At 71.6% G+C, this 227,967-nt stretch carries 197 protein-coding genes, 3 tRNA genes, 4 pseudogenes and 1 riboswitch (2 of these 205 cut by a window edge); of the genes and pseudogenes, 104 read left to right on the top strand and 100 right to left on the bottom strand.

Translation table 11 applies throughout. From position 1 onward, the window contains the following. The 5 genes from ACQP2P_RS39655 to ACQP2P_RS39635 all read left to right on the top strand — a co-directional run. Positions 1–273 carry the end of a zf-HC2 domain-containing protein gene (locus ACQP2P_RS39655; protein WP_433609901.1) on the top strand. 483 nt of this gene lie to the left of the window's left edge, so the window shows 273 of its 756 coding nt (coding positions 484–756); its start codon lies off the left edge, out of view; it ends in the stop codon at positions 271–273. A gap of 229 nt (positions 274–502) precedes the next feature. Continuing rightward, positions 503–817, top strand: a complete 315-nt coding sequence (locus ACQP2P_RS39650) for a hypothetical protein (protein ID WP_433609899.1) — start codon at positions 503–505, stop codon at positions 815–817. 174 nt (positions 818–991) lie between these two features. Beyond that, positions 992–1,534, top strand: a complete 543-nt coding sequence (locus ACQP2P_RS39645; protein WP_433609897.1) for a hypothetical protein — start codon at positions 992–994, stop codon at positions 1,532–1,534. 325 nt (positions 1,535–1,859) lie between these two features. Further along, on the top strand, positions 1,860–12,608 hold the full coding sequence (locus ACQP2P_RS39640) for a LamG-like jellyroll fold domain-containing protein (RefSeq protein WP_433609895.1): 10,749 nt from the start codon (positions 1,860–1,862) through the stop codon (positions 12,606–12,608). A gap of 6 nt (positions 12,609–12,614) precedes the next feature. Then, positions 12,615–13,292 (top strand): hypothetical protein, encoded by a 678-nt coding sequence (locus ACQP2P_RS39635; protein WP_433609893.1) that lies wholly within the window; start codon positions 12,615–12,617, stop codon positions 13,290–13,292. Positions 13,293–13,628: 336 nt separating this feature from the next. Here ACQP2P_RS39635 and dusB read toward each other — a convergent pair whose 3' ends face one another. Next, positions 13,629–14,690: a tRNA dihydrouridine synthase DusB gene (gene dusB / locus ACQP2P_RS39630; protein WP_433619459.1), complete on the bottom strand. Its 1,062-nt coding sequence runs from the start codon at positions 14,688–14,690 to the stop codon at positions 13,629–13,631. Between the two features lie 351 nt (positions 14,691–15,041). On the opposite strand from dusB, the gene ppdK reads away from it, so the two are divergent. Beyond that, complete coding sequence (ppdK, locus tag ACQP2P_RS39625; RefSeq protein WP_433609891.1) at positions 15,042–17,693, top strand: pyruvate, phosphate dikinase; 2,652 nt, start codon at positions 15,042–15,044, stop codon at positions 17,691–17,693. A 104-nt stretch (positions 17,694–17,797) separates the two neighbouring features. Here ppdK and ACQP2P_RS39620 read toward each other — a convergent pair whose 3' ends face one another. The 4 genes from ACQP2P_RS39620 to ACQP2P_RS39605 form a co-directional block, all read right to left on the bottom strand. Then, on the bottom strand, positions 17,798–18,169 hold the full coding sequence (locus ACQP2P_RS39620) for a hypothetical protein (protein ID WP_433609889.1): 372 nt from the start codon (positions 18,167–18,169) through the stop codon (positions 17,798–17,800). 86 nt (positions 18,170–18,255) lie between these two features. Beyond that, positions 18,256–18,681: a roadblock/LC7 domain-containing protein gene (locus tag ACQP2P_RS39615; protein WP_433609887.1), complete on the bottom strand. Its 426-nt coding sequence runs from the start codon at positions 18,679–18,681 to the stop codon at positions 18,256–18,258. A gap of 43 nt (positions 18,682–18,724) precedes the next feature. Beyond that, on the bottom strand, positions 18,725–19,675 hold the full coding sequence (locus ACQP2P_RS39610; RefSeq protein WP_433609885.1) for an ADAM 12 protein: 951 nt from the start codon (positions 19,673–19,675) through the stop codon (positions 18,725–18,727). Beyond that, the gene (locus ACQP2P_RS39605) at positions 19,672–20,025 is read right to left on the bottom strand and encodes a hypothetical protein (protein ID WP_433609883.1); all 354 of its coding nucleotides are present in this window, start codon (positions 20,023–20,025) and stop codon (positions 19,672–19,674) included. Before ACQP2P_RS39605 ends, ACQP2P_RS39610 begins: the two co-directional genes overlap by 4 nt. Positions 20,026–20,327: 302 nt before the next feature. Between ACQP2P_RS39605 and ACQP2P_RS39600 the strand changes: the two genes are divergently transcribed. From ACQP2P_RS39600 to ACQP2P_RS39585, 4 genes are read left to right on the top strand one after another with little or no spacing between them, the layout of a single operon-like run. Continuing rightward, entirely contained in the window at positions 20,328–20,681 is a 354-nt protein-coding gene (locus tag ACQP2P_RS39600) for a VOC family protein (protein ID WP_433609882.1), read from the top strand. Further along, positions 20,678–21,778 (top strand): AI-2E family transporter, encoded by a 1,101-nt coding sequence (locus tag ACQP2P_RS39595; protein ID WP_433609880.1) that lies wholly within the window; start codon positions 20,678–20,680, stop codon positions 21,776–21,778. The genes ACQP2P_RS39600 and ACQP2P_RS39595 overlap by 4 nt, the downstream gene beginning before the upstream one ends. Further along, positions 21,775–22,998 (top strand): deoxyguanosinetriphosphate triphosphohydrolase, encoded by a 1,224-nt coding sequence (locus tag ACQP2P_RS39590; protein WP_433609878.1) that lies wholly within the window; start codon positions 21,775–21,777, stop codon positions 22,996–22,998. The genes ACQP2P_RS39595 and ACQP2P_RS39590 overlap by 4 nt, the downstream gene beginning before the upstream one ends. Positions 22,999–23,010: 12 nt before the next feature. Continuing rightward, on the top strand, positions 23,011–24,270 hold the full coding sequence (locus ACQP2P_RS39585; RefSeq protein ID WP_433609876.1) for an NAD(P)/FAD-dependent oxidoreductase: 1,260 nt from the start codon (positions 23,011–23,013) through the stop codon (positions 24,268–24,270). A 14-nt stretch (positions 24,271–24,284) separates the two neighbouring features. Here ACQP2P_RS39585 and ACQP2P_RS39580 read toward each other — a convergent pair whose 3' ends face one another. After that, entirely contained in the window at positions 24,285–25,112 is an 828-nt protein-coding gene (locus tag ACQP2P_RS39580) for an aldo/keto reductase (protein WP_433609874.1), read from the bottom strand. Positions 25,113–25,430: 318 nt separating this feature from the next. On the opposite strand from ACQP2P_RS39580, the gene ACQP2P_RS39575 reads away from it, so the two are divergent. The 3 genes from ACQP2P_RS39575 (at position 25,431) to ACQP2P_RS39565 (ending at position 28,374) form a co-directional block, all read left to right on the top strand. Then, positions 25,431–25,637, top strand: a complete 207-nt coding sequence (locus ACQP2P_RS39575; protein ID WP_433609872.1) for a hypothetical protein — start codon at positions 25,431–25,433, stop codon at positions 25,635–25,637. Positions 25,638–25,717: 80 nt separating this feature from the next. After that, positions 25,718–27,262 carry a diguanylate cyclase domain-containing protein gene (locus tag ACQP2P_RS39570; protein ID WP_433609870.1) on the top strand — a complete coding sequence of 515 codons (1,545 nt, stop codon included), beginning with the start codon at positions 25,718–25,720 and terminating at the stop codon, positions 27,260–27,262. A 73-nt stretch (positions 27,263–27,335) separates the two neighbouring features. Then, positions 27,336–27,475, top strand: a riboswitch (cyclic di-AMP (ydaO/yuaA leader). Positions 27,476–27,645: 170 nt separating this feature from the next. After that, entirely contained in the window at positions 27,646–28,374 is a 729-nt protein-coding gene (locus tag ACQP2P_RS39565) for a hypothetical protein (protein ID WP_433609868.1), read from the top strand. A gap of 425 nt (positions 28,375–28,799) precedes the next feature. Here ACQP2P_RS39565 and ACQP2P_RS39560 read toward each other — a convergent pair whose 3' ends face one another. Beyond that, entirely contained in the window at positions 28,800–29,318 is a 519-nt protein-coding gene (locus ACQP2P_RS39560; protein ID WP_433609866.1) for a SigE family RNA polymerase sigma factor, read from the bottom strand. Positions 29,319–29,568: 250 nt separating this feature from the next. After that, positions 29,569–30,984 carry a polyprenyl synthetase family protein gene (locus ACQP2P_RS39555; protein ID WP_433609864.1) on the bottom strand — a complete coding sequence of 472 codons (1,416 nt, stop codon included), beginning with the start codon at positions 30,982–30,984 and terminating at the stop codon, positions 29,569–29,571. 664 nt (positions 30,985–31,648) lie between these two features. On the opposite strand from ACQP2P_RS39555, the gene dnaG reads away from it, so the two are divergent. Together dnaG and ACQP2P_RS39545 are read left to right on the top strand one after the other, a co-directional pair. Further along, positions 31,649–33,499 (top strand): DNA primase, encoded by a 1,851-nt coding sequence (dnaG, locus tag ACQP2P_RS39550; RefSeq protein WP_433609862.1) that lies wholly within the window; start codon positions 31,649–31,651, stop codon positions 33,497–33,499. 511 nt (positions 33,500–34,010) lie between these two features. Then, a complete protein-coding gene (locus ACQP2P_RS39545) occupies positions 34,011–34,553 on the top strand; it encodes a hypothetical protein (protein ID WP_433609860.1) in 543 nt (180 codons plus the stop codon). A gap of 84 nt (positions 34,554–34,637) precedes the next feature. Here the strand turns inward: ACQP2P_RS39545 and mptB are convergent, their stop codons facing one another. Then, complete coding sequence (gene mptB / locus ACQP2P_RS39540; protein ID WP_433609858.1) at positions 34,638–35,945, bottom strand: polyprenol phosphomannose-dependent alpha 1,6 mannosyltransferase MptB; 1,308 nt, start codon at positions 35,943–35,945, stop codon at positions 34,638–34,640. A gap of 54 nt (positions 35,946–35,999) precedes the next feature. On the opposite strand from mptB, the gene ACQP2P_RS39535 reads away from it, so the two are divergent. The 13 genes and pseudogenes from ACQP2P_RS39535 to ACQP2P_RS39475 all read left to right on the top strand — a co-directional run bounded on the left by ACQP2P_RS39535 (position 36,000) and on the right by ACQP2P_RS39475 (position 49,364). Further along, on the top strand, positions 36,000–36,938 hold the full coding sequence (locus ACQP2P_RS39535; protein ID WP_433609856.1) for an ABC transporter ATP-binding protein: 939 nt from the start codon (positions 36,000–36,002) through the stop codon (positions 36,936–36,938). Next, positions 36,938–37,699, top strand: coding sequence for an ABC transporter permease (locus tag ACQP2P_RS39530; RefSeq protein WP_433619457.1), 762 nt, complete (start codon positions 36,938–36,940; stop codon positions 37,697–37,699). Before ACQP2P_RS39535 ends, ACQP2P_RS39530 begins: the two co-directional genes overlap by 1 nt. A gap of 4 nt (positions 37,700–37,703) precedes the next feature. Continuing rightward, positions 37,704–38,477, top strand: coding sequence for an ABC transporter permease (locus tag ACQP2P_RS39525; protein WP_433609854.1), 774 nt, complete (start codon positions 37,704–37,706; stop codon positions 38,475–38,477). 403 nt (positions 38,478–38,880) lie between these two features. Next, positions 38,881–40,065, top strand: a complete 1,185-nt coding sequence (locus tag ACQP2P_RS39520) for an ROK family transcriptional regulator (protein ID WP_433619455.1) — start codon at positions 38,881–38,883, stop codon at positions 40,063–40,065. Next, on the top strand, positions 40,062–41,648 hold the full coding sequence (locus tag ACQP2P_RS39515; protein ID WP_433609852.1) for a sugar ABC transporter ATP-binding protein: 1,587 nt from the start codon (positions 40,062–40,064) through the stop codon (positions 41,646–41,648). The genes ACQP2P_RS39520 and ACQP2P_RS39515 overlap by 4 nt, the downstream gene beginning before the upstream one ends. Before the next feature lie 85 nt (positions 41,649–41,733). Next, the gene (locus ACQP2P_RS39510) at positions 41,734–42,783 is read left to right on the top strand and encodes an ABC transporter permease (RefSeq protein WP_433609850.1); all 1,050 of its coding nucleotides are present in this window, start codon (positions 41,734–41,736) and stop codon (positions 42,781–42,783) included. 93 nt (positions 42,784–42,876) lie between these two features. After that, positions 42,877–43,920, top strand: coding sequence for a substrate-binding domain-containing protein (locus tag ACQP2P_RS39505; protein ID WP_433609848.1), 1,044 nt, complete (start codon positions 42,877–42,879; stop codon positions 43,918–43,920). A gap of 55 nt (positions 43,921–43,975) precedes the next feature. Beyond that, complete coding sequence (locus ACQP2P_RS39500; protein WP_433619453.1) at positions 43,976–45,112, top strand: Gfo/Idh/MocA family protein; 1,137 nt, start codon at positions 43,976–43,978, stop codon at positions 45,110–45,112. After that, on the top strand, positions 45,109–46,287 hold the full coding sequence (gene xylA / locus ACQP2P_RS39495) for a xylose isomerase (RefSeq protein WP_433609846.1): 1,179 nt from the start codon (positions 45,109–45,111) through the stop codon (positions 46,285–46,287). Before ACQP2P_RS39500 ends, xylA begins: the two co-directional genes overlap by 4 nt. Positions 46,288–46,489: 202 nt before the next feature. Then, a pseudogene (locus ACQP2P_RS39490) lies at positions 46,490–46,684 on the top strand (hypothetical protein); the annotation flags it as partial. A gap of 79 nt (positions 46,685–46,763) precedes the next feature. Continuing rightward, complete coding sequence (locus tag ACQP2P_RS39485) at positions 46,764–47,429, top strand: carbohydrate-binding protein (protein WP_433609844.1); 666 nt, start codon at positions 46,764–46,766, stop codon at positions 47,427–47,429. A gap of 391 nt (positions 47,430–47,820) precedes the next feature. Further along, the gene (locus ACQP2P_RS39480; protein WP_433609842.1) at positions 47,821–48,150 is read left to right on the top strand and encodes a hypothetical protein; all 330 of its coding nucleotides are present in this window, start codon (positions 47,821–47,823) and stop codon (positions 48,148–48,150) included. Between the two features lie 206 nt (positions 48,151–48,356). Then, a complete protein-coding gene (locus ACQP2P_RS39475) occupies positions 48,357–49,364 on the top strand; it encodes a sugar phosphate isomerase/epimerase family protein (RefSeq protein WP_433609840.1) in 1,008 nt (335 codons plus the stop codon). Between the two features lie 62 nt (positions 49,365–49,426). Here the strand turns inward: ACQP2P_RS39475 and ACQP2P_RS39470 are convergent, their stop codons facing one another. Then, positions 49,427–49,759: a hypothetical protein gene (locus ACQP2P_RS39470; protein ID WP_433079665.1), complete on the bottom strand. Its 333-nt coding sequence runs from the start codon at positions 49,757–49,759 to the stop codon at positions 49,427–49,429. Between the two features lie 204 nt (positions 49,760–49,963). Between ACQP2P_RS39470 and ACQP2P_RS39465 the strand changes: the two genes are divergently transcribed. From ACQP2P_RS39465 to ACQP2P_RS39455, 3 genes are all read left to right on the top strand, one after another. Then, positions 49,964–50,039, top strand: a tRNA-Asn gene (locus ACQP2P_RS39465). Positions 50,040–50,126: 87 nt separating this feature from the next. Further along, positions 50,127–50,200: transfer RNA gene (locus tag ACQP2P_RS39460), tRNA-Ile, on the top strand. A gap of 322 nt (positions 50,201–50,522) precedes the next feature. Then, complete coding sequence (locus ACQP2P_RS39455) at positions 50,523–50,735, top strand: hypothetical protein (protein WP_433609838.1); 213 nt, start codon at positions 50,523–50,525, stop codon at positions 50,733–50,735. 112 nt (positions 50,736–50,847) lie between these two features. Here the strand turns inward: ACQP2P_RS39455 and ACQP2P_RS39450 are convergent, their stop codons facing one another. Beyond that, entirely contained in the window at positions 50,848–50,922 is a 75-nt protein-coding gene (locus tag ACQP2P_RS39450; RefSeq protein WP_433619451.1) for a hypothetical protein, read from the bottom strand. Between the two features lie 99 nt (positions 50,923–51,021). Then, entirely contained in the window at positions 51,022–51,627 is a 606-nt protein-coding gene (locus ACQP2P_RS39445) for a hypothetical protein (protein WP_433609836.1), read from the bottom strand. A 441-nt stretch (positions 51,628–52,068) separates the two neighbouring features. Between ACQP2P_RS39445 and ACQP2P_RS39440 the strand changes: the two genes are divergently transcribed. After that, entirely contained in the window at positions 52,069–52,893 is an 825-nt protein-coding gene (locus ACQP2P_RS39440; RefSeq protein WP_433609834.1) for a DUF4142 domain-containing protein, read from the top strand. Between the two features lie 44 nt (positions 52,894–52,937). On the opposite strand, the gene ACQP2P_RS39435 is transcribed toward ACQP2P_RS39440, so the two are convergent. The 4 genes from ACQP2P_RS39435 to ACQP2P_RS39420 form a co-directional block, all read right to left on the bottom strand. Continuing rightward, on the bottom strand, positions 52,938–53,342 hold the full coding sequence (locus ACQP2P_RS39435; RefSeq protein WP_433609832.1) for a hypothetical protein: 405 nt from the start codon (positions 53,340–53,342) through the stop codon (positions 52,938–52,940). A gap of 91 nt (positions 53,343–53,433) precedes the next feature. Further along, entirely contained in the window at positions 53,434–54,876 is a 1,443-nt protein-coding gene (locus ACQP2P_RS39430) for a hypothetical protein (RefSeq protein WP_433609830.1), read from the bottom strand. A gap of 774 nt (positions 54,877–55,650) precedes the next feature. Beyond that, complete coding sequence (locus ACQP2P_RS39425; protein ID WP_433609828.1) at positions 55,651–56,097, bottom strand: iron chaperone; 447 nt, start codon at positions 56,095–56,097, stop codon at positions 55,651–55,653. 287 nt (positions 56,098–56,384) lie between these two features. Then, positions 56,385–57,053, bottom strand: a complete 669-nt coding sequence (locus tag ACQP2P_RS39420) for a lysozyme (RefSeq protein WP_433619449.1) — start codon at positions 57,051–57,053, stop codon at positions 56,385–56,387. Positions 57,054–57,256: 203 nt separating this feature from the next. Between ACQP2P_RS39420 and ACQP2P_RS39415 the strand changes: the two genes are divergently transcribed. Then, complete coding sequence (locus ACQP2P_RS39415; RefSeq protein WP_433609826.1) at positions 57,257–57,997, top strand: peptidoglycan recognition protein family protein; 741 nt, start codon at positions 57,257–57,259, stop codon at positions 57,995–57,997. A gap of 683 nt (positions 57,998–58,680) precedes the next feature. Here the strand turns inward: ACQP2P_RS39415 and ACQP2P_RS39410 are convergent. Further along, positions 58,681–59,907, bottom strand: coding sequence for a beta-ketoacyl-[acyl-carrier-protein] synthase family protein (locus ACQP2P_RS39410; RefSeq protein WP_433609824.1), 1,227 nt, complete (start codon positions 59,905–59,907; stop codon positions 58,681–58,683). A gap of 54 nt (positions 59,908–59,961) precedes the next feature. Here ACQP2P_RS39410 and ACQP2P_RS39405 point away from each other — a divergent pair, with 54 nt between their 5' ends. After that, positions 59,962–60,543, top strand: coding sequence for a TetR/AcrR family transcriptional regulator C-terminal domain-containing protein (locus tag ACQP2P_RS39405; RefSeq protein WP_433609822.1), 582 nt, complete (start codon positions 59,962–59,964; stop codon positions 60,541–60,543). Positions 60,544–60,951: 408 nt separating this feature from the next. Here ACQP2P_RS39405 and ACQP2P_RS39400 read toward each other — a convergent pair whose 3' ends face one another. After that, entirely contained in the window at positions 60,952–61,515 is a 564-nt protein-coding gene (locus tag ACQP2P_RS39400) for a TetR/AcrR family transcriptional regulator (RefSeq protein WP_433609820.1), read from the bottom strand. Positions 61,516–61,883: 368 nt separating this feature from the next. On the opposite strand from ACQP2P_RS39400, the gene ACQP2P_RS39395 reads away from it, so the two are divergent. The 5 genes from ACQP2P_RS39395 (at position 61,884) to ACQP2P_RS39375 (ending at position 65,188) form a co-directional block, all read left to right on the top strand. Further along, positions 61,884–62,240, top strand: a complete 357-nt coding sequence (locus ACQP2P_RS39395; protein ID WP_433609818.1) for a hypothetical protein — start codon at positions 61,884–61,886, stop codon at positions 62,238–62,240. Position 62,241: 1 nt separating this feature from the next. Further along, entirely contained in the window at positions 62,242–63,549 is a 1,308-nt protein-coding gene (locus ACQP2P_RS39390) for a glutathionylspermidine synthase family protein (protein ID WP_433609816.1), read from the top strand. Positions 63,550–63,561: 12 nt separating this feature from the next. Beyond that, positions 63,562–64,425 carry a hypothetical protein gene (locus ACQP2P_RS39385; RefSeq protein WP_433609814.1) on the top strand — a complete coding sequence of 288 codons (864 nt, stop codon included), beginning with the start codon at positions 63,562–63,564 and terminating at the stop codon, positions 64,423–64,425. Next, positions 64,422–64,928 carry a GNAT family N-acetyltransferase gene (locus ACQP2P_RS39380; RefSeq protein ID WP_433609812.1) on the top strand — a complete coding sequence of 169 codons (507 nt, stop codon included), beginning with the start codon at positions 64,422–64,424 and terminating at the stop codon, positions 64,926–64,928. The genes ACQP2P_RS39385 and ACQP2P_RS39380 overlap by 4 nt, the downstream gene beginning before the upstream one ends. Before the next feature lie 113 nt (positions 64,929–65,041). Further along, the gene (locus tag ACQP2P_RS39375; RefSeq protein WP_433609810.1) at positions 65,042–65,188 is read left to right on the top strand and encodes a hypothetical protein; all 147 of its coding nucleotides are present in this window, start codon (positions 65,042–65,044) and stop codon (positions 65,186–65,188) included. 77 nt (positions 65,189–65,265) lie between these two features. Here the strand turns inward: ACQP2P_RS39375 and ACQP2P_RS39370 are convergent, their stop codons facing one another. Continuing rightward, positions 65,266–67,149, bottom strand: a complete 1,884-nt coding sequence (locus tag ACQP2P_RS39370; RefSeq protein ID WP_433609808.1) for an adenylyl cyclase — start codon at positions 67,147–67,149, stop codon at positions 65,266–65,268. Positions 67,150–67,415: 266 nt separating this feature from the next. On the opposite strand from ACQP2P_RS39370, the gene ACQP2P_RS39365 reads away from it, so the two are divergent. Next, positions 67,416–69,230, top strand: coding sequence for a hypothetical protein (locus ACQP2P_RS39365; RefSeq protein ID WP_433609806.1), 1,815 nt, complete (start codon positions 67,416–67,418; stop codon positions 69,228–69,230). Positions 69,231–69,310: 80 nt separating this feature from the next. On the opposite strand, the gene ACQP2P_RS39360 is transcribed toward ACQP2P_RS39365, so the two are convergent. Then, positions 69,311–70,897, bottom strand: coding sequence for a cellulose binding domain-containing protein (locus ACQP2P_RS39360; RefSeq protein ID WP_433609804.1), 1,587 nt, complete (start codon positions 70,895–70,897; stop codon positions 69,311–69,313). Positions 70,898–71,230: 333 nt separating this feature from the next. Here ACQP2P_RS39360 and ACQP2P_RS39355 point away from each other — a divergent pair, with 333 nt between their 5' ends. The 3 genes from ACQP2P_RS39355 (at position 71,231) to ACQP2P_RS39345 (ending at position 75,036) form a co-directional block, all read left to right on the top strand. Beyond that, entirely contained in the window at positions 71,231–71,947 is a 717-nt protein-coding gene (locus tag ACQP2P_RS39355; protein WP_433609802.1) for a hypothetical protein, read from the top strand. A gap of 36 nt (positions 71,948–71,983) precedes the next feature. Further along, positions 71,984–74,326, top strand: a complete 2,343-nt coding sequence (locus ACQP2P_RS39350) for an Hsp70 family protein (RefSeq protein WP_433609800.1) — start codon at positions 71,984–71,986, stop codon at positions 74,324–74,326. Positions 74,327–74,487: 161 nt separating this feature from the next. Beyond that, positions 74,488–75,036: a DUF4142 domain-containing protein gene (locus ACQP2P_RS39345; protein WP_433609798.1), complete on the top strand. Its 549-nt coding sequence runs from the start codon at positions 74,488–74,490 to the stop codon at positions 75,034–75,036. Between the two features lie 84 nt (positions 75,037–75,120). On the opposite strand, the gene ACQP2P_RS39340 is transcribed toward ACQP2P_RS39345, so the two are convergent. Both ACQP2P_RS39340 and ACQP2P_RS39335 read right to left on the bottom strand, forming a co-directional pair. Then, complete coding sequence (locus ACQP2P_RS39340) at positions 75,121–76,473, bottom strand: DUF1996 domain-containing protein (protein ID WP_433619447.1); 1,353 nt, start codon at positions 76,471–76,473, stop codon at positions 75,121–75,123. 221 nt (positions 76,474–76,694) lie between these two features. Continuing rightward, entirely contained in the window at positions 76,695–77,765 is a 1,071-nt protein-coding gene (locus tag ACQP2P_RS39335) for an FAD-dependent oxidoreductase (protein WP_433609796.1), read from the bottom strand. Between the two features lie 199 nt (positions 77,766–77,964). Between ACQP2P_RS39335 and ACQP2P_RS39330 the strand changes: the two genes are divergently transcribed. Further along, on the top strand, positions 77,965–78,537 hold the full coding sequence (locus ACQP2P_RS39330) for a hypothetical protein (protein ID WP_433609794.1): 573 nt from the start codon (positions 77,965–77,967) through the stop codon (positions 78,535–78,537). Between the two features lie 41 nt (positions 78,538–78,578). Next, entirely contained in the window at positions 78,579–79,634 is a 1,056-nt protein-coding gene (locus ACQP2P_RS39325; RefSeq protein WP_433609792.1) for a glycosyltransferase family 4 protein, read from the top strand. A gap of 40 nt (positions 79,635–79,674) precedes the next feature. On the opposite strand, the gene ACQP2P_RS39320 is transcribed toward ACQP2P_RS39325, so the two are convergent. From ACQP2P_RS39320 to ACQP2P_RS39305, 4 genes are all read right to left on the bottom strand, one after another. Continuing rightward, positions 79,675–80,880 carry a glycosyltransferase gene (locus tag ACQP2P_RS39320; protein ID WP_433609790.1) on the bottom strand — a complete coding sequence of 402 codons (1,206 nt, stop codon included), beginning with the start codon at positions 80,878–80,880 and terminating at the stop codon, positions 79,675–79,677. 67 nt (positions 80,881–80,947) lie between these two features. After that, a complete protein-coding gene (locus tag ACQP2P_RS39315) occupies positions 80,948–81,706 on the bottom strand; it encodes a response regulator (RefSeq protein WP_433609788.1) in 759 nt (252 codons plus the stop codon). After that, positions 81,703–82,794 carry a sensor histidine kinase gene (locus ACQP2P_RS39310; RefSeq protein ID WP_433609786.1) on the bottom strand — a complete coding sequence of 364 codons (1,092 nt, stop codon included), beginning with the start codon at positions 82,792–82,794 and terminating at the stop codon, positions 81,703–81,705. The genes ACQP2P_RS39315 and ACQP2P_RS39310 overlap by 4 nt, the downstream gene beginning before the upstream one ends. Further along, positions 82,782–82,967, bottom strand: a complete 186-nt coding sequence (locus ACQP2P_RS39305; protein ID WP_433609784.1) for a hypothetical protein — start codon at positions 82,965–82,967, stop codon at positions 82,782–82,784. The genes ACQP2P_RS39310 and ACQP2P_RS39305 overlap by 13 nt, the downstream gene beginning before the upstream one ends. Positions 82,968–83,101: 134 nt before the next feature. On the opposite strand from ACQP2P_RS39305, the gene ACQP2P_RS39300 reads away from it, so the two are divergent. Beyond that, positions 83,102–83,299: a hypothetical protein gene (locus ACQP2P_RS39300; protein ID WP_433609782.1), complete on the top strand. Its 198-nt coding sequence runs from the start codon at positions 83,102–83,104 to the stop codon at positions 83,297–83,299. Positions 83,300–83,344: 45 nt separating this feature from the next. On the opposite strand, the gene ACQP2P_RS39295 is transcribed toward ACQP2P_RS39300, so the two are convergent. Further along, on the bottom strand, positions 83,345–84,571 hold the full coding sequence (locus tag ACQP2P_RS39295; RefSeq protein ID WP_433609781.1) for a LeuA family protein: 1,227 nt from the start codon (positions 84,569–84,571) through the stop codon (positions 83,345–83,347). A gap of 30 nt (positions 84,572–84,601) precedes the next feature. Between ACQP2P_RS39295 and ACQP2P_RS39290 the strand changes: the two genes are divergently transcribed. The 4 genes from ACQP2P_RS39290 (at position 84,602) to ACQP2P_RS39275 (ending at position 89,213) form a co-directional block, all read left to right on the top strand. After that, the gene (locus ACQP2P_RS39290; protein ID WP_433609779.1) at positions 84,602–84,763 is read left to right on the top strand and encodes a hypothetical protein; all 162 of its coding nucleotides are present in this window, start codon (positions 84,602–84,604) and stop codon (positions 84,761–84,763) included. A gap of 11 nt (positions 84,764–84,774) precedes the next feature. Beyond that, positions 84,775–86,166 (top strand): citrate synthase, encoded by a 1,392-nt coding sequence (locus tag ACQP2P_RS39285; protein ID WP_433609777.1) that lies wholly within the window; start codon positions 84,775–84,777, stop codon positions 86,164–86,166. A 202-nt stretch (positions 86,167–86,368) separates the two neighbouring features. Then, positions 86,369–88,423 (top strand): M3 family metallopeptidase, encoded by a 2,055-nt coding sequence (locus ACQP2P_RS39280; RefSeq protein ID WP_433609775.1) that lies wholly within the window; start codon positions 86,369–86,371, stop codon positions 88,421–88,423. 151 nt (positions 88,424–88,574) lie between these two features. Continuing rightward, a complete protein-coding gene (locus tag ACQP2P_RS39275; protein WP_433609773.1) occupies positions 88,575–89,213 on the top strand; it encodes a hypothetical protein in 639 nt (212 codons plus the stop codon). Positions 89,214–89,418: 205 nt separating this feature from the next. Here the strand turns inward: ACQP2P_RS39275 and ACQP2P_RS39270 are convergent, their stop codons facing one another. Continuing rightward, positions 89,419–90,651 carry a pentapeptide repeat-containing protein gene (locus ACQP2P_RS39270; protein WP_433609771.1) on the bottom strand — a complete coding sequence of 411 codons (1,233 nt, stop codon included), beginning with the start codon at positions 90,649–90,651 and terminating at the stop codon, positions 89,419–89,421. A gap of 727 nt (positions 90,652–91,378) precedes the next feature. Between ACQP2P_RS39270 and ACQP2P_RS39265 the strand changes: the two genes are divergently transcribed. The 3 genes from ACQP2P_RS39265 to ACQP2P_RS39255 are packed head-to-tail and all read left to right on the top strand — an operon-like array spanning position 91,379 to position 93,515. Next, entirely contained in the window at positions 91,379–92,086 is a 708-nt protein-coding gene (locus ACQP2P_RS39265) for a FadR/GntR family transcriptional regulator (RefSeq protein WP_433609769.1), read from the top strand. Between the two features lie 8 nt (positions 92,087–92,094). Continuing rightward, positions 92,095–92,916, top strand: a complete 822-nt coding sequence (locus ACQP2P_RS39260; protein ID WP_433609767.1) for a sterol desaturase family protein — start codon at positions 92,095–92,097, stop codon at positions 92,914–92,916. Further along, entirely contained in the window at positions 92,907–93,515 is a 609-nt protein-coding gene (locus ACQP2P_RS39255) for a lysoplasmalogenase (RefSeq protein ID WP_433609765.1), read from the top strand. Before ACQP2P_RS39260 ends, ACQP2P_RS39255 begins: the two co-directional genes overlap by 10 nt. Here the strand turns inward: ACQP2P_RS39255 and ACQP2P_RS39250 are convergent. The 13 genes from ACQP2P_RS39250 to ACQP2P_RS39190 form a co-directional block, all read right to left on the bottom strand. After that, positions 93,472–94,359: a methyltransferase domain-containing protein gene (locus ACQP2P_RS39250; RefSeq protein WP_433609763.1), complete on the bottom strand. Its 888-nt coding sequence runs from the start codon at positions 94,357–94,359 to the stop codon at positions 93,472–93,474. The two genes, ACQP2P_RS39255 and ACQP2P_RS39250, sit on opposite strands and share 44 nt — an antisense overlap. 22 nt (positions 94,360–94,381) lie before the next feature. Then, positions 94,382–94,609, bottom strand: a complete 228-nt coding sequence (locus tag ACQP2P_RS39245; RefSeq protein WP_433609761.1) for a hypothetical protein — start codon at positions 94,607–94,609, stop codon at positions 94,382–94,384. 49 nt (positions 94,610–94,658) lie between these two features. Then, positions 94,659–96,173, bottom strand: coding sequence for an RICIN domain-containing protein (locus ACQP2P_RS39240; protein ID WP_433609759.1), 1,515 nt, complete (start codon positions 96,171–96,173; stop codon positions 94,659–94,661). A gap of 1 nt (position 96,174) precedes the next feature. Further along, positions 96,175–96,810, bottom strand: coding sequence for a hypothetical protein (locus ACQP2P_RS39235; protein WP_433609757.1), 636 nt, complete (start codon positions 96,808–96,810; stop codon positions 96,175–96,177). Continuing rightward, positions 96,807–98,501, bottom strand: a complete 1,695-nt coding sequence (locus ACQP2P_RS39230; protein WP_433609755.1) for a putative Ig domain-containing protein — start codon at positions 98,499–98,501, stop codon at positions 96,807–96,809. The genes ACQP2P_RS39235 and ACQP2P_RS39230 overlap by 4 nt, the downstream gene beginning before the upstream one ends. Positions 98,502–98,513: 12 nt before the next feature. Next, complete coding sequence (gene pilO / locus ACQP2P_RS39225) at positions 98,514–99,068, bottom strand: type 4a pilus biogenesis protein PilO (protein ID WP_433609753.1); 555 nt, start codon at positions 99,066–99,068, stop codon at positions 98,514–98,516. 442 nt (positions 99,069–99,510) lie between these two features. Further along, complete coding sequence (locus tag ACQP2P_RS39220) at positions 99,511–100,170, bottom strand: hypothetical protein (RefSeq protein ID WP_433619446.1); 660 nt, start codon at positions 100,168–100,170, stop codon at positions 99,511–99,513. 801 nt (positions 100,171–100,971) lie between these two features. Next, on the bottom strand, positions 100,972–101,994 hold the full coding sequence (gene pilM, locus ACQP2P_RS39215) for a type IV pilus assembly protein PilM (RefSeq protein WP_433609751.1): 1,023 nt from the start codon (positions 101,992–101,994) through the stop codon (positions 100,972–100,974). Between the two features lie 50 nt (positions 101,995–102,044). Beyond that, positions 102,045–102,833 (bottom strand): prepilin peptidase, encoded by a 789-nt coding sequence (locus ACQP2P_RS39210; protein ID WP_433609749.1) that lies wholly within the window; start codon positions 102,831–102,833, stop codon positions 102,045–102,047. Between the two features lie 83 nt (positions 102,834–102,916). Then, positions 102,917–103,411, bottom strand: coding sequence for a prepilin-type N-terminal cleavage/methylation domain-containing protein (locus ACQP2P_RS39205; RefSeq protein ID WP_433609747.1), 495 nt, complete (start codon positions 103,409–103,411; stop codon positions 102,917–102,919). Between the two features lie 174 nt (positions 103,412–103,585). Further along, a complete protein-coding gene (locus ACQP2P_RS39200) occupies positions 103,586–104,818 on the bottom strand; it encodes a type II secretion system F family protein (protein WP_433609745.1) in 1,233 nt (410 codons plus the stop codon). 23 nt (positions 104,819–104,841) lie between these two features. Then, positions 104,842–105,951, bottom strand: coding sequence for a type IV pilus twitching motility protein PilT (locus ACQP2P_RS39195; protein WP_433609743.1), 1,110 nt, complete (start codon positions 105,949–105,951; stop codon positions 104,842–104,844). 58 nt (positions 105,952–106,009) lie between these two features. Beyond that, the gene (locus ACQP2P_RS39190) at positions 106,010–107,680 is read right to left on the bottom strand and encodes a GspE/PulE family protein (RefSeq protein ID WP_433609741.1); all 1,671 of its coding nucleotides are present in this window, start codon (positions 107,678–107,680) and stop codon (positions 106,010–106,012) included. Between the two features lie 156 nt (positions 107,681–107,836). On the opposite strand from ACQP2P_RS39190, the gene ACQP2P_RS39185 reads away from it, so the two are divergent. After that, positions 107,837–109,078 carry a hypothetical protein gene (locus ACQP2P_RS39185; protein WP_433609739.1) on the top strand — a complete coding sequence of 414 codons (1,242 nt, stop codon included), beginning with the start codon at positions 107,837–107,839 and terminating at the stop codon, positions 109,076–109,078. On the opposite strand, the gene ACQP2P_RS39180 is transcribed toward ACQP2P_RS39185, so the two are convergent. Both ACQP2P_RS39180 and ACQP2P_RS39175 read right to left on the bottom strand, forming a co-directional pair. Continuing rightward, the gene (locus ACQP2P_RS39180) at positions 109,063–109,917 is read right to left on the bottom strand and encodes an NAD-dependent epimerase/dehydratase family protein (protein ID WP_433609737.1); all 855 of its coding nucleotides are present in this window, start codon (positions 109,915–109,917) and stop codon (positions 109,063–109,065) included. The genes ACQP2P_RS39185 and ACQP2P_RS39180 overlap by 16 nt on opposite strands. An 11-nt stretch (positions 109,918–109,928) precedes the next feature. After that, positions 109,929–110,513, bottom strand: a complete 585-nt coding sequence (locus ACQP2P_RS39175; protein ID WP_433609735.1) for an NADPH-dependent FMN reductase — start codon at positions 110,511–110,513, stop codon at positions 109,929–109,931. A gap of 52 nt (positions 110,514–110,565) precedes the next feature. On the opposite strand from ACQP2P_RS39175, the gene ACQP2P_RS39170 reads away from it, so the two are divergent. Next, positions 110,566–111,048 carry a MarR family winged helix-turn-helix transcriptional regulator gene (locus ACQP2P_RS39170; RefSeq protein WP_433609733.1) on the top strand — a complete coding sequence of 161 codons (483 nt, stop codon included), beginning with the start codon at positions 110,566–110,568 and terminating at the stop codon, positions 111,046–111,048. On the opposite strand, the gene ACQP2P_RS39165 is transcribed toward ACQP2P_RS39170, so the two are convergent. The 3 genes from ACQP2P_RS39165 to ACQP2P_RS39155 all read right to left on the bottom strand — a co-directional run bounded on the left by ACQP2P_RS39165 (position 111,045) and on the right by ACQP2P_RS39155 (position 113,581). Further along, entirely contained in the window at positions 111,045–112,250 is a 1,206-nt protein-coding gene (locus ACQP2P_RS39165) for an LCP family protein (RefSeq protein ID WP_433609731.1), read from the bottom strand. The genes ACQP2P_RS39170 and ACQP2P_RS39165 overlap by 4 nt on opposite strands. A gap of 54 nt (positions 112,251–112,304) precedes the next feature. Next, the gene (locus ACQP2P_RS39160) at positions 112,305–112,430 is read right to left on the bottom strand and encodes a hypothetical protein (RefSeq protein WP_350618679.1); all 126 of its coding nucleotides are present in this window, start codon (positions 112,428–112,430) and stop codon (positions 112,305–112,307) included. A 104-nt stretch (positions 112,431–112,534) separates the two neighbouring features. Further along, on the bottom strand, positions 112,535–113,581 hold the full coding sequence (locus ACQP2P_RS39155; RefSeq protein ID WP_433609728.1) for an isopenicillin N synthase family dioxygenase: 1,047 nt from the start codon (positions 113,579–113,581) through the stop codon (positions 112,535–112,537). A 64-nt stretch (positions 113,582–113,645) separates the two neighbouring features. Between ACQP2P_RS39155 and ACQP2P_RS39150 the strand changes: the two genes are divergently transcribed. The 8 genes and pseudogenes from ACQP2P_RS39150 (at position 113,646) to ACQP2P_RS39115 (ending at position 120,968) form a co-directional block, all read left to right on the top strand. Continuing rightward, entirely contained in the window at positions 113,646–113,876 is a 231-nt protein-coding gene (locus ACQP2P_RS39150) for a helix-turn-helix domain-containing protein (RefSeq protein ID WP_433609726.1), read from the top strand. Then, positions 113,877–114,428 carry a Clp protease N-terminal domain-containing protein gene (locus ACQP2P_RS39145; RefSeq protein WP_433609724.1) on the top strand — a complete coding sequence of 184 codons (552 nt, stop codon included), beginning with the start codon at positions 113,877–113,879 and terminating at the stop codon, positions 114,426–114,428. It abuts the gene before it with no gap. Next, positions 114,425–115,411 (top strand): winged helix DNA-binding domain-containing protein, encoded by a 987-nt coding sequence (locus tag ACQP2P_RS39140; protein ID WP_433609722.1) that lies wholly within the window; start codon positions 114,425–114,427, stop codon positions 115,409–115,411. Before ACQP2P_RS39145 ends, ACQP2P_RS39140 begins: the two co-directional genes overlap by 4 nt. A gap of 126 nt (positions 115,412–115,537) precedes the next feature. Further along, entirely contained in the window at positions 115,538–116,335 is a 798-nt protein-coding gene (locus ACQP2P_RS39135; protein ID WP_433609720.1) for a phosphatase, read from the top strand. A 107-nt stretch (positions 116,336–116,442) separates the two neighbouring features. Then, positions 116,443–117,489: a S1 family peptidase gene (locus ACQP2P_RS39130; protein WP_433609718.1), complete on the top strand. Its 1,047-nt coding sequence runs from the start codon at positions 116,443–116,445 to the stop codon at positions 117,487–117,489. A gap of 190 nt (positions 117,490–117,679) precedes the next feature. Then, a pseudogene (locus tag ACQP2P_RS39125) lies at positions 117,680–118,441 on the top strand (AfsR/SARP family transcriptional regulator); the annotation flags it as partial. 1,270 nt (positions 118,442–119,711) lie between these two features. Beyond that, positions 119,712–120,296: pseudogene (locus ACQP2P_RS39120) on the top strand (hypothetical protein); the annotation flags it as partial. A gap of 114 nt (positions 120,297–120,410) precedes the next feature. Beyond that, complete coding sequence (locus ACQP2P_RS39115) at positions 120,411–120,968, top strand: hypothetical protein (protein ID WP_433619591.1); 558 nt, start codon at positions 120,411–120,413, stop codon at positions 120,966–120,968. 60 nt (positions 120,969–121,028) lie between these two features. Here the strand turns inward: ACQP2P_RS39115 and ACQP2P_RS39110 are convergent, their stop codons facing one another. After that, entirely contained in the window at positions 121,029–121,859 is an 831-nt protein-coding gene (locus ACQP2P_RS39110) for an ABC transporter permease (RefSeq protein ID WP_433609716.1), read from the bottom strand. Then, the gene (locus tag ACQP2P_RS39105) at positions 121,856–122,800 is read right to left on the bottom strand and encodes an ATP-binding cassette domain-containing protein (RefSeq protein ID WP_433609714.1); all 945 of its coding nucleotides are present in this window, start codon (positions 122,798–122,800) and stop codon (positions 121,856–121,858) included. The genes ACQP2P_RS39110 and ACQP2P_RS39105 overlap by 4 nt, the downstream gene beginning before the upstream one ends. Before the next feature lie 354 nt (positions 122,801–123,154). Between ACQP2P_RS39105 and ACQP2P_RS39100 the strand changes: the two genes are divergently transcribed. Genes ACQP2P_RS39100 through ACQP2P_RS39090 form a run of 3 tightly spaced genes read left to right on the top strand, consistent with a single transcriptional unit; the run spans position 123,155 to position 124,304 of the window. Then, positions 123,155–123,622: a cysteine dioxygenase gene (locus tag ACQP2P_RS39100; RefSeq protein WP_433609712.1), complete on the top strand. Its 468-nt coding sequence runs from the start codon at positions 123,155–123,157 to the stop codon at positions 123,620–123,622. After that, positions 123,616–124,032, top strand: a complete 417-nt coding sequence (locus tag ACQP2P_RS39095) for a rhodanese-like domain-containing protein (RefSeq protein ID WP_433619444.1) — start codon at positions 123,616–123,618, stop codon at positions 124,030–124,032. Before ACQP2P_RS39100 ends, ACQP2P_RS39095 begins: the two co-directional genes overlap by 7 nt. After that, on the top strand, positions 124,029–124,304 hold the full coding sequence (locus ACQP2P_RS39090; protein ID WP_350618703.1) for a Smr/MutS family protein: 276 nt from the start codon (positions 124,029–124,031) through the stop codon (positions 124,302–124,304). Before ACQP2P_RS39095 ends, ACQP2P_RS39090 begins: the two co-directional genes overlap by 4 nt. A gap of 42 nt (positions 124,305–124,346) precedes the next feature. Here the strand turns inward: ACQP2P_RS39090 and ACQP2P_RS39085 are convergent, their stop codons facing one another. Then, positions 124,347–124,727, bottom strand: a complete 381-nt coding sequence (locus ACQP2P_RS39085) for a DUF6401 family natural product biosynthesis protein (RefSeq protein ID WP_433079522.1) — start codon at positions 124,725–124,727, stop codon at positions 124,347–124,349. 190 nt (positions 124,728–124,917) lie between these two features. Between ACQP2P_RS39085 and ACQP2P_RS39080 the strand changes: the two genes are divergently transcribed. Then, complete coding sequence (locus ACQP2P_RS39080) at positions 124,918–127,362, top strand: M28 family peptidase (protein WP_433609709.1); 2,445 nt, start codon at positions 124,918–124,920, stop codon at positions 127,360–127,362. Between the two features lie 129 nt (positions 127,363–127,491). Here the strand turns inward: ACQP2P_RS39080 and ACQP2P_RS39075 are convergent, their stop codons facing one another. Next, positions 127,492–129,312, bottom strand: coding sequence for an Hsp70 family protein (locus ACQP2P_RS39075; RefSeq protein WP_433609707.1), 1,821 nt, complete (start codon positions 129,310–129,312; stop codon positions 127,492–127,494). A 130-nt stretch (positions 129,313–129,442) separates the two neighbouring features. Between ACQP2P_RS39075 and ACQP2P_RS39070 the strand changes: the two genes are divergently transcribed. Together ACQP2P_RS39070 and ACQP2P_RS39065 are read left to right on the top strand one after the other, a co-directional pair. Continuing rightward, positions 129,443–130,207 (top strand): peptidylprolyl isomerase, encoded by a 765-nt coding sequence (locus tag ACQP2P_RS39070; RefSeq protein ID WP_433609705.1) that lies wholly within the window; start codon positions 129,443–129,445, stop codon positions 130,205–130,207. Between the two features lie 87 nt (positions 130,208–130,294). Next, on the top strand, positions 130,295–130,894 hold the full coding sequence (locus ACQP2P_RS39065; RefSeq protein WP_433609703.1) for a hypothetical protein: 600 nt from the start codon (positions 130,295–130,297) through the stop codon (positions 130,892–130,894). Between the two features lie 95 nt (positions 130,895–130,989). Here ACQP2P_RS39065 and ACQP2P_RS39060 read toward each other — a convergent pair whose 3' ends face one another. Then, the gene (locus ACQP2P_RS39060; protein WP_433609701.1) at positions 130,990–133,470 is read right to left on the bottom strand and encodes a SpoIIE family protein phosphatase; all 2,481 of its coding nucleotides are present in this window, start codon (positions 133,468–133,470) and stop codon (positions 130,990–130,992) included. 128 nt (positions 133,471–133,598) lie between these two features. On the opposite strand from ACQP2P_RS39060, the gene ACQP2P_RS39055 reads away from it, so the two are divergent. Together ACQP2P_RS39055 and ACQP2P_RS39050 are read left to right on the top strand one after the other, a co-directional pair. Next, complete coding sequence (locus ACQP2P_RS39055; protein ID WP_433609699.1) at positions 133,599–134,888, top strand: glycosyltransferase; 1,290 nt, start codon at positions 133,599–133,601, stop codon at positions 134,886–134,888. A 245-nt stretch (positions 134,889–135,133) separates the two neighbouring features. After that, a complete protein-coding gene (locus ACQP2P_RS39050) occupies positions 135,134–135,928 on the top strand; it encodes an RNA polymerase sigma factor SigF (RefSeq protein ID WP_433609697.1) in 795 nt (264 codons plus the stop codon). 19 nt (positions 135,929–135,947) lie between these two features. Here the strand turns inward: ACQP2P_RS39050 and ACQP2P_RS39045 are convergent, their stop codons facing one another. The 4 genes from ACQP2P_RS39045 to ACQP2P_RS39030 form a co-directional block, all read right to left on the bottom strand. Beyond that, on the bottom strand, positions 135,948–136,646 hold the full coding sequence (locus ACQP2P_RS39045; RefSeq protein WP_433619442.1) for a metallophosphoesterase family protein: 699 nt from the start codon (positions 136,644–136,646) through the stop codon (positions 135,948–135,950). Between the two features lie 68 nt (positions 136,647–136,714). Beyond that, positions 136,715–136,960, bottom strand: coding sequence for a hypothetical protein (locus ACQP2P_RS39040; RefSeq protein ID WP_433609695.1), 246 nt, complete (start codon positions 136,958–136,960; stop codon positions 136,715–136,717). 11 nt (positions 136,961–136,971) lie between these two features. Beyond that, positions 136,972–137,571: a nucleotidyltransferase family protein gene (locus tag ACQP2P_RS39035; protein WP_433609693.1), complete on the bottom strand. Its 600-nt coding sequence runs from the start codon at positions 137,569–137,571 to the stop codon at positions 136,972–136,974. Between the two features lie 22 nt (positions 137,572–137,593). Further along, positions 137,594–137,983: a hemerythrin domain-containing protein gene (locus ACQP2P_RS39030; protein WP_433079494.1), complete on the bottom strand. Its 390-nt coding sequence runs from the start codon at positions 137,981–137,983 to the stop codon at positions 137,594–137,596. Between the two features lie 78 nt (positions 137,984–138,061). Here ACQP2P_RS39030 and ACQP2P_RS39025 point away from each other — a divergent pair, with 78 nt between their 5' ends. From ACQP2P_RS39025 to rocD, 3 genes are all read left to right on the top strand, one after another. Beyond that, entirely contained in the window at positions 138,062–138,277 is a 216-nt protein-coding gene (locus ACQP2P_RS39025; protein ID WP_433079492.1) for a hypothetical protein, read from the top strand. 103 nt (positions 138,278–138,380) lie between these two features. Beyond that, positions 138,381–139,172 (top strand): dimethylargininase, encoded by a 792-nt coding sequence (gene ddaH, locus ACQP2P_RS39020; protein WP_433609690.1) that lies wholly within the window; start codon positions 138,381–138,383, stop codon positions 139,170–139,172. Beyond that, a complete protein-coding gene (gene rocD, locus ACQP2P_RS39015) occupies positions 139,169–140,431 on the top strand; it encodes an ornithine--oxo-acid transaminase (RefSeq protein WP_433609688.1) in 1,263 nt (420 codons plus the stop codon). The genes ddaH and rocD overlap by 4 nt, the downstream gene beginning before the upstream one ends. Here the strand turns inward: rocD and ACQP2P_RS39010 are convergent. The 5 genes from ACQP2P_RS39010 to ACQP2P_RS38990 all read right to left on the bottom strand — a co-directional run bounded on the left by ACQP2P_RS39010 (position 140,417) and on the right by ACQP2P_RS38990 (position 146,710). Continuing rightward, entirely contained in the window at positions 140,417–141,859 is a 1,443-nt protein-coding gene (locus ACQP2P_RS39010; RefSeq protein ID WP_433609686.1) for a nitric oxide synthase oxygenase, read from the bottom strand. The genes rocD and ACQP2P_RS39010 overlap by 15 nt on opposite strands. A gap of 187 nt (positions 141,860–142,046) precedes the next feature. Continuing rightward, entirely contained in the window at positions 142,047–143,087 is a 1,041-nt protein-coding gene (locus tag ACQP2P_RS39005) for an ABC transporter permease (protein ID WP_433609684.1), read from the bottom strand. Continuing rightward, positions 143,084–144,046, bottom strand: coding sequence for an ABC transporter permease (locus tag ACQP2P_RS39000; RefSeq protein WP_433609682.1), 963 nt, complete (start codon positions 144,044–144,046; stop codon positions 143,084–143,086). The genes ACQP2P_RS39005 and ACQP2P_RS39000 overlap by 4 nt, the downstream gene beginning before the upstream one ends. Further along, a complete protein-coding gene (locus ACQP2P_RS38995) occupies positions 144,043–145,548 on the bottom strand; it encodes a sugar ABC transporter ATP-binding protein (protein ID WP_433609680.1) in 1,506 nt (501 codons plus the stop codon). The genes ACQP2P_RS39000 and ACQP2P_RS38995 overlap by 4 nt, the downstream gene beginning before the upstream one ends. A 73-nt stretch (positions 145,549–145,621) precedes the next feature. Beyond that, positions 145,622–146,710 (bottom strand): ABC transporter substrate-binding protein, encoded by a 1,089-nt coding sequence (locus tag ACQP2P_RS38990; protein WP_433609678.1) that lies wholly within the window; start codon positions 146,708–146,710, stop codon positions 145,622–145,624. A gap of 253 nt (positions 146,711–146,963) precedes the next feature. Between ACQP2P_RS38990 and ACQP2P_RS38985 the strand changes: the two genes are divergently transcribed. Further along, positions 146,964–149,078, top strand: a complete 2,115-nt coding sequence (locus tag ACQP2P_RS38985; protein WP_433609676.1) for an NPCBM/NEW2 domain-containing protein — start codon at positions 146,964–146,966, stop codon at positions 149,076–149,078. Positions 149,079–149,138: 60 nt separating this feature from the next. Here the strand turns inward: ACQP2P_RS38985 and ACQP2P_RS38980 are convergent, their stop codons facing one another. The 3 genes from ACQP2P_RS38980 to ACQP2P_RS38970 all read right to left on the bottom strand — a co-directional run bounded on the left by ACQP2P_RS38980 (position 149,139) and on the right by ACQP2P_RS38970 (position 152,759). After that, complete coding sequence (locus ACQP2P_RS38980) at positions 149,139–150,035, bottom strand: glycosyltransferase family 2 protein (protein WP_433609674.1); 897 nt, start codon at positions 150,033–150,035, stop codon at positions 149,139–149,141. Positions 150,036–150,157: 122 nt separating this feature from the next. Beyond that, positions 150,158–151,552: a glycoside hydrolase family 55 protein gene (locus ACQP2P_RS38975; protein ID WP_433609672.1), complete on the bottom strand. Its 1,395-nt coding sequence runs from the start codon at positions 151,550–151,552 to the stop codon at positions 150,158–150,160. A gap of 124 nt (positions 151,553–151,676) precedes the next feature. Continuing rightward, entirely contained in the window at positions 151,677–152,759 is a 1,083-nt protein-coding gene (locus tag ACQP2P_RS38970; protein WP_433609670.1) for a hypothetical protein, read from the bottom strand. A 441-nt stretch (positions 152,760–153,200) separates the two neighbouring features. On the opposite strand from ACQP2P_RS38970, the gene ACQP2P_RS38965 reads away from it, so the two are divergent. The 6 genes from ACQP2P_RS38965 (at position 153,201) to ACQP2P_RS38940 (ending at position 160,589) form a co-directional block, all read left to right on the top strand. After that, complete coding sequence (locus ACQP2P_RS38965) at positions 153,201–154,355, top strand: glycosyltransferase (RefSeq protein ID WP_433609668.1); 1,155 nt, start codon at positions 153,201–153,203, stop codon at positions 154,353–154,355. A gap of 21 nt (positions 154,356–154,376) precedes the next feature. Further along, positions 154,377–155,252 carry a glycosyltransferase family 2 protein gene (locus ACQP2P_RS38960; protein ID WP_433609666.1) on the top strand — a complete coding sequence of 292 codons (876 nt, stop codon included), beginning with the start codon at positions 154,377–154,379 and terminating at the stop codon, positions 155,250–155,252. A 74-nt stretch (positions 155,253–155,326) separates the two neighbouring features. Beyond that, complete coding sequence (locus ACQP2P_RS38955; RefSeq protein WP_433609664.1) at positions 155,327–156,541, top strand: hypothetical protein; 1,215 nt, start codon at positions 155,327–155,329, stop codon at positions 156,539–156,541. 20 nt (positions 156,542–156,561) lie between these two features. Next, the gene (locus ACQP2P_RS38950; protein ID WP_433609662.1) at positions 156,562–157,698 is read left to right on the top strand and encodes a glycosyltransferase family 4 protein; all 1,137 of its coding nucleotides are present in this window, start codon (positions 156,562–156,564) and stop codon (positions 157,696–157,698) included. Next, complete coding sequence (locus ACQP2P_RS38945; protein ID WP_433609660.1) at positions 157,698–159,065, top strand: O-antigen ligase family protein; 1,368 nt, start codon at positions 157,698–157,700, stop codon at positions 159,063–159,065. The genes ACQP2P_RS38950 and ACQP2P_RS38945 overlap by 1 nt, the downstream gene beginning before the upstream one ends. A gap of 135 nt (positions 159,066–159,200) precedes the next feature. Next, the gene (locus tag ACQP2P_RS38940) at positions 159,201–160,589 is read left to right on the top strand and encodes a Wzz/FepE/Etk N-terminal domain-containing protein (protein WP_433609658.1); all 1,389 of its coding nucleotides are present in this window, start codon (positions 159,201–159,203) and stop codon (positions 160,587–160,589) included. 108 nt (positions 160,590–160,697) lie between these two features. Here the strand turns inward: ACQP2P_RS38940 and ACQP2P_RS38935 are convergent, their stop codons facing one another. Continuing rightward, positions 160,698–161,663: an LCP family protein gene (locus ACQP2P_RS38935; protein ID WP_433619440.1), complete on the bottom strand. Its 966-nt coding sequence runs from the start codon at positions 161,661–161,663 to the stop codon at positions 160,698–160,700. Positions 161,664–162,253: 590 nt separating this feature from the next. Here ACQP2P_RS38935 and ACQP2P_RS38930 point away from each other — a divergent pair. Then, positions 162,254–163,993, top strand: coding sequence for a sugar transferase (locus ACQP2P_RS38930; protein WP_433609656.1), 1,740 nt, complete (start codon positions 162,254–162,256; stop codon positions 163,991–163,993). Between the two features lie 77 nt (positions 163,994–164,070). Here the strand turns inward: ACQP2P_RS38930 and galK are convergent, their stop codons facing one another. From galK to ACQP2P_RS38905, 5 genes are all read right to left on the bottom strand, one after another. Beyond that, positions 164,071–165,195: a galactokinase gene (gene galK, locus ACQP2P_RS38925; protein ID WP_433609654.1), complete on the bottom strand. Its 1,125-nt coding sequence runs from the start codon at positions 165,193–165,195 to the stop codon at positions 164,071–164,073. Continuing rightward, the gene (galT, locus tag ACQP2P_RS38920) at positions 165,192–166,280 is read right to left on the bottom strand and encodes a galactose-1-phosphate uridylyltransferase (RefSeq protein WP_433609652.1); all 1,089 of its coding nucleotides are present in this window, start codon (positions 166,278–166,280) and stop codon (positions 165,192–165,194) included. The genes galK and galT overlap by 4 nt, the downstream gene beginning before the upstream one ends. A 13-nt stretch (positions 166,281–166,293) precedes the next feature. Next, the gene (locus ACQP2P_RS38915) at positions 166,294–167,073 is read right to left on the bottom strand and encodes a DeoR/GlpR family DNA-binding transcription regulator (RefSeq protein ID WP_360370246.1); all 780 of its coding nucleotides are present in this window, start codon (positions 167,071–167,073) and stop codon (positions 166,294–166,296) included. A gap of 413 nt (positions 167,074–167,486) precedes the next feature. After that, positions 167,487–169,646: a HelD family protein gene (locus ACQP2P_RS38910; protein ID WP_433609650.1), complete on the bottom strand. Its 2,160-nt coding sequence runs from the start codon at positions 169,644–169,646 to the stop codon at positions 167,487–167,489. A 102-nt stretch (positions 169,647–169,748) separates the two neighbouring features. Next, the gene (locus tag ACQP2P_RS38905; RefSeq protein ID WP_433609648.1) at positions 169,749–170,399 is read right to left on the bottom strand and encodes a DedA family protein; all 651 of its coding nucleotides are present in this window, start codon (positions 170,397–170,399) and stop codon (positions 169,749–169,751) included. A 58-nt stretch (positions 170,400–170,457) separates the two neighbouring features. Here ACQP2P_RS38905 and ACQP2P_RS38900 point away from each other — a divergent pair, with 58 nt between their 5' ends. Next, positions 170,458–171,459 carry a saccharopine dehydrogenase family protein gene (locus ACQP2P_RS38900; protein ID WP_433609646.1) on the top strand — a complete coding sequence of 334 codons (1,002 nt, stop codon included), beginning with the start codon at positions 170,458–170,460 and terminating at the stop codon, positions 171,457–171,459. Here ACQP2P_RS38900 and ACQP2P_RS38895 read toward each other — a convergent pair. Next, positions 171,446–172,414, bottom strand: coding sequence for an alpha/beta fold hydrolase (locus tag ACQP2P_RS38895; RefSeq protein WP_433609644.1), 969 nt, complete (start codon positions 172,412–172,414; stop codon positions 171,446–171,448). The two genes, ACQP2P_RS38900 and ACQP2P_RS38895, sit on opposite strands and share 14 nt — an antisense overlap. A gap of 794 nt (positions 172,415–173,208) precedes the next feature. Beyond that, positions 173,209–173,541 (bottom strand): hypothetical protein, encoded by a 333-nt coding sequence (locus ACQP2P_RS38890; protein WP_433609642.1) that lies wholly within the window; start codon positions 173,539–173,541, stop codon positions 173,209–173,211. A gap of 255 nt (positions 173,542–173,796) precedes the next feature. Here ACQP2P_RS38890 and ACQP2P_RS38885 point away from each other — a divergent pair, with 255 nt between their 5' ends. Together ACQP2P_RS38885 and ACQP2P_RS38880 are read left to right on the top strand one after the other, a co-directional pair. Beyond that, positions 173,797–174,288, top strand: coding sequence for a DUF3145 domain-containing protein (locus tag ACQP2P_RS38885; RefSeq protein WP_433609640.1), 492 nt, complete (start codon positions 173,797–173,799; stop codon positions 174,286–174,288). A 69-nt stretch (positions 174,289–174,357) separates the two neighbouring features. Further along, positions 174,358–176,010, top strand: a complete 1,653-nt coding sequence (locus ACQP2P_RS38880; protein WP_433609638.1) for a glycoside hydrolase family 3 protein — start codon at positions 174,358–174,360, stop codon at positions 176,008–176,010. 411 nt (positions 176,011–176,421) lie between these two features. On the opposite strand, the gene fabF is transcribed toward ACQP2P_RS38880, so the two are convergent. The 6 genes from fabF to ACQP2P_RS38850 form a co-directional block, all read right to left on the bottom strand. Next, positions 176,422–177,639, bottom strand: coding sequence for a beta-ketoacyl-ACP synthase II (gene fabF, locus ACQP2P_RS38875; RefSeq protein WP_433609636.1), 1,218 nt, complete (start codon positions 177,637–177,639; stop codon positions 176,422–176,424). A gap of 66 nt (positions 177,640–177,705) precedes the next feature. Next, positions 177,706–177,951 (bottom strand): acyl carrier protein, encoded by a 246-nt coding sequence (locus ACQP2P_RS38870; RefSeq protein ID WP_223097536.1) that lies wholly within the window; start codon positions 177,949–177,951, stop codon positions 177,706–177,708. Between the two features lie 53 nt (positions 177,952–178,004). Further along, entirely contained in the window at positions 178,005–178,958 is a 954-nt protein-coding gene (locus ACQP2P_RS38865) for a beta-ketoacyl-ACP synthase III (RefSeq protein WP_433609633.1), read from the bottom strand. Next, positions 178,955–180,109, bottom strand: a complete 1,155-nt coding sequence (locus ACQP2P_RS38860; protein WP_433609631.1) for an acyltransferase domain-containing protein — start codon at positions 180,107–180,109, stop codon at positions 178,955–178,957. Before ACQP2P_RS38860 ends, ACQP2P_RS38865 begins: the two co-directional genes overlap by 4 nt. Before the next feature lie 171 nt (positions 180,110–180,280). Further along, the gene (locus ACQP2P_RS38855) at positions 180,281–181,504 is read right to left on the bottom strand and encodes a PucR family transcriptional regulator (protein ID WP_433619438.1); all 1,224 of its coding nucleotides are present in this window, start codon (positions 181,502–181,504) and stop codon (positions 180,281–180,283) included. Positions 181,505–181,567: 63 nt separating this feature from the next. Beyond that, complete coding sequence (locus ACQP2P_RS38850) at positions 181,568–182,587, bottom strand: glycoside hydrolase family 5 protein (protein ID WP_433609629.1); 1,020 nt, start codon at positions 182,585–182,587, stop codon at positions 181,568–181,570. Positions 182,588–182,716: 129 nt separating this feature from the next. On the opposite strand from ACQP2P_RS38850, the gene ACQP2P_RS38845 reads away from it, so the two are divergent. Genes ACQP2P_RS38845 through ACQP2P_RS38835 form a run of 3 tightly spaced genes read left to right on the top strand, consistent with a single transcriptional unit; the run spans position 182,717 to position 186,223 of the window. Beyond that, positions 182,717–184,918, top strand: coding sequence for a HelD family protein (locus tag ACQP2P_RS38845; RefSeq protein WP_433609627.1), 2,202 nt, complete (start codon positions 182,717–182,719; stop codon positions 184,916–184,918). After that, positions 184,915–185,811, top strand: a complete 897-nt coding sequence (locus tag ACQP2P_RS38840) for a ParA family protein (RefSeq protein WP_433609625.1) — start codon at positions 184,915–184,917, stop codon at positions 185,809–185,811. Before ACQP2P_RS38845 ends, ACQP2P_RS38840 begins: the two co-directional genes overlap by 4 nt. A 13-nt stretch (positions 185,812–185,824) precedes the next feature. After that, a complete protein-coding gene (locus ACQP2P_RS38835; RefSeq protein ID WP_433609623.1) occupies positions 185,825–186,223 on the top strand; it encodes a hypothetical protein in 399 nt (132 codons plus the stop codon). On the opposite strand, the gene ACQP2P_RS38830 is transcribed toward ACQP2P_RS38835, so the two are convergent. Next, positions 186,210–187,457, bottom strand: a complete 1,248-nt coding sequence (locus tag ACQP2P_RS38830) for an exonuclease domain-containing protein (protein WP_433609621.1) — start codon at positions 187,455–187,457, stop codon at positions 186,210–186,212. The two genes, ACQP2P_RS38835 and ACQP2P_RS38830, sit on opposite strands and share 14 nt — an antisense overlap. Before the next feature lie 153 nt (positions 187,458–187,610). Between ACQP2P_RS38830 and ACQP2P_RS38825 the strand changes: the two genes are divergently transcribed. Continuing rightward, the gene (locus ACQP2P_RS38825; protein WP_433609619.1) at positions 187,611–188,945 is read left to right on the top strand and encodes a TIGR04013 family B12-binding domain/radical SAM domain-containing protein; all 1,335 of its coding nucleotides are present in this window, start codon (positions 187,611–187,613) and stop codon (positions 188,943–188,945) included. A gap of 95 nt (positions 188,946–189,040) precedes the next feature. Here the strand turns inward: ACQP2P_RS38825 and ACQP2P_RS38820 are convergent, their stop codons facing one another. Next, positions 189,041–190,291 (bottom strand): cellulase family glycosylhydrolase, encoded by a 1,251-nt coding sequence (locus ACQP2P_RS38820; RefSeq protein WP_433609617.1) that lies wholly within the window; start codon positions 190,289–190,291, stop codon positions 189,041–189,043. A gap of 11 nt (positions 190,292–190,302) precedes the next feature. Next, positions 190,303–190,806 (bottom strand): MarR family winged helix-turn-helix transcriptional regulator, encoded by a 504-nt coding sequence (locus ACQP2P_RS38815; protein ID WP_433609615.1) that lies wholly within the window; start codon positions 190,804–190,806, stop codon positions 190,303–190,305. A gap of 98 nt (positions 190,807–190,904) precedes the next feature. Between ACQP2P_RS38815 and ACQP2P_RS38810 the strand changes: the two genes are divergently transcribed. The 5 genes from ACQP2P_RS38810 (at position 190,905) to ACQP2P_RS38790 (ending at position 197,633) form a co-directional block, all read left to right on the top strand. Next, the gene (locus ACQP2P_RS38810) at positions 190,905–194,081 is read left to right on the top strand and encodes an efflux RND transporter permease subunit (RefSeq protein WP_433609613.1); all 3,177 of its coding nucleotides are present in this window, start codon (positions 190,905–190,907) and stop codon (positions 194,079–194,081) included. Between the two features lie 1,003 nt (positions 194,082–195,084). Continuing rightward, positions 195,085–195,723: a transporter gene (locus ACQP2P_RS38805; RefSeq protein ID WP_433609611.1), complete on the top strand. Its 639-nt coding sequence runs from the start codon at positions 195,085–195,087 to the stop codon at positions 195,721–195,723. Further along, a complete protein-coding gene (locus tag ACQP2P_RS38800) occupies positions 195,716–196,021 on the top strand; it encodes a winged helix-turn-helix domain-containing protein (RefSeq protein ID WP_433079410.1) in 306 nt (101 codons plus the stop codon). The genes ACQP2P_RS38805 and ACQP2P_RS38800 overlap by 8 nt, the downstream gene beginning before the upstream one ends. After that, positions 196,021–196,887, top strand: coding sequence for an ATP-binding cassette domain-containing protein (locus ACQP2P_RS38795; RefSeq protein ID WP_433609608.1), 867 nt, complete (start codon positions 196,021–196,023; stop codon positions 196,885–196,887). The genes ACQP2P_RS38800 and ACQP2P_RS38795 overlap by 1 nt, the downstream gene beginning before the upstream one ends. Positions 196,888–196,892: 5 nt before the next feature. Then, on the top strand, positions 196,893–197,633 hold the full coding sequence (locus ACQP2P_RS38790; protein WP_433609606.1) for an ABC transporter permease: 741 nt from the start codon (positions 196,893–196,895) through the stop codon (positions 197,631–197,633). A gap of 61 nt (positions 197,634–197,694) precedes the next feature. Here ACQP2P_RS38790 and ACQP2P_RS38785 read toward each other — a convergent pair whose 3' ends face one another. Next, positions 197,695–198,549, bottom strand: a complete 855-nt coding sequence (locus ACQP2P_RS38785) for an alpha/beta fold hydrolase (RefSeq protein WP_433609604.1) — start codon at positions 198,547–198,549, stop codon at positions 197,695–197,697. 56 nt (positions 198,550–198,605) lie between these two features. On the opposite strand from ACQP2P_RS38785, the gene ACQP2P_RS38780 reads away from it, so the two are divergent. After that, positions 198,606–201,395: a BTAD domain-containing putative transcriptional regulator gene (locus tag ACQP2P_RS38780; protein WP_433609602.1), complete on the top strand. Its 2,790-nt coding sequence runs from the start codon at positions 198,606–198,608 to the stop codon at positions 201,393–201,395. A 27-nt stretch (positions 201,396–201,422) separates the two neighbouring features. Here ACQP2P_RS38780 and ACQP2P_RS38775 read toward each other — a convergent pair whose 3' ends face one another. From ACQP2P_RS38775 to ACQP2P_RS38765, 3 genes are all read right to left on the bottom strand, one after another. After that, positions 201,423–201,842 carry a winged helix-turn-helix domain-containing protein gene (locus ACQP2P_RS38775; protein WP_433609600.1) on the bottom strand — a complete coding sequence of 140 codons (420 nt, stop codon included), beginning with the start codon at positions 201,840–201,842 and terminating at the stop codon, positions 201,423–201,425. Positions 201,843–201,894: 52 nt separating this feature from the next. Then, positions 201,895–202,320: a hypothetical protein gene (locus tag ACQP2P_RS38770; protein ID WP_433609598.1), complete on the bottom strand. Its 426-nt coding sequence runs from the start codon at positions 202,318–202,320 to the stop codon at positions 201,895–201,897. 69 nt (positions 202,321–202,389) lie between these two features. Further along, the gene (locus tag ACQP2P_RS38765; RefSeq protein WP_433609596.1) at positions 202,390–203,745 is read right to left on the bottom strand and encodes a GH1 family beta-glucosidase; all 1,356 of its coding nucleotides are present in this window, start codon (positions 203,743–203,745) and stop codon (positions 202,390–202,392) included. Between the two features lie 36 nt (positions 203,746–203,781). On the opposite strand from ACQP2P_RS38765, the gene ACQP2P_RS38760 reads away from it, so the two are divergent. Continuing rightward, complete coding sequence (locus ACQP2P_RS38760) at positions 203,782–204,555, top strand: aldo/keto reductase (RefSeq protein ID WP_433609594.1); 774 nt, start codon at positions 203,782–203,784, stop codon at positions 204,553–204,555. On the opposite strand, the gene ACQP2P_RS38755 is transcribed toward ACQP2P_RS38760, so the two are convergent. Together ACQP2P_RS38755 and ACQP2P_RS38750 are read right to left on the bottom strand one after the other, a co-directional pair. Beyond that, the gene (locus tag ACQP2P_RS38755; RefSeq protein ID WP_433609592.1) at positions 204,556–205,020 is read right to left on the bottom strand and encodes a hypothetical protein; all 465 of its coding nucleotides are present in this window, start codon (positions 205,018–205,020) and stop codon (positions 204,556–204,558) included. A gap of 67 nt (positions 205,021–205,087) precedes the next feature. Further along, positions 205,088–205,300: a pyridoxamine 5'-phosphate oxidase family protein gene (locus ACQP2P_RS38750; protein ID WP_433609590.1), complete on the bottom strand. Its 213-nt coding sequence runs from the start codon at positions 205,298–205,300 to the stop codon at positions 205,088–205,090. 109 nt (positions 205,301–205,409) lie between these two features. Here ACQP2P_RS38750 and ACQP2P_RS38745 point away from each other — a divergent pair, with 109 nt between their 5' ends. The 3 genes from ACQP2P_RS38745 to ACQP2P_RS38735 all read left to right on the top strand — a co-directional run bounded on the left by ACQP2P_RS38745 (position 205,410) and on the right by ACQP2P_RS38735 (position 208,510). Continuing rightward, on the top strand, positions 205,410–206,966 hold the full coding sequence (locus ACQP2P_RS38745; protein WP_433609588.1) for a methyl-accepting chemotaxis protein: 1,557 nt from the start codon (positions 205,410–205,412) through the stop codon (positions 206,964–206,966). A gap of 72 nt (positions 206,967–207,038) precedes the next feature. After that, on the top strand, positions 207,039–208,046 hold the full coding sequence (locus ACQP2P_RS38740; protein ID WP_433609586.1) for a hypothetical protein: 1,008 nt from the start codon (positions 207,039–207,041) through the stop codon (positions 208,044–208,046). Positions 208,047–208,189: 143 nt separating this feature from the next. After that, positions 208,190–208,510, top strand: coding sequence for a GYD domain-containing protein (locus tag ACQP2P_RS38735; RefSeq protein ID WP_433609584.1), 321 nt, complete (start codon positions 208,190–208,192; stop codon positions 208,508–208,510). Between the two features lie 111 nt (positions 208,511–208,621). Here the strand turns inward: ACQP2P_RS38735 and ACQP2P_RS38730 are convergent, their stop codons facing one another. From ACQP2P_RS38730 to ACQP2P_RS38705, 6 genes are all read right to left on the bottom strand, one after another. Next, on the bottom strand, positions 208,622–209,260 hold the full coding sequence (locus ACQP2P_RS38730) for a hypothetical protein (protein ID WP_433609582.1): 639 nt from the start codon (positions 209,258–209,260) through the stop codon (positions 208,622–208,624). 427 nt (positions 209,261–209,687) lie between these two features. Continuing rightward, a complete protein-coding gene (locus tag ACQP2P_RS38725; RefSeq protein ID WP_433609580.1) occupies positions 209,688–211,088 on the bottom strand; it encodes an MFS transporter in 1,401 nt (466 codons plus the stop codon). A 714-nt stretch (positions 211,089–211,802) separates the two neighbouring features. Next, positions 211,803–212,156, bottom strand: a complete 354-nt coding sequence (locus ACQP2P_RS38720) for a hypothetical protein (RefSeq protein WP_433609579.1) — start codon at positions 212,154–212,156, stop codon at positions 211,803–211,805. Next, on the bottom strand, positions 212,153–212,623 hold the full coding sequence (locus tag ACQP2P_RS38715; protein ID WP_433609577.1) for a hypothetical protein: 471 nt from the start codon (positions 212,621–212,623) through the stop codon (positions 212,153–212,155). The genes ACQP2P_RS38720 and ACQP2P_RS38715 overlap by 4 nt, the downstream gene beginning before the upstream one ends. A gap of 302 nt (positions 212,624–212,925) precedes the next feature. Beyond that, positions 212,926–213,004 (bottom strand) — tRNA-Val (locus ACQP2P_RS38710). A gap of 31 nt (positions 213,005–213,035) precedes the next feature. Then, the gene (locus ACQP2P_RS38705) at positions 213,036–213,515 is read right to left on the bottom strand and encodes a hypothetical protein (protein WP_433609575.1); all 480 of its coding nucleotides are present in this window, start codon (positions 213,513–213,515) and stop codon (positions 213,036–213,038) included. Between the two features lie 184 nt (positions 213,516–213,699). Here ACQP2P_RS38705 and ACQP2P_RS38700 point away from each other — a divergent pair, with 184 nt between their 5' ends. Continuing rightward, on the top strand, positions 213,700–214,626 hold the full coding sequence (locus ACQP2P_RS38700; protein WP_433609574.1) for a hypothetical protein: 927 nt from the start codon (positions 213,700–213,702) through the stop codon (positions 214,624–214,626). Between the two features lie 1,406 nt (positions 214,627–216,032). On the opposite strand, the gene ACQP2P_RS38695 is transcribed toward ACQP2P_RS38700, so the two are convergent. Further along, entirely contained in the window at positions 216,033–216,590 is a 558-nt protein-coding gene (locus tag ACQP2P_RS38695) for a hypothetical protein (RefSeq protein ID WP_433609572.1), read from the bottom strand. A gap of 748 nt (positions 216,591–217,338) precedes the next feature. Here ACQP2P_RS38695 and ACQP2P_RS38690 point away from each other — a divergent pair. Continuing rightward, positions 217,339–218,433: a GTP pyrophosphokinase gene (locus ACQP2P_RS38690; RefSeq protein ID WP_433609570.1), complete on the top strand. Its 1,095-nt coding sequence runs from the start codon at positions 217,339–217,341 to the stop codon at positions 218,431–218,433. Between the two features lie 67 nt (positions 218,434–218,500). On the opposite strand, the gene cutA is transcribed toward ACQP2P_RS38690, so the two are convergent. Then, on the bottom strand, positions 218,501–218,836 hold the full coding sequence (cutA, locus tag ACQP2P_RS38685; RefSeq protein WP_433609568.1) for a divalent-cation tolerance protein CutA: 336 nt from the start codon (positions 218,834–218,836) through the stop codon (positions 218,501–218,503). Positions 218,837–218,840: 4 nt separating this feature from the next. After that, a complete protein-coding gene (locus ACQP2P_RS38680; protein ID WP_433609566.1) occupies positions 218,841–219,017 on the bottom strand; it encodes a hypothetical protein in 177 nt (58 codons plus the stop codon). A 256-nt stretch (positions 219,018–219,273) separates the two neighbouring features. On the opposite strand from ACQP2P_RS38680, the pseudogene ACQP2P_RS38675 reads away from it, so the two are divergent. From ACQP2P_RS38675 to ACQP2P_RS38665, 3 genes and pseudogenes are all read left to right on the top strand, one after another. Further along, positions 219,274–219,914: pseudogene (locus ACQP2P_RS38675) on the top strand (tyrosine-type recombinase/integrase). A 605-nt stretch (positions 219,915–220,519) separates the two neighbouring features. Further along, the gene (locus ACQP2P_RS38670; RefSeq protein WP_433609564.1) at positions 220,520–221,560 is read left to right on the top strand and encodes a ComEC/Rec2 family competence protein; all 1,041 of its coding nucleotides are present in this window, start codon (positions 220,520–220,522) and stop codon (positions 221,558–221,560) included. Next, positions 221,553–222,317 carry a hypothetical protein gene (locus ACQP2P_RS38665; protein WP_433609562.1) on the top strand — a complete coding sequence of 255 codons (765 nt, stop codon included), beginning with the start codon at positions 221,553–221,555 and terminating at the stop codon, positions 222,315–222,317. The genes ACQP2P_RS38670 and ACQP2P_RS38665 overlap by 8 nt, the downstream gene beginning before the upstream one ends. A gap of 297 nt (positions 222,318–222,614) precedes the next feature. Here ACQP2P_RS38665 and ACQP2P_RS38660 read toward each other — a convergent pair whose 3' ends face one another. The 5 genes from ACQP2P_RS38660 to ACQP2P_RS38640 all read right to left on the bottom strand — a co-directional run. Then, positions 222,615–223,478, bottom strand: a complete 864-nt coding sequence (locus ACQP2P_RS38660) for a hypothetical protein (RefSeq protein WP_433609560.1) — start codon at positions 223,476–223,478, stop codon at positions 222,615–222,617. A 619-nt stretch (positions 223,479–224,097) separates the two neighbouring features. Beyond that, on the bottom strand, positions 224,098–224,484 hold the full coding sequence (locus tag ACQP2P_RS38655) for a hypothetical protein (RefSeq protein ID WP_433609558.1): 387 nt from the start codon (positions 224,482–224,484) through the stop codon (positions 224,098–224,100). Between the two features lie 282 nt (positions 224,485–224,766). Continuing rightward, positions 224,767–226,503: a DUF262 domain-containing protein gene (locus ACQP2P_RS38650; protein WP_433609556.1), complete on the bottom strand. Its 1,737-nt coding sequence runs from the start codon at positions 226,501–226,503 to the stop codon at positions 224,767–224,769. A gap of 445 nt (positions 226,504–226,948) precedes the next feature. Continuing rightward, a complete protein-coding gene (locus tag ACQP2P_RS38645; RefSeq protein WP_433609554.1) occupies positions 226,949–227,215 on the bottom strand; it encodes a hypothetical protein in 267 nt (88 codons plus the stop codon). A gap of 9 nt (positions 227,216–227,224) precedes the next feature. Further along, on the bottom strand, positions 227,225–227,967 hold the 3' portion of the coding sequence (locus ACQP2P_RS38640; RefSeq protein ID WP_433609552.1) for an XRE family transcriptional regulator. Its footprint extends 4 nt past the window's final position; the window shows 743 of its 747 coding nt (coding positions 5–747); its start codon lies beyond the right edge, outside the window — the gene reads right to left on this strand; it ends in the stop codon at positions 227,225–227,227.

Below are 227,967 nucleotides of genomic sequence, written 5' to 3'. Positions count from 1 at the left end.
CTGAGCGCGAGCGACCTGATGAACGGCACCGTGGAGACGACGAGGCTGATCTCGCACGGCTTCGTGCTGGCCGGGTACGGCATTGTGCTCGCCCTGTCCCGCCCGGCGCTCGACCCCGGCCGCCCGCCGGCCGGTCGCCAGGGCCCGCCGTGGCGGTGGCGTCGCCCGGCGGCGCTGGACGAGGTGCCGCCCCCGGCCGCGGCTCCCTCGGGCCTGCGCCTGATCCAGGGCCAGGCCCGCGTGGACGACCCGGCTCGTCGTCGCGCGGCGTGAGATCAATGTTGCCAAGAGATGCGGCAAGTCGTCAGTGCCAAGATCCCCGGCGGGGGCGGCTCCTGCGCGTCCAACAGCATCACCGTCTGGCCCGACGGCAAGCGCGTGCCTGGATCGGCGACACGGACGAAGCGAAGCGGACGGGATCGCTGTTCGTCGAGGCGACCGACGGGTCCGGCAAGAAGAACGTCGACACCGGTGTGCTCTGCTTCGGGGCGGCCGCGCTCGTGTGAAGGGCGGCGATCTGCTCGCCGCGAGCAAGGACGGGCGCCAGATCGCGTACGACCTCGCCAAGGGGTCCGCGCGTGGGGTGTCGGGCGATGACCGGTACGTCACCGTCGGCTGGCTCGGCACCGACCCGTCGCGGGCGTGGGACACGTTCGCGACCGTCGACACCACCACGGGCAAGGCCGTGACGCTGCAGGCGAGCGGCACGTCCTCTTCGCCGCGAGCGGGCAGGCGCTCGTGCCCGGTGACGGGCGGCTCGTGGTGCTCGACGCGCAGCCGCACCAGGTGGCGCCGATCGCCGCGGGCGGCGCTGTGAAGAACATGCGGTTGCTGGCCTACGTGGGCTGAGCATTCCTGCGACTTCGCCAGTCGCTCCATTGCCAGGTCCGGGCACCAACCGGGTGCCCGGCCCGTGGCGTTCCCGCTGGAGTTTCCGGCGTGTGTCTCCTAGCGTGTGCGCCGCAGAGGCCGACGACGGGGGAGGCACCTCATGGCCCGAAAGAAGACGAAACAGCCGCCGGTCGCCTGGTGGCGCCGTTTCACGCTCGCGCAGCGCCTGCTCGCGGGCGGCGCGGCGGCGCTCGTCGTCGCGATCGTGCTGGCGATCGCGCTGTGGCCGGATCCGGCGCCCGACCCGCCCCGCGAGCGCGAGTACCTCGAGTTCACCGCCTGCCTGCTCACGCCTCAGGACGGGGTGCGGGACGCGGCGGCCGGGCCGGTCTGGGCGGCGATGCAGGACGCGTCGCGGCAGACGAAGGCGAAGGTGCAGTACCTCGAGGTCTCCGGCGCCCAGACCGTGGAGAACGCGGTCACGTTCCTCAACAGCCTTGCCCAGGGCGGCTGCGACCTCGTCTTCGCCGCCGGAGACCTCCCGGTTCGGGCCGTCGCCCAGGGCGCGAAGACGTTCCCGGCCAGACGGTTCGTCACTATGGGTGGCACCGCGGCGGCCAATGTGTCCACTGTAGATGCTGCCGACCCGCACGATGAGGTTGTCCGTTTGATCGCAAATGCGGTTTCAGCACGTCCAAATTGATGGCAGTGATGATCATCACATGGATGAACATCACTCTGCTACGTAACTGACATATTGGCCGGTCGGGCGGTGCGTGGGGGAGTATCGGCGTGATCGGCCATCATTCCGCCTGAACTCGGACACAAGTGATCATTGTCCGGCGGCTATCCGTCGAACGGTCATTGTTTCTGGGAGTTCGCTGGGTGAGCCTCTCCGCGGTGCATGTTGCTTGACGGGGAGGCACGGCATGACCGCTGGGCATTGGCTGGCTCGTGCGCGCGGAGCGAAGATCGCTCTGCGCAGTCGGAGCCGGGTCGGACGAGCCTCCAAGGCTGTCGCCGTCGGGGTGCTGGCGGCCCTGGCGCTGGTGTCGTCCGTGCCGCCGGGCGTCGTCCACGATGGACCGGGCGCCGGCTTCCCGGTGCACCTGCCGTCATGGCTGCAGCCGGATCCGTCGCAGGGCCTCGGCCGTGAGGCGTTCAACGGCGTGCCGAAGCAGCAGTCCGCGCCGCCCGCCAAGGCGCTGAGCCGGGAGCAGCTCGACTCGCTCGGGCGCGCCGAGCGCGGGGCCGGCAGCCCGGCCGGCAAGGGCATCGGGGCGACCGCCCCCTACGAGCCGCCGACGCACAAGGTCCAGGCCGGCAAGTCGCAGTCGCAGTCCGGGCCGGCCAGCTTCGATGCCAAGACCAGCAAGCTGGTGCCGGCAAAGGGCTCCGCGGACTCGGAGCTGTACCAGAACGCGGACGGGTCGTTCACGCGTCAGCAGTACGGCGGCCGGGTCAACGTGAAGGCCGCCGACGGGACGTGGCAGCGCATCGATGCCGGCCTCGTCGAGCGGGGCGACCGGGTGCGGCCGAAGGTATCGGCGGCGGACGTGTCGATCGCCAAGACAGCCGACGATCCGCGGCTGGTCAACCTCGATGTCGCGGGCGGGTCGGTCGCCTACGGGCTGCTCGGCGCGGCGAAGGTCCCGGGCGAGGTGCAAGGCGACACGGTCACGTACCGGGGCGCACTGCCGGGCGTCGACGTGCAGCTGCGGGCGACGGGCCGCGGGGTGAAGGAGGACCTGGTCGTCGCGTCCGCCGATGCGGGCAACGCGTGGGTGTTCCCGCTACGCCTCGACGGGGTGACGGTTCGCGCCGGCGAGGCCGGCGCGATCGAGGTGGTCGGCAAGGACGGCAAGGTCGCCGCGGTCATCCCCAACGGGATCGTGCACGACTCGAAGTTCGACCAGCAGTCCGGCGGCTTCGAGCAGAGCACCGAGGCGCAGTACACCCTCATCGAAAGCAATGGCCGCCCGGCGCTCAAGGTGAGCGTCGACCCGGCCTGGCTCGCGGCGCCCGAGCGCGTGTGGCCGGTGGTCGTGGACCCGACCCTGGTCGGGTCGGACGCCGTCACCGAGGACACGAACGTCCGCAACGACCGCACGGCCCAGCAGTTGTACGACACCGAGATGTCGCTGGGCAACAACGGCTCGGGCGTGAAGGCCTATTCGCTGCTGAAGTTCGACGCCTTCCCCAGCGTGTTCGCGAACGTGAATGTGACGGCGGCGAAACTGTGGGTGTTCGACTCGTGGGCGTACACCTGCACGGCCAAGTCGTTCGAGGTCAACCCGATCACGGCCGGCTGGAACCCGGCGGCGGTGCAGTACCCGGGTCCGTCGTTCGGCGGCGCGATCGGCTCGGTGACGCCCTACGTGCCCAACGCGTGCCAGAACACGGGCGGCAACCGCAACGTCGGTGACTGGGTCGGGGTCGACCTGAGCACCGGAACGTTCAACAACTGGGCGCGCAACATCGGCAACAACGGTCTAGCGCTGACGACGTCGCAGACCGACTCGACGCACTGGAAAAAGTTCACCACCATCGACTACAGCACGGGCCGCGCTCCGCACCTGGACATCACGTACCAGATCGAGACTCCGGTCGTGACGAGCAACCTGCCGCCGTACGGCTACTCGGTCACCTCGCTCACCCCCGAGCTGCAGGTCGTGGCCTACGACCCGGACCACTACCCGAACGCGAACCTCAGCTACAACTTCGTCGTCCAGGACAAGGACGGCGCCAACGTCTGGACGTCGAACTACCAGGCCTCGCCCGCGCTACGGGTCCCCGCCGGCAAGCTCAAATGGGGCCAGCAGTACTACTGGATCGCCTACGCCAGCGATGGCGCCTCCACGCAGCTGTCCCAGGACTGGTACACCTTCTCCACCAACGTGCCGCAGCCCGACATCACCTCGACGCTCTCGCAGAACGGTGACCTGGGCTACGAGCCGAGCGTGCGCAACTACACCACGACCGCGACCGACGCGAGCGTGGCGACCGTCGGTCCGGCGCTGACCGTCGAACGCGCCTACAACAGCCTCGACCCGCGGACCGCCTCCGCGTTCGGCCAGGGCTGGTCCAGCGTCTTCGACCTGGCCGTCACCGAGGTCATGTCCGGCGACGCCACGCCCGCGGTCAACACCGTCACCGTGCGGTACCCGACCGGCCAGGAAATCGCGTTCGGCCGCAACAACGACGGCACGTTCTCGCCGCCTTCGGGCCGCTACGCCACGTTCACCTCACTCGGTGCCGGCGCCGGCTACAAGCTCGTGGACAAGGACGGCACCACCTACCTGTTCACGTCGCCGCTGGTGACGGGCAGCGCGACGACGCCGTACACCTGGGGCATCACCTCGATCACCGACTCGTCGGACCGGGCGGAGACGTTCCACTACACCGGCGGCCTGATCGACACGATCACCTCGGCGTCGGGCCGTGCGTTGCACGTCACCTGGACCGCACCCGGCACGCCGCCGGGCAGCCCGGCCCGGGTCGCCACCGTCTTCACCGACCCGGTCGGGTCTCCGGCGGCGGCACTGACCTGGACGTACGCCTACAACGCCTACGGTCAGCTGCAGAGCGTCTGCCCGCCGACGTCGGCGACCGCGTGCCACACGTACACATACACCGCCACGGCATCGCTGTACCAGTCCGCGGTGCAGAACCTCGGCCCGCGCGCCTACTGGCGCCTCGGTGAGGCCACCGGCGCGACGTCTGCCGCCAGCGAGGTCATCGAGAACCAGGGCACGGACAACGCGACCTACGGCAACGTCACCCTCGGCGGGACCGGCCCACTGCCCGGCTCGACGATGACGACCGCAGCGTTCAACGGTACCTCCTCCTACGCGACCATCCCGACGAAGGACCTGCCCTTCGGGGGCGGGTACCAGTCGATCAGCCTGTGGTTCAAGGCGGCCCTGGGCGACAAGGGTGTGCTCTTCGGCTTCGGCAAGGACGGTGTGACGGCCGGCTCGCAGACCGGCGGCTACAACCCGGCCCTGTACATCGGCACCAGCGGCAAGCTCTACGGCGAGTTCTGGAACGGCGCCGCGACGCCCATCGCGAGCCAGGCCCCGGTCACCGACGGCAACTGGCACCACGTCGTGCTCGTCGGCGCCGGCACCCGGCAGTACCTGTACGTCGACAACGTGTACCAGAACTCCCTCGACGGCGCGATCAACATGCTCTATCCCGACCTCATCAAGAGCGCGTCGATCGGCGCCGGCTGGTGGGGCGGCACCTGGCCGGACGAGCCGGCCTCGGGCGGCGGCGCGGCGGTCGGCTGGTTCAAGGGCTCGATGGCCGAGGTGTCCACCTTCGACCGTCCGCTGTCGACGGCGAACATCGCCTCGATCTACAAGGCCAGCACCGCGACCGCCCGCCCGCTGACCGGGATCGTCCGCCCGTCCGGCAATGCCACCGCGACCGTCACGTACGAGTCCAAGGACTCGACGGTCAAGACGGTGACCGACTCCAACGGCCGCGTGTGGAAGCTCGGCGCGCCGAGCACCCAGGGCTCCAGCAAGGTGTACGCGTCCGCGGTGCTCGCCGGATCGCCGGCCGACTACTACCGCCTCGGCGACGGCGGCTCGGCCGCCTACGCCAACAACGAGGTCAACGGCAACCCGGCCGCGTACAACAACGTTTCGCTGGGCCTGGCCGGCGGCCTGTTCGAGGACTCCACGGTGGCGCAGTTCGACGGCTCCACCTCCTACCTGCTACTGCCCGAGACCGGCCCCGGCAGCGACGTCCCGGCCGGCGGCAGCATGTCCGCGAGCTTGTGGTTCAAGACGCCGACCGGCAGCACCACGGGCGGTGTGCTGCTCGGCGGTTCCGCCGGCGCGATCGGCACCGCCACCTCATACGTGCCGCACCTCAACGTCGGCACCGACGGCAAGCTGCGCGGCAACTTCTGGACCACGGTCGGCGGCATCGGCATGGTCTCGCAGGGCAACGTCAACGACGGCAACTGGCACCACGCCGCGATCGCCTGGTCGGCCAACAGCCAGAAGTTGTACCTCGACGGGCTCGAGATCGGCAGCGGTACGTACACGACCGCGGCGTACGCCGCCGATCACCTGACGGTCGGAACCGGGCCGTGGAAGAACTGGGCCGGCGCGAACACGGCCAACATGGGCTACTTCAACGGCTTCATCTCCGACGTCGCCTACTACCGCAAGCAGATCTCCGGGGCCACCGTGGCCGGGCAGTACGCGGCCTGGCAGAAGAGCAAGAACGCCGCCGTGCCGGTGAAGATCGTGACCGTCAAGGACGGGGCGACCGACCAGATCCTGTCGAGCTACACCTTCGACCTCGGCACCGGCCGCAAGGTGGCCGAGGTCGACGCGCTGGGCAACGAGACGCGGTACGGCTACAGCGAGAACGGCTTCCTGCGCACCACGACCGACCCGCTGGGCAACGTCACGACCAACGAGCACGACGTGCGCGGCAACGTGGTCTCGACGGCGACCTGCCAGCTGCAGAAGAACAACGTGTGCAGCACGGTCTACTTCGAGTACTACCCGGAGGGCGGCGCGAGCAACCCCACGCCGACTCCGGACCGCCGCAACGACATGCTCATCCGGCAGCGCGACGGCCGCTCCACCAGCGCCACCGACACCCGGTACGTCACCGAGTACACGTACGACGAGAACGGCAACCGGACCACCACCAAGGACCCGCTGGGCCGGATCACCAAGACCGACCTGACGACGGCGACGACCCAGGCGTTCGGCGCGCCGGCCGGCACCTACGCGCCGAAGGGCCTGCAGCGGCAGGTGACGCTGCCCTCGGGCGCGACCCAGACGATCGACTACTACGCCAACGGCGACGTCGCCAAGGTGACCGACCCGGCCGGCAAGACTGTCACATTCACCTACGACAGCCTCGGGCGCATCCAGACCCAGCTCGAGGTCTCCGAGTCGACGCCCGCCGGCTCGGGCAGCACGTTCACCTACGACGGCCAGAACCGGGTGCTGACCCAGACCGGTGCCGCGGTGACCAACCGGGTGACCGGCGCGGTCCACACGACGGTGACGACGACGAGCTACGACATCGACGGGCACGTGCTGTCGCAGGTCGTGTCGGACCCGACCGGTGGGGACGCGTCGCGGACGGACTCGAGCACGTACAACGCACGCGGGCAGGTCGAGACGGAGACGACCGGCGGGAAGACGACGTCGTACGAGTACAACTCCGCCGGCGACGTGGTGAAGGAGACCGAGCCCGACGGCGGCGTCACGCTCAACGAGTACGACGCCGAGCACCGGCTGCGCTTCACCCGCATCCAGAACTACACCGGCGACCCGAACGCGCCGTCCGCGCCGACGACGCTGACGCTGGCCGAGAAGCAGTACGACGCCAACGGCCGCCTGGTCGTCGAGATCGACGCGATGGGCTTCCAGACCGTCCACAAGTACACGGACAATGGGCTCGAGGCGCAGGTCATCCGCAAGAACCCGACCGCGGGCCAGCCCGACTACATCGAGGTCGACAACACCTTCGACGCCGCCGGCAACGTCGTGAAGAGCGTCACCGACAACGGTACGGCGACGAAGACGTACGACCTGGACTATGCCTCCCGGGTCACCAAGGAGACGTTCGACCCCGCCGGGATCAACCGGATCACCACACTGTCGCTGTCGCCCGACGACCACGCGATCGCCAGCGTCGTCACCGACGGCTCCGGCACGATCCTGTCGCGGTCGGAGAACACCTACGACGAGCTCGGCCGCGAGACCTCACAGACCGTCTACAACTCGGCCGGACTCACCCCCGTCGCCCGCTGGAAGCTCGACGAGACCAGCGGCACGAAGGCGGCGGACTCGACCGGCAACGCGCCCATGACGGCCTCGAACGTGACCTGGTCGACCGATCACCCGGCGTCCTCGTCGAGCACGGGCTCGGCCGTGTTCAACGGCACCAACGCCTACGCCTCGACGAACGGCCCGGTCCTCGACACCACCAACGGGTTCACGGTGTCGGCCTGGGCCAAGCCGTCCACCCTCGGCTGGTTCCCGACCGTGCTGGCCCAGGAGGGCCTGGACTACACGGCGTTCGCGCTGACGGCCGACCCGAACAACGGCGGCAAATGGAGCGTGGTGCTGCGCAGCGCCGACGGCCCGGCGAGCACCTTCACGGAGCTGTCGGCGACACCAGCCGCGTTGAACACCTGGGCCCACCTGGTCGTCGTGTACGACGCGGACCAGCAGAAGGTCTCGCTGTACGTCAACAACGGCGCCCCGGTGACCACGACGCTCCGGGTGCCGTGGAAGGCCCGCGGCCCGTTCACGGTCGGCCGGAACCACCTCACGAACTACGGCGACTACTGGAACGGCTCGATCAGCGACGTCCAGGCCTACGCGCGGCCGCTGACCGCGACCGAGATCGGCCAGGTGTACGCCGGTACCTCCCCGGCGGCCAGCTCGACCGTCACCCGTACGACGTCGAAGCTGGACAGGGCCGGCCGGGTGCTGTCGGAGACGGATCCCCTGGGCAACGTCACCGACAACACCTACGACGAGGCGGGGCGGCTCGCCGTCGTCACCGGGCCGGCGGTGCAGGCCGAGTCCGACGGCGCCGCCCCGGTGTCGACCCGCCCGGTGACGTACATGGGCTACGACACCTTCGGCGCACGCACCCACGTCAAGGACCCGCGCGGCAACGTGACGCGGACGACGTACGACTCGGCGGGCCGCGTCCTGACCAGCGTTGCGCCGTCGTACACGCCGCCGGGTTCGTCCACGGCCCTCACGCCGACGACGACCCGCGTCTACGACAACACCGGCCAGCTGACGAAGGTCACCGACGCGCTGAACCACGACACGCTGTACTACTACGACCAGCTGGGCCGCGTGTCCAAGACGGTCGCGGCGGACACCGGCGTGACGAAGTTCGAGTACGACTTCAACGGCGACCAGCTCAAGGTCACCGACCCGACCGGCGCGGCGACCACGAACACGTACGACTTCATGGCCCGCAAGCTGACCACCTCGGCGGTCGTGCGGCAGGACAACACGCACTACGACACGACGTTCGAATACGGCACCGACGGCAAGCTCAAGAAGTCGACCTCCCCGACGGGCGTCACGCAGGAGCTGACGTACACGGCCGCCGGCGACGTGAAGACGTCGAAGGACGGCGCGGGCAACATCACCACGACGACGTACGACGCCGCGGGCCGGCCGACCCGCACGACGCTCGCCGACAACTCGTACACCCAGGTCACGTACGACATCAGCGGCCGGGCGACGACGACGGAGACGTTCGCCGCCGGTGGCGGGACGGCGCTGACCACGAAGACGAATGCGTTCGACCGGGCCGGCAACCTCGTCGCGGCGAGGGACGCCAACAACGTCAGGGCCGTGTTCACCTACGACACGGAAGGCCGTCTGACCTCGCAGACGCAGCCGATCTCCGCGACGGACAACATCTACACGTCGTTCGGCTACGACGTCGCGGGCAACCAGACCCGGTTCACCGACGGTCGCGGGAACGCGTTCATCACGAAGTACAACGCCTGGAACCTTCCCGAATCCCAGATCGAGCCGTCGACGACCGCGCATCCGAACGCCTCGGACCGCACGTTCACGATCGCCTACGACGCGCTCGCCCGCCCGGCGACGCAGACGCTGCCCGGCGGCGTGACGATCACGAACACGTACAACGACGTCGGCAAGCTCACCGGCCAGACCGGCGCCGGCGCGGAGGTGACGACCGCCGCGCGCAGTTTCGGCTACGACCTGGCGGGCCGCCTCACCTCGACCACCGGCTCGGGCGGGGCGAACACGTTCACGTACGACGACCGCGGCCTGCTGCTCACCACGAGCGGCGTGTCGGGCTCGGCGACGTTCGGCTACAAGGCCGACGGTCAGCTGGCCAGCCGGTTGGACGCGGCCGGGACGACGACGTACGCCTACGACTCGGCCGGACGCCTCGACACGGTCGCGAACACGGGCACGTCGGTCGCGACGAAGCTGACGTACAACACGATCAACCAGCCCAAGACCGTCACGTACGGCGGCACGGGCAACGTGCGGAGCTTCGGCTACAACGTCCAGCACCGCCTGGAGACCGACGAGCTCAAGACGTCCGGCGGCACGTCAATCGCGAAGATCACGTACGGCTACGACAACAACGGCAACGAGACGTCGAAGGCCACGACCGGCTTCGGCGGCACGGTCACCAACACCTACACCTACGACCAGGCCAACCGCCTGACGTCGTGGAACAACGGCACCGCGACGACGAACTACACGTTCGACAAGTCGGGCAACCGCCTGACCAACGGCGCCAAGACCTTCACCTACGACCAGCGCAACCGCCTGCTGACCCAGACCGGCGGCATCACCTACACGTACACGCCGCGCGGCACCCTCGCCTCGGCGAACGGCGTGCTGACGAAGACCGACGCGTACGGCCAGGTGACGCAGCAGGGCACGACGACCTACACGTACGACGGTCTGGGGCGACAGACGAAGACCGGCCTGTCGTACTCGGGCCTGGACAACGACCTCGCGGCGGACACGACGGCGACGTACACCCGCGACCCCGGCGGCGCGGTCGTCGGCGTGAAGGGCGCGTCGGCGCAGTACGCGTACACCGACCTGCACGACGACATCACCGGCCTGTTCACCGCGACCGGCACGAGCCTGTCGGGCACGACGGTCTACGACCCGCTGGGCAAGGTCCTCGCGTCGACGGGCATGCAGGGCAGCCTCGGCTACCAGTCGGAGTGGACGGACACGTCGACGAGCCGGGTCAACATGATGGCCCGCTGGTACAACACCGACACGGGCCAGTTCGACACCCGCGACACGGCGTCGAACAGCCCGGTCCCGAACTCGGCCGCGGCCAACCGCTACGCCTACGGCGACGACAACCCGCTGACGACCACGGACCCGACCGGCCACTGGGGCCTGAGCAGCCTGAAGAAGGCGTGGAACGCGACCACGAGCTTCGTGAAGTCGGTGACGCCGCCGTACGTCTACAACGCGGTCAGCTCGTTCGTGTCGGCCGCGGTCGACTTCGGCAAGGCGGCGTGGAAGGTCGCGGCCCCGTTCGTCGCGCCGATCGTCGACAAGGTGAAGACCGCGGTGCAGGCGGGCCGGAAGATGGTCGCGGCGGTCGGGCACAAGGTCACGAAGGCGTACCAGCAGACTGTGTCCAAGGCCAGACAGGCGGGCAGCTACGCCAAGTCCCAGGCCATGAAGATGCCGGTGGTCAAGAAGGTCGCCGACGCCTCGAAGGCCGCGGTCAAGTTCGTCAAGGACCACAAGAACGCGATCATCGAGGGCCTGGCGATCGTCGGAGGCATCGCCGCCGGTCTGGCCTGTACGGCGGCGACCGGTGGCGTCGGAGCCGTGGCCTGCATGGTCGGCGCCTCGGCGCTGATCAACCTCGCGAAGGACGCGGCCCAGGGCAACATCCACTCCTGGAAGGACGCCCTCGGCTCCGCCGGTACCGGCGCCCTGCAGGGCCTGGCCGGCGCGGCGGGCGGCGCCCTGGGCGGCGTGGTCGGCGGGAAGGTCGCCTGCTGGGCCGCGAACAAGCTCGGCGGCCTGGCGGTCAACACCTTCGGCAAGGTCGTGGCGGGCGCGATCTCGGGCGGCCTGTCGGGTGCGGTGAACGGCGCGATCTCGGACGCGGTGGGCCAGTTCGGCACCACTGGCAAGGTCGACTGGGGGTCCGTCGGCACGAGCGCCCTGATCAGCGGCCTCACCGGCGCATTCACCGGCGGCAGGGCCGGAAAGGCGTCCCCGTGCGGGAAGCACAGCTTCGATCCGCAGACGCGGGTGCTGATGGCGGACGGCTCGACGAAGAAGATCGAGGACGTCGAGGTCGGCGATCAGGTCTCGGCGACGGACCCGGAGACGGGTGCTACGCAGCCGAAGCCGGTGACGAAGCTGTGGCTCAACCACGACACCGAGCTCACAGACGTGACGGTCCGGGTGGTTGTCTCGGCGGACGCGAATGCCAAGCCTTCGGCGTCAAAGCCGGCGTCGTCGACCTCGTCGGCGTTGAAGCTGGCGAAGGTGGGCGCTGCGGTTGTGGCCGCGGCAGCGGTCGTTGCCGGCACGACGACGATGCTGCACACCACACAGCACCACCCGTTCTGGAACCGCACCACGGGCACGTGGGTGAACGCGGCCAATCTGAAGCCCGGCGACGAACTCAAGACCGAGGACGGCGCGACCGTCGAGGTCACTGACGTCAAGAACTTCACCGGCGCCAAAGACATGCGGGACCTCACCGTCGCCGACATCCACACGTACTACGTCCTCACCGCCGATGAGCCGATCCTCGTTCACAACAATAATGAGTTGCCCGTCGGTAACCGGTGTCCGCTCGCTGGCCTCAGCGAGGAGAGCAAGGAGAGCTACAAGAACATCCGAAACGCGGTGGACGAGGCGCGAGCTGGTGACCGTGCCGCCGTAAAATCGGTTCTGACTGCGGACGAATACGATTCTGCTTCGGAAGCGTTCAAGAAGGGCGAACCGGGCTTAGCGTGGAAGAACTACGGAAAGTACGTCGAACGGGCAGTCGGCCAAAATAAAAATGTTGCAGATGATGTGAACATTGAGCAGCTTGGCCGTGTTGGCAAAAAGGAAGCAGACTTTCGCCTCGTTGACTCCGGCTTCGATATTGATGTGACTAGCAACTCGAAATATTCGCACGAAAAGCATATGGCGAGAGACTACATAAAGTCGCCGTCAAACATGATAAAGTACCCTAAGGTGAGCTGGGGCGAACTCAATGACCTGTTTGGGTGAATGCGGATGACGGCCGAGTATTTGGACCAGACCTTTGAGCACAAGCGAATCGAACATGGCACCGACGCTTACGACGGTTCCACGTTCCGCCGCTGCACCTTCTTTGGTTGTACAATACGGCCGCGCGGGGGCGACGGGTTCATATCCGTAGGTGCGGGTCTCACGTTTGATCGCTGCGCCTTCGGTAAGAACGTCGTCAATCAGATTGTGTTGCGTGACTGGATGCTCTCGTCGTACCGGGCGTCTTCGCAGCCATTATTTCTGACTTCCTGTCTATTCGATCGGGTGCGATTCTCGGGAAAGTGTGGGGCAACGTCTATCCTTGGTCCGCAGCCATCTGTGCCCCCAGTTCAGAAGTCGGCGATCTTACAGGCGGCGGCCGAGTTCTATGGGGATATCGAGTGGGCAGTCGACATTCGCGATGCGAGTTTCACCGATATTAAGCTACTGTTCGTTCCGGGTGAACTCGTGCTGCGCGATCCGCAACGGCACTTTTTGGTGTACCGTGATCGCCTCGAGTCTGTGGCGGTGGAACTCCTACCGTCAGCAATTCAGTCGCGATTGGAATTGGTCGGATTGTCGCCCTTCTCAAGCGTGGTCATGGTAGCGCCGGACAAGGGGCGGAATGCGGCCGAGGTGCTCGCCGGCTATCGCGCCCTAGTCGAAATGGGCGTTGCCGAATGAATTAGTGAGACCGTAATAGCCTCGGGGTGGGAGGCCTTCAGCCCGGGTAGGGTGCTCAGTTGAGGATGCGGCGTCACGCGGCTTCACTGCGCTTTTAACTCATGCTGTATGAGGGGATTTACGATATTTCCGACTCAGAGTATGGCGAATATCTATTGTCGCGGCCGCGAGGCGTGTCCTTCTCGGGTGTTTGTCAACGGGCTCAGTTGTACAAGTGTTGAGCCGCTACAAATTCCTCGATTGCGAGGGCCGAGGGGTCAAGTTTCGTCCGGTAGATCGGACAGTTCGTTCAACGATGAGGACATAGTGGCCAGGACCGCCGGAGTTCTGCCCGAGTCAGCCGCCGGAGTCGTCCAGTTCGGCACCTTCCGGGATGAGGTCCGAGTCGCGGTCCTGCAGCCAACCCTCCGGCAGCACCACCTTGCCCGGTGTGCCCGTCCGGCCCCGTGGCTGGCCCAGGATTTCGCGCGGGAAAGGCGCTGCGTGGTCCAGCTCGCCCAGTAGGGCGGCCAGTTCGCCCAGCGATGAGGACATGGCCAGGGAGCGGCGCAGTTCGCCGCCCGCCGGGAAGCCCTTCAAATACCAGGCCACGTGCTTGCGGAAGTCCGTCACGCCGTCGCGTTCGGTGCCCAGCCATTCGGTGAGCAGTTCGGCGTGCCGATACATCAGGGCGGCCACCTCGCCCAGGTTGGGCAGTACGCGATCCGAGCGGCCGGCGAAGGCCGCGGCCAGGTCGGCGAACAGCCAAGGGCGGCCCAGGCAGCCGCGGCCGATGACCACGCCGTCGCAGCCGGTCTGGGACATCATCGCCAGGGCGTCCGTCGCCTCCCAGATGTCGCCGTTGCCCAGCACCGGGATGTCCAGAGACTGCTTCAAGGTGGCGATCGCGTCCCAGGCCGCCGTGCCCGAGTAGCGCTGGGCGGCCGTCCGGGCGTGCAGGGCGACCCACGCCACGCCGGCGTCCTGGGCGATCCGTCCGGCGTCCAGGTACGTCTGGTGGTCGTCGTCGATGCCGATGCGCATCTTCACCGTGACCGGCAGGCCCTCCGCCGCGTCCACCGCTGACGACACGATCGAGGCGAACAGGCGGCGCTTCCAGGGCAGGGCCGAGCCGCCGCCGCGGCGGGTCACCTTCGGGACCGAGCAGCCGAAGTTCATGTCGATGTGGTCGGCGAGATCCTCCTCGACGACCATCTCCACGGCCTTGCGGATCGTGGCGGGGTCCACGCCGTAGAGCTGCAGGCTGCGCGGGTGCTCGCCCTCGGCGAATCTGATCATCGACATGGTCTTCGGGTTGCGCTCGACCAGGGCCCGCGTGGTGATCATCTCGCACACGTAGAGGCCGGCGCCCTGCTCGCGGCACAGCCGGCGGAACGCCTGGTTCGTGATGCCCGCCATGGGGGCGAGCACGACCGGCGGGTCGACCACGTGGGGTCCGAGCTGGAGCGGCACGCTCCCGATGGTCCCACGTGCGCCGCCCGGGCCCAAAACGAGAAAGTTCGTTTCTGCGCGGAAAAGGGACCGCCGAATCAAGAAAGCGCATCGGCCGGCAACACGGGAAAGAGAGCGCTCTCAGCAGAGAAGATGCGCGTTTCTGCTCGTGGGACCGCTCCCAAATGCAGGGGGAATCGAAGCGCGTGTCGATTCTTGTCAGACTTGTCACCCGCCATGGCCACCGGCCGAAAAAACGTCTTACGGTGACCGGCACACCCAGGACCTAAACGTGGGCTCAGTGGGTATGGAGGCGTTGTGCAGAAGTTCGTGTACGACTTCGAAGAGGGCAACCGCGACCTCAAGGACCTGCTCGGGGGCAAGGGCGCCAACCTGGCCGAGATGACCAACCTCGGCCTGCCGGTCCCGCCCGGCTTCACGATCACGACCGACGCCTGCCGCGCGTTCCTGGAGACCGGCGAGATGCCCGGCCAGGACGAGATCTCCAAGCACCTCGCCGCCCTCGAGGACAAGATGGGCCGCCGGCTCGGAGAGCCCGCCGACCCGCTGCTCGTGTCGGTGCGCTCGGGCGCCAAGTTCTCCATGCCCGGCATGATGGAGACCGTGCTCAACGTCGGGCTGACCGACGACAGCGTCGCCGGGCTGGCCGCGCAGGCGGGCGGCGACGAGCGCTTCGCCTGGGACTCCTACCGCCGGCTCATCCAGATGTTCGGCAAGACCGTCTGCGACGTGCCGGGCGAGGAGTTCGAGCACGCGCTGGACGACGCCAAGCACCGCGCCGGCACGCGTGACGACGTGGGGCTGAACGCCGGGCAGCTCAAGGACCTCGTCGCCGAGTACAAGCGGATCTTCCGCGAGCACACCGGGCGGGACTTCCCGCAGGACCCCCGCGAGCAGCTCGACCTCGCCGTCGGCGCCGTGTTCCGGTCCTGGAACGCCGATCGGGCGGTGCTGTACCGCCGCCAGGAGCGCATCCCGTCGAACCTCGGCACCGCGGTCAACGTGGTCGCGATGGTCTTCGGCAATCTGGGCGCCGACTCCGGCACCGGCGTCGCGTTCACCCGCGACCCGGCGACGGGGGAGCGCGGGGTCTACGGCGACTACCTCGCCAACGCCCAGGGCGAGGACGTCGTGGCCGGCATCCGCAACACGATGCCGCTGCAGGACCTCGAGCAGCGGGACAAGGCCAGCTACGACCAGCTGATGTCGATCATGACCACGCTGGAGGAGCACTACAAGGACCTGTGCGACATCGAGTTCACGATCGAGCGCGGGAAGCTGTGGATGCTGCAGACCCGGGTCGGCAAGCGCACGGCCGCGGCCGCGTTCGTGATCGCCACGCACCTCGTCGACGAGGGCGTCATCGACCTCGACGAGGCCGTCCACCGGGTCACCGGCGCGCAGCTCGCCCAGCTCATGTTCCCGACCTTCGACCTGTCCGCGGAGCCGGAGCAGCTCACCCGCGGCGTCGGGGCGTCCCCGGGCGCGGCCGTGGGCAAGGCGGTCTTCGACGCCCAGCACGCGGTGGCCATGGCCAAGGAGGGCGAGCAGGTCATCCTGGTGCGCCGGGAGACCAACCCCGACGACCTGCCGGGCATGATCGCCGCGCAGGGCATCCTCACCAGCCGGGGCGGCAAGACCTCGCACGCCGCCGTCGTGGCCCGCGGCATGGGCAAGACGTGCGTGTGCGGGGCGGACGAGCTCGACGTCAACCTCCACAAGGGACAGTTCAGCGTGGACGGTCACGTGGTGTCCGAGGGCGACGTCATCTCCGTCGACGGTACGACCGGCCGCGTCTACCTCGGCGAGGTGCCCGTGCAGCCCTCGCCGGTGGTGCAGTACTTCGAGGGCACCCTCGAACCCGAGGCCGACCCGCTGGTCGCGGCCGTGCACCGCATCCTCACCCACGCCGACGAGCGGCGCCGGCTGCGGGTGCGCACCAACGCCGACACCGGCGAGGACGCGGCCCGGGCCCGGCGCTTCGGCGCGCAGGGCATCGGCCTGTGCCGCACCGAGCACATGTTCCTCGGCGAGCGCCGCGCGCTCGTGGAGCGGCTGATCCTGGCCCGCACCACCGAGCAGCGCGAGGCCGCGCTGGCGGAGCTGCTGCCGCTGCAGCGCGAGGACTTCACGCAGCTGTTCCGCGAGATGGCCGGGCTGCCTGTGACCGTACGACTCATCGATCCGCCGCTGCACGAGTTCCTGCCGCCGCTGGAGGACCTCGCGGTGAAGGTCGCCGTGGCCGAGGAGCGCGGCGAGGACCCCGGCCACGACCGGGACCTGCTCGACGCCGTGCGCCGCATGCACGAGGAGAACCCGATGCTGGGCCTGCGCGGCGTGCGCCTCGGCCTGGTCATCCCGGGCCTGTTCGCGATGCAGGTGCGCGCGATCGTCGAGGCGGCCGCGGCCGTGCCCGACGCCCACCCGGAGATCATGGTGCCGCTGGTCGGCGCGGTGCAGGAGCTCGAGACGATCCGCGCCGAGGCCGAGAAGATCATCGGCGAGTTCGCCGTCGACGTGAAGATCGGCACCATGATCGAGGTGCCCCGGGCCGCGCTCACCGCGGGCGACATCGCCCAGGCCGCGGACTTCTTCTCGTTCGGCACCAACGACCTGACCCAGATGGGCTGGGGGTTCTCCCGCGACGACGTCGAAGGAGCATTCTTCTGGCGGTACCTGGAGCTGGGGATCTTCGGCGTCTCGCCGTTCGAGTCCATCGACCGCGACGGGGTGGGCCGGCTGGTCCGCATCGCGGTCGACGAGGGCCGGGCCGCCCGGCCCGAGCTGCACTTCGGGGTGTGCGGCGAGCACGGCGGCGACCCCGACTCCGTGCACTTCTTCCACGAGGTGGGCCTGGACTACGTGTCCTGCTCGCCGTTCCGCGTGCCGGTCGCCCGCCTGGAGGCTGGGCGCGCGGCCATCGAGACCACCGGTTCCGACTCCCGATGACGTGGGTCGGCGGCAGGTGACCGTTCACCGGGTTTCGAGTCCCCGGTGAGCACTGAGAAGGCCGGGGCAACGGCGCCCCGGCCTTCTTCTCGTGTGCGGTGAACTCAGACTTCCATCTCGTTCTCGACGCGGGTCAGCTGGTGGCGGGCGAGCGCCAGGTTCGCGCGCTGCCGGTTGAGGGCCAGGTAGAGGAACAGGCCCTTGCCCGAGCGGCCGGTGACCGGGCGGATCAGGTGGTACTGGTTCGCCAGCGTGATCAGGATGTCCTCGATGCCCTCCTTGATGTTCAGCATCTCGATCGTGCGCATCTTGGCCCGCACCACGTCGGTGTTGCCGGCCGCGGCGACGGTCAGGTCGAGGTCCTTGGACCCGCCGAGCACGCCGAGCGCCATCCCGCTGTTGTAGTCGACGAGCGCTACGCCGACAGCACCGTCGATCTGCATGAGTTCCTTGAGCGCAGTCTCCATGTCCGCCATGGCTACCTCCGAGAGTTTTCTACTAGGGGAAGTGGGGGAAGAATCGGTACTTCGTCTGGGTCTGCGGTGCACGCCGCCGCCCCGGCTCACCATGCCGCCGGCTCCGGCACGGCCCGTTCGAAGCCCAGCGCGGCGTCGGCCATCACCCCGGACACCACCGCGACCGCCCGGCGCGCCTCGTGGTGCAGCCGGGCCACGTTCGCGTCGGCGCGGGCCAGCAGCATCAGCACCGCGCCGTGCCCGGCCATGTAGATGGCGACGTGCCCTCCTGTGCTGCTGATGAGCACCTCCTGAAAGTCCTGGTGACCGGCGCTGTCGGCGATGCGCTGGCTCACCCCGAGGCCGGCCGCCGCGAGCGCCGCGACTCCCTCGACCGCGAGCCCGGGGGCGTCCTCGACGATGAGCAGGCCGTCCGTGCTGGCGACCAGGCACCCGGTGATCTCGTGCACCACCCGTCGCAGCCGGCCGAGCTCCGCCAGCAATTCGCCGCGCAGCTCCGCGTCGGTCTTCATCGAGTCGTCTCCTCCTTTCCGCCGCGGCGGGACCGGTGGGCCCCTACCGCAGCGCCATCAACGCCGCGCGAATCCGTTTCAGCAGCGAGTCGTCCGGCGACTTGTCGATCGCCCCCGGCAGCACCGCCAGCGCGCTGACCCCCGCCGGCAGCTCCCGGCGCGCCGCGGAGGGCGCCGGTTCCTCGAACGTGAAGGTGCCGGGGACGCGCTGCGGCAGCGTCTCCTTCGGCGGAGGCTCGGGGGGCGGCTCGTGCGGTACCGCTGCGACGGCTCTGACGGGCGGCGCCTGCGCCGGAGTCCCCGGCGCGGCGACCAGCCCCGCCGCCGCCAGCCGGCGCACGTCCAGCGTCACGGCGTAGGCCGAGCGTCCGAGCAGGCCGGCCAGCTCCTGCGGGGTGCGCTGCCCGTCCGCGTGCAGGACGATCTCCCACTGCAGGCCGGACAGCAGCACCCGGTCGAGCCCCGGCCGCGGGACCGGCACGACCGGTGCGAGGTCGGTTGCGTCGGAGGGGTGCACCTCGTCGAGCATGCGTCGCTGACGGGCGACGTGGTCGCACACCTGGTCCGCCGTCACGGTGCCCTCGGCGCCGAGCCAGTGCTCGATGCCCTCGTCGAAGCGCAGCTCGGCCCCGGCGGTGCCGAGCACGAAGAAGGCCGCGTCGTAGAGCGCCTGCAGCGCGCAGAGCTCGATCTCGGCCGCGGTCACGTGCCCGCCCTCGACGAGCGCGCGGGCGGGCCGGGACGGGATGGTCTCCCACACCCGCTCCTCGACCTTGCCGCACGCGGTGAGCAGCCGGTCGACGCTCGGCGCGGCCGGCGACTCGCAGCCGTTGACCAGGCCGTCGCGCAGGAAGACGACGCCGCCGGGCTCGCCGTGCACGGTCAGCGCACCGGTCGCGCCCTGCGCCGCGAGCTCCCCGAGGGCGTCGATGGGCGAGGTGCCCAGGGGGAACCGGGGCTGCTTGCCGGGGGAGCCCGTCGTGACCGCGTTCACGCGAGGTCGTCGGCGAGCGAACGGACCCGGCGGCGGGCCATGGCCAGATTCCCCTCGTTCCGGTCGAGCCAGACGTAGAGCACGAGGCGGGAGTCGAAGCTGGTGCGTACCGGCCGGATGAGGTGGTACGCGGCCGATGTGCTGATGATGACGTCCTCCACGGTGTCACCCGGGACGGCCGGGGCATAGGCCGCGGTCTGCATGGCGGCATGGATCACGCTCGCCGTGCCCAGGGCGGCGGCGGTGGGGTCGGCGTGGGGCGCGACGTGCTGCTGGCCGCCTTCGAGCCCGAGGGTCTGTCCGGTGGTGTAGTCGATGAGGCTGGCCCCGATCGCGCCCCGGATGGACATGGCGCGGCGGAGACATTCATCGATGGCAGGCAACACTTGCTCCTGGTTTCGCGGCTTTCCTGGACGCGCGGTGTGGCGGTGGCATGGCGCGCTCACGGCAAATTACCCCGGGGTCATCGATCGACTACTCCGTGCTTCGGGCAGGAACCACTGACTAATCGGCTTTTGAGTTTTGCAATTTGCACGTTTGACACCCATGGGCGCCGGAAACGTACTAAGCTGCCCAACCCCCGCCGCAGCGGACGGCTGCGACGGCCCTCCGCTCGGCGTATGGTGAGTCCCCACTCAAGGCGGAGGTGTGTATGGGGAGCCGTTGGTACGCCCTGATCGTGGACGCCATCGACCCGGAGCGCCTGGCCCGCTGGTGGGCCGAGGTGCTCGACCACCGCGTCGAGAGCGTGGCCCCGCACGAGGTGGTGATCGGCCCGGCCGCCGACGGCCATCCCCGCATCGTCTTCACCCTGCAGCACCACGAGGAACGGGCCCGCAACCGCCTGCACCTCGACCTGCGCCCCGACGACCTCGACGCCGAGCTCGAGCGGCTGGTGAACATGGGCGCCCGCCACGTGGACCTCGCAGAGCCCGAGCATGCCGCGTGGGTGGTGCTCGCCGACCCCGAGGGCAACGAATTTTGCATCATCCGGCCAAACCGATGACCTTCGCAAAAACCTACCGGCTGGCCATCGCGGCCGGGCTCGGCCTGCTCACGGTCGGGGTGGCCGCGCTCACGCTCTACTCGGTGCGCGAGGTGCTGGTCCAAGTGATCATCGCGCTCTTCGTCGCGGTCAGTCTCGATCCGGCGGTACGGCTGCTGATCCGCCACGGCGTGCGCCGCTCGGTCGCCGTCGCCGTCATCGGCGTGCTGGTCCTGGCGATCCTCGTCGGGTTCGTGTGGTCGCTGGTGCCCCCGCTCGTCGGGCAGGCCGGCGACCTGCTCGCCAACATCCCGCACTATCAGCAGGAACTGCAGGACCGCTCGCGCACCTACCAGGAGATCGCCGACCGGTACGGGCTGACCGAACGGCTCACCGAGTTCGCCAGGACGCTGCCGGCCAAGGTCGGCGGGGGCGCGCTCGGGGTCCTCACCGGCGTCTTCAGCGCCATGCTCAACGTGCTGCTGGTGACCGTGCTGACCATCTACTTCATGGCCGACCTGCCGCGCATCCGCCGCGGCCTGGTCCGGCTGGTCCCGCGGGCGAACCGGCCCCGGGCCGCGCAGGCGATCAACGTCGTCGTCGACAAGGTCGGCGGCTACATGATCGGCAACCTGATCATCAGCCTCTTCGCCGGGGTGTCGTCGTTCGTCTGCCTCTTCGCGCTCGGGGTGCCCTTCGCGCTGCCGCTGGCCGTGTGGGTCGCGCTCACCGACCTCATCCCGTTGGTCGGCGCCACCGTCGGGGCCGCCGGCTGCTGCATCGTCGCCCTGGTCACCGGCGACGTGACGTCCACGGTCGTGCTGCTCGTGTTCTTCGTGGCGTACCAGCAGATCGAGAACTACCTCATCGCGCCGCGCGTGCTGCGCAACACGGTGGACCTGTCCTCCGTCGCGGTCCTGCTCGCCGCGCTCACCGGCGGCGCGATCCTCGGCGTCGTCGGGGCGCTCATGTCCATCCCGATCGTCGCGGCCGTCAAGGTGCTCATGACCCCGATGGTCGAGGCGCTGAACGAGCCCCCGCCCCGCGAGCCCCCCGCCGAACCGCCGGTGCCGATCCCGGAGCCCAGAGGTGAGGACTCTTCTAAGCTCGAATCGTGACCTCCGCAGACGCCGACCGCTTCGTGCCCGAGTCGCAGAAGGACACCGTCACCACCTCGGCCGACAACGGCCGGACCCCCTTCCAGCGCGACCGCGCGCGGGTGCTGCACTCCGCGGGCTTCCGCCGGCTCGCCGCCAAGACCCAGGTGCACACGGCCGGCACCGACGCCTTCCTGCGGACCCGGCTCACCCACTCCCTGGAGGTCGCCCAGATCGCCCGCGAGATGGGGGCCCGCCTCGGCTGCGACCCCGACGTCGTCGACACCGCCGGGCTCGCGCACGACCTCGGCCACCCGCCGTTCGGGCACAACGGCGAGGACGCGCTCGACGCCGTCGCCGGCCCGTGCGGGGGCTTCGAGGGCAACGCGCAGACGCTGCGGGTGCTGACCCGGCTGGAGGCCAAGGTGCCCGGGGCCGGGCTCAACCTGACCCGGGCCGCGCTGGACGCGGTGTCGAAGTACCCGTGGTTCCGCGAGGAGGGCCGGCGCAAGTTCGGCGTGTACCCCGACGACGCCGCCGTCTTCGCCTGGCTGCGGGCCGAGGCCGGGCCGGGCCGCTGCCTCGAGGCGCAGGTGATGGACTGGGCCGACGACGTCGCCTACTCCGTGCACGACCTCGAGGACGGGATTCACGGGGGGTACGTCCACCTCGCCCCGCTGCGCATCGACGCCGCCGAACGCGGGGCCCTGTGCGCCGACGTGGCCGCCGCCTACTCCCACGAGTCCGCCGCCGACCTCGAGGCCATCCTGCTCGACCTGCTCGCCGACCCCGTGTTCGAGCCGCTGGACGACTACGACGGCAGCCACCCGGCGCAGATCGCCCTCAAGCGGATGACGAGCGTGCTGACCGGCCGGTTCGCGGCCGCGGCGGTCACGGCCACCCGGGAGCGCCACGGGCCGGCCCCGCTGCGCCGCTACGCCGCCGACCTGCTCGTGCCGCCCCTGGTGCGCGCGCACTGCGCCCTGCTCAAGGGCATCGCGCTGCGCTACGTCATGCGCAGGCCGGGTTCTTCGCAGCGGTACGCCGATGAGGTACACCTGCTGCAATCGCTCGTCGCCGCGCTGCTGGAGCGCGGCCCGGACGCGCTCGACCCGGTCTTCGCCCCCATGTGGCGCGCCGCGCCCGACGACGCCGCCCGGCTCCGCGTGGTGATCGACCAGGTGGCGAGCCTGACCGACCAGTCCGCCGTCGCGTGGCACGCGCGCCTCGCCACTTCGTGACAGGCTTGGCGTATGGCTGACGAGCGCACGTTTGTGATTGTCGGAGCGAGCCTGACCGGTGCGAAGGCGGCGGAGACGCTGCGCGCCGACGGCTTCACCGGCAGGATCATCCTGATCGGCGAGGAGACCGAGCGCCCCTACGAGCGCCCTCCGCTGTCCAAGGACTACCTGCTCGGCAAGGAGGGCGCCCGGGAGAAGGCGTTCGTCCACGAGCCCGGGTGGTACGCCGAGCACGACGTCGACCTGCGCCTCGCCACCCGGGTCACCCACCTGAACCCGGCGGCGCACGTCGTTGTTCTGGACGGCGTCGACGAGCTGCGCTATGACAGGCTCCTGCTCGCGACGGGCTCGCGGGTGCGCACCCTGGACGTGCCCGGACATGGTTTGCACGGCGTCCGCTACCTGCGCACGCTCGACGAGTCCGACGCGCTGCTGGAGCACCTGCGCACGGCCGCGAACGTCGTCGTCATCGGCGCGGGCTGGATCGGCCTGGAGACCGCCGCCGCGGCCCGCCACCACGGGGCGAACGTGACCGTGGTCGAGCAGGCTGCCCTGCCGCTGCAGAAGGTCCTGGGCGACGAGGTGGCGTCAGTCTTCCGCGATCTGCACGAGGCCCACGGCGTCACGTTCCGCTTCGGTACCGCCGTCGCCTCCTTCGGCGGCACCGGCGCGCTCTCGTCGGTGGTGCTCACCGACGGCACCGAACTCCCCGCGGACGTGGCCGTCGTCGGCATCGGCATCCAGCCGAACACCGAGCTGGCCGTGGACGGCGGCCTCGCGGTCGACAACGGCGTGCTCGTCTCCGCGAACCTCGCGACCTCGGCCCCCGACGTCTACGCCGCGGGCGACGTGGTGAACCTCGACCACCCGCTGCTCGGCCGGCGCGTGCGGGTCGAGCACTGGGCGAACGCGCTCAACGGCGGCAAGGCCGCGGGGAAGGCCCTGCTGGGCTCGGAGCAGGTCGTGTACGACCGGGTGCCGTACTTCTTCTCGGACCAGTACGACCTCGGGATGGAGTACAGCGGGTTCGCGGTGCCGGGGGAGTACGACACCGTGGTGTTCCGCGGCGACCCGGCCGTCCGCGACGGCAAGGCGCCCGAGTTCGTCGCCTTCTGGGTCAAGGACGGGCGCGTGCTGGCGGGCATGAACGCGAACGTCTGGGACGTGACCGATCCGATCCAGGCCCTTGTCCGGGCGGGCTACAAGGGGACCGCGGTCGACCTGGCCAAGCTCGCCGACCCCGACGTACCGCTGGATCAGCTGCTCGACTGAGGACCCCGCGTCTTCTAGAACTCCTCCCAGGTAGCCGGGTCCTGTTTGACGGGCACCTGAGCAACGGAGTCGACGACGGCCATGTCGGCCGCGGAGAGCTCGAACCCGAACAGGTCGGCATTCGCGCGCTGCCGCGAGGGGTCCGACGAGTGCGGGACGACGGTGACCCGGCGCTGGAGCAGCCAGCGCAGCACGACCTGAGCGGGGGTGACGCCAAGCCGATCGGCCACGGCCACGATGCCGGAGTCTTCGAGCACGCCGGTGTTGCGCTCGAGCGGGCTCCACGCCTGCACGACGGTGCCCTTGCCCTGCACGGCGCCGACGAGCTCGGCCCGCGCGTGGGACGGCGAGACCTGGAGCTGGTCGACGGCGGGGACGATGCCGGTCGCGGCGACCACGGCGTCGATGTGCTCGGGGAGGAAGTTGGAGACGCCGAGGGAGCGGATGAGGCCCTCGCGGTGCAGCTCGGCCATCTCGGCGTACGAGTCCACGTACCGGCCCACGGCCGGCAGGGGCCAGTGGATGAGGTACAGGTCGACGTGGTCCAGGCCGAGGCGTTCGAGCGACGCTTCGAGCGCGGCGCGGGTCGAGCCGCGGCCCTGGTCGGCGCCGCGGAGCTTGGTGGTGATGAACAGGTCGGCCCGGTCGAGGCCGGATTCGCGCACGGCGGCGCCGACGGCGTCCTCGTTGCCGTAGGAGGCGGCGGTGTCGAGCAGGCGGTAGCCCGACGCCAGGGCGGCGAGGATGGCTTCGGTGGCTGGGCGGCCCTTGAGGGGGTAGGTGCCGTAGCCGACGACCGGCATTTCGTGGCCGGAGTTCAGGGTTACGGTCGGGATCTTCATAGTTCAACCCTACGCACGCGGGCGCGCCGAGCCCGTGACTGCGCCGCATGGTGGTTGCGCCGCTCCTGTGGCTGGGCGGCGGCGCGGCGCGAGGGCGATGCGGCGGTGCGTGCCCGTAAAAACGCCAAAACGTGCGCAATTGCGGGAAATGCGGCAAAAGCTGCACGATGCGCTATGTGCGGGGTGGGGCGTCCACCAGCGCCGACCGGTCGTCCAGCAAGCGCGCCTATCCGAACTCGCGCGTCCAGCTGACGGGCGCTCGCGGGGGTATACGCCCTGGCGGCGAATTTGCACGATCTGCCCGGGTGTGACCGTCAGATGCGCAGCTTCGTCGACGTCAACCACAGGGCCGCGCTCGCCCCGGCCCGCGGCTTCCCACCGAGGTCCGAGCCGGCCGTGAAGCTGCGGCAGCTGAGCATCCGCATGCTGCCGTACCTGCCGGGCAAGGGCCTGATGATCGCCGCGATGACCCGCGAGACCCGCCGCGCCGCGGGAGTCCTGCGACGGCCCGCCGCAATCTCGTGACGCCGAAAGGGTTTACTTCAGATCCGGTTTGATGCGTCGATGTAGGGGTGCAAGGTCGGCCGGATGCGGGTAGGCGAGCGATGCGTGATCGAGACGCGGCGATGGCCGCGATCCGCTCCGTGTACCGCATCACGGGCCGCATCAACACCGGCACCACGCTGGCCGAGACGCTGCAGCTCATCGTGGACGCCGTCGTGGACGGGACCGGGTTCGCCGTCGCCGTGGTCAACTACCTGCACCCGGAGGGCGAGTACGAGGCGATCGCGCTGGCCGGCTCGGAGGAGGCGCGCGCGACGCTGCTCGGGACGCGGTACCCGGCGGCGGAGCTCGATGCGTACCTCGGGCGCACGGAGGCGTGGGGGCAGCTGCGGTACCTCCCGCACGAGCGGCACAGCGATCACATCCACTCCTGGGTGCCCGAGACCGTGCCCGGCATCGAGGACGTGCCCGAGGAGGAGCGCTGGCACCCGCTCGACGCCCTGTTCGCCCCGCTGCGGGCGCCCGACGGCGAGCTGGTCGGCATCCTCGGCGTCGACCTGCCCACCGACGGTCGCCGGCCCGGGCCGCTGCAGCGCGAGCTGCTGGAGATGCTCGCCGCGCAGGCCGGCATCGCGATCAACAACGCCAATCTCGTCGAGGCCCTGCAGCGGGAGCGCCGCCACCTGGCCGCCAGCGAAGAGGCCTTCCGGCTGGCCTTCACGGGTGCTGGTACGGGCATGTGCATGCTCGGCCTCGCCGGCGCCACCCAGGCCCGGATGACCCGCGTCAACCCCGCCCTGTGCGAGCTGCTCGGCCGCAGCGAGGCGGAGCTGCTCGAACTGCGCGTCGCCGAGCTCCTGCACCCCGACGACCTCGACATGGCCCGGCTCGCCTTCGCCGCCGCGACCACGGGCAAGGGCACCCAGGTGCGCGACTACGAGGTCCGCTGCGTGCGCGGCGACGGCACGGTGATCTGGGTCGCCACGACGCTGTCCATCGTGGACGGGCCGCCCGCCTTCGGCATCCTGCAGGTCCAGGACATCACCGAGCGCAAGGCGGCCGAGGCCGACCTGGTGCGCCGGGCGTCCCGGGACCCGCTCACGGGCCTGGCCAACCGCGACGCGCTGGCCGCGCCGCTCGCCGCCGCGGTCCGCCGGGCGCGTTCCGGGCGCGGCACCGGGGCGCTGCTCTTCTGCGACCTCGACGACTTCAAGTCGGTCAACGACACGCTCGGTCACGACGCCGGGGACGCGGTGCTCGTCGCCGTGGCCCAGCGGCTGTGCGCGCTCGTGCGGCCCGGTGACACCGTGGCCCGCCTCGGCGGCGACGAGTTCGTGGTGCTCGCCGCCGACCTGCCCGGCACCGACGCCGCCGGCCTGGCCGCGCTCGTCGACCGGGTCGAGCGGGCCGTCTCGGCACCGGTGGTGCACGACGGGCACGTGCTGCGGGTGCGGGTCAGCGTCGGGGCGGCCGTGATCGATGACACGGTGCTCGATGCCGGGGCCGCCCTGCGCCTGGCGGATCGGGCGATGTACCAGGTCAAGGGCGCACGGCACCGGCGCGGGATGACCGATCGTGTGACAGCGCACGGTGAGCGTTCCGGTGCGCCGGGTGGTATCCCGTTGCTGTGGCTGGCCGAGTCCTGAAGTCCCCGTTACTGTCGGGTGGTCTGCCACGGGAGACGCGCCCCGAAACGCGGGGCCACCGGGCAGGCGCCGTCGAGTCGCGACGCTCACTTCGGCGTCGTGAGCCGGGGACCCATCGCAGTCCTTGGGGTGTATCCGTGACCGAGTCACGGTAGGGCGAATCCTCCCGCCCGAACCCGTCAGCTAACCCGGTAGGCGGCACCGGAAGGAGAACTTCTCGTGTTCGTCGACGCCCTGTGTCGTCTTTCCCTCGGACGGGTGATCGCCAGGACCTGACCTGGCCCGTGTCCACCCGCTGACCGTTCGCTTCGCCGCCGCGCGATCCCTCTCGTACCACGGGATCGTGCCGATGGCGTGCGCCCGCATCCGTCTGAGGAATGATCTTGCTGAAACCGTTACCGCGCCAATTCCAGCCGCGCCATCGCCGGCCACTGCTGACCGTCAAACCCGTCGCCGTCTCCGCCGTCGTCCTGTCCGCCACGCTGCTCGCGTCCGGCTCGGCCGGCCACTCCGCCACCGCCACCGCCGGCGCGTCGCGCCCGCCGGTCGCCGCGCCCGCCGCACCCGCGCCGGTGTTCGCCGAGGACGCCTCGCTCGTGCTGTCCCAGCTCGACGGGCAGGCCTCGCTCTCCGGCGCGCCCGCCCCCGCGCCGGCCGCCCCGCCCCCGCCCGCCCTGCCGCGGCCGGTCGCCGGGCTGAACCAGACCCAGATGAACAACGCGGCCGCGATCGTCCGGCAGGGCCGCGCCCAGGGCATGCCCGAGAAGGGGCTCGTCGTCGCGGTCGCCACCGCGATGCAGGAGAGCGACCTGTACAACGTCGCCAGCCCGGCCGTCCCGTCCTCGATGAAGCTGCCGCACGACGCCGTCTCGACCGATCACGACTCGGTCGGGCTGTTCCAGCAGCGCGCGAGCCAGGGCTGGGGCAGCGTGGCCGAGCTCATGGACCCGGCGCACTCGGCCGCGCTGTTCTACTCGGCGCTCGCCCAGGTGTCCGGCTGGCAGAACATGAGCGTCACGGCCGCGGCCCAGGCGGTCCAGCGCTCCGCGTACCCGGGGGCGTACCAGAAGCACGCCGACCGGGCCGCGCAGGTCGTCGCCGCGATCGCCTGAGCCGCCCAGCGAACGGGATCGATGCTCTACTCGTTCTCGTGGGCGGCCATCGGGCGGCGGATTGTCCATCGCGCCGGACGTGTCGGGCAGCGGCTCGTCCGCCGCGCTGGACGTGTCGGGCATCGGCTCGTCCGCCGCCCTGGACGCGTCGGGCATCGGCTCGTCCGCCGCGCTGGACGTGTCGGGCATCGGCTCGTCCGCCGCCCTGGACGCGCCGGGCACCGGGCCGCCCCCCGGCCGCCCCGGCGGCGTGATCGCCACCCCGGCGACGAGCGCGAGCACCGCCGCGGCCACCGCTCCGGCCGCGGCCGTGGCCCGCCGCCGGCGCCGCCGCCCGTCGGTCACCACCCGCCCCAGGTCGACGCGCGAGGCCGGGGCCTCGTCACCGTCGCGCATGAGGACCCGCAGGCCCTCCTCCCAGTCGTTCACCGCGCCCTCCCCGCGTGCTCGGTGGTCTCGGCGAGCAGCCGGCGCATCGTGGCCAGCGCGGCCGAGGTCTGACTCTTGACCGTGCCCGGCGCGCAGCGCAGCGCCCGGGCCGTCTGCTCGACGGACATGTCACAGAAGAACCGCAGCACCAGTACGGCCCGCTGCCGGTCGGGCAGCCGCGCCATCGCCTGCCGCAACTCGAGCCCCGCGGGGATGCCCTGCAGCGCGGCGTCCTCGGCCGGCCGCTCCGGCACCCGGTCCACGAGCGACACGCGCGAGGACCAGCCGCGCCGACGCTCGTCGATGAACCGGTGCACCAGCACGGTGCGCACGTACGCGTCGACGTTCCCGGCCCGCCGGATCCGCCGCCAGCGCACGTACACGTCCGTGAGCGCGCGCTGCACGATGTCGTCCCCGCGCGTCCAGTCCCCGCAGAGCAGGTACGCCGCGCGCCGCAGCCCGGGCAGCCGCGCCCGCACGAACTCGTGGAACTCCTGCTCGACGGCATCCACCATGATCGCTGCCTCCCCCGCCTCACCCCCTTAGGCGTACGCGGGCCTCGCCCCGGTTCGCCCGAGCCGAGGATTCGCGCGTGCCGGGCATCGGCGGCGACACACTCGGCGCGCAGTGGGTGGCCGGGCTCAGTGTTGCGAGGAGACCGTGTGCAGCGGGGAACGGCGGTCCTGTTCAGCGCGGCGTGGCGGGGAGGTCGTGTTCAGCGGGGAGCGGCGGCCGTGTTCAGCGCGGCGTGGCGGGAGGTTGTGCTCAGCGGGGAGTGGCGGTCGCGCGGCGGGCCAGCGCGACGAGCTCGGCCACGGCCGTGGGGGAGGGCGACGCGAGGTCGAGCGCCAGCAGCGCCTGGGAGAGCAGCTCCTCGGCCTGGCGGCGGCACCACTCGCGGGCGCCCGACTGCTCGATCGTCTTCGCGGCGCGCTCCACGTCCGCGTCGCTGAGCCGGGCCCGGCCCTCGAAGAGCGCGGCCAGCTCGTCGGCGCCGGCCGCGATCGCCGCGGCCACCGGCAGTGATCGCCGCCGCCGGCGCAGGTCGGGCCCGATGCCGCCGCGCTCGCCCCAGATGCCCAGGAGGTCCTCGGTGAACTGCACCGCGAGGCCCAGCCGCACGCCGAACAGCCGCAGCCGCTCCACCTGCGCCGGATCCCCGCCGCCGGCCACCGCACCCAGGGCGCAGGCGGCGCCGAACAGCGCACCGGTGCGCTGCTCGACCATGGCCAGGCAGTCGCGCAGGAGATCGGTACGCTCCTCGCCGCCCACCGGCCCCCGCCCCGCGTCCACCGCACGCCCCCGGGCGTTGCCGGCCCCGTCCTCGTCGGCGGTGCGGCGCTGCGGGTGCGATGCCGCGCCGGTGTCGTCGGCCTCGTGGCGGTCCGCGCTCACGGCCGGCGAGTCGGCGGCGAGTCCGGCCCGGGTGCGGCCGGCCTCGGAGGAGTCGCGGGCCGGGCGCTGGTCGGCGGCGAGTCCGGCCCGGGTGTGGCCGGCCTCGGAGGAGTCGCGGGCCGGGCGCCGGTCGGCGGCGAGTCCGGCCCGGGTGTGGCCGGCCTCGGAGCAGTCGCGGGCCGGGCGCCGGTCGGCGGTCGACGGCTGCGTGCGGGCCAGGGGCGGGGTGTCGCGCAGGGCCAGGGAGGCGTGCTGCCCGTGCAGGAGCTCCTGCACCGCGTCGCCCAGGATGCGCAGCATGGCCCGGTCGGCTCCGGGGCGGCCGGGGCGCTGGCGGGGGCGGGCGGGGCTGCTGTGGGTCGGGTCGCCGGTGGCGATCACGTCGAAGGCGAGGGCCAGCAGGGCCTCGCCGCCGAGGGAGGCGGGCTCGGCGCCGACCACGCTCCAGGCGGTGCCGTCGGGGTGCTCGTCGACCAGGTCGCGGCGGATCGCGGACCAGTGGTGCAGGAGCTCGACGGCGACGGCCGAGGGCACCGCGTCGTGGGGGTCGCCGCCGACCGCGTCGGCGCACACCAGGGTCAGGGCGCTGCGTATCGAGGCGGCGGGGGCGTCCTCGCCGCCCCAGGTGCGGTGGTGCCAGCCCAGCTGCAGCTCGGCGACCTCCCGGGACGGCTCGGGCAGGCGCCCGATCGCCGTTCGCAGGGGCGGGTCGACCAGGCGGCCGGCCCAGCGCAGGACGTCATCCGTGGTCCGCAGCACGATGACCACCGCGGTCGCACCACCCATCGCCAGAGGGAGCACGCAGCAGGTGCTCGAGATCGGGCCGTGCCGATGCGAGCCGTCGGCGCCCGTGAACCTGGTCAAGTATGCCGAAGCGGCCGGGTGCGCATGCCGGATTCCGCAATGGAGGGGCCGTGTGGCGAAGACCGCATTCGCCCGTACGGTGCGTGTCGCGCCGAAATCCGCGTGTCGCCCGCCCGGGCGTACCCGGGCGCGTCCCCAACGATCAGCGTGTCGCCCGCCGGAGCGTGCCCGGGCGCGTCCCCAACGATCAGCGTGTCGCCCGCCGGAGCGTGCCCGGGCGCGTCCAGCGATCCGCGCGTCACACGCCCGGGCGTGCCGGGCGTGCCTCCCGGCGATCCGCGTGTCGCCGCCCGAGCGTGCCCCGGTCCCGCGCCGCTGCGACCTCACGATGCGCGTCACCGCCCGGCGGATCGCGCGCCGGCCGCCTGGACCCGCGATCCGCGCGTCGCCCGCTGGAGCGTGCGCCGGCTCCACTGTGGATGGTGGGGTGTCGGAGGCCATAGGGCCTTATCGCCCCGGTGGGTGCCCGGGGAGGGTGCGGGGGAGGCGCCCGGAGAGGCGTCGGCGGCGTGCGAGTCGTAAATTGTCGTAGCCGCGAGGCAGGATGTATGACAGCGCGCAAGCCGGACTGGTGGGGAGGTGGCGGTTGGCCGGCAAGATCAAGGACGAGGACATCGCCCTGGTCCGGGAGCGCACGTCGATCGAGGACGTGATCTCCGAGCACGTCACGCTGCGGTCGGCGGGTGGCGGCAACCTCAAGGGGCTGTGCCCGTTCCACGACGAGAAGACCGCCTCGTTCAACGTCTCACCGACCCGCAACGTGTATTTCTGTCACGGCTGTGGCGCCGGTGGCGACGCGATCAAGTTCCTGATGGACCACGACCATCTCTCGTTCGTGGAGTCCGTCGAGCGGCTGGCGTCCAAGGCCGGGCTGCAGCTGCACTACGTCGAGGCCGGCAGCGCCCCGGTGCGGCCCAGTGGCCAGAAGCACCGGCTGATCGCCGCGCACGCCGAGGCGGCGCGCTTCTACGCCGCGCAGCTCGGCACGCCCGGGGCCCGCAAGGCGCGCGAGTTCCTGGCGCAGCGCGGGTTCAGCAAGGAGGCGGCCGAGCGCTACGGGTGCGGGTTCGCCCCGGAGGGCTGGGACAACCTGGCCAAGCACCTGCGGGTGCAGGGGTTCTCGGCGCAGGAGCTGATCACCGCCGGGCTGTGCCGCGAGGGGCGCTCCGGCGGGCTCATCGACCGGTTCCGGCGGCGGCTCGTGTGGCCGATCAGGGACATCTCGGGCGAGGTGATCGGCTTCGGCGCGCGGAAGCTGTTCGATGACGACGACGGGCCGAAATACCTCAACACGCCCGAGACGCCGCTGTACAAGAAGTCGCACGTGCTCTACGGCATCGACCAGGCCAAGCGCGAGATCGCCAAGCAGAGCCGGGTCGTGATCGTGGAGGGGTACACCGACGTGATGGCCTGCCACCTCGCGGGCGTCCCGGTGGCCGTGGCGACCTGCGGCACCGCGTTCGGCGGCGACCACATCTCGGTGCTGCGGCGGCTGCTCATGGACGCCGACGGCTACGGCGGCGAGATCATCTTCACGTTCGACGGCGACGCGGCCGGGCAGAAGGCGGCGCTGCGCGCGTTCGAGGACGATCAGCGCTTCGTCGCCCAGACGTTCATCGCGGTCGGCCCGGACAACATGGACCCGTGCGAGCTGCGGCTGGCCAAGGGCGACGCGGCCGTGCGGGACCTGGTCGCCGACCGGCAGCCGCTGCTCGACTTCGCGCTGCGCTCGGTCATCCAGCGCTTCGACCTCGACACCGCCGAGGGCCGCGTCGGCGCCCTGCGGGCCACCGCGCCGCTGGTCGCGAAGATCAAGGACCGGACGCTGCGGCCCGAATACGCGCGCAAGCTCGCCGGGGACCTCGGCATGGAGCTCGAGACGGTGCAGCGCTCGGTGGCCTCGGCGGCCAAGGGCGTCATCGACCCGATGCCGCCCACGCAGCAGCGCCGCGTGCTCGCCCCGGACAGCGCCGAGGCGCTGGTCGAGCGGGAGGCGCTGAAGCTCGCGCTGCAGCAGCCGGCCCTCGCCGGGCCGATGTTCGACGCGATCGGCCCAGAAATGTATACGCATCCGACCTACAGCGCCCTGCGCACCGCGGTGCTGGAGGCGGGCGGCGCGTCGAGCGCGACCGGCGGGGCGGTCTGGATCGAGCAGGTCCGCGAGGCCTGCCTGGACCTGGCCGCGGGCGCGATGGTGGCCGAGCTGGCGGTGGAGCCGCTGCGCCTCGACGGCGACCCGGACCCGCGCTACGTCGAGGTGACGATCAACCGCCTGCAGCTCATGGCGCTGAACCGCACGATCGGCGAGCTGAAGTCGAAGCTGCAGCGGATCAACCCGGTGAGCAACGCCGACGAGCACCTGCGGCTGTTCAGCGAGCTGGTGTCGCTGGAGCAGCACGCCCGCGCCCTGCGCGATCGGGGTGCGAGTCGTTGGTGAGGCGCGGCTTGCGCGGGCCGGTGGCGAGGCGCGGGCCGTCGCGCGGGTGGGGCGCGCCGCGGGCGGCGGTGCCGCGTCCGCGCGCTGCGAGGCCGATGCGCGGGCCGGTGGCGAGGCGCGGGCCGTCGCGCGGGCGGGGCGCGCCGCGGGCGGTGGTGTCGCGTCCGCGCGCTGCCAGGCCGGTGGCGAGGCGCGGGACGGTTGCGGCGCCCGGGACGGTTGCGGCGCACGGGACGCTGGGCGGGTTGCCGGCTTGGCCCGGGATGTTCGGCTCGCGGCCGGCTCGTCGGGCCGGTTCCGACGTCCCCGTGCCGGGAGGCCTGCGAGCGAGGCCCGCGAGGGTCTCCGTCCGCGCCGCCGGGGACCCGGTGGACAGGCCCGTCAGGGCCGCCGTTCTTGCCCCGGCGGACCTGGCAGAGAGGCCCGCCAGGGCCGAACGGTGTCTGACGGGAGCAACGGTCCGGACCCCCGCGGACCTGAGTCATGAACTTCGGAAATGGGAGTACTAGCCGTGTTTGGCGTTTTCAAGCGGCGGAAGCTGCCGGCCGGGCGCCGGCCGAGTCTCGGGGCGGACGAGCGGGTCGTCGCGTGGGCGGGGGCCACCGGGGATGACGTCGTGGTGGTGACCAATCACGGGGTGTGGCTGCCGGGGGCCGCCGAGCCGCTCGGGTGGCACGAGATCCACAAGGCGACGTGGTCGGGGCGGCAACTCTCCGTGACCGCGGCTCGGGAGGTGCCGGTCGGGGACGACGCGTACGCGGTGATGGAGGACCGGCCGCCGATCGTCGTCACGCTGCTCGATCCCGATCGGGTGCCGGAGCAGGTGCGGGTGCGGGTCAACAAGTCGATCGCGCACACGTCGCACCATCCGCTCGAGGAGATCACCGGGGTGAAGGGCGGGGTGCGCGTCGTGGGGCGGCGCGTGCCGGGCGTCAACGGGCTGCGGTGGACGGTGCGGTACGACGAGGGCGTCGACCCGGCCGCGCCCGGGGTGGCCGAGCACACGGCGGAGCTGGTGGCGTGGGCGAAGTCAGGCGTCGGCGTCGTCGGGTGAGCGGCGGGGCTGACGAGCCGAGCGGTGCCGAGGAGCGCGCCCGGGGTGGCCGAGCACACGGCGGAGCTGGTGGCGTGGGCGAGGTCAGGCGTCGGCGTGGTCGCGTGAGCGGCGGCGGGCCAGGCGCACGGCGAGCGTGACGACCAGGGCCACGTCGAGGAACGCGCCCGGGACCTTCGTCTTCGTGGCCAGGCCGAGGCTGTCGGGCAGGGTCAGCAACGGCAGGGCGACGGCGGCCACGTGCACGCCGGTGCGCAGCCGGCCGGTGAGCTGCGTCGCGGCGAGCACGGCGATGCCCGTCAGCGCATACCAGGCGTAGAACACCGGTCCGAGCACCGCCGTGACGAGCAGTGCGAGGCCGGCCAGGGTCAGGACGGCGTCGTGGTCGGCCGACCGGCGCACGGCCCGCAGCCACAGCCAGAGCAGCAGGGCGGCGAGGACCACCAGGCCGATCGCGCGGGCGATGGCGACGGAGGTGCCGAACGCGCCCGGCAGGCCGGCGACCCGCAGGACGTATCCGGCTGCCATCCCGACGCCACTCGGGATCGACAGCCACTGCACCAGCCCCGCCGTGGCTCCCAGCGCGCGAAGGAAACCCAAGCCGTGGCCGGTGACCGCGGCAAGGACAGCGTAGGTCGCGACCGTCGCGGCCACAAATGTCGTTCGCTTCCGAAGGGACAGCAGCAGCAGTACGGCGAACGGCGCCGCCACCAGCCCGGTCACCTTGACCGCGGCGGCCAGCCCGAACGCGACGCCGGCGAGCGCCGAACGGCCGCGGGCCGCCAGCGCGAAGCCGGCGAGCACGAACCCGGCCACGAGGATGTCGTTGTGCACGCCGGATATCACGTGTACCAGCACCAGCGGGCTGGCCGCGAGCGCCGCGTTGGCGTCGGTGAACCGGTGCGCGGCCGCGACGCACAGCACGAGCCCGAGGATCGCGACCAGGCGGAACAGCCCGACGGCGACGAGCAGGTTCCCGTGTGCGGCCCAGGCCACGGCGCCGGAGACGGCGAACCACAGCGGGCCGTAGGGCGTCGGGGTGTCGCGCCACAGCGGCGGGACGTCCGACAGCCACGTGCAGGGCAGCGCCGACGGGCCGTGCTCGTAGAGGTTGATGCCGGCGTCGAAGAGCTGGCCCTGGCACGCGTACGCGTAGACGTCCAGGGCGCCCATGGGCGGGGCGACGAGCAGCGGCAGGCTCCACAGCGCGGCCGTCACAAGCAGGCTCCCGGGCTCGCCGCGCAGGTTCCACCAGGCGTAGGCGAGGATGCCCAGCGCCACGAACCAGACGCACACGCCCGTCACCCAGGCGGCGTCGTGGGTCCCGGGCTTGCCCGCCAGGTATCCGCTGAGCGCCAGCAGGGTTGAGGCCGCGAGCCCGAGCCATCGCACGAGGGGCATCGTAATCGCCGCGAAAATGTCGTACCCCGCCGCTATGGTCGGGTCGTGGTGGACGACGGGGCATTGATCGCGGCGAGTGGGCTGGTCAAACGGTTCGGCGATTTCACGGCGGTCGATGGGATCGATGTCCGGGTGGCGCCCGGCGAGGCGTTCGGGTTCCTGGGGCCCAACGGGGCCGGCAAGTCCTCCACCATGCGCATGATCGGCTGCGTGTCGCGGCCCACCGGCGGGCGGCTGCGCATCCTGGGCCTGGACGCGGCGCGCGACGGGCCGGCGATCCGGGCGCGGCTCGGGGTGTGCCCGCAGCAGGACACGCTCGACCCCGAGCTCACCGTGCTGGAGAACCTGGTGGTCTACGCGCGCTACTTCCGCATCCCGCGGCGCGTCGCGCGCGAGCGGGCCCGGGAACTGCTCGACTTCGTGCAGCTCGGCGACCGGGCCGGCGACAGGGTCGAGCCGCTGTCCGGGGGCATGAAGCGGCGGCTGACGATCGCCCGGGCGCTGATCAACGAGCCCGACCTGGTGCTGCTCGACGAGCCGACGACCGGGCTCGACCCGCAGGCCCGGCACCTGGTGTGGGAGCGGCTGTTCCGGCTCAAGCAGCGGGGCGTGACGCTGGTGCTCACCACGCACTACATGGACGAGGCCGAGCAGCTGTGCGACCGGCTCGTGGTGATGGACGGCGGGCGGATCGTGGCCGAGGGCTCCCCGCGGGAGCTCATCGCGCGGCACTCGACCCGCGAGGTCGTCGAGGTCCGCTTCGGCCTCGAGAACCCGGCCGACGCGGCCCAGGGCGACAAGCTCGACGGGATCGGCGAGCGGGTCGAGGTGCTGCCGGACCGCACGCTCGTCTACGTCGAGGACGGCGACGCGGCGCTGGCCGAGATCGCCGCGCGGGGGCTGGCCCCGTCGAGCACGCTGGTGCGCCGCGGCTCCCTCGAGGACGTGTTCCTGCACCTCACCGGCCGGACGCTGGTCGAGTGATGGGGACGCTCGCGGTCCTCGAATACCACCTGGTGTGCTATCGGCGCATCTGGCGCAGCTCGGTGCTGAGCTCGTTCGCGCTGCCGGCGATGTTCCTGGTCGCCATGGGGGTGACGGTCGGCGGATACGTGGACGCGCGGCCGTCCGGGCTCGGCGCGCCCTACCTCGACTGGATCGGGCCGGGGCTGCTCGCCTCGACGGCGCTGCAGGTCGCGGTGAACGACTCGACCTGGCCCGTGTTCTCGATGTTCAACTGGATCCGCACCTACCACGCGATGCGCGCCTCGCCGGTGACGTCCGCCGCCGTCCTGCGGGGTCACCTGCTCTACGTGTGCCTGCGCGTCGGGGTCGCGGCCATCGCCTTCCTGCTGGTGCTGCTGCCGTTCGGCGCCCTGCACTCGTGGTGGGCGCCGGCGACGCTCGGGCCCGCGATCCTGACCGGGCTCGCGTTCGCGGCGCCGTCGTTCGCGTTCGCCTCGGTGGTGGCCAGCGACAACTACTTCGCGGTGCTGTTCCGGCTCGTGGTCGTGCCGATGACGCTCTTCGCCGGGGTCTTCTTCCCGGTCGGCGGGCTGCCGGAGCCGGCCCGCGTCCTGGCCTACGCGTCGCCGCTGTGGCACGGCGTCGAGCTCTGCCGCGCCGCGACGCTGGGCACCGCGACGGCGTGGGGCGTGTGGGCGCACCTCGGGGTCCTGGCCGCCTACGCCGGGGCCGGCTACGCGCTCGCGGTGCGCGGGTTCACCCGGCGGCTGGAGGACTGAGGCGATGCTGCTCGCGGGGGCGCTCTCGGTGATGCTGCGCAACGTGTCGGCGGCGCGGCACGTGACCTACTGGCTCGTGCTCGTGTCGGGGGTCGCGGAGCCGATGCTGTACCTGTTCTCGATCGGGGTGGGCGTCGGGCGGCTCATCGGCGACGTGCCGCTCGGCGACGGCCGGCTGGTGTCGTATGCCGGGTTCGTGGCCCCGGCGACGCTGGCCGCCTCGGCGATGACGGGCGCGATGGCCGAGACGGTGATGAACTTCTACGGGAAGCTGAAGTTCATGAAGCTGTACGACGCGACGCTGGCCACGCCGGTGACGCCGCTGCAGCTGGCCTCGGGCGAGCTGCTGTGGGCCATGGCGCGGGGCGCGTGCTACTCGGCCGCGTTCCTCGCGGTAATGGTGGCCCTCGGCCTGACCTCGCCGGTCCGGGCGGTCGCGGCCTTTCCCGCGGCGCTGCTCGTCGGGTTCGCCTTCGGCGGGCTCGGGATGGCGCTGTCGACGTTGCTGCGCTCGTGGCAGGACTTCGACTACGTGAACGTGGGGCAGTTCGCGCTGTTGCTGTTCAGCGGGGTGTTCGCGCCGCCGTCGGGCTACCCGCTCGTGGCGCGCGTGCTGGTGCAGGCCACGCCGCTCTACCACGGGGTGGAGCTGGTGCGCGGGCTGTGCCTGGGGCTGTGGTCGTGGGCGATGGTGGGGCACGCGGCCTACCTGGCGGCGATGGCGGTGGCCGGCGTGTGGCTGGCGGGTCGGCGCCTCGGCCGGCTGCTGCTGACCTGACGATCCGGCGGCCCCGGGCCATGATCCGGTGGCCCCGGGCCACGATCCGGTGGGTGTGGGAGCGCGCACGCAACGTGGCTGACCTCCTGGTGCGGAAATTGTCCCGCCCCATTTGTGGGGATGTCCGCCGGCGGCCATGGGCTCATGGAAGCCTCGCGAGCTGCGGCAACGTGCTTATTTTCGAAGTCGGGTGAACTTCCGCTGGAATCAGCAAAAGTTTGGTAACGGGCGTCAGAAGGTCTAGACGGGGGTCGTGGAGGCGCCTAGAGTCCTGTCGCAACACGGGTGTAACGCGGGCCACACGGGTCGGCAATCAGCCGTGGTCTGCCGGTGTGGTGGTGTAGCCGCATGTCGCGGTGCACCGAAGAGACTGCGACCTGACGAGGAGGTGCCCCCCATGAACATGGTCAGCGCCATCGACAACCCGGTCCAGTCGCGCCTGCTCAGGCTGCTGCGGGACACCGGGGCGCTCTCGCGGGCCGAACTGGCGGACCGGCTCGAGGTGCCGCGCCCGCGCCTGCTGGCCGACCTCGACGCGCTTGTCGCCACCGGGCTCATCCGTGAGGCCGGGCCGGCGGCGAGCCGGGGCGGCCGGCGCTCGACGCTCGTCGAGCTCAACCCCGGGCTGCGCTTCGCCGCGGTCGACCTCGGGGCGAGCTCGATCGACGTCGAGATCACCGACGGGCGGCTGGAGCCGATCGCCGCCTACGGGGAGCCGGCGGACATCCGCTCGGGCCCCAAGGTCATCCTCCAGCGCGTCAACGAGATTCTGCACAAGTTCCGGGCGGAGGGGGCGTTCGAGCGCCTCCACGCCATCGGGATCGGGGTGCCCGGGCCGGTCAGCTTCCGCGACGGGGTGCCCGTCTCGCCGCCGATCATGCCCGGGTGGGACCGGTTCCCGGTGCGGGAGGTGCTCGGGCGCGAGCACAACTGCCCGGTCGTCGTCGACAACGACGTCAACATCATGAGCATCGGCGAGCGCTACGGCGGCGTCGCGCACTCGGTGGACAACCTGCTGTTCCTCAAGGTCGGCACGGGCATCGGGTGCGGCATCTACCTCAACGGCGAGGTATACCGGGGCACTGACGGGTGCGCCGGCGACATCGGCCACATCCAGGTCGACAGCCACGGGCCGGTGTGCTCGTGCGGCAACGTCGGCTGCCTGGAGGCGCTCTTCGGCGGCGGCGCGCTCGCGCGGGACGCCATGGCGGCGGCGCGCAGCGGTGCGTCGCCGGCGCTCGCGGACCGTCTCGAGGCCAACGGCTCGGTCACCGCCAAGGACGTCGCCGACGGCGCGGCCGAGGGCGACGTGAGCTGCATCCGGCTGATCCGCGACGGCGGACGGCGCGTCGGCGGGGTGCTCGCCGGCCTGGTCAGCTTCATCAACCCGTCGATGATCGTGATCGGCGGCGGCCTGGCCGGGCTCGGGCACATCCTGCTCGCCGAGATTCGCAGCGTCGTCTACCGGCGCTCACTGCCCCTCGCGACCGGCAACCTGCCGGTCGTCCTGTCCGAGCTCGGCCCCCGTGCCGGCGTCGTAGGCGCCGCGGTGCTGGCCAGCGAACTCGCGTATGGACGGCCATCATGACAGATCCACCGGTACACCAACCGGCACCCCTGCACGACGAAGTCCTCCGCCTCACCGACGTGGTGAAGACCTTCCCCGGCGTGCGTGCGCTCGACGGGGTCCAGCTCGAGGTCCGGGCGGGCGAGGTGCACTGCCTGCTCGGGCAGAACGGCGCCGGCAAGTCGACCCTCATCAAGGTCCTCGCCGGCGTGCACGCCCCGGACTCCGGCGAGATCCGCTGGCAGGGCGAGCCCGTGTCGTTCGGCAATCCGCAGGCCGCCATGAAGGCCGGCATCGCCACCATCTACCAGGAGCTCGACCTGGTCGACGGGCTCAGCGTGGCCGAGAACATGTACCTCGGCCACGAGCCCAGCACCGGCGGCTTCGTGACCCGCCGGTCGATGCGCCGCGGCGCGGCCGCGATCCTGGAGCGCCTCGGGCACCCGGAGATCCCGGCCGCCCGCGAGGTCGGCAAGCTGCCCGCCGCCGCGAAGCAGATCGTGAGCATGGGCCGGGCGCTGTCGCGCGAGGCCCGGCTGCTCATCATGGACGAGCCGAGCGCCGTGCTCGCCCACGACGAGGTCGAGAACCTCTTCCGCATCGTGCGCGGGCTCACCGCCCAGGGCATCGCGGTCATCTACATCTCCCACCGCCTCGACGAGATCCGCGAGATCGGCGACCGGGTCACGGTGCTCAAGGACGGGCGCACCACCGCCGCGAACCTCGACGCCAAGACCACGCCGAACCGCGAGCTGGTGAGCCGGATGACCGGGCGCACCATCGAGTACGTCTTCCCGCCGCGCCCCGCCGCGCGCACGTTCACCGAGGCGCCGATCCTGCGGGTGCGCGACCTCACCCTGCCCGGCCGGTTCGCCGACGTGTCCCTCGACGTGCACAGCGGCGAGATCGTGGGCATCACGGGGCTCGTCGGCTCGGGCCGCTCCGAGGTGCTCGAGTCCATCTACGGGGCTCGGCGGCCGAGCACCGGTACCGTGGAAATGCTTGGGAAAAAGGTGCGCCGGGGCGACGTCGGCGCCGCCGTGCGGGCCGGCATCGGCATGGCGCCGGAGGAGCGCAAGAGCCAGGCGCTGCTGCTGGGCGAGCCGATCTACCGCAACGTCACCCTGGCCGGGTTCGCCCGCTTCGCCAAGGCCGGCTTCACCGACGCCGGCCGCGAGCGCACCGTCGCCGAGGACATCACCCACAGCCTGGACCTGCGCCCGGCGGACGTGCGCCGCCCGGTGCGCACGCTGTCCGGCGGCAACCAGCAGAAGGTCGTCGTCGGGCGCTGGCTGCTCGGCGGCACCCGGCTGCTGCTGCTCGACGAGCCGACCCGCGGCGTCGACGTGGGCGCCCGCGCCGAGCTGTACCAGGTCATCCGCCGCCTCGCCGACGAGGGCGTGGGCGTGCTGCTCGTCTCCAGCGAGGTGCCCGAGGTCCTCGGCCTCGCCGACCGCGTGCTCGTCATGCGCGAGGGCCGGCTCGTGCACGAGGCGCCCGCCGGCGAGCTCGACGAAGACACCGTGCTCGACCTGGTCATGGCCGGATCGCTGCTCGACGGCGCCGACCTGTCGGGCAACACCCCCGAAGGGACCGCGGCATGAGCGGTTCGGAGCGAAGCGGAGAGGCCGTGAAACAGGAAACGCAGGGTTGGCTCAGGCCGTCGCCGGAGCCTGCGGAGGCGTCGGCATGAGCACCACCATCGAACCGCCGGTGGACGTCCACGACCGGCCGCGCGTGACCGCCCAGGGCTTCTGGCAGCGCGAGGGCTCCGATCACGCCAAGCGCAACCTGGCCCTGATCGGCGTGCTGCTCCTGCTGCTGATCATCGGCATGATCACCCGGCCGGACATCTTCCTGAGCGCGTCCGGCCTGTGGCAGAACGAGGTCGTCGTGCTCAGCCAGGCCTCCTCGATCGGCGTGATCACGGTCGGCATGACCTTCGTGATCATCGCCGGCGGGATCGACCTGTCCGTCGGGGCGATCCTGGCGCTGGCCAGCGTGTGGTGCACGACGGTGGCCACCCAGAGCTACGGGCCGGCCGTCATGGTCTTCGCGGCGCTGGCCGTGGGCACCCTGGCCGGCCTGGTCAACGGGGTCCTGATCGCCTACGGCCGGCTGGTGGCGTTCATCGCGACGCTGGCCATGATGGTCTCCGCCCGCGGCCTGGCCCAGAACATCTCCCAGTCGCACACCCAGATCACCAACGACCCGTTCATCCGGAGCCTCGCCAGCGACAAGATCCTCGGCGTGCCGTACATCGTCGTCATCTTCCTGATCGTGACCGCGCTCGGCTGGGTCCTGCTCAACCGGACCACGTTCGGCCGGCGGACCGTCGCCATCGGCGGCAACCCCGAGGCCTCCCGCCTCGCCGGCATCAACGTGCGGCTGCAGACGATGCTGCTGTACGTCCTGTCGGGCCTGTGCTGCGGCATCGCCGCCATCATGGTGGTCTCCCAGACCTGGTCCGGCAGCAACACCAACGGCGAGGGCTACGAGCTCAGCGCGATCGCCGCCGCGATCATCGGCGGCACCCTGCTCACCGGCGGCCGCGGCACCATCGTCGGCTCGCTGCTCGGCGTGCTGATCTTCAGCCAGATCACGAACCTGTTCATCGTCAACGGTCTGCCGCTGGACATCCAGCGCGTCATCAACGGCGGCATCATCGTCGTCGCCGTGCTCGTCCAGCAGTTCCGGGTCGGGTCCTTCCCGTTCCTGAAGCGCACCGCCGCCAAGTAACCAACGCCGCACCTCACCACGCGACCGTCCACGCCGGGACGGTGGCGCTGATCACCACACCCACAAACACCCCCCCCAACATTGGAGGTCGCGATGAGCGACATGTCCCGCCGCCGGCTCCTGCTCGGCGGGGCCGCCCTCGGCGCCGGTGCGCTGCTGGCCGGCTGCACCTCGAACGACACCAAGGACAGCGAGCCGCAGACCAACACCAAGGCGGGCAACGCCGCCAGCGAGGCCCCCGGCAAGCCCGTCACCATCGGCTTCTCCGCCCCGGCGGCCGACCACGGCTGGATCGGCGCCATCACCGCCAACGCCAAGGCCCAGGCGGCCAAGTTCCCCGACGTCACGCTGAAGGCGGTCGACGCCGGCAAGGACGCCCCGGCGCAGATCGCCGCGCTGGAGACCCTCATCGCCAGCAAGCCCGACGCGATCGTCCTGCTGCCCCAGGACGGCGCCCAGCTCACCACGGTCGGCAAGAAGGCCATGGACGCGGGCATCATCGTCATCAACCTCGACCGCGAGTTCTCGGACGCGGCCGCGTCGTTCTGCCTCATCAAGGGCGACAACTACGGCATGGGCGTGGCCGCCGGGCACTACATCGGCGAGAAGCTCAAGGGCAAGACCGACGCGGTCATCGGCGAGATCCCCGGCATCGACGACCTGCAGCTGACCAAGGACCGCTCGAAGGGCTTCGCCGACACCCTCAAGGGCTACGGCCTCAGCGTCAAGCACCGGGTCGCGGCCGGCTTCACCGTGCAGACCGGCCAGGCCGCCGCGGCGAACCTGCTGCAGGCCGCGCCGAAGCTCGACGCGGTGTGGAACCACGACGACGACCAGGGCGTCGGCGTGCTCGCCGCGATCCAGCAGGCCGGGCGCAAGGAGTTCTTCCTGGTCGGCGGCGCGGGCTCCCGCGACGCGATGGACCACATCAAGTCCGGCGACACCGTGCTCACCGCGACGGTCACCTACCCGCCGTCGATGGCCTCGTCGGCGATCATCCTGGCCCGGCTCGCGGCCCAGGGCAAGGGTATGGGCGACCTGGTCGAGCTGCAGGTTCCGAAGATGATCGTGCTGCAGTCCGAGACGATCACCAAGGACAACGTCGACAAGTACCTGCCGCTCGGCTTCAAGTCCTGAACCACCGTTCTTGAGAGAGGAACCGCCAGTGTCCAGTCAGGAGCTGCGCGTCGGCATGGTCGGCTACGCGTTCATGGGGGCCGCCCACTCGCAGGCTTGGCGCACGGTGAACCGGGTCTTCGACCTGCCGGCCCGGGCGAGCATGGTCGCCGTGTGCGGGCGCGACGCGGCCTCCGTGGCCGAGGCCGCGCAGAGGCTCGGCTGGGCCGAGGCGGTGACCGACTGGCGTGAGCTGATCGCCCGGGACGACATCGACGTCATCGACGTGTGTACCCCGGGCGACAGCCACGCCGAGATCGCGATCGCCGCGCTCGAGGCGGGCAAGCACGTGCTGTGCGAGAAGCCGCTGGCCAACACCGTCGAGGAGGCCCGGGCGATGGTGGCCGCGGCGGCCAAGGCCCGGGCCGTGGGCGTGCGCTCCGCGTGCGGGTTCAACTACCGCCGCGTGCCCGCCGTCAGCCTCATGCACCACCTGATCGCCGCCGGCCGGCTCGGCGCGATCCGCCACGTCCGCGCCGCGTACCTGCAGGACTGGATCGTGGACCCGAGCTTCCCGCTGGTGTGGCGCCTGCAGCGGGAGAAGGCCGGCTCGGGCGCGCTCGGCGACATCGGCGCGCACATCATCGACCTCACCCAGTTCGTCACCGGCCAGCGCATCACGGGGGTGAGCGGGCTGACCGAGACGTTCATCAAGGAGCGGCCGCTGCCGGAGGCCGCGAGCGGGCTCACGGCGTCGGCGGGCACGGCCACGGGCGAGGTGACGGTCGACGACGCCGCCCTGTTCATCGCGCGGCTCGACGGGGGAGCGGTGGCGACGTACGAGGCGACCCGCTTCGCCACCGGGCGCAAGAACGCGCTGCGGGTCGAGGTCAACGGGGAGTACGGCTCCCTCGCCTTCGATCTCGAGCGCCTCAACGAGCTCGAGTTCTTCGACGCCACCCGGCCCGCGGCCGAGCAGGGCTGGTCGCGCATCCTGGTGACCGAGGGCGAGCACCCGTACCTGGGGGCCTGGTGGCCGCCGGGGCACATCATCGGGTACGAGCACTCGTTCACCCACGAGATGCGCGACTTCATCGAGGCGATCGCGACCGGCGCCGACCCGACACCGTCGTTCGAGGACGCGCTGCAGGTGCAGCTGGTGCTCGACGCGGTGGCCCGGTCCGACTCCTCGTGGGTGAGCGTGGCGTCATGAGCGATCCGTACGCTCCCACGCCGGCCGACCGGTTCTCGTTCGGGCTGTGGACCGTGGGCTGGCAGGCCCAGGACGTCTTCGGCTCGGCGTCGCGCCCGGCGCTCGACCCCGTCGAGACCGTGCACCGGCTGGCGGAGCTGGGGGCGTACGGCGTCAGCTTCCACGACGACGACCTGATCCCGTTCGGCAGCGACGGGGCCGCGCGGGACAAGATCGTGGCGCGCTTCCGCGAGGGACTCGACGCCACCGGGCTGGTCGTGTCCATGGCGACCACGAACCTGTTCGGCCACCCGATCTTCAAGGACGGCGCGTTCACCGCCAACGACCGCGCCGTGCGGCGCTACGCGCTGCAGAAGGTCCTGCGCAACATCGATCTCGCGGCCGAGCTGGGCGCGCCCACCTACGTGCTGTGGGGCGGCCGCGAGGGCGCCGAGTCCGGGGCGGGCAAGCAGATGCGGGCCGCCCTGGACCGCTACCGCGAGGCCATCAACGCCATCTGCGCCTACATCCGCGAGCGCGGGTACGACATCCGCCTGGCCATCGAGCCCAAGCCGAACGAGCCGCGCGGCGACATCCTGCTGCCGACGATCGGCCACGCGCTCGCGCTGATCTCGACGCTCGACGAGCCGTCGCGGGTCGGGCTCAACCCCGAGGTCGGCCACGAGGAGATGGCCGGGCTGAACTTCGCCCACGGCATCGCCCAGGCGCTCTGGCACGGCAAGCTGTTCCACATCGACCTCAACGGCCAGCACGGGCCCCGCTTCGACCAGGACCTGCGCTTCGGGGCCGGCAACCTGCGCGGCGCGTTCTGGACCGTCGACGTGCTCGAGAACTCCTCCGGCTACCCGACCGCCTACGCCGGCCCGCGCCACTTCGACTACAAGCCCCCGCGGACCGAGGACGTCGACGGCGTCTGGGTCACCGCGGCGGCGTGCATGCGCAACTACCTGATCCTGCGCGAGAAGGTTCGCGCGTTCCGCGACGACCCCGAGGTGTCGGCCGCCCTGGCCGCCGCCCGGGTCGACGAGCTGACGGTGCCGACGCTGCTGCCGGGGGAGTCCCTGGCGCAGCTGCGCGCCGAGGAGATCGACATCGACGCCGTCGCCGCGCGCGGCATGGCGTTCGAGCGCCTCGACCAGCTGGCCATGGAGCATCTGCTGGGCATTCGGGGCTGAATCTGCTTCGCCGGGCCCGGTGGCGAGGGCCCGCCCGCGGTTGCGCCCCGCGGGCGGGGGTACCGGACACGGTGGGGAGTAAGACCGGAGCGCCGGCGCGGTGTCAGCCAGGCACCGCGCCGGGCCCGGAAAACTGCACAACACGACATGACAGCGCGGCGGCGCGCGCAGACCCGGAACGACGCGATCGTGAGGAACTGTCATGACCATCCGCTCGTGGCTCGCCGCCGCTACGGCCAGCCTGAACGCCCTGCCGAGCGTGCTGATCGCCGTCCCCGCCAGGGCGGCCGACGCGCCGTACAACGGCACCCTGGTCGGGGCCTGGTTCTCGTCGCACCCGGCGATCCAGCCGGCCACGGTCACCGGCGAGGACCGCTCGCACCCGGCGACCGCGCATCTCGGCGCGTCCTGGGTGCGCACGGACGAGTGGTACAACTACCGGACGAACCCGCGCGCGACCGCGCGCGACCGCGCACGTGCTCGCCTCGCTCGACGAGTCGTCGTACTCGGGCGGCACCATGGGCGGCCACCACCCGATCACCTGGTGCAAGACGATCGACAGTGGACGGTCGTTCACCACCGGGTTCGGGCACACCGAGGAGAGCTACACCGACCCCGCGTTCACGTCGCTGCTGCTCGGCGCGATCCGGTACACCGCCAGGCGCGTGGACGGGGACTGCTCGGTCTCGGGGGCGACGCAGGGGGAGTCGTACGCCGGCACCGGCGGCGTGCGGATCGCGGCCTACGCGCCCGCGGCCGGCGGCCGGACCGCCGAATATATCGACAACGGCGACTGGGTCGCGTATCCCGCGACCCTCTCGGCCGCCAGGGGCGTGACGGTGCGCGTCGCCTCGGCGGGCGCCGGCGGCACGATCGAGTTCCGCGCGGGCTCGCCCACCGGGCCGCTACTGGGGACGGTGCGCGTCGCCTCGGCGGGCGCCGGCGGCACGATCGAGTTCCGCGCGGGCTCGCCCACCGGGCCGCTACTGGGGACGGTGAGCGCGGCGAACGCGGGCGGGTGGGACACGTTCCGGGAGGCCGCGGTGCCGCTCGCGGTCTCGGCTTCGCAGGTGTTGTACGTCGTGTGTCACGGCGGCAGCGGCTCACTCTTCGACATCGACGAGTTCGCGCTGATCGGCTGATGGCTGTGGTCGACGTGTTCGCGCTGATCGGCTGGCGGCCGTGATTGACGAGTTCGCGCTGATCGGCTGATGGCCGTGGCCGACGAGTTCGCGCTCGTCGGGTGACGGCCGTGTTGACGGGGGAGGGACCGGACGCCGACCGGCCCCTCCTTCGGGACCCGCCCGCCCGGACAGTGTTCGTGCGCGGTTCGGCCCTCCGGTTCGGTGACGCCGACTCCGGACCGGTTCGCCGGCGCGCGCCGTCCGGGCGGGCGGGCAACCTCGTGCGCGGGGTGTGCCTTGCTGCTCGCCCTGGGGTGCGTTGCCCTCTGCTCGTCCCGCGCGTTCGTGCTCTGCGCGCTGTGTGCGCTGCCGTTTGCTCGTTTCCGCGCGTTCGTGCTGTGCGTGCAGTGTGCGCTGCCTGCTGGTCGTTTCCGCGCGTTCGTGCTCTGCGCGCTGTGTGTTCTGCGCGCTGTGTGCGCTGCCGTTTGCTCGTTTCCGCGCGTTCGTGCTGTGCGCGCTGTGCGCGTTGCCGTCTGCTCGTTTCCGCGCGTTCGTGCTGTGCGCGTTGCGTGTGCTGCCTGCTGGTCGTTTCCGCGCGTTCGTGCTGTGCGCGCTGTGCGCGTTGTCGTCTGCTCGTTTGCGTGCGTTTGCGCTCGTCGCCGTGGTCGTTCGGTCGCGTGTCGCCGGTGTCGGTGTCGGTGTCGGGGTCGGGGTCGGGGCGGGTTTGCCACGACCGTGACCACGGCGGAGGGTGAGGCCACGGGAGTAACGGTCCGCACCACGACGGACATCGCGGTAGCTCTGAAAAGGCTTCTGGTCTCTTTTGCTTTGCTACCAGGTCTTTTAGGATTGCCGTGTGGGGGCGCAACCCACCGCACGACTCCGTTGTAGCTTTCAGCAGGTCACCCTCGCGCCTGAACCTTCATTGCCCGGAAGGACAGCAACATGGCGCGTCCAATCACGCTTTTCACCGGCCAGTGGGCCGATCTCCCGTTCGAGGAGGTCTGCCGCCTGGCGTCCGAGTGGGGCTACGACGGCCTCGAGATCGCCTGCTGGGGTGATCACTTCGAGGTCGACAAGGCCCTGGCCGACGAGTCCTACGTGGACCGGAAGCTGGAGACGCTCGCGAAGTACAACCTGAAGGTCTGGGCCATCTCCAACCACCTGGTGGGCCAGGCCGTCTGCGACCACCCGATCGACCAGCGGCACCAGGGCATCCTGCCCGCGCGCATCTGGGGCGACGGCGAGGCCGAGGGCGTGCGCCGGCGCGCCGCCGAGGACATCAAGAACACCGCCCGGGCCGCCCGCAAGCTCGGTGTCGACGTGGTCGTGGGCTTCACCGGCTCGTCCATCTGGCACACGCTGGCCATGTTCCCGCCGGTCCCGCCGGAGATGATCGAGGCCGGCTACCAGGACTTCGCCGATCGTTGGAACCCGATCCTCGACGTCTTCGACGAGGTCGGCGTCAAGTTCGCGCACGAGGTGCACCCCAGCGAGATCGCGTACGACTACTGGACCACCAAGCGGACGCTCGAAGCCATCGGCAACCGGCCCGCGTTCGGGCTCAACTGGGACCCGTCGCACTTCGTGTGGCAGGAGCTCGACCCGGTGAACTTCATTTTCGACTTCGCCGACCGCATCTACCACGTCGACTGCAAGGACGCGAAGGTCCGCACCGGCGACGGCCGCCGCGGCCGGCTCGCCTCGCACCTGCCGTGGGCCGACATGCGCCGCGGCTGGGACTTCGTCTCCACCGGCCACGGCGACGTGCCCTGGGAGGACTGCTTCCGGGCGCTGAACGCGATCGGGTACGACGGTCCGATCTCGATCGAGTGGGAGGACGCCGGCATGGACCGGCTCGTCGGCGCGCCCGAGGCCATCCGCTTCGTGCGCGGCCTCGCCTTCGACGCCCCCTCGGCCGCGTTCGACGCCGCGTTCTCGTCCTCGTCCTGACCCCCGGACGGTGAAGGCCGGCTCCCGTCGGGGGCCGGCCTTCGACACGTTCGGGTGTACCGCTAGTAGCTGGTCCCCGTCGACGGAGTCGTGGGCGCACCACTCGTCGCGAGATCCCGCTCGATCGCGGGGGAGTCGGACGTGTGCAGCAGCCGCTGCCCCATCTCGGTCTCCGCGAAGCGGCTGTTCGCCAGCTTGTCGGTCACCTTGGTCTTGCTCTCGCTGTAGAGCCGGGTGGCCTGCTCCTGGACAACGCCGGCGGCCTCCTGGACCGTCGGGCTCTCCTTGATCTTCAGAGCAGTGGCCTTGAGCTCCTCGTACTTCTCCCGACCGGCCCGGGCCCCGAGCACAAAGCCCGCCGCCAGACCGCCGAGGAACAAAAGCTTGCCGCGCATGGCGACGACCTCCTTCTGACGGCGCGGGTCATCAGTGCCTGGTGCGCCGCCGGTGTTGACATACCCGTCCATCGTCGTGCCGACACATCGATCTTGCCGCGGATTGCCCGCCGGGGGCACCCGAAAGGGATACCCGGTGGCGAAGACCCCCCGAGTCGTGCTGTACTCTTTCCCGGTCGCCCTCGAACGGAGGGGGATGCACGATCCCGCGTAGCTCAATTGGCAGAGCAGCCGGCTGTTAACCGGCAGGTTATAGGTTCGAGTCCTATCGCGGGAGCCAGTCCGGCCTCTTCGGGGGCCATTTTCTCGTTCCGGCCCGTTTCCGGGCGGCATTGCACTTGCGCGGCTCGGTAAGCTTGCTCCGCTCGGGGCGATAGCTCAGCCGGTTAGAGCTGGGGACTCATAATCCCTTGGTCGCGGGTTCGAGTCCCGCTCGCCCCACCGTGTGAGGCAGTGCGCGAACCAGGGTGCCCAACGGCACCCTGAACACGGGACGACCCGATAGTCCTCGGGGATGCACACTTCCACGATGAGACACTCGATCAGTGCCTTCCGCTCGGCCGAGGTCCCCTCGGCGATCACGTGGCGCAACTCCCCGCGAATGCTCTCCAGGGTGGCTGGCTCGGGCATGTGGTCGGCTCGTCCTCGATCAGGTCGGTGATCTCGTCCCTTCGCGCCTTCACGGCGCCATTTCCTGTTTGAGTGCTTTTCCCCTTTCGCTGGTTGTTGAATCGCCGAGGGTGCCGGCCTCGAACGCGGCGAGGTGGCGGTCGACCGTAGCCGTCTTGGTCGCGATCGCGGTCTGAACCACGTCGAGTTCGGCGCGGCGGTCCTCGTCGCTCTCGCGATGGTGCTCCTGAGCCTTCGTGATGGCGTCGCGAGTGAGCTGGTCGTCGCCGCTGAAGAGGTCGGTGGCCAGGGCGTCGAGGCGGGGTGCGCCGCAGCCGTGGCGGCCGTATCCGGCGCGGGCTCGTGAGGTGGTACTCGGACGGGCTCATCGCCCGCTGCGGGCCTCGGCGATCTCGCATGCGCCCGATCGACGTCGAGGCGTCGAACCGCTCGGTGGCGGGCACGAACGCGACGCCGGCCTAGCCCAGCTCACCGAGGGGCGTCAGCAGGTCGGACGGGCGGCGGGTGAAGCGGTCGACGCAGTACACGAGCAGAGTGTCGAACCGGCCGGCCTTCGCGGCCCTGAGGGCGCGCTGGAGGGCCGTAGCAGGGCCTGCCCTGTCGTCCGATGACGGCCACCGACGTTGCGCCTGTTAACCCAGGTCGTGCTGGGCGACTATGCGCCCGTCACGCATGATCGTCACTTGAGTCCGGGGGCCGCTGATGATCCGCTGGACGAATTCGCCCTCAGGGTCGGTGATGCCATAGGGGAGATCCGGGCCTTGGACCGAAGGGACCAAGACCGTGTAGCCCGGCGCCGCCAAGTCGAGGGCCACCCAGGCGTCGGACACGCGGACGACCACACCGAGGTCGGGGACGTCCGTCTCCGCCGGGCCGGCAGTCTCCGCCTGTCGGACGAGCGGCGTCGCGGCGTCGAATGGGGCGTCGAAGGCAGTGAACCAGCCGATTCGGATCTGGCCGCGCGGATCCCGGGCTGCGGCCACGACGACGACCGGTTCCGGGCCTTTCCCGGCGAAGTTCCGGCCGGCGTACAGCACCTTGATCGACTGGTTATCGGCGCTCCACGCCCGGACCACCGCCGGCAAGACGTTGACGTCAGCGGCCAGATCGCCGCGCACCGGCCAGGCTGTCGGCGGCGCGGCCACCCGGCTGTCGATCGTCGGCTTCGAAGTGAAAGGCCGGACGCCCAGCATCGTTGCACCACCGCCGACGGCGAGCGCAGCGGCGGCCGCCGCCACGACCGCAGCAGATCCTCCGCGTCGTGCTCGCTGCCCGGACGCAAGGGCGAAGTCGTCGGCATCCCGCACTGCGATGTTGTCCTCACCGTCGCATCGGCATTCTCTTGTTTTACGCCCCGGGCCTGTCGCTACGTTGACCGATTGCTGTCGGCTGGCGCATGCCAACTCGCTCAGTCGGGGATTTTGTGGCAGACGATCACTTTTCACGGCGACCGAACTCCAGGGCGTACCGCACGGGCCGGTAGCGCGGGATCCGGAATAAAGACCCACCGGTTCGATGGGGTGGTTGCCGCCCACTCGACGCTCCCATACCCATCGGCTGGGGGACTGCCAATCTTCTCTAAGGGCGAGTTTGCAACCGAGCGACGCGTTACATCCGTAGTCGCGTGGTTACTGAGAGTTGCGGCAACTGTTCAGTCCCCACGATTGGAGGGCGCCGTCATGCGCGTCCCGTTCAGCGTCAAGGTCTGCACGCTCGCGGCGGCCGTACTCGCCGCCGCCGTGGTCCCCGCCCCCGCCGAAGCCGCCGCCAGGGACCTGTCGTCCATGGATCGCGCGTTCGTCGACGCCGCCGGGCACGGCGGCGCCTACGAGGTCGCGGCCGGGCGGCTCGCCGCCGACCGGGCCGTGGACTCGGCGGTCACAGCGTTCGGCCGGCACATGGTCACGGACCACACGAAGGCCGCCGACAAGCTGGCCGCCCTGGCCAAGGACCTGGGCCTCAGCGCCCCGGACAAGCCCGACAGCGTGCAGCGGGCCATCCTGGGCATCTGGTCGGCGCTGTCCGGCAAGGCGTTCGACTGCTCCTATGCCCCCGCGATGTACGCCGACCACGTCGCCGACGTCGGCCTGTTCGAGCGCGAGGCCGCCGACGGGCAGAACTCGAAGCTGCGGGCGTTCGCCCGGGCCACGCTGCCCACGCTGCGCAACCACCTCGCGATGGCCGCCACGAACGTGAAGGGGCTGTCGTGCGCCGACGGCAGCGGCAACGGCGGGCCGATCGGCCTGCCCGTGCCGACGTGGACGCCCGGGCCGTGGCCCTGGCCGACCGCACGGCCCACGACGAAGCCGACGCACCGGCCGACCACGCACCCGACGACGTGGCCGACCACGCGGCCGCGGCAGACGCCGACGGCGACCCCGACCGCCACTCCGACCGCCACTCCGACCGCCCGGCCGACGCTGCTGCCCACGCTGTGGCCGACGATGCTGCCGACGTCGTGGCCGACGCGGCGCACCACGACGCCGGTGCCGATCGAGCCGTAAGGGTCTGCGGCCCGCCCGGGTTCGATCCGGGCGGGCCGTGGCCGTCAGGCGGTGTCGAGGGCCTCGGTGATCTTGCGGATCATGTCGGCCATCACCGGGGTCGGCGGCGCGTGGTGCGTGGCGGCCTCGAGCGCGGTGAGGACGGTACCGCGGAAGTTCGCGGCCTCCTCCGGGGCCTGCGACCTGAGCAGGCCCGTGGCCGCGGTCAGGGCCGGCAGCACGCGGTCGGCGATCTCGGCCACGGACTTGCCGTTGAGGTCCTTGTGCTTCGGGTACTCGGCGAGCACGTGCCCGACCAGGCCCGTCGCCGAGCCGAGCGCGATGCTGCCGTTGGTGGCGATCCTGTGCGGCGAGCCACCGGCGGTGCCGGCGGCCGACAGGAGCGTGACGGCGCCGTACGCGGCGATGCGCAGGGTGTTCTTGTCCTGGTCGGAGAGGGTGATCGTCATGATGGGCGCTCCTTTGCCGAAGGTGTTGTGCGACCACCATCGCGAGCGCGGCTGACACGGCACCGCCAGCGCCCTGACGCGGCCGCTGACATCAGCCGCGCGCCCCGCCGATGCCCATCAGCACCGCGATGCCCAGGGCGCTGCGGGCCGAGTACGGCTGGCGCCACAGGCCGCCGTGCGCCGCCGCGAACGCCTCGTCCTGCCACGGGTGCTCGTGCGCCGGCCGTTCGGCGTTGAGATCGTGCACGAGCAGCGCGGCCATGAGCGTGTTGCTGGTCGCGGGCTCGAAGATCTCGATGCCGAACCGGTGCGCCCCGGCGAACGCCGCCGCGAGGAGCCGGTTCTTCACCACGCTGCGGGTGCGGGTGGCGGGCGCGACGGCCAGCGACACCGGCAGCCCCGCGGCCCTTGCCTCGGCCGCCCGCCAGCGCTGCAGCCGTTTGGCGAGCGCATAATTCGGACCCTGCTGCGGTACCAGACTGTCGTTGACGCCCGGATAAAGTTCCGGCGGATAGTTGCGGGTGAGCAGGCGCCCGGCGCTCAGCACGCGCAACGGCCGCCGGAACCGCCCGATGCCGGTCGCCTCCGCGTAGCGCCGGTTCGCCTCGTCGACGGCGTCGTCCGGGACCGCGAACACGTCGGTCGGCGTGGCCAGGAACGCCAGCCCGAGATCCGGCCGCCGCTGCCGCAGCCGCACCGTGAGCGCGTCGACGGCCATCGCCACCCGGACATTGAGCGCCCCGTCGGCGTACACGTAGTTGCCGAGCACGAGCCGCCCGTCGAGCCCCTCGATCCAGTCGGCCACCCGCCCGAGATCGTGCAGCAGGTCGGCGCCCCGGTCCTCGCCGGTCACCGGCACGTGGAGATTTCCGGCGTACCGCTGCGCCAGCCCCTGCAGCCGCTCCCAGATCGCCGGCCGGGGCAGGTCGACGGCGACCACGTCCGCCCCCCACCGCAGCAGCGCCCGCAGCGGCCCCATCTCGGCCCCGGCCCCGAGCACGACGACGCGGTGCCCTTCGAGCGCCAGCCAGCCGGGATTCGCCGCGACGGTCTGCACGATCCGCGCGCAGGACGGCTCGATGATCCCGGCCGAGACCCACCGCTCGAGCTGCAGGTCGAGCTCCCGCCCGGCGAGCAGCCGCCCCCGGTACGGCACGACGAGCTCCCGCTCCGCCTTCCCCCGCCCCGCGATGGTGACCGTCCGCAGCGGCTCCCCACCGACGGCGAACGCGGCCGAGAGTGGTGCTTCGGCACCGTCCGTCCCGCTGCGGTACCGCATCCGCTCATGCAAAGACGCAAGCCCGTCCCGCGCGATCGTGAGCGCGGCCTCGCGGGACGGCAGCCCGGCCTCGACCAGCCGCCGGAAATGCACCAGGTAGTCATGCCGCCAGTCGGTCGAGGCCTCGGCCCCGCGCGCCCCGACGGGATCGACCCCACGCAGCGCATCGGCGACCACGGCCCGCCCGAGCGCGGAGGAGCTGACCTTCCCGCCGACGCTCGGCATCACCACACCGGTCGGATTCGTGTTCGGCACCCGGCCAGTCTGCAGTGTTTCTGCGCCTTCGGCACGTCTGTGTTGCTGCGCCTTCGGCACCTCTGTGTTCTGCGCCTTCGGCGCGGCGGGGGGTTCCCACCCCGCACCCCCCATGGCCGCTGCGCGGCCACTGGCGTGCGCTGGCGCGCCGCCAGTGCACCGGGTCGGGGAGTGCGAAGAGGTGCACGATTCCGGGGCTGGACGTGCCTGCCGGGCGCCCACCTCGCCGTCCGCACGGGACCGCGTCACGTGGTCACATTCGCGCGGCTCGCTCACCTCGCCGTGACCGTTTGTGCGGCTCGCTCATCCCGCGCGACTCGTGCATCTCGCCGTGGTCGTTTGTGTGGGTTGCTCACCTCGCCGCGGCCCTTCGCGCTGCTCGCTCGCGCTGCGGCGGCCTTCTGCGCGACTCGCTCACTCCGCGCGACTCGTGCGTCTCGCCGGGGCCGTTTGTGCGGCTCGCTCACCCCGCCGCGGCCCTTCGCGCTGCTCGCTCGCGCTGCGGCGGCCTTCTGCGCGACTCGCTCAGCCTGTTTTGCTCTTCTGTGCGCGTTCGCTCAGTGAGTCCAGCGCAGGCGTCCGTCGTGGTCTTCTGCGCGACTCGCTCAGCCTGTTTTGCTCTTCCGTGCGCGTTCGCTCAGTGAGTCCAGCGCAGGCGTCCGTCGTGGTCTTCTGCGCGACTCGCTCAGTCCTTCCGTGCGCGTTCGCTCACTGAGTCCGGCGCGAGGGTCTGTGCGCGTTCGCTCACCGTGGTGTGGCGCAATGCGGTTTCGGTCAGCCGGCGGCCTGCCTGATCAGGGCGCCGATGCGCTGCTCGACGGCCGGCGTCAGCTCCTGCAGCGCGTACGCCACGGGCCACATGTCCCCGTCGTCCAGCGCCGCGTCCTCGTTGAAGCCCAGCGTCGCGTAGCGCGTCTTGAACTTCTGCGCCGGCTGGAAGAAGCACACCGACTTCGTTTCCTTGTAGTAGGCCGGCATGCCGTACCAGAGCTTGGGCGCGAGCTCGGGCGCGTTCTGCAGGATGAGCGCGTGCACCCGCGCGGCCATCACGCGGTCGGCCTCGGCCATCTCCTCGATCTTCTCGAGCAGCGCCTTGAGGTCCTCGGCGGCCTTGTCGGCCTTCGAGCCGCGGCGGGAGGCGGAGGCGCGCACCTCGGCCGCGTGCTCCCGCATCGCCGCGCGCTCGTCGTCGGTGAAGGTCTGGGTCGGCTTGCGGGCCATGGCTGGTACCTCCGGAAACGCTCGTCGATCGGAACGTTTCCGATGCTAGGAGGGGCCGCGGCGGCCACGCTTCTCGAAAACTGATCGGATGCGCATCGCTCGGTGGTCGAACTCGTCGCAAGTCTCGAACACCCCGCCGATCCGCGTCAACGCCGTGCAGCGCCGGGTGCGGTTGAGCGTTCGAACACGCGGAGCACTCGTCCCGGGTCGAGGGCCGGCCCGGGACGAGTGCGGCGGGTGCTCCTACGGACGCGCGCCCGGAGCGTCGAGGAGCGGTTCGAACGGGTTCAGCAGGTGCCGTTGCAGGCCAGCGCCTTGAGCCGGTCGAGGGCGCCGTTCCACTGGTTGGAGTCGCCGGCGAAGGGGCCGGTGCTCGAGTACTGCCAGAACGACCACGTCGGCGCGCCGGCCGGGAGGGTGCCGGGGCTGCTGCTGTACCGCGCGAGCCACAGCGGCGAGTTCGCCCAGAAGCCGCTGTAGTTGCCGGTGCACGTGACCCACCAGTCGGTGGTCGTGTAGATGACCGCCCAGCGGCCGGTGCGCGTGTGGTACTGGTTCAGGAACGCCCGGATCCAGCTCACCATCGCCGACTGCGAGAGCCCGTAGCAGGTCGCGCCGTACGGGTTGTACTCGATGTCCAGCGCGCCGGGCAGGGTCTTGCCGTCCTTGGACCAGCCGCCGCCGTGCGCGACGAAGTAGTCCGCCTGGGCCGCGCCGCCGCCACCGTTCGGGATCGCGAAGTGGTAGGAGCCGCGGATCATGCCGATGTTGTACGAGCCGTTGTACTGCTGGGCGAAGGACGGATTGGTGTAGTAGGTGCCCTCGGTCGCCTTGATGTAGGCGAACCGCGAGCCGGCGTTCCACTGCGCCTGCCAGTTGACGCTGCCCTGATATCCGGACACGTCCTGGCCGTACGTCACGGTCGCCGCGCTCGCCGGCGAGCCGAACAGGACCATGGCGGCCGTCAGAGCCAGCGCAGCGAGTGCGCCGAGCCGTCGTCGGTTCACGGGTGCCTCCCCTTCCCTTGCGGGGCGTTCCGGTAAAGAACTTCACGAATTAGCTCACGGACGTCGGAAACTTTCAATAGGCTTGCGTCGAAGTCTGGGGAAAATCTACAGTCACTTGAGTCGATGGCCGACACCCTGTTCGGGGAGGTCTCATGGCTCGTCTCACCCGCCGCGCCGTGCTGCTCGGCGGAGCCGCCGCGCTGCTCGTGCCCGCCCGTCCCGCCGCCGCCGCGCCCTTCGCTCCCGGCGTGGCCTCACCCGCGGCGCTGGGTCTCACCGGCCCGGCCGCGGCGCCGGCTCCCAACGAACTGGCCGCGGCGCCGGTTTCCAACGGCCTGGCCGCCACGGTCGAGCAGCCCTCGATCGCGAGCTGCGGTGCCTGGGCCGCCCGCCCGCCGTCCGGAGCGCTCACAATCGATCAGCATCGGCCGAACAAGATCGTGGTACACCACACGGCGATGGCCAACTCGACCGACTACTCGCAGGCGCACGCGTTCGCGAACTCGCGCGACATCCAGAACCTGCACATGGACACGAACCACTGGGTCGACAGCGGTCAGCACTTCACCAACAGTCGCGGCGGCTGGCTGACCGAGGGCCGCCACGGCAGCCTGTACGCGCTGCTCCACGGGCAGACCATGGTGCAGGGCGCACACTGCGTGGGCCAGAACGACCAGGCCATCGGGATCGAGAACGAGGGAACGTACCTCACCGTGCAGCCGCCGGCCGCCCTGTGGAACAGCCTCGTCGACTTCTGCGCGTTCGCGTGCCACCAGTACGGGATTCCGCCCACAGAGATCTACGGCCACAAGGACTTCAACACGACCGAGTGCCCCGGGCTGCTGCACGATCGCCTGCCGGAGCTGCGCGCAGCAGTAGCCGCACGCTTGTAACGCTCCGCCACCCGCCACCCGCCACGCGCCACAGTCCAAGTGCCGCCCGCCACGCGCCAAGTGCCGCCCGCCACGCGCCAAGTGCCGCCCGCCACGCGCCACGCACTGCCCGCCACGCGCCACGCACTGCCCGCCACGCGCCGCGCGTCGCACGCCACGCTCCACGCACCGCCCGCCACGCGCACCGCGCGCCACCCGCCGCCCGCCACGCGCACCGCGCGCCACCCGCCGCCCGCCGCAGTCCAAGCGCCGCCCGCCACGCGCCACGCACCGCCCGCCACGCACCGCGCACCGCCCGCCGCGCGTCGCACGCCACGAACCGCGCACCGCGCGCCACGCCACCATCCGCCGCCGCCGACGTGCGGGTTGTCCGTGTCGAACAGTCCGCGTGGTGCGGCCACGGCCTTCCTCCGCGCTGCGACTGCGGGTGCGAGTGATGCGTGTTCATTCGCGCGGTGAGTGCGAGTCCGAGTGAGACGAAGAAGTGTTCGTTCGCGCGGTGGGTGCGAGCAGGCGTAGTCGGTCATGCGAGGGTGCGCGCGCGGGCGTGGTCGGTCATGCGGGGGTGCGCGTGCGGGCGTGGTCGGTCATGCGGGGGTGCGCGTGCGGGCGTGGCCGGTCATGCCGGGTGCACCAGTAGTACGCGTTCGGTCATGCGCGGTGTTCGAGTGGGGCCTGTTCGCTCACGCGGTGAAGACGAGTGACACGTTCAGGCCCCCGAAGCCGAAGGAGTTGCACACCGCCGCCGTCATCGGGAGCGTTCGTGGCTCGCCCGCCACGACGTCCAGCTTGATGTCGGGGGACTTGTTGTCGAGGTTGAGCGTGGGTGGTACGACACCCTGAACCACTGACAGCAGGGTCACGATGCTCTCCACCGCCCCCGCGGCCCCGACCAGGTGCCCGAGCGCGGACTTCGGCGCGGTCAGCACCACGTCGTCGCCGAGCGCGGCCTGGATCGCCGCCGCCTCGCCGACGTCGCCGACCACGGTCGAGGTGGCGTGGCAGTTCACGTGCGCGATGTCGGACGGCTGCAACCCGGCGTCGGCCACGGCCCGCCGGATCGCGCGGACCTGGCCGGCGCCGCTCGGGTCCGGGCCCGTGATGTGGTACGCGTCCGAGGTTACGCCGATCCCCGCGACCCGCCCGTGCACGCGCGCCCCGCGGGCGGCCGCATGCGAAGCGCTCTCCAGGATCACGATCCCCGCGCCCTCGCCCATCACGAAGCCGTCGCGGTCCACGTCGAACGGCCGCGACGCGCGCAGCGGCTCGTCGTTGCGCTTCGACAGCGTGCGGGCCTGCGCGAACCCGGCGAGCGTGAGCGGCGTGATGGCCGCCTCCGAGCCGCCCGCGATCACGATGTCGGCCTCGCCGGAGCGGATGAGCCGCACCCCGAGCGCGATCGCCTCGGCGCCCGACGCGCAGGCCGACACCGGCGTGTAGACCCCGGCGTGCGCGCCGAACTCGATGCTCACCCAGGCCGCGGGGCCGTTGGGCATGAGCATCGGCACGGTCAGCGGCGACACCTTGCCCGGGCCCTTCTCCTCGAGCACGTCGTCCTGGCCCAGCAGCGTGCTCACTCCGCCGATCCCGGTGCCGATCACCACCGCCAGCCGCTCGGTGTCGACCTGCGGCGCGCCCGCGTCCTGCCACGCCTGCCGGGCCGCGACCAGGGCCGCCTGCTCGCACCGGTCCATCCGCCGCGCCTGGACGCGGGTCAGCAGCGTGTCCGGCGACACCGCCATCGTGGCCCCGATGCGCACCGGCAGCTCGTCCAGCACCCCGGGCGGCAGCAGGTCGTCGATGCGCCGCACGCCCGAGCGGCCCGCGAGCAGTCCCTGCCAGAGCGCCTCGACGCCCTCGCCGAGCGGCGACAACGCCCCCATTCCCGTGACGACCACGTCCGCGCCCATGGCACCCTCCCCGGTTCGATTGCCTCGGATACTTGTATCGCATACAAATATGACATGTCCATCAGCGAACCGGCCCGGGCCCGCGGCCGCCGCACCCGCGCGCGGATCCTGCGGTGCGCGGCGGCCCTCTTCGCCGAGCGCGGACTGGCGGGCGTGAGCGTGGCCGCGATCGCACAGTCGGCGGAGGCGTACCCGCACCAGATCACGTACTACTTCGGCTCCAAGGACGGCCTGTTCGTCCACGCGGCCCTGTCCACACTGCTGCGCGACGCCGCGCGGCTGGAGTCGGTCGGCTACCGCCGCCGCACGCCCGAGACGTTCCGCTCCGCCCTCGCCCGCACCGCGCTCGCCCTGCCCGCGATCCCCGCCGCGGTGCAGGCGATGTCGATCGCGCGGGAGCGCCCGGAGCTGCGGACAACGGCGCAGCTGTACCTCACGATCCTGTTCCGCCAGGCCGAGCACTACCTGGTGACGCTCCTGGACCGGCGCGCCTGGACCGTGGACCGCCCGCCCGCGGTGGAGGTGCGCACGTTCTGGAGCGCGGTGCTGGGCGCCCGCCTGATCGCCGACTCCGGCCACGGCGGCCGCCCGGCCGACGTGGACCTGGCCGGCCTGCTGACCGTTCGAGCACGGTAGGCGCGTGAGCGAGGCGTCCGGTGCGGCCTTGCTGCCCACGTACGCCGAGCCGCGCCCGCACCCGGAACCACACCGGGGAGTGACGACTTCTGCACATGCACCCGATGGCGACTGCGCGCATGGACGGCAGCACTGCGCGAGTGAGCACGCGGCCCGAGACCGCTCGAACAGCCGGTGATGAGCCAGGCCTTCACGCGGGCGTCCAAGCGAAGGACACGCGGACGTCGAGCCGAGCGTGCGAGAGCCGAGCGTGCGAGAACAAGGTGCGCGTGGACGGGCGTGCGAGAACCGGGCAGTCAAAGATGCGAGAGCGGGGCGTGCAAGACCCCAGAACGCAGAAGCCGAGGACGCGAAAGCCGAGGACGCGAAGTCGAGGACGCAGAAGTCAAGGACGCGAGAGCCGAAAGCTCACGACGACGGCCAGGTGGACAGCGCACGATCGAGCGCGTCGAGCACCAGCGACCAGCTCGAATCCAGCTCCCGAGCATGATGGAACCCGCCGTCGGTCTCCAGGTGGACGAACCCGTGCATCGTGCTGTACACGAACCGCACCGCGTCGACCGCGCGCGTCTCCTCGAGCTCGTACCCCCGCAGCAGCGTCGCGCACCCGGCGACGATCCGCGCCTGGGCGGCCGCGCCCGAGGGGTCGGTCAGCGGGCGCACCGTCGCCGCGTACCGCCCGGGATGCGCCAGCACCCACGCGCGGTACGCGGTGCCGTAGGCGATCAGCGCCGCCCGCCCCGAGCGCCCCTGCAGCGCCTCGCCCAGCCGGTCCGCCAGCTCGTTCGTCGCCTGCCCGGCGATCGCGTCCAGCAGATCCGGCACCCCGCGAACGTGCTCGTAGAGGCTGGGCACCGCCACGCCGAGCCGCCGCGCGAGGGCGGTCATCGTCACGTGGTCGATGCCCACCTCGTCGGCCAGCTCCAGCGCGGCGGTGCACACCTGTGCGCGCGACAGACCGGCCCGTACCACGCCGTACAGCCTAATGTGTTTAGGAACTTCTGGACGGCCGAGCCGTTGCGGTCCGTCGAGCTGCAGCCGAGCGCCGACGCGAACTGGTCGGACCGTGCGTCCGGCGCTGGTTGGGGCGTCCCCCGACAGTCCCACGCGCCGGCAGCGTCCGCGTCGGCGCGCTTGCCGCCCGGGCCGGTGACCGGGGCCGCGGGCGCGGGCATCGTGGCGGGTCGATGCGTTCACTATCGCCACGGTGCATGCTTCCCGCCAGATCCCGGCGAAAGAGACGTTTTGCCGACAGGGGCCGCTGTCACAGAACGGTCCGACCGCTCGCGAACCTTGCGAAGGTCATTTACCGTGCTAAGGCACACCTGAGGGAGCAGACGATGAGGCGTTCCAAGTCGGTACCGCTGGGCCGAAGCTACCTCGCGCTGGCGGCGCTGGCCACAACGGGCGGTCTGGCGGCGTGCGGCCGCGAGCAGCAGACCTACTGCGCCGACCAGAACGGCGTGGTGGTGCCGGATTACCGATGCGACGACGGCTCGCCCGGTCACTACTACTACACCGGCAGCTACGGCCGCGGCCGCTCGCCGGGCTACCGGCTCAGCGGCGGCAGCCGCGTCTCGTCCACCGACTCGATCGGGCGCTCCAACGCCGGGCTGCCCGCGACCGGGCACGTGAGCAACGGCAAGGTGAGCTCCGGCGGCTTCGGCAGCAGCAGCCACGGCAGCTCGGGCAGCTGACGTGCGACGCATCGCCGACGGAGTCGTCCGCCCGGACTGGCGTGAGCAGCTGGCCTCGCAGGGGATCGTCTACAACAACGAGATCCCGGCGCCGGGCGGCGGCACGCTGTCGTACTGGAAGGAAGGCCCCTTCTACGACTTCACCTCGGCCGAGATCGACACGCTCTCGGCGAGCGCCGCGACGCTGTTCGAGATGTGCGTCGCGGCCGGCGACTTCGTCGTCGACCACAACATGTTCCAGCTGCTGGGCATCCCCGAGTTCGCCTGGGACCAGATCAAGCGCACCTGGTGGGACGACGAGACCGAGCCCGGCGGGCGCAGCAAGGGCGACTTCTCGCCGAGCATCTACGGCCGCTTCGACGTGCGCTACGCCGGCGAGTTCGCGGGCCGGCCGCAGCTGCTCGAGTTCAACGCCGACACCCCGACCGCGCTGCCCGAGGCGGCGGTCGCGCAGTGGTACTGGATGCAGCAGACCGGCCAGGGCAAGGACCAGTGGAACGCGATCCACGAGATGCTGGTCGCCGGCTGGCAGCGCAACCTGGCGCGGCTGCGCCAGGCCCGCACCCACCTGCTCGACCCGGTCACCATCCACTTCGCGTGCGACCGCGAGGAGGACAGCGGCGAGGACCTCTTCAACACCGAGTATCTGATGGAGACGGCCCGTCAGGCGCTCGGGCCGCTCGGGTACCGCACCAAGTTCATCTGGATGGACGAGATCGGCGCCGGTGACATCCAGGCCGGCGACCGGTTCTACGACCCCGATGGTCAGCACATCGACGTGATCTTCAAGTTGTACCCGTGGGAGTGGATGGCCGCGGAGCAGTTCGCCAAGCAGTGTTTCCGCGACATGAGCGACCCGCGCCGCGACAGCACCGTGTGGATCGAGCCGCCCTACAAGATGCTCTGGAGCAACAAGGGCCTGCTGCCGGTGCTGTGGCACCTCTTCGGCGACGACCCGGAGAAGAAGGACCTGCTCCTGCCCGCGTACTTCGAGTCCGAGAAGCCGGACTGGATGACCTCCTACGTGCGCAAGCCCCTGCTCGGCCGCGAGGGCGCCAACGTCTCGGTCATCGTGGACGGCGTCACCAAGATCAGCACGCCGGGTGACTACGGCGGCCCGTTCGTGTGCCAGTCGTTCGCGCCGCTGCCGGCGTACACCGATCCCCGGGGTGGCGATTGGCACCCCGTGCTCGGGGTCTGGATGATCGACGGCGAGCCGGCCGGGCTCGGCATCCGCGAGAGCGCCGGGCTCATCACCGACAATCTGAGCCACTTCGTGCCCCACACCATCGACCACACCGGCTTCTAGTAGGAGACCGCCATGAACGGTACCGCCGCCACGATCGCGGTGCTCCAGGTGCTCATCGTGATCCTCGGCGTGGGCGGCGGGTGGTGGCTGCTCAACGCCGTCACCGCGTTCGACGACCACGACGAGCTCTGGCAGCGGTCGAACTGGGGCTACCTCGTCCAGCGGGTCGGCTTCGTCGCCGTGCAGGTCATCGGCGTGTCGAGCCTGATCGGCCAGGACCTGACCACCTGGAACTCGCTGGCCTGGGTCGGCGGCGGGCTCGTGTGGGCCACCCTGCTCGCCGTCCTGGGCTTCTGGATCACCGACTGGATGATCCTGCGCTCCCGCGCGACGCGCATCGGCGCGCTCAACACCGTGCCGCTGTCCGTCGGGCTGGTCCGGTTCGGCTTCTACCTCGGCCTGGCCCTGGTCGTGCGGGCCACCTTCATCGGTCACGCGCCCGACCTGCGCACCTCGCTGCTCTCGACGGCCGTGTTCACCGTCGCCGGGATCGCCGGCCTCGTGATCGCGTTCCACCTGCACGGCCTCGTCGCGCACGGCAACCCGCGCGCCGCGATGGCCACCGGCGACGGCGTGACGCAGGGCCTCGAGTCCGCGGCCGTGCTCAGCGCCGTCGGGCTCATCCTGTACGGCGCGATCGCCGGCGACTTCACCACGTGGCCCGAGAGCCTGGCCGGGTTCGGCGCCGCGCTCGGGATCGCCTACGTGGGGCTGTACGTCGCGCGGTACCTCATCGACTGGTTCGTCCTCACCGGCGAGTGCACGCTCAAGACCATCCACGCCCAGCAGCAGAAGGGTGCGGCCGCCCTCCTGGCGTTCCTGCTGGTGATGGTGGCCCTGCCGATCAGCGCGTGCATCAACCTGTACGTCGAGTGAGTGTGCTGAGCACGCCGCGGCTCGTCCTGCGCGAGATGGTCGAGGGCGACCTGGACGATCTCGCGGCGCTGCTCGGCGATCCGCAGGTCATGCGGTACTACCCGAGGCCGAGGACGCGCGCGGAGACGCTCGAGTGGATCAGGCGCAACCGCACGCGGTACCGCGAGGACGGCCACGGCCTGTGGACCATGCGCCTGCGCGACGGCGACGTGTTCGCCGGTGACTGCGGGCTCACCGTCCAGCGCGTCGACGGGGTGGACGAGCTCGAGCTCGGCTACCACGTGGTGCCGGCCCTGCAGCGCACCGGCCTGGCCACCGAGGCCGCCCGCGCCTGCCGCGACTGGGCCCGCACCGTGCTGGGCGCCGACCGGGTGATCGCGATCATCCACCCGGACAACGTGGCGTCGCAGCGGGTGGCGCTGCACACCGGCCTGACCCTGGAGAAGCGCACGACGGGGTACGGCGCCGGCGCCGAGGTCCTCATCTTCGCCGCGGCGTTATGAGGTGGTATGCCGGGCGGCAACCTGCCGAACGGCGTTTCGCATGTGACGAATATTGAGCGCTACCTCACACGCTGTGGCGTTTGCCGTCACTGACCGGGGGTACCGTTATCGACATGGATAGCGCGGTGCTCAGCAGTGACGTTCGGGACAACCACAACAACGTCGAGCCAGAGGACGCGTCGGACGATCTGTTCTGGCTGCCGGCCGAGGCCGGCGCCGCGATCGCCGGCCCGCACGCCGACAGGCGGTTCATTCTCTAGGGATCGTCCCTCTCGGACGAGCAACGGCGCCCGGCCGCAATGGCCGGGCGCCGTCGTGTTGTGCGGGTGGTGCGGGCTCAGCTCGCCGGGTAGCTCGTGACGTAGCTGGGCGCGCCGACGCCGGCCGTGGTCACCGGGGCGCCGGTGTCGTTGACGACGTGGTCGATCGTGCCGGCCGAGAGGTTCACCGTCAGGATGTCGTGCAGCTTGACGCCCGGGCGGTTCGGCACCTCGAAGCCGCGCGCCGCGTGGATGCTCGGGTCGACGTTCGTGAAGACGTAGGCGCCGCCGCCCCACAGCTCGTGGGTCTTCACCTTGTCGCTGACCTTGTACGCGGCCCAGCCGAGCACGCCGTCGTGCTGCCACGCCGCCTGGTTCGGCGGGTCGTACGGCAGCTCGTTCTGGAAGAAGATCGTCTTGCCGCGCTCGCCGTTCCAGATGACGTTGTACTGCTGGTAGTGCTCGACGAACAGGCCCGTCGCGAGGACGTCGTCGCCGTTGACGATGACGCCGTTGCGGCCGGTGTTCACGTCCCAGCCCACCGAGCCCGGCACGCCGTGGTCGGCGCGCCACGCCCAGATGTCGTCGAGGATGACGTGGTCGGAGTTGACCTCCAGGCTCACGTCCGCCTTGCCGACGTGCGGGCCGCCGACGCGGAAGAACACGTCGTGCAGCACCGTCGGGTCGTTGGCGTCGCCCAGGTTGAGCGCGCCGCCGAGCTTGGTGCCGACCTGCATGAGCGCGGGCGAGTTCACGGTACCGGCGTCGATCATGAGACCGGAGACCGAGATGCCCTTGCTGTCGGCGATCCACAGCGGCACCGAACCGCCGACGGCGGTCAGCGTCGCGATGCCCATGCCCAGCACGATGGTGTCGGGCCGCCAGACGAGGATCGAGCTGTTGATGTTGTAGACACCGGGCGTGAAGATCAGGTTCTTGCCCAGGGCGAGCTGGATGTTGATCGCCAGCACCGAGTCCGTCGGCTTGGCCAGGTAGAAGTCCGACAGCGGGACCGAGCGGCCCGCGGTGGGACCGTTGGCCCAGCTCGCGCCCGAGGAGTTCTTGCGCAGCGCGGGCTCGAAGACGTTCCACTTGCCCTTGGCGTCGATGTAGAGGAACGGCCGTTCCTTGCTCATCGGCGTCGTGTCGAGGGTGGTGTACGGCGGGTTGGGGAACTGCTGCGCGGGTGCGCCCACGGCCCCGGAGAACACCTGGTTCCACACGGCGTTCGACCAGTTGGTCATGTTGCTGTCCCGCACCAGGAACTGCTGCTGCGAGCCGTTCGTGGCCGTGGTGAACACCGAGTCGGCGATGAAGCCGCCCGAGGCGTACTGCGGCCCGGCGGTGCAGTAGTCCATGAAGGTCATGTTGCCGTTGACCTTCACCCGCCGCAGCGGCGCGGCCTGCGACACGGCCCAGAACTCACCCGAGGAGCGGCAGTCCTTCTCGCCGGCCACGTTGATGGTGAGGTTGGACAGCGAGCGCCAGAAGTTGACCAGCGCGATGCAGTTGTCGGCCGCGAGGCAGCGGTTGTAGACGTCGACGTGGCCGTTGATGACCGTGTCGGTGGGGTTGAGCCCGAGGCCGGCGACCTCGGTGTAGTACCCGACCTCGAAGACCAGCGGGTGGTCGGGCGTGCCGTACGTGCCCGGCTTGAACAGCAGCGTGTAGCGCTGCGTGCCCATCTCGTTGTCGACCTGCTGCGCGTGGATGGCGTCGACGGTCGCCTGGATCTGCTCGACCGGCATGGACGGGTCGAAGATCTTGACGTTCGGCCCGAAGTCGGGCTGCCCGGCCGGCGGGCGGTTGGCGGGGGCTGCCGAGGCGGCGCCGGGGGTGCTGACGGCGGCGACGGCGGTCAGCAGTACGGCGGCCCCGAGGGCGAACCACCGGCCACGGCGGCCGCGAGGGGCTGACCCGGCAGACCTGGCGGACGCCTGGCCGGAGTGGACCAATGGCATGAAACGGGACCTACTTTCCTCAGGGTGGCGGGCTCACCCACGGCCCCGGACGGCGACGGGGCGTGGCATCGCGGGGCGGGGGTGATGCGCCACACATGCGAGAGAGCGCTTTCACGGCAGGACGTTACAGGGAACATCGCGACTGGTCCACGGGTACAAATCGGCCGTGATCCCCACGGAACTCGCTCTCTCGGCGGGGTGCTGAGCCGGTGGCGGCCCACCCCGCACCGGCGCGGCCGTGCGCCGCTGAGGACAATGGCGGCCAAATGACCCCGCTGCTGACCGCCGACGTCTTCGGCTGGACCGTGCGCCCCGTGCGCTGGCGTCGCGCCCGCGCGCTGCTCGTCGTGGTCGTGGCCCTCGGGGTCCTCGCGCTGCACATCGCGTTCGACCCGCCGATCGAGTGCTCCGACGCCGCGCCGTGCGGCCCGGACTGGCTCAACGCCCTGCTCCTCGGGCTCGTCACCGCGGTGCCCGTGGTCGCGTTCGTGTCGCTGCCGGTCACCGCCTGGCTCGCGGCCCTCTTCGTCACCACCGGCGCCATCTGGCAGATCGAGCACCCCGACCTCGCCTCGCCCGCCTGGCTCACCGGGGCGGACGCGGCGCTCGCGGTGCTGGCCTTCGTCGCCGCCCGGCTCGCCCCGCCCGGGCCCGGCGGCGGCGCGCAGATGTGGGCGGCGACCACGTCGCACCGCAAGCCCCCGATGCCTTCGACGCTGCCACGGTACGGGCTGGGCTGGCGGCTGCTGGCGGTACCACTGACGCTGGTGGCTCTGGCGATCGCCGGCGTCGCCGTCGCGGACCAGTCGGGCGCGGACGACCGCCTGGCCACGGCCGAGCGCGTCACGGCGGAGGTCGTCGCGCACCCGGACGAGTACACGCTGGAGGTCCGGCTCCCGAGCGCCGGCCCCGGCCCGGCGACCGCGCGCGTCACCGTGAACGACTCCGACGAGCACCCGGTCGGCTCGCGCGTCGCCGTCCTCGTCGCCCGGGACGGGCTCTACCAGCTGGTCAGCGAGCCGTACAACACCAGCAACTGGCTGTCGCCGGCCGTCCTGCTGGCCGGGCTGGCCGCCGGGTGCCTGGCCCGCGCCCGGGAGCGCGCCGCGGCGGCCCGGGCCCTGTTCCGCGGCGAGCAGCCGGCCACGGAGGTGTACGTCTGGGCGCTCGGCGGCCGCGTCGCGGTCTACGCCACCGACGCGCGGCCGGGCGAGCCGGCGCTCGTGGAGTTCTTCGCGCTGGCCCGGCACGGCTCCGACGACATCCGCCCCGGCATCCTCTTCGGCGTGCCCGCCCAGCGCCACTGGTGCGCGGTCGCCGTCGACGGCGAGCTGCTCGTCCCGCGCGGCCCGGCCCGCAGCGGCCGCTTCGCCCCCGCGTACGGCGGCCCCGCCCCCGACCCGGACCTCGACGAGCCCGCGGCGGTGCCCGACGCGGCCCGGCTGCCGCTGCGGCCCGAGGAGATCCTGGCCCTGCGCCCCGAGGACGTCGCGGCCGACCCGGAGACCGTGCACACGCACCGGCACAACCGCTTCTCCGGGTACACGGTCGTGGTCGCCGCCTCGTGGCCGTTCCTCGTCATCCTGTCCCGGCTGCTGCCGACCCTGCCGTACTGGGGCGCGGTCGCGGTGACCGCTCCCGTGACCGCGATCGCCTGCCTCTCGGGCTGGCGGCTCTTCCTGCGCCCGCGGGTGAGCTGGAACGGCGCCGGCCTGAGCGTCGTGGGCTCCATCGGCGCGCGGCTGCTCGTCTGGTCGGACGTGCACGCGATCCGCGCCGACCGCCACGGCGCGGTGACCATCGAGACCGACCACCACGGCGCGGGCCTGGTCGTCACCGCGCGCGGCGAGCACGCCCTGCTGCCGCGCTGCCTCTCCGGCGACGAGCGCACCGGCCTGCAGCTGTCGGGCGCGCTGCGCCTGGCGGCGGAGCGGGCCGCGGCCCGGGCGCGCGAGCGGGTGCGGGACGTGGTGTCGCTGCCGCCGGCTCCGGTGACGCCTCCGGCGCCCGCGCTGCTGTACGCGGCGTGGCTGGCCGAAACCCTGCTCTACGCCTTCGTCCTGGCCGGCCTGTTCGGCTGATCGACCTACGGCTGAGGGGTTCCCGCGCGAGGTGCGCCCCGCGGAGGCCGGCCGGCGGTCTCCGCGGGGCGCGAACGATCTCAGCCCGTGTACGCGGCGAAGATCTTGGAGAACTCGTAGGGCGACTGCGCGATGTTCGTGCACATGTAGAGCGCCCCGTTGCAGGCGTTGCGGTCGCGGGTCTCCTCCCAGAACGACAGCATGCCGAGGTGATTGGTCTGGGCGAACGCGACGAGCTGGCGGGCGTCGTTCTGGTCGTAGGTCCCGCCGTCGTCGTTCTTGCCCAGCATCGGGGTGACGCCCAGCATGCGCCACACCTGCGCGTCGGTCTTGCCCGGGTACAACCCCTTCAACTGCGTGAACGTCGACTGCGCGGCCTGGACCGCGAAGTTGCCGTAGTCGCCGCTGCTGCGCTGGTAGTCCATCGCCATCACGTTGACGAGGTCGAGGTTGACGCCGGCGTCGCGGGCGGAGCGGACCACGTTCACGCCGTCGGTGGTGAGGCCCTCGGGCAGCACCGGCAGGGTGAGCGAGATCTTCACGTTCGGGCGGGCGGCCTGCAGCAGCGCGAGGGCCTGCGAGCGGCGGGCGATCGTGGTCGGGTCGGCGACCGCGGCGCCCTCGATGTCGAGGTCGATGTAGCGCAGGTCGTACGCGTCCACGACCGCCTGGTACTCGGCGGCGACCTGGGCCGGCGTCGAGCAGGCCTGGGCGAGCTCGATGCCGCTGGCCCCGCCGAACGAGATCTTCACGTCGCCGCCGCGGGCGCGGATGGCGTCGATCTGGTCCTTGGCCCACGCGGCGCGCGGGTCGTACGCGTTGAACCACGACGCCTTGCAGCCGGCGCTGTTGACGAACGCGAGCGTGAAGTTCTTGAGGTTGCCCGCGCTCGCCATGTCGGTGAGCGTCGGGGTCGGCCAGGCGCCCATGTCGACGTACGGCGCGACGGCGAGCGTGGTTCCGGTGCCGCCCCCGCCTCCGCCGCCGCCGGCCTGGGTCGTGGCGCTCACCGCGTTGGAGGCCGCCGAGGCGTTGCCCGCCGCGTCGCGCGCCTTCACCGTGAAGGTGTAGGCGGTGGAGGCGGAGAGGCCGGACACGGTACCGCTCGTGCCCGTGACCGACGCCGCGAGCGTCCCGCCTCGGTAGATGTCGTAGCCGGTGACCCCGACGTTGTCGGTCGACGCGTTCCAGGCCAGGCTGACGCTCGACGACGTGGTGGCCGTGACCCGCAGGCTCGCGGGCGCGCTCGGCGCCTGGGTGTCGGCCACGCCGGCGCACGAGGCGCCGTTGAGCTTGCAGTTCGCGGGCTTGCCCGAGCCGGACACCAGGAACCCGAAGGTGGCGGTGGCGCCGGGGGCGAGCGGCGCGTTGTACGACCTGTTGTTCGCAACCACGTGGGTGCCGCTCTGGCTCATGAGCGCGTCCCAGTAGCTGCCCAGCGTCGAGCCGGACGCCAGGTCGAACTCGACCTTCCACGTGGAGACGGTGGCGGCCGTCCCGTTGGTGATCGTGTACTTCGCCTGGTATCCGCTGCCCCAGTCGGAGTCGTAGCTCAGTGTCGCGGTCAGGGAGCCGGCGGCCTGCGCCGGCGTCGTGATCGCCGCGATGCCGCCCGCGGTCACGAGGACCGCCGCGGCCGCGAGGGCGATCCGGAGTCGGGATGTCATCACTGCCTCCAGACAAGACAGGTTCTATTGAGGCACAACGATAAATAAAGTTAACTAAAAGTCAATGCCTGGCCCCGCAGGGCATGCGTGCCGCAGCGCTGAGGACGCGTCACGCGGGCGGATGCAGCGGCGCCCAGCTCGGCGACGTCGAGGCTGGTGTGCGGGCGGCCGGTCGGGGGGAGCGGATCGTCCGTCGCCGGCGTGGCCTGCGGGACGGGCGGCGGTGGTGTCGGGTGACGCGCAGGGTGAGCGGCCCGTCGCGAGGGTGACGCGGAGCGCCGCGCAGTGTGAGGCTTCGATGTGCCAGCGGCCCGCGTGCGGCATGATGTGCCGATGGGACGGCACGAGCAGCGGCAGCGGACGGCGGCCCGCATCGTCCGCGACCCGCGCCGCGCCGTGCCCTGGTGGCCCTGGCTGCTGCCGCCCCTGGGCCTCGTGCTGTTCGCGGCCGGCGTGGCCGCGGGGCTGGTCGCGACCGGGATCCTGCTGGTGGCGGTCGGGGCCTGCACACGGTACGGATTCGGCGGCGTCCGCATCGAAGGCTCCGCGGTCCCCGAGTGGCAGGCGGCCGAGGCGGCGCTGCGTGAGGTGCGGCTGCGCTGGCCCACGCTCGGGGCGATGGCCGAGCCCGCGGACATCCGGCCGACGCTCGACATCACGCGGTACAACATCGCGCGCCTCATCGCCGCCCGGGGCGGCCTGCGCGGGAACCTCGCCGAGCTGCGCGCGACGCGCAAGGATCTCGGGGGCGGGCACCTGCGCGACGAGCTCGACGAGCGGATCGAGGCGGCCGAAGACCGGCTGCGGGAGCTCGACGCGCAGCTCGCGGCGCGCACGGCGGCGCTCGGGCGGCTCGCCGCGGCGCTCGACGCGCACGAGCGGCGCGAGGTCGCCACGGCCCGGGCCCGGGTGCTGCTGGCCCGAACGGGCGAGATGCCCGGCGCCATCCTGATGGCCGATCCGCTCGCCGAGGTGGGGGAGCGGACGGCGGCCACGCTCGCGGCGTACCGGGAGCTGTCCGAACTGCGACCGTCGCCGTCCGAAACGTGACCGTAGGGGGCGGTCCCGGCGAACTACGATGAGGCCATGTCACCGGCCTTCGGGCTCGGGATCGACTTCGGCACGTCGAACACGGTTGCTCTGATGCGCTGGCCGGACGGCCGGGTCAGGCCAATGCTGTTCGACGCCAACCCGTTGCTCCCGTCCGCCGTCTTCGCCCCGACCAAGCCGGGCCCGGCCTCCGCCGAGCCCGGGTCCGACCTTGTCGTGGGTGGCGACGCGCTGCACCATGCGCGGTTCGACCCCGCGGGGCTGGAGCCCAACCCGAAGCAGCACATCGACGAGCAGGCCATCCTCCTCGGCGCGCGGGAGGTCGCCGTCGTCGATCTCGTCGCGGCCGTCCTGCGGTTCGTGTTCGCCGAGGCCAAGCGCGTCGCGGGCTCGGAGGACTTCGCCGTGGCGATCGCGCACCCGGCCGGCTGGGGCACGCAGCGCCGGGCCGTGCTCGCCGAGGCCGCGAAGCGCGCCGGGCTCGGGACCGCGCTGCTCGTGCCCGAGCCGGTCGCGGCCGCGCACGCGTTCACGGCGGTGCTCGGGCAGCAGGTGCCGACCGGCAAGGCGCTCGTCGTCTACGACCTCGGCGCCGGCACGTTCGACGCCAGCGTGGTCGTGCGCCGGCCCGCCGGGTTCGAGGCGGTCGCGGTCGACGGGCTCACCGACGTCGGCGGGCTCGACATCGACGCGACCATCGTGCGGTGGCTCGGCGAGCGGTACTCCCCGAAGGACCCCGAGCTCTGGACCCGCCTCGCCGACGCCCAGGACCCCGAGTCGCTGCGGCACCGCCGGATGCTCTGGCACGACGCCCGCGTCGCCAAGGAGATGCTCTCGCGCGCGCCCGCGGTCGTGCTGCAGATGCCGGCCCCGCTCGACGTCGACGCGCAGCTGACCCGCGACGAGTTCGAGGCGGCCGCGAAGCCCCTGCTCGAGCGCACCGTGTTCACCACCGCCGCGCTCATCCGCCAGGCCGGCATCGCCCCGCAGGACGTGGCCGGCGTGCTGCTCGTCGGCGGCGGCAGCCGCATCCCGCTCGTGGCGACCATGCTGCACCGCGCGCTGAGCGTGGCCCCGACGATCACCGAGCAGCCCGAGATCGTGGTGGCCGAGGGCTGCCTGCTCTCGCTGTCGGCCCCGCCCGCGGACGGCACCGGCGAGGGCTCCCCGCTCTGGCCCGCCGCGGCGGCGGCCGCCGCCCCCTACGCCTCGATGGCCGCGGGCCCGTCCTCGCCGGCGCCCTCCCTGTCCTCGCCGATCGCACCGGCCGCCTCGATCGCGCCGGCCGCCTCGAACCCACCTGCCGCTTCGATCGCACCGGCCGCCTCGACCGCGCCGGCCGCCTCGACCATGCCGCAGCCCGTGGCCACTCAGCCGACGACGACGCCGGCGGCGCAACCGGCCGCGGACCAGGCGGGCACCGACCCTGGCGTCATGTGGCCGGACCACAACGCCGCGGCCGCGGGCTTCAGCATGCCGGCGGCGGCGTCCACCTCCGCGCCGCCCGCCGGATACACCCCGACCTCTGCGCCGCCGGCCGGGTACGCCCCGACCTCCGCGCCGCCCGCCGGCTACGGGGCCCCGGTCTCGGCTCCGCCCGTGTCCGGCGCCCCGGCCGGGAGGGTCTACCAGACCGGCTCATACCCGACCGTGCAGCCGCCGCAAGGACAACCACTCCAGGCGCAGCCGCCGCAAGGGCAGCCGCAGGGCCAGCCGCCGCAGGGGCGGCCGTCGGTGCCGCGATACGTGCCGCCGCCGCCCGTTCCGGTCGGCGCTCCCGTCTCGCCGGGGCCGTCGAGCCGAGTCGTGCCCGTGTATGACGACCGGACCCCGGCGCCCCGCAAGGGCGGCCGCAACTGGCTCAACGCGCTGCTCGTCGTCATCGCGCTGATCGCCCTCGCCGGCGCGGGCACCACGGTCTACCTGGTCGGGCTCGGCGACAAGGACAAGCCCGCCGCCAACGCTCAGTCCCCGGCCCCGCCGACGTCCGCGAACCCGGGCGACAGCGGCGCCGCCGGCGGGGGCGCGCCGGACGGGACCGGGATCGGCGCCGGCACGGGGACCGACACCGGGACCAACGAGTCGCACGCCCCGGCGACCACGGCCACGAAGACCGAGACGATCACGGCCCCCGACGTCTCCGGCGACTACATCGACTATGCCAAGCAGCAGTTCCGCGACAAGGGGTTCACGGGCAGCTTCAAGGTCGTCAAGAAGGCGACCGACGACCCGGACCAGATCGACCACGTGCTGTCGCAGGACCCGAAGGCGAACAACAAGGTGGCCAAGAACGGCACCGTGACGCTGACGATCGGCTCGCAGCCCGCCCCGCCGTCGAGCCACCCGCCGACGAACACCCCGCGCCCGACCGCGACCTGAGCCGCGCCCGCGGTGCGCGGGATCAGCGTCGCGGGGCCGAGGGCCGGCGCTCGCCGGGCCCCGGCCGCAGCGTCCCGGCGGCGCATTGCAACCGAGCAGGCCGTTTCGCGGCCGTGGGCCCGGCAACCATGACAACCAAGATCGCTTCACGGGAGGTTGTCATGCGATTGCCGATGCTTGCGGCCGCGGTGCTCGGCGCCGCGCTGCTCGGAGGCTCGCCGGCCCAGGCCGCGCCCGGGGACGAGCCCGGGGACGCGCCCGGGGCACTGTCGGCCCAGGACTCCGCGTTCGTGACGGCGGCCGGGTACGCCGGGAACTTCGAGGTCGCCGGGGGCTCGCTCGCGCGGGCGCGCGGCTCCACACAGGCCGTCAAGGACTTCGGCACGCGGATGATCAGCGACCACAACCGGGCCGCCACCAAGCTGGCGATGCTGGCCAGGGCGAACGGCATGGCGACGCCGGACCTGCCCGACTCGGCGCAGCAGAACATCCTCACCGCGTGGTCGCGGCTGGACGGGCTGCTGTTCGACTGCGCGTACGTGCCGGCCGAGTACCTCGACCACGTCGGGGCCATCGGGCTCTTCGAGACCGAGGCGGCCCACGGCGACAACGCCGACCTGGTCGCCTTCGCCCGGGAGACGCTGCCGACGCTGCAGGAGCACAAGCGGATGATCACGACGGCGCTCAGCGCGCTGGACTGCAACGGATAGCTGGACCGCAGCGGATAGCTGGACCGCAGCGGACAAGACGAAGGCCCGCCCTCGGACGAGGGCGGGCCTTGCCTGGCGCGACGGTTACGGCAACACGTAGTTCTCGTTGAGCGCGGCGCCGCGGTCCGGCTTGTACTGGTCGAAGCCGCGCGGGTCGCACTGCAGGCCACCGTTGATGCAGTGGTCCGAGAGGGCCTTCAGGGTCGGGGCGTCCCACGCGTTGTAGAAGTCGTAGTGGAACGAGTAGCCACGGCCGCTGGAGAAGTGCACGTTGGCCATGTTGCCGCTGACCGGCCAGGCCATCTTGAACTCGATCATCGGCACGGCGACCGGGTGGTCCTGCGGGCAGACGCCCACGACCGGGTACGCCATGTGCGACTTGTGGTCCGGCGTGTCCAGGTGGATGCCGTCCCAGCAGCTGGGGGCCTGGAGCCGGACGTTGAGCTGGCTGCCGGCGACGCAGTTGGCGGGGATGTCCCACTGGTTGGTGAGGTCACCGCACTCGAAGCCCTCGACGTGGCCCGGGTTGTTGCGGAAGTCGTCGATCGTCGCGGACGGGCTGCCGACGACGTAGCGCAGGCCGGCCGGGAACGGGCGGACGCTGCGGTAGTCGAGCACGCCGCTCTTGTAGTAGATGACCTGGCGGCCGACCGGCTGCACGGCGGTGTCGCCGTTGAGCAGGGTGGGCATCCAGTAGGCGCTCTTGTCGCCCGGCGTGATGCACGCGGTGCCGCCGGCCTGCAGCGAGGCGAGCGTCGTGTTCGCGTTGGTGGTGGTGTTGCCCATGAACGTGTGCGAGTGCGACGCGCCCGGCAGGCCGAAGAACACGATCGGGTCGTCCGGCAGGTTGCTGCGGCTCACCGAGCAGTTGGCCTGGAACTCGTGGTGGGTCGTCGGCGGGTTGGTGGCCGGCGGGGTGGCCGTCGACGGGACCACGCCGGTGACCGGCGGGTTGGCCATGACGTAGCCCGGGCCGTCCGAGGCCGGCGGGGTGCCGGTGGTGCCGTTGGTGCCGTAGACCTTGAACTCGTAGAGCGAGTAGCCGTAGCCGGTGCCGCGCTGGGTGCCGTACATGCGCACGTAGCGGCCGGAGCCGGTGACGTTCAGGGTCTGGGTGCCGCCGGTGCCCGTGGTGGTGCTGTAGATGCTGGTCCAGGCGTTGCCGTCGGGCGAGGTCTGGATCTGGAAGGCCTTCGCGTAGGCGGCCTCCCACTGCAGCACGACCTGGGAGATGGTGCTGGTCGAGCCCAGGTCGACCCGCAGCCACTGCGGGTCGCTCCACTGGCTGCCCCAGCGGGTGGCGTTGTTGCCGTCGAAGGCGGCGGCGGCCGGCGTCTCGCCGAGCTCCGTGGAGGAGGCGAGCGCGGGCTTGTTCTGCGACAGCAGGGTGGCGGTGGCCGCGTTGGCGGACGTCAGCTGGAACGCGCCGACGACCATCGACGCCACGACGGCCGTGGTGACTGCGATGGGGATTCCGATTCTTCTGAGGCGTCTGGTACGCAATGCAGCTCCCAGGGGTGTGGGGTGTGCCGTTCGCCGGTGGCGGTCCGGCTGGGTGCGCGCTTTGGAGAGCGCTCTCCCATGTTGCGCCCGCTCCGCCGAACCGTCAATACGTAGGGCGTGCCCGATGCCTCGTAACCGCGCAAATGGGGCAGAGCTCAGGCGAATTTCAGCCGCGGACGGAGAGCGCTCTCCATCTCGAGCCCCGTCGCGGTGATGCGGGACCGGCCCGGGTGCGGTGTCGGCGACCGGAGGTCGTGCCCGGCGTCCTCCAGCACGTTCTCGGCCGCGAGCAGGCCGGACAGGATGCTGAGGGCCTGGGTCGCGCCCGGCCGCCCCAGCACCTGCAGGCCCTCGATCGGCGCGACCGGCCCGTGGTGCGTCGCCCGGCTCTTCGGCACCCGCAGCGCCACGGCGTCGAGGATCTCCTCCGCCGCCACGAGCCCGATGGCGGCGATCTCCGTGCGGGCGAGCGCGACGTACCGCTCGTCGTCCCACCGCCAGCAGTCGTCGTCGCCGCAGCGGTACTCCAGCGCCAGCACCGTCTCGCGCTCGCCCCGCTTGGCGGCCGGCACCCAGTTGTCGAAGTTCGTGACGCGCTCGGTGCGCAGCCCCGGGTCGGGCACGTCGATCCAGGTGTCGCCGAAGACCGACTCGGCGGTCGTGTGCAGGTAGACCACGACGGTGTGGCGGTACGCGGGCCGGGCGCCGGGCGGCGGCATCGAGGAGATCACGTGGTCGTGCTCGCGGATCTCGCCGGTGTTGAGCCGCACGCCGGTGACCCGGGTGCCGTCCAGCGCCAGGCCGGCGACGGGCGCGTCGAGGTGGACGCGGCCGCCGTGGCGCTCGGCGAACGCGCACATCCGCGCGTACACCTCGCCGGGCCCCTGCCGCGGATGCGCGAACGCCGGTGCGGGCCGGCGCAGGAACCGGTCGGCGAGGGGGCGCGGGTCGCGGTGCAGCCGGCCGTCGCGATAGGTCCGCACGCGCGGCTCGACCATCTCGTACGCGCCGCCGGCGGCCTCCAGCCACAGCTCGTTGACCCGCGGGTCGCTGCTGGAGAAGTGCTGTGGGCCGATGCCGACCGTCTGCCCCCACAGGTCGATCGAGCGGGCCATCCCGCCGACGCCGCCCGAGGCCTCGTACACGTCGACCTCGACGCCCGCCCGGGCCAGGCAGTAGGCGGCGGTGGCGCCCGCCGGCCCGGCGCCGATCACCGCGACGCGCACGCGTTCCCCATGGCCACGAGTTCGACCGCCCGCCGGCTCGGGACGAAGCCTCTCACGGCGTGCGACGCTACCGGAGTTCATCCCGCTTTGGGCGATTTGCGCATAACTCAACGTGTTTGAGCTGATACGGTCCGTGCGTACGCAAGGTCCGGCCCCGCGCCGGCCGGGCGCGTACCAGCCAACCCGAGAGGAACCCCCCATGCGCTGCCTGACAGTGGCCGGCACGACCCTCGCCGGCCTCACGATCGCCACCGCCCTCGGCTCCGCCGCGCTCGCCGAGCCGGTCCCGTCGGCCGGCCTATCGCCCAGCCCGGCCCAGTCCGAGCCGCAGCCGGCGCCCAGCAACGGCGAGGTCGACAACCAGAACCCGGTCGCCGGCGGCACGGTCGTGGTCACCGGCCACGGCTTCCAGCCGGCCGAGACGGTCAGCTTCGACGCGAACACCGAGTCGGCGCGGGCCGAGGCCGTCACCCACCTCGCCACCGCGCAGGCCGACGCGGCCGGCGACGCCACGGCCACCGTCCGGATCCCGGCGGGCTTCACCGGCCAGCTGCCGATCAAGCTCACCGGCCAGACCTCCGGCGTTACCGTCACCGTCGCGGTGACCGTCGCCCCGGGCCGGGCCGCCGCGATGCCGGGCCTGCCGGTCACCGGGCCCGGCGCGCTCGCCTACACCGCCGCCGGTCTCGCGTTCGTCGTCGGCGGCGCCGCCTTCGTCACCATCGCCCGCCTGCGCCGCACCGCCCACGTCGCGGCCCACGCGTCGCGATGACCCCGCCGCGGGCAGCGCACGTCCCGCCGGCGGGAGCGCGGATGCACACGCCGCGGATCCTCCACGTGACCGAGGCCATGGGCGGCGGGACGGCGGCCGCGATCGCCGAGTTCGCCCGCTCGACGCCGCAGTACGAGCACCACCTGCTCGGCCGCGTCCGCCCCGGCAGCGAGACGGCGACGGCCGCCGACTTCGCCGTGAGCCACCCGGCCGGGCGCGGGCTCGCCGGCTTCGTGCTGGCCGTGCGCCGCGCGGTCACCCGCGCCCGCCCCGCCGTCGTGCACCTGCACTCCTCCTGGGCCGGGCTCGCCGGCCGGCTGCTGCTGGCCCCCGGCGGCCCCGCCGTCGCCTACACCCCGCACTGCTTCGCCTTCGAGCGCGACCCCGCCACCACCCCGCCCGGCCTCGTGCGCGCCGCGCGCCGGGCCGAACGGGCGCTGGCCGGGCGGACCCGGCTGGCGATCTGCGTGAGCCCGCGCGAGGCCGACCTGGCCGCGGCGCTGGGCCTCGCCGCCGTGCACGTGCCGAACACGACCCGCGTGCGGGGGCCCCGGGAGCTGCCCGCCGACCCGGCCCCGGAGGTGGTCACCGTCGGGCGGATCGGCGCCCAGAAGGACCCGCACTTCCTGCTGCGCGTCAAGGCCCTCGTCACCGCCGACGCGGCGTGGACCTGGGTCGGCGGCGGCGACCCGGCGCTGGAGGCGCAGCTGCGCGCGGCCGGCGTCGAGGTCACCGGCTGGCTGCCGCCGGACCGGGTCGGCGACCGCCTCGCCGCCGCCGGCGCCTACCTGCACACCGCGGCCTGGGAGAGCTGCCCGCTCGCGCTGCTGGAGGCGGTCGCGGCCGGGCTGCCCCTCGTGGCCCGCAGCATCCCGGCGCTGGACTCGCTCGGCCTCGACCCGGCGCTGCGCACCCCCGAGCAGGTCGCCGCCGAGCTGGAGCTGGTGCTGCGCACCGGGCAGCCGAGCCGGCCCCGGCTGCAGGAGGCGTTCGCGGCCCGGCACACCCCGCAGGCCCAGGCGTCGGCGCTCACCGCCGCCTACGAGTGGCTGCTCGACGCGGCCGTGCGGGCCGGCGTCCCGGTCCCGGTGGGGTGAGGCGGCTGACCGGCACCCGCCCGGTGCCGGCCGCGCTCCCTCAGAGACGCTGGGGGACCCGCAGGCCCAGGTCGTGGTAGGCCGCGTCGATCACGGTCGCGTAGGAGGCGATCATCCGCGTGTGGCTGAACCGCTCGCGGCTGCCGAGCAGGCGCGGCGTGAACTCCGCGCGCCGGACGACCGCCTCCGACCAGGCCGCCGCGATCGCGTCCGGGTCCGGCGCCGTGATCAGGCCGTGCCCGGCGACGATGATCGCGGTGTCGCCGATGTCGGTCGACACCGGCACCGCGCCGCACATCGCGCCCTCGATCAGGCACAGCGGGGCCGCCTCGCCGCTGGTGGACGTCAGGGCGACGACGTCGCTGGCGGCGTACACCACCTCCATGTCGCGGCGGATGCCCATCAGGTGCAGGCGGGACAGGAACCGCGGCTCGTCGTCGAAGAGGTCGTTGAGCATCCCGCACAGCCCGGCGTTGGCCGTGGTCATGCCCGCGCCGCACAGCAGGACGTGCCCGTTCGGCTCGCGCTCGAGGTAGCGGCGCGCGGAGGCCAGGAACAGCGGGATGTTCTTCATCGGGTCGTAGCGCGCGGCGAGGGTGACGACCTCGGCCTTCGCCGGCACGCCGAGCGAGCGGCGCAGCGCCGCCCGCCGCCGGGCCGGCACCGGCTGGAAGCGCGACAGGTCGACGCCGTTCGGGATGACCTTGAGCAGCCGGGACGGGATGCCCGCGGCCTCGTAGGCCGAGCGCGTCGACTCCGCGCAGCAGATCGCCGCGGCCACCCGCCCGTCGGCGACGGCGGTGCGGAACTCGGCCAGCGCGCTGCCCTGGTTCTCCGGGTCGCAGCGGTGCAGGCAGACCACGACCGGCCGGTGCGGGAAGCCGGGCTGGTTCACCAGCCGCAGCGGCTGCTCCTTGAGCGACAGGATGATGTCGGCCCGCTCCGCGTACGCGAACGCGGTCGCGACCTCGGACGGGCTGAAGGTCCTGCGGGCCGCGGTGTCGCCCCCGATGCGGCGGCCCAGCGGGCGCACGTCGACGCCGACCGCGCTCAGCGACCGGTAGCTCGCGTCGTCCTCCATGCGCTGCAGCAACGTCTCGCGGCGCATGGCCGCATAGATGCTCAGCACCGAATGGCGCTGACTCCCCCCGGTGTGCAGCCCGGCCACGACCGTGGTGTGCAGGGCCCGGGCACCGCCGGAGAAAAAGCCCTCATAGATCGACATGACGCGCAGTTGGCTAGTCACGGGCAAATCATCACCCGTGGTGGGCGTCCTGTCAGGTTGAACCAGTGAACTGTGCGTTTCGGGGAAGTCACGGATCAGGTGTGGCCGTCGCTCGATACGGTGAGTCGCCACCGCGATCCGGTGAGTCGTCCGACCGGCCCGGACGCGCCGCCCGCACGTCGCCACCGTCGCCCCGGACGGTGACCAGCCCGGCCTCGTAGGCCAGGATCACCAGCTGCACCCGATCCCGCACGCCGGTCTTGGCGATCGCCCGCGTGACGTGCGTCTTCGCGGTCAGCGGACTGATGAACAGGGCCCGCGCGATCTCCTCATTGGACAGTCCACTCGCGACGAGCCGCACCACCTCGGCCTCCCGCGCGGTGAGCGGCTCCAGCCGCCGCCCGCCGCCCGGCACCGGCCGCCGCGCGAACTCGGTCACCACCCGGGCCGTGACGCTCGGTGACAGCAGCGCCTCGCCCGCCGCCACCACCCGCACCGCCCGGCGCAGCTCCTCCGGCTCGACCTCCTTGGTGAGGAACCCGCTGGCGCCCGCCCGCAGCGCGGCGAACACGTGGTCGTCGGTCTCGAACGTCGTCAGCACGATCACCCGCGTCCCGCCGAGCGCCGGGTCGGCGCAGATCCGCGCGGTCGCCGCGATGCCGTCGAGGCCCGGCATCCGGATGTCCATGAGCACCACGTCGGGGCGCAACTGCCGGGCCGCGCGCACGGCCTCGTCGCCGGTGCCGGCCTCCGCCACCACGTCGATGTCCCGGCCGCGCCGCAGCAGACTGGCGAACCCGGCCCGGACGAGGGCCTGGTCGTCGGCGAGCAGGACGCTCACGGTCATGCCGGAATCCTCGCCTGGACGCGGAACCCGGGCTCGTGCGCCCCCGCGGTGAACGCGCCCCCGAGCGCCGCGACCCGCTCGGCCAGCCCGCGCAGCCCGTGCCCGGCCGGTGCCGTGCCGCGGCCCGCCCCGTCGTCCTGGACGGCGACCTCCACCCAGGGTCCATAGTGGACGCGCACGGTCACGCGCCCGGCCCCCGCGTGCTTGACGACGTTCGTGAGCGCCTCCCGCACCACCGCCGCGGCCACCAGCCGCACCGGCAGCGGCACCGCGTCCGCATCGCCCTCGACGTCCAGCCGCGCGTCCAGCCCGGTCGCCCGGACCCCGGCGACGAGGTCCTCCAGCGCCGGCGGCGCGACGGGCGGGGCGACGCCGTCGCCGCCGGTCGTGCGCAGGACGCTCACGAGCGCTGACAGGTCGGCCATCGCGCGGCGGCGGGTGTCCTGGGCGAGCCGCAGGGCCGCGCGGGCCTCGCCCGGGTCGGCGTCGAGCGCGTCCGCGGCGACGTTGACGTGCACGCCCACCACGGCGAGGGTGTGCGCCACCGCGTCGTGCACCTCCTGGGCGAGCCGCAGCCGCTCGGCCGTGCGCTGCTCGTCCAGCTCGACGCGCAGCCGCCGCAGGGACTCGTCCTGCCAGCGGCGCCAGTTGCGGTAGGACACCGCGACCGCGAGCGCCGCGGACAGCCACAACGCGTCGGTCCCGACGGCCGCCCCGGCCGCGCGGGCGGAGTGCCCGAGCGTGGACCAGTCGAGGGTGAACGCCCACAGGGCGTGCCCGGCGGCGATCGCGACGACAGCGGTCGTACGGCGGGTCAGCGCCGCGGACGCGTACAGCAGCGTCGCCGGCCACAGCCAGCCCGTCTCGGTGAGGTGCGCGAGGCGCAGCGCCACGATGCTCGCCACGGCCAGGCCGAGCGCGCCGAGCGGGAAGCGCCGCTGCACCCACACCAGCGCGAACAGCGTCCCCGCCAGGCTGAGCGGCCCCGGCGCGGCGAGCGGGGCCCCCGAGGCCGCGGCGGCGGCGAGCACGCCGAGCACGGTGACGCCCCCGAACGCGGCCGTCGTGGTGCGGGTCACCGCGTGCATCGGACCACCGCCGCATGCCCGGCCCCGCCCGCGCCGTGTCCGAACGCCGGTGCGCCGGATGCGAACAGCACCCCGACGAGCGCGGTGGCCAGCCCGATGACCAGCCCGGTGAGCATCCGCCGCGTCGGGTCGTGCGGGTGGTTCGTCGCGTGCGGGTGTGTCGTCTCGTCCATGGCTGTGACGCTAGGGGCCGGCGCGCCCGCCGTCGTCGTCCGCGCGGAGACACCGGGGCGTACACCAATTGGTGTACGCCCCGGCCCCCGTTGCCCGGGTGGGTGCCGCCCGGGTGCGCGGATAGCTTGGCGACATGGGAAACGCCCGCCGCTGCGGCAAGCTCGCCGTCCTGGCCAACCCCGCCTCCCGCATCCCGGTGTGGATGGAATGCGCCGTGCACCGGTTCACGCCCCTGCAGATCGACCGCCGCTACGCCGCGATCGTCGAGCTGGAGTTCTCCTACGAGGAGACGCTGCGGCTGGGCTGGATCGTCGAACACGCCATGCTGTAAAACCTCCAGTGCATCCCGGCGCCCGGGGCATCCCGGGCGCCGGCGCTAGAGCATCCCGGGGAAGAGCAGGGACAGCTCCCGCGGGTAGGCGGCGATCAGCCGCAGCTCATCGTCGGTCAGCGGCCGCCCGGTGCTCGCGTTGACCAGCTGGACGAGCTGGAACGTGCGCGTCTCGTCGGTGACCTCGACGTCGAGGTCGTCCATGACGTGCCGGAAGCCGGCCAGCCCGCCGTACTCCCCGGTGAGCACGATCCGCCCCGCCCGCGCGTGCCGGTCCCGCGGGTGCGGCCCGAGCAGCTCCTCGTCGTAGAGCTCGTAGTTGCGGTGGTCCTTGAGCGCCCCGTCGGCGTGGATGCCGGACTCGTGCGCGAACGCGTTCGGCCCGACGCCGGGCTGGTTGTTGGGCAGCGGCTGGCCGAACGCGTACGAGGCCCAGCCCGCGAAGCGCCGCGCCCACGTCAGGTCGAGCTCGTCGCCGATCCGCGCATCCTGCGGCACGCCGAAACCGTGGCGCAGCGCCAGGATGCACGAGATCAGGTCGGCGTTGCCGGAGCGCTCGCCGATGCCGTTGACGCACGTGTTGATCCAGGCGTCCTGCCCGGCGGCCAGGTCGCCGAACGCGCCCGCGAGCGAGTTGGCCACGGCCATGCCCAGGTCGTTGTGGCAGTGCGTCTCGATCGGCATCCCGGCGGCGCCGGCCAGCTTGGCGAAGCGCTCCCCGATGCGGCCGGGGGTGTCGCCGCCGATCGTGTCGCAGTACCGCAGCCGGTCCGCCCCGGCCTCCTTCGCCGCGAGCGCGAACTCGGTGAGGAAGCCCTCGTCGGTGCGCGAGCCGTCCTCGGCGTTCACCCCGACGGTCTGCGCCCCCGCCGCCTTGGCCGCGCGCACGGCCGCGACCGTCTCGCGGATCAGCGCGTCCCGGTCGAGCCGGCCGCGGAACTTGTTCTGCAGCATCTGGTCGGACGTGGAGATCGACAGGTTGTAGTGGCGCAGCCCGAGCCCGGCGGAGCGCTCGACGTCGGCGACGACCGCCCGGCACCACCCCGACAGCCGCAGCGCGCCGAACGCGCCGGCCTGCTCGAGGGCGGTCTGCGCGCGCACGTACGGCACCTCGTGGAACAGGAACGGGAACCCGATCTCGGACTGCGCCACCCCCAGCCGGCCGAGGTAGAAGTTCACCATGGTCTTGCCGAACTTCGACAGCCCGGTCCGGGCCGTCTGCACCCCGTCGCGGTTGGTGACGTCGAGGAAGTGAATCCGAGGCGTTGACATGTGATCCAGGTTGACTGCAACATCTGATTTGTGTCAACGTTGACGAAAATCAACCTGGGAGTCTTCGTGTACGTAAGCCTGTCGGCCCCGGTCACCGGGCCGCTCTACGCCCGCGGCGGCGGCGCTGGACGCCGCCGCCACGTCGAGATCTCCGGCGACGCCTGTGCCGGGGCGGCCCGGCATCGCGCGTAACGTCGTCGTCCGTGAGCGAGTGGATGAGCGCCGAAGAGGCGGCCGAACGGCTGGGCGTCAAACCCGCGACGCTGTACGCGTACGTCAGCCGCGGCACCCTGACCCGCCGCAAGCACGAGGGCCGCAGCGTGTTCAACCGCACCGAGATCGAGGAGCTGGCCCGCCGGGGCCGGCCGCGGCGCCAGGCCGGCGCCACCGAGCTCGTCATCGAGTCGGCCATCACCATGCTCGGCGAGGACCGGCACTACTACCGCGGCCGCGAGGCGATCGCCCTGGCCGCGACGTGGCGCCTCGAGGAGACCGCGCTCTGGCTGTGGACCGGCGCCGAACCCGGGGCCGCCGCCGGCCGGGAGGCCGGCCGGGGCGCCAGCCGGGGCGCCAGCCGGGACGCCGACCGGGACGCGGCGCCCCAGGAGGGCCACGACTGGGAGGCCGCGCCGGACGCGCTCGCGGCGGCCCAGGAGGCGCAGCGCGGCCTCTCCGGCGACGTCCTGCCGCTCGAACGACTCCAGGTCATCGTCACCGCGCTCGCCGCCGCCGACCCCGTGCGGCACAACCTCGACCCGGCCGCCGTCGCGCAGACCGGCAAGGGGCTGATGGCCGGCATGGTCGACGCGCTGCCCGGCACCGACTCGAGCCCGACCTCCAGCCAGATCGCCAGCCCGGCCTCCCGGCAGCAATCCCGCCCGAACTCCCGGCAGCATGCCCGTCAAGATTCCCGCCAAGATTTCCGTCAAGATTCCCGCCAGGCCCAGTACAAGGGCCGCGACCGGGGCCTGCACACGCGGCTGTGGCGCAAGCTCGGCGCCGCCCGGGCCGAGGAGGGCCTGGCCGACGTGCTGCGCTTCGCCCTCGTGCTGCTCGCCGACCACGAGCTCGCCGCGTCCACGCTCGCGGCCCGCGTCGCGGCGTCGGTGCGCGCGGACCCGTACGCCGTCGTCACCACCGGCCTCGGCACCGTCAGCGGGGCCCTGCACGGCGGCGCGTCCCTCGGCGTCGAGTCGCTGCTCGCCGAGATCGCCGAGCCGGAGCGGGCCGCGCAGGCGATGGGGGAGCGGCTGCGCAGGGGCGAGCGCGTCGCCGGCTTCGGGCACGCCGTGTACCGCGCCGGCGACGCCCGCGGCGACGCGCTCATGGACCGCATCCGCGCCGCGGTGCCGGGCTACCCGCGCCTCGCCGTCGCCGAGGCGGTGCTGGAGGAGGCCCGCCGCCGCGCCCTGCCCGCCATGAACGTCGACTTCCCGCTCGGCGTGCTCACCCACCTGGCCGGCATGCCCCGCGGCGCCGGGGAGGCGATCTTCGGCCTTGCGCGCACGGCCGGCTGGCTCGCGCACGCGATGGAGGAGTACGCGAACCCCACCCGGCTGCGGCTGCGCGCCGCGTACACGGGGCCGCTGGCCTGACCGGGTCCGGCACCCTTCCCACGCCGGGCGGCCGAGCAACGGGATGCGCGCCGCCTGCACCCGGTCGCCGGTGTGACCGGTCCGGCGATCCTTCCGCGCCGTGGTGGCCGGCCGCCGGTGTGACCGGTCCGGCACCCTTCCCGGGCCGGGCGGGCCGAGCAAGGGGTGCGGATAACGGGGTGCGGGTCGATACAGTCGGTAGGTGACCACGGACAACCCGTTCTTCGCGCCGAGCGACCTGCCGTACCAGCTGCCGCCCTTCGACCGCATCGACGTCGAGCACTACCCGCCGGCCTTCGAGCGGGGCATGCGGGAGCAGCGCGCCGAGGTCGCCGCCATCGCCGCCGACCCGGCCCCGCCGACGTTCGAGAACACCCTGGTGGCCCTGGAGCGCTCGGGGCGGATCCTGCAGCGCGTCTCGGCCGCGTTCTTCACGCTGACGAGCTCGCACACGTCCGACCGGCTGCAGGAGATCGAAGCCGATGTCGTACCGCGGCTGTCGGCCCACAGCGACGCCATCATGCTCGATCCCGGGCTGTACGCGCGCGTCAAGGACCTGTACGAACGGCGCCACGAGCTCGGCCTGGACGCCGAGGGCGCCTGGCTGCTGGAGCGCTACCGCACCGAGTTCGTGCGGGCCGGCGCCGAGCTGTCCGAGGCCCAGCACGAGCGCCTGCGCGAGATCAACGCCGAGCTGGCCGGCCTCGCCACCGACTTCGGCAACCTCGTGCGCGACGACATGAAGGCCCGGGCCGTGATCGTCGAGGACGAGGCGGCCCTGGACGGGCTGTCCGCCGACGCCGTGGCCGCCGCGGCGGTCGCGGGCAAGGACCGGGGGCTCGACGGGCAGTACGTGCTCAACCTCGTCCTGCCCACCTCGCAGCCGCCGCTGGCCGCCCTGCACGACCGGGCCCTGCGCGAGCGCCTGCACGCCGCCTCCGTCGGCCGCGGGGCCGGCGGCGCCAACGACACCACCGGGCTGGTGCTGCGCATCGTGCGGCTGCGGGCCGAGCGGGCCCGGCTGCTGGGCTACGACCACCACGCCGCCTACAACATCTCCGACAACACCGCGCGCTCGGTGACCGCGGTCGAGGAGATGCTCGCCAAGCTCGTCCCGGCGGCGATGGCCAACGCCGCCACCGAGGCCGACGACCTGCAGGCCGTCATCGGCGACGCGTTCACGCTGCAGCCCTGGGACTGGGCGTACTACACCGAGCGCCTGCGCCGCGAGCGCTACGCGATCGACGAGAGCGAGCTGCGGCCGTACTTCGAGCTCGAGCGCGTCCTGCACGACGGGGTCTTCTTCGCCGCGGGGCAGCTGTACGGGCTGCGCTTCAGCGAACGGCCGGACCTGCACGCGTACCATCCGGACGCCCGCGTCTTCGAGGTCTTCGACCATGACGGGAGCCCGCTCGGGCTCTACATCGGCGACTTCTTCACCCGCGCGTCCAAGCGCGGCGGGGCCTGGGCGAACGCGCTGGTGCCGCAGGCGCGGCTGTTCGGCACGTCCCCGGTGGTGTGCAACAACCTCAACATCAACCGGGCGCCGGAGGGGGAGCCGACGCTGCTCACCCTCGACGAGGTGCGCACCCTGTTCCACGAGTTCGGGCACGCGCTGCACACGCTGTTCTCGTCGGTGCAGTACCCGAAGTTCGCCGGCACGCGGGTGCCGCGGGACTTCGTGGAGTACCCGTCGCAGGTCAACGAGGTGTGGATGCTCTGGCCGGAGGTGCTGGAGCACTACGCCCGCCACCACGTCACCGGCGACCGCCTCCCGCAGGAGGTCGTGGACCGGCTCCAGGCGGCCGAGCAGTTCAACAAGGGGTTCGCGACGGTGGAGTACCTGGCCGCGACCCTGCTCGACCTCGCGTGGCACACGCTGGACGTGGAGGCGGCCGAGGCCGTCACCGACGTCGTGGCCTTCGAGGCCGAGGCGCTGGAGCGCGCCGGGGTGGCGACGCCGTTCGTACCGCCCCGCTACCGCACGCCCTACTTCGCGCACATCTTCAGCGGGGCCGCGTACAGCGCCGGCTACTACTCGTACATCTGGAGCGAGGTCCTCGACGCCGACACCGTCGACTGGCTCACCGAGCGCGGGGGACTGCGCCGCGACAGCGGCGACGCGTTCCGTGACGGACTCCTGGCGCGGGGCGGCAGCGCCGACTCGATGGAGGTGTACCGCGCCTTCCGTGGCCGCGACCCCCTCATCGAGCCGCTGCTCAAGCGCCGTGGGCTGCTCGGCGACGCGAAATCGTGACGCAGCGTGAAGGTTCTCGGATTCCTTAGGTTTTGTTAAAGGAGACGGATCCCGCCTTTCGGTACGGGCGCCACGTTCGTAAGCTGTCGCGGTGCGTGGCGCCACCCCCCGGCGTAGGCGCGCGGCCGGTCGCCGTCTGCATCTGAGCAGAATGGTGCTCCTCGCCGCGGTCAGCCTCGTCGCTTCGTTGATCAGTGTCGGTGTGTCGTGGGCGATCTTCCCGGCGCAGCCGCCGGCTCCGGTCGCGGACGACACGAGCTTCGACTCCGCGAAGTTCTACGAGACCCACGCCCGCGCGAACGCGGCCCGCGGCGCGGCCCAGGCGGCCCTGCCCGGCCAGCCGCTGGTGCCGAAGCCGGTGGCAGGCTTGAATCAGGCCCAGACCAACAACGCCTACATCGTCGTCGAGGTGGCCAGGCAGATGGGCCTGCCGGAGCGCGCGATGGTCGTGGCGATCGCGACGGCGCTGCAGGAGACGTACCTGAAGAACCTCGCGAACCCGAAGGTCCCCGCGTCGATGAAGCTCCCGCACGAGGGCACCGGGACGAATTACGATTCTGTGGGAATCTTCCAGCAGCGGGTGAGCATCTGGGGCACACCGGAGCAGCTCATGGACCCGGCCTTCGCATCCGCCAAGTTCTACACAAAACTCCAGAAGGTCGGCGGCTGGGAAAGAATGAGCGTGACGAACGCGGCCCAGGCCGTGCAGCGCAGCGCCTTCGCGAGCGCCTACGCCAAGCACGCGACCACTGCCCAGAAAATCGTCGACGAACTGACCGCGGGCGACTGACCCGGCCATTCGACTGATATTTTCGCCATGTGCGCGGGTGGGCTGCGCGGGTCGTATTATCGGCTGCATTCTGGAATCATTGTTTCGTGGGCCAGATGCAATTGTTCAGCTCGCGAGAATTGGCTACGATGCGGGACCGGACGAAGGCCCGGAACTGGTGGCCGGGAAAGGACGAATTCCGCCGGGAACAGCAACGGCGGCGTGATTACGGTTTGATGAGACGGCACGCGGAGAAGCTCCGCCGGCTCCACGGCCCCGCAATGCTCACAGCGGAACCACCCACGCCGACGGGGCCCACACCGCCGCCCGCTCCTGTGTCCAAGCCGCCAGCGCCAGCGCCGCTCACACCCGCACCCACTCCCACGCCGCCCGTGCCCGCGCCGCTCGTGCCCGCGCCGCTCGTGCCCGCGCCGCTCGTGCCCGCGCCCGCCCCGTCCGCGTCCGTGTCTGCGCCGTTCGCGTCGCTCGTGCCCGTGGCCGTGCCGCTCGTGTCTGCGCCCACGCCGCTCGTGCCCGCGCCCGCCCCGTCCGCGTCCGTGTCTGCGCCGTTCGCGTCGCTCGTGCCCGTGGCCGTGCCGCTCGTGTCTGCGCCCACGCCGCCCGTGCCCGCGCCGCTCGTGCCCGCGCCCGCCCCGTCCGCGTCCGTGTCTGCGCCGTTCGCGTCGCTCGTGCCCGTGGCCGTGCCGCTCGTGTCTGCGCCCACGCCGCCCGCGCCGCCCACGCCGCCCACGCCGCCCGCGCCGCCCGCGCCGTTCGTGCCGTTCGTGCCCACGTCCGCGCTGTCCGTGCCCGCGTCGGCCACTCCTGTGTCGCCCGCGTCTGTGCCGTCGGCGCCCGTGTCCCTCGGGCTGCTCGGGGTGATCTCCGCCCGCCTCGCCGCCGTCGCTGGCCGCGGCGAGCGCCTCGGCCTCGGCTTGGCGACGTGGCGGCTCGATCGGCTGCCGTGCCGCGTCCGGGCCGCCGTCGCCGCGTCGAGGCGCGCGTTCTCGGCCCCGCCCATCTGCTCCTCCTCGCGCGGGCCGCCCGCGTCCGCGCCGCTCGCGTCCGCGCCGCTCGCGTCCGCGCCGCTCGCGTCCGCGCCGCTCGCGTCCGCGCCGCTCGCGTCCGCGCCGCTCGCGTCCGCGCCGCCCGCGTCCGCGCCGCCCGCGTCTGCGCCGCCCGCGTCCGCGCCGCCCGCGTCTGCGCCGCCCGCGTCTGCGCCGCCCGCGTCTGCGCCGCCCGTGTCTGCGCCGCCCGTGTCTGCGCCGTCCGCGTCGCTCGTGTCCGTGGCCGCGCCGCCCGCGTCCGCGCCGCTCGTGTCTGCGCCGTCCGCGTCGCTCGTGTCCGTGGCCGCGCCGCCCGCGTCCGCGCCGCTCGTGTCTGCGCCGTCCGCGTCGCTCGTGTCCGTGGCCGTGCCGCTCGTGCCCACGTCCGCGCTGTCCGTGCCCGCGTCGGCCACTCCTGTGTCGCCCGCGTCTGTGCCGTCGGCGCCCGTGTCCCTCGGGCTGCTCGGGGTGATCTCCGCCCGCCTCGCCGCCGTCGCTGGCCGCGGCGAGCGCCTCGGCCTCGGCTTGGCGACGTGGCGGCTCGATCGGCTGCCGTGCCGCGTCCGGGCCGCCGTCGCCGCGGCAAGGCGCGCGTTCTCGGCCCCGCCCACCTACGCCTCCTCGCGCGGGCCGCCCACGTCCGCGGCGTCCGTGCCGCTCGTGCCCGTGGCCGTGCCGCTCGTGTGCCGCTTGCGTCTGGGCCGTCTGTGCCGTTCGTGTCCGTGGCCGTGCCGCTTGCGTCTGGGCCGTCTGTGCCGTTCGTGCGCGTGGCCGTGCCGCTTGCGTCTGGGCCGTCCGTGCCGTTCGTGCGCGTGGCCGCGCCGTTCGCGTCTGGGCCGTTCGCGCCCTCAGTGCCCACGTCCGCGTCTGCGTCGCCCACGTTCGCGGCCGTCCGCCGCGCTCCCGCCACCACCGTGACCGTCAGCGCCGAGCCGCCCGCTCAATCGTCAAGGCTGCGTGTCGGCCGTGGAACTTCGTGCCGGACCTGCCGCTGCCTCCAAACGAGCCCGGGCTCAAGGTCGGCTGTGGGTCATCACCATCAGACAACCTTCGCCGGCCGGCGAAGTTGGCCGCGGCATCCTGAGCCAGGCGAAAAGCAGCACTGGTCCAACCAGTTGATGAGTGGCAGACTCCCGGGGCATGGAGTTCGTCCCCGCCGCCCGCACCTCGGTCTCCGACCACGTCTTCGCGCAGCTCCGCGACGCCATCCTCGCCGGTGACTACCAGCCCGGCGCGAGTCTGCCCAGCGAACGCGAGCTCGCGGCCGTCTTCGAGGTCAACCGGCACGCGGTGCGCGAGGCGCTGCGCAGGCTCCAGCAGCTCGGCCTGGTCCGCGTGGCCCAGGGCGGCGCCACGAGGGTCCTGGACTGGCGTGAGCACGCCGGCCTCGACCTCGCCATGGCCGCCGGTGCCCAGGATCGTCTCCCCGTCGAGCACCTGGTCCGCGACGTGCTCGAGATGCGGGCCTGCCTCGGGGCCGACGCCGCGCGGCTGTGTGCTCAGCGGGGCAGCGCGGCGGGCAAGGCCGCGGTCCGCGCGGCGATCGAAGCCTACGCGGCCGAGGCGCCCGACCTGGAGCGGATGGGCGCCGCGAATATCACGCTGTGGCGGGCGGTCCTGCTCGGCAGCGGCAACACCGCCTACCTGCTGGCCTTCAACAGTCTCGTCGGCGGCGCGCTCGCCGTCGGGCGGGTGCCCGCCGCCCACCGGACCGCCGAGCTGCTCGACATCGCCGGGCACCGCCGCCTCGGCGAGTGTATCGAGGCCGGTGACGGCGCCGCCGCCCAGCGCCAGGCCGAGACGCTGCTCAACGCCCCCATCCGGAAGAAGGGACGAATCGTCGCATGATCCCCGCCGTGTTGTACGCCGTGCCGGCGTTCCTGCTGCTGATGGTCGTGGAGGCGGTCTCGTACCGCTTCCTGCCCGACGACGACGAGCGCGGCTACGAGGTCCGCGACACCGCCACGAGCCTGTCGATGGGCCTGGGCAGCCAGATCATCGGCGTGCCCTGGAAGCTCGTCGTCGCGGTCGCCTTCGCCGGGCTCTACGTGCTGACCCCGCTGCGGATGGACCCGCACAGCCCGTGGACGTGGGCGGTGCTCTTCCTCGCCGACGACCTCGCGTACTACTGGTTCCACCGCCTGCACCACGAGGTCCGCGTCTTCTGGGCCGGGCACGTGGTGCACCATTCGAGCGTGTTCTTCAACCTCAGCACGGCGCTGCGCCAGAGCTGGACGCCGATGACCGCCACGCCCTTCTGGCTGTTCCTGCCGCTGCTGGGCATCCCGCCGTGGATGGTCTTCCTGCAGCAGTCGATCAGCCTGGCGTACCAGTTCTTCCTGCACAGCGAGCGGGTGAACCGGCTCTGGGCGCCGATCGAGTGGGTCTTCAACACGCCCTCGCACCACCGCGTGCACCACGGCGCCAACCAGGAGTACCTCGACCGCAACTACGGCGGCATCCTCATCGTCTGGGACCGGATCTTCGGCACCTTCGAGCCCGAGCGCGCCGCGGTCCGCTACGGCCTGACGAAGAACATCGCCACCTACAACCCGCTGCGGGTCGCCACCCACGAGTACGCGGCCATCTGGTCCGACGTGCGCCGCGCGACCCGCTGGAGCGACCGGCTCCGGTTCGTGTTCGGCCGCCCCGGCTGGCAGCCGTCGACGTGCAGCTGAGGCTCTTCTGGGCGGCCGTCGCCGTCGAGCTGCTCGGCGTCGCCACGGACCAGCACGTCCTGCAGTGGATCGCCAAGCCCCTGATCGCGCCTCTGCTGCTGTGGTACCTCCACCAGCGCGGCCCGATCGCGACGGCCCTGGTGTTCGCGACCATCGGCGACATCGTGCTGCTGATCCCGGGGAAGGTGCCGTTCCTGCTGGGCATGGCCGCGTTCCTCGGCACCCAGACAGCGCTGCTCGCCGGGTTCCTGCGCCGCGGGCGGCCGCGAGCACTCGCCGTCGCCGGGTACGCGGTGGTCTGGGCCGGGGCCAACGCCGCCCTCTGGGGGCAGCTCGGCGCGCTGCGGGGCCCCATCCTGGGGTACAGCCTCGCCCTGGCCGCCATGGCCTGCGCCGCGACCGGCGTGAACGCCCGCACCGGCCTCGGCGGCGCGCTGTTCCTCGTCTCCGACCTGCTCATCGGCGTCGGCGCGGCCGGGCGGGACTTCCCCGGCCGGGACCTCGTGGTGATGGCGACCTACGCGTCCGCCCTGTACCTCATCGTCACGGCCGCCGTCAGTGCGCGTGCGCCGGAACCGAGACCCGCAGCACGTCGGTGAGGGCGGGGATCTCGTCGCCGGGGGAGTACTCGAACCGCACCCGCACCTCGTCGCCGGTGAGCACCTCGACCGGCTCGCTCACCGGCACGACGAGGTAGTTCATGGTCCAGTCGACGCTGCCGGCCGGCTCGTACAGCAGGGTCAGGAGGTTCTTCGTGACGAGCCGGACCGCGTTGACCACGGCCGGCCGCTCGGCCACGAACGTCAGGTCGGCCGCGCACCGCGACGGCAGCGGTTCGGAGTAGAAGAACTGCTGGAACACCTGCGGCGGCGCGGCCTCCACCGTGCGCGGCTGGACGCTCTCCGGCAGCTGGAACACCGGCGCCGGCACCGTGTACCCCATGTACGTGAAGTCCTGCTCGACCGGCTGGACCGCCTGCACGCACGCCTCGGGCAGGAACCGGGGCAGCGGCCCGCCCACGTGGTGCAGGTAGCGGCGCTTGAACGCGGCCAGCACCTCGATCTGGCGCTCCCGCAGCAGCCCGACGTGCAGCATCTCGCACATCACCAGGTCCACGGGCTCGTCGGGCAGGTAGTCGCGGGCGTCGGCGTGCAGGATGCGCACCGCGTCGCCGGTCGCGGCCCGCAGCGCGGCCCGGGCGGCGGCGTAGACCCGCGGCTCGCGCTCGATCGCGGTCACGACGGCGCCCGCGCGGGCGGCGAAGTAGCTGAGCACCCCGGTGCCGGCGCCGAGGTCGAGCACCCGCATCCCCGGCCGCACGCTCCGGGCGATCGCGTCGGCGAAGGCCCGCATGCGGCGCTCGTCGGTGAGCAGCAGCGCCTGGTACTGCAGCGGGATGATGTCGGCCGGGAACCCCGTGTACTCGGTGCTGAGGTGCTCCATGGGCACAGGGTAGTCGCGGCGACTACGCAGCGTCGTCGGTTTTGTGGAGGTCCAGCCCGTCCCAGCCCGCGTATCCGCGCGGCCGCCGCGACCGCCGGCGCCGCCCGCGCACGAGGAACCAGACCGGCCCGGCCAGCACCGCCCCGGCGACCACGTCGAGCAGGCGGTTGTGCCCTGTCGGCACCATGGTCAGCACCATTGCCATCGCCGTGACCGCCACGATCGCGGCCATCTTCACCGTGAGGCCCATGAGAAGACCTTCGCCCCGGGCGGACGAGAAACAATCCGGGTCGATGCCCCTACTTTTCCCCGATGTTCTTCAGGGGCGTCGGGTCCTCGATGTTCGCCGGCGCGTTCCACTTCTGCAGCTTCGAGCCGTCGCACGCGGCCACGACCAGCTTGCTCACCGTGGTGCTGCCCTTGAAGATGTCGCCCGGGGGCAGCTTCGGGTCGTCGAGGTTCGTCGGCGTCAGGCACATGCCGTTGTGGTCCTTGATGACATAGCTCGCGCCGTACGTCGTCTCCTGGTACGACACCGTCCACAGCGTGCCCGCGTCGGTCGTGGCCGGGCACGCCTTCATCGTCACGAAGTACGAGGCCGCCCCCGGCTCGGCGGTCGTCATGCACACGTTCTGCTTGGTCTTGGAGCTGTCGTACGTCCAGATCTGCCCGGTAATGCTGCCGAGCCCGGTCCCGGTCGCAGGGATGTTCCACCGCTGGTTCCAGCCGACGCTGAGCGGGTTCGGCGCCTGCTTGCACGGCCACACGATGATGTACCCGATCGTGATGTCGAAGTTCGTGACGTCGATGCACCGGCCGAACTGCTTGAAGTTGACGATCTGATAGGGCGGCCCGGCCGCCCCGGCGCCGACCGACGCCTCCGGCGCGAACGTGCGCGTGTTGTCCGCGGCGCCGCCGCACGCGACGAGCTCCACGAACGCGCCCGGCGTGCTGCCGGACTTGGCGTGGAAGCAGAAGCTGCCGAGGCTCGAGCCGTTGGACGCGGTGCTCTGGAAGTTGGAGCTGTCGTTGATGCTCCAGCGCTGGTAGTACGGGATCGTCGGCGACCCGCACACCTGGAACTGCACCAGCGTGCCCGAGACCGGGCTGTCGCCCGAGTCCAGGCACATGCCCAGCGGGTTGGCCGCGGTCTTCGAGGAGACCAGCTGCAGCGTCAGGTTCTTGGTGTACGCGAACGTCTGCCGCGCGCTGCCGGTGCTGCACGGCTGCGTGGTGACGTTCGTGCCGACGGCCGGCGAGCCGGAGCCCGCGTCGAGGCAGTACGCGCCGCCGTAGAACTTGACCAGGCCGCCCTCGATGTTCTCGTTGGTGAAGCGGAACACGTAGGTGGCGTTCAGCGTGCGCGAGGCGGCCGGGTCGAACGCCTGGCCCGGGTTGCCCTTGGCCGTGCCGGTCGCCGTGATCACCGCGAACGAGGGCACGCTGACGAGGTGCCCGGCCCGGGTCGCGCACGGCAGCGCGGTCTTGCTCGAGTCCTGGAAGACGACCGACACCTTGTACCGCCCGGGCAGCCCGCCGCCGACGGTGCCCAGCAGCGGGTCGGCGGCCGGCAGGCACAGCAGGTTGGCGATCGTGCCCGCCGACGCACGGATGCTGCCCAGCACCACGTCGATCCCGGCCTGCGCGGCGTGCAGCGCCTTGGCCCGCTCGACCGTCTCGGCGGTGTCGCGCAGCTGGGTGATCACGATCGGCACCATGAGCGTCGACAGCGAGGTGCCGACGAGCGTGAGCATCATCGCCAGCGGCAGCGACCCGTCGTCGCGCCGCAGCGCCCGCAGCAGCCTCCGGAGCATGTCAGAGCCTCGCTTCCGGGCAGATCGTGTTCGGGTCCGTGCTCGCCTTGCTGTTCAGCGCGGTGAACGTCAGGTCGGTGCTGGCCGTGGTCTGCCCGCGGCCCGGGTTGGACCGCACGATGAGCAGGATCCGCAGCCGCTGGAACGCGGTGTTCTCGGTCGGCGCGATGATCGTGAAGGTGCTCCTGGGGTCCGCGGGCCGCGGCGGGGCGACGACGACGCCGGAGGCCAGCACCGCCCACGTGTTCTGCGGCTTCTGCCCGGTCGGCCACACCTGCCGGCGCAGCGTTCCGGCGGCCGCGTAGAGCTCCAGCTGGGCACACTCGGGCGTGCCGCTGGCCGTGCCGGTGTTGACGTACTCGACGAACACGTTGCCGGCGGCGTCGGCGTGGATCGGCCCGAACCCGGCGGAGTAGCGCAGCTCCCGGTCCAGGCGCAGGAACGCGTTGTTGAGCTGCGCCTGGGTCATCGCGACGAGCTCGTTCTTGTTGCTGGCCTGGAACAGCTGCACGACCCCGGTCGTGAAGATGGCCATGACCATCGACATGATCCCGGTCGTGACCGCCAGCTCGGCGAGCGTCACCCCGCGGTCGTCGCCCGGGCGCGCGGCCCGGCGGATGCGTTGCATCAGGCTCATGTGATCGTCCAGGTGAAGGCGAACGAGGAGGTGGCGCCGGTCTTGTCCGTCACCGTGAGGAGCACGACCCAGGCGCCCTGCGTGGTCGGGGTGCCGGTGATGGTGCCCGTGGTCGTGTTCAGCGAGAGGCCGGTCGGCAGGTTCGTGACGGCCGTGGCGGTCCAGGTGTACGGCGTGGTGCCGCCCGTCGCCACCGGGGTGAAGGTGAGCGCCGTGTTCTTCGGGCTCGACTTGTCCGGCGCGCTCACCGCCGGCGTGGTGATCTTCAGCCCCGACGGGACGGTCACGTTGACCGGCACGACGGTCGAGTTCGTGACGCCGTTGCTGTCCTTGACGTTGACGGTCACGAGGAACCGCGTGCCGCTCGTGACCTTCCCCGTGACCAGGCCCGCGGCGCTCATCGAGAGGCCCGGGGGCAAGTTCGGCGACGAGAACGTGTAGCCGCCCGAGCCGCCGGCCGCGACCACCGAGCCGCTGTACGACGCGTCCTTGGTCAGGGCGATCGGCGTCGAGGCGTTGGGGTACTGCACCGCGACCTTCGTGTTCCACTTGAACGTCACCGAGGACTTCTGGCCGAAGGAGTCGGTGACGCCGACGGTCACGTTCGCGACCGCGGCGGCGCCGGAGGCGGTCGTCGTGCCCTTGATGACCCCGGTGGCCGAGTCGATCGTCAGGCCGGCCGGCAGCCCGGCCGCCGTCCAGGCCAGCTTCGGCGTCCCGCCGGGCAGCGGCACCTGGAACGACACCACCGACCCCGCGTCGAAGGTCTGGTCCGGCACCACGAGCTTCGGCAGCGGGTTCACCACCCAGTTGAACGAGGCGTCGTTCGTGCTCGCGTTGTCCTTGACGATCACGCGGACCACGTAGGTGCCGGCCGCGGTCGGGGTGCCGCTCATGAGCCCGGCGTCGTTGATGGTGATGCCCGGCGGCAGGCCCTCCGCCGACCAGGTCAGCGGCGGGTAGGAGCTGCTCGCGGTCAGCCGCACCGGCAGCGCCGGGACGTTCAGGTCGCTGGCCTGGTTGCCGGGGTTGTCCGGCAGGGGCGGGGCGACCGTGACGCTCGGGTTGAACACCGGGTCGACGGTCGACGAGGCGACGAGGGTGTCGGTGATGTACGAACACTGCCCGCCGGCGCAGGCCCTCGAGTTCTGCCAGGTGATGGCGACGACGACCCGGAAGAAGGAGAGCGGGTTGGGCACGCCCGCCGACAGCAGGCAGGGCGCGCCCGAGCCGAGCTTCGGGTCCATCACGCAGCTGCCGAGGAACCAGTGCCGCTTGAACACGGCGTCGTTCACCGTCAGCTGCTCGGGCACGACCGGCAGCGCCGGGTTGAGGCTGCTCGCGCCGGCCGGCAGCGTCGGGTCCGACACCATCGTCATCGTCGTGGCGAGCGAGCCGAGGTCCAGGTTGGGCACGACGTCGGTGCTCAGCTGCGTGGCGACGTCCTTGGCGCTGCGCCCGGCCGCGAGGGCCGAGCCGGGCAGCGACTTGACCAGCTCGATGCCGTCGCTGGCCAGCCGGATGGCCATCTGCAGGCCGCGTTCCTTGTTGACGGTGTTGGTCGTGGACACGAAGAACGTGGTCAGCGCCGTCATCACCACGCCCATGATGGCGATCGAGGTGAGCGTCTCGACCAGGCTGAACCCGTCGTCGCGGGGGTGCGGCACGAAACCGTCGCGGTGGAGCTTCATCGCCTCTGCCTGCTAGCTCAGCGGGGCGTAGAACGCCTGGAGGTTGATGGTGACGTTGGACTTGTCGCTGCCCGTGCTCGTCGGGGCGACGTTGATGCTGCTGATGAGCACCGCCCGGGGCTGGGCCACCTGCAGCTGGTCGAGGAAGGGGTTGAGCTTGCCCGTCGGGCCCGCCACGGTGAGGCTCACCGGCAGCGCGTACACCTCGAAACCCACCAGCGTCTTGAGGTCCACGGCGGAGCCGACCGAGACGCCGCTGACGGTCACGCCGGTCAGCTCGCCGGCCGACTGCAGCTCGCGCAGCAGGTCCGAGGCCCGGTCGGTGTCGGGCAGCGCCGCCTGGTCCTTGGCCAGCGCGGCCTTGAACTCCTCGATGTGATCGTGCTGCTTGGCCAGCGTCGCCAGCTCGCGCCGCTGCTGGTCCACCTTCAGCTGCGCGTCGGCGGCGTCGGCCCGGATGGTGTCGGTGTCCTGCTGCTCCGGGCGGATGAAGAACAGGAAACCGAACGCGACCACGACGAGCGCGAAGAACGCGCCGCCGAGCAGCCACAGGCGATCGTGTCGCATCACTTGCTCCCGGTGGGGCTCGCCGACGGCGCGGCACTGGTGAACCGGCCGCCGAGCGCGGCCCGGGTGATGTCGACGCGGATGGTGAACGACACCCCGTCGACCTCTTGCGTCGCGTCCGACGGGAACGGGTTGGTCACGCCGGGGACGCCGTTGAGCGCGTCCACGTACGCGGCGACGGCCGCCTTCGTCGGCGCCTTGCCGGTCAGCGTGACGGTGCCGATGATGTCGCCCTTGTTCTGCCCGGCCAGCGACTCCTGGTTCAGCGACGCGGTGATGCCGCTGAGCGTGACGTTCTTCGCGGCCGCGGTGGTGCGCAGCGAGGCCAGCATCTTCGACCAGGACAGGTCGTAGCCGAGCACCTTCTCGAGCCGATCGTTGATCTTGCCGGAGTCCGCCTGGACGCGGGTCAGCTCGTCGTACTGCTTGTGCCGCTGCCGCGTCAGGTCCTGGCTGGTGTCGAGGATGCTCTGCCGGTCCTCGTTGGCCTGGGTGTGCTCGTGCACCGTGACGCCGTACCAGCCCACGACCAGCGCGGCGACCGCCACGACGCCGGAGATGACCAGGCGGCGCACGCGGCGCACGTGCCGGGTCTCGGAGATCTCCAGCGGCAGCAGGTCGGCCGCGATGGGCAGGATGCGGAACGTGCGCGCGGTCGCGTCCGGGAACGCCGGGTGCGGCGCCCCCTTGCGCGCCGCCGGGCCCGGGGCCGCCTCGGTCGCCACGGCGGGCTGCTGCCGCGCGGTGGCCGCGGTCGGCACGGCGGGCTGCCGCGCGGTGGCCTCGGCCGCCACGACGGGCTGCCGCGCGGTGGCCGCAGTCGGCAGGACGGGCTGCCGCGCGGTGGCCGCGGCCGCCACGGCGGGCTGCCGCGCGGTGGCCTCGGTCGGCACGACGGGCACCGGCGCGGTGGGCTCCTCGACGGCCGGGATCGGGGCCGTCTGCGCCACGACCGGCTCGACCATGGGCTCCCAGGTCGGCTCGGCCACCGTCTCGGCCGGCATCGGCACCGGCGGCACCGGGACCGGTGGCACCGATACAGCCGGCACCGATGCAGCCGGCACCGATGCAGCCGGCACCGATGCAGCCGGCACCGATGCAGCCGGCACCGATGCAGCCGGCACCGATGCAGCCGGCACCGATGCAGCCGGCACCGACACCGGTGGCATCGCCACGGCGGGCGTCCGCACCGGCGGCACGGGAGCCGGGGGCGCGGTGACCGGTTCGACGGCGACCGGCTCGGCGGGGATGTCGAGGGTCGGCGTGCGCTCCCAGCGCCCCGCCGCGGGGGGCGGTGGCGGGGCAGGCGCGCCCCACGAGGGTAGGGCGGTGCGCAGGCCCTCGGGCGCGGCCGGCGCGCGCGTGTGCGCCTCCAGCACGTCGACGGGCGCGGTGAGCGGGTCGAACCCGCCGGACGGGGCCGGTGACGCGAGGATCGCGGTCTCGGCCGGGGCGGCGTCGTCGGGCGGCAGCACGAACTCGCCGTGGATGAACCGCGGGAACTCGCGCCGCGGCGCGGCCGCGACCGGGGCCGGCTGCGGCGCCCGGTCCGGCTCGGTGGCGGCCGGCGGCCAGGCCGGGGGCGGGCCGGCGGGCACGACGGGCACCGGGGGACCGGCGAGCTCGTCGGCGGTCGCGCGGGCGCGGTGGTCGCGCTCGGGCTCGTCGGCGGTCGCGCGGGCGCGGTGGTGGGGCTCGAACCCGTCGGCGGTCGCGCGGGCGCGGTGGTCGGGCTCGAACCCGTCGGCGGCCGCGCGGGCGCGGCGGTCGCGCTCGAACTCGTCGAGGTCCTCGGCCGCGTCGGGGTCCTCGAAGGAGGGCAGCACGATGCCGGTCAGGCGCCGCTCGGGCTCCTTCCAGCCGGGCTCGGTCCACCCCGCCTCCCGCTTCCAGACCGGCTCGCTCACGACGACGCCCCCAGGGTCAGGCCGACCGAGATCGCGGCCGAGGCGCGCACCTGCTCCAGGCTGCCGTGGCGCACGCGGCGCAGCCCGCGCACCCGCATCACCGGGTCGATGGCGATGACCTCCACGCCGAGCTGGTCGTGCAGCGCGTCGAGCAGCCCGGGCAGCATCGCCCCGCCGCCGGAGAGGGCCAGCCGGCTCACGCGGGCCTGGCGGCCGCCGGCGGTGAGGTACGCGAACGAGCTGCCGATCTCGTTGATCAGCGGGCGCACCGACTCGCGCAGGGCGGCGCCGCTGGCCGGGTCGGTGTCGGGGCGCAGCCCCACGCGGCACTTGAGGTCCTCGGCCTCCTGCAGCGGCAGGTCGAGGCGGTCGGCCACGGTCTTGGTGATCTCGTTGCCGCCGCGGGGGATGGTGCGTACGATGAGCGGCTCGCCGTCGTGGTGCACGACCACGCTGGTCGCGTGGGCGCCGATGTCGACCAGCGCCTCGACCTCTTCGTCGAGGCGGGACGCGGCCCGCAGCAGCGCGAAGGAGGCCAGGTCCACCCGCTCCACGTGCAGCTTGGCCGCCTCGATGGCGCGGATCGCGGCCATCACCGGCTCCTTGGGCGCGGCGATGAGCAGCCCGCGGACCGTGTCACCGGTGGCCTCCTGCAGCGGGTAGAAGTCGATGAGCGAGCGCTCCGGCGGCAGCGGCAGCGCGTCGCGCACCTGGAACGGCAGCGCCCGGCGCATCTCCTTGGCCGGCAGGTTGGCCACCGTCGTCTCGCGGACCACGATCTGCTGGTGGGTGACGCCGAGCGCGACCTTGCGGCTGCGGAACTTGAACGTCGACCACAGCTGCTTCAGCGCCGCGGTGACGGCGGGCTCGTCCTGGACCGCGCCGTTCTGCACGGCCCCGGGCGGCATCAGGATGTGGCCGAAGTTGCTGATGACCGGCCCGTCCTTGCTGTTGCTGGTCTCCGCCGCACGGATGGACACCGTGCCGATGTCCAGCCCGATCAGGTTGACTGCGGCCATCGTGCTCCTTCGAGAAGGTCCCCGCCCGGTGCGTGCGGACGAGTCAGGGCTTACGCGGGAACCAGCAGGTTCGTGTACCAGTCGGTGATCGGCGCGGCGGCGAACAGCGCCAGCAGCGCGCCGGCGAGCATCGCCGGGCCGAACGGCAGGGCGGTCTTGCGCCCGGCGCGCCCGAAGGCCATGAGCGCGAGGCCCGCGGCGCCGCCGAGGACGAACGCGGCGAGCGTGCCGACGGCGACCGAGGACCAGCCCAGCGAGCCGAGGTAGAGGCCGAGCACGCCGGCGAGCTTCACGTCGCCGAAGCCCATGCCGCCCGGGTACACCAGGGCCAGCAGGAAGTAGAACGCCCACAGCGCGGCCATCGCGACCAGCCCGCGCAGGGCGGCGGCCCAGTCGCGCTCGACGATGACGGCGGGCAGGAACAGCAGCGGGGCGACGACGTAGGAGGGCAGCACGATCGCGTTGGGCAGGCGCAGCACGTCGAGGTCGATGAGCGCGAGGGCCACGGCGATCGCGGCCAGGTAGAGCCAGGCCGGCAGCACCAGGAGCGTGCCGTCGCCGAGCCGGGCGGCCACGGCGACGAAGAGCAGGGCGGTGCCGAGCTCGACCAGGGGGTACCGGATGCTGATCGGGGCCCCGCAGTCCACGCACCGGCCGCGCAGCGCGAGCCAGCCCAGGAGCGGGACGTTGTGCCAGGGGCGCACCGGGTTCGTGCACTGTGGACAGTGCGAGGCCGGGCGCAGGAGCGACTCGCCGCGGGGGACGCGGTGGATGACGACGTTGAGGAACGAGCCGACCGCGAGGCCGAAGACGCCGACGACGACCAGGACGAACGTCATGGCGGGTCTCCCTTCTCGGCGGGGTGGGCCGGGGGCGGCCCGCAACCCGGGTCAGCCGGGGCGGGCCGCCGTCGCGGACGGTCTTACGGGGTGGCGCTGGCGATGCAGGCGCCGAGGTCGGCCTGGGCGGTCGCCTTCTTGACCGATCCGCCGACGGACGAGTCGTAGACGTAGATCGTCTTGCCGTCGGCGTTCATGCCGCAGATGCGGTAGGAGGCGCCGTTGTTCTTGTACTGCATGCTGTTGCCCGGCGACAGCGTGGCCGTCTGCTGCGTACCGCCGGTAGCCGTGGTACCACTGGCCGTGGTGCCGAAGACGAGCTTGTCCGCGGTGCTGGTGCCGTCGAACGGGTAGGTGTTGTTGTTCTCCGTGTAGAACTGCTCCACGGCGCTGACCGCGGCGCGCACGTCGGACTCGGCCGACTTGTTGGCGGCGCCCTTGCGGTAGTTGAGGTACATCGGCACCGCGATCGCGACGAGCACGCCGATGATCACGACGACGACGAGCAGCTCGACGAGCGTGAACCCGCCGTCGCCGGCGGCACGCTTCTTCTGCATCCTGCGCAGCGTCTGGGTCATGGAGAGCCTCCTGCTCCTGGGATAAGGGTGGTGGCGGCGAGGCTCCGCTGCCCGGCGCCGGTTGTGTTGCGGGTGGTGTGTTGTGGTAGTCATCTCAGTAACGGCATCCGTCGGTGCGCCGGCGTTGCGCGTTGCGTTGCCGTCCAGTTGCGCTGGACTCGCTCGTGCCAAAGGTCAGTTGCTCTGGATGTTCTGGTAGATCGAGAACATCGGCAGGTACAGGCAGACGATCATGCCGCCGACCACGCCACCCATGACGAGCACCATGATCGGCTCGATGGACGCGGTCAGCGCCTCTGCCGCGCTGTCGACTTCCCGGTCGTAGAAATCGGCAACCTTTTCGAGCATCTGACTGATTTGGCCGCTCTCTTCGCCGACCTCCACCATTTGCACCACCATGGGCGGGAAGATCTTGTGCTGTCCCAGCTGTGACGACATGGGGCGGCCCTCCCGAACGGCCTGTTGCAGGTCGGCCATCGCGGTGCTGACCACGGCGTTGCCGGTGGTCGCGCCGACGACGTCGAGGGCCTGCAGCACGGGCACGCCGACGCCGAGCAGGGTGCCGAGGTTGCGCGAGAAGCGGCTCAGCGCGATCTTCGTGAACAGCGGGCCGAAGACCGGGACCTTGAGCTTCACCTTGTCGAACCACAGCCGCACGGCCGGGTTGCCCGCCATGATCTGGCGGAACGCGACGGTGATGATGACCGCCACGACGATGAGCAGGGGGCCCAGCCAGAACAGTGTGTGGCTGGCCGTGACGATGATCCGGGTGGGCAGCGGCAGCTCCCCGCCGAGCTGCTTGAACATCTTCTCGAAGATGGGCACGATGAAGATCAGGACCGCGCTGATCATCACCGCGGTGAAGGCGAGCACGATCACGGGGTACGTCAGCGCGCTCTTGATCTTCCCCCGCAGCGCCGCGTCCTTCTCGAAGTTGGTGGCGATGCGCTCCAGCGCGCTGTCGAGGAAGCCGCCGGTCTCGCCGGCCCGGATCATCGCGACCATGAGCGTCGGGAACACCTTCGGGTGCTTGCCCAGCGCCCCGGACAGCGACGTGCCGCCCTCGATGTCCAGGCGCACCTCGGTCAGCGCCTTCTTCAGCGACGGCTTGGCCGCCTGGTCCTCCAGCACCGCGAGGGAGCGCAGCAGCGACATGCCGGACTGGGTCATCGTGGCGAACTGCCGCGCGAAGACGCCGAGGTCCTTCAGCGTCGTGCGGTCACCGAGGCCGGGGATGCGGATCTCCCGCTTCATCAGCGTGTCGGCGCTGGTGATGGCGAGCGGGGTGAGCCCCTGCTGGCGCAGCGCCTGAGCCGCGGCCAGCTCGTTGGACGCCTCGATCTTGCCCTTGGCGCGCTTCCCGGCGGGGTCGATCGACTGGTACTCGTACGTCTTCGTGGCAACCATGGGTCAGAACCCCTCACGCGCTTTCATTGACGGCCCGCCAGCCGGCGGAACTCCTCGGCCGAGTGGGACAGCTCCAGCGCCGCCTCGTAGGTGATGAGCTGCTGGCGGACCCGCTCGGCCAGGTGCTGGTCGAACGAGAGCATCCCGTCGTTGCCGCTGGACTGCATGAACGAGGGGATCTGGTGGTTCTTGCCCTCGCGGATGAGGTTGCGGATCGCGGGCGTGGCGAACATGATCTCGGTGACGATGGTGCGGCCCTGCCCGTCGGCCCGCGGCGCGAGCGCCTGCGTGACGACCCCCTGCAGGGCGTTGGACAGCTGCGCGCGGATCTGCTGCTGCTGGTGCGGCGGGAAGATGTCGATGACCCGGTCCACGGTCTGCGCCGCGCTCTGCGTGTGCAGGGTGGCCAGCACCAGGTGGCCCGTCTCGGCCGCGGTGAGCGCGGTCGAGGTGGTCTCGAGGTCGCGCAGCTCGCCGACGAGGATGATGTCGGGGTCCTGGCGCAGCGCGTGCCTGAGCGCGAGGGCGAAGGACTGGGTGTCGGCCCCGACCTCGCGCTGGTTGACCAGGCAGCGCTTGTGCTCGTGCAGGAACTCGATCGGGTCCTCGATGGTCACGATGTGCGAGGAGCGCGTGCGGTTGGCCAGGTCCAGGATCGCCGCGAGGGTGGTCGTCTTGCCCGAGCCCGTCGGGCCGGTCACCAGCACCAGCCCGCGGTGCAGGTGCGCGAAGCGGGCCACCTGCTCGGGCACGCCGAGCTGGTCCAGCGGCTTGATGGTGTGCGGGATGGCCCGGAAGGCCGCGCCGAACGAGCCGCGCTGGTTGTAGAGGTTCACGCGGAAGCGCGAGACGCCCTCGATGGCGTAGGCGAAGTCGAGCTCCTGGACCTCCAGGAACTGCCGCCAGTGCGAGTCGAGCCGCACCGCTGCGCGGGCCAGCATCTCGCAGTCCGCGGGGGTGAGGTCGTCGTAGCCGGGCAGGTACCGCAGCCCGCCGTTGATCCGCACCGTCGGCGGCGCGCCCACGGTGAGGTGCAGGTCGGAGCCGCCGACCCGGACCAGCGAGACGAGCATCGCGTCCAGAGAGGCCCGCTCGTCGGCGGTGGCGGTGCGAAACGGGATCGTCTGGGTCACGGGCGCTCCTCGCGGGTAAGGGACCTCACCAGCCCGATCGGCCGCGGCGGGCCGGACCTTAGACCGCCACCCGGACGACCTCGGGGATGGAGGTCTGCCCCTCGGCCGCCTTGGCCAGGCCGTCCACGCGCAGGTCGAGCAGGCCCTCGCGGTAGGCCACCGCCTGGATCTCGTGCGCCGAGGCGCGGTCGATCGCGAGCTTCTCGATGTCCGGCGTCACCGGCATGACCTCGTGCAGCGCGATCCGGCCGCGGTAGCCGGTGTTGGCGCACGAGCGGCAGCCGACCGGGCGCCACAGCGTCTGCGGCGTGCCGAGCAGGTCGTAGGGCCAGCGGGCGCCGATGAGCTCGGCCTCGGTCGGCGCGTACTCGCTCTTGCACCAGTCGCACAGCCGCCGCGCGAGCCGCTGGGCCAGCACGCAGTCCACCGACGAGCCGACCAGGAACGGCTCGATGCCCATCTCCACGAGCCGGGTGATCGCGCTCGGCGCGTCGTTCGTGTGCAGCGTCGAGAGCACGAGGTGGCCGGTGAGCGCCGCCTCGACCGCCAGCTGCGCGGTGGTGCGGTCGCGGACCTCGCCGATGAGCACCACGTCGGGGTCGGAGCGCAGGATGGCCGGCAGCACCGCCGCGAACGTCAGGCCCGCCTTGATGTCCACCTGCACCTGGTTGACGCCCGGGAGACGGTACTCGACCGGGTCCTCGACCGTGATGATGTTGACGGTCGGCTTGGAGATCTCGGCCAGGGTCGCGTAGAGCGTCGTGGACTTGCCCGAGCCCGTCGGCCCGGTGACGAGCAGCATCCCGTGCGGCTTGTTGAACGAGGTCGAGAAGCGCTCGTAGTTGCCCTTGCTGAAGCCGAGCTTGGTCAGCTTCAGGTCCATCCCGCTCGTGTCGAGCACCCGCAGCACGATCTTCTCGCCCCACACGGTCGGCAGGGTCGCGGTGCGCAGGTCGACCGCGCGCTGGTTGATCTCGACGGTGATGCGGCCGTTCTGCGGCACCCGGCGCTCGGTGATGTCCACGTTCGACATGATCTTGAGTCGCGAGATCAGGGCCGACTGCACGTGCTTGGGCACCGTGTCGACCTCGTGCAGGACGCCGTCGATGCGGTACCGCACCCGCATGCTGTGCTCGCCCGGCTCCAGGTGCAGGTCGGAGGCGCGGTTGACGATCGCCTGCTCGATCAGGGAGTTGACGTACCGCACGATCGGCGCGTCCTCGTTGATCGCGGTGAGGCTCGACACGGCCGGCGTGGCCTCGGCGGCCAGGCTCTCCGCGACCTCGCCGAGGTCGTTCTCCTCGCGCTTGAGCCGGTCGATGATCTTGCGCAGCTCGGAGCGCGCGACGACGACCGGGCGCACCAGGAGCCCCGTCGCGGCCCGGACGTCATCCAGGGCGAGCACGTCACCCGGGTCGGTGATGCCGACGGTGATCTCGGTGTCGTTCAGGGCGATGCCGAGCACCCGGTGCTTGAGCACCAGGGCCATCGGGATCTTGGTCACCGCGGCCGGGTCGATCGGGTAGCCGACCAGGTCGAGGGTGGCGATGCCGTAGGCGTCCGCGGACGCCTCGGTGAGCTGCTCCTCGGTGACGATGTGGTCGTTGATGAGCACGGCGCGGATCGAACGGCCGGTGCGCTCGGCCTCCTCGGCCGCGCGGTCGACGGCCTGCGCGTCGGCTCCGCGTTCTTTCAGCGCGTCCAGAAGCGGCCTGAACGTCTGGTACATCTCACCCCCGGGTCACTGCGGGACTTATCGGCGGCAATCCGGGTGACTTTCGGGTTTCACCCCGGGCGCGTGGGCCGCTCTCGTTGACGGCCCCCGGCGCCGTCGTGAGGATGCTTCGCTGTGTCGGTTGCCGTCGTGGAAGAACCCAGAAGCGAATTGCCCGGCAATATCTCCATCTGGCGCGCGCGCTGGCTGCTGATGCGCTACGGCAGCCGCGCGCCGGGGGAGCCGCCGGTGCTCGGCGTGCCCGCCGGCGCCCAGGCCGAGCTGCTGGCGCTGGTCGCCGAGGTCGCGGCCCGGGTCGGGGTGGCGCGGCCCGACGCCGTGCTGCTGACCGGCTTCGGGCTGATCCGCTCGTGGGCCAGCCGCCGGCGGCGCCTGCTGCTGGTGGGACTGCCGCTGCTGCAGTGCCTGACGGTGGACGAGGTGCGGGCGCTGGTCGCGCACGAGCTCGCCGTCGTCAACCACCGCCGCGCCCACCTGGTCGTGCGGCTGCGCACGCTGCACGAGGAGGCGGTCGACCCGCTCGCCATGGTCCCGTCGCCGCGGGCCGAGGCGATCGGGCGGGCCACCCGGGACTTCGCGGCCGCGCTGGAGCGCACGGCGGACCAGGCCGCCAGCTCCGCGTCCGGCCTGCACACCGCGGCCCGGGCCGTGGTCAAGGCCGACCTGGCCGCGTTCGAGTTCGCCGACCTGGCCTTCGACGTGGAGGAGCAGGTCTGGCAGCGCACCAGCGCCGGGGTGCAGGACCTGCACGCCGGCTGGCGGGAGGCGGTGCGCTCGGGCGCGGTGGTGGCCACGCTCGACGACGACACCCGCCTGGGGCTCATGGCCCGCCACCCCAGCCTGGCCGGGGCGATCGCGTCACTGTCCCCGGCGCACGTGGCCCTGCGGGTGGCCGACTCGCTGCCGCTGGGCCCGCTGCCGCCCGAGCAGGAGCGCGAGCTGGCCCGGCACGTGCTGCGCCGCGACAACGGCCAGTGGGTCACCTTCGCCGCCGCGCCGGGCGCGGACCGGCCGGGCTGGCTGGACCGGCAGGCCCGGGCGGTCACCGAGCAGGTCGCCACGCTGCTGCGCCGCCCGCCGCTCGGGCCGGCCGAGGTGGTCGAGGTGCTGCTGACCCGCATGGACGAGCTGGTGGCGGCGAACTGGCCGGCCCAGCCCGAGCCGCCCGCCGAGCCCGAGGAGCTCGACGGGACGCCCTCGGCGGTCGTCGTGGCCGAGGCGGCGCTGACCGCGCTCGGCTGGCGGCGCGTGCACCCCGCGGCCGCGGGCGTGCTGGTGAGCCCGGACGGCGAGCAGCACAACCTGAGCCTGCTCGCCCGGGCCGCCCTCGACACTCCGGCGGCGCTGGCCGTCCTGCTGGAACTGCTGTCCCGCGATCAGCGCCCGACGTGATCGCGCCACGAGTGGGCGGGGCGGTAGCCGAGGACCTCCCGGGCCCGGTCGATCGCGAGCAGGGTCTCGTGCTCCCCGAGCGCCTTCGTGAGCGGCACGTCCGGGAACACCTCGCGCATGAGGTCGGCCGAGGGCCGGTCCATGATGGTGTCGGCGGCGGCGATGACGTAGGACGTCGCGCCCCGCACCTCGGCGGTGAGCGCCAGCCGGCAGGCCGCGGCCACGTCCCGGGCGTCGACGTAGCCCCACAGGTTCCACTTGCGCGCGTGCGGGTCGGCCCAGTAGCCGGGCACCGCCGCGTAGTCCTCGGGCACGTGCACGTTGGACAGCCGTAGCCCGACGAACGGGATGCCGCTCCAGCCCGAGATCTCCCGCGCCAGGGTCTCGCCCACGACCTTGGACAGCGCGTAGGTCGTGGTCGGCAGCGGGAAGTGCTCCTCGTCGACGGGCGCGTAGCGGGGCGGGGTGTCGAAGGGCAGCCCGAGCGTGGTCTCGCTGGAGGACCACACCACGCGCCCGAGCCCGGCCGCCTGGGCCGCCAGGAACACGTTGGCGTTCATGGCGGTGTTGCGGTTGAACGTCACCGCGGGCGGATACATGCCCGGGGCCGGGATGTTGGCCAGGTGTACCACCGCGTCGGCGCCCCGCAGCGCCTCGAACGCCTGCCCGTAGTCGGTCAGGTCGGCCACCAGCAGCGGCACGCCCAGCTCGGGGATGCTCAGGTGGCCGGCCCGGCCCACGGCGTCGGTGGCGAGCACCTCGTGGCCGTGGGCGAGCAGGTCTTCGACGCCGACTCGGCCGGTCTTGCCGTTGGCTCCGGTGACGACGATGCGCGACATGCCCCCGATTCTTACTTCGCGGCGCGCAGCGCCTTGAAGGCGGGGGCCAGCCGGGCCAGCTCGTCGAGCACGGCCTTGGCCGAGGCGTCCAGCGCCGGGTCGCTCACGAACGTCTTCTCGGCGGTCACGTGCACGCGGCTGGGCACCGCGACCTGCGCGTTGATCGCCATCATGCCGAGCATGCTCACCACCGGGCGCAGCGCGATGACGGCGCGGGTGCCGGCCGAGAGCCCGCCGTAGCTCACGAACGCCGCCGGCTTGTCGCGCCACTCGTGCGCGAGGTAGTCGATCGCGTTCTTCAGGGGCGCGCTGAAGCTGTGGTTGTACTCCGGCATCACGAACACCACGGCGTCGGCCGCGTCGATCGTCGCGCTCCAGTCCTTGGTGTGCTGCTTGGTGTAGTTGCGCAGGGCCGGGTGGTGCGGCTCGTCGAGCAGGGGCAGGTTCAGCTCGGCGAGGTCGGAGACGTGCACGTCGAAGCCGTTGTGCTGCCCGGCCTCGCCGATGAACCAGTCGGCGACCACCCGGCCGACCCGTCCCGGGCGGGTGCTGGCGACGATGACCTCGAGGCGTGGGCGTGGCTGTGTTGTTGACATGTCATCATCGTGACACTGGTTAGATGACACGTCAACGACTACAGTGTGAGACGTGGCAGACAACGGTGTCCCGCGGTGGCTGGACGAGGACGAGTTCCGGGCCTGGATCGGGTACCGCCGGATGAAGGCGCTGCTCGACCTGCAGATCGGCCGCGAGCTCGCGGCCAACCAGGGGCTCTCCGAGCCCGACTACGACGTGCTGAGCAGCCTGTCCGCCGCCGAGGACCGGCGCATCCGGCTCAGCGAGATGGCCGAGCGGATGCTGTGGTCCAAGAGCCGCCTCTCCCACCACGTGACCCGCATGCAGCAGCGCGGCCTGGTCACCCGCGAGGAGTGCCCCTCCGACGGCCGCGGCGCCTTCATCGTGCTCACCGACGCCGGGATGGCGACCCTGCGGGCGGCCGCGCCCGGGCACGTGGCCGCGGTCCGCGAGCACTTCATCGACCTGCTGACCGAGGAGCAGATCCGGGTCCTCGGCGAGGCCGCCGACGCCGTCGTGGAGCACCTGCGCCCGCGCGTGCAGGACCGGGTCTAGCTGCTGCTGACCAGGTCCGTGTGGGCGGTGAGGAACGTCTGCACGGTGTCGGAGCGCACGGCCTCGAGCAGGGCCAGGGTGGTGTCGTCGAGGGCCTCGGCCCCGGGCTGCTGCGCCGACTCGTGGAACGTGCCGTTGTTCGTCTTCACGGTGAGCAGGTTGTCGCCGCCGATGCCCTGCATCGCGAAGATCCAGTCCTGCAGGTCGATGCCGCCCGAGTCGATGGTCATGGACTGCCCGACGACGTCGAGGATCTGCTTGAGCTTCACCGGGTCGGTGAGCGTGTCGCGGCTGGCGATCCCGCGCAGCAGCGCCTTGATGAACTGCTGCTGGTGGCGCTGGCGGTCGTAGTCGCTGTGCGGCAGCGTGTCGCGCTGGCGCACGTAGTCCAGCGCCTGCCACGGCTCCAGGTGCTGGTAGCCGACGTGGTAGGTCTGCGGGGTGACCCCGGCGACCGGGATGAGATCGGTGCCGCCGGAGGCGTTGAACCGCTGGAGGTAGGGGACCCTGGTCTCGCCCTTGGCGTCGTGCCCGATGTGCACCGAGCGGGTCTCCTGGTCGACGTACATGTCCACCCCGCCGAGCAGCTGGACGACCTTGGTGAAGCCGGCGAAGTCGACGATCGCGGCGGCGTCGAAGGTGAGGCCCCAGTTCTCGTCGATGGTGCGGGCCAGCAGGGTCATGCCGTATCTGCGCTGGTCGCGGCCGGTGAGCTTCAGGCCGCCGACGGCGAACGCGGCGTTGATCTTGTCGTGGCCGCCGTAGTACTTCGACCTGCCGTTGGTGAACTCGGGGATCCGCACCCACGTGTCGCGGGGGATCGAGATGAGATACGCCGAGCCGTGGTCGGCCGGGATGTGCACGACGATGATCGAGTCGGACCGGACCGCCTCGGTGGGGTTCTGGTCCGGCCGGGTGTCGGTGCCGACCAGCAGGATGGTCTTCGCCCCGCTGATGGTGGCGTGGCGGCCCTCCTGCCCGGCCACCGGGTCGATGAGGTCGTCCTGGCGGACGTTGCCGGTGACGTAGCCGATCAGCAGGTCCTTGGCGACGAAGGCGCTGCCGGCCAGCAGCATCAGGATCGCGCCGCTCACCAGCAGTGAACGGGCCCATCGGGGGTCGCGGCGGGTGTGGCGCAGGCGGCTCGCGGGCCCGCGGGGCTTCGGTCGTTGCTCGGCCGGAGGCTCTTCGAGTTGCAGCACGCGCTCGTCGGCTCCTGTCCGAGTTCGCCCCGGCGGTCACCGCCGGCGGCTCGGTCAGCCGCCGACGGCGATCACCGCGGTCACGACGACGAGCACGAGAGCGGCAAGGAAGATCAACATGCCCTGCTCGGCGTCGAAGCGGGTCAGCTTGCGGGTCGTGGTGGGGGTGGGGGTGGTCATCGTCGCCTCCTGGCTGCGGTGGGGTGACTCTTACGCTACGAACACCGCGGACAGGTTTGCTCCCGGTAACGTGCCACTGGCCTCGTGGAACGCTTCCTCGGGGTTCAACCGATCCACCCCGGGCGGGGTGACGGTGCTCGGGCGTCCTCGTTGACGTCCGCGATCAGCTCCGGGAACACCTTGCCCACCTTTCGCACCAGATAATCGCCGTAGGTGCCGGTAAATGCGCGCAGATCCTGGCCGTCCCACCGGCGCGGGTCACCCGTCGCGGTGCGGCCCGGCAGCGGGGGGACCTCGGCGGTGAAGTCCGGGTCGAAGAAGAACGGGAACGACAGGCGCTCGTTGCCGCTGGTGTTGCGCACGCGGTGGGGCGTGGAGCGGTACCACCCGCCGGTCATCCGGTCGAGCATGTCGCCGATGTTGCACACGAACGTGCCCGGGATCGGCGGCGCGTCGATCCAGCCGTCCTCCCCGCCGTCCTCCCCGCCGTCGTCGCCGGCCGGGCGCCGCACCTGCAGCCCGCCGTTGTCGTCCTGCAGCAGGAGCGTGAGCAGCCCGTAGTCGGTGTGCTCGCCGACGCCCCACTCGCCGCTGCCGGGCGGGCTGGGCGGGTAGTGGAAGATGCGGAACAGCACCGTGGGGTCCGCGGTGTACCCGGTCGCGAAGTACTCCGCGTCCAGGCCGAGGCTCTGCGCCACCCCGCGCAGCACGGCCTGGGCAGTGCCGGTGAGCGCGTCGATGTACCGCAGCACCGTCTCGCGCAGCTCGGGCACCCGGGCCGGGAACAGGTTCGCGCCGTGCAGCGGCAGCCGGGCCCGCACCCGGGGGGCGTCGGGGCCGAGCTCGGTGCCGAAGTACAGGCCCTCCTTGCGGTCCGGCACCCCGGAGGTGAGCTCGGCGCCGACCGGGAAGAAGCCGCGCCAGGCCCGGCCGCCGCGGGCCATGGCGATCTCGAGCTTCTCCGCCTCGGGGAGGGCGAAGAAGGTCCGCGCGGCCGCGTCGAGCCGCGCGATGAGGTCCGGGTCCACGCCGTGGCCGGACACGTAGAAGAAGCCGCTGGCCCGGCAGGCCGCCTCGATCTCGCGGGCGGCGCGCTCGTCCCGGCCGTCGCGGGCCAGGCCGGTGATGTCGATGACCGGAAGTGTGCTCACCCGGTCGAGGCTAGGCGTCAACTCCGGTTGACGAATCACCATTGTGTCAACTAGTGTTGACGCCATGACGGAGGCCAATGACCTCGCGGAGGCGGCCGCCGGCGCCGATCCGCGCATCGGACTGCGGGCGGCGGTCGCGCTGCGGCGCCTCGCCGACGCGCTCGAAGTGCTGCAGGTCGACAACGCGCGCCGGCAGGGCTGGTCGTGGCAGGAGATCGCCGACGCGCTGGACGTGACGCGGCAGGCGGTGCACAAGAAGCACGCCGGCCGGGCCGTCCCGAGACAGGAGGGGTAGATGTTCGAGCGGTTCACCGACCGGGCCCGCACCGTGGTGCGGCTGGCCAAGACCGAGGCCGACGACCTCGGCCATCCGACCATCGGCACCGAGCACCTGGTGCTGGGGCTGCTCGCCGAGGGCGGCGGGATCGCCCGGACCGTGCTCGACGGGGCCGGGATCGTCCGCGCCGAGGTGCGCGCGGCGGTCGCGGCCGGGGACGACGCGGCCGCGCTGCGTTCGATCGGCATCGACCTCGCCGCGGTGCGGGCCAGCGTCGAGCGGCGCTTCGGGCCGGGCGCCCTGGAGCGGGCCGAGCCGGCCGAGCGGGGTGGCTTCCTGTTCCGCCGCTCGAAGATGCCGACCCGCTTCAACAACGGGGCGAAGAAGGCCCTGGAGCTGTCGCTGCGGGTGGCGCTGTCGCTCAAGCACAATTACATCGGCACCGAGCACATCCTGCTCGGCGTGCTCAAGGAGGAGCGGGGGAGCGGGGGGCGGCTGCTGCGCGAGCGCGGGCTGACCTACGACGGCGCCCTGGAGCTCGTCCGGGCCGCCCTGCGTGACGCCGCATGACGGTGCTCTCCACGCGCGCGCTGAACCGGGCGCTGCTGGCCCGGCAGCTGCTGCTGGAGCGGGCCGCGCTGCCGGTGCCGGACGCGCTGGAGCGGATGGGCGGGCTGCAGGCGCAGTATGCGCCCTCGATGTACATCGGCCTGTGGACCCGGGTCGCGGACCTCGAGCGCTCGGCGGTGACCCGCCTGCTGCAGGAGCGCGCGGTGGTCCAGGCCACCGTCCTGCGCGGGACGATCCACCTCGTGTCGCGGGCCGACTTCTGGCCCCTCGTGGAGGCCGTGCGGGAGACCCGCTACCCGGCCGACCCGGCGCTGCGCGACGACATCGCCGAGGCGGCCCGGCTGCTGGCCCGCGGCCCGCTGCGCCGCACCGATCTCGGCCCGGCCGTGCGCAAGCACATCCACCTGTGGCTCGACCTGGTCCGGGTGCCCCCGTCGGGCACCTGGGACCGCCGCCGGGCCGACGTCTACGGCCTCGCCGAGGACTGGATCGGCCCGTCCGCGATCGGCGAGGCCGAGGCCCGCGAGCACCTGGTGCGCCGCTACCTCGGCGCGTTCGGCCCCGCGCACCGCACCGAGATCGCGACCTGGGCCGGGCTGCCCGCCGAGGCGATCGCCGCCGTGCTCGGCCGCCTCGAGCTGCGCCGGTTCACCGACGAGCGGGGCCGCGAGCTGGTCGACCTGCCGCAGGCGCCGCTGCCCGATCCCGAAACCCCCGCACCGGTGCGGTTCCTGCCGACCTGGGACGCCGCGCTGCTCGTGCACGCGCGGCGGACGCTGATCCTGCCCGAGGAGCACCGCTCGAAGGTCTTCCACACGCGGATGCCCCAGTCGATCGGCACGTTCCTGGTCGACGGGCAGGTCGCGGGCACCTGGACGCTGTCCGGTTCCCGGGTCGTGTGGGATCCGTTCGTACCGCTGCCCGCCCACGTCGCCCGCGAGGTGGAGGCCGAGGCCGAGCTCCTGCGCGCCTTCCACGGCTGAGCGGTCCCGCATCGTCCTGCCGAAGCGTCCCCGGCCGGGCCGCTCGAGGCTCCCGGCGAAGACCCGTGCTGTGACCTTGAGCCGCTTTCCTCGTTGCGGTACGGCTCGATACCTAGGATGGTTCATATGCCTGAGCTTGTGAATCATCTTCGCGAAGCCCTGCTCGCCGGCGATGTCGAGACCACGCGCGACTCCAACCACGCCAACGCGGCCGCCTTCGCCGAGGGCCGCGAGGGCTACCTCTTCGGTCTCCCCCCGCTCAAGACGTGGACCCTGGCCGAGGTCCTCGCGGTCATGGCCGAGCGGGTCGGCATCGACCCCGACCCCGAGCGCTCGACCGGCACCGACGTCATCGATCCGCACAAGACCGTCCGCGCGCTCGAGCGCATGCGGGACCGGCTGCGCCAGGCCGCGCAGCGCCGGGAGCGCGTGATCGTCGCGACCGGGCACCCGGCCGGGATCATCGAGGTCCACCTGGCCGTCGCCGCGGCGCTGCGGGCGGCCGGGTGCGAGCTGCTGCAGCCGGCGCCGGGCGCGCCGTTCGCGTCGCCGGGGCACTACATGGGGCGGGAGCTGCCGCTGGCGGTGCGGTACATCGGCGGGGTCGCCGTCGCCGCCGAGCGCGGGATCGCGCTGTGGCACACCCACTCGCCGGACGGGATGCGGGCCATGCTGGCCGAGCTCGACCGCCTCGGCGAGGCGCCCCCGGACCTCGTCGTCGCCGATCACGGGTTCGCCGGGGCGGCCGCCGCGGCCGGGCTCGACGTGGTGTCGTTCGCCGACAGCAACGACCCGGCGCTGTTCGTCGGCGAGGCCGAGGGCCGTGTCTCGGTGACCGTGCCCATCGACGACAACGTGCAGCCGCACCACTACTGGCCGGTGAGCGAGTTCCTGCTCGACGGGGTCATCGGCGGAAAAGTATGACTCGGGTGCTATGAGGTAAATCGCCGGTGAATCTTGTGTGGGTTCCTTCCCGATGAAAGCATCGGTCGCGGCCGATATTTATCGGCTCCGATACAGGGGAGGCTCACGTGAGACCCACCAAGACCTCATCCAGGCTGCTCGCGGCGATCGCCGCCGGTCTGGCCGCCGGTGCCGTGATCACGCCGTCCGCTGCCCTCGCGGCCGCCGACCAGACGGCACTCGCCGCGAAGTCGACCGACGCCCTCGTCGCCCAGCTGGGCACCCGCACCGCCGGCTCGTACTACGACGCCGGCCTCGGCAAGATGGTCGTCACGGTCACCGACGCGTCGACCGCGGCGACCGTCGAGGCGAGCGGCGCCGTGGCGCGCAAGGTCGCGCACAGCGGGGCCGAGCTGGCGAAGATCACCGCGACGCTCGAAGCCAAGGCCTCGATCCCGGGCACCGCCTGGGCCGTGGACCCGGTCGCCAACCAGGTCATCGTGTCGATCGACCCGACCGTCCCGGCCGAGCACGTCAAGACCCTCGAGACCCTCGTGGCGAGCCTCGGCAGCGGCGCGCGCATCGAGCGCCTCGGCGCCGCGCTGAAGCCGACCATCTCGGGCGGCCAGGCCATCTACACCGGCGGCGCCCGCTGCTCGCTCGGCTTCAACGTGGTCAGCGGCAGCACGTACTACTTCCTCACCGCCGGGCACTGCACGAACATCGGCGCCACCTGGACCACCAGCAGCGGGTCGGTGCTCGGTACGCGCGCCGGCACGAGCTTCCCCGGCAACGACTACGGCATCGTGAAGTACGCCGCGGGCGTCACCCACGCCGGCAACGTGTCGCTCGGTGGCGGCTCCTACCAGGAGATCACCACCGCGGCCAACGCGTTCGTGGGCGAGTCGGTGCGCCGCAGCGGCAGCACGACCGGCGTGCACAGCGGCTCGGTCACGCAGCTCAACGCGACCGTCACGTATTCCGAGGGCCAGGTCTCGGGCCTCATCCGGACCACGGTGTGCGCGGAGCCGGGCGACTCGGGCGGCTCGCTGTTTGACGGGACCAAGGCGATCGGGCTGACGTCGGGGGGTAGCGGGAACTGCTCCAGCGGCGGGGTGACGTACTTCCAGCCGGTCACCGAGCCGCTCAGCGTGTACGGCGTGAGCATCTACTGATGCCGGGTCGCGGGGCCGGGCGGATCTCGCCCGGCCCCGCTTCTCGACGTGATATGTCGGGCGCTTCGCACCACGACATATCCGCATTTTTCGCCCGACGGGCCATGCACACCTCTCGCCGGAATCTCGCGCGGTCGCCGCCGCCTCGCCGGGGCGGCTTCTTGTCGTACGCGGGTGGCACAGTTAGGGCATGCGCGTGGGGGTGCTCGGGCCGCTGGCGGTCGAGATCGGTGGCCGGCCGGTCGAGGTCGGCGGAGCCCGGCTGCGCACCCTGCTCGCCCGTCTGGCCCTCGAGCCGGGCCGATTCGTGAGCGTCGAGCGGCTCGCCGAGGCCCTGTGGCCGGACGGCCCGGTGCCGGCCGACCCCGCCAACGCCGTGCAGTCGCTGGTCTCCCGCCTGCGCAAGACCCTGGGCAACCCGCCGGAGCTGGAGTCGGGCCCGCGCGGATATCGGCTCGGCATCGACCCCGCCGCCGTCGACGCCGTGCGCTTCGAGCGGCTCGTCGCCGAGGGCCGCCGGGCGTTGCGGGCCGACGAGCGAGCGGTCGCCACCCGGCTGCTGCGCGAGGCCCTGGCCCTGTGGCGCGGCCCGGCCCCGGCCGACCTCGGCCCCGGCGAGACCGGCGCGGTCACGGCCCGCTGGACGGAGCTGCGGCTGACCGCGACCGAGGACCTCGTCGAGGCGTCCGGCTTCGCATCTGCCGACTCCGCGTCCCCTGACTCCGCGTCCCCTGACTTCGCGGCGTCAGGGGTCGCGTCGCCTGGGCACGCGTCGTGCGGCGATCCCGGCCCGGACGTGAGCGGCCGCGCCGCCGTCATCGCCTGGCTGCAGGAGCTCGTCGTCGCCCACCCGCTGCGCGAGCGGCTCGTCGCCCTGCTCGTCCGGGCCCTGCACGCCGACGGCCGCCCGGCCGAGGCCCTGGCCGCGTTCGAGGACTGCCGCGCCCGCCTCGCCGACCAGCTCGGCGCCGACCCGTCGCCCGAGCTGCGCGACGCCCACGTCGCCGTCCTGCGTGACGATGCCCGCCCGGCCCGCGGCGGCAACCTGCGCGCGGCCCTGACCAGCTTCGTGGGCCGCACCGGCGAGGTCGAACGGCTCGCCGCCCAGGTCGCCGACAGCCGCCTCGTCACGCTGGTCGGCCCCGGCGGCGCGGGCAAGACCCGCCTCGCCACCACGGTCGCCGGCGAGCTGGCCCGGCACCTGCCCGACGGGGCCTGGCTGGTCGAGCTGGCCCCGGTCGCCGAGGCCGCCGAGGTCCCGGTGACGATCCTGCGCACCCTGGCCGCCGGGGGACTGCTCCAGCCCGAGGCGGCCCGCCGTCCCCGCCGCGGCGGCATCGTCGACCAGCTCGCCGAGTCGCTGGACCGGCCCGGTGTGCTGCTCGTCCTCGACAACTGCGAGCACGTCGTCGAGGCCGCCGCGGTGCTGAGCGAGGAGCTGCTGGGCCGCTGTCCGAAGCTGCGCATCCTGGCCACCAGCCGGGAGCCACTGGGCATCCTCGGCGAGACGCTCTTCCCGGTCGGCCCGCTGCCCCTGCCGGCCGAGGCCACCCGCGAGTCGGCGGCGGCGTCCCCGGCCGTGCAACTCCTGCGCGACCGGGCGGCCGCGGTGCGCCCCGGCTTCGAGGTGACGGCGGGCAACGCGGCCGCCGTGGTCGAGATCTGCCGCCGCCTGGACGGGCTGCCCCTGGCCATCGAGCTGGCCGCGGCCCGGCTGCGCTCGTTCACCCCGGAGCAGGTCGCGGCGCGCCTGGACGACCGTTTCCGCCTGCTCACCGGCGGCAGCCGCACCGCCCTGCCCCGCCATCGCACCCTGCACGCCGTGGTCGCGTGGAGCTGGGACCTGCTGGGCGATCGGGAGCGCGCCTTCGCCGAGGCGGTGGCGGTGTTCCCGGCGACCTTCGACGCCGGGGCGGCCGCGGCCGTGAGCGCCGCCCTGGCCCCGGGCGACGAGGGCGGCGATCCCGAGGACCTGTTGCACGCGCTCGTCGACCGGTCCCTGCTGCAGATCGCGCCCGGCACCGGGCCCGCGCGGTATCGCATGCTCGAGACGATCCGCGAGTTCGCGCTCGAGGAGCTCGGACGGCGGGGCGCGGCCGAGGCGGTGCGCTGCGCGCACGCTCGCCACTTCCTGGAGCTGATGGAGCGGGCCGAGCCGCACCTGCGCACCGGCGAGCAGCTCGAGTGGCTCGATCGGCTGCGGCCGGAGCAGGACAACGTGCATGCCGCCGTCGCGTACCTGTGCGATGCGCGCGACACGGCCCGCGCGTTCCGGCTCGGGGCGGCCAGCGGGTGGTTCTGGACGTTTGAGGACAACCACGCGGAGTCGGCGCTGTGGCTGCGGCGCATCCTCGCCGCGGGGGAGCGCGACCCCGGCCCGGTCCCGCCCGACCTACGGCTCGTGGTGCGCTCGATGCACCTGGTCAACAGCGGCTTCGCGGGGGGACTTCCAGTTCGACCGGGCGGAGCTGGACGACCTGATCGCCGAGTCCCTGGCGGTGCCGCCCGGCGGGCACCCGTTCGTCGAGCTCGTCGCGCCGGTGGTGTCGCTGTTCCGCGACGACGGCGAGCACGGCACCGCGCTCGTGCGCTCCCGTCTCGCCGGGCCGGTCGACCCGTGGGCGCGCGGCATGCTGCACTCGGTGCTCGGCCACCTGCGCGAGAACGACGGCGACATCGACGGCATGCTGCACGAGCTCACCGCCTCCGCGGCCGCGTTCCGCGAGATCGGCGAGCGCTGGGGCCTGGCGATGACGCTGGCCTCGCTGGCCGACGCGCACACCCGCCGCGGCGACTTCGCCGCCGCCGTCGCGCACTTCGAGGAGTCGATCGAGCTGCACCGCCGCCTCGGCATCCGCTCCAGCGAGGCCTACCTGCTCGTGAGCCGCGCGGCCCTGTGCCGGCACACGGAGGGGCCGGCGGTGGCCCGGGCGCTGCTGCGCGACTTCGTCGAGGACGCCGGGCAGCCGGCCCGCGACGTGTCCCACGCGATGCTGGAGCTGGGGCACCTGGCCCGCGCCGAGGGTGACCTGGTCGAGGCCGAGCGGCTCTACCACGAGGCCTGGCGGCTGCAGCGCGGGTTGCCGCTGGTGGCCCCGCAGTACCAGGCCATCGTGATCACCGCCCGGGCCGAGATCGACCTCGCCCGCGGGGAACCCGGCCTGGCCCGCGCCCGCCTCACCGAGGCGATGCGGCTGGCGCTCGGCGCCCGCGACATGCCCGTGATCGGCAAGGTCGCGGTCGGCGTGGCCGGCCTGGCGCAGGCCGGCGGCGACCCCGGGCGCGCCGCGGTGATGCTGGGTGCCGCGCAGCGGCTGGCGGGCACCCGCGACGCGTCCAACGCGGACTGGAGCGCCCGCCGGGCGGCCCTGCGGGCGGCGCTGGGTGACGAGGCGTTCGCGACGGCCGTGGCCCGCGGCCTGGGCATGCCGCGGGCCGAGGCTCTGGCGCTGGTCGATCCCGGCGCGCCGCCCGGCTGACACGGCCCCGGCCCGCGGCATACCCCCGCCGCGGGCCGGAGCACCCGGCCACGGTCCTGGCTACGCCTTGCGGCGGTAGGCGCGCACCGCCAGCGGCGCGAACACCGCCAGGATCGCCACGGACCACAGCAGCGTCCGGACGACCGGGCCGGCCACGGCGCCCTGCCCGACCATCAGCCCGCGCGCCGCCTGCATGGCGTCCGCGACCGGGTTGACCTTCACCCACGCCTGCAGCCAGCCGGGCAGCGTGTCGGTCGGCACGAGCACGTTCGTGCCGAAGGTCAGCGGGAACATGATCACGAAGCCGAGGCCCTGCACCGCGCCGGGCTCGCGCACGATCATGCCCAGCAGCACGAACATCCAGCTGAAGCAGAACGCCATGAACATGACGAGCAGGCAGGCGGCGAGCGCCTCGGGGAACGAGGTGGTGATCCGGAAGCCGAGCAGGTAGCCGACCCCGATCATCACCCCGATCGACACCACGAAGCGGATCATGTCGCCGATGACGCCGCCGATGAGCGGGGCCGAGCGGCCGATGGGCAGGCTCCGGAAGCGGTCGAAGACGCCCGTCTTGATGTCGGTGTTGAGGCTCACGCCCGTGGGCGCCGACGCGAAGAGCACGTTCTGCACCATGAGTGCCGGCAGCAGGAACTGCAGGTACTCGTGGCGGTCGCCGGCGATGGCGCCGCCGAGGAGGTACACGAACAGGACGATGAAGATGATCGGCTGCAGGGTGACGTCCAGCAGCTGCTCCGGCTGGCGCATCGTCTTGATCAGGCTGCGGCGGGCCATCACCAGGCTGTGCCGCACGAGGCCGAACGGGCGCGCCGGGACGGCGGCGATGAACGGGGCGTCCTCGCCGGACCTCGGCTGCGTGGTCGTGGTCGTCACGCCGCCACCTCCTGCCGCTCGCGGGTGAGTGTGAAGAAGACCTCGTCGAGGCTGGGCAGGTGCAGCGACAGCTCGATGACGCCGATGCCGGCCTCGTCCAGGCGCCGTACCACCGCCGTCATGGCCCTGTCGTCCGCGACCGGCACCGAGAGCACCCCGCGTCCGTGCGACTCCGGCTGGTTGCCCGACACGTTGGCGAGGATGGTCGACACCGTGTCCAGGTGCGCCGGGTCGGCCGGGCGGACGCTGATGGTCTGGCCGCCCACGATGTGCTTGAGCTGCGCCGGCGTGCCGTGGGCGATGACCTTGCCGTGGTTGATCACGGAGATCTCGTCGGCGAGCGCGTCGGCCTCCTCGAGGTACTGCGTCGTCAGCAGTACCGTCGTGCCCTCCCGCACCTGGGCGCGCACCATGTTCCAGACGTCCTCGCGCTTGGCCGGGTCCAGGCCGGTGGTGGGCTCGTCGAGGTACACGATCGCCGGCCGCCCCACCAGGCTCGCGGCGAGGTCGAGGCGCCGCCGCATGCCGCCCGAGTACGTCTTGGCCGGCCGGTCCGCCGCCTCGCTGAGGTCGAACTCGGCGAGCAGGCTCTTCGCCCGTGCCTTGGCCTCCTTGGCCCGCAGGTCGAGCAGCTGCCCGATCATGACCAGGTTCTCGGTGCCGGTCAGGTCCTCGTCGACCGAGGCGAACTGGCCGGTCAGGCCGCTGATGCGGCGCACCTGGGCCGGGTTGCGCTGCACGTCGTACCCGCCGACGACCGCCCGGCCCGCGTCCGGGCGCAGCAGCGTGGCCAGGATGCGCACCGCGGTGGTCTTCCCGGCGCCGTTGGGCCCGAGGACGCCCAGCACCGTCCCGGACTCGGCGGCCAGGTCCACCCCGGCCAGCGCGGTGGTCTTGCCGAAGCGCTTGACCAGGCCGGTTGCCTGGAAAGCGAGACTCATGGCTCGTTCCCCCTGTGAAATGTCTCGTCTGACCCGTGCAGCCTGCACCGGGCCGCTGTCAAACCGCGCACATCCGCCTGACATCCGCTGACAGCGCCGAGCATCACACGATTCCCGTATGTTGGGCATAAGTTGACGCTCACTCGGCGCCGTCGGCACGATCGGCAGTATGGCGCTGTTGACCCGACGACTGGTCATTGACCTCGTTCGGCACGCCGGCGCCCGCTGTACCCGCTAGAGCCCCGCTCGCGGAAGACCCCACCCGGTCCGGTTGTTGCGGCCCGCCGCTGCGTCCACAAGGGTCCCACGTCTGCTTTAATTCCTATCTAGTACGTCCGAATACTGGAGAACAGCATGCCTGTCGTCACCACGGTCGCCCGCGCGACCGATCTCCTGTCGATCGCACAGCGATACGCCGCCGACCCGGACGAGTGGGCCTTCGCGCCCCGCTTCGACCCCGTCAAGCGCTGGTACGGCCGCCTCGCCGTCGCCGGCGACCACGAGGTCTGGCTGCTGACCTGGCTGCCGGGCCAGGGCACCGACCTGCACGACCACGGCGGCTCGGCCGGCGCGTTCACCGTCGTCTCCGGCGAGCTCGTCGAGCAGACGGTGCAGGGCGGCCGGCTCGTGAGCTCCGCGTACGGGCCGGGGGAGGGGCACCGCTTCGGCGCGCACTTCGTGCACCGCATCGTGAACGCGAGCGACAAGCCGGCCGTGACCGTGCACGCGTACGGCCCGGCGCTGGCCGCCATGACCCGCTACCGCCTGCACGACGGCCGCCTGTCCGTCGAGTCCGTCACGAGCGCCGGGGCCGACTGGTGAGCGCGGCCGTCGCCGCGGGACGCGGGATCGACGTGATCCTCGCCGAGGCCCGCTCCCGCCTCGACCGCCTCGACGCCGATCAGGCCCGGCTGGCGTTCGCCGAGGGTGCCGTCCTGGTGGACATCCGCCCGGCCGCGCAACGCGCCCGCGAGGGCGAGATCCCGGGGGCGCTGATCGTCGAGCGCAACGTGCTCGAGTGGCGGTTCGACCCGCGCAGCGACGCGCGGCTGGACATCGCCGACCGCTACGACCTGCCGGTGGTCGTGTTCTGCTCGGAGGGCTACACGTCGTCGCTGGCCGCGGCGGCCCTGCAGGACCTGGGCCTGCACCGGGCGACCGACCTGGAGGGCGGCTTCCAGGCCTGGAAGGCGGCGGGGCACCCGGTGAGCGGCACTACGCTGGTGGGGTGAAGCTCAAGCTCGATCTCCACGACATCTTCAACCGCGGCACCGACATCGACAAGGCGCTGCGCGGGATCATCGACGAGGCGGTGGCCAAGCGCGCCACCCTCGTCGAGATCATTCCGGGGAAGGGGTCCGGGCAGCTCAAGAAGCGCGTGCTGCGGTTCCTGGACCAGCGGGAGATCAAGGCGCTGTATCACCGGGTGGAGAAGGACTCGGACAACTTCGGGCGGCTGTTCGTGCACTTCAGGTGGAACGAGTCCCAGGGCCGTCGACGCTGACGGCGCGCTGCTGGGCGGGCGCTTCGCCGGTTACGTGCCGGTTCAGAACGCGTCGGCGGCGTCGGCCAGATGGCACACGGCGACCAGACGCAGGACCGTCCAGTCGGCGGCGGCCCAGTCGACGGTCTCCGGGGTGGGCAGCGGCCGGCCGTGGCGCTGGTGCACCGCGATGACCGAGCGCGCGTAGCCGGCCAGCGACAGCGGCCCGATCGGCTTCCCGGCGGCGGTCAGGCTCTCCCGGACGGCCGCGGCGTGCTGGTCGACCTTGGCGAGCAGGAACGGCTGGGCGAGGGCCTCCACGAGCCCGTCGACGCCGACCATGGCCATGACCTGGTCGAGGTAGAAGCGGGCGTCGAGCTCGGCGGTGGCCAGGTAGCCGGCGTCGAACTCGACGGCGGCGGCAGGGGTGATGTCGTTGTTCATGGACGATGACGCTAGGCAGTCCGCGGGCCGCTGGGGTCGCCAACAACCGAGCGGCACCCGTTCATGAACCGGAGCACTCCGTCCGGGCGGCATCACGCTGTGCACTCGACCCGAGCGGCCCCGGCCGGAACTGTCGGACCCGGCGTGCAGAATGTGCCTACCCCTGCACCGCGCCTGGAGGACGAGACCCGTGTCCGACGAAACCCCAGCCCCTTCCGCACCGCCGTCCACCGAGGTCACGCCGCCACCGGCCGAGGTCACGCCGCCACCGGCCGAGGTCACGCCGCCACCGGCCGAGGTCACGCCACCCGGTCGCAGCTTCGGCGAGGTGCCGCGGCGGCCCGTGGTCGCGGCCGTGGTGCTGGTGGTGCTCGCGCTGGTCGCGGCCCTGGGGATCGCCGACGTCCAGCCGCCCTCCGCCCGGCCGGCCTCGATCGCGGCGGACGAGTTCTCCGCGGCGCGGGCGTTCGAGCACGTGCGGCGCATGGGGCAGGAGGTGCACGTCACCGGGAGCCCGGCCGCCGACCGGGTGCGGCAGTACCTCATGGACACGCTGACCGGCTACGGGCTCAAGCCCGAGGTGCAGGACACGGTCGGGGTCAACGCGGGCAAGTTCGGCGACGGCGGCATGGCCCACGTGCGCAACGTCGTCGCGGTGCTGCCCGGGACGGGCTCAACCGGGCAGGTCGTGCTCATGGCCCACTACGACTCGGTGCAGGTCAGCTTCGGCGCCAACGACGACGGGGCGGGCACCAGCACGCTGCTCGAGGTGGCGCGGGCGCTCACCCAGGGCGGCGGGGCGAAGCCGCGCAACGACGTCGTGTTCGTGTTCACCGACGCCGAGGAGGCGTGCCTCTGCGGCGCCGAGGCGTTCGTGAGCCGGCACCCGCTCGGCCGGAAGCAGTCGGTCGTGCTCAACTTCGAGGCCCGCGGCAGCAGCGGCCCGGCGGTGATGTTCCAGACCTCCGAGGGCAACGCCGACCTGGTCGACGTCTACGCGCGCACGCCCCATCCGGTCGGCACGAGCCTGGCCGTCGAGGTCTACCGGCTGCTGTCCAACGACACCGACTTCACCCCGTTCCTGGCGCAGACCCGGTTCACGGGGCTCAACACGGCCTACATCGACGGCTCCTCGGTCTACCACAGCCCGTTCGACCGGCCCTCCACCATGAACCGCGCGAGCCTGCAGCACCACGGCGACAACGCCCTGGCCCTGGCCCGCGAGTTCGGCCAGGCCGACCTGCCGCCGCTCATGCGGCCCGCGAGCGGCGACGCCGTCTACTTCCCGTTCGCCGGCCTCCTGGTCCGCTACCCGGCCGCCCTGACGTGGCCGCTGGCGGTCCTGGCCCTGCTCGCGGTCGCCGCGCTGACGCTGCTGGCCCGGCGCCGCGGCCTGACCTCGGTGCCGAGGACCCTGGCGGGGCTCGGGCTCGCCCTGGTGCCGCTGATCGCCGTCGCGGTCGCCGCCCAGCTGCTGTGGACGGTGCTCGTCGCGATCCGGCCGGGCTACGGCGAGCTGCTGGACCCGGCCCGGCCGACCTGGTTCCGCTTCGGCGTCGTCGCGCTGGCGGCGGCCGTGCTGCTGGGGTGGTATGCGCTCAGCCGCCGCCGCGTCGGGCCGGTCCCGCTGGCCACGGGCGCGCTCGGGCTGCTGGCGGTGCTGGGCGCCCTGTTCGCCGCGGCCATTCCCGGCGGCTCCTACCTCGTGACCATTCCGGCGCTGGTGGGGTCGCTGGCGGGGATCGCGGCGCTGTACGTCCGCCATCCGCTGGCGAAGGTGGGCCTGCTGACGCTGGGGGCGGCGGTGGCGACCCTGGTGCTGGCGCCCACCGTGGCCCTGTTCTTCCCGGCGCTCGGCCTGGCCACGGGCGCGGCCCCGGCCCTGTTCGCGATGCTGCTCGGCCTGGCCGCGCTGCCCGCCGTCGAGCCCCTGTTCCGCCCGGCGACCGCGCCCCGGCACCGCCGCCTCGGCTCGGCCCCGGCGGTGGCGGCCCTGGTCGTCGCGCTCGTGTGCACCACGACGGGCATGGTCGCCGACAACTGGGACGAGGGCCATCCGGAGCCGACGCACCTCATGTATGCGCTGGACCGCGACACCGGCACCGCCGAGTGGGTGAGCCTGGAGCAGTCCCCGGGCGCGTGGACCAGCGCCTATGTGCACGGCCACCAGCAGCTCAACCGCCAGTTCCCGGTCCTGCCCGCGGGCGAGCTGTCGGTCGGCCCGGCCCAGGCCGCGAACCTGCCGGCCCCCGAGGCAACGATCCTGTCCGACGAGACCTCGGGCGACCGGCGCACCCTGCACCTGCGCATCGCCTCCAAGCGCGACGTGCGCTTCCTGTCGTTCTACGGCGAGGTCGGCGACCACCGCATGGTCTCGGCGACGGTCGAGGGCCGGGCCGCCACGACGTACATCGAGGACCAGGACCGCTTCGGCGTCGTCTTCCACGGCCCCCCGGCGGCCGGCCTGGACGTGACGCTGGTGCTGAGCGGCGCCGGCGCGTACAAGCTGCGCCTGGTCGACGGCAGCGACGGCCTGACGGGCCTGCCGGGCTTCACGCCCCGCCCGCCGACGGTGGGCGTCTTCGGCAGCCACTCGAGCGAGCTGCTGGCGGTGGCGGCCACCCAGACCCTGTGACGGCCCCGGCCCCCCGCCCGCGGGGGAGGCGTGCGCGGTCGGCGGCCGTCGGTATCGCGACCGGCGGGGTTCCTCCGCGGGCGGTGAGGGCACGAGCGCCGGGCCGGTGAGGGCGCGGCCGTGCTCATGTCAGCTGATGATCTCGAAGGCCCAGGGCCACGCACCGTAGCTCGACGTGTTGATGCCGTGCTGGAGCGAGCCGGTGTACCGGTCCTGACCCTGGACGATCCTGATGACCACGCGGCCGCCGTCCTGCAGGGAGATGCGGCCGTCGTGGACGGCGGCGGTGCAGACCGAGGAGTCGGTGGTGTAGGGGCCGGAGCCCCACACCGTGCCGATGAAGCCCTCCTTCGGGCAGTCGTAGGCGACCGTCGTGCCCGCCTTCTCGTCGTAGTCCGAGGCCTTCGCCGCCCAGTCGACGTTGTCGCGGGTGATCTCCGCCTGGACCTCGGAGCTGCCGCCCGCGCCCGAGCCCGACGTGGAGCCGTCGCCGCTCATGAGCTTGTTGATGCCGTATGCGCCGGCGCCGAGCAGGAGCAGCACGACCACCGCCGCGGCGATCAGGACCCCGGTGCGCCTGTTCCGGGGAGCCTGCGCCGGAGGGGGCGCGGGGGTGCGGGCGGCGTACGCGGGAGGCACGGAAACCGGCGGCGTCGACACCGGAGAGGCCGTCGGCGGCGCGGAGATCGGCGCCACGGGGGAGACCGGGACGGCTGCCGAGAACGCCGCGGGCGAGACCGGAGCCACGGGAACCGCCGCGCGGGGGGCGGCCGGCGGTGCGGCCGCGGGGGGCGCGAAGTGCGCGGAGGCTGGGTGCGCGGAGGCGGGGTGCGCGAACGCGGGGGGCGCGGAGGCGGGGTGCGCGAAGGCGGGGGTCGTGAAGCTCGCCGAGGCGCCGACCGCGCCCTGCGCCACCACGAGCTCCGGCTGCTCCACGACCGTCGGCGCGATCCCGAGCGCCTGGTGCAGCAGTGTGGCGACCAGCGGAATCCGGCTCCCGCCGCCGACGAGGAACACGCCCTGCACCTCGGCCGGGGTCAGGCCCGCGGCGGCGATGGCCGCGCGGGTCGACGTCACCGTCGCGGTGAGGATGGGGCGGGCGAGCTCCTCGAACTGGTCGCGGCCGAGCGGGACGTCGGACTCGAGGGACGGCACGTGGATCATGGTCGAGGAGGTGCGGGAGAGCATCTCCTTCGCCGAGCGGACGTCGTCCCAGAGCATGCGGTGCGAGCGGCGCTCGGTGCTCGTCGTGGGGTGGGTCACGCGCTGCCAGGCCCGCGGGTCGCGGCCGGCGTGCACCGCGCCGAGGAAGCCCACGATGGCCGCGTCGATGTCGAGGCCGCCGGACGTGGCCAGGCCCTCGGCGGACAGCACCTCGAAGGTGCCGCCGCCGTGGCGGACCACGGACGCGTCGAACGTGCCGGCGCCGAGGTCGTAGACGACGAAGGCCCCGCCCGGCTTCGCGCCGCCCAGGGAGAAGAAGACCTGCGCGGCGGCGACCGGCTCGGGCACCAGGGTGACGGCGCCGAGCCCGGCGCGCTGCGCGGCGGCGAGCAGCACGCCACGGCGGGTCTGCGCCCAGGCGGCCGGGCACGTGATGGTCGCGGGGCCGAGCGCGCCGCCGGAGACCCGCCGCGCCTCGCCGGCCACGCGGGCCAGGACGGCGGCGATGAGGTCCACGGTCGCGACCTCGTGCTCGCCCAGCAGGACGGCCGGTTCGTCGATGCGTCGCTTGGGATTCGGCTCGAAGCGCTCCGGGCTGATGCGTGCCGCATGCACCGCGTCGCGCCCGGTGAGCAGGCCCTGCTGCGCGTCGGCGTAGACCGACGAGGGCAGCGTCGGCGACCCGTCGAACAGCAGCGGCCGCACGTGCCCGTCGGGCCACGCCAGCATCGCCACGGTGTTCGAGGTGCCGAAATCGACCCCGAGCCGGTGCCCTCGCCCATCCACGCAGCCAATATACGGGCTGGTGAGCAGGGTGTTATCGGCTCAACGGGTCCGGTTTGCGCGCTTGACGGGCGCATCGACATCCGTTAGACCGGCAGGAGTACCACATCGTCAATCGTCTATGGAGGACACCGTGGTCCGATCGCTCGTCGCCCTGGTGGTGCTCGCCGCCGCCGTCGGCGCGACCGCCGCCGCCGTCGGCGCGACCGCCGCCGCCGTCGGCGCGACCGCCGCCGCCGTCGGCGCGACCGCCGCCGCCCCTTCGGCTTCCGCGGCGGCCCAGGCCGCGGGCCCCTGCGGGTACACCGCGACCCCCGAGGACCCGCCCGCGCGCCCGATCTCGCTGCCGCCCGACCCGCGGCCCACGCCCGCCCGCGGGACCGTCACCGTCACGCTGTTCACCAACCTCGGCCCGATCCCGCTGACCCTCGACCGCGCCGAGGCGCCCTGCACCGTGCAGAGCTTCCTGCACCTCACCCGCCACGGCTTCTACAACCGCACCGTGTGCCACCGCCTCACCACGTACGCGACGCTCAAGGTCCTGCAGTGCGGCGACCCGACGGGCACCGGCGAGGGCGGCCCCGGGTACCGCTACAAGGACGAGCTGCCCACGAACCTGCCCCCGGCCCCGACCGACCCGACGGGGGCGCGGAAGGTCTACGCCCGCGGCGTGCTCGCCATGGCCAACGCCGGCCCGGACACCAACGGCAGCCAGTTCTTCCTGGTCTTCGCCGACTCGGCGCTGCGCCCGAACTACACGATCTTCGGCTCGGTCCGCCCGCTGGGCCTGCACACCCTGGACCGCATCGCCGCCGGCGGTGTCGCGCCCACGGACGACGACCCGGCCCCGGTGGACGGCGCCCCGGCCCGGCGCACGGAGATCGTCCTGGCCCTGTAACGCCGGAGGCGGTCCGGGCCGCCCGACCGGCGGCCCGGGTCGCCGGGCCTGGTGGCGAATGTGCGGCAACGCGGCATGATGTTGCGCGTGTACGAGTTGGACGTCGTCGCGCCCGACAGCCTGGGCCGGTTCGTGTATCGCTGGTACGGCCCCCCGGACCGCCCGCCCGCCGCCCCCGTCCGGCCCGGCGTCCCCGAGGCCCTGGCCGAGTGGCACCGCCTCCAGGCGCGCTACACCTACCCGCTGAGCCGCGACCACGAGATGCTCCCGCCGGGCGGTCCCCGCTTCTGGCAGGGCGCCACCGACTGGTACGCCTACGACGCCGACGCCCACCGGGCCGGCGACCCGGACCCCGAGGTCATCGAGAACGGCGAGGTGCGCACCGGCCTGCCGCTGTCGCGGTTCCTGGTCTACGCCGCCGTCTACGAGGCCACCTACGCCCCGCTGCACGGCCTGGTCCTCATGTCCCCGCCCGCCGGGGCGATCCGCGCGGTGAAGGTCCGCCTCCGCGAGCTCGACGACGGCCTGTGGCAGTGGCCGGACCCGGACGTGCGCTACTTCGGCGACGACGACCTGCTGGCCCACCTCGGCCCGGACCGCATCGTGGTCGCCGCCCGCCACCGCGACGCCCTCGGCCGCTTCGACGGCCTGGCCCTGCCCTGGGACTGGGACTCGAGAGCGCTGTAACCGCGGCAAGCCCGACATATAGGACTTGCCGCCGGTCCGGGTATAAAGGCGACAAGTCGTGGCGCGAAGCGCCCGACTTGTCGAAGAACCCGAGATCAGGGCACGTGCACCAGCATGGCGCACACGTCCTCGTCCTCGGGGACGTTCAGCACCGTCATGATGTGCGACACCACCGCGTCGAAGTCGGCCAGGTCCACGCTCTCCCCGGCGCGGCGCACGAGGTCCAGGCCGCCGCCCCGGCGCCGGGACACCGTGGCGTTCAGGCCGGTGTAGAAGAGCACGCGGTCGCCGGGGTCGAGGGTGACGGCCGCGTCCGAGTACCGCATCTGGTCGACCTCGCCCAGCGGCAGCCCCAGCGGGCCCGAGAGCACGGTGCCCGCCCCGGAGGCGTCGTAGCGGATCGGGGCGACCTGCCCGGCCGCGGCCCAGCGCAGCTCGCGCGTGCCCGGGGAGTAGCGGGCCACGATGAGGCAGGCCGTGTGCTCCACCTCCATCGCGCACAGCATGCCGTTCACGGCGGTCAGGATGTCGCCGGGCGACATGTCCAGCGTCGCGTAGGCCCGCACCGCGTAGCGCAGCCGCGCCGCCGTCGTCATCGAGGACAGCCCGCGCTCGTCGACGTCGCCGAGCACCAGGATCGTGCCGTCGCCGGCGACCGGGGTCGCGTCGTACCAGTCCCCGTCGATGGTCCCGACCCGCTCGGGCGAGCGGCACCGGCCGCAGATCTCGACGCCCTCCAGGTGCCCGAGCTCGGGGTCGGTCGGCAGCAGCGCCTTCTGCAGCGCCTCGGCCGCGCGGCGCTCGTCGGCGAGCCGGTGCCGCTGGGCGGCCAGGGCCTCCTCCGCGCGGCGCAGCCGGGCCTCGATCGCGCGCTCCTCGGTGACGTCCTGCACCGTGCCGCGCACCGCGGTGACGTTGCCGGTGTCGTCCTGGATCGCCTCGGCGGTGAGCCGGAGCCGGCGGCCGTTGACGCGCCCGGCCCCCCGGATCTCGGCCAGCAGCTGCTTGCCCTCGACGATGGTGCGCCGCACCGCGTCCTGCACGGCGAGCAGGTCGTCGGGGTGCACGCTCGCGGTGAGCTCGTCGACCGGGATGCGGCTCGCGTCCGCGCCGCGCCCGCCGGCCTGGCCGCGGTGGAAGAGCCGGACGAGCTCGGGGGAGCAGCGCGGCTCGGGGTCGCGCAGCTCCCAGCAGAACGAGCCGATGCCGGCGATGCGCTCGGCCTGCAGCAGCTGGTCGTAGAGCAGGTCGGCCTCGGTGGCGACCCGCCACACCGCGAACACCCGGTCCCACAGGCGCACCGCGTGCACCGACAGCGTCTGCGGCCCGGGCACGCCGTCGGTGCGCGGGTCGGCCCGCAGCCCCTCGAGGCGGCGGGGCTGGCCGTCCTGCAGCACGCGCGCGAACTCGGGCAGCAGCGTCGAGCTGCCCAGCGCCGGATACGCGGCCAGCAGCGTCGCCTCGTCGGGGTCCACCCGCGCCCCGGAGAAGATCTTCCGCGCCAGACTGTTGGCGTACTCCACCCGGAAGTCGACCAGCTGCCCGTCCTCGTGCACCGGGGAGAGCAGCGCGCCCGGGTCGTGCAGCGCGTCGACGACGGTCGGCAGCCACACCTGGGCCGGGGCCGCCAGCCCGCTCTCCTCGCCGGCGACGTGGAACCAGGCGCTGGCGATCTCGTCGCCGATGAGCGTGTCGACCTGGCGGGCCACCGGCTCGAGCAGCGCGGCCACGTAGCGGCGCAGCTCCTCGGCCTCGGGCAGCGCCTCGGCCCAGGTCATCAGGATGCCGCCGATGACCCGCTCGCCGGAGATCAGCGGGGACGCGAGCAGCGTCTCGCCGGAGAACGGCTGCTCGCCGAGCACCGGGAAGCGCCGCCGGGCGCCGGGCTCGGGGGCCAGCCACAGCGTCTCCACCTCGTGCGCGGCGACGACGAGGGGCACCCCGGGGTCGGGGGGAATGCGCGACCAGCGGCTGCGCACCTCGCCCGGCACCCCGAACGTGCCCACGCCGCGCTGGGCGCCGTCCGGGTCGAGCAGGGTCAGCAGCACCGCGGTGGGCGCCGGCCACGCGGTCGGGGCGGTGCCGAGCACGTCGCAGATCTCGTCGTAGCTGCGGGCGGCCGCGATCCGGGCGCTCAGGAGCTGGTGCTGGGACTGCAGCGCCTCGACCTCGGGGGTACGGCTGGAGCGCTTCCTGGCCGGCGCGGGGACGACGTCCGGCTTGACCGACGCCGGGGCCGCGCTGCGGGAGCGGGCCACGTGCTGGCGCAGCTCGTCGTCGATGAGATTCACCACATCCGGCGCGTTCGGGTCCGGCGACGTGGTGCCCACGATCGCCGCGGCGACCTCGATGAGCTTGATGTTGGTGCGCTGGCTGAGCCGCACGAGCTGGTCGAAGCCCTGGTCGGGGGTGACCCCGAGCCGTTCCACGAGCACGCCCTTGGCCTGCTCGATGACCGCGCGGTTCCGCATGGCGGTGCGCACCCCGGTCAGCTCGGCCCGCAGCTTCGCGACCAGCGCGGCGAGCGCCTCCGCCGGCTCCGCGCTACTGCTTTCTGCGGGGGCCCTGTCGGCCATGCCTCCGCCTCTCCTGTCCGTGCTCCTACGGCGGGCCGGCTCCGGCTCGCCCGTTGATGTTTACCACCATCCGGCCCGGGTAGGGGCGTTGGCAGGTCAGCGCAGTCGGATCGGTGGAGGTCGCAGAGTTGAGGATCGCCCTGGTCTCCGCCCAGGCCAGCCCGCTCGGGCTGGGCGGACCGACGGCGGGAGGCCGGCACACGCACGTGGCGGCCCTGGCCAAGGCCCTCGGCGCGCTGTCGCACGAGGTGACCGTGTATGTGCGCCGCGAGGACAAGAGCCTGCCCGAGACGCTCCCGTTCGCGCCGGGCGTCACGATCGAGCAGGTGTCCGCCGGCCCCGTGCAGCCGCTGCCGGCCGATGACCAGCTTCCCCTCATGGGGGACTTCGGCCGGGCGCTGGCCGACCGGTGGAAGCCGGACGGACACGGGAGCGGGCCGGGCGGACCGGACGTGGTGCACGCGCACTACTGGCTGTCGGGCCTCGCCGCGCTCACCGCCACCGCCGACGTGCGCCGGCCGGTCGTGGTCACCTACCACGGTCTCGCCGCGGCCGAGCGCCGCCACCTGCCCGTCGACCACAACGCCGGACCGGGCCCCCGGGCGGGCATGGAGCGCACGCTGGGCTCCCTCGCCGACCGGGTGGTGGCCCAGAGTGAGGACGAGGTCGCCGACCTCGGCCGCATGGGCATCCGGCGCGCCACCACCGTGATCGTCCCGCCCGGCGTCGACCCTGAAATCTTCACGCCGTCCGGCCCGGCCGCCGACCACCGCCGCCCCGGGTTGCGCCGCATCCTCACCGTCGGCCCGCTCGTGCCGCGCAAGGGCTTCGGCGACCTCGTCGAGGCGCTGCGCCGCGTGCCGGGGGCCGAGCTGGTGATCGTCGGCGGCTCCGACCCGGCCCGCCCGCCGCGCGACATCGACGCCGACCCCGAGGCCCGCCGGCTGCTGCAGCTGGCCGACGCCCACGGTGTCGCCGACCGGGTGCGCATCGTCGGCGCGGTCACCCAGGAGGAGCTGGCCGGCTGGTACCGCTCCGCCGACGTCCTGGCCTGCGCCCCCTGGTACGAGCCCTCCGGCCTGACCCCGCTGGAGGCGATGTCCTGCGGCGTGCCCGTGGTCGCCTACGAGGTCGGCGGCATCGGCGAGAGCGTCATCGACAACGTCACCGGCGTGCTCGTCCCGCCCCGCGACCCCAACGCGCTGGCCGGCGCCCTGCGGGCCCTGCTCGGCGACGAGGTGCGCCGGATGAGCTTCGCCAGCGCCGCGATCGACCGCGTCCGCTCCCGCTACACCTGGGAGAGAACCGCGACGGAGCTGGAGCGGGTGTACCGCACGGTGACCGGCGCCACCGACGCCGCCGACGAGTCCGGCTCCGACGCCGGCTCGGACGAGGACGAACTCTTCGAGGTCTCCTGACCACGTTCGGTGGTGTGCGTCTTGCCCGCAGGCCGGGCGGCGCGGTAATTTGAACGAACCGTATCTGCATCCGTCGCTGGATTCGCCTCCAGTGCCGGATGGCCTCGGCGGATCGTCAAATCAGCCGCGATCCAGTCGCCGCGGGCCGTGCCGGGCGCTCGAGACCAGGGCGTCGTCTGGCCGAACTCATGCCGCGAGACCGCCGTGCGGTGCTCCGCGGCACGGTAAGGCAGGGGGACCCCCTCATGACCATCACCCGCGCACCCGGCCGCACCCCCGGCAAGCACGCCGAGGCGGCCGCCCAGGCCCTGTTCACCGTGCTGGCCGACCTCCCGGCCGGCAGCCCCGACCGGCCCCGCGTCCGGGCTCGCCTCATCGAGCTGTACCTGCCGATGGCCGAGTACCTGGCGCGCCGCTTCCGCAACCGCGGCGAGCCGCTCGACGACCTCACCCAGGTCGCGGGCCTCGGCCTGATCAAGGCCGTGGACGGCTTCGACCCGTCCCGCGGGGCGGCGTTCACCAGCTACGCGATCCCGATGATCGTCGGCGAGCTCAAGCGGCACTTCCGCGACAAGGGCTGGGACGTGCGCGTCCCGCGCCGGCTGCAGGAGCTGCGCCTGGAGATCAGCAAGGTCTCCGGCGACCTCGCCCAGGACCTGGGCCGCTCGCCGACCGTCGCCGACCTCGCCGACCGGCTCGGGGTCAGCGAGGAGGAGATCATCGAGGGCCTCGAGTCCGGGCACGCGTACCGCACCCTGTCGATCAACGCCCCGGCCGGCGGCGACGGCAGCGCGACCGAGCTCGCCGACCTCCTCGGCGGGGCGGACCGGGCCCTGGAGGCGGTCGACGAGCGCGAGTCGCTGCGGCCGCTCATCGCCCGGCTGCCCGAGCGCGAGCAGAAGATCATCGCCATGCGGTTCGTCGGCAACCTGACGCAGACGCAGATCGCCGCCCGGCTCGGGATCTCCCAGATGCACGTGTCGCGGCTGCTGACCCACGCCCTGACGTTCCTGCGCGGCGAGCTGGCCGAGCCCCTGTGACGCGGCGAGCCCCGGTGGTCTAGGTCGGGGCGAGCACCGACGAGAGCTGGTACACGTTGTAGGCCTGCCGGATCACCGGATGGGCCACGTTGCGCACGGGAACCCCGCCCGGCGTCGTGCCGCGCTCCGAGCCCGCGTGCGCGTGGCCGTGCACGGCCAGCCCGACGCCGGGCGCCCCGTCGATGGCCTGCGCCAGGTGGTACGACCCCAGGAACGGGTAGATCTCGAGGGGCTCGCCCAGCAGTGTCTCCGGCACGGGGGAGTAGTGCGTCAGCGCGATGCGCACATCGCAGTCCAGCTCGGCCAGGCTCTCGCCGAAGCGCGCCGCCAGCTCGCGGCCGTGGCTGGTGAACGCCTTCATCTCCGGCTCGCCGAACTCGCTGGCGCAGGCGCCCGCGAAGCCGCCGCCGAAGCCCTTGGTCCCGGCGATGCCGACGCGCATGCCGTGGCACTGCAGCACGGTGCCGGAGCACTCCAGGACGATCAGGCCGGCGTCGCGCAGTACCGCCGCCACCGCCTCCTGCTCGTCGGAGTGGTAGTCGTGGTTGCCGAGGATCGCGACCACCGGCACGGGCAGCCCGCCGAACTCGCGGGCCACGCACGCCGCCTCGGCCGCGGTGCCGTGCCGGGTCAGGTCGCCGGCCAGCAGCAGCAGGTCGGCCTTCGCGCCGAGGTGCTCCAGCGCCGGCCGGTAGCGGCCCACGACGTCGGCATCCATATGCACGTCGCCGACCGCCGCCACGCGAACACAGCCCTCATCGGTCCCCGCCACGCCGACACCTGCGCTCACAGCTCCTCCACCTCTTCGGGCTCGTGGACCCGGGTCAGGCCGATGCTGCACTGCACCGGCAGGTCCGGGAACGCCTCGGCGACCACCCGGCAGATCGTGTCGCGGCGCTCGGCGCTCTCCACCTCGCCGACGAGCGCGATCCCGGTGGCGGTGCGCACGAAGCGGATCCCCTGCTCGGCGATCCGTTCGTCCTCGGCGAGCAGGTGCTGCAGCTCGCCCTCGAGGTACTGGTCCGTAGCCATCGTGTTCCCCCTTAGACGGCCGCCGCCAGCGCATTGGCCTCGGCCATCGACATCACACCGAGGCGGTCGATCAAGAATAGAAAAGCATGGGCGTAGGGCGAGTGGGCCGTTTCCCGGTAGACCCGGGGCCAGTCGATCTGCTCCCGCAGCGAGCGCGCCACCGGCAGCCCGCGGGCGAAGTCGCAGTAGTGCGCCGACCACGTGAGCACCTTGTGGATCATCAGCTCGGTCGCCGAGAGGACCGGCATGTGGCAGGCGTTGACCGCGATGACGTCGGTGTCGCTCAGGGTCGCGTCGGTCACCGGCCGCTGCACCGGGCAGAAGATGAAGTCGATCAGCAGGTCGCCGTGCTCCGTGTCGTCCCAGGCCTTCACGAGCCAGCCCTCGGGGGGCACCTCGCCGCGGAAGCCGACCTCGGCCAGCGAGGCGAGCACCCGCCCGGCGTCCTCCTCCTTGATGAGGAAGTCGATGTCGTGGTCGACGGATTCGCCGCCGCGCGCGTACACCGCGAAGCTGCCCGCCAGGCAGAAGGGGATGCCCGCGTCCTTGAGATGGAACGCGGCCTTCTTGAGCGTGGCGATCAGCGGCTGCCTGTCCTCGGAAACTGCCATGCCTGACGGCTTACCCGCCGCGTCATTCCGTCACACGCACCGAATTCGCCAGCAGATCCCCCAGCCGCCGCAGCTCCCCGGCCGGGCAGGCCTGGGCCAGCCGCGGGAAGAGCTCGGTCTCCTCCTCCTGCATGTGCTGGCGCACGGCGTCGAAGTGCTCCACGGCGAGCGAGCCGAACGAGGCGTGCTCGGCGTCCTCGTACTCCGCGATGTCCGGCCCGGCCGGCAGGTGCTCGCGCAGGGCCGGGTGCAGGAAGCGCGACTCGGCGTCGGTGTGGCGCCGCAGCGCCTCCGCGGCGGCGGCCAGGGCCTCGCGGCGCAGCCGCGGGGTGGGGGCCGTCTCGGCGTCGGCGAAGAGCGACTCCAGCCGCCGGTGCTCGGCCGTGAGGAGCTCGAGGAGGTCCGCCGACATGGATCAGGCGTACCCAGACCGGGCATTCGCCAACCCACCCTGCCGATGACGTTGGTACATGTGTTCGAATACTGGACCATGGAGCGCAGAAAGCACTGGTGGAACGGCACCTGGGGCCGGCTGGCCCGCCGCGACGTCTACCTCTTCGAGGACGCCGGCATCTGGTGGGTCGAGTCGCGGGAGGGCGGCGCCGACGGGCGCTGCCGTCGCTACGAGTTCGCCGACGAGGACAGCGCGATGAACTGCGTCTCCGGCCTGCTCGCCCAGCCGGGCAACTGGCGCGAGCTGCGGTAGGCGCAACGATTCGTCGTGTGGCTGCCGTACTGCACAACGAAACTGCGCCACCAAGCACCGGATCGCAATGGTTCGTCGTCCGGGCGGGTCGTAGGTTGTGACCATGAGTCGTCGCTACCTCATGTGCCGCCCGACGTACTTCGCGGTGGACTACGCGATCAACCCGTGGATGGACCCGACCCAGCCGGTCGACGCCGGCCGGGCGGTCGAGCAGTGGACGACCCTCTACGAGCTGTACCTGTCCCTCGGCCACACCGTCGAGCTCATCGACCCGGTCCCCGGCCTGCCCGACATGGTCTTCGCCGCCAACGGCGCGACCGTGGTGGACGGCCGGGTCTACGGCGCGCAGTTCCGCCACCCCGAGCGCGCCGACGAGGGCCCGGCCTACCTGGAGTGGTTCGCCCGTAACGGCTTCGACGTGCACGCGGCCAAGAGCGTCAACGAGGGCGAGGGCGACCTGCTGCTGGCCGGCGACTGGATCCTGGCCGGCACCGGGCTGCGCACCGAGCACGCCGCGCACGCCGAGGCGCAGGAGCTCTTCGGCCGCCCGGTGGTGACCCTGCAGCTCGTCGACCCGCGCTACTACCACCTCGACACCGCGCTCACCGTGCTGTCGGGGGACACCATCGCGTACTACCCGGGCGCGTTCTCCGCGGGCAGCCAGGCGGTCCTGCGCCGGCTCTACCCCGACGCCGTGCTCGCCACCGCCGAGGACGCCGCCGTGCTGGGCCTCAACGCGGTCAGCGACGGCCACCGGGTCGTCCTGCCATCCGCCGCCACCCGCCTGGCCGGGGAGCTAGCGTCGAAAGGGTTCCAGCCGGTCCCCGTCGACGTCTCCGAACTGCACAAGGCCGGCGGCGGCCCGAAGTGCTGCACCCTGGAGGTCCGCGCATGACCAGCGTCGTCAATCGCACCAGCGCCGGCAGCCGCACCGGCGCCGGCAGTCGCACCGCGTCGGCTGTGGAAGCGGCGGAGCAGCACACCGCGCACAACTACCACCCGCTGCCGGTCGTCATCGCCGAGGCCGAGGGCGCCTGGGTCACCGACGTCGACGGGCGCCGCTACCTCGACTGCCTCGCCGGCTACTCCGCGCTGAACTTCGGCCACCGCCACCCCGGCCTCATCGCCGCCGCCCGCGAGCAGCTCGACCGGGTCACGCTCACGAGCCGCGCCTTCCTGCACGACCAGTTCGGCCCGTTCTGCGCCGACCTGGCCCGGCTCACCGGCAAGGAGCTGGTGCTGCCGATGAACAGCGGGGCCGAGGCCGTGGAGACCGCGATCAAGGTGTCGCGCAAGTGGGGGTACAAGGTCAAGGGCGTCCCCGACGGCCGGGCCACCATCATCGTGGCCGACGGCAACTTCCACGGCCGGACCACGACCATCGTGAGCTTCTCGACCGACCCCGAGGCCCGCGCCGACTACGGGCCCTACACGCCCGGCTTCGTCGTCGTGCCCTACGGCGACCTCGACGCGCTCGCGGCCGCAGTCGACGACACCACCGTCGCCGTGCTCCTGGAGCCGATCCAGGGCGAGGCGGGGGTCCTGGTACCGCCGCGCGGCTACCTGTCCGGCGTGCGCCGGCTGTGCACCGAGCGCGGCGTGCTCTTCGTCGCCGACGAGATCCAGTCCGGCCTCGGCCGCACCGGGGCCACGTTCGCGTGCGACGACGAGTCCGTGGTGCCGGACATGTACATCCTGGGCAAGGCCCTCGGCGGCGGCATCGTCCCGGTGTCGGCGGTCGCGGCGAACGCCGACATCCTCGGCGTGCTGCGGCCGGGCGAGCACGGCTCCACGTTCGGCGGCAACCCGCTCGCGTGCGCCGTGGCCCGGGCCGTCATCGCCCTGCTGGAGACCGGCGAGCCGCAGGCCCGCGCCCGCGAGGTCGGCGCCCACCTGCACCGGCGGCTGCACGCGCTCGTCGGCCACGGCGTGACCGCGGTGCGCGGCCGGGGCCTGTGGGCGGGCATCGACATCGACCCCGCGCTCATGACGGGCCGCGAGGCGAGCGAGCGCCTCATGGCCCGCGGCGTGCTGGCCAAGGACACCCACGGCTCGACCCTGCGCCTGGCCCCGCCCCTGGTGGTCACCGAGGCCGACATCGACCTCGCCGTGGACGCCCTGACCGCGGTGCTCAAGGACTCAGCGGCGCAGTAGCCGGTTCAACCAGCCCGAGCGCTGCTCGGGCACCGCCGGGGGCGCCTCCATCACCAGCACGTCCGGGGATGCGGGGCGCACCGGCGGGACGACCGCCGGCATCCGGCGCGGGCGGGGCAGCGACGGGCGCTCGCCGTGCGCGACGGGCGGCGACGGGCGCTCGCCGTGCGCGAGGGGTGCCGACGGGTGCTCGCCGTGCGCGAGGGGCGGCGACGGGTGCTCGCCGTGCGCCACCGGGCACCGCGCGGCCGCGGGCGGAGTGATCGGGGAGCGTCCCCGCCGGCCCAGTTCGCGGGCCTCCGCGTCCAGGTAGAACGCGGGGCGCTGGTCGGCCTCGGCGTAGTACCGGTGAAAGACGCCGAGCGTCGAGGAACTCATCGGCGGCACGATCCACGACCAGTCGGCCGGGGTCGGGCGGCCGCTGCGCTCCTCGCTCGCGATGTGGGCCAGGAACCGCTCCGACTCGGTGTGGTGGTCGCTGATGCGCGCGCCCGCCTGGTCGAAGGACCACAGCACCGCGCGGTTGAGCTCGACGAGCGCGCGGTCCTTCCACAGCGAGCGCTCGGTCGAGGTGTCCAGGCCCATGCGCGCGGCGATGAGCGGCAGCAGGTCGTACCGGTCGCGGTCGGCGAGGTTGCGGGCGCCGATCTCGGTCCCGAGGTACCAGCCGTTGAACGGGGCGAGCGGGTAGTCCACCCCGCCGATGCTCAGCCGCATGTTCGCGATCGCCGGGATGGCGTGCCAGCGCAGCCCCAGCTCGGCGAACCAGCGCAGCTCCGGGTGCTCGATCGGCACCTCCCACACCGCGTCCTCGGGCAGCTCGCGCAGCGTGACCGAGCCGTCGGGGGCCTCGATCGCCAGCGGCAGCACGTCGAAGGGGTTGTCGGGCTTGCCGTGCCAGCCGTACTGCCGCAGCGTCTCGGTGAACTGCGCGTACCGCGGGTCGCCGACCACGGTGCCGTCCGGGTGGCGGTGCCCGGCGTAGCGGATCAGCTGGTCGTTCCACAGCCGCACGGCCGGCCGGCCCGGGATGTGCTGGGCGAAGACGGAGATCATCGGGCGGATGACGTGCCGCTCGCGCTGCCCGGCCAGGCGCAGGTGCCGGACGAGCTCGTCGGCGACCTCGCCGGGCGTGGTCACCTTGCGCAGGTCGCGCACGACGAGGCTGCGCCAGTAGAGCCGGCCGATGCAGCGGCTCGCGTTGCGCCAGGCCACCCGGGCGCCGAAGACGAGCTCGGCGTAGGTGTGCACGTAGGTGCCGGTCTCGGCGATCTCGTCGCGGACCCGGGCCAGGCGCTCACGCCCGTTGCCCCCGGGCTGCTGCTCGTGGTGGAAGAGGGCCAGGAAGTCCTCGGCCTCCGCGGGATCCACGGGGGCGTGGTCGTCCCAGGGCCGTCCCTGCGTATCGCGGTATCCGGGCACGCTCACGCGCAACCTCCAACGCGGATGTTCCAGTGCGGGTGGCAAGGAGAACATCGTGTTCGCGCGCGGAAGGTCCAGGTCGCACACGGTGTGCGGCCCGCGGGGCGGCGTCAGCTATTGCAAGTTGCAGAAAACGGAAAGGGAGCGCCGCCGGACGCTCCGGCGACGCTCCCCTCCTCGGCCCCCCACCCCACTAACCGGAGGCCACCCGGCGCAGCCGGGCCAGGTAGGTCTGCGCCACGACCACCAGCGCGATGAACGCCCCGCTGATGACCGTCTGCCAGGCCGACGTGACGGTGCCGATCTGGTTGATGATGTTCTGGATCACCTGCAGCAGCAGCACGCCGGCGATGGTGCCGCCGAGGGTGCCCGCGCCGCCGGTCAGCAGCGTGCCGCCGACGACCACCGCGGCGATCGCGTCGAGCTCCATGCCCGTGCCCAGCACCGTGACGCCGGAGCCGAGCCGGGCCGCGTTGAGGGCGCCCGCGAGCCCGGCCAGGAGGCCGGAGAGCACGTAGACCCGCACCTGGGTGCTGCGGATCTTCACGCCCATCAGGCGGGCCGCGTCCTCGCTGCCGCCGATGGCGTAGACGGACTGGCCGAAGCGGCTGCGGTACAGCAGCAGCATCCCGGCCGCGAAGAGCACCACGACGAGGTAGACCGGGTACCCGATCCCGCCCAGCTCGCCCGTGCCGAAGTGCTTGAAGGAGTCGGTCTTCACCAGGTAGGTGTCGGCTCCCTCGTCGGACAGGGCGAGCATCAGCCCGCGGGCCCCGAGCAGCCCGGCGAGCGTGACGATGAAGGGCGCCAGCCGCGCGTAGGCGATGATGAGCCCCTGCGCCAGCCCGAACAGCCCGCAGACGGCCAGGGGGAGCGCGAAGGCGGCCCAGGTGCCGAACTGCGACGCCCAGGCGGCCAGCACCCCGCCCAGCACGTACAGCGACCCGACGGACAGGTCGATGCCGCCGCTGATGATCACGAAGGTCATGCCGAGCGCGATGAGCGCGGGCGGCGCGGTGGAGATGAGCACCGTGCCGAGGTTGTCGAAGGTGCGGAAGCTGTCCCACGTGACGACGCCGACGATGATCACGAGCACGAGCACGGCGAGCGCGCCCTGGCGCTGCACCAGCTCGACGATCCGCTCGGTGCGCATCGAGGCGGCCTCGGCCCGGGCCGGCTTGGCCGGGGGCGTGACCACGGTACCGGCGGGCATACGCGGAGGCGTCTGGCTCATCGGGTCCTCCGTTCGCGGGCCGCGTACACGGCGACCAGGATGATGACCGCCTGCACCATCTGCGCGGTCGAGTCGCGCAGGTTGTTGGCGATCATCGTCGCGGTCAGCAGCTGCATGAGCAGCGCGCCGGCCACGGTGCCGAGCACGCGCACCTTGCCGCCGGTCAGCGGGGTGCCGCCGACGACCACCGCGGTGATCGCGGAGAGCTCGATGAGCAGCCCGATCCGCGACGCGTCGGCCGAGCCGATCCGGGCCACCTGGATGACGCCCGCGATCGAGGCGAGGATCGCGCTGATGACGTAGACCGTCACCAGCACCCGGCGCACCGGGACGCCGGCCAGCACCGCGGCCGGGCGGTTGTCGCCGATGGCCAGCAGTCGCCGGCCGAAGACCGTCCGGCGCACCACGAAGCCGACCACGACGGCCAGCACCGCGGCGATCCACACGGTGTAGGGCACGTAGAAGAACTGGCCCGTGCCGATCTCGATGAAGTTCTGGTCGTGGATGTCCTTGTAGCGCCCGCTGGACAGCACGAGCGCGATGCCCCGGCCCGCCACCAGCATCGCCAGCGTCGCCACGATCGGCTGGAGGCCGACGAAGGCCACCAGGCCGCCGTTGACCAGGCCGATGACCAGCCCGCCGACGAGCGCGAGGACGATCGCGGGGACGGGGCCGTAGCCGAGGTACAGCGGGATGATCGCCGCCCCGAGGGCCATCACGGACCCGACCGACAGGTCGATGCCCTCGGTGCCGATGACCAGCGCCATGCCCAGCGCCACGATCACCACGGGGGTGACCTGGACGAGCTGGATGCGCAGGTTCGACCACTCGAGGAAGTTGTCGGTCCAGACGATGTTGAACAGCACCAGCACGAGCAGGGCCACGTAGACGCCGTACACCGGCAGCAGCCGGCGCCAGCGGGACAGATCGAGCCTGTTGACAGCCGTCGTATCCGTCATGACGACGCCACCGCGATCACGTTCATCAAATGCTCCGTCGTCACTTCCTCGCCGCGCAGCATCCCCACCACGGCGCCATCACGCAGGACCACGACCCGGTCGGAGCCCTCGACGAGCTCCTCGGCGTCGGAGGACACCAGCACCACCCCGAGGCCCTCGGCCGCCAGCTCGTCGATGAGCGCCTGCACCTCGGCCTTCGCGCCCACGTCGATGCCGCGGGTCGGCTCGTCCAGCAGCAGCACCTTCGGGCCGGTCGCCAGCAGCCGGGCCAGCAGCACCTTCTGCTGGTTGCCGCCGGAGAGATCGCCGACCCGCTGGTGCGGGCTGGACGCCTTGATCCGCAGGCGCTGCATGAACGTGTCGACGATCTCGTCGATCTTGCGCTCGGAGACGACGCCGGCGGTGGCGAGGCGGGGCAGGATCGCCAGGGCGATGTTCTCCCGCACCGACAGCCCCAGCGCGATGCCCTCGGCCTTGCGGTCCTCGGGCTGCACGGCGATGCCGGCCTTCAGCGCGCTCACCGGGGTCGGGCGGCGCAGCGGCCGGCCGTCGACCTCGACGGCCCCGCTGTCCAGCGGCAGCGCGCCGGCCACCGCCTTGATGGTCTCGCTGCGCCCGGCGCCGAGCAGGCCGCCGAGCCCCACGACCTCGCCCGGCCGGACCTCGAAGCTGACGCCGGCGAGGTGGTGGCGGCTGTTGAGGTCGGTGGCCTTCAGCACCGGCGCGCCGCCGGCGGCGTCGTGCTCGCCGGCGAAGCTGGTGAACGAGCGCCCGGCCGAGACCGGACGGCCCAGCATGTGCGAGACGAGCTGGACGCGCTCCAGGTCGGCCAGCCGGCCCGCGTGGACGAGCTTGCCGTCGCGCAGGATCGTGACGCTGTCGCAGATGCGGTACAGCTCGTCGAGGCGGTGGCTCACGTAGATGATGCCGACGCCGCGCTCGTGCAGCCGTTGGATGACGCCGAAGAGCGTCTCCACCTCGCGGGGCTCGAGCGAGGAGGTCGGCTCGTCCATCACGACGACCTTGGCGTCGACCATGACGGCCCGGGCCAGCGCGACCATCTGCTGCGCGCCGAGGGGCATGAGGCCCAGCGGGCGGCGCACGTCGGAGGTGATGCCGTAGCCGGAGAGGATCTCGGCCGCCTCGCGGTTCATCCGGGCGACGTCGACCAGGCCGAGGCGGTTGCGCGGCTCGCGGGTGAGGAAGAGGTTGCGCGCCACGCTCATGAGCGGGACGAGGTTGACCTCCTGGTAGATGGTGGAGATCCCGGCCGCCTGGGCGTCCAGCGGGCCGCCGAAGGAGACCGGCTCGCCCTGGTAGCGCACCTCGCCGCCGTCCGGGCGGTAGACGCCGGTGAGGACCTTGATCAGGGTGGACTTGCCGGCGCCGTTCTCGCCGACGAGCGCGTGCACCTCGCCCGCGTGCAGCGTGAACGAGACGTCGTCGAGCGCGCGCACGCCCGGGAACCGCTTGCTGACCCCGGTGACTTCCAGCAGGGACATGTTGCCTCTTCTCACGCGTCGAACCCCGGCCCGCGCCCGGCGCGAGGCCGGGCGCGGACCGGGGTTGCCAGGCCTAGTAGGACAGACCGATGTCGGACGACGCGTTGGTGGAGTCGTACTCGCGGTCGGAGATGATGATGTTCTCCGGGATCGCCTCGCCGTTGAAGAACTTCTCAGCGGTGGAGAAGGCCAGCGGGCCGAAGCGCGGGTTGGACTCGATGACCGAGTAGATCCAGCCGTCGACGATGCCCTGGACCGCGCCCTTGGTGCCGTCGATCGTCACGATCTTGACGTCGCCGGCCTTCTTGCTGGCGCCCTTGAGGGCGGTCACCGCGCCGAGGGCCATCTCGTCGTTCTCGGCGTAGATGCCGTTGACGTTCGGGTTGGCCTGCAGCAGCTGCTCGGCCGTCTTCTGGCCCTCCTCGCGGGAGAAGTTGCCGGTCTGCTCGAAGACGATCTTGATGCCCGGGGCGACCTTGGCCATCTCGTCCTTGAAGCCGCTGGTGCGCAGCGTGGTGACGTTGTTGCCCGGCGCGCCGAGCAGGATCGCGACCGTGCCGGTGTTGTTGAGGGCCTTGGCCATCTTGTCGGCGGCCCGCTTGCCCTGCTCCGCGAAGTCCGACCCGATGAAGGTCAGGTAGTTGGTGCAGCTCTTCGCGTTGATCTTCCGGTCGATCGTGATGATCGGGATCTTCTTCGCCGAGGCCTTGGCGAAGACCGAGTCCCAGCCGTCGGAGTTCAGCGGAGCGACGATCAGCAGCTGCACGCCCTGGTCGATCAGGGTGCTCACGTCGGTGATCTGCTTGTCGAACTTCGAGTCGGCGTTGGTGGTCTTGAGGTTGGCCTCGGGGATGCCCAGCTTCTTCGCCTCGTCCTTGATGGACTGGGTCTCGGCGATGCGGAAGGGGTTGGCCTCCTTCTCCGACTGGGAGAAGCCCACCTGGGCCGTCTTCAGGTCGATCTTGGTGCCGCCGAACTGCTGCAGCGTGCAGGTGGCGCCGGAGGCGTCGGCCGACTTGGTGGCCTGCGCGGCGGCGGAGGCGTTCGCCGACGAGCCGGACCCGGCGGTGTCGTCCTCGGACTTCGCGCAGCCGGTCATCAGCAGGGCCGCGGCGCTGAGCACGGCCAGGGCGGGCCGCCAGCGGCCACGCATGTCGATCATGGTGCAACTCCCTTGAGCGAGGGGTCGACTGGGGTGTCGGTGCGAGACCTCATCGAGGTGTATCGCATTCACTCATCCTCCAACTTTTTCTGTCAAGACTTTCCACCCACCCGCCCAAAACCAAACACCAACTGTCACATGACCGAGACCTGGGCGATGCCTGACCGACATCGATGGGGGACCTTGTGCGGGAGTGGGGGACGGCGTACAACAATATTCAACATGTTCGATCTCGTACCGCCTGGGAGCTGCGATGATCCGATCTTCCGGGGCGCTGCAACGCGCCCTGACCGCCGCCGCCACGACCCTCGGGCTGGCCCTCGCGGCATCCGTCCCCGTCCTGGTGACCGTCACATCGCCCGCCTCGGCCACCGCCACGCCGCAGCCGGGCCCCCTCACCGCCCCCGTGATGGGGTGGAACAGCTGGAACCGGTTCGGCTGCAACATCGACGAGAACCTGATCAAGGCGACCGCCGACGCCCTGGTGAGCACCGGCCTGCGCGACGCCGGGTACACCTACGTCGACATCGACGACTGCTGGATGGCGAGCACCCGCGACGCCCAGGGCCGCCTGCGGCCCGACCCGGTCCGCTTCCCGGGCGGCATCGCGGCCATCGCGACCTACGTGCACGCCCGCGGCCTCAAGCTCGGCATCTACTCCTCGGCCGGCACCGCCACCTGCCAGGGGCTGCCCGCGAGCCTCGACCACGAGACCACCGACGCCCAGACGTGGGCCTCCTGGGGCGTGGACCTGCTCAAGTACGACAACTGCAACAACCAGGGCCGTCCCGCCTACGACCGCTACAAGGCGATGGGCGACGCGCTGAAGGCCACCGGACGGGCGATCGTCTACAGCATCTGCAACTGGGGCGACGACCAGCCGTGGGTCTTCGGCCCCGACGTCGGGGGCAGCTCCTGGCGCACCACCGGCGACATCAACGCCAGCTGGGGCAGCATCACCTCGATCCTGGACCAGCAGGCCGGGCTGGAGCCGTTCGCGCGCAGGGGCTTCTACAACGACCCCGACATGCTCGAGGTCGGCAACGGCTCGCTCACGCAGGACGAGAACATCGCCCACTTCTCGCTCTGGTCGCTGCTGTCCGCCCCGCTGCTGCTCGGCAACGACCTGCGCTCGGTCAGCGCCACGACGCTCGGCATCCTGCGCAACGCCGACGTCATCGCCGTGAACCGGGACTGGGGCGGCTCCCAGGGCCGCCGCATCGCCGACTCGGGCGACCAGGAGGTCTGGGCCAAGCCGATGAGCGACGGATCGGTCGCCGTGGTCCTGTTCAACCGCGGGGCCGCCACCGCGACCGTCTCGACGAGCGCGGCCGCCCTCGGGCTCGCCGGCTCCAGCTCGTACGCCACCAAGAACCTCTGGACCGGCGCGACCGGCACCACCACGGGGGCGCTCAGCGCCTCGGTGCCCTCCCACGGCGTCGCCATGTTCCGGGTCACCCGCGCGGGCTCCCTGTCCGGGGCGCCCGCGGCCGGCACCTACCAGGTCAGCGACATGACGTGGGCCGCGTCCAGCAACGGCTGGGGCCCGGTCGAGCGCGACCGCGCCAACGGCGAGCAGGCGGCCGGCGACGGCGGGACGCTCAACATCGGCGGCACCACGTTCGCCAAGGGCCTCGGCGCGCACGCGGACTCGGCCGTCCAGGTGTACCTGGGCCGGGCCTGCCGCACCTTCACCGCGCAGGTCGGGGTCGACAACGAGACGGGCACCGCGGGCTCGGTGCGCTTCGCGGTCTACGGCGACGGCCGCCTGCTCGGCTACTCCGGCGTGAAGACCGGCGGCCAGGCGCCGACCCGCCTCACCGTGTCGACGGGCGGCTACCTGAACCTGGAGCTGCGGGTCACCGACGCCCGCACGAACGGCATCACGAGCGACCACGCGGACTGGGGGAGCCCGACCCTGGTCTGCGGCGGCGCCGGCTCGGGCTCGGCCGTCAGCGACCGCACCTGGGGCGCGACGAGCAACGGCTGGGGCCAGCCGGAGCGGGACATGTCCAACGGGGAGCAGGCGGCCGCGGACGGCAGCGTCATCACCGTCGGCGGCGTGTCCTACCCCAAGGGGGTCGGCGCCCACGCGGCGAGCGACATCACCGTCCCGTCCGCGGGCTGCACGCGGTTCACCGCCGTCGGCGGCCTGGACGCCGAGGTGGGCACGAGCTCGACGGGCGTGACGTTCTCGGTGCTGGGCGACGGCACGACGCTGTACACGAGCCCGACGGTGACGGCCGGCGCGCCCGTCGCCATCGACGTGGACGTCACCGGCCGCTCCAGCGTCCGCCTGGTCCTGGGCGGCGCGGGCAGCATCGACTACGACCACGCCGACTGGGCCGACGCGCGCCTGGTCTGCTGACACCAGGTCGTCAAGGGCCGGACCGGCTGCCGCGGCCGGTCCGGCCCACGACGGTGCGGGTCAGAACCGCTCGGTGGGTCCCTCGACGCCGCGGATTCCGTCCCAGTAGGCCGCGAGCACCGCGATCGAGCGGCTCCGTTGTCTGCGGCCGCCGACGGCGGCGCCGAGCACCGACTGGGTCAGGGTCTTGTAGTGGATCGGCTCGCTGAGCAGCATCCGCTTGAGCGGGCTCGAGTAGTGCTTGCGCACGAAGAGGATCTCGTTGCGGTAGTGGTAGTACTGGGCCCGGGGGCTGGCCGTGTCGAGGCTGCCGCCCCGCAGGTGCCACACCTCCGAGGCGCAGACAAGGCCGACCTTCCCGCCGGCGACGGCGATGCGGTGCACCAGGTCGAACTCTTCCTTGTAATGGAAGAACCGCTCGTCGAACAGCCCCACGCGCATCACCCACGGCACGCTGAGGAACAGCGCCGCGCCGGTCACCACGTCGACCTCGTGCGGGCCCTCGTCGCAGCCGGAGCAGCGGAACGGCTCGACCCGGCCGTTGGGCAGCATCGCGGCGACGAGGTAGGACTCGGTTTCCGGATCGTCCGGTTGCTGCGACGTCACCTGCCGCGCCACCGACACCGCGAACCGGTCGGTGTGCTCCAGCAGGGCGGCCAGTGCCGTCGGGCGGGGCACGGCGTCGGCGTTGAGCACCCAGACCCATTCGGCCCCGCGCGCGTGTGCCGCCCGGATGCCGGCGTTCATGCCGCCGGCGAAGCCGAGGTTGCTGTCCAGCTCGACCAGGGAGAACGGCTCCTCGACCAGGGCCAGCTTCGCGAGCGAGTCATCCTCGGAGCCGTTGTCGACCACGATGATGTCGGGAACCACGGTGCCGGCGGCGACCGCCCGCAGGCAGCGGATCGTCTCGTCCGCGCAGTTCCAGTTCAGAATGACCGCCACGACATCACTGCGCACGCCCGTCAACCCCGTTCATGGTCCGTTGCCGCATCGCCGTGCGGTATCGGTACAGCGCTGTGCACGATAGACCAACATGGCCGCGGCCGCGGACCCGGTCGTCCGGCCGCGGTGGCCGTTCGTCAGGGTTGCGCCGAGATGACCTGGACCGCCCCGTTGGGGAACTGCGCGCAGAGCTGCACCTTGCCGTTCGTCTGCCGGGCGAAGACGCGCACCGACTGGTCGCCCGGAGGTGGCGGCGTCGGCTGTGCCCGCAGCTCGAACGCCGGGTACGCGACCAGGTTCGTCGCCACGTCGGCCAGCCCTTGGACGATCTCGACCAGCGAGGTCGGGTGCGGCTTGCCGATCCAGCCCGCCCGCGTCGGGGTGGTGCTGAGCTGCTCGCTGCTGACCTCGGGCATGCAGACGTTGGCCCGCACGCTCGACCGGCCCCGGTCGAAGCCGAAGTCGACGGCCGCCGTCGCACAGTTGAGGATCTTGGTGTCGATGAGCGATCCGGCCGGTTCGCCCGGGTCCGGGCCGAGCGCGAACTGGACGCCGATCTCGGGTCTCGACCCCGAGTGGCTGCCGCCGAGGACGAGGCCGCCGAACCATCGGCAGTCGCTGCGGGAGATCCGCACGCCGATCCCGCCGTTGATGTCCGCGTAGCAGTTCACGCAGCCGATCGCGGGCGCGTCGAGCTCGAACGCCACCCGCTGCCGCATGCCCCAGCCGTGACAGTTCACCATCGACGATCCGTTGCTCCACCCCGCGAGGCGAAAGCCGCTGCCGCCGTTCTCGAACGACACGCAGTTGACGAACATCGAGTCGTGCGGGCCGTTGAAGTTGATCCCGTGACCGTCGTTGTCGTGCGAGCGCACGGCGGTCAGGCGGCTCTCCATCTGGTGCGACGGGTAGGGCAGGGCCGGCGTGGCCACCCACTCGCTGTACATGCCGTCCTGGCGGCAGTTGAGGATCGTCACCTCGGTGAGCTCGTAGCCGTAGCCGTAGATGCGCAGGCCGAAGCCGCCGGACTGGTTCTGTGCCTTGTTCCCGTCGAGCACGAGGTCGCGCACGCTGAAGTTGCTGATCCCGTCCGCGTCACCGCTTCCGGTCAGCCGCTCGAAGCCCGCGGACTCCAGGATGGCGGTGCCGGCGCCGGGGCGCAGCCGGATGACCGTCGCGTCGCCGGCTCCGCGCAGATGAACGCGCGAGTGCAGGGTCAACCGCCCGGTCAGGTAGACGCCCGGGGGCAGGTACACGACGCCGCCGGTGGGCTGGGCCGCGTCGATCGCCTTCTGGAGCTTCTCCGTGTCGTCGGTCTTGCCGTCGCCGGTCGCGCCCATCTCCCGCACGTCGAAGATGGCCCGTGCGGGCGTGCCGCCGCCGGACGTGAGGTGGTGCACCGCCGTGGCGGCGCCCGCGATGCCGACGCCCGCCCCCACCGCGAGGACGCTGCCCCGGGTCAGCAGCGCCCGCCGGGCCGGCGACTCCACGGCGCCAGGCGGGAACCCGGCCCCCGGCAGCCTCGGACGCACGTTCTCGGCCCACCATCGGCGGGGGGACCGGAGCACCGCAGTGAATGGGTTCACGCCGGAAGGTTAGTCGACGCGCCATCCGAGCTGCTGGTGCGGCCGATCGTCGTGCGGTCGTCCGGGACGGTCAACTGTGACGCTGCCAGAGGTCGCGGAACGGCTCCCACTTGCCGCCGAGCCCGTCCGCGCAGCTCGTCTCGAGCAGGAGAGCGGCCGAGGCGTCCTCGTCCCGGTCCCACCAGATCCCGCAGACCGCCTTGCCGTCGTCGCGCTTGAACGCATACTCCACGAGCGTGCCCGGCGCCTTGGTGACGCCGCCGGTCATCCGGCTCGGCTCCTTGAGCCCGGGGGCGACGGCGCCGCCTTCCTGGTTGAGCCGCTGCCGGTAGGCCCGGGCGTTGTTGCGTACCTCGGGCGTCTTGTACACGATGAACTGCGTGTAGACCGGTCCGAGCTGGCACGTGACGTTCTTGAACTCGAAGTTCGGCGGCGGTGCGCTCGCGTCGGTGTGGACGTTGCAGTTGCTGAGCTCGGGCAGCCACGGCTCCGCGAGGGCCGCCAGTTCGCCGTCCAGCTTCGTCTTGTTGATCTCGACCTGGGCCGCCTCGAACGGCGGCAGCGCGGCGCTGGCCGACGGGGACGGGTTCGGTGCCGCGGCGGCCGGCGTCTTCTTCGCCGTGCCCGCGCCGATGAAGTATCCGCCCGCGCCGGCGCCCAGCACGGCGATGAGGCCCACGATCAGGCCGATGACGAGGCCATGCCGGCTCTGCTTCGGAGGCGGCGGGAACCGCGACTGGAAGTCGCCCGCAGGCGCGTCGAGGGGGCTCGGCCCCGGAGCCTGGTCCCAGCCCTGGCCGGCCGATTTCCATCCGGCGGACGACGGGCCGGTGTCCTGGCTGAACGGTGTCCAGGCCTCCTGGGGCGGGGCCGGCGAGTACGGCGGTCCGCTCTGGGGGTAGCCGGCCGGGGCGGGTGGGCCGCTCTGGGGATAGCCGGCGGGAGCGGGTGGGCCGCTTTGCGGGTAGCCGGCCGGGGCGGGTGGGCCACTTTGCGGATAGCCGGCGGGAGCGGGCGGGCCGCTCTGCGGGTAGCCGGATGTGGCGGGTGGGCCGCTCTGCGGGTAGCCGGATGTGGCGGGTGGGCCGCTCTGCGGGTAGCCGGGGGGCGACGACCACGGCGGCTGCTCGGCACTGGCCGGCGAGCTGGACATGGGGCCTTGCGACCACTGCTCAGGCCCCGGCTGGGGAACCCACAGCCGGGCCGTCGGAGCCTCGGAGTCGGGCTCAGCGCCACCACCGGCGGGCCAAGGCGCCGGGTTACGTGCCGACTGATCCTGGGACGCCTCATCGCTCACGTGCGGGAGGGTACCAGCCAGGCGCACCACGCAGGCCCCCGCGTGATCTTCACATCGTGCCGATGCCGCGAGTTTGCGGATGCGGCGAACAATCGACCGGTCCGACATCCGAATGAAGTTCGCAATCCCGACAATGGAGCCTTGACAGTAGCCGGGCGTATGCCACTAATGTCAGGGCCCGCCGAGTCGGCCGGAAACGATCACGCGGCCGGATCCGTCGACGCACATGGGGGTAGTGGTGCTGAAGCCGCGGCGTGTCTGTCGGCGTCCCGCGAGCGAGTGTGACGGTGGGTCCGAATGACCCTCGTCACGGGTCCGGGCCACGACGACACCGGTCACGACCGCACCGAAGGCCCCGCGTCCGGTCTCCTGGCCGGCCGATCGGTGGCGCTCGTGCACGAGTGGTTCGGCTCGACGGGCGGCTCGGAGAAGGTGTTCCTCAGCATCGGCGACGCCATCGCGCATGCTGAGCGATTCGTGCTGTGGAAAGACGGCGACGCGCATGAAGAGTCCGCCATGCGTGAGTCGTGGCTGGCTCGCACGCCGTTGAAGGCGTCGAAGGCCCTCGCGCTACCGTTCATGCCGGTGGCCTGGCGCACGCTGAGCCGCAAGGACTACGACGTGGTGATCTCGTCGAGCCACGCGTTCGCGCACACCGTGAAGCTGGGTTCGTCGGAGCGGACGCGGTACCTCAGCTACGTGCACTCGCCGGCCCGCTACGTGTGGAGCCCGCACTTCGACGGCCGGGGCGCCAACCCGGCGCTCGGCCTGCCCCGCAAGGCGCTGCAGGCGGCCGACGTGCGGCTCAGTCGGCACGTGCACAGTTATGCGGCCAACTCCCGCGAGGTCCAGGCCCGGATCCGCCGCTACTGGAAGCGCGACGCGCACGTCGTGAACCCGCCGGTCGACGTCGAGTTCTACGCCGGCGCGCCCGCGGGGGACCGGGAGCAGCCGCGCGACTACCTGCTCGGCGTCGGGCGGTGGATCCCGTACAAGAACTTCGATCTCATGATCGAGATCGCGGCCGCCTCGGGGCTGCCGCTCGTGATCGCCGGCAAGGGACCCGAGGAGGCGGCCCTGCGCCGGCTCGCGGCCAAGGTGGACGTGCCGGTCCGCTTCGAGGTCCGGCCGAGCGACGAGCGGCTCCGCGAGTTGTACTGGGGGGCCCGGGCGCTGCTGTTCCCGACTCACGAGGACTTCGGCATCATCCCGGTCGAGGCGCAGGCCTGCGGTACGCCGGTCATCGGCATCGACTCCGGCGGCCTCAAGGAGACCGTGGTCCACGGCGAGACCGGCTTCCTCGTCGACTCGCTCGACCCCGGGCAGTTCGTGCCGGCGGTCCGCGGGGTCGCGAAGCTGGACCGGGCGCGCGTCCAGGCCGGCGCGGCCGCCTTCTCGCAGGACGCCTTCGTCGCCAACCTGTCGAGGTGGGTCACCGATGCGACCGGCTGACCGCGCCACCGTGGAAACCCGATGAACATGCTCGGCATCGCGATCGTCAACTACCGCAGTGCGGACGACACGGCCGCGCTCGTCCGCTCGATCGTCGCCCACCACGACGATCCGAACCTCGCCGTCGCGATCGCGATCGTCGACAACAGCGATGAGCCGGCCGAAGTCGCGCCGATCGCCGAGCACGCCCGGCGGTGCGGCATGGTGAGCACCGTGCTGCACGGCCACGGCAACGTGGGGTACGCGGCCGGCAATAACCTGGCGGCGTCGTGGCTGCTCGGCCAGGGGGCCGGGGTCGTGTGGGTGCTCAACCCGGACACCAGGATCGTCGCGGGCCGGCTCACCGCGGCGTTCGAGACGCTGCGCTGCGGCGGACCGGTGATCGCCGCCACGACCAGCGCGGCACCGGACGGCTCGGGCCACCCGGACCTCGGCGCCATCGACCTGTGGACCGGGCGCAGCGGCAGGCCGGCGGCCGGCGTGGCCGCGGCCGGACGCACGCTCACCTACGTCGCCGGGCACTCGGTGCTGGTCAACCGCGACGCCTGGCTGGCCCTCGGCGGCTTCTCCGAGGACTTCTTCCTGTTCTTCGAGGAGGCCGACCTCGCGGTTCGCTCGGCCCGGCTCGGCATCCCGACCACCGTGGTCGCCGGACTGACGGTCGAGCACGCCGGGGGCGGCTCCACCGGTGCGACCGCCGACCTGCGCGCGAAGTCGCAGATCACCTACTTCCACGCCAGCCGCAGCTGCATGATCTTTTTCCGCAAGCACCATCGCAAGCGGGTGCCGGCGGCCTTCGCTGCCCGGCTCGCGTATGCGGCGAGGGTGCTGCCGGCGGGCGGACCGGCGGCGGCGTCCGCGGTCGTGCGCGGTGCGATCGCCGGGCTCCGGGCATGAGCGGCCGGGAGCGCGGCGGAGGGGGCGCCCATCGTCAGCCTCGCCCCGGCGGGCCGCTGCCCGGGACCTCTGCCGTGCGCAAGGTGCTGGGCAGCGCCACCGTGATGTACCTCAGCGCGCTCGGCATGTCCGGCGCGGCGATCCTGCTGAGCATCGCCCTGCCACCGGACGAGCGCGGTCTCCTGGTCGCCACGACCACCAGCGCGTCGCTCGGCGTGGCGATCGGCGGGTTCTCGCTCGAGTCGTTCCTGCTGGCCCAGGGGCGCGGCTGGCTGGGTGAGCTCTCCGGCCGGCGCAGCCTGCTCATCTACCTGGCCACGGTGCCGATCTCGGCCGTCCTGGCTTGGGCCTTCGCGTTGTACTCGGCCGAGGCCTCGCCCCTCGCCGCCGCCATCGGCGCGGTGTGCATCGCGGCGAGCACCGTGCCGGCGGCGGCCGGTCTGACCCTCGGCGAGTTCCTCAGCGTGTACCGGCACCGGGCCGTGTACGCGGCCGCCGCACCCCTGCTGTACGTGGTGCTGATCGCGATGTCGGTGCGGACCGGCGAGAGCTGGCTGATGGCCTGGCTGGCCTGCCAGGTGACGATGGCCGTCGGTCTCTGGGCGGCCCACGGCGCGGTACTGCTGCGCATGGGCCGCCGCCCCTCGCTGCACCCCGAGCGGCTCGACCGGATGGCGGTCACCCACGTCGGCGCGATCGCGGTCGCGTTCAACTTCCGCTTCGACCAGCTCGCCCTCGCCCGCTACCAGGGCGCCGACCAGATCGCGGTCTACTCGCTGGCGGTCGCGGCGATCGAGTTCGCGCAGTCGGGCGCCGTCGTGGCGGCCCAGCGGACGCTCGGTGACCACGAGGAGGGCTCGGCCGACCGGATGCGCGGCGTGCTGCGCCGGTCGCTGCTGCTGGCAGTCGGGCTCGGCGCGCTGGTCCTCGTCGGGCTGGCCGGCATCGGGCTGCTCACCGACGGCTACGAGATGGCCTTCCTGGTCGGCCTGGTCCTGCTGCCGCGCAGCATCGCGGTCGCGGCGGACAAGGTGTTCAGTGCCCGCCTGGTGAACCTGCACCGCGAGCGCACCGCGACGCTGCTGGCCATCGTCACGGCCGTCGCCGCCGTCGTCGGATACTCCCTGGCCGCACCCCGCTTCGGACTGGTCGGCGTCGCGGCGGTCTCCTCGGTGCTGTTCGTCCTGCACAGCATCGCGGCCGGGGCGGCGCTGCGAGCCGGGCGGCCGGCACCCGCAAGCCGGCCGGATCCCACGGTCAGGGAGCCGGAGCCCACCCATGTCGTGTAGCGGCTCCGAGAGGCACTAGCGTGCACATTCTGCTGGTCAGCCACTCGTCGGACCTCATGGGCGCCGAGCTCTCGGTGCTGCCGGTCGTGTCGGAGGCGGTCGGGAACCGGGGTCACCGGGTGACCGTCACCGTGCCGGGCGAGGGCCCGCTGACGCCCCGGCTCGCGGCGGCCGGCGCGGATGTCGAGGTGCTGCCGACGAAACTGTGGATGGGGCGCCGGTTCAACCCCGTCGTCGGGTCGGTACGGCTGCTGCAGGCCGCGTTGTCCGCGCCCGGCTATGAGCGGTACGTCTCCCGGCTGCGGCCCGACCTCGTCGTCACGAACTCGGCCGTCATCCCGGCCGGTGCGGTAGCCGCCCGCCGCGCCGGGATACCGCACGTCTGGGTCGTGCACGAGACCCTGCTGACGAACCCGTCGCTGCGCTCGGCGCTGCCCAAGCGCACGCTGACCCGCATGATCGACGATCTGTCGGCGAGCATCGTGGCCGTGTCGGACCTCGTCGCCGAGCAGGTCCTGAGCCTGACGCCCGGCGCCGCGGCGAAGATGACCGTCATCCCGCCGGCGATCCCGGCGCGCCCCCTCGCCCCGCCGCCGCCCGCCGAGCGGGCCGGCCTGACCAGGCTTCTGCTGCTCGGGCGGCTCAGTGAGGAGAAGGGCCAGCGCGACGCGGTCGAGGCCCTGGCGATCTGCGCCCGGGCCGGGCACGAGCTGCACCTGCGGTTCGCGGGCATCAGCGACCCGGCGGCGCAGGAGACGCTGCGCGCGCTGGCCCGGACGCTCGGCGTCGGCGATCTGATCGATATCCTCGGATGGACCGACAGTGCCGACGCGCTCTATGCCTGGACCGACGCCACGCTGATGCTGTCCCGCAACGAGGCATTCGGCCGGGTCACGGTCGAGTCGCTGATGTCCGGCCGGCCGGTGGTCGGCTATCGGGCGGGCACCACGCCGCAGCTCCTCGCCGACGGCGGCGGCCTGCTGGTGGAGCCCGGGGTCGAGAGCCTGGCGCGCGCACTGTCCGACCTGGCCGCCGCGCCGCCCGCCTTCGCCCGCCTGCGCGCCGAAGCGGTCGAGCGGGCGCGGCACCTCAACGGGGCGCCGTCGTCGGAGAAGCGGCTCGTGGACCACCTCGAAACAGTGCGTGCGGAGGGTTGATGGCCAGGTTCGCGGGGGTGATCGGCTGGGCCGGTCTGGCCGCCTTCGCCATCGGCGCGCTGGGTGGCTGGAGCCCGAGCCTCCTGGTGGCCCTCTTCGTCGGGGTCGCCGGGCTCTGGGGCCTTTACACTCCCCAGCGGCTCAACTACACGCTCTTCGCGGTCATGTTCCTGGTGCCGGCGACCGTCGACTTCGGCTACCCCACGTATCCGGAAGTCATGATCCTGCTGACCGCCACGGCCATCGCGGTCTACGGCCGCATCCAGCGGTTCGACCCCGAGGAACCGATCCCGGTGGGCGGTCTCGTCGTCTTCGCGCTGCCGATGGTGTGCGTCCTCACCGCGCTGGCCAACTGGCGCAGCCTGAAGGACGTCCTGATCGGCGTCCTCTCGCTCGGGTGCTACAGCATCATCACCTGGCACGTCATCGATGAGGCGAGGCGCGACGGTGCCGCGATGCGCCGCCTCGCGCTCGGGTTCGCCTGGATCGGGGTGCCGATCGCGCTCCTGGCGATCTACCAGCGGCTGAGCGGCACCTGGCCCATCCTCGACGAGTACACGGTCAGCCCGGCGTTCACCTCCGGCGCTGGTCCGGGCCGCTCCGCCGGGACGATGGGCCACCCGATCGTCTACGGCACGTACTGCATGATGGCCATGTGCGCGGCGCTGGCCCTGCGGGGGACGCTCTGGCGGCTGCCCTTCGCGGCGGGCGCGGTGGGGCTGCTGCTGTCGGGCTCCCGCAGCGCGTGGATCGGTATCGCCTGCGCCCTGGCGTACTGGTACCTGACCCTCGAGCGGAAGTTGACCCGGCGCGGCGTGACCCTCGTGGTGGCGGCCCTGGCGGGCGGCGGAGCCCTGGTCCTGGTCGGCCCGCAACCCGTCCGCAACGCGGTGGAGCTGCTCCGCACTCGCCTGACGAACCTGTCGCAGCAGGACTCGGCGACCGCTCGGTACCGGCGGTCCGGGGAGGCGTGGCACGGCATCTGGAGCAGCGCCCACACCGTCCTGTTCGGGGAGGGCGCGGAGGCGCACACCCGGTTCTTCCGCGAGGTCGGCATCGACGACGGGCTCGCCGCGGCGTTCGACAACAGCTTCCTGACGCTCTGGTACGACTACGGCATCGTGGCGGTGCTCGTCTTCTGCGGGCTGCTGGTGTACGCGTTCGTGCGCTACCGTTCGCTGGTCTCGCGTCTGATGGTGATCGGTTTCGTGGCGCAGATCCTCTTCTTCGACTTCTACCTGTGGCCGTGTGCGGCCGCGATGATGGTGCTTGCCGTCGGCCTGGGAGAGGCCGGGCGAGACCGCGACGCGCCGCCGGTGCCGCCGGGCGAGCCGCGTCATCCGCTCCGGCTGGCGTTGCTGCGATGACCGTCCCCGGCCGCCGGGAGCACGTCGCCGGGGCGGCCCGCGCGCGACGGCACGCCGCCGTCGATGATCCATTCCAGTTGAGCTAGGCGAGGGTCGACCATGAAACCGTCACGGGGATCGGCACCGAGTGGGCTGGTGAGCCGGTTCTCGCGGCTGACCGGCTTCTCGGCGGGCATCGGAGGCGCCGGCGCGTCGGCGTTGTCCAAGCGGCAGTGGACCCGGCTCACCGGGGCGCACCAGGTCCGCGCGATCGTCGCGCACCGCTGGGCGATCGTCGTCCTCACGCTGCTCGGGGCGGCCGGGGCCGGGGTCGTTACCGTGATCCAGACACCCGTGTACGAGTCGACCGTCCAGTTCGTCCTGACGGCGAACTACCCGGCGAAGGACATCGACGAGGTCAGCCGCGGCAGCAACTACATCCTCCAGCGGATCAACACCTACAGCACCATCGCGAACAACTTCGGCGTCGCCACGACGGTCATCGACCGGCTCGGCCTGCCGTACTCCGGCGACCAGCTCATGGCCAACGTCGCCGTGACGACCCACGCCAGCTCGACGGTCATGGAGATCCACGTCCGGGACAGCTCGCCGCAGCGGGCCCGCGACATCGCCAACGCGTACGGCGAGGAGTTCCCGCACTTCGTGGACCGACTGGAAACGCCCGACCAGGTGGACACGTCGCCGATCCGGGTGTCGGTCGCCCGCGCCGCGACGACCCCGTCCACCCCGGTGAGCCCGGACCCGGCCACCAACGTCGCGCTCGGCCTGCTCGGCGGACTGAGCTGCGGACTGGTCCTCGCCGCCGTGCGGTACGCCCGGGAGCGCGCGGTGCGCGACGAGCGCCACGCCACGGAGATCACCGGGCTGCCCCTGCTGGGCGTCGCCGAGGTGGACCGGAACGCACCGCTGCTCGGCGCGGACCGGGCCGCGACGCCCGAGGCGGAGGTGTTCCGGCAGATCCGGACGAACGTCCGGCTGCGGGCCGCCGGCCAGCGGTTGACCAGCGTCACGGTGGTGGGATCGATGCCGGGCGACGACGCCGCGGTCGTCGCGTCGAATCTCGCGCTGACGTGGGCGCGCGCCGGGGAGACGGTGGTCCTGATCGACGGCGACTTCCGCGACCCGAGCCTCCCCGGCCTGTTCGGGGTGCCCAACTCGGTCGGTCTGGCCGACGTCCTGGGCGCCCAGACTCCGGCCAGCATGGCCCTGCAGCAATGGTCGCCGGAGCTCCCGCTCCTGCTGCTGACGCCCGGCACGCCGAAGCCGGGCTCGGCGGAGCGGCTCCTGCGGTCCAACGAGCTGGCGAAGCTCATGGAGTCGTTCCGCCACACGGGCGCGTTCGTCGTGCTGCTCGCCCCCCCGCTGCTGTCGAACGCCGACACCTTGTTGCTGGTCAGCGCCACGGACGCGGTTGCGGCGACGACGCGGATCGGGTTCACGCACGCCGATCGGCTGGCCGCGGCGCTGCAGGTGCTGCAGGCGATCCGGGCCAACGTCCTGGGGATCGTCGCGTCGCGGTCCTGACCTGGCAGGGGCGCCGCGAGCGACCCGGCGGGGCGGCACGGACACGGGTTGGAAGGTGGTGCCGCGTCGGCAGGGCCGGCGCGGCACCACCCGGCGTGCGCGACCGGCTCAGTTCGTGCCGAGCTGCACGATCGCCTGGGTGTCGTCGCGCCGGACGGCGTCGTAGAACGCCTTGTCCTTCTCCTCGTCGGGCAGCACGACGCTCTCCGACCCGATCATCCCGGTGCCCTTGGTCGGGTTGGTGTGGAAGGTCAGGTTCTCGCTGCGCAGGTGCCGCAGGCTCATCGCGGTGTCGATGATGTTCAGGGTGTCGTCGACGGTCACCGCGTCGGCGGTGGCGCGCAGGAAGGCGTTGAGCCGAGCCGGGTTGCTGAGTAGGTCGCCGGAGGCCGCCTTGTTCAGGATGGCCTTGATCACCTGCTGCTGATGGCGGATTCGGGCGAAGTCGCCGTCCTTGAAGGCCTTCCGCTCGCGCGCGTAGTCCAGCGCCGCGGCGCCATCCATCGTCTGCAGGCCCTTGTCGAAATGCCGGAGGCTGTTGGCATTCAACGAGGTGACCGAGGTGAAGCTTTCCTCGACCTCGATCTGGACCCCGCCGAGCGCGTCGACAATCTCCTTGAATCCGGCAAAGTCGACAATGACCACATGGTCGATGCGGACGCCGGTGAACTTCTCGACGGTCTGCACCACGAGCGGCACGCCGCCCCACGCGAACGAGGCGTTGATTTTGGCATTGGTATTGCCGTATTTGCCGTTTTTCGCCTTCGGGATGTAGGTCCAGGTGTCGCGCGGAATCGAGATCAGGTGCGCGGCCGACTGATTCTTGTCCAGGTGCATCAGGATGATCGTGTCCGTGCGCGACCCGTCGGACGAGTTCGGGTCACGCGAGTCGCTGCCGAGGATCAGATAGTTCGCCGCGTTCGCCGCGACCGCGGGCTTGTCCGGGCGCGAGTCCTCCGGCACCTCGTTGAAGGCCTCCACGCGCTTGACGTCGGAGTTGACCGAGCGGTAGTAGAGGCCGGCCGCGGTGAGCCCGCCACCGGCCAGGACGACCAGGACAATCGCGGCGATCAGCAGGAATCGGCGGCGACGGCGGGTCGCCCGACGGGTGCCCCGCTTCGGTGGGTCCGCGGGGCCCTCGTCGCCGGCGCCGGCGAGGTCCGGGTCGTCATCGTGCGTGCCTACACCCTGGCGGACGATCCGCCCGGTGGCCGGCCCGCCGGCCCCGCTCCACGAAGAGCCCGCGCGCGGATCGACGACCTCGGTGATGTCGTCGTCGAACTGGGGGCGCCGAGCGGACCGGTTGCCGGTGGGCTGCCGTGGTGTCTGGCCGGCGAGCCTTTCTCGGTTAGGCATGGCGAGGATGATACTGACTCCGGCGGCCCGGTCTGGTCCCGTCGAGAGCTGCGCACGTCACAGGTGCATAGAAACTTGTGGTTTGTCCGTGTTTCCCTTTTCCGCAATCCCGGAATTCCGTTTCTCCACGGCCGGTGCGGCCTGCTATTTCGTCCGGGATCGACACTGTAGGTCCAGGTGGTGGGCACGCAGCGTGAATTCCGGAGTGGATCATCGGCGCATGAAGGCACTAGTGGGCCGGTGGCAGGGCCACTATCATCCCCCGGTGATTCTTCGCTGCGCTTGACCGAAAATACGGGGGCCATAGCATGCAACCAAGCGAGCCCTGGGCCGGCTATCGGGTCCTGCCCGGTCCGCCGGACGGACGCTCGCCCGAGACCCGCCATCGCGACGGCGGCATCGGGGAGCCGGAGTATCTCAGCGGCCTGGCGGGCGAGGCCGAGCGGCGGGCCGATTCGCACCGCGACCGGCCGGATTCGGCCCGGGACGTGCCGCAGCCCCGCTGGCCTTCACACGACGAGCGCCGTCACGGCGAGGGCCGTCACGGCGAGGGCTACCGTCACGACGGACCGGCCCAGGCGGCCACCGGGACCGTGGCCGACGAGCGCCCGCCGCGACCCAGGGCCGAGACGACACAGGAGCGGATGGCCCGCAACGCCGCCGAGTTCGACTCGACGGCGGTCCTGCCGTACCTCCCCTCGCGCACGGCCGCGCGCACCCGCAACCTGCGGGCGTGGATGCTGACCGTGCCGTTCGACCTCCTCGCGCTGCTCGCCCCGCTGGCCTGGAACCGGCAGTACGAGAAGGGTGTCGTCGCCGCCGCGCTGCTGGCGGCCGGACTCTACGCGGTCGGCGGCCTCTACGGCAGCCGCCGCCACATCAGCTTCCTCGACGAGCTGCCCAGCCTGATCGGGCGGACGCTCGTCGCGGCCGCCGCGGTCGCCACGGTCGTCGCCGTGCGCCACGACTCGGTCATCTACGCGGGCGAGTTCCTGCGCGTGTTCGTCGTCTCCGGCCTGCTGGTGCTCGTCAGCCGGGCCGTGACGCGCAAGGCCATCCTGTGGGCTCGCCGGCGACGTTTGGTGGAGCACACCGCGATCATCGTGGGCGGCGGCCCGGTCGCGATCGAGCTGGCCCGGCTACTACGGCGCTACCCCCAGTACGGGCTCCGGTTCATCGGCTTCGTCGACGTGGCGAGCACGCCGCACGACGAAGTGCAGAGCCTGCCGCTGCTGGGCGGCCTCGGGGACATCCGCGACCAGGTCGGCGCCACCGACTGCGACGTCGTCATCTTCGCCGACATCGAGGTGCCGGAGGCGCGGCTCATCGAGGTCGTCCGGGCCCCCGAACTGGCGAACTGCGACCTGTGGATGGTGCCGCGGCTGCGCGAGTTCCAGTCGGGCGCCAGCATGCCCGACCACATCGGCGCGATCCCGGTGGTGCAGGTGCGCCGGTCGACGCTGTCGGGCCTGCGCTGGGCGTCCAAGCGCGCCTTCGACCTGCTGTTCGCCGGCGTCGCCATCGTGGTGGTGAGCCCGCTGCTGCTGGTCTGTGCGGTGGGGACGAGGTTGGAGGGCGGCCCCGGCGTCTTCTTCTACCAGGAGCGGATCGGGCGCTACGGGCGGCCGTTCCGGCTGATCAAGTTCCGGTCCATGCGCCCGGTCGACGAGCGGGAGTCGCAGACGAACTGGTCAGTCGCCGATGACCCGCGGGTCGGCCCCTTCGGCCGGTTCATGCGCCGCACCTCCATCGACGAGCTGCCGCAGCTGTGGAACATCCTGCGCGGGGACATGACCGTGGTCGGTCCGCGCCCCGAACGCCCGTTCTTCGTCGACCAGTTCTCCGTCGACTACCCCGGGTACGCGATGCGGCACCGGGTGCCGGTCGGCCTGACCGGACTGGCTCAGGTCAGCGGCCTGCGCGGTGACACGCCGATCTCCGACCGGGCCCGGTTCGACAACTACTACATCGAGAACTGGTCGCTCTGGCTCGACCTCAAGGTCCTCTTGCGTACGCTGGCCGAGGTGTTCCGCGCCGGCGGGCGCTGAGAGCGCGTCCAGCGCTCGACCGGGCGGGTCCTCGGCCCCGTGGGTCACCACGGCGGCGCTGCGGCGCTGAGGACCGTCTAGGGCTCGATCTTGTGGGTCCCCTCCGCCGGGGTGACCACGAAGGCGTCGGGGGGCGCGAAGCCGGCATCGGCGAACGCCCCCCGCACCGCCGCCTCGACCGCCTCGCAGCGCTCGGCGTCCACCAGGGCCAGCACGCACCCGCCGAACCCGCCGCCGGTCATCCGGGCGCCGTACGCGCCCGCGGCCAGGGCCGCGGAGACGACGGTGTCGACCTCGGGCACGGTGATCTCGTAGTCGTCGCGCATGGACTCGTGCGAGGCGGTCATCAGCGGCCCGATCAGCCGGGCGTCGCCCGCGCGCAGCGCCTCCACGGTGTCGAGCACCCGCTGGTCCTCGGTGACCACGTGCCGCACGCGCCGGCGCATCACCTCGTCGTCGAGCCGCGCGAGGGCCGCCTCCAGCCCGGCCGGCTCCACGTCCCGCAGCGCCGTCACGTCGAGGATCTTCGCGGCCTCCTCGCAGCTGCGCCGGCGGGCCGCGTACTCGCCCGACACGTGCGCGTGCGGGGCCCTGCTGTCCACCACGAGGATCGCCAGCCCCTGCGCCGCCAGGTCGAACGGCACCTGCTCGGTGGCCAGCGACCGGCAGTCCAGGAAGAGCGCGTGGCCCTCGCGGCACAGCGTCGAGGCCGACTGGTCCATGATGCCGGTCGGCGCCCCCACGTACTCGTTCTCGGCCCGCTGGGCCAGCCGCGGCCGCACCTCCATCGGCACGTCCAGCCCCGCCAGGTCCACCAGCACGGCCATCACCGCGCACCCCAGCGCGGCCGACGAGGACAGCCCGGCGCCGAACGGCACGTCGGACGCGATCGCCAGGGACGCGCCCGGGACGTCGTGTCCCGCCTCGCGCAGCGCCCACACGATGCCGGCGACGTAGGCGGCCCAGCCCTCGACCTTCTCGCCGGGGCCGAACGTCACCGTCTCGCCGGTCTGCTCCGACGAGACGGTCCAGGACTCGCCATCGGTGCGGCGGCCGCCGACGACGGTCAGCTGCGGCAGCGCGAAGGGCAGCACGTAGCCGTCGTTGTAGTCGGTGTGCTCGCCGATGAGGTTGACCCGGCCCGGGCTCGCCCACACGGCGTCCCAGGGCCCTTCCGGCAGCCGATCGACCGCCTTGCTCATAGGGCCACCTCTCGCAGCATCTGGGCGGCCTGCTCGGGCCGCACGTCGTTGACGAACACGCCCATCGCCGACTCGGAGCCGGCCAGGTACTTGAGCTTGCCCGGCGCCCGCCGGGTGCTGAACAGCTGCAGGTGCAGGTAGGCCAGGTCGCGCGCGACGCGCACGGGGGCCTGGTGCCACGCGGCGATGTAGGGCATCTTCAGCCCGAACATCCCGTCCAGGCGGCGCAGCACCTCGAGGTACAGGGGGCCGAACGCGTCGCGCTCCTCGCTCGTGAGCGCGGGGATGTCGGCGACCTGGCGGTTAGGGTACAGGTGGATCTCGAAGGGCCAGCGGGCCGTCGCGGGCACGAACGCCGTCCACAGCTCGTTGCCGGCCACGATCCGCGTCCCGGCCGCCCGCTCGGCGGCGAGCACGTCGGCGAAGAGGTTGCCCGACCCGCCGCTGCGCTCCCGGTGCTCGCGCGCCGAGCGCAGCATGCGGCGGGTGCGCGGGGTGACGAAGGGGTACGCGTAGATCTGCCCGTGCGGGTGGAAGAGCGTGACACCGATCTCCTCACCGCGGTTCTCGAAGCAGAAGACCTGCTCGACGTCGTCGCGGGTGGACAGGTCGGCCGTGCGGTCGGCCCACGCCTCCATCACGGTGCGCACCCGGGCGGGCGTCAGCGCGGCGAACGAGGCGTTGTGGTCGGAGGTGAAGCAGACCACCTCGCAGCGCCCGGCGGCCGGGCGGGTCGGCGCGAGCCCGGGCAGGATGTCGCCCTGGGCCGGCCCGACGCGGTGGCTGAACGACGGGAAGCGGTTCTCGAAGACCACCACGTCGTACTCCGGCGCGGGGATCTCGCTGCGCCGCTCGGGCGTCGAGGGGCACAGCGGGCACTGGTCGGTCGGCGGCAGGAACGTGCGGCCCTGGCGGTGCGCGGCGATCGCCACCCACTCGTCGAGGATCGGGTCGTGCCGCATCTCCGACGCCGGTGGGGGCGGCGGGAGATCCCGTTGGTCGACGGCGTCGCGGGACGCGTCGTCGCGCTCATCGAAGTAGATGAGCTCCCGGCCGTCGGCGAGGTGGGTGACCGTTCGCTTCACTCGTTCTCCAGGGTTAACCGTTCGGGTCCACGACGATGAGCTCACCGACGCGCTCGGCGAGCTGCACGCGCGCCTCCGCGGCCAGCCCGACGTCGGTGATGAGGATGTCCGCCTCGTCGAGCGGCGTGATGGTCGCGATGCCCACCATTTCCCACTTGGTGTGGTCGGCGAGCACCACGAGCCGGCGCGCGGCGGCGACGAGCAGACGGTTGGTGCCGGCCTCCATGAGGTTCGGGGTGGTGAACCCGGTCCGCGGGCTCATCCCGTGCACGCCGAGGAACAGCACGTCCACGTTGAGCGAGCCGATCGCGGCCTCGGCGACGGGGCCCGCGAGGGCGTCCGAGGGGGTGCGGATCCCGCCGGTGAGCACGACCGTCTGGTCCGGGCGCCCGGCGTGGTACAGGGTGTCGGCGACCGGGATCGAGTTGGTGACGATGGTCAGTCCCGGGACGTCGACGAGGTGCGCGGCGAGCGCGGCGGTGGTGGTGCCCGCCGAGAGCGCGACCGCGGTGTGCGGCTCGATCAGCTTGGCGGCCCGCTCGGCGATCGACGCCTTCTCGTTGCGCTGGCGCACCGACTTGGCGTCGAAGCCGGGCTCCTCGGTGGAGCCGGGCCCGGCGATGGTGGCGCCGCCGTGGACCTTGTCCACGAGTCCGCGGTCGGCCAGCGCCTCGAGGTCGCGCCGGATGGTCATGTCGGAGACGCCGAACTGGCGGACCAGCTGGCTCACGCGCACGCCACCGTGGCGGCGGACCAGATCGAGGATGGCCGCCTGCCGTTGCTGTGCGAGCATCACGCCGTTCCCTTCGCAGGCGCAGCGGGGGTTTGCACGGCTGCGCGAGTGACCGGACCCACAACGGGTTCCACCGCAGACGTTACGACTCCCGCACGTCGGCGCGCCCCGCTGGCCCGGTCGAAGTCCTCGGCCGCTCGCATGGCGTACAGCTTCGAACCTAGACGACCAGAAGTCAACAAACTCGAACAGGCAACTGTGGGTGGCACCCCCGGCACGGGCGCCTCTCGCCACCGGGGCGGGCCGATGGGGGCGTGGGCTGCCGGGCCCTCGGCCGGACGGGAACGGGCCTGTCCGGCGGCCACTATCCATTGACAATCCTCGCTCATTCGGGGACTGTCGCCGTAGTGGAGGTTCTCGTTTGGTTCTGTGCCTTGCTGGGGAGGTGGCGATGTACGTCTCCCGCCGCCGGGTCAGAAGTCGCGGGTGCCCACCGTCGTCAGGCGCTGGGTCGCCCGGGACAGCGCCACGTACAGCGTCCGGAATCCGGTCGCCGCCTCGTCGCGGATGTCGGCCGGCTCCACCACGAGCACCCCGTCGTACTCCATGCCCTTCGAGTCCAGCGCCCCGACCGTCTGCAGCCGCTGCCCGTCGAGCCCGTCGAGCCACGCGGCGACCTCCGCGCGGCGGGCCGTCGGGGTGATCACGCCGACCGTGCCCTCGACCTGCTCGAGCAGGGCCGCCGCGGCCGAGCGCGCCGCCGCCGCGAGGTCCTCGGCCGCCGCGACGGTCTCGACCGGCTCGACGCCGGAGGAGCGCACGGCCGTCGGCAGCTCGATGTCCGGCTGGGCCGCGCGGATGACCCGGGCCGCGACCGCGAAGATCTCGGCCGAGTTGCGGTAGTTGGTGGTCAGCGTGAACAGGGAGCGGCGGCGCGTGCCGACGGCCGCCTCCATCGCCCGGTCCGACTCCGCGGCGTCGGCCCACGCGGCCTGGGCCGGGTCGCCCACGATCGTCCAGGTGGCGTGCGGGCCGCGGCGGCCGATCATGCGCCACTGCATCGGGGAGACGTCCTGCGACTCGTCGACGATGACGTGCGCGTAGTCGCGGTAGTCGTCCGGGCGTTCGAGCGCCTGCTCGCGGGCCGCCGCCATGCGCTGCGAGATCGTGGCGACCTCGCGCACGCCCTCGGCCACGTGGAACGGGTCGCGGACGGCGCGCTTGCGCACCGGGGGATCGCCGAGGTACTCGTGCAGCTCGTCCAGCAGCGCCACGTCCTCGACCGAGAGCGACTCGGTGTCGATGGCCGCGGCGAGGGTCGCGATCTCGCGGTTGCTCAGCATCCCGTTCGCCCACCGCTGCAGCCGCTGGCGGTCGGCCAGCCAGCCGAGCACCTCGACGGGGCGCAGCACCGGCCACCAGCCGCGCATGAACTGCCCGAACTCGGGCCGCTCGGCGATCTCCGAGGCGAACTCGGCCCGCTGCTGCTGCCGGCCCGTCGGGAGCAGCTGCACGCTCTGGCGCCACAGCGCGTCCAGCACGTGCCCGGCGGCCTTGGCCCGGGCCGCGTTGCGCTTCACGCCCAGGTTGAGCACCGTGCGGCGCAGCTCGTCCAGGGCGGGCTTGTCGAGGGTGAGCAGCTCACCCCGGTACAGAATCCGGAGCTTGTCGGGTGAACCCGGCACCGGCCCCCGCGCGGCGCGCCCGAGCACCCGCTGCATGCGCAGCGAGCCCTTGACCGCGGCGACCTCGGGCGGCTCGTGCCGGGTCGCCTGCACGCCCTCGACGAGCTGGCCCAGCGAGCGCAGGGTGGCCGTGTCCTCGCCGAGCGACGGCAGCACCCGCGACACGTAGCCGACGAACACGTCGGAGGGGCCGACGACGAGCACGCCACCGCTCTCGTACCGGTTGCGGTCGGCGTAGAGCAGGTAGGCGGCCCGGTGCAGCGCGACGGCGGTCTTGCCGGTGCCCGGCCCGCCCCGCACGATCGTGATCCCGGAGGCGGGGGAGCGGATCGCGTCGTCCTGCTCGCGCTGGATGGTCGCGACGATGTCCTTCATGCCGCGGCCGGTGGCCCGCGACAGGTTCGCCAGCAGCGCGCCGTCGCCGATCACGGGCAGGTCGGCGGGGGCCGCGGCCGGATCGAGCAGGTCGTCCTCGATCGACACGACCTTCTCGTTGGCACTGCGGATGCTGCGCCGCCGCACCACGCCCATCCGGTCGGCGGGCGTGGCCCGGTAGAACGGCGCCGCCGCGGGCGCCCGCCAGTCGACGACCAGCGACTCGTACTGCTCGTCGCGCAGCCCCAGCCGCCCGATGTAGCGCACCTCGCCGTCCGGCACCGCGGGCTCGACGGCCGCGGCGTCCGCGCCGGAGACCCCGTCGGGCCCGAGGTCGAGCCGGCCGAAGACCAGCCCGTCGTGCTCGCTCTCCAGGGCGCGCCGGCGCCGGGCCGCGTGGTACACCATCGCGTCCCGCTCGACCAGGGCGCCGAAGTTGCCGACCCGGGCCAGGCTGTATCCGGCCTTCTCCACCTCGGCCGCGGACGCGCGCAGCTGGTCCAGCCGCACGTAGACCCGGTCGAGATAGGCCTGCTCGGCGGCGATCTCCGAGTCGCGAACCGCGTCGCTCAACGCTCTACTCCTGCCGCCCGGCGAAAAACAACCCCGAAAGCTTACTCGCGGGTCGGGGACGTTTCGATCACGGCGTGGCCGCGGGCTTCCCGCCGGCGTGGGTCACGCCGTGCCCGCAGGCTCCTTCTCGGCCTCCGCGCGCAGGGCCGCGGCCTCCCTGGCCGCCCTGCGGCGCAGGTAGAAGGTGGTGGCGAGCCCGGCGACGACGGCCAGCGCGAGCGCCACCCACGAGAAGTCCTTGAGCCACTTCTCGGCGACGCGGCCCAGCGAGTAGATCGCGAACACAGTGCCGAACGACCAGACTATGCCGCCCGTGGCGTTGGCGACGAGAAACTTGCCGTACGGCACCTTGAGCGCACCCGCGAGCGGCCCGGCGAGGATGCGCAGCAGGGCGATGAACCGGCCGAAGAAGACCGCCCACACGCCCCAGCGCTGGAACGCCCGCTCGGCCTTGGCCAGGTGCGCGGGGCCGAAGTGCTTGGGGAAGCGCCGGCCGGCGCGCTCCAGCAGGGCGCGCCCGCCCCGCCGGCCGATCAGGTAGCCGATGCTGTCGCCGGCGATCGCGCCCGCCGCGGCGGCGGAGGCGACGAGCCACGGGCTCACGGAGGTGGACACGGACAGCAGCGAGGCGGTCACGAGGGCGATCTCGCCGGGCAGCGGCACACCCATGCTCTCGACGCCGATCACGGCGCCGACCAGCAGGTAGACCCAGATCGGGGAGAGTGTGCCCATCCACACCTCGATGTGATGCACCGGCCGACCCTCCCCTTGAGACTTCCGTTCCCGCCCAGGGTCTCATAGTTTCCTGAGTGTGGGCTGTCTGGTGTACGGCGCGAACGGCTACAGCGGCACCCTGCTCGCCCGCCTCGCGGTGGCCCGGGGCGAGCGGCCGGTGCTGGCCGGTCGCTCGCCGGCCCCGGTGCGCGCGCTGGCGGAGCAGCTCGGCCTGCCCTACCGCGCCGGCCCTCCGTCCCCCGAGCTGCTCGAGGGCGTCGACGCCGTGGTGAACTGCGCCGGCCCGTTCGCCGCGACCGCCCGCCCGATGGTGGCGGCGTGCCTCGCGGCCGGGGTGCACTACCTCGACATCACCGGCGAGCTGGACGTGTTCGCCTGGATGTTCGCCCAGGACGGGGCCGCACGCGCGGCGGGTGTCGCGATGATCACGGGGGCCGGGTTCGACGTGGTGCCGACCGACTGCCTCGCCGCGCTGCTCGCCGCCGAGCTGCCCGGGGCGGTCGCCCTGGAGCTGGCGTTCTCGGCGCCCGGGGGACTGTCCCGCGGCACCGCCCGCACGGCGCTGGCCGAGATGGGCTCCGGCGCCCTGCGGCGCGTCGGCGGAGAGCTGGTCGCGACCCGCTTCGGAAGCCCGTCGCGCTCGGTGCCGTTGCCGTCCGGGTCCCGCCGGGTGGGCGCGACCCGCTGGGGCGACCTGGTCACGGCGTGGCATTCGACCGGCATCCCCGACATCACCGTCTACATGCCCCTCCCGCCGGGTGCGACCCTGGCCCCGCTGTTCGGGTTCCCGCCGCTGCGCCGGGCCGCCCAGGCCCTGGTCCGCCCGGGCGGCCCGGCCGCGTCGGTGCGCGAGTCGAGCGGCTGCGAGGCGTGGGCCGAGGTCCGCGACGCCGCCGGGACCACCCGGGCGGCGACGCTGACCGGCCCGAACGCCTACGCGCTGACGGCCGACGCGTCCCTGCGCGCCGTCCAGCGGGTGATGGCCGGCGAGGTGGGCCCCGGGGTGCACACGCCCTCGTCCGCGCTCGGCGCCGGCTTCGTGCGCACCCTCGACGGGGTGAGCGTCAGCCTGACTTGACGGGCGTGCGCTGGCGCGGGGAGCGCCGGGTGCGGCTGCGAGGCCCGGCGCGGCGGATCACGGAGACGATCGCGTCCGTCACGCAGTCCGGGCGCTCGATCGGCAGCATATGGCCGGCCTCGTCGCAGACGCGCAGCTCGGCGTCGGGCAGCTCCCGGGCGATCGTCTCGGCGCACGCGAGCGGGGTGAGGCGGTCGGCCGAGCCGACCAGCACGGCGACCGGCAGCCCCCGCATCGCGGCCAGGGTGTCGACCCGGTGGTGCAGGTCGACGGAGGGCCGGAAGCCGCCGATGGCGCAGAGCGGGGCGTTGCCGACCATGGACGCGGTGAGCGCGACCCAGCTCGTGTCGACCCGGTGGCCGAAGACGAGCCAGCGCACGCCGGGCGCGAGCAGCGGCATGAGCCGCCGGTGCGGCCGCCAGGCGCCGGAGCGGGCGAGCAGCCCGGCCCCCTGCACCTCGAGCACCCGCATGACCCGGGCGAGCCGGGGGCTGAGCCCGTAGCTCGTGCGCGAGGACCCCTCCGCCGACGTGGACACGAGCACGACCCCGACCACGCGCCGCGCGAACGAGGCCGCGTGCCGGTGTGCGTACTCCATGATCGCCATCCCGCCGAGCGAGTGCCCGCAGAGCACGATCGGTCCGCGCGGGACGAGCCGCTGGATGACCTCGGCGAGATCGTCGCCGAGCTGCTCGAGGGTGGCGTCGGACCCACGGGTGGCGTCGGAGCGCCCGTGCCCGCGCAGGTCGAAGGCGAGAATCTGCACCGGCGCGCCGAGCCGCTCGGCAAGGTCGGCGATCTGCCGGCGCCACAGCCGGTTGTCGAGCGTCCAGCCGTGCAGGAGGACCACCGTGACCGGCCGCTGCCCGGGGACCTTGGACGCGGCGGGATGGAGCACGCCGTACAGCCGGGCGCCGTCTTTGACCTGCACGGTCGTGAACGCGACGGTACCCATGGGCAATTGTTACCCGGATGTTTCCAGGATTACCCCTCATCTACCCATAACGCTTGGGTCTCGCAACGCTCCCTTCGCCCTCGTGTCCCCCGAGCGCCGGGAGGCTCTCGCCTCCTCCTCATCCTCACCTTCGGGCTCGTGGCGCTGCTCGAGAAGTCGGGCGCTCCCGCCGCCTCCCCGTCCTCACCCTCACCTTCGGGCTCGTGGCGCTGCTCGAGAAGTCGGGCGCTCCCGCCGCCTCCCCGTCCTCACCCTCACCTTCGGGCTCGTGGCGCTGCTCGAGAAGTCGGGCGCTCCCGCCGCCTCCCCGTCCTCACCCTCACCCTCGGGCTCCGGGCGCCGCTCGAAAAGTCGGGCGCTCCCGCCGCCTCCCCGTCCTCACCCTCACCCTCGGGCTCGTGGCGCCGCTCGAAAAGTCGGGCGCTCCGCGCCGCGACTTTTCGGATTTATCGCCTGACAGGGGATGCGCGATATTTGTCCGGTTCTGGAAATCTGCACCGGGAGTCGCGGCCCGTGCTCCGCGGGGGCGGCGCGCACCGGTTCCTGACGTTTGCGTCGCTGTTGCACGAGGCCGCCTCCGCTCCGCTCCCGGCTGCAGCAGGCGGCGGATGCTCTACGAGGACCGTGGCAATCGCCCTCGACGAATGCCGCCGGGGCGGAGACGACGAACGCCGCCGGGACGGACACGACGAACGCTGCCGGGGCGGACACGAGGAACGCCGCCGGGGCGGAGACGACGAACGCCGCCGGGCAGGTGCCCGGCGGCGTTCGACAACGTGACAGAGGACCGGCGGTCAGGCGGCCTCGAACACGCCCGCGTCGACGAGGCGCTGCTCGGTGGCGGCCCAGCCGTTGCCCGGCTCGGCCGCGTCGAGGGCCTGGATCTCGGCGCGGATCTTGGCGGCGTGGCCGGCCGCCGCGAGCACCCGGATCTCCTCGGCGAAGGCGTCGGAGGTGGTGCTGAGGTGCACGGTCTTGCCGTTGGTCAGGTTGCGCACGTACACGTGCTTGCCCTTGTTGAGCGGGATGAGGTACTTGAACTCACCCAGCACGCTGAGGGCGCCGGAAGCACCGGCCTGACCGGCGCGGACTGAGGCCCGCGCGGTCTTTGAGGTGTTGCTCGCCACGGCGGGAACTCCTTGTCGAGGCATGCGTATGGAAGACAAGAAAGTGTAACAGCCTGCGAGAGCCCTCAGAAAAACGTGCGTTACCTGATGGATGATTCGTCCGTTGGACATTTCGCAGCACCGGTGTGACCGATTCTCTGGCGCGCCGCGCACAACATCGTCATCATTGGTCCCAACAGTCACCGCCAAGCAGGCATGACCCGCGGAGCACGAGGTCGTAGGGGAAGACGCACCTCGGTCTCCAGGAGGTCTTACGTGCCCACGCGTGGCGTCATATACGTGCACTCGACACCGCTCGCCGTGTCCTCACACGTCGAGTGGGCGATCGCGCGCGTCCTCGGCGCGCCGGTCCGCCTCGAGTGGACGGTTCAGCCTGTCGAGCCTTCGGCGCGGCGGGCGCAATGCTCGTGGTCCGGCGCGACCGGCACGGGCGGTGAGCTCGCGGCCGCGCTCCGGCAGTGGCCGATGATCCGCTTCGAGGTCACCGAGGAGCCGAGCCCCGGCGTGGACGGGGAGCGGTTCATGCACGTGCCCGGGCGCGGCCTGTTCCGCGGCTCGACCAGCGCCAACGGCGACATCGTGCTGTCCGAGGACCGGCTGCGCGCCCTGGTGGCGAGCGCGCGCGGCTACGAGACCCTCGCGCACACGCTGGAGAAGGCCCTGGGCGCACCCTGGGACGTCGAGCTGGAGCCGTACCGCCACGCCGCCGACGGCGTCCCGATGACCCTCCTCACACGGGTCGGGTGAGAGACCGGCGTTGCACGGTCATGATTGAGTGGGGCGGTGCCGAGTCCCGAACGCCGTTTCCTGCTGTCCATGACGGCCCTCGCACTGCTCGCGAGCGGCTGCACCGACGAGGGGAAGCGAGGCGCCGACCCGGGCGGCAGCGGGCCCGTGTCCGCGCTGGTGGCGGGGGAGGACCCGGCCGCCCTGGCCGGACGGCTCTCCGATGAGGAACTCGTCGGCCAGTTGCTGATGCCGTACGCGTACGGCAACGCGGCCGACAAGGTCTCCTCGGGCTCGGCGGCGGCCAACCGCAACTACGCGGGGGCGTCCACGCCGGCCGAGATCGTCAAGAAGTACCATCTCGGCGGCCTCATCCTCGTCTCCTCCAGCGCCGACGATCCCACCGCGGGAACCAACAAGACCACGAACGTCGAGTCGCCGGCCCAGGTGGCGAAGCTCACGACCGGCCTGCAGCAGGCGGCCCTGAGCCTGCCCGCGCGGCTGCCGCTGCTCATCGGCACCGACCAGGAGTACGGCCAGGTCACCCGCGTCCGCGACGGCATCGTGCAGCTGCCCGCGGCGCTCGCCTTCGGCGCGGCCGGGGACCCCGGGCTCACCGAGGCGGCCTGGAAGGCGGCCGGCACCGAGCTCGCGGCGATCGGCCTGAACGTCGACTTCGCCCCCGACGCCGACGTCCTCGGCACCCAGCCCGGCGGGGTGATCGGCTCCCGCTCGTTCGGCAGCGACCCGGCGAAGGTCGCGACGCAGGTCGCCGCGGCCGTGCGGGGGCTGCAGGCGGCCGGGGTCGCCGCGACCGTCAAGCACTTCCCGGGCCACGGGCACACCACGACCGACAGCCACAGCACCCTGCCGGTGCTCTCCCAGAACCTCACGGCGCTCGAGACCGCCGACCTGCCGCCGTTCACCGCCGCGCGCGACGCCGGCGTCGGGCTGGTCATGTCCGGGCACCTCGACGTGAAGGCGATCGACCCCGGCGTGCCGGCCTCGTTCTCCGGCAAGGTGCTGACCGACCTGCTGCGCGGCAAGCTCGGCTACGACGGCGTGGTCGTCACCGACGCCCTCAACATGGCGCCCGCCGAGCAGTGGGGCCCGGGCGAGGCGGCGGTGCGCGCGATCCTGGCGGGCAACGACGTCCTGCTCATGCCGCCGAGCCTCAGCGCGGCGTACAAGGGGCTCCTGGACGCGGTCAAGTCCGGCCGCCTGCCGAAGCAGCGGGTGGTCGAGTCGGTGACGCGGATTCTGGCGCTGAAGCAGCGGCTGGGGGCGGTACCGAAGCAGGATCTCGGCGTCGTCGACGGCCCGGACGGCAAGAACGCCGCGCGGACGGCCGCCGCGGCCGCGGTCACCCTCCTGCGCGGCAAGTGCTCAGGCGCCCTGGTCACGGGCCCGGTGCGGGTCACCGCGGCCGGCGCGGACACGGCGAAGGGCTGGCTGGAGGAGGCCCTGCGCGGCGCGGGCGCCGAGGTGGTGCCCCAGGGCGGCGCCGAGGTACGGCTCGTCGGCTACGGCCGCGGCTCCGCGGACCTGTCCTCGACGGCGACCGTGACGGTGGCGCTGGACACGCCCTACGTGCTCGGCTCGGCGAAGGGCACCCTGCTGGCGACGTACTCGGGTTCGCGCGCCTCGATGTCCGCGCTGGCCGATGTGCTCGTGGGCAAGGCGAAGGCACCGGGCCGGACGCCGGTTCCCCTGCCGGGCCTCCCGGCGACGGCCTGCAGCTGACGGGGCTGCCGGGGTCCCTGAGCGCCTGGGGGCGAGCCTCTCGGCGACGGCCTGCGGTTGGCGGCTGCCCTGGGCGCGGCTGCGTGGGTCCTGCCAGGGGTCCTGCTGGGCGGCTGAGCACCGCCCTGTGGTCGGCGGCTGCCCTGGGCGCGGCTGCGTGGGTCCTGCCAGGCGCCTGACTGAGAGGCGAGCCTCTCCGCGACGGCCTTGCGGCTGGTCGGCGCGCGCCGCGACCCGAACAGTGCTCTGACCTGCGGTTTCACGAAAAGTCGGGCACTCCGTGCCACGACTTTCCGGACTTATCGCCCGTCAGGGTATAAATCCGATATGTCGCGGCACGAAGTGCCCGACATATCGCGCCAAACAGCAACCGGCTCCCCCAAGAGGCGGGGGAGCCGGTTGCCGCAGTACTCAGACCCGCGCGAAGACCAGCGCCGCGTTGTGCCCCCCGAAGCCGAACGAGTTGTTCAGCGCCGCCGGGATCTCGATGTGCCGAGCCTTGTGCGCCGCCACGTCCAGGTCCAGCCCGTCATCCGGGTCGTCGAGGTTGATGGTCGGCGGCACGACCCCGTGGTACACGGCGAGGATCGTCGCGATCGACTCGACCGCCCCCGCCGCGCCCAGCAGGTGCCCCGTCATCGACTTGGTCGACGTAAGCACCGGGTGGTCGCCCAGGGCCCGGTGCAGCGCCTTGATCTCGGCGAGGTCGCCGACCGGCGTCGAGGTCGCGTGCGCGTTGACGTGCAGGATGTCGGACTTGGCGATGCCGGCGTCGCGGAGGGCGAACTCGATCGCCTTCACCGCGCCGTCGCCGTCGGGGTGGGGCTGCACGATGTCGTACCCGTCGGAGCTGATCCCCGCCCCGGCGAGCCGCGCGTAGATGCGGGCCCCGCGGGCGCGGGCGTGGTCGGCGCGCTCGAGGACGATCGCCCCCGCGCCCTCGCCGAGCACGAAGCCGTCGCGGCCCTTGTCCCACGGGCGGGACGCCGCCTCGGGGTCGTCGTTGCGCACCGACATGGCGCGCATCGCGGCGAACCCGGCGATCGGCAGCGGGTGGATCACGGCCTCGGTGCCGCCGGCGATGACGACGTCGGCGCGGCCGAGGCGGATGAGGTCGAGGGCGTGCGAGATCGCCTCGGCGCCGGTGGCGCAGGCGCTGGCCACGCAGTGCACGCCGGCGCGGGCGCCCCGCTCCAGGCCGATCCAGGCGGCGGGCCCGTTCGGCATGAGCATCGGCACGGTGTGCGGGGAGACCTTGCGGGGGCCGCTGGCCTCCAGGATGTCGTCCTGGTTGAGCAGGGTCTGCGCGCCGCCGATGCCGCTGCCGACGCTGACGGCGAGCCGGTCCTTGTCCACGTCGGGCGAGCCGGCGTCGGCCCACGCCTCGCGGGCGGCGATGATGGCGGTCATCTCGCTGCGGTCCAGGCGGCGGGCCTGCACCCGGTCGATCTTCTCCGTCGGCTCGACCGCGAGTTGGGCGGCGATCCGGACGGTCAGCTGCGCGGCCCAGTCCTGGGTCAGCGGTACCACGCCCGACTTTCCGGCGAGCATGGCGTCCCAGGTGGACGGCACATCTCCACCGAGAGGGGTGGTGGCCCCCAGACCGGTGACGACGACCTCAACACTCACTGCTCAACAACTCCTCAACGGCACTACCTGGTGCGCCGGGGCCCCGGGCGGGACCCCGGCGGTGGCTCAGGCCTGCGACTTCTCGATGTACGAAACGGCGTCGCCGACGGTCTTGAGGTTCGGGACCTCGTCATCCGGGATCTTCACGCCGAACTTCTCCTCGGCCGCCACGACGACCTCGACCATGGACAGCGAGTCGACGTCGAGGTCATCGGTGAACGACTTCTCCTCGGCGACGTCGTCGGGGTTGACCCCGGCGACCTCCTCGAGGATCTCGGCGAGGCCTTCGGCGATCTCTTCACGGGTGGACATAGAGTCTTCCTTCCTAGGGTTGACGCGCTCGTCGATGAACGATGAACAGACCGCTACGGGCAGCGGATCACTTGGCCCGCGTACGTCAGACCGCCGCCGAACCCGAAGAGCAGCACGGGAGCGCCGGAGGGGATCTCACGCCGCTCGATCGCCTTGGACAGCGCCAGCGGGATGCTCGCGGCCGACGTGTTGCCCGACTCGACGAGGTCCTTGAGGACGACGGCGTTGGGCAGGTCGAGGCGCTTGACGATCCCGTCGATGATGCGCGTGTTGGCCTGGTGGGCGACGAACGCGGCGATGTCCTTGCCCTGCACACCGGCCCGGTCGAGCGCGGCCTGGGCAAAGGGGGCGATGGCGGTGGTGGCCCAGCGGAAGACGGCCTGGCCCTCCTGCTTGATGTACGGCCGCCACCCCTCGATCTTGAGCACGTCGCCCTTCTCGGGCGCCGAGCCCCAGACCACGGGTCCGATGCCGGGCTCCTCGCCCTCGGCGGCGGCGCTGAGCACGGCCGCGCCCGCCCCGTCGCCGAAGAGCACGGCGGTGGTGCGGTCGGTCCAGTCGGTCACGTCGGAGAGCTTCTCGGCCCCGATGACCAGCGCGTTGCGGGCGGCACCGGCCCGGATCGCGTGGTCGGCGCTGGCCAGGCCGTAGCAGAAGCCGGAGCAGGCGGTGTTGAGGTCGTAGGCGGCCGGCGCGTTGATGCCGAGCTTGGCGGCCACCCGGGTCGCCACGTTCGGGCAGCGGTCGACCGAGCTGCAGGTGGCGACCACGACGGTGTCGATGTCGGCGGCGGTGAGCCCGGAGGCCGCGAGGGCCTTGCCGCCCGCGATGATCGCCATGTCGGCGACGGTCTCGGTGCCGGCCACGCGCCGCTGCGCGATGCCGACCCGGTCACGGATCCACTCGTCGTTGGTGTCGATCACCTTCGACAGGTCGTCGTTCGTGACCACCTGGGACGGCTGGTAGTGGCCGAACGCCAGGATCTTCGATCCGGCAGCCGGGGTCATAGTTGGCCTCCAATGCGGGCGAGCGGCCGGCCTGAGGCGACCGGGTCGTCGAGGCGCGCGAGCCACTCGGTGAGCACGCCGGCGCCGGGCGCGGCCACCTCGACCGGACCCTGCGCGGTTTGCACACTACCGATGACCTGCCCGGCCTCGACACGGTCGCCCTCGTCACACGCGGGGCTGAACGGGCCCGCGGCGGTGGCGACGGCGACGCTGTCCTGCGAGGGCAGCGGCGAGGCGAGGACGCCCCCGTGCCGCGCGATCGCGGAGTGCGCCTTGGGCAGGTCGTCGGGGGTGTTCACGGTGACGATCTCGATGCCCTTGAGCGCCCGCTTGGCGAGCCCCGCCAGGGTGCCGGCCGGGGCCAGCTCGACGATCGCGGTGACGCCGAGGCCGGCCATGGTCTGCATGCACAGGTCCCAGCGCACCGGCGCGGTCACCTGGCGCACGAGGCGCAGCAGCATGGCCGGGCCGTGCCCGACGGGCGCGCCGTCGCGGTTGGAGAGCAGGACCCGGTTCGGGTCGCGGGGCGTGATGCCGGAGGCGACCGCGGCCAGGGCGGCCTCGGCCGGGGCCATGAAGGGCGTGTGGAACGCCCCGGCCACCTGCAGCTTGATCACCTTGGCCCGCGCGGGTGGCTCGGCGGCGAACTTCTCCAGCCCGGCGAGGGACCCGGCGGCCACGATCTGGCCGGCTCCGTTGCGGTTGGCGGCGTAGAGCCCGGCGGCGTCGATCGCCGCGACCACCTCGTCGGGCTCGCCGCCGAGCACGGCGCTCATTCCCGTCGGCTCGAGCGCGCAGGCGGCGGCCATCTCCCGGCCGCGCACCCCGGCGAGGGTGATGGCGGCCTCGGGGGTCAGCACGCCGGCGAGCGCCGAGGCGGCCAGCTCGCCGACGCTGTGCCCGGCGACGACCGCGGCATCGTGCAGCGGCAGCTGCTCGGCGGTCAGCAGCGCGGCCGCGACGAGCAGGGGCTGGGTCCTGGCGGTGTCCTTGATCTCCTCGGCGTCGGCCTCGGTGCCCAGGTGGACGAGGTCGACCCCGGACAGCGCGGACCACCAGCGCAGACGGGCCTCGACGCCGGGCCGGGCGAGCCAGGGGGCCAGGAATCCAGGCTTCTGGGAGCCTTGGCCGGGAGCGAGTACGGCAAGCACGTCTAAGACTTTTCCGGATCCCCTACAGTCCCGCCGGTAGCGCGAGACACCAAAGTGGACGACCTCACTTGTAGGAACTCTACAAAAGATCGCGTGGTGTTGTGCCAACAGATCCACGCGGTTACCCGCTGCGGTCCGGTGCTCACGTCCTCGACAGGATAAACCGACAAATCACCCCGTTGTGGGCGGGCTCGCCGCGGCCGGAGCCAGCGGATCGAGCCGCCCGATCGTCAGCGCGATCCGCAACGCGAAGGCGTCGCGGGGAACCAGGGGCGTGAATCCGGTCACTTCGCCGATGCGCCGCAGCCGGTACCGCACCGTGTTCGGATGCACGAAGAGCCCCCGGGCGGCGCTCTCGAGCACCCCGCCGCCGGCGAAGAACGCGTCCAGCGTCTCCAGCAGCTCCCCGCCGGCCCGCACGAGCGCGCCGTAGACCTCCTGCCGCAGGATCCGCCGCGCCTCGGCGTCGCCGGCCAGGGCGCGCTCGGGCAGCAGGTCGGAGGCGGCCACCGGCCGGGGCGCGGCGGGCCAGGCGGGCGCGGCGCGAAAGCCGGCCAGGGCCGCGCGGGCGGACTCGGTCGCCTCGTCCAGCGACGGTACCGCCGGCCCCACCACGACCGGCCCGTCCCCGAATCCGACCAGCAGGCGCTCGGTCGCGGCCATCGGGTCCGCGGCCCCGCCGAGCACCACCACGAGCCGGTCGCCGTGCACGCCGCCGAGGATCTCCACGCCGATGCGGCGGGCGGCGCGGTACACCGTGTGCAGCACCGCGGCCGCCTCCCCGCCCGGCGAGCGGCCCACCGCGACCGCCACCGGCGGCGCGTCGGCCCAGCCCAGCGCGGCCGCGCGGCTGGCCAGCACGTCGGAGGAGTCCCCGCGCAGCAGCGCGTCGACGAGCAGGGCCTGCAGCCGGGCGTCCCACGCGCCCCGGGTCTCCGCGGCCCGCGCGTAGACGCGCGCGGCGCCGAACGCGACCTCGCGGCTGTAGTACAGCACCGCCTCCCGCAGCGGCGTCTCCTGCCCGGGCGCGGCCAGGTGCGGCAGGTGCCGCTCGACGACCTCGATGGTGACCCGGATCAGCTGCACCGTCTGGCCCAGGTTGATCGAGCGGGCCAGTGCGCGCGGCGCGGCGTCGAAGAACTCCTCGGAGTTGTCCGGCGGCGCGGGCCCGTCGGCGGCGCGGTGGCGCAGCCACTCGACCAGGGAGCGCACGCCCGCCTGGGCGACGAGCATGACCCAGGCCCGCTGGTCGGCGGGCAGCTCCCGGAACCAGGGCAGCGTCTCGTCCATCCGTGCGACGCTCGCCGTGGCCAGCGAGCCGGCCGCCCGTTCGATCGAGCGGACGCTGTCCTCGAGCGAACCCGGCGCCGCGGGCGGATGCACACCGCCCAGCACCTCCGGCAGCTCCGGAAGGTCGGGTCCCAGGTCGTTCACCCGCACAGCTTCGCACGACGGGCATCACCGGGCCGCCGCCAGCCACAGCCGTCCGTAGACGCTCGCGGGCCGGCCCGTCGCCCGCAGCCCGTCCGGCCCGTCGACGAGCCGGCGTCCCCAGGCGGTCAGCCGGCCCGGGCGGTAGGCGGTCACCACGTCGAGATAGTCGTACTGCGGGCTGTTGCCGCTCCACGACCAGCCCATGTACCCCAGCCCGAACTGCTCGCAGTACGCCATGATCGCGTCCTCGTCGGGATCGCCGTACTCGTGCAGCGACGAGAACTCCCCGACGACGATCGGCAGCCGCTGCTGCACGAAGTGCCCGAGGTACGCCGACACCTTCTCCGCGGTGTCGAACGGCCCGTACATGTGCACGTCGAAGACGACGTTGCGGTGCGGGTCACTGGCGAAGACCTCGGCGGCGTGGTCGTACATCACCCGGAACGCGTCGTTGCCCCAGTTCGGCGCGTCGACCATGAGCGCGTGCGGGAAGCCGGCCGCGCGCAGCCGGGCGATCGCGCGCTCGCTGTTGCCCAGCCAGTCCGCGTCCACCGCGTGGCCGGACGGCTCGTTGGCGATGTTCAGCACGACGTACGACTCCTGATGCCGCAGCACGTCGCGCAGGGTGAGCCAGTAGTCGACGGCCTCGGAGACGGTGGCCGCGCCGGGCTGCGTGCCGTAGCCCATCGTGTCGTGCGCGTCGAGCACGCAGATCAGCCGGGCCGCCTTGCACCGCGCCACGATCCCGGCGACCTCGGCCGGCCGGGTGGCGGGCCACTCGTGCCCGGTGCCGAGCGCCACCCGCACCGCGTTCGCGCCGGTGGCCCGGATGTCGTCGAAGACCGACGACGGGCCGTGACCGAAGGCGTACCCGTGGTTGACACCCCGCAGCACGAGCGGCTCACCCCCGGCCTCGACCAGCCGGCCGTCGGCCACGTGGATGCCCTCGGCCGCGCCCGCCCGGGCCGGAGTGACATAGGCCGCACCCAGCAACGCCATGAGCAGAGCGGGAAACGCCGAGCGGACCGCCAACCGTTTGACCACGGGTGAGGCGCTACCCGGGCCCCTGCCATTCACCCGTTGTCCGAGGGTGATTCGGCCGCGGGGGGATCGACCACCCTCCCTGGCGCAAGGTAGCGTGAGGCGCACGCAGGGTGTGGCAAAGGGAGTTCCGTGGAGTCCAAGGCAGCCGAGATCGCTGCTGAGCAGCAACACTTCGACCTCGCCTACAAGCACCGCGAACGCGCGCGCGCCGAGCTGGGGGAGACCCCGGACGCCGCCGCCAACGCCGGCGCGGGCCGCTGGCTGGCCGGCTTCCGCCGCGGCCGCCGCGACGCTCTCGCCGCGCCGGACCAGGACGTCGCGTTCGGCCGGATCGACCAGGAAGACCGCGAGCACTTCTACATCGGCCGGGAGACCATCTTCGACGACGAGCGCCAGGTGCTCGTCGTCAACTGGAAGACCCCGATCGGGGAGCTGTACTACGAGGCCTCCCACGACGACCCGCGCGGCCTGGCCCGCAAGCGCACCTTCACCAGCGAGGACAACCGGGTCCTCGACTTCGAGGACGTCGTCTTCCAGCAGCTGGCCGCCGCCGTCGAGGCCCTCGAAGGACCCGACGCGGCCCTGCTCGGCGAGCTCGACCGCGGGCGCACCGGCGAGATGCACGACATCGTCGCCACGATCCAGGCCGCGCAGTACCGCCTGATCCGCTTCCCGCTCGAGCACTGCCTCGTCATCGAGGGCGGTCCGGGCACCGGCAAGACCGCGGTGGCCCTGCACCGGGTCTCCTGGCTGCTGTACAACGAGCAGGACCGCCTCCGCCCGCGCGACGTGCTCGTGGTGGGCCCGCATCCGGCGTTCACCCGGTACATCCGCCGCGTCCTGCCCAGCCTCGGCGACGCCGACGTCGAGCAGATCGACATCGACCAGCTCGGGCCGCCCGTGCAGCGCGGCCGCCAGGAGGACGCCGCGACCCGCCGGCTCAAGGGCGAGGCCCGCATGGCCCGGCTCCTGGCCCGCGCGCTCGAGGCCCGCATCGGCGCCCCGGAGGCGGCCGAGCGGATGCTCTTCGACGGCCGCTACCTCACCCTGACCGGCGCCGAGGTCACCGAGGCGGTCACCGCGGCCCGCCAGGCCGGCGGCCCCTACGCGGTGCGCCGCCAGCGGCTGCGGGCCCGCCTCGCCGAGCTCGTCCGCGAGCGCGGCGGCCCGCTGGAGGCCGAGCGCCTGGCCCCGGTGGAGAACCTGCTGGAGCGGCTGTGGCCGCTGCAGAGCCCGGCCGCGTTCCTGCGCAACCTGTTCGGCTCCCGCCCGCGGCTGGCCGCGGCCGCCGGCGGGGAGTTCACGGACGAGGAGGTGACGCTGCTGCAGCGCCGCGGCGCCGACCGCCTCTCCGCGCAGGTCTGGAGCGCCGCCGACATCCCGCTGCTCGACGAGGTCGACGAGCTGGTCAACGGCACGACCGGTCGCTACCGGCACATCGTCGTGGACGAGGCCCAGGACCTGTCCCCGATGCAGCTGCGCGCGATCGGCCGGCGCTCGGCCAACGGCTCCTTCACGCTCGCCGGCGACCTGGCCCAGTCCACCGGCGCGTGGGCCCGCGACTCCTGGGGCGAGATCACCGAGCACCTGCCGCCGCAGCAGCCGCGGGCCATCGTGCCCCTGCGCTACGGCTATCGCGTGCCCCGGCAGGTGTACGAGCTGGCGGCGATGCTGCTGCCGATCGCCGCGCCCGGCACCGAGCCGACGCACGTGGTCCGCGAGGGCCCGCAGCCGCCGGGCACGCACGTCGTCGAGCCGGTCGAGCGCGCCGGCCGGGTGGCCCAGATCGCCCGCGAGCACCTGGACGCGAACCGGTTCGTGGGGATCGTCTGCCCCGCGGTCCTGCGGGCCGAGCTCGAGTTCGCCCTGCACGCCAACGACCTGCCGTGGGGCCGCGCCGACCAGGGCGAGGTCGACCGCGCCCTGAACCTGGTCTCCCCGCAGGAGGCCAAGGGCCTGGAGTTCGACGCGGTGATCGTCGTCGAGCCCGAGGAGATCGTCGCCGAGGACCCCCGCGGCCACCGCCTGCTCTTCGTCGCCCTGACCCGCACGATCCGCTACCTGGACATCGTGGCCAGCGGCGACATCCTGCCGCTGGAGCCGGCCGGCGACGTCACCAGCCGCATCCCGCGCCAGCGCCGGGTCGTCATCGAGCCCGACCCCGACCCCACGGTGGAGCTCTCGCTGCTCGACCGCCTCGCCGAGGACCTGGCCGCGATGGTCGCCGGGGGCTCGCCCCAGCCCCTGTGGGACGAGGTGCTGCAGCGCACCGCGGCCCTGCTCGACCAGCGCGCGGGCCGCGACCGACCGAAGGGCCGCCACAGCAGATGAGCGTCGTGTCCGTCATCAACTACAAGGGCGGCGTCGGCAAGACCACGGTGACCGCGAACATCGGCGCCGAGCTGGCCGCCCGCGGACGCAAGGTGCTGCTGATCGACCTGGACCCGCAGGCGAGCCTGACGTACTCCTTCTACCGCCCGTCGGACTTCGACGAGCAGCCCACGATCCGGGCCTGGTTCGAGGCCTTCGTGGCGACGCGGGCGCCGGAGCCGCTGTTCAAGTACGTGCTGGCCCCGCACGCGGTCAACGCCCTGGTCCGGCCGCTGGGCGGCAACCTGCACCTGATCGCGTCGCAGCTCGGCCTCGTCGACGCCGACCTGGACCTGGCCGCCGGGCTGGGCGGTTCGCGATTCCAGAAGAGCAGTCCGCGGTACCTGCAGGTCTACCGCCTGCTCGCGGACGCGCTCATGGACCCGTCGTTCAACACGTACGACACGGTCCTGATCGACTGCCCGCCGAACTTCAACCTCGTGACGCGCACGGCCCTGGTGGCCAGCGACCACGTGATCGTCCCGGCCCGCCCCGACTACCTGTCGACCCTCGGCATCGACCTGCTGCGCACCCGCCTGTCGGCCCTGGTCGAGGAGTACAACTCGGTCGCGGCGACCCCGATCAACCCCGAGATCATCGGCGTGGTCTACACGATGGTGCAGTACACCGCGAACGGCCCCCTGAACACGCAGCAGGACTCGGTGAAGGCGACGACCCAGATCGAGATGCCCGTCTTCCGCCAGACGGTCCGCGACAACAAGTCCGCGGTGACGGAGGCCGGCCTGCGCGCGGTCCCGGCCGTCCTGGCACCGCCGGGCACGCCCGCGGTGGAGAACCTACGATACGAGCTGCAACAGCTGACGAGCGAGTTCCTGGCGCGCACGAGACCCTGAGCGGAGCCTTGCGATGACCGACCCGGCCGACCTTGCCCACGAGGTGCTCCTGCGGGTGGCCGCCTTCGTGAAGACCCTGCCGGCCGACCAGCTGGCGGACCTGGCCTCGGGCGCGGCGAAGCTGGAGCTGGTCCCGAAGGGCGGCCGCCCCGTCAAGGCGGTGAAGGCCGCCCCCGCCGCCCTGTCCCGCCCGGTGAGCGAGATCGAGTCGATGCTGCGCGAGCTGGAGACCCGCCAGGCCGCGACGCAGTACCTCAACGACCTGAAGCTGACGGTGCCGCAGATCAAGGAGCTGGCCAAGGTCCTGGGCGTGGCCGCCCCCGCCAAGTCCACGAAGCCGACCCTCATCACGGCCATCGTCGACGCGACGGTGGGCCGCCGCCTGGACAGCCTGGCCCTCAGCTCCCGCTAGGCAGCATCCCGAGGAACGCCGCCGGGTGCACGACGGGAATCCCGTACTCGGCGGCCTTCTTCCCCTTGCCCGACATGGTGTCGGGGTCGGCCGCGACGAGCAGCCGCGTCTTGCGCGTGACCCCGGCACCGACCCGCAACCCGGCCGCGCCGGCCCGGGCCGCCCACACCTCCCGCGGCTCGCCCATGTCCCCGGTGAAGACCACGAGATCGCCCGCTTCGAGCCGGAACCGCTGCCGAGCCCCGCCGCCGCGCTGCCGCGGCACCGGCGACGTCCCCGCGCCGAGCAGGCTGGCCGCGTGCCGGGCCATGCGCACCATCTGCGCGGCCTGCCCGCCACCGAGCCCGAGCAGCCGCGCGACCGTCTCCAGGTCGTCGCGCTCCTCGGCCGTGACGATCCCGTCGGCGGCGGCGAACGCGGCGAGCGCCTGCAGGTACTGCCGATGCAACTCGACCACGTCGGCCCGCCCGAGCCCGAGCCGCTGGGCGACCGCGACGAGCGCGTCGGCCTCCGCCGCGGACACGTGCCGGTCGAGCAGCGCCCGATCGAGCACCTCGAGGTAGGCGTCCGCGTCGGGCCGGTGCGAGCGCGGCATCCGATCGACGAGCCGCCCCAGGAAGTGCTCCTCCACCTGCCCCTCGGCCCGCCGCCCGACGAGCGCGACGCCGCTGTCGGCCAGCGCCGGCCACGCGTCCGGGGCACCCGCGAACCGGTGCGCCCACGGCGGCGGCTGCCCGGTCACCCGCAGGAAGTGCGCCAGCAGCCGCGCGGCGGCCCGGGCGTCGTGCAGCGCCGAGTGCGCCCGTGTGAGCGCGATCCCGGCCGCCGCACAGCAGTCCGCCAGCCCGCGTGACGAGCCAGGGAAGAACTGCCCGGCCAGCCGCATCGTGCACAGCCCCGCCTCATACCGCACCGGCGCCACGATCCCCATCCGCGCGAACTCGGCCGCTAGGAACTGCCCGTCGAACGCCCAGTTGTGCGCGACGGGCACCCGCCCCCGCAGCCGCCCGGCCACCGCCCCGGCCAGCTGCGCGAACCGCGGCGCGACCCGCGCCTCGGCGGCGGTGATCCCGTGGATGTGCTGCGGCCCGAGATCCCGCTCGGGATTGACGAGCGTGCACCACTCGCTCTCGATGTCCCCGCGCGGGCCGACGTGCACGATCGCGATCTCGACCACCCGGTCGTGCCGGCTCGTGTGCAGCCCGGTGGTCTCGAGATCGATGACGGCGTACATCCCCGGGACGGTAATGAGGCCCACCCCGCCCGCGGAACGCCCGAACGTCCGCATCCCCGGACCGGTCCGCACGACCCGTTCCGGGAACGGCCCTCAGCAGCAGCGGATCGGCCGAGCGGCAGCGCGGCTTGCCGGTCCTGGCAGGATGTGGTGGTGAGCTCTCCCGACCTCGACCTCGTCCTGGTGCTGCGGTACCGCAAGGCCGTCACGTACGGCTTCCACGCGCTGCTCGGCGCGCTCGAGGAGCACGAGACCACGACGTCCTACGAGTTGGTGTTCGCCGAGTCGCCGGACGCCACGATCGCGGCGATCTCGTCGGGGTTGCGGCGCGCCCGGCGGGTGCTGGTGCTGTGGTCGTTCTACTCGCCGGACGCCGAGGCGCTGGCCGCCGAGCTGACCACCATCAAGGCGGCCGCCCCGGGCGCCCTGCACGTCGCCGGCGGCGTGCACGCCACCGCCGAGCCGGTGCAGACGCTCGACGCCGGCTGGGACGTCGCCGCCATCGGCGAGGGCGAGACGACGCTGACCAAGCTCGTGGACGCCGGCGGCGACCCGGCGGGCGTCACCGGCCTGGCGTTCCGCGACGCTGCCGGCAAGGTCGTCAAGACCGGCCGGCCGCAGCGCCTGCCGCTCGACACGTTCCGCGGCTTTTCCCTGCGCTGGCAGCGGTTCAACGCCCTCGAGATCACCCGGGGATGCGCGTTCTCGTGCCGGTTCTGCCAGACCCCGTTCATGTTCTCGGCCCGCTTCCGGCACCGCAGCGTGGACAACGTCCGCTGGCACGTCGACCAGATGCGCGAACGCGGCCTGCGCGACGTCCGCTTCATCACGCCGACGGCGCTGTCGTACGGCAGCCAGGACGAGTCGCCGAACCTGGACGCGGTCGAGGCGCTGCTGGCCTCGTGCAAGGAGGGCATCGGGCCGAACGGGCGGGTCTTCTTCGGCTCGTTCCCGAGCGAGATCCGCCCCGAGCACGTGAGCCGCGAGGCCCTGAAGCTCGTGAAGAAGTACTGCGCGAACAACAACATCATCGTGGGGGCCCAGTCCGGATCGGACCGCGTGCTCGACGCGGCGAAGCGGGGCCACGGCGTCGAGGAGGTCATGCGCGCGGCCCGGCTCGGCATCGAGGAGGGCTTCCGCATCAACGTCGACATGATCTTCGGCATGCCCGGTGAGGACCAGTCGGACGTCGATGCCTCGCTCCGCCTCGCCCGCGAGCTGGCCGATCTCGGCGCCCGGATTCACGCCCACACCTTCATGCCGCTGCCCGGCACTCCGTGGCGTGACGCACCGCCGGGCGACGTCGATCCCGAAACGATCCGCGCCGTCGACCGGCTCTCGCAGCAGGGCGCCCTCTACGGCCACTGGCAGCGGCAGCGGGACCACGCGGTGAAACTCGCCACCGCCGCCGAGGCGTACCCCCGCCCTGGCCGGAGCCGGACGCTGTTGCCGTTGCGATCGACTGCGGACGGATCGCAGGACTGCTGAGAACAGGCTCTGCGCGAGGTCGGTGGACACCCACTCCTGTGGCGCAACACGACCCGTCGGGACGCCCGGGTCCGCGAGGCCGTGGCGCAGGCGCTTCAGGCCGGCGGGGTCACCGCGTAGACGGGCGCCGAGCGGGGCGAGCGGTTGCCGAGCAGTCCCCGGGCGTAGACGGCGAAGGTGTACTCCCTAGAGCCCTTCAGCCCGCGCAGCGTGATCTCGGGCCGCGAGGTCGCCGCGATCCGCGACTCGCTCGACCCGTGCACGGCCATCACCAGGTAGGTCGTGCCGGCGGACCGGCGCGGCCAGGTCAGGCGCACGCTGCTCGCGGTCACGTCCGTGACCTTGAGCGAGGCCCCCGCCGTACCGTTGCGGAAGATCGTGGCCTCCCGGGTGTCCGTCGAGATGCCGTTCGGGCCCGTGAGGAACCGCTTGCCCCAGGGCGTGCGGATGGCCGGGTCGAAGTCGTGCACCAGGTCCAGATAGCTGTAGGGCTTGTCGTTGCCGCTCCACGACCAGCCGAGGTACCCGACCGAGTGCCCCTCGGCGTAGGCCATGATCGCGTCCTCGTCCGGGTCGCCCCACTCGTGCTCGCCGGAGAACTCGCCGATGATGACCGGCAGCCGGCGCCGGGTGAACGAGCCCAGGTAGGCGTTGACCTTCGCGGCGTTGTTGAACTCGCCGTACATGTGGATGTCGAACAGCGTGTCGCCGGTCGGGTCGGCCGCCTTGACCTTCTCGGCGTTGTCGCGCATGACGCCCACCTCGTCCTGGCCCCACCCGGGCGCGTCGACCATGAGCGTGTGCGTGAACCCGGCCGCGCGCAGCGTGCGGATCGCGTCCGAGGTCTGCTGCACCCAGGGCCAGTCGCCGCCGACGCCGAACGGCTCGTTGGCGATGTTGACGATGATGTGGTCCTGCTGCCCGGCGAGCTCGGAGCGCAGCGACAGCCAGAACGCGACCGCGTCGGCCATCGGGGCCGCCCGCTTGTCCTGGCCGAAGCCGGCCGTGTCGTGCGCGTCGAGGATGCAGATCAGCCGCTCCTGCCGGCACAGGTTGACGATGGTGCGCACCTCCTGCGGTTTGGTACGGCGGAACTGACGCCCGGTCCCGAGCGGCACCCGCACCGCGTTGGCCCCGGTGGCCTTGATCGCCGCGAAGGAGCCGTTCTTGTCCGGGTACCAGGTGAAGTCGTGGTTCACCCCGCGCAGCACCAGGTCGCTCCCGTTCGCCTCGACCAGGCGCCCGTCGCGCACGTGGATGCCGCCGCCCGGCTCTGCGGCACGCGCCGTTTCGCCGGGGATCGATACGGCGGCCAGGAGTAGTAGCAGGATCAGCGCGCTCCTCATGGGGGCGTCGGCTACCCGGTGGCCGCGCGGTCTATCTCGCGGCCGGGATGATCCGGCCCGGCCTGCTGCTCGACGGCGTCGGCCACGGCCACCTCGACGACCCGCTCCAGCACCGAGGCGAGCATGTCGAGCGTCTCGTCGTCGAGGCGATCCAGCAGCCGCCGCTGCGCCCTCGTCCCGCCGTCGGTGAGCTCGCGCAGGATCTCGCGCCCGGCCGGGGCGAGGTGGATGCGCCGGATGCGGCGGTCGTGCTGATCCTCCGTGCGCGTCACATAGCCCTGGGTCACGAGCCGGTCCACGATCCCCGACAGCGTGGCCAGGCTCACACCGAGGCGGCGGGTGAGTTCGGCCGAGGCGATCCCGTCGTGCCGCGACAGGAGCATTAGGACTCTGAGCTGCTGCATCGTGAGGTTAACTGAGAGCAGCGGATTGGTCCGGTCGTACGCGAGCAGGGCACGCATCCGTTCGTCGGCGGCGGCGACGCGCAGCAGGAGCGCTTCCCTGTGATTGTTCACAGGAATGTTGTACCCCCTGGATAAACTTTGCGCGAGGCGAACCGTTAGCATCACACGAACTAATGTCTGTCTAAGCCAACCGGAAGAAGACTCCAGACATGTCGTTTCTCGCCCGGCTCAGTTTGGCGAACCGGGGGCTGGTCGCAATCATCGCGATCGTCGTCCTGGGCTTCGGCGCCATTGCCATTCCGAAACTCAAGCAACAGCTCATCCCCTCGATCGACTTCCCGGCCGCCTTCGTGGTCGCGTCCTACCCGGGCGTGTCGCCGGACATCGTCGAGGAGCAGGTGACCAAGCCGATCGAGGGCGCGCTGCAGGGCGTGCCCGGACTGACGGACATCACCTCCACCAGCCGCGAGGGTGTCGCGACGGTGCAGGTCTCGTTCGACTTCGGCTCCTCGGTCGACGACATCACCAACAAGATGAACACGGCCATCTCGCGTATCCGGACGCAGTTGCCGTCGGACGTCGACCCGCAGGTCATCGCCGGCTCGACCGACGACCTGCCGGCCGTGGTGCTGGCCGCGTCCCGCTCGGGTGACCAGATCGCCTTCGCGCAGCAGCTCAAGCAGGTCGTCGTGCCGGAGCTGCAGGGCATCGAGGGCGTGCGCCAGGTCGAGGTGACCGGCGCCGCGACGCAGAACGTGCTCATCACGCTCAACCCGCAGAAGGCGGGTCCGGCCGGGGTCAACCCGCAGTCGCTGACCGCCGCGCTCAAGTCCAACGGTGTGTCCTTCCCCGCCGGCACCCTGACCGAGGGCGACAAGTCCCTCGCGGTGCAGGTCGGCGGCACCCTGACCACGCTGGACGAGCTCAAGAACCTCAACGTCACGCCCACCGCGAAGCTCGGCGACGTGGCCACGGTCGAGCTCAAGACCGTCGAGGCCACCTCGATCACGCGCACCGACGGCAAGCCGAGCCTCGGCATCTCCGTCACCGCCTCGCCCGACGGCAACGCCGTGAAGATCTCCCACGCGGTCCGCGACAAGCTCGCCGACCTCGAGAAGCAGCTCGGCGGCGACACGAAGATCACGTCGGTCTTCGACCAGGCGCCGTTCGTCGAGTCCTCCATCAAGAGCCTCTCCACCGAGGGCGCGCTCGGCCTGCTCTTCGCCGTCGTGGTGATCCTGGTCTTCCTGGTGTCGCTGCGCTCGACGCTCGTCACCGCGGTGTCGATCCCGCTGTCGGTCGTCGTCGCGCTCATCGGCCTGTGGATCGGCGACTACTCGCTCAACCTGCTCACCCTCGGCGCGCTCACCATCGCCGTCGGCCGCGTCGTCGACGACTCGATCGTGGTGCTCGAGAACATCAAACGACATCTGGAATACGGCGAGGCCAAGGTCCACGCCATCCTCACCGGCGTCAAGGAGGTCACCGGCGCGGTCGTCGCCTCGACCCTGACCACCGTCGCCGTGTTCCTGCCGATCGGCCTCGTCGGCGGCCTGGCCGGCGAGCTGTTCCGGCCCTTCGCGGTCACCATCGCCGTCGCCCTGCTCGCCTCGCTGTTCGTGGCCCTGACCGTGGTGCCGGTGCTCGCGTACTGGTTCCTGCGCCAGCCCAAGACCCTCGGCACCGAGGAGCGCGAGGAGATCGAGGCCAAGGCCCACGAGAAGGAGCGCCGCAGCCCGCTGCAGCGCGCCTACGTGCCGGTCATCTCGTGGGTCACCCGCAGCCGGGCCACCCGCTGGATCACCGTGGGGCTCAGCATCGTCGTGTTCATCCTGACGATGGGGCTCGCCGGCGCGCTGAAGACGAACTTCATCGACCAGTCCGGCCAGACCGAGTTCTCCATCTCGCAGCAGCTGCCGGTCGGCTCCAGCCTGGCGACCACCGACGCGGCGGCCAAGAAGATCGAGGACCTGCTCGGGAAGCGCACCGACATCGAGGCGTACCAGGCCACGATCGGCGCCTCGGCGGGCTTCGGCTTCGCGGGCGCCCAGTCGGGCAACACGGCCAACTTCTCGGTCACGGCGAAGGACGGCACCGACGTCGAGAAGGTCGTCAACGAGCTGCGCGGCCAGGTCGCCGCGGCCGGTGACAGCCTCGGCACCGTGAAGATCACGTCCGGCGGCAGCGGCGGCGGCTCCGGCGACCAGCTCCAGGTCATCGTCAAGGCCAGCAACCCCGACGCGCTCGCGAAGGGCGCCCAGCAGGTCGAGGCCGCGATGAAGGAGGTCGCCGGCATCGCGGACGTCGAGAACAACCTCGCCGCGAGCAACCCCCGCATCGACGTGAAGGTCAAGCGGGACGCCGCCGCGAAGTACGGCCTGAACGACGCGGCCGTCGGCGGCATCGTGGCGGCGGCGTACCGCGGCCAGACCCTCACCCAGATGACCATCGACGGCTCCCAGCGCGACCTGGTGCTGCGCTCCGGCCCGGCCCCGGCCTCGCTGGACCAGCTCAAGGCGCTGACCATCCCGGTGCCCGGCACCCCGCCGTTCGTGCGTCTCGACCAGATCGCCGACGTCGCCCAGGACACCGGCCCGGTCGCCATCACGCGCATCGACGGCAACCGCAGCGCCACGGTCACCGGCCGCGCCGACAGCGACAACCTCGGCGCCGTCTCGGCCAAGCTGCAGACGAAGCTCGACGCGCTGAGCCTGCCCGCCGGCGTGACGGTCACCCTGGGCGGCGCGAGCCAGGACCAGGCCGAGGCCTTCGGCCAGCTCGGCCTGGCCATGCTGGCGGCGATCGCGATCGTCTTCATCATCATGGTGGCGACGTTCCGCAGCGTGGCCCAGCCCCTGATCCTGCTGGTGTCCATCCCGTTCGCCGCAACGGGCGCCATCATCCTGCTCCTGGCCACGAACACGCCCCTGGGCCTGCCCGCCATGATCGGCGTGCTCATGCTCATCGGCATCGTGGTGACCAACGCGATCGTGCTCATGGACCTGATCAACCAGTACCAGGAATCCGGCATGCACGTCCGCGAGGCGGTCGTCGAGGGCGGGAGGCGCCGCCTGCGCCCGATCCTCATGACCGCGGTCGCCACGATCTGCGCCCTGCTGCCGATGGCGATCGGCCTCACGGGCGAGGGCGGCTTCATCTCGCAGCCCCTGGCCATCGTGGTCATCGGCGGCCTGGTGAGCTCGACCCTGCTGACCCTGGTGCTGGTCCCGACCCTCTACACGATGGTCGAGTCGACGAAGGAGAAGCGCCGCCTGCGCCGCGAGGGCAAGCACGCGTCGCCGTTGACGGCGCCGGAACCGGACGGCGGGGAGTCGGACGGCCGCCACCGCGTGGACCCGTTGGAGCCCGCGCCGACGACCCTCTAGCACATGACGCACCGGAAGGCCGGCTCCCGCGGGGCCGGCCTTTCGCTGTGTAGTGCCACGGTGACGCGAACTGAGATCAACTTGGATGGGTGGGGTACCGTGGGGATGAAGCGGAACGGCCCCGGGGCCGCGTGTTCGGCCTTTGCTCGACTGGCTCGCCGCCTGTAGCTGACGACCGAATGCGCTTCGAGGCCAACCGCTCGCGCGCACGTGACCACGCCCGGCCCTGGTCCTGGATCTTGGCCGAGCCTCGATCGCGCTGGGCATACGGCGGGCAGGCGTCCGACGCGTTCGTGGTCCGCATCCGGGCCGCGGGCGGCGGGTTCGAGGCCGGTGTCGCCAATGCGGGAGGCGGCGTCCTCGAGCGCGGTTGGCGAGGCGTCACCGGGCTGGTCGGGATCGCGGCTCGGGGCGCGACCTCGGATGCCCGGCTCGGTCGGCGCGGCGACGCGGTCGAGGGCGGTTGCCGGAGGGGCCTGGCGCCGCGGTTGCCCGTTGCCGGCCCGCGCCGGCTCGCCGGTGGGCAAGCCCGGCCCGGTGGTCGCCGCCGAGGCGGCCGTTGCGAGCCTGCGGCACCGCGGGACGCACCGGGCGCGGGGAGGGCGCGCCGATCGTGGTCGCGTCGCAGCGGCCACCGGACGGCAGGCCGGTCGGTATGCGGCCGCTGCCGGCGTTCGCGTGGCGGGCCGAGTTGTGAGCGGCTGCCGCGGGGCGCGTCGCAGACCCGCATCGCGGCGGCCGGCCAAGAAAGTGCGGAGCGCGGGACCATGGCCGGGCTCGAAGGCGGGGAAGTGGGAGCCGCGCCATCGAGGGCCTCGGATCGGGAAACTTCCTGGGCGAGCCGAAGCGGCCGCGCGACCAGCACCCCGAAAGGTCCCAGGGAATAGTCGGCAAATAAGCCGATTTATCGTGATTTATCGGTGTCAAAGCGAACCCCAGCTGCGGGGAGGAGAGCCGCGCCATCGAGGTTGCGTAAATGAGTTTGTGGCGTAAAGTTCTTTGCATGACCCCCGTCGATGACGATGCGCCGCCCGCGTCGGCCGCTGCATCGCTCGCGCTCATCCGCAGGGAACAGGCCAACGCGGCCAAGACGATCGCGCTCAACCCGCTGCTCTACTACGTGCCATGGGGGCTGGCCTGGCTCATCGGGTTCGGGCTGCTGTTCCTGCGCTACGGCCCCGGCGGCAAGGTCTTCGTGAACCTCCCGGCCTGGCTCCCGCTCGCCACGCTCTTCGCGCTCATGGCCCTCGCGATGGTCAGCACGATCCTGGTGAGCGTGGTCCGCGGGCGCGGCGTCGAGGGGCGGTCGTCGTGGCAGGGCTCGGCGTACGGCTTCACGTGGTTCTTCGCCTTCACCGGCCTCGGCATGACGATGAACCACTTCTCGCGACTGCTGCCCGAGCCCGAACGCGGCCTGCTCTGGGCCTGCGCGTCCGTGGGGCTCGTCGCCGCCATGTACATGTGCGGCGCCGCGATCTGGGTCTCCCGCGACATGTTCGTCTTCGGGGCCTGGCTCACCGTCATCAACGTCGCGGGTGTCGCGGCCGGGGCCGGCTGGCACTCGCTCATCATCTCCCTCGGCGGGGGCGGCGGACTGATCCTGCTCGGGGTCCTGTTCCACCTCCGGGGCAAGCGTGGCTGAGCTGGACCCGGTGATCCACGTGCAGGCGCGCCTGCGGATCATGGCCGCGCTGTCGAGCCTCGGCGACTTCGACCGGATGACGTTCCCGCGGCTGCAGCAGCTGCTCGACATGACGGCCGGCAACCTCTCGGTACACCTGACGAAGCTCGAACAGGCCGGCTATGTCGAGGTCGTGAAGTCCTTCCGGGGCCGCACCCCGACCACCTCCGCCGGCCTCACCAAGCGCGGCCGCGTCGCGTTCGAGGACTACACCAGCGCCTTACGGGCACTCATTGACCCACCCAAAGAGGAGTCGTAATGCTCGCCCGCACCGTCGAGGTCAGCCGCCGCTACGGCGACACCCTGGCCCTGGACCGCGTCTGCCTGGACATCCCGCAGGGCGGCGTCGTCGGCCTGCTCGGGCCCAACGGCGCCGGCAAGTCCACGCTCATCAACCTCCTCGTCGGCCTGCGCCGCCCCACCAGCGGCACCGTCGAGCTCTTCGGCGGTGACCCGCGCGACCCGCGCAGCCGCCGCCGCATCGGCGTGACGCCGCAGGAGACGGGCCTGCCGTCCACGCTGCGGGTGCGCGAATGCGTGGAGTTCGTCGCCCGCCATTTTCCGGATTCGGTACCGCCGGCAGAGCTCCTCGCCCGCTTCGACCTCACCGACCTGGCGCGGCGGCAGACGGGCGGCCTGTCGGGCGGCCAGAAGCGCCGCCTGGCCGTGGCCCTGGCCTTCGCCGGCCGCCCGAGCCTGGTGTTCCTGGACGAGCCCACCACCGGCCTCGACGTGCAGGCGCGACGGGCGCTCTGGGACGCGATCCGGGACTTCGCCGACAAGGGCGGCACAGTGGTACTGACCAGTCACTACCTCGAGGAGATCGAGGCCCTCGCGGACCGGGTCGTGGTCGTCGGCCACGGGCGCGTCCTGGCCGACGACACCGTCGCCGCGATCCGCGCCATGGTCGGCATCCACCGGGTCAGCATCAGCGCCACCGACCTGCCCGACCTGCCCGGCGTCGTCGGTGTCGAGCAGGCCGACGGGCGCACCTCCCTGCTCACCCCCGACGCCGACCAGCTGGTCCGCGACCTGGTCCGCATCGGGGTGCCCTTCCAGGGCCTCCAGGTCCAGCCGACCACGCTGGAAGAGGCGTTCCTGACCCTGACGAGCACCGGACGGTAGCCGCGATGACCTCCTTGGCCCTCACCCACGCCCGTTTCCGCATCCTCGAGACGATCCGCATCCCCGTCGCCGTCGTCGGCGGCGCGTTCTTCCCGGCCGCGTCGATGCTCTTCTTCGTCGTACCGTTCGCCGGCGACAACCCCGAAGGCGCCACGTTCGCGACGGCCTCCATGGTGATGTTCGCGGTGATGACGAGCTCCCTGTTCACCTACGGCGTCGGCGTATCCGAGGACCGCGCGCAGCCCTGGGACCCGTTCACCCGCACCCTGCCGGCCGGCCCCGCGGCCGCGTTCGCCGGGCGCATCCTGTCCGGCCTGACGTTCATGGCCATCTCGCTGCTGCCGGTGGTCGTCATCGGCTGGCTGTTCACCGCGGCCACCACGAGCGCGACGGGCCTGCTGCTCGCCGTCGGCGCCGTGGTCCTCGGCGCGCTGCCGTTCACGTTCATGGGCCTCGCGATCGGCTACGCGCTGCCGATGAAGGCCGCCCTGGCCGTCGCCCAGATCATCTTCTTCCCGCTGGCGTTCGGCGGCGGCCTGCTCTCGGCCCCGGGCCAGGCGCCCGGCTTCGTGGAGACGATCGCCCCCTACCTGCCCACCCGCGGCGCGGTCGAGCTGGTCTGGGCCGCGGTCGGCGACTTCCACGTGTCGGCGACCTCGATGCTGTCGCTGGCCGCGTGGACCCTCGTGATGGCCGCCCTGGCCGCCTGGGCCTTTCGCCGCGACGAAGGCGCCCGCTTCAGCTGACGGGGGGGTCCCACCCCGCACCCCCCCCATGCGTGCTCCGCACGCACCGGCCGCGGGGCCGCTACCGGGCCAAGAGGTCGAGCAGGTGCCGGGTCACCAGCTCAGGCTGCTCCTCGGCCATGAAGTGGCCGGCGGGGACCGTGTGGTGGTGCAGGTCCGTGGCCCAGGCGCTCCAGCGGGCCTTGGCGTCGAAGCCCATCGCGGCGCCCCAGTCCTGCTGCAGCACCGTGACCGGCATCGAGAGCCGCTCGCCCGCGGCCCGGGAGGCCTCGTCGTGCTCGACGTCGACCGTGGCGGTCGCGCGGTAGTCGGCGACGATGGACGGGATCGCGTCGCGGGAGGCCTGGAGGTACCGCTGCCGCATCTCCGGTGGCAGCGAACCGTCGCCCCAAGCGTCGAGGAAGTGCCCGAAGAACGCGTCGGGCGCCCCGGCGATGAGCAGCTCCGGCAGCGGGGCCGGGGCCGCCATCAGGAACAGGTGGAAGCCGACGACGCCGGCCGTGCCGCGCAGTACCTCCCAGGAATCCAGCGTCGGCAGCACATCCAGCACGGCGAGGTGGGTGATGCGGGACGGGTGGTCGAGCCCGGCCCGGATCGCGACGAGGGCCCCGCGGTCGTGCCCGGCGAGCGCGAACCGCTCGAACCCGAGCGCCCGCGCGAGCGCGACGACGTCCTGGGCCATGACCCGCTTGGCATAGGCGGCGGTACCGTCCGGCTTGTCGCTGTCGCCGTAGCCGCGCAGATCCGGGCAGATGACCATGTGCCCCGCGGCCGCGAGGGCCGGTGCCACGTGCCGCCACATCAGGTGCGTCTGCGGGAAGCCGTGCAGCAGGACGACGGGGCGGCCCGCCCCGCACACGGCGACGTTGAGGGAGACGGCGGGGGCGACTTCGACGCGACGGTACGAGAATTCCATGCCACCACCCTGCGCCGGCCCGATCAGCATCGGGTCAGCGGCGAATAATCGGTGCCGTGATCTCCTTCGGCGTCCTGGGCCCCCTGGAGGCCCGGGATCCGGATCCGGTATCGCTCAAGGGCCCCCGCCACCGCACGGTGCTGGCCCGCCTGCTCGTCGCCCGCGGCCGGGTCGTGCCCGTCGGTGTCCTCGCCGACGACGTGTGGTCCGGCACCGCCCCACCCGGCGCCCTGGCCGCGATCCGCACGTTCGTCGCGGACCTGCGCCGCGCCCTGGAGCCGGACCGCCCGCCCCGCGCGGAGCCGCGCCTGCTGGTGACCGCCGCGCCCGGGTACGCCCTGCGCGCCGCCCCCGCCTCCGTCGACGCCGTCCGCTTCGAGCACCTGCTGGCCGCCGGCACCCTCGAGGCCCTGGACGAGGCCCTGGCGCTGTGGCGCGGCCCGGCCTACGCGGAGTGGTGGGAGCAGCCGTGGGCGCGCGCCGAGATCGACCGCCTGGACGAGCTGCACCAGCTGGCCGTGGAGCGCCGGGCCGCGGCCCTGCTGGACCGCGACCGCCCGGCGGAGGCGGCCTCGGACCTGCGGGCGTTCGTCGCCGCGCACCCGTTGCGCGAGGAGTCCTGGCGACTGCTGGCCCTGGCGTTGTACCGCTCCGGCCGCCAGGGAGACGCGCTGGCCGCCCTGCGCGAGGCCCGCGACACCCTCGTGTCGGAGCTGGGCGTCGACCAGGGCCCGGCGCTGCGTGCCCTGGAGCGGGACATCCTGGCGCAGTCCGAGAGCCTCGCCCCGGCCGGCCGCGCCGAACCCTCGGCACGGCTCTTCGGGCGCGACGACGAGCTCGCCCGGCTCCGCGGCAGCACCGCGTCCGTGGCGCTCGTCGAGGGCGAGGCGGGCGCCGGCAAGAGCGCCCTCGCCGAGGCGTTCGCCCGCGAATGGGCGTCGAGCGGCCGCCCGGTGCGGTGGGGGAGGGCCGGCGAACACGAGGGCGCCCCCGGCACCTGGCCGTGGACCGACCTGCGCACCGCGGGCGACGAGCTCGGTCCGGGCCCGGTGCTGCTCGTCGCCGAGGACGTGCACCGGGCCGACAAGGACGTGTGGGACGTGCTCGCCGCGCTGCCCGGGCGGGTCCGGGTCCTGGCGACCGCGCGCGACACCGACCCGAGCCCGCAGTACGTCGCGTTCCTGGCCCGCCTCGCCCGCGCCGAGCCGCTGCGCATCCGGCTGGGCGGCCTCGACGAGCGGGCCACCGCCGGCCTGGCGCGGGAGGTCGGGGGGCGGGATCTGCAGGCACGGGAGGTACACCTGCTGCGGGAACGCACCGGGGGCAACCCGTTCTTCGTGCGGGAGCTGGCCCGCCTGCTGGCCGCCGAGGGCCCGGCCGCGCTGCGCACCGTGCCGCCGGGCGTCCGCGACGTCATCCGGCACCGCCTGGCCCAGCTGCCGGAGCCGACGCGGGAGATCCTGCGCCGGGCCTCCGTCCTCGGCCGGGACGTCGACCCGGAGCTGCTGGCCGCGCTGGCCGGCACGGACGTGCTGGACGCGCTGGAGGAGGCGACGCGGGCGGGGTTCCTGGCCGACGGCACCCGGTTCGCGCACGTCCTGGTCCGCGACACCATCTACGGCGACCTGTCGCAGCCGAGGCGCGCGGCCTGGCACAAGGCCGCGGGCGAGGCGGCGGAGGCGTTGTCACCCGGGGACGTGGACGTCATGGCGTACCACTTCACGGCGTCGGCCCTGCGCACCACGGCCCCGAAGGCGGCCCGGTACTCGGCCGAGGCCGCGGCCCGGGCCGAGCGCCGCAACAACCCGCACGCTGCCGCCCGCCTGTGGCGGCAGTCGCTGGCCCACGCGCCCGGCGACACCGGGTCGCTGCTGGGCCTGAGCCGGGCCCTGGCCGTGACCGGCCACCTGGCGCAGTCCCGCCGCCTGCGCGCCACCGCGGTGTCGATGGGCGGCCTGGACACCTTCGCCGTACCGGCGATCTGGCCGAGGAACGACGACGAGCACCTGTCCGCCGCGATCGCCGCGGCGGCCGAGCGGGCCCTGCCGCACGCCTCGGGCCAGGCGAGGTCCCGCCTGCTGTCGACGCTGGCCATGGAGCTGCGCGGCGCCCGGGACGCGCGGGGGATCGAGGCCGCCGAGGAGGCCTACGCGCTGGCCGGCCCCGATCCGGCCCTGCGCGCCCTGGCCCTCAACGCGAGGTTCCTGCACAGCTTCGCGACCCCGGGCCGGGGCCCCGCACGGCTGGCGATCGCCGAGGAGCTGCTGGACCTGGCGTCCGCGCACGACCTGGTCACCTTCGCCGTCCTGGGCCACCTGATCGCCCTGCAGTCCGCGTGCGCCCTGGACGACCTGCCGAGGGCCGACTCCCACGCGGCGGCGGCCGACGTCTTGTCCACGCGCTACGGCTTGCCCGTCGTCCCCGTCTTCACCGCCTGGTACGCCGCCCTGCGCCTGGCCGCCGCGGGCGCCGCCGACGAGGCCGAGCGGGCGTACCGTGCCGCGGACGCCGTCCTCGCGAGGTCCGAGATGCCGGGGATGCACGAGGGGCTGCTGGGTCTGGCGCTGCTGTCGATCGGCCGCTGGACCCCGTCGGACGACCTGGGCCCGTACGAGCCCTGGGCCCGCCCGCTGCTGCACCGGGACCGCCAGGCCCTGCGCGACCTGCCCCCGTCGCCGCACGATCTGCTCTGGGAGGCGCGGCTGTGCCTGGCCCTGCGGGCGGCGCGGGAGCTGGGCGACACCGCGTCTCACGCCCGTCTGTCGGCGCAGCTGCGCCCGGCCGCGAACGAGCACGCGGCCGGCAGCGGGGTCCTGACCCTGGGCCGGGTCGCCGACTACCTCTGACCCGCTCGCCGGCTCGGGCGGGACCGGTCAGGCGCCGCCGCGCTCCGGGGGGCTCACGAGCATCACCCGGTCGGCCGGGTGGCAGGTCTCGAACTCGTCGGTGCGGATCACGATCAGCGGGACGCCCGGGACGATGTGCAGGTCGTGGCGCTCCTCGGCCGTCGGCATCCGGGCCGTGATCCGGGCCGCCGCCGGCACCGGCAGCTCCTCCAGCGGGCCGGTCCGGCGAACCCTGGAGCGCCGGCCCCGCTCGGTCACGATCACGCCCTCGCTGCGCAGCGCCGTCATCGCGTCGCGCACGACGTCGCGGCTCACCTCGTACTGCTCGGCCAGCGCCGCCTCGCTCGGCAGCACCGATCCCGGCGGGAGGTCCCCGCTGCGGACGCGCTCGTGCAGGGCGTCGGCGACCTGGCGGTACAGCGCGTGCACGGATCGGCGATCGAGCATGGCCAGGACGCTATCATCCGAATGGCCATGTGGCCATATATCGGGCCGCGGGTCAGGGCTTGTGCGGGCAGCGGTGGATCGGGCGCCGCGGGATGCGGGCCGGGCGGCGGATCGACACCAGGCGGGCCGGGCGGACCGCGGGCAGCTTCGACGAGGCCGGGGCCGTCGTCCCCGCCGCCGCGCCCGACACCGCGGCCAGGTGCGACGACAGGGCCGCGTGCAGCAGTGTCGGGGACGACGACGGGTTCGGGGCCGCCGTCGACGGGTTCGCGCGGCGGTTCAGCGGCTGGTACGTGCGCTGCTGCGGCACCCGCGGACGGGTCGCGGGAGCGGCGGCGCGGGTGGGGGCGGCCGGCATGGGCAGCGTGGTCTCCGCCGGGGCGTCGTCCTTCTCGGGGCGGGTCACGATGAACGCGACGACCGCCGCCACGAGGACGGGGACCAGGTAGAGCAGGGCTCCGGCGTATTGCTCGGCCACGGCGGGGACTCCCAACGGCTGCGCACGACTGACCTGCGCAACGCTACGGATTCCGCCGCACCCACCGTGTCATCCGGTCGGGTCTTGCTGCAAGTCCGGCCGGGGTGCAGCTGCGGTGCAAACCTCCCGGTACCACTCGTAGGACCGCCGCGGGGTGCGCCGCTGGGTGTCGAAGTCGACGTGGACGAGGCCGAAGCGCTGCTCGTAGCCGTCCGCCCACTCGAAGTTGTCCAGCAGCGACCAGGTGCAGTAGCCGTGTACCTCGACGCCCGCGTCCATGGCCGCGCGCACGGCCCGCAGGTCGCCCGCGATGTAGTCGATGCGGAACTGGTCGTCGAGGTCGGGCCAGGAGCAGCCGCTCTCGGTGATCCAGATCGGCGGGAGCCGGTCGCCGTAGCGCTCCTTGAGCCCGACCAGCAGCTCCCGCAGGCCGTCGGGGACCACGGGCCAGCCGTAGGCGGTCTTCGGGTACCCCTCGATGTCGAGGCGCACGAAGGGCAGCGGGTCGCCCTCGGGCGGGGCGGCGATCAGCGACGGGTTGTAGTAGTTGACGCCCATCGCCTGGATCGGCTGGGAGATGACCTCGAGGTCGCCCTCCAGCACGATGGAGTCGACGTCGGCCGTGGTCAGGAACTCGTAGCCGGGCGGGTACTGCCCGAGCAGGATCGGGTCCGTGAACAGGTGGTTCTGCACCAGGTCGTAGACGGCCGCGGCCAGCTGGTCCTCGTCGGAGTCGCTGCGGGGCCGGACGGGCGAGTGGTTGTTGGCCAGCGTCACCGGCGCGTTCGAGGTGCGGCGCAGGGCCGACACGGCCAGACCGTGGGCGAGCAGCAGGTGGTGGACCACCGGCAGCTGGTCGGAGAGCATCCGCAGCCCGGGGGCGTGCACGCCCTGGACGTGGCCGAGGGCGAAGTGGATGTACGGCTCGTTCAGCGTGATCCACAGCTTGACCCGGTCGCCCAGGCGCTCGCCGAGCAGCTCCGCGTACTCCCCGAAGCGCATCGCCGTGTCCCGGTTCGCCCAGCCGCCCTGGTCCTGCAGCGCCTGCGGCAGGTCCCAGTGGAACAGCGTGACGAGCGGGTCGATGCCGCGCGCGAGCAGCCCGTCGACGAGCCGGTCGTAGAAGTCGAGCCCGGCGGCGTTGGCGGGGCCCTCGCCGGTCGGCTGGATGCGCGGCCAGGCCACCGAGAAGCGGTACGCCCCGGCGCCCAGCCCCGAGATGAGGTCGAGGTCGGACTCCCACCGGTGGTAGTGGTCGCAGGCCACGTCGCCGGTGTGCCCGTCGCGGGTCGCGCCGGGGGTGTGGGCGAAGGTGTCCCAGATGGACGGTCCGCGCCCGTCCTCGGCGACGGCGCCCTCGATCTGGTATGCGGCGGTGGACACGCCGAAGCGGAAGCCCGGCGGGAACGGCGGTAGATCCGGCATACGGCGCACGCTACCGCGCCGGGGCAAGATTGGGTCATGGCACACGACATTCCAGCGGTGGAGCTGGCGCCGGGGGTGAACCTGCCGACCATCGGCTTCGGCACGTGGCAGATCACGGGCCGTTCGGCGTACGAGTCGGCTCGCGCGGCGCTCGACGCCGGCTACCGGCACATCGACACCGCGACCATGTACGGCAACGAGGAGGAGATCGGCCGGGCGCTGCGCGACAGCGGCCTGGACCGCTCCGAGGTCTTCATCACCACGAAGCTGCCGCCGTCGCAGGCGGGCCGCGAACGGCAGACCCTCGAGGCGAGCCTCAAGGCGCTCGGCGTGGACTTCGTCGACCTGTGGCTCATCCACTGGCCGCCGGCCCGGGGCAAGTCGCTGCCGACCTGGGTCTCGTTCCTGGAGCAGCGCGACGCCGGGCGCATCCGCGCGGCCGGCGTCAGCAACTACGACACGGCGCTCGTCGACGAGCTGGTGCGGGAGACGGGCGAGACCCCGGTCGTGAACCAGGTCGCCTGGAGCCCTGCCCAGCACGACCCGCGCTTCCTCGACGACATGCGCGAGCGGCGGGTCGTCGTGGAGGGGTACAGCTCCCTGAAGAACACGCCCCTGGACGACCCCCGGCTCGTCGCGATCGCGAAGGCCCACGACGCGACCGTGCCGCAGGTGGTGCTGCGCTGGCAGCTGCACCACGACATCGTCGTCATCCCGAAGTCGACCCGCCCCGAGCGGATGCGCGAGAACCTGGCGGTGCTCGGCTTCGAGCTGACGAACGAGGAGATCGAGACCGTCAGCACCCTCTGATCAGCCCCGTTTGACGGACCGGTCGATGCGGGCCCGCCAGCCCCGTTCCCGGGGCTTGCGGCGCAGCTTGGCCAGGGCCGCGACCGCACCGGCGGCGAGCTCCTCGAAGTCGAAGCCGGTGCGGTGCGTGCCCTTCTGGATGACGAACGCCATCCCGGCCGAGTTGCTCACCGCCCACCCGGGCCGGGTGCCGAGGCGATGGGCGGCGCCGGCGCCGTACGCCGTGACGAGCTGGATGTCGAACGGGTACCGCACCGCGCCGCCCTCGCGGGTCACCACGATCCGGGCCTGCGCGAGGGTGTCGTCGCGGTTGAACAGGGCCCGCCACCACGTCGTGCGGGGGGCCTCGACGACCACCTCGACACCCTCGCCGTGCTCGCCCGGGTCGCCCGCCTCGGCGACGCGCCGGACCAGCTCCACGACCCGGTCCGGGCGCGACCGCCGGAACGGCACCCATCTGTCCACGGCGTCGAATATAAGTCGGAGCCGGCCACGGCGACGTCGTCGGTCGCGGCCGCCCACCGGACGACGGTCAGCCCCTGGTACACGGCCGGTGGCGGGCCCGGCGCGACGGTGCCGGCCTATGTCCCAGGCCGCTTCCTCGTCGACCGTCTCCACGACCCGGCCGCGAATGAGCTCCGTCGTTGCGCGCCTTGCGCGACCGCGGCGACGTGAGGATCGCGATCCGGTCGCCCTCGCGCCCGGCCCAGATCGGGACGGAGTGCGGCGACCCGTCGGGCAGCACGCCACCGACGGGGACGTCCGGCCCGGCCCGGGAGCTTTCGCGGAGCGCTCAGGTAGCGAGCCGGTCGGCCGATGAGTCGTCTGACATCGCCTCGAACGGAGCACTCCACATGCGCCGCTGGCTGGGTTCCCGCCGCGTCTTCACCAAGATCCTCCTCGTGGCCGCGGTCGCCGTCGCCGGCACCGCCGCCACCGGGCTGCTCGCCCTCATCGGCATCGGCGACCTGCGGGCCACGCGTAACAACGAGGTCGGGGGCGCGGTGCCGTACATCGCCGCCCTGAACAAGGCCGCCCTCACCGCCAAGACGGCCGCGAACGACGAGCGCGGCTTCCTGCTCGGCGGGGACACCCAGTTCCGTGACGAGTCGCTGGGCCGCCAGGCGGTCGTCGACGCCGCGCTCCGCGACGCCGCCCGGACCGGCAACCCGGCCGTCAAGGAGATCCAGGCGGCGGTGGACGCGTGGTTCGCCGCGCTGCGGACCGAGTTCACGACCTACGGCACGGACCGCGCCAAGGCGGTGGCGGATGCGTTCGGGGCCAACCGCGAACTGCGCAAGGTGTACGAGGCCCGCCTCGACGCCGAGATCGAGCGCGCGCAGAACGCCCTGGTCGCGGGCAAGGACTTCGACGACACCGCGAACTCGACGCGGCTGGCCGTCGTGGTGCTGCTGTGCGCGGCGCTCGCGGTCGCCGTGGCGCTGAGCCTGTACATCGCCAGCGTCATCGTCCAGCCGCTGCGCCGCGTCTCGCACGTCCTGCGCGCCGTGGCCGACGGCGACCTGACCCAGGACGCCGGCGTCGACCAGCGCGACGAGGTCGGCCAGATGGCGGCCTCCCTCGGCGAGGCCCGCGGCCGCCTGCGCGAGACCGTCGCGAGCCTGGCCGAGCACTCGGCGACCCTGGCCGGCGCGGCCGAGGAGCTCGCCGCGACCAGCCGGCAGAGCGCCGCCGGCGCCGAGGCCGGCTCCCGCCAGGCCGGCGCCGTGGCCGGCCTCGCCGACCGCATGTCCGGCACCATCTCCACGGTCGCGTCGGGCGCGACGCAGATGGGCGCGTCGATCCGCGAGATCTCGCAGAGCGCGACCCAGGCGGCGACGGTCGCGGGCCGGGCCGTCGAGGTGGCCGCGTTGACGAACGACGTGATGTCGAAGCTCGGCGACTCCTCGGCCGAGATCGGCAACGTCATCAAGGTCATCACGTCGATCGCCGAGCAGACCAACCTCCTGGCCCTGAACGCGACCATCGAGGCGGCCCGCGCGGGCGATGCCGGCAAGGGCTTCGCCGTGGTCGCGAGCGAGGTGAAGGACCTGGCCCAGGAGACCGCCCGCGCCACGGACGACATCGCCCGCCGCGTCCAGGCCATCCAGGCGGACACGACCGGCGCGGTGTCGGCGATCGCCGAGATCTCGCAGATCATCGCGCGGATCAACGAGTATCAGACGACGATCGCCTCGGCGGTGGAGCAGCAGTCGGCGACGACCGAGGAGATGAGCCGCAGCGTCGAGGAGGCCGCCGCGACGGGCCGCGAGGTGGCCGGCACGATCGGCGAGGTGGCCACGTCCGTCCAGCTCACCACGAACGGCATCACGGAGTCGGAGCGGGCCGCGGGCAGCCTGGCCGCGATGTCGGCGAGCCTGCGCGGCATCGTCCAGACGTTCCGCTACTGACCGGGGCTCGTTACCTTCGCGTGCCTCTGACGGGGCGATATGGGCCGAAGACATCGACTATGGTCGGACTCCGTGACTTACCCACCGACCGGCGACCCCTACGGCGGTCAATATTTCGGCGGCCCTCCCACGCCGCCGGGGCCCCCGCCGACCGGCGCTTTCCCGGCTTCGCCCGGCCCGGGTCAGCCGGTCTCGCCCGGCTATTCGCCGCAGTACGGGCCGCCGCAGCACCCGCAACCGCCCGCCGGCTACCCGCCGCAGCCGCCGCCCCAGACGCAGACGTGGCAGCAGGCGCCGGCCACACAGGGCTGGCAGCCGCCGCCACCGGCCCCGGGCTGGCAGCAGGCCCCACCGGCGCAGGGCTGGCAGCCGCCGCCCGCCCCCCGCGGCTCGACCCCCTGGCCACTGATCGGCGTGATCGCGGGCGTCCTGGTGCTGGCCGTGATCGGCGGCGTGCTCGTCGTGACCAAGCTCCTCGGCAGCGACGACCCGGTGACCCCCGTGACCGCCGACGGCGGCCCGGCGAAGGCCACGACCGGCCCCGCGGCCCCCGGCCTGCCGACCGACCGCCCGCTGAAGACCAGCTCCGCCCCGGCGGGCCCGGGCAAGTACGGCGCCCCCGGCGACCTGTGCTCGATGGACCTGACCGCGCTGGGCATCTACGCGTCGAAGAAGGAGAAGGCGACGCCGAACGTGCGCAACACCGGCGGCATCGCCCGCTCCGACTGCGACTTCGACCTGCGCACCTCCTCGGGCATGAAGGTCACCTTCGGCATCAAGACGCAGGTCTACACGACGACGAAGGAGGCGAGGCAGTACTTCGACTCCGGCTACGACCTGGACAAGTCGCGCTACTTCGACGCCGACCTGACGGGCCTGGGCGAGCGCTCCTACGGCACCAACCGCGACTGGGACATCGGCTCGAAGACGAGCGACTACACGATCCGCGTGGTGGACAGCAACCTGTACCTCTTGGTGAGCCTGGTGACCTTCGGAACCGCCTTCGTCCCGAAGGACCAGCTCAAACCGAAGACGATCGACGAGGTCAAGACGATCCTCGGCAAGTTGCCCACGGCCTGAGCTGACCCCAGGCCCGCGCACGGGCGGCCGGGCGGAGGTGCGGCGCCCCGACGGGCCACGCACTTCCGCCGGGACCACCCCTTTGGAGCGGTCCGGCCGCAGGCTGCCCCGCGGCTACGCTCGAGTGGAAGGGGGTGATCACCATGCCCAGATACCTCATCGAGGCGACCTACTCGTACGAAGGACTCCGCGGGCTCATGAAGGACGGCGGCAGCGGCCGGGTCGACGCGGCCCGCAAGACCGCCGAAAGCGTCGGCGGGCACCTGGAGTCGTTCGACTTCAGCTTCGGCGAGCGGGACACGGTCGCGATCTGCGAGCTGCCCGACAACAAGGCGGCCGCCGCCATGGCGCTCACGATCGGCGCGTCCGGCGGGGCGACCACCAAGACCGTGGCGCTGCTCAGCCCCGCAGAGGTCGACCAGGCGGTTCGGCAGACTGTCGACTTCCGCGCACCCGGCGCCTGATCGACCCACGCGCCGGCCGCCCACGACGGTGAGCCCCCGTGGGCGGCCACAACCACGGCCGCAGCCGCGCGGACGTCGCCGCGCTGACCGCCGTTGCCCGTCTGCCGCGGGTTACGGCTGCAGGCTGCGCAGCGGGCCCTCGGCGTCTGGGAAGTTCCTGGTGCTCAACGCCTGCGGGCCCGCGGTGTGGTCGCCGTTGAACGGCGTCACAGCCTTCGGGTCCTTCGAGCAGCCGGCGGCGACCGCGTCCTCCGGCGAGTTGAACCACAGCCCGAGGTGGTACTGGTGGACCGGGGCCGTCGTCGGGTTCGACGAGGCGTCCGCGATCGGCGAGGTGTGCACCACCGGCGCCGGGGCGGTGCCGGGCGCCACGCTGAACGTCTCGATGCTGAACCGGCCGATGAACGTGCCGGCGGCCACGCCCCATTGGTTCGTGTTGAGGTCACCCTGGTACCAGGACATGCCGAACGGCGCGTTCGGCACCTGGATGACGAACAGATCGAAGTCGGTGTTCTTCGGCAGGCCGCTCGCCGCGATCGTCATCACCTCGACCTGCCCCCTCGACTGCACGGTGACGTCGGCCTTGGCCTTGGGCAGGCAGTCCGTATTCACCGAGTTCGCGGACCGGACCATCTGAAAGTGGATCCTGGTGTGCTTGGCGCTGGTGGCGATGGCTGCCGCCCCGCCGCCCGCGATGATCATTCCTGCGGCGCCGAGGACGATGGCGGCGCGTTTGATGTGCTTGTTCATGTCAGCCTCCCTGGATGTCGAACTCTTGTGTCGGGTCTGTTTCGAGACATGCGGACGAAACTGAGCAGGCGGCAGTGGTGGAGGGATGCGGGAAACGAGAGCAGCACGCAGTGGCGCGCAACGGGACGCGCCTACGTGGGCACGGTGCAGTGCGCTCGGTAACCGATTGACCGGCCCGTCGCCGGCGCTCTCCTCGCCTTGGGGAACGGGCCCACGGACAAGGTACTGCACGGAAAATGCCCGAGGGTTGGTGTCGCGTTCGGCCGGTGAGGCGGTATTGCTGTCGCCGTCGGCCTCACCTGCCGGACGTCACCTACGGCTCATACAGGCGCGAACCAGTGGGCACGGTTGGGTTCGAACCGCTTGTAAGTTCTGCCCCAGGGCGGGCGGCCCGTTTCGGGCCGCATCGAAGACGTACAGAAAGTTCTCACCAATATGTGGTTCTTCGGTGTGTCCGGTCTCGGGACCTGCGCGACAGATCGGTATCAGGACCTGCGTGACACTGCGCCGAGGGTTGTGGAGTTGATGTCGTGGAACAGCGTGAGTGGGTCCGCTGCGGGGCGTCGTACTGCCACAGCTGAGGCATGGCCCGGATGATGCCTGCAACGGCGAGGATGGTCAGCACGCCACCCACTGAGATCGCCCAGCGTGGTCCCCATGCCGCGCCCGTTAGGCCGTGCAAGAGGTTGCCGATCTGTGGGCCGCCCATCGTGACGACGATCATTGAGCCTTCGATCCGGCCGCGCAGCGCGTCGTCGGTGTTCGCCTGGCTGATGGCGCGACGGAACGTGCTGAGCAGGAAGTTTGCGCCTCCGCCGGCCAACAGCGCGGCGGCGGCGAGCCACAGCTGGGGTGCCAGCCCCAGCAGTACGACCGTCACACCCCAGACTGCGGCGGCGGACGCCATCAGCAGACCGTGCCGCCGTGCATGGGTGAAGACGCCGGACACCAGCCCAACCGCGAACACGCCTGCCGGGTAGCTGGCGTAGAGCACACCAAGCTGGAAACCGCCCCCGGCCGCGCCGCCGAATTCCCGCTGGGCCAGCTCGGGGTAGAGCGCCCACGGCGCCCCGAACACCATGGCGGCGAGGTCCACCCCGATCAGCGCCACCAGCAACCGCAGTGAGAACAGGTAGCGGAAACCGTCCAGCAACTGGCCGGCCACCGGCCGCCGCAGCGCCCCGATCGCGCCAACCGAGGAAGGCGTCGTCCTGGCGGGCGTTACCGGTGTCGGCGGCACGGGTGGTTGCGGTGGGAGCGGAGGCAGTCGGAGCACCGACCACGCGACGACCAGCAGCGCCAGCGTGTCCAACAGATAAAACGTGCCCAGCCCCACCACTGGGATCAGCACCCCGGCCAGCAGCGGACCCACAATCGACCCGGTGTACCGAACCAGCGAGCTCAGGCCGTTCGCGGCGGCCAGCAAATCGGCCGGTACCACGCGGGGCACCGCCGCGCCCATCGCCGCCATGATCGCTCCATAGCTGAGGCCCTGGCAGGCGACCAGTGCCATCAGCACCGGTACCGACCGCAGGTCCAGTGCCGCCTGCGCCCACAGCGCCGCGTACGTCAGCGCCAGGCAACCGTCGGCGACCAGAAGCAGCCGCCGCCGATCCCGAGCATCGGCGAGGGCACCACCCCACAACGCCGACACCACGAGCGCGACCAGCGACACCGCCGCCGAGACCCCCACAGTCGCGGACGAGCCGGTCAACGTGAACAGCTGCGTGGGAATGGCCAGCCCGCTGAACGAACCACCCACCGCGGCGATGACCGACGCGACCCACAGCCGCCGATACGCGGGGATCGCCAGCGGGCGCCGGTCCACCAGATACGCACCCAGCTTGCGTCCCCTGGCGCCCCCTCCGGCACCGCCGGTTCCGCGACCGGAGCCGCTAGTTCCAGCTGCCGTAGTCGACGCTCCCATACCCATAACCCCCGGTCGGCTCATGCCGGCTGTGGCCGGCACCGACGATCCTGGGCCTTACCCAAGGGGAAAGGTCCAGCATCGATACGGGGGCTGCCGAGCACGCAGCCGATGATGATCGTCCAGCCGGACGTGTCACCCAGGTCCCGAGACCCGACAATGTGGTGCTTCGGTGCTTCGGTGCTTCGGTGCTTCGGTGCTTCGGTGCTTCGGTGCTTCGATGGTTCTTCGCGCGACTCTCTCACGAAGGTCCAGGATGGGGCCTACATAAACTTGCGTTGCAAGCTACGATGCCGCTCCGCCGGTGTGCGTTGCACCCATTCGTTCTTTCGCGTACGTGATCAACGGTCGTTATTTGGTCGAAAGGAAGTCCGCGAAACACTGAACCATGGCCGGCTCGTCAGCGAATGGTTCGGACCCACTTTCGAAGTTCGTTTCGGACGTGGCCAATCGGTGCGTCGAACGATCCTGGTTTATGGGCTGTCCGTGTGCGTCGCTGGCGTGCGGGAACCGTTCGGGGCGGACCGCGGGCGACCGGACGCGTTCAGGGCGGTTGCCGTAAGCGTTGCCGTACGGCTTGTTCGGTGCCCGCTCCCGGAGCCTCCCGGCGCGGCGTCAGTCCGTCGCCTTCGGATGGCCGGTGCCGGCATGCTTGATCCAGCACGTCCGGGTCTCGTGGTCGGCCAGGTACCAGACTCGGCCGCCGGCCGTGACTTCGTACTGCCACTGGGCCAGGGCTTTCCCGCCGTAGGTGTCGGTGGAGAGGCCGCCTTTGAGCGGGTGGTGTCGCGCGGTGGGCACAGCGGGACACGGGTCGGCTTCGATCGCGTCGAACGCCGTGCGGGTGTTTGCGGCAGCTTGCCGACAGAGGTCCTCCCAGCCTTTCGCGGCGTCGTTGGAGGCGAAGCACAGGGCGTAGCCCCCCGTGCGCGGCGGCGGGGCTGCTCGGTCGCCGCGTTTGGCGCTCACTGCTCCTCCGGTCGGGTCACCGGTCCGAAGTCGTCGAGGGGCTGTGTTGTCAGTGCTCGGTACAGGTCGGGATCGGCGTGAATCTCGGCGGTGTGCCGCCACTCGGTGAGACACTGCGACACTGCCGCGGTGTTGCCGATTGCCGCAGCCGCCTCTGTGGTCGAAACGAGTTCCGCCGCCATGTCGTCGATGTCGGTTGCGGGCAGGAAGCGTACCCAGGGCAGCGCGTTCGGGAGCACCTCGCGTAGGAGACCCGGCTCGCGGCGCGCGACCCCGGCGAGCAGCCGCGAGGTTACATCGATCACCTCGGCCTCCGCTTCGGCGCGTTCGGCCGACATCAACACGAGGTCTGCGGCGTCACGCCGCCGCAGACGTACCGCGCGGGCGCGGGTCAGACGGTCGGTCGTCTCGGCCGGCTGACGCAGCAGTTCGGAGAAGGGCACTGACTCCAACGGCGCGGCGCTCACATATCAACACTACTTCAGAACTGCCGTGTACAGCCAGCTTCAGCCACCGGTCCGCCCGGACGTGGGCAGGTCATGACGGTGTACGGTCATCGGCCGCTGGCATTACCCGAGCCGGAGGCCGTGGACCGTCGCCAGGCAATTGCACCTGTACGCACCGGACTCTCCGCCGCCGCCTCACCAGGGCTGTAGCGCTGCGGCCAGACCACCGCCCGAAACGTCCTGACGCCGGCAAGGGGTCCACTCGACCTGGTCCCGTTGCCGTATGGTTGCCGAAAGGACGGCCTCCGGCCGCGTGTTCGTGCTGGTGGGCACGGTTGGGTTCGAACCAACGACCCCCCGCTTGTAAGGCGGTCGGATTTTTCCAGCTCAGAGCCTATGCCCTCGGCTGTCGTGCCCCTCATGTGCCCCAGCGCTAGATGGCTGGCGGCGTGACGTCGAAACCAGCCTGATCGGTGTACGCGATTGCGGACCATCGTTCCGCCCCGACGGCGTGAACCGTCTTCACGATGGTCCAGTCGAGCAGGTACCCCGGCAGCGCGAGCTTCACCACCGCGTCGCACGCTTCAAGCTCGGCCGGACCGTCCCAGGCCAACTGGGCGGTTACAGCCTCTTTGACTACTAGGTCTGGCCGTGTCGTGACGCGCACCGAGACCGGCCTTGTGCTTTCGGCCTCGTCCGCGATCCCCGGGTAGAGCGCTCTGGTTTCGGCGGCGACATCGCGATCTGAGGTCAGATCGCAGGCGGCCCAGCCGGGCAGTGGGCGCGGGCAGGTCGATGGCCTACCCGACTTAGTTGCGCGCCGCCCGCCCGCTTCGCCGTCAACAGAGCCTTGACACTGAACCTTCGCAGCTTGCGGCAGCCGCCCGAATCCGTCCGACGGCTTGCCTGGCACCGATTGAATACCGGCCCGCAGTCCAGGGCACCCGCAAACAGGTTCACACGGCACATTCTGTAGCAGGGCTGCACTCCACTCGGCCACCCCCGGCGCATGGTAACCTGCCCCATTGCAGCCGCACCCGGCGCCCCCTTTGCACCTATCTTAAATGTGACCCGTCTCGATTGGCGGTATCGCCTAAATGCAGGACGTGACAAAGTTTTTTAATACGCAGGCCGCAGCCAACGTCATCGCCATAGTTGCCGCAGCGATCGCTATCGCGGCCTTCTGGGCGGCCCGGCGAACCAACAATGCCGCGCGAGTCGAACTAGTTACGGACGTTCGCCGAGAATGGGAGGAGCATCGTCATGATTGGGCGACATGCCTACTTCTTTATAATGGCGCCGATGATTACTATGTCGATGCCTCGATAGAGCAGAGAGAGCGCGTACATGCTTTACTCGCGAATATCGAAGGAAATCCAACCGGGCTGACGGCGAACATCAACGCAGTGCGGGCAGAAACTCGTACTGTTCGAAGGGTGATGCGGTTTCTGGCCTACTGTGGTCGGCTTGTTCTAAGTAACAGACTCTCGTGTGACGACATCTACAACATCCTCGGTCCAGACGTCGCGCGCCACGGCAAGGCCATTCGGTGGCTATGTGGCTCGGCTACCATGAGAGAATCGATGCCGTACATGGACTCTGATACCGAATGGTCACACATGGCCGACCAGATAACAGAATGGTCGTACTTTAATGAGCAAGAAGTCATTCTTGCACTCATTGACATTCTGTGGTCGCAAGTATCGAAAAACGGCGATTTTGGACCAGATTCCCTTATTCGCGTTGCGCAACATAAGCGGACAACCAAGTCCGGCCTGGATGGACGTCGACGTATCAGGCGCTTGGCAAGGCCGCGCTCAGGAATTCTTCACGCGTGGCGACTGAGCCGTGAGTTGAAGTATTCCGAAAGACTTCCCTTCGACTCGGTCTTCGCCGGCAATCGTCGTCACGTCGAGCAGATCGACCCCATTTACCTGCGACGCACACTCGGAAGCTCGTTCCTCACGCGGCGACGCATCGAAAGGGCGCTGGAGCTACAGAGGCAGGCAAGTGATGACGACTGAACAAACCTGCGATACGGGGATTCGCTCGCCGTTACGTGATCGAGACCAGCGCGAGGCAAGCCTGCCGAAAATACAGTTTTTTGTCCCCTTGTGGCTGGACGCTGCGATAAAGCCCGCGGGACATGGAACCCGAGCCCGCCCTAGTAGGGCCGCCTGGCATCCCGATGGAGCCGGCTGTGCCCACCGCTACCCATACCGACGCCACGCCGAGCGGGCGTCGAAATTCACGCCCGACTGAGCCGAACTTCTACCTTTGCGCTGCTCATGGCACCAGGATCGGTTGCGAGTTGCGTGCCCTCCGGAGGCGGGAGCGGCCTTTCGCCAGGGCTCAGACGTTCCGCGGCCCAGGTTAGCGCCGACTTCTGTCGACTTGCACTGCTGAATCTGGCTGTAGTGAATCAAGGCGCCGCGCTGCGCGCGGCGCTGGTTGGCTCCGTTGATCGGCTTGTCGCCTCGTTAGTACGCGGCGGATTCTTTGAGCTACCGCGATGTCCGCCGTGGTCCAAGCCGCAGCTCCCGCAGCCTCGTCCCCCGCGTGTACTCACGCTCTTCGCCTCCGGCGGGACCTCAGGCTCCGGGGAGGTCGCTCCGCTCCCCGAGACCGTCGGCCAGGCCGAGCCCAGCAGACCGGCACCGCCCGCGCCAGGCCAAGCCGCTTCGCGGTTGCCTTCGGCGAGCCTGGCCCGGCCGGCGCCGCCCAGCTCCCCGTGGGGTGGCCGACGGCATACGGGGAGACTCCGCTGCGGACCGGGGGAGTGGGAGCGTTCCTGCTTACTACGCCGCTCGCGCTCGGCCTGCTGGCGGCGCAAGCGCCGGCATCGGCCGGCGCGGCGGCGGCGTTGGGAGGGGCCGTTCCCGGTCGAAGTGTCGTGCCCCCCGCGTGCCCCAAGGCGCGGTCAACCACGGTCAGCGAGGGGCGCCAGCGGCTCGGGGCAGACCCGAACGGCCGGAGCCGGAAGACCGCCCGTGAACTGCGCGAAACCAGATCGATAACCTGTGGGCACGGTTGGGTTCGAACCAACGACCCCCCGCTTGTAAGGTCCGAGCGCCACTCGTCGGCTGACCTTTGGCGATCCATGACGTCGGCAGCACCGCTTGATCGACGTTCACGGGTCGCTGGACTGCCACAGACGTTGCTACAGCTGGCGCTACAGCGGTGGGACTACCCCCGGCGTGCAGGTCGACTCGTCCGTCATCTCCTTGTCGGCGTGCTCGCGATGGCGGCTGATCTGGCAGTTCGTACGCCAGTACTGGTCGACATTGGTCGATGGTGGGTACCGTTTGGTGGCCCAACGACGGCCCAGAGACTGCCCACGGTCGATGGGGTGAACGCTGACACGTACGTGTCAACTGGTTGGGTTGGCTCCACGGCCGACAGGGCCGCGCGGCGACCGGGTTTGCGATTACTACGGCTGGTCTGTCCGCTGGGAGAGTCGGCCGTCGACGTCCCTCGCCCAAGAGCGATTGCTTGCATCGCGAAAAACCATGGCTACGCCGAAGTCTCCACCCGCGTAGAAATCAACCTCATCATGTTCGAATACGTCGCGCGGCAGCGGGTGGAACTGTGCCTCCTGTGAAGGGCCGAGAGTGCCGATCAGGTATCCGAACATCTTGGTTGGGGGGAAAACCTCGTCGGCTTGATTAACGCGGACGTCTCGATAGAGGTCGAGCCGGACGTCGTACACCGGAAGCTTCGAAGCGTTGAGCAGATAGACGCCATGGTTCGGTTTGGTCGACTGCGGCACGTGATGCAGTGGTGGGTTCCATCCGGTCCAGGCGCAGACCAGGGCGGCCTGAGATTGAGCGCGCTCCTCGGCAATGGCAGCGTCTCGACGCGACTCGACTAGGAAGAGGTTCCTTGCGGCTCGGGCGGCTACGACCGCAAACGATGCCGTAAAGAGGGTGGTCATAGCGGAGATCCAGGTGGGCAGGTCGCCTAACTCGACGGCCTTCGCAAGCGGCATGTCTGTTGACGGTAAGCGAGCCGCGCAATCGTCGGCGACTCGCGCCGAACCTCCGTCCTGTGTCATCCCGTCTGCCGTCGACCCGCCCTTACGGGAAGCGCACCTTCGCCCGCGGTGCCCTGTCAACTCGTCGTTGACACTCTTCCGCGGACCGGAGGCGCCGCGGGCGAAGGTGTGCTTGGCTCTGCCCGGGTCGATGGCGGGCGGGATGACACAGTCCCTCCTCAACCCCCGATCACCGCAACGTCGCCGCGGCCTCCCTCATCCTGGAGCCGGAGATCCCCGCCGGAGGCACAGACTCCTTCTGCTCGGCGCCGTCATGCACGTCGCCCTGGTCCCGTTGGCGGGCCGGGGCTTTTGCGTTTTGGCGGACCGAATTGACGTAGGTTCGCCCGCGCCGGGGGCTGAAACGACGCCGCCCGTGCCGCCAGGCTAAGGGCGAGCGGCGCGGCGCTTGGCGCCGGCCCCGCAGCGGCGCGGGCGAGCGGCCCGTTTCGGGCCGCCTTGAAGACGTACAGAAAGTTCTCACAGACTTCGCCGCACGCCTGTCGCGGCACACGCCGCCTGTCTGACTCCGGTTGATGCTTGACATGGCGGCCTCGCCTGAGCTTGACACCTCGCGACCTGGTCCTCGATTTGCTTGTGAATGCAGGCGGGAGGCGAGAGGTGCCGTGCAACTTGATGTCTAGCGATGACGGTGGGAAGAGCTGAACGCCTAGTAGATGCGTCCGTACGGTATGTTTGCGTCATGGTGATCTATGGCGGCCAGTCGAACAGCGACTACCACGACGCTGTAGCAGGGCTCGATAGCTACGGCCGCCTGGTTAGCGAGCTTATAGCCGCACTGACCGCCGAGGAAGCTATATCCTGCCTTGCCGTGACTCACCGGGTAAAAAGTGCCGAATCGGCGGCGAAAAAAATTGCACGAGATCCGGACCGCTATGCTAATCACGCATCGATTCATGATCTGCTCGGAGTTCGGGTCATTACCTATTTTAGCGATGACGTCGACCGGGTCGGCGAGATTATTGAACGCGAGTTTGACGTAGACCGGCAGAATTCGGTCGACAAGCGGCAACTCCTAGAGGCGAAAGAGTTTGGTTATCTTTCGCTGCATTACGTGTTGTCTTTGGACATAAAGCGCGCCATGCTTCCCGAGTATCACAAGTATGCTGGTCGTCCATTCGAGCTCCAGATTCGCTCGACACTGCAGCATGCATGGGCGGAGATTGAGCATGACCTCGGCTACAAATACCCCCATTCGCTGCCTGCAGAAATTCGGCGCCGGTTCGCAAGAATTGCTGGCCTGCTGGAAAGTGCGGACAGCGACTTCGTGCACCTTCGCGACCAGGTAGGTGTAATTGAACAACACGCTTTCCGGGAAGCAACGGACCACCCGGAATCGGAGTTAACGCCGCACAACACGCTGGCCTTCGTTGAGAGCAACAAAGTGGCGCTTAAGTATGAAAATTATCTCAGGCAGCTACTGGGTGCAGATTCGTTTACCGACAATGGATCATACACGGACGAGAGGGCTATTGGCCTTTTAAAAGAGTGCGGAATCCCCACTATCGAAGAACTTGAGGCGTTCTACGCGAAGAACCATCAGAAGTTGCGCGATTTTGCGCATTTATGGACGTCGGAGACACCTCGGGTTATACGGCGGATCGATCGAGGAATCAGCGTATATTACATTGCGCTCTTTAATCTAGCGCGTCTTAGCTATTCGAAACGAAGTCATTTGATGGCGAAATACACGTACGGAGCGCGTCATTATGAAGAGAGGTTTGAGATGGTAGGGAAGGCCTGGAAGAAGTCGAGTTCCGCGAAGGGCGGGGAATGACATGAGGACGGCCTTCCTTTATGGATGACCGACCGCATATCAACTAACGACTTGCCAGATCCCAGGGTTATTCTGACGCACCTTCGGCTGGTTTATAATTCTCGATCTCTTCCGTCTCGTCTAGAATCCATTGCAGGTATGCCGGGTTGCCGAGCGTCATTGGCGTAGCAATGACACACGGCACTTCATACGGGTGTTCACGGTTGACCCGGTCGATAATCTGCCGAACGAGAGACGTCCGAGTGTGGAGCATCACCCGGGCTTCGGGCTTGTCGTAGATTTCCCCTCGCCACCTGTAGATAGATCGGATTACCTCGACGCAGTGTCCGGACGAGCACAATCGATCCTCGACGAGTTGTCGAGTGAAGGTTGCCAGCCATTCAGCATCGGGTGCGGTGATCACAACTTCACTTACTGCTGGCTGCATCCGGGCTTTCTCCGGCAATGAGGAAGTTGATGGCCTCTGTGGCCTCTTCGGCAGTGCGCCCCATTGCGCCCCAGCCGGTGACGATCTTTCCGTCGTAGCTTAGGCCGACCCACCTGCCGGACATACGCTGGCCGTGCGGATGCAGGACGAAGTACATAGTCCCTTTGGAGCGGACTGAGCCGTCCGTTGCTGCGTACCAGCCCATCAGGATCTCGTTGTCCCAGATCCGAAGCTCGCCTTGCCAGTGGTAGCCGCCGTCTTCGACAGCAATGCCGCGCGTTGTCGTAGCGACGTCGATGCGCTGGCCCTCCTGGCGGAACTTGACCTCGTGCAGCGTGATGACCTGCTCGCCGTCCTTGAACGTCTGCCAGGACGCCCACCAGTCGCCTGACAGGTTGAGGCGGTAGCTCGGGATGCCGGCCAGCTCGCCGAGTTACAAGGTCGGGCGGGGCCTGTCCGTCGACCAGGTACGAACCCTGCTCAAGGCGGCAGAGGGACATCGGCTCTACCCGCTCTATGTGGTGGCCGCGACGATGGGCCTTCGCCGTGGCGAGCTGCTCGGCCTGCGTTGGGCCGATCTCGATCTGAATCGTGGTACCTGGTTGCCGGACAAGACCGCGCAGCGGGTGGCCGGCGCCCTGATTCTGCAGGACACCAAGACCGAGGACTCTGACGCGCTGCTGCCGCTGCCGGAGCTCACCTGGCTCACGCTGCTCGACCACCAGCAGCGGCAGCAGGCTGAACGGGAACGGACAGGGGAGCGCTGGCAGGATCACGGCCTGGTCTTCCCGTCCGAGGTCGGTACCCCGATGGAGCCTCGGAACCTCAACCGGCATTTCGAGGTTTGCGCGCCCGGGCCGGGCTGTCGGGTGTCCGGCTACATGACCTCCGGCACACGATGGTCACGCTGCTGCTGGAGCTGGGTGTGCCGCCGCACCTCGTGCAGGCCATCGCCCGGCATGCCGATGTCGACATCACGTTGAAGATCTACGCGCATACCAACCTGGATGCCATGCGCGAGGGGATGAAGCGTCTTGATGACCGGCTGGACTGAGTTGCTACAGCCGTTGCTACAGGCGGCCTGCGTCATCCTGGGGTTGACGGCGAACCGGCTGGTCGGTGCTGGTGGGCACGGTTGGGTTCGAACCAACGACCCCCCGCTTGTAAGTTCTGCCCGCTCCGTCTGCCGACGTCCACCTACGTTCCTGGCGTGCAACGGCTGAGCGCGCCTGACCGGCAGCGTCTGCACATGTACGGCGCGGTTGCCGTAAGCGTTGCCGTACGACGGCGGCTCGTCAGCGGAGCGGGGACGGCCCCTTCCACTCACTGTGGCAATGCGAACCAGGCATGAACGAGACGCCAGGCGAAGATCGGTGCCGGCAATAAGCAACGGTCCGCAGTTCGACGAACCTACGCCATAGGCAAGGTTTATTAACAGATAATGATCGGCCGTCGTCAGCTCAACCAGTTCGATGATCATAACTTTGAGTATATAGATGGCACGTTACCGTGCGTTACCGATCGTCAGCCAAAAGGGTGAATTATTCCGGGAATGTCCAACACCACCCGGTCGTTGCATCACCGAAGCGTGAGGCGTACATTGACCGACGTTTCGTTCACACGTGCGAGTGGGGCGCACGATTTACACGGAGGGTGAGGGTGTACGACGTTGACTTCCTGCCGGTCGAGAACGACCAGCAGGACGGGGGAAAGAGTGGCGACGCAATCGCCATACGGTTCACTGTGGACGCCACCGGCCGGCGTGGGGTGGTCGTAATCGATGGTGGATTCACGGACATCGGGGATAACCTGGTCGGACATATCCGGCGTTACTACCGCACCAATAGCATCGATCTGATGATCTCGACTCATCCAGATGCTGACCACCTGAACGGCCTGGCGAAGGTAGTCGAGCAGCTCACGGTCCGCGAACTCATGATCCATCAGCCGCGGTTGCACATCCGCGACGTCTCGGAATTCAGCAACCTCGAAGCCCTCGACAACCTGATCACGCTCGCCAGGCGCCGTGGCGTCATCCTCACCGAGCCGTTCGCCGGGGTCGAACGTTTCGGCGGGCAGCTGCGCATCCTGGGCCCGACCGAGGAGTACTACGAGGCGCTCCTCCGCGAGCAGCTCGCCGAGGCGAAGGTAGGCGCGTTCGCCGACACGTCTCAGCCGCGCTGGCTGCAACAGGTAGCACGAGCGTTCGAGCAGGCTCTCACGTACCTCCCGCTGGAGACTCTCACTGACGAGGGCGAGACTTCGGCCCGCAACAACGGGTCGGTCATCACCCTGATCACGGCCAGCCAGGAGCGCATGCTCTTCACCGGGGACGCCGGCATGCCGGCACTCGAGGCTGCCGCCTCGTGCTACGAGAACTCCGTAGGCCCGTTCTCCGCGGCGCCGTTGGGTTTCTTCCAGGCGCCGCACCACGGCAGTAAGCGAAACGTCGGGCCGACCATCCTCAACCGCATCCTGGGGCGGCCCGAAGCTCCGTACAACGCCGACTGCACATCGTTCGTTAGCTCCGCGAAGGCCGCGCCGAAGCATCCGTCGCCCAAGGTGGTCAACGCGCTCAAGCGCCGAGGGTGCACCGTCTTCGCAACGGAGGGCAACATGATCTTGCACACCGACGAGAACGAACGCGGCTGGCTCCAGATGACCGAGTTCCCAACGCTCGGCGAAGACGGCGATGATTAACGAGATCCTGAGCTTGTTCGACCGGTACTCACGCCAGGCGCGCGTGCTGCCGGGGCTCTGGGCAGCCGCGCCGGCGATCATTGCCGGCGTGGTGCTCGTTCCCAAGGAGCCGCTAGCGGCGCTTCTCCCGATCCTTCTGAGCTGTGGTTTCACGATCTTGCTCGCTAACTTCACGCGCAGCGTCGGCAAGAACCTGGAAGACCGGCTCGTCCGCAAATGGGATGGAATGCCCACCACACACCTGCTTCGACATCGAGAAGCAGGCAACTCAACGGTGTTCCAACGCCGTCGGAAGGCGCTAGAACGGCTGTACGGCGACCGGCTCCCTACCAAGCGGCAAGAGCTCGCGAACCCGGCAAGCGCAGACGAGGTCTACGTCGCTGCGACGCGCTACCTGATCCGCGTCCTCGACACACAGCGAAGCGCGTTCCCCCTTGTTCCCAAGCAGAACGCCGACTACGGGCAGGCGCGCAACACCCTTGCGCTGCGTCCGTACGCGTTTGTCGTGCTCCTCCTAGGGGCAGGGATCGATTACTACTCCTGGAAGAGCCACGGGCTGTCCGCTACGTGGTTGGTGGTAGTGACCCTGCAGGCGGGGCTGCTGGCCTACTGGCTGTTCTTCGTCCGCGAGTCGTGGGTACGCCAGGCTGGCGACACCTACGCCGTGCGACTGTTCGAGGCACTCGACCAGCTCTCGGCTGGGAATCAGCCGCCGGGTCACTCCGACGAGGAGGACGCAGACCAGCTGACCCAGTAAGGCACCCGAGTCTCGGCGATCGTCTTTGAAGACACCACGCGATGGCGCTTGTAGCCGCCCGGCCGGATAGCGGCCACAAGCTCCTACGGTGTTGCTGCCGAGCGTCACCGCTGGACGACTCCACCGCCGCCCGGTACCACGCTTCGAGCTCCTGAGCCCACGGGAAGGTCCGACCAACGGAGTCGTCAACGTCGCGGTCGAGCGCGGCTCGCGCTTGACCGCACGCACCGAGTTGCGTAGCTCCCAGGAGCCTCGAAGAGTCGTCGACCGCGACGGAGGAACTGTGGCGCCCCAGCCTTACACCGCGCGGTAGGACTCAAGCAGTCCAGCGGTCATCATCAGCGCCGAGCGCGCCTCATGGCGCCGCAGTTCGCCGGCCTCCGGATGTGCGCCAAGGTCGCAGAGAAACTTCAGCGACTTGCGTACGACCTCGGCACGCTCGCCGTAGCCAACGCGTCGTGCGCTTTGGGCCCTGCGGAGCTCCCTGAAGCTCTCCTGCACTTCCGCCGCGTCGTCTTCCTCGTCCGGCTTCTTACCGACCAGTGCTGCCAAGGACTGCCGGAGCGCCTCGACAGTGAGGCGCCAATCCCCCTCACTGAAGCGTCGGCGCGCATCCGCGAAGTAGCCAATCGCCTCAGCGAGCGCAGGGTCCGTCCGGAGGTCCGGGACCTCCAGCTCGACAAGGAAGCGACGCGCGTAGCCAATCTGCTCAAGCAGGCCGAGCCACTCGCTCTGCGGCACCCGGTAGTCGATTGTATTGATGTGGATGGGCAGCTGACTTCCATCGACCATGGCGTGGCCAGCGAGCGAGATCCTCAAATGGAGTCCGCCACTGCGGTACTCCTCAATCAACTGCAGCTGGCGGTCGTCGATCGTGGCAGCGAGGGAGATCATGTCCCAGGACCCGATGGCGGCAAGGTCTGCATCGCGGTCGAACGGCACCAGGTCAGCGAGGTGCGCCGCAAGGCCCTCGCCCTCGACATTGAGCATCTCAATGCGGCCGCGGAGCGACAGGCGCATCCGCTCCGCCTCAGCTCCGCGATTCGTCAACTCGACGCCCAAGATCAGGCGCACGACACCGACTCCACGCTGGCCGCCGATCTGCTTGATCTCCAGCCGCACAGCAGCTCTTGAGCCGATGTTGATCCACGTCTCGTTCATGGGGTTGCTCCGCTTCGCATGAGTGGCCGAACCGGGACAACCTCACAGCTCGGGATGCCTCTGAGCGTACTCCACTGTGGACAGAACTAGGCAAGCGAATTGTCGCCGACGAGGATCTTAGCGTTGCGAGTCGCGGGCGAGGCAAATGAAGAGCGCAACGCACCACTGCAGAGGGCTCCACCCGGAACGGATCGGCCGTTCGGTCTCACCCACGCCGAATTCGGCGATTTGATCAATAAATCAGTGATCCACCAGCGACATCCTGACAGGGCCGCTTAGATGCGCCTCGAACTGTCGTGCAGCCATTGCCGCACGATACGCCCATCGGCCGTAAAGTCAGCTCCCGGCATGTCTCCTACGTGCGTCGTTCACGAGCTCTACGGCGCGTCACGTAGGTGCACCCCCGTCCGAGGCTCGAACGCCCATCGCTTGGTGGAGGCAGAAGTTGAGCAGTCTAACGTTTACACAACAGCTAGTAGTTAATTCTCTGGGTGCCACATTAACGCTGCTCGGCGTCCTCATGGGCATTGCTATTACCGGAAGACGTGAACGAAAGGCTCGACGCAATGCCTATGTTAATCGCCTAGTTGAGAAAAAATACGACCTATACCAACGATATCTAGAGATTCTTGACAGAAATGTCGACGAACTCACCGGCGAACGCAATCTTGACGACAAGCCGATAACGTATGCTGACACGCATCTTGTCGAGCGTGAGATGCGAATGTTTGCCGATGATGGAGTCCTGGCCATTGCGGATCTGTATCGAGATGCTGTTCGCGACATTGCGAGACATTGGTCCAATGCGTCGACCGAGAAGCGAGCGGAGCTGCGTCGCTCCGCGTGGCATGCGTCTGATGTACTCCAAGCTGCGATGAGGGCTGACTTGGGCATCGACACGATGAGCTACCTGAGCAAGACAAAGAAAACGAGGGTCCTCAGACGTCTCCTTAAACATGAGTTGGAGCTTCACCAGCGGGATGGGCGGTCCGAGGGTGCCGAGCAACGAAGCTAACGCTACTCCGGGCTAACGGTGGGGACGGGCGGCGTGGGTAAAAGCGTAGGCCGTCACGCCTAGAAAATGGCAGCAGGGCTCGTGTTGCTACGCCGCACGGTGCAACCGAGGCGCAAGTAGCTCGTCAGTAATGCCCTGGTCCCATGAAGCCAGGTCAGCCGCGCGTAGCCCGGGTCACTCCTCCGGCTTTTGCTGGCATGGGCCGTTCCGCACTGTGCGCTCGTACCATGAGCTGCAACACCGCGTCAGCGGTAACGTTCGTTCGGCTTCTGATTAGGAGCGCGGCAGCCGTGGCCACGTTCGTACCGCAATCTCTGCGAGTTCACGCTGTCGAGCCTCGATCGAGGCTCTCGTCCATACCGAAAAGTCCGCTGCTTTTTTGGTGAGCTGAAGGGCAGAAGCTGCTAAGATCGGCTGCTTGATATTCCACGATTTATTGCCGATTCGTCCATTCGGGCCCCGCCTAAGCAGGCACAGATTGCCGATTCTATGAACGAATGTCCGTCTATCGTCGGGGGTGAATTGCGGCCAGTCGGCGGTTTTCGCCGACTTGGGGAAGATGTGCTCCAAATTGACCTGATCGGCGTCATCGTTGACGACTAGCTCTGGCTCTCGATCGCCAATGACCTCAAGTTCCATCGCGCGGAGGATGTATCTTGCAACGGGTGCACGTACGACTTTCCAGACTTTGAAGGTATTTTGGAATTCGCCATCCGTTGGGACGAGAGCTCCGACTTTGGTATCGGCAAGAATCCCCTCGGTGGACGATGTGGCACCGGATCGGACGCTTTTCGCGGCCTCGCAAAATGCTGTCTCAGCGGATCCAGCACCCAAAGTTCCTGCGCAAAGTCCCCGGATCGCCCAGGAGACCATTGTCGGTACGAACCGGGTGATTTCTTTCTTCGGGAACGTTGCCAAGACTGCTAGCATAAGCGGCCGATACTGCTCCAGGTTAAGCTCAACCAAGACTTCTGCAGCGCTGCCTACGCTAGATGGGTAATCGGCCCAATAGTCACTTTCTGGAGTGATGATCGCATCATATGCCCGAGATGAGTCTTTTAGGTCCTGTGAAAAGGAAACAGCGGAAACCGGATCGCTTACGACGGCTTTCATGCGGCCGTAGACGTCCCGCTCGCGTACTCTGCCGTGGCGTGAACTCAGCAAGTGACGTGCGAAGCTAGTAAATCGCTGGTTCCCGACTTTGTCGATGTCAAGATTTGTTAGCGTGCTGGTCCAATTGTTTTGGACTTCGTCCAGTCGTGAGCCAGATTGTTTGAATAGGTAGTTCTTCAGAAGGTCGGCAACAGTAAGGTCTGCGCCGCGGTCATTCAGTGTCTCGAAGATCAGGAATGCATCCGCCTCGCTGGCTACGTCGATTGCTACAATTTGTGCTCCCGTATCGAGCCAGTCGACGAGTTCGTTGAGTTTCTGCCGCCAGCCGGTGCCGTGGGACCCGACGAACTCTTGTACCCTTTCGCTTAGGTAGCCGTAAGCGTCTGCAATAAGGCGCTGGCTAACGTTCAATGGCGCGAAAGTTTCGCTCTTTACGATGTGCGACTCGTAGAAAGCTCGATCATCAGTGTTGAGGATAAGTTTGGGGCGGTCCGCTCCGACTTTACGATCGAACTTGCCCAGGTAGTCCTGCTGTGTGGACTGAGCGAAGTCTTTCTCGCCTTCGTCGAGGAAGCGATTGCGAATGCTCGCTAGTAGAAGGGAGGTTGTCACGAGTCGCTGCTGGCCGTCAATGACGAGCTGGCGGCCCTCGTCGCCCCCTCTAGCGAGAACCACGGTGCCGAGGAAGTAGCTGGTCTTGTCGTAGAAGCTCGTCCGCAAGTCGTTCCAGTAGTCAACCACTTGCAGCTTTTCGCCTGAAGTGCTAGCGCCGGGGAGCGGTTCCTCCGCAGTACGCCAGGAGTAAGCGCGCTGATAGTAGGGCACCGCAAGGGAACGCGTGCGCAGTAGTGCAGCGATTCCCGACGCCTCATACCGAAGAAAGTCGTCTTGGGGCATGGTGTATACAAACATGAGCGAGGGCCCTGAGTAAATAGCCCCTCGCTACCGGGATGTAGGTGGCGCAAGTCTGGGCGGGCTCGTCACGATCGCAAACCCTGCTTCGGTCGTACGTCCAGCACGAGGTTCGAGCTCGCTACATTGGCCGCTCAGTGGCGCCGCCGGTTCGACGATCCTCGAGGATGCTGAGGTACGCGGTCCTCCCTGGACGGCGCCGCCGTCCTTGGACGTCCCAGAGGACGAGGTTTCGGCGCTCTTCAGTGCGCCGGACCCTATGGGTATGGACGCTGAAGTGCGGAACGCTGCAGTTGATCGCCTGACTAGCCTACGGGTGGCAAACGAGGCGACGGACAGCAGCACTAATTCTCAGCCGGGATCTTGCCCATCCTGCGGGTCGCTTGAGCTGCGCTACCTTGTTGCGCTGCGGGCCTCTTATTACCTGACTCTACACATTAGGAGCGTGCGGTTTCGTAAGCAAGTCGTTGAAGATATCGCCGGCAAGTTTGCAAAGTTTGCTGCCAACTTTGACGACGTCTGGGGAAAACTCGACGTCTTCTTTGAGGCCTACCGTGAGGACGTCGAGTCCGATATCGACCCAGCCATGCTTCGCGCGCATGAGCATGAAATCGAGTACTGCCGGGTGTGGACAAACCACGCCGCTCTTTTGTGCGGGCAACCGCAACTGGTGCAGCCGCGGTTCAGTCGGCTTCATCGGCCGAGGTCAAACAAGCGGGCGAGCTGAGGCCCATACGCGGTCTATGGCGTCAAGGTAGACCGTGGCCATGCTGTCGGAGTGGTCACGTCGCACGTGCAGAACAGGCGCGTGGGCGGCCGGAGTTTTTAGGACGTGGATGTTCACGTAGATGTCGTCGTCGCCGCGGTAAATGGAGTTATAGAGCACTGTGTCGTGCTGGCGTACCTTGACGTTCGGCACATGCCTGATGGCCTTCACCAAGACGAAGGCGTTGCGGATGCGGGCGGCGAGCACATCGTCAAGCTCCTCGTCCGCGCCACGCCTGGCGATGTGGGCGCCGGTCGGGTCGCCCAGGGCGATCCTCACGGGGACGCCGGCTCGGGCTCTCGTTGCGATGGCCCGGAGCACCACGGGGTCTTCCAGCAGAAACAACGCGCTGTACGCCACAATGTCGATCGCTTGTTCGGCGTCGCGGAACAGCCGACGCCAGGTATCGGCCGGTACCAGACTGCGGCTGGCGTAGGTGGTCCTGACTTCGTCCGTGGTTAGCAGGGCATCCCGCGGAGCGGCGTCCGGCCAAAGGTCGTCAACGGGCCAGCCGGTGAGCCGGGACAGCTCATTGCGGTAGCGCGGGTAGGGCACGCGGCCGGCGAACCAGCGGTCGACAGTCTTGGGGTCGACGCCGAGGCGGCATGCGACGTCTACTGCGTTGAGCCCGGCGCTGGCGAGTGCCCGGGTGAGCGGATGTCGCACGACGACCTCCCCGGCGA

The sequence above is a fragment of the Dactylosporangium sp. CA-139114 genome, assembly GCF_050955725.1.
GTDB lineage: Bacteria > Actinomycetota > Actinomycetes > Mycobacteriales > Micromonosporaceae > Dactylosporangium.
This window is presented reverse-complemented; position numbering and strand designations above follow the sequence as displayed.

Coding starts and splice junctions, on each gene's coding strand:
- ACQP2P_RS39645 (WP_433609897.1), top strand. CDS start 992: ATGGCCCGAAAGAAGACGAAACAGCCGCCGGTCGCCTGGTGGCGCCGT.
- ACQP2P_RS39635 (WP_433609893.1), top strand. CDS start 12,615: ATGACGGCCGAGTATTTGGACCAGACCTTTGAGCACAAGCGAATCGAA.
- dusB (WP_433619459.1), bottom strand. CDS start 14,690: ATGGCGGGCATCACGAACCAGGCGTTCCGCCGGCTGTGCCGCGAGCAG.
- ACQP2P_RS39620 (WP_433609889.1), bottom strand. CDS start 18,169: ATGGCGGACATGGAGACTGCGCTCAAGGAACTCATGCAGATCGACGGT.
- ACQP2P_RS39615 (WP_433609887.1), bottom strand. CDS start 18,681: ATGAAGACCGACGCGGAGCTGCGCGGCGAATTGCTGGCGGAGCTCGGC.
- ACQP2P_RS39605 (WP_433609883.1), bottom strand. CDS start 20,025: ATGTCCATCCGGGGCGCGATCGGGGCCAGCCTCATCGACTACACCACC.
- ACQP2P_RS39600 (WP_433609882.1), top strand. CDS start 20,328: ATGGGGAGCCGTTGGTACGCCCTGATCGTGGACGCCATCGACCCGGAG.
- ACQP2P_RS39595 (WP_433609880.1), top strand. CDS start 20,678: ATGACCTTCGCAAAAACCTACCGGCTGGCCATCGCGGCCGGGCTCGGC.
- ACQP2P_RS39585 (WP_433609876.1), top strand. CDS start 23,011: ATGGCTGACGAGCGCACGTTTGTGATTGTCGGAGCGAGCCTGACCGGT.
- ACQP2P_RS39580 (WP_433609874.1), bottom strand. CDS start 25,112: ATGAAGATCCCGACCGTAACCCTGAACTCCGGCCACGAAATGCCGGTC.
- ACQP2P_RS39575 (WP_433609872.1), top strand. CDS start 25,431: ATGCGCAGCTTCGTCGACGTCAACCACAGGGCCGCGCTCGCCCCGGCC.
- ACQP2P_RS39570 (WP_433609870.1), top strand. CDS start 25,718: ATGCGTGATCGAGACGCGGCGATGGCCGCGATCCGCTCCGTGTACCGC.
- ACQP2P_RS39560 (WP_433609866.1), bottom strand. CDS start 29,318: ATGGTGGATGCCGTCGAGCAGGAGTTCCACGAGTTCGTGCGGGCGCGG.
- ACQP2P_RS39555 (WP_433609864.1), bottom strand. CDS start 30,984: ATGGGTGGTGCGACCGCGGTGGTCATCGTGCTGCGGACCACGGATGAC.
- ACQP2P_RS39530 (WP_433619457.1), top strand. CDS start 36,938: ATGGGGACGCTCGCGGTCCTCGAATACCACCTGGTGTGCTATCGGCGC.
- ACQP2P_RS39525 (WP_433609854.1), top strand. CDS start 37,704: ATGCTGCTCGCGGGGGCGCTCTCGGTGATGCTGCGCAACGTGTCGGCG.
- ACQP2P_RS39520 (WP_433619455.1), top strand. CDS start 38,881: ATGGTCAGCGCCATCGACAACCCGGTCCAGTCGCGCCTGCTCAGGCTG.
- ACQP2P_RS39515 (WP_433609852.1), top strand. CDS start 40,062: ATGACAGATCCACCGGTACACCAACCGGCACCCCTGCACGACGAAGTC.
- ACQP2P_RS39510 (WP_433609850.1), top strand. CDS start 41,734: ATGAGCACCACCATCGAACCGCCGGTGGACGTCCACGACCGGCCGCGC.
- ACQP2P_RS39505 (WP_433609848.1), top strand. CDS start 42,877: ATGAGCGACATGTCCCGCCGCCGGCTCCTGCTCGGCGGGGCCGCCCTC.
- ACQP2P_RS39500 (WP_433619453.1), top strand. CDS start 43,976: ATGGTCGGCTACGCGTTCATGGGGGCCGCCCACTCGCAGGCTTGGCGC.
- xylA (WP_433609846.1), top strand. CDS start 45,109: ATGAGCGATCCGTACGCTCCCACGCCGGCCGACCGGTTCTCGTTCGGG.
- ACQP2P_RS39475 (WP_433609840.1), top strand. CDS start 48,357: ATGGCGCGTCCAATCACGCTTTTCACCGGCCAGTGGGCCGATCTCCCG.
- ACQP2P_RS39470 (WP_433079665.1), bottom strand. CDS start 49,759: ATGCGCGGCAAGCTTTTGTTCCTCGGCGGTCTGGCGGCGGGCTTTGTG.
- ACQP2P_RS39440 (WP_433609834.1), top strand. CDS start 52,069: ATGCGCGTCCCGTTCAGCGTCAAGGTCTGCACGCTCGCGGCGGCCGTA.
- ACQP2P_RS39435 (WP_433609832.1), bottom strand. CDS start 53,342: ATGACGATCACCCTCTCCGACCAGGACAAGAACACCCTGCGCATCGCC.
- ACQP2P_RS39425 (WP_433609828.1), bottom strand. CDS start 56,097: ATGGCCCGCAAGCCGACCCAGACCTTCACCGACGACGAGCGCGCGGCG.
- ACQP2P_RS39420 (WP_433619449.1), bottom strand. CDS start 57,053: ATGGTCCTGTTCGGCTCGCCGGCGAGCGCGGCGACCGTGACGTACGGC.
- ACQP2P_RS39415 (WP_433609826.1), top strand. CDS start 57,257: ATGGCTCGTCTCACCCGCCGCGCCGTGCTGCTCGGCGGAGCCGCCGCG.
- ACQP2P_RS39410 (WP_433609824.1), bottom strand. CDS start 59,907: ATGGGCGCGGACGTGGTCGTCACGGGAATGGGGGCGTTGTCGCCGCTC.
- ACQP2P_RS39405 (WP_433609822.1), top strand. CDS start 59,962: ATGTCCATCAGCGAACCGGCCCGGGCCCGCGGCCGCCGCACCCGCGCG.
- ACQP2P_RS39395 (WP_433609818.1), top strand. CDS start 61,884: ATGAGGCGTTCCAAGTCGGTACCGCTGGGCCGAAGCTACCTCGCGCTG.
- ACQP2P_RS39385 (WP_433609814.1), top strand. CDS start 63,562: ATGAACGGTACCGCCGCCACGATCGCGGTGCTCCAGGTGCTCATCGTG.
- ACQP2P_RS39375 (WP_433609810.1), top strand. CDS start 65,042: ATGGATAGCGCGGTGCTCAGCAGTGACGTTCGGGACAACCACAACAAC.
- ACQP2P_RS39370 (WP_433609808.1), bottom strand. CDS start 67,149: ATGCCATTGGTCCACTCCGGCCAGGCGTCCGCCAGGTCTGCCGGGTCA.
- ACQP2P_RS39365 (WP_433609806.1), top strand. CDS start 67,416: ATGACCCCGCTGCTGACCGCCGACGTCTTCGGCTGGACCGTGCGCCCC.
- ACQP2P_RS39360 (WP_433609804.1), bottom strand. CDS start 70,897: ATGACATCCCGACTCCGGATCGCCCTCGCGGCCGCGGCGGTCCTCGTG.
- ACQP2P_RS39355 (WP_433609802.1), top strand. CDS start 71,231: ATGGGACGGCACGAGCAGCGGCAGCGGACGGCGGCCCGCATCGTCCGC.
- ACQP2P_RS39350 (WP_433609800.1), top strand. CDS start 71,984: ATGTCACCGGCCTTCGGGCTCGGGATCGACTTCGGCACGTCGAACACG.
- ACQP2P_RS39345 (WP_433609798.1), top strand. CDS start 74,488: ATGCGATTGCCGATGCTTGCGGCCGCGGTGCTCGGCGCCGCGCTGCTC.
- ACQP2P_RS39340 (WP_433619447.1), bottom strand. CDS start 76,473: ATGGTCGTCGGCGCGTTCCAGCTGACGTCCGCCAACGCGGCCACCGCC.
- ACQP2P_RS39330 (WP_433609794.1), top strand. CDS start 77,965: ATGCGCTGCCTGACAGTGGCCGGCACGACCCTCGCCGGCCTCACGATC.
- ACQP2P_RS39325 (WP_433609792.1), top strand. CDS start 78,579: ATGCACACGCCGCGGATCCTCCACGTGACCGAGGCCATGGGCGGCGGG.
- ACQP2P_RS39315 (WP_433609788.1), bottom strand. CDS start 81,706: ATGACCGTGAGCGTCCTGCTCGCCGACGACCAGGCCCTCGTCCGGGCC.
- ACQP2P_RS39310 (WP_433609786.1), bottom strand. CDS start 82,794: ATGCACGCGGTGACCCGCACCACGACGGCCGCGTTCGGGGGCGTCACC.
- ACQP2P_RS39305 (WP_433609784.1), bottom strand. CDS start 82,967: ATGGACGAGACGACACACCCGCACGCGACGAACCACCCGCACGACCCG.
- ACQP2P_RS39300 (WP_433609782.1), top strand. CDS start 83,102: ATGGGAAACGCCCGCCGCTGCGGCAAGCTCGCCGTCCTGGCCAACCCC.
- ACQP2P_RS39295 (WP_433609781.1), bottom strand. CDS start 84,571: ATGTCAACGCCTCGGATTCACTTCCTCGACGTCACCAACCGCGACGGG.
- ACQP2P_RS39275 (WP_433609773.1), top strand. CDS start 88,575: ATGGTGCTCCTCGCCGCGGTCAGCCTCGTCGCTTCGTTGATCAGTGTC.
- ACQP2P_RS39265 (WP_433609769.1), top strand. CDS start 91,379: ATGGAGTTCGTCCCCGCCGCCCGCACCTCGGTCTCCGACCACGTCTTC.
- ACQP2P_RS39250 (WP_433609763.1), bottom strand. CDS start 94,359: ATGGAGCACCTCAGCACCGAGTACACGGGGTTCCCGGCCGACATCATC.
- ACQP2P_RS39245 (WP_433609761.1), bottom strand. CDS start 94,609: ATGGGCCTCACGGTGAAGATGGCCGCGATCGTGGCGGTCACGGCGATG.
- ACQP2P_RS39240 (WP_433609759.1), bottom strand. CDS start 96,173: ATGCTCCGGAGGCTGCTGCGGGCGCTGCGGCGCGACGACGGGTCGCTG.
- ACQP2P_RS39235 (WP_433609757.1), bottom strand. CDS start 96,810: ATGAGCCTGATGCAACGCATCCGCCGGGCCGCGCGCCCGGGCGACGAC.
- ACQP2P_RS39230 (WP_433609755.1), bottom strand. CDS start 98,501: ATGAAGCTCCACCGCGACGGTTTCGTGCCGCACCCCCGCGACGACGGG.
- pilO (WP_433609753.1), bottom strand. CDS start 99,068: ATGCGACACGATCGCCTGTGGCTGCTCGGCGGCGCGTTCTTCGCGCTC.
- pilM (WP_433609751.1), bottom strand. CDS start 101,994: ATGGCCGCAGTCAACCTGATCGGGCTGGACATCGGCACGGTGTCCATC.
- ACQP2P_RS39210 (WP_433609749.1), bottom strand. CDS start 102,833: ATGACGTTCGTCCTGGTCGTCGTCGGCGTCTTCGGCCTCGCGGTCGGC.
- ACQP2P_RS39205 (WP_433609747.1), bottom strand. CDS start 103,411: ATGACCCAGACGCTGCGCAGGATGCAGAAGAAGCGTGCCGCCGGCGAC.
- ACQP2P_RS39200 (WP_433609745.1), bottom strand. CDS start 104,818: ATGGTTGCCACGAAGACGTACGAGTACCAGTCGATCGACCCCGCCGGG.
- ACQP2P_RS39190 (WP_433609741.1), bottom strand. CDS start 107,680: ATGTACCAGACGTTCAGGCCGCTTCTGGACGCGCTGAAAGAACGCGGA.
- ACQP2P_RS39180 (WP_433609737.1), bottom strand. CDS start 109,917: ATGTCGCGCATCGTCGTCACCGGAGCCAACGGCAAGACCGGCCGAGTC.
- ACQP2P_RS39175 (WP_433609735.1), bottom strand. CDS start 110,513: ATGTCAACAACACAGCCACGCCCACGCCTCGAGGTCATCGTCGCCAGC.
- ACQP2P_RS39160 (WP_350618679.1), bottom strand. CDS start 112,430: ATGACCACCCCCACCCCCACCACGACCCGCAAGCTGACCCGCTTCGAC.
- ACQP2P_RS39150 (WP_433609726.1), top strand. CDS start 113,646: ATGACGGAGGCCAATGACCTCGCGGAGGCGGCCGCCGGCGCCGATCCG.
- ACQP2P_RS39145 (WP_433609724.1), top strand. CDS start 113,877: ATGTTCGAGCGGTTCACCGACCGGGCCCGCACCGTGGTGCGGCTGGCC.
- ACQP2P_RS39140 (WP_433609722.1), top strand. CDS start 114,425: ATGACGGTGCTCTCCACGCGCGCGCTGAACCGGGCGCTGCTGGCCCGG.
- ACQP2P_RS39135 (WP_433609720.1), top strand. CDS start 115,538: ATGCCTGAGCTTGTGAATCATCTTCGCGAAGCCCTGCTCGCCGGCGAT.
- ACQP2P_RS39105 (WP_433609714.1), bottom strand. CDS start 122,800: ATGAGTCTCGCTTTCCAGGCAACCGGCCTGGTCAAGCGCTTCGGCAAG.
- ACQP2P_RS39100 (WP_433609712.1), top strand. CDS start 123,155: ATGCCTGTCGTCACCACGGTCGCCCGCGCGACCGATCTCCTGTCGATC.
- ACQP2P_RS39085 (WP_433079522.1), bottom strand. CDS start 124,727: ATGAACAACGACATCACCCCTGCCGCCGCCGTCGAGTTCGACGCCGGC.
- ACQP2P_RS39060 (WP_433609701.1), bottom strand. CDS start 133,470: ATGGCCGACAGGGCCCCCGCAGAAAGCAGTAGCGCGGAGCCGGCGGAG.
- ACQP2P_RS39050 (WP_433609697.1), top strand. CDS start 135,134: ATGACCATCACCCGCGCACCCGGCCGCACCCCCGGCAAGCACGCCGAG.
- ACQP2P_RS39045 (WP_433619442.1), bottom strand. CDS start 136,646: ATGGATGCCGACGTCGTGGGCCGCTACCGGCCGGCGCTGGAGCACCTC.
- ACQP2P_RS39040 (WP_433609695.1), bottom strand. CDS start 136,960: ATGGCTACGGACCAGTACCTCGAGGGCGAGCTGCAGCACCTGCTCGCC.
- ACQP2P_RS39035 (WP_433609693.1), bottom strand. CDS start 137,571: ATGGCAGTTTCCGAGGACAGGCAGCCGCTGATCGCCACGCTCAAGAAG.
- ACQP2P_RS39030 (WP_433079494.1), bottom strand. CDS start 137,983: ATGTCGGCGGACCTCCTCGAGCTCCTCACGGCCGAGCACCGGCGGCTG.
- ACQP2P_RS39025 (WP_433079492.1), top strand. CDS start 138,062: ATGGAGCGCAGAAAGCACTGGTGGAACGGCACCTGGGGCCGGCTGGCC.
- ddaH (WP_433609690.1), top strand. CDS start 138,381: ATGAGTCGTCGCTACCTCATGTGCCGCCCGACGTACTTCGCGGTGGAC.
- rocD (WP_433609688.1), top strand. CDS start 139,169: ATGACCAGCGTCGTCAATCGCACCAGCGCCGGCAGCCGCACCGGCGCC.
- ACQP2P_RS39005 (WP_433609684.1), bottom strand. CDS start 143,087: ATGAGCCAGACGCCTCCGCGTATGCCCGCCGGTACCGTGGTCACGCCC.
- ACQP2P_RS39000 (WP_433609682.1), bottom strand. CDS start 144,046: ATGACGGATACGACGGCTGTCAACAGGCTCGATCTGTCCCGCTGGCGC.
- ACQP2P_RS38995 (WP_433609680.1), bottom strand. CDS start 145,548: ATGTCCCTGCTGGAAGTCACCGGGGTCAGCAAGCGGTTCCCGGGCGTG.
- ACQP2P_RS38990 (WP_433609678.1), bottom strand. CDS start 146,710: ATGATCGACATGCGTGGCCGCTGGCGGCCCGCCCTGGCCGTGCTCAGC.
- ACQP2P_RS38985 (WP_433609676.1), top strand. CDS start 146,964: ATGATCCGATCTTCCGGGGCGCTGCAACGCGCCCTGACCGCCGCCGCC.
- ACQP2P_RS38970 (WP_433609670.1), bottom strand. CDS start 152,759: ATGTCCAGCTCGCCGGCCAGTGCCGAGCAGCCGCCGTGGTCGTCGCCC.
- ACQP2P_RS38965 (WP_433609668.1), top strand. CDS start 153,201: ATGACCCTCGTCACGGGTCCGGGCCACGACGACACCGGTCACGACCGC.
- ACQP2P_RS38960 (WP_433609666.1), top strand. CDS start 154,377: ATGAACATGCTCGGCATCGCGATCGTCAACTACCGCAGTGCGGACGAC.
- ACQP2P_RS38945 (WP_433609660.1), top strand. CDS start 157,698: ATGGCCAGGTTCGCGGGGGTGATCGGCTGGGCCGGTCTGGCCGCCTTC.
- ACQP2P_RS38930 (WP_433609656.1), top strand. CDS start 162,254: ATGCAACCAAGCGAGCCCTGGGCCGGCTATCGGGTCCTGCCCGGTCCG.
- galK (WP_433609654.1), bottom strand. CDS start 165,195: ATGAGCAAGGCGGTCGATCGGCTGCCGGAAGGGCCCTGGGACGCCGTG.
- ACQP2P_RS38915 (WP_360370246.1), bottom strand. CDS start 167,073: ATGCTCGCACAGCAACGGCAGGCGGCCATCCTCGATCTGGTCCGCCGC.
- ACQP2P_RS38895 (WP_433609644.1), bottom strand. CDS start 172,414: ATGGGTACCGTCGCGTTCACGACCGTGCAGGTCAAAGACGGCGCCCGG.
- ACQP2P_RS38880 (WP_433609638.1), top strand. CDS start 174,358: ATGACGGCCCTCGCACTGCTCGCGAGCGGCTGCACCGACGAGGGGAAG.
- ACQP2P_RS38870 (WP_223097536.1), bottom strand. CDS start 177,951: ATGTCCACCCGTGAAGAGATCGCCGAAGGCCTCGCCGAGATCCTCGAG.
- ACQP2P_RS38865 (WP_433609633.1), bottom strand. CDS start 178,958: ATGACCCCGGCTGCCGGATCGAAGATCCTGGCGTTCGGCCACTACCAG.
- ACQP2P_RS38840 (WP_433609625.1), top strand. CDS start 184,915: ATGAGCGTCGTGTCCGTCATCAACTACAAGGGCGGCGTCGGCAAGACC.
- ACQP2P_RS38835 (WP_433609623.1), top strand. CDS start 185,825: ATGACCGACCCGGCCGACCTTGCCCACGAGGTGCTCCTGCGGGTGGCC.
- ACQP2P_RS38830 (WP_433609621.1), bottom strand. CDS start 187,457: ATGTACGCCGTCATCGATCTCGAGACCACCGGGCTGCACACGAGCCGG.
- ACQP2P_RS38820 (WP_433609617.1), bottom strand. CDS start 190,291: ATGAGGAGCGCGCTGATCCTGCTACTACTCCTGGCCGCCGTATCGATC.
- ACQP2P_RS38810 (WP_433609613.1), top strand. CDS start 190,905: ATGTCGTTTCTCGCCCGGCTCAGTTTGGCGAACCGGGGGCTGGTCGCA.
- ACQP2P_RS38805 (WP_433609611.1), top strand. CDS start 195,085: ATGACCCCCGTCGATGACGATGCGCCGCCCGCGTCGGCCGCTGCATCG.
- ACQP2P_RS38795 (WP_433609608.1), top strand. CDS start 196,021: ATGCTCGCCCGCACCGTCGAGGTCAGCCGCCGCTACGGCGACACCCTG.
- ACQP2P_RS38790 (WP_433609606.1), top strand. CDS start 196,893: ATGACCTCCTTGGCCCTCACCCACGCCCGTTTCCGCATCCTCGAGACG.
- ACQP2P_RS38785 (WP_433609604.1), bottom strand. CDS start 198,549: ATGGAATTCTCGTACCGTCGCGTCGAAGTCGCCCCCGCCGTCTCCCTC.
- ACQP2P_RS38775 (WP_433609600.1), bottom strand. CDS start 201,842: ATGCTCGATCGCCGATCCGTGCACGCGCTGTACCGCCAGGTCGCCGAC.
- ACQP2P_RS38765 (WP_433609596.1), bottom strand. CDS start 203,745: ATGCCGGATCTACCGCCGTTCCCGCCGGGCTTCCGCTTCGGCGTGTCC.
- ACQP2P_RS38760 (WP_433609594.1), top strand. CDS start 203,782: ATGGCACACGACATTCCAGCGGTGGAGCTGGCGCCGGGGGTGAACCTG.
- ACQP2P_RS38745 (WP_433609588.1), top strand. CDS start 205,410: ATGCGCCGCTGGCTGGGTTCCCGCCGCGTCTTCACCAAGATCCTCCTC.
- ACQP2P_RS38735 (WP_433609584.1), top strand. CDS start 208,190: ATGCCCAGATACCTCATCGAGGCGACCTACTCGTACGAAGGACTCCGC.
- ACQP2P_RS38730 (WP_433609582.1), bottom strand. CDS start 209,260: ATGAACAAGCACATCAAACGCGCCGCCATCGTCCTCGGCGCCGCAGGA.
- ACQP2P_RS38700 (WP_433609574.1), top strand. CDS start 213,700: ATGCAGGACGTGACAAAGTTTTTTAATACGCAGGCCGCAGCCAACGTC.
- ACQP2P_RS38695 (WP_433609572.1), bottom strand. CDS start 216,590: ATGCCGCTTGCGAAGGCCGTCGAGTTAGGCGACCTGCCCACCTGGATC.
- ACQP2P_RS38690 (WP_433609570.1), top strand. CDS start 217,339: ATGGTGATCTATGGCGGCCAGTCGAACAGCGACTACCACGACGCTGTA.
- ACQP2P_RS38680 (WP_433609566.1), bottom strand. CDS start 219,017: ATGTACTTCGTCCTGCATCCGCACGGCCAGCGTATGTCCGGCAGGTGG.
- ACQP2P_RS38665 (WP_433609562.1), top strand. CDS start 221,553: ATGATTAACGAGATCCTGAGCTTGTTCGACCGGTACTCACGCCAGGCG.
- ACQP2P_RS38660 (WP_433609560.1), bottom strand. CDS start 223,478: ATGAACGAGACGTGGATCAACATCGGCTCAAGAGCTGCTGTGCGGCTG.
- ACQP2P_RS38650 (WP_433609556.1), bottom strand. CDS start 226,503: ATGCCCCAAGACGACTTTCTTCGGTATGAGGCGTCGGGAATCGCTGCA.
- ACQP2P_RS38645 (WP_433609554.1), bottom strand. CDS start 227,215: ATGAAGCCGACTGAACCGCGGCTGCACCAGTTGCGGTTGCCCGCACAA.